The sequence below is a fragment of the Microbacterium ureisolvens genome (genome assembly GCF_015278315.1).
GTDB classification, from domain to species: Bacteria; Actinomycetota; Actinomycetes; order Actinomycetales; family Microbacteriaceae; genus Microbacterium; species Microbacterium ureisolvens.
This window is the reverse complement of record NZ_JADIJE010000001.1, coordinates 345,029-556,565: the sequence shown is the minus strand read 5'-3', so window position 1 is coordinate 556,565 and position 211,537 is coordinate 345,029. Positions and strand designations below refer to the sequence as shown.

The following is a 211,537-nucleotide window of genomic DNA, read 5'->3' as shown; positions in this document are numbered from 1 at the left end:
GTGACGAGGCCGAGGTCCTGTTCTCGTCGCACCACTGGCCGACCTGGGGCAACGCGGAGATCCGGAAGTTCCTGGGCATTCAGCGCGACCTGTACGGCTACCTGCACGACCAGACCCTGCGGCTGCTGAACAAGGGGTACAACGGCGCCGAGATCGCAGAAATGATCCAGATGCCGCCAGCGCTTGAGGCATCTTGGAGCACCCACGGCTACTACGGGTCGGTGAGCCATAACGTCAAGGCGATCTACCAGCGGTATATGGGCTGGTTCGACGGCAACCCCGCCCGGCTGTGGCCGCACCCGCCCAAGCCACTCGCCGACCGGTACGTCGCAGCGATCGGCGGCGTCGACCGCGTCGTGGAGCTCGCGCAGGAGGCGTTCGACGCCGGGGACTACCGCTGGGCGGCGACACTGCTGGATCACGCGGTGTTCGCCGAGGAGGATCACCCAGGTGCACGCACGCTGTACGCCGACACACTGGAGCAGTTGGCGTACGGCTCCGAGAACGGCACGTGGCGCAACTTTTTCCTGTCGGGGGTCACGGAACTGCGCGAGGGAAACTTCGGCACACCGACGGTGACCAATGCGCCGCTCATCGTGGCACAGCTGACGCCGGAGCAGCTGTTCGACGCCGTGGCAATTCAGGTCGACGGCCCGAAAGCGTGGGATCTGTCGCTGAACATCGATGTCACACTCACCGATCTCGGCCGCACCTTCCACCTGACGCTCGGCAACGGTGTGCTGACCTATGTGGAGCGCGAGGCGTCGGACGAGACGCCGCTGCGCCTCACTCTGACGAAGGCACGCCTGATCCAACTGGCCGGCGGCGACACGCAGTCAGAAGGGATCGAGACCCGCGGCGATGCTGCAGTGCTCACACAGCTGCTCTCGGTGCTCGATCCGGGAGACCCGAACTTCAACATCGTCACCCCCTGATCCAGGGTGAGAGCGACCGCGCACACCGAGGATCGCGAGGCCTGATGCAACGCCCTCTTGCCGGCCTGACACGCCGCAATCTCGTCACCGAGCTGCTCGCGGGCGTCACGCTGCTCGCGATCGCCATCCCGCTCAACATCGGATACGCGCAGATCGCCGGCCTCCCGGCGACCGCCGGCCTCTACGCCCTGGTCGTGCCGACCCTGGTGTACGCGCTGGTGGTGTCGTCCCGGCAGGTCGTCGCGTCGCCGGATGCCGCGGCCGCCGCGCTCGTCGCCTCGTCGATCGGCGGCCTCGCGGTGGCGGGCAGCGCCGACTATGCCACGCTCGCGCTCGCGCAGGCCATCATCTGCGGCATCTTGTTCGTCCTTCTCGCGGTGTTCAAGCTCGGGTTCCTCGCGAACTTCCTGTCCAAGCCGATCCTGGTCGGCTTCGTCGGCGGCCTCGCGCTCGACATCATGGTCAGCCAGATCGCGAAGATGCTCGGCGTGAAGATCGACTCCGGCGCCGAGTTGGCCGACAAGGTGATCGACCTGGTCTCGGGGCTCGGCACCGTCAACGGCTGGTCCGTGCTGATCTCGCTCGCCTCCGTCGCGGTGCTCGTCGGCGGACGGATGCTGGCCCGCGCCGTTCCCTGGGCACTCGTCGTGCTCGTGCTCAGCACCGTCGTCGTCGTCCTCACGGGCCTCGACGAGCACGGCGTGTCCGTGCTCGGCGAAGTGCCCGCCGGCCCCCCTGTGCTCACGTGGCCGGTCATCGACTGGACCACGTGGCTCGCTCTGGTCCCGTCGGCGATCGCCCTCACGCTGGTTACCACGGCGGAGGGACTGCTGGTGTCGCGGTCGTACGCCGAGAAGCGGCATTACCCGTTCCGGGCGAACCGCGACCTGTTCGCGTTCGGTGTCGCCAACGTCGCGGCCGGCGCGCAGGGGAGCTTCGCGGTCGGTTCGTCGACGTCGCGCACCGCCGCGATGGATCAGGCAGGCTCGCGCACCCAGTTGCCGTCGTTGGTCCTCGCGGCCGGGACGCTGCTGCTGCTGCTCTTCGGCACTGCTTTGCTCGCCGACATCCCGTCGCCGGCGATCGGCGCGATCGTCGCGGTCGCGATCGTGCCGCTGCTCGGCATCCGCGAGTTCGGCGATCTGTGGCGCAAGGACCGGTTCGAGTTCGCGGTCGGCGCGGCGTGCTTCCTCGTGACCGTGCTGGTCGGCGCGATCCCCGGCATCCTCGTGGCTTTCGTGCTCGCCCTGGTCAACCTCGCCAAACGCGCGGCGAACCCCGCGATCGACGTGCTCGCCTCCGACGGAGACCCGGCGCAGTCGCTTCTCGAAGACGCCCCCGACGGAACGGTCACAGCACCGGGGATCGTCGTGATCCGGCTCGGGGCGCCGCTCTTCTTCGCCAACGGCTCGGTGTTCGCCGACGCCGTGAAGCACGCCGTCACCGCGCCGGGCGACGGCGAGGTGCACCACGTCGTTCTCGACCTCGAGGCCGTGAACGACATCGACGTCACCGGAGCAGAGAGTTTCGAGGCGTTGCGCGAGTGGCTCGTGGCGCGGGATGTCTCGCTGGCGTTCAGCCGGGCACGGCCGCCGGTGCTCGCCAGACTCTCCGATCTGGGCATCCTCGACGGGGATGTCGTCTATCGCACCAACCGCGAGGCGCTCGTGGCCCTGCAGGACAAGGAGTGACATGGCTTCGGTGATCGGAGACATCCTGCCGCTCGCGGTCGGTGTGGCGATCAGCCCCATCCCGATCATCGCGGCGATCCTCATGCTCCTCTCACCGCGAGCGCGCGTGACCGGGAGCGGATTCCTCGTGGGGTGGGTGCTCGGGATCGCGGTCGCCGTGACGGTCTTCACCCTGCTCGCGTCGGCCCTCCCCGAAGCGGGCGCCGACGCTTCGAAACCCGTCGAGGGCGTGATTCAGCTGCTCCTCGGTGCCGGGCTGCTACTGCTCGCCGCTCGGCAGTGGCGCGGGAGGCCGAAGGCCGGGCAGGAGCCGGCCATGCCGAAGTGGATGCAGGCAATCGACCGCATCACGTTTCTTCCCGCGGTCGGGCTCGGGTTCGCTCTCGCCGCAATCAACCCCAAGAACCTGCTCCTTTCCGCGGCTGCGGGGATCGCGATCGGGTCGGCCGCGCTCGAGGTCGGCGAGGTCGTGGTTGTGATCGCCGTATTCACGGTGCTGGCGGCATGCACCGTCCTCATCCCCGTGGTCGGCTATCTGGTGGCCGCCGACCGGCTTCGCGGAGCCTTAGACCGGCTTCGCGAATGGCTCGCGAAGGAGAACGCCGTGATCATGGCGATCCTGCTGCTCGTCCTCGGCGTCGCCGTCATCGGCAAGGGCATCGGAAGCCTCTAGAACGCCTCGCCGGCTCGCGGAGCCGAAGTTCGACCCGCCTGAACCTCTGGCCCGAGGCAACGGCATGGTCGCTGCGGTCGCCTTGCGTGCGGTGCCTGGAAGGGGATCGGCGGTCGAAACGCTGCGTCCGGCCGCGCCGACAACCCCGCTGTGCCCCCTTCGACTGTCTCTAGGTGGTCTCGCGAACCACGAGGTGCGCGTCCGTCTCGGGGCCGGCTTGCGGGGGCGCGGATCCGGTCGCCGCGCTCAGGGCGAGCTCGGCGAGGAATCGGCCGAGGCCCGCATTGTCGACGCGCACTGTCGATAGTGCGGGGACGAGGAGTCGCGCGAGCGGGGTGTCGTCGTGGCCGACGATCGCCAGCTGTTCGGGAACAGCGATGTCTGACCGTAGCGCGGCGCCCAGGAGGAGAGCGGCGATGTCGTCGTTGTAGGCCACCACGCCATCGACGCCTTGGTCTATCCAGTCACGCACCTGTTCCAGCGCGGTCATCTCGCTGATGGTGGCCTCGGCAACGAACCCCGAGTCGGTCTGTTCCGACAATGTCTTCCGGGCCAGTTCGCGCCGCTGTGCGACGAGGTCCGCGATGCGGGGATCAGCGGACGCTGCGAAGGCGATTTGTCGACGGCCTCGCTCGAGGAGGTGGTCAACCTGCAGGCGTGGGCCGTCCGCGAATCCAAGATCCCCGACGGCGCCTTCCTCGCCTGCGGCTACCGGCGGAATGATCTGCTGCACACCGCTGCCACGGATCTCGGCGAGCTGTTCTCGAGTGAACGGCGCCATGCCCATCACAACGTCCGGGCGGAGGGTCTCCCACAGCGGCCGGGCCTGCCCGCCCGGATGCGGCGTCGTGGTGACGAGCGAGTAGCCGGCTTCGTCCAGCGCGAGCGATGCCTCGTCGAGGTGAGTGCGCATGCTGTAGTCCAGCGGCCAGTCAGGCAGGACCAGCAGGATGATCCGGCTCTTTCCGCTGGCCAAGGCCTGCGCCGCGCTGTTTGCGCGATACCCCAGCCGCTTCGCTTCCGCGAGCACGCGATCCCGCGTCGCCGCCGGGATGGTCTGACCAGGGGTGTCATTGAGCACGAACCCGACGGTCGCGCGGGAGAGGCCTAGAGACCGGGCGACATCGGCCGCGGTGACTCGCTTGGTCGGTGCTCCCGGCATTTCCCTCTCCTGATGACTTGCGCGCGCTAGTGAAGATACCGTAGCATCCTGGATCAGTCACTAGCACGCGCTAGCGGTCCAACCCGACAATGGAGTCCCTATGATGACCCCGAGCAACGACGAACCGCTCATCACCCCGCTTCCTGCGACCATCCCCTCGCCGACGGCGAACGCGGTGGAACTCGACGAGACGGCGCACCCCGCTCCCGAGCTGCCCAAGGTGAACGCTCGCTACATCTGGTTCATGGTGCTGGCGCAATTCGGCGTCTTCATGGCCTTCATCACCCCGCTGGCGATCTCGCTCACCATCCGGGTCAACACGCTGGCTCCCGGCCACCCGGAGTACCTCGGTTACATCACGGGCGCGGGCGCGCTGTTCGTGATGCTGACCTCGCCGTTCATGGGCATCTGGAGCGACCGCACCCGCACCGGGATCGGGCGCCGCCGCCCGTTCATGATCGGCGGCATGCTCGTCGGCGTGCTCTCTTTGGTCGTGATGGCACTCGCGCCGAACGTCCTCGTCGTCGGTCTGGGCTGGATCCTCGCGCAGTGGGGCTGGGGCACCACGCTCAGCAACCTGCAGATCTCCACCGCAGACCGCCTGCCGGAATCCCAGCGCGGCAAGGTCGCCGGCCTGACCAGCTTCGCGACCCAGATCGCACCGGTTTTCGGCGTCATCCTCGCCCAGTTCTTCACCGGCGACCCGTTGCTGCTGTTCCTCGTTCCGGGTGCGGTCGGGGTGCTGTTCGTCGTGCTGTTCGTCACCCTCGTGCACGAGGACGACAGCCGCGGACTGCCGAAGGACCCGATCACGGTCCTCCAGCTGCTGTCGAAGTACCTCTACAACCCGCGCAGGTACCCCGATTTCTCATGGAACTGGCTCGGCCGCTTCCTCTTCTACACCGGCATCACGCTGAACACGACGTACACGGCGTTCTTCTTCGCCGACCGCCTCGGGATCAGCGTGGAGTCCGTCGCGGGCATCATCGCATCCGTGAGCCTGGGCGGGATCCTGGCCGTGACGTTCGGTGCCATCGGCGGCGGGTTCATGTCCGACCGGCTGAAGCGTCGTCGGCTGTTCGTGCTGCTGGGCGGCCTGATCATGGCGGTCGGGATGCTGCTGCAGGCGTTCGCGCCGGATCTCGCGCTCCTCATCACCGGGTCGCTGATCACGTCCGTCGGCCTAGGGCTGTTCGCCGCGGTCGACCAGGCACTGCTGCTGGACGTGCTGCCGGAGCGGGAGACCGACGCCGGCCGCTTCATGGGCATTACCGGATTCGCCACATCCATCCCGCAATCGATCGCTCCGCTCGTCGCATCCGGCATCCTGCTCGTCGGCGTCACGGGCGACGAGCGCAACTACACCCTGCTGTTCATCGTGGCCGCCGTCTCGGTGATCCTCGCCGGCGCCGTCGTGCTCCGCATCCGCTCCGTCCGCTGACACACCTTCCCGCAGAAAGCTTTTCGCAGATGTCTCTCACCGTCACGCCTGTCCGCTTCGAGCACCACCGCGATGCCCTCGGCAGCGGCTATGCCCGCCCTCGCCTGTCGTGGATCACGACGGATGCCTCGGACGGCTGGTCCCAGGCGGCATACGAGGTGCAGCAGGGCGACGGTGAGAGCATCCGTGTCGAAAGCGGCGAGTCGGTGCTCGTACCGTGGCCGTTCGACGCGTTGCGCTCGCGGGAACAGCGGGCGATCCGGGTGCGCGTGCACGGCGCCGACCGGTCCACCAGCGAGTGGAGCGACTGGGCACCGGTCGAGGCGGGCCTGCTGGAGGCATCCGACTGGACCGCCCAGATGGTCGGTCCGAACGACTCCGCGATCGCGGCTCCGCTGGTGCGCGGCTCGTTCACGACAGCCGAACACAGCCCGGTCGTCCGGGCGCGCGCCTACGCCACCGGGCACGGACTGTTCCAGCTCGAACTGAACGGAGAGCGCGTCGGCGACGACGAACTCGCGCCCGGCTGGACCGCCTACGAATCCCGGCTGCGTTACGCCACCTACGATGTCACCGCCCAGGTCCGCTCCGGTGTGAACGTCATCGGCGCCTGGCTGGGCGACGGGTGGTGGCGAGGCTACCTCGGCTGGGGGGACAAGAAGGCGCTCTACGGCACCGACCTGGGCGTGCTCGTGCAGCTCGAGATCGACTACGCCGACGGCACCCGGCAGACCGTCGCGTCCGGCTCGGACTGGCTCGCGGGGACCGGCCCGATCCGCTCCGCCGACCTTTACAACGGCGAAGACTTCGACGCCCGCGACTTCGATCCGGCATGGTCGACCGCCGATGCCTCGACCAAGGCCTGGACGCCGGTGGCGGTGCGCGAGCCCGGCGACGTCGAGCTGGTCGCCCCGGACGGACCGCCGGTGCGGGTCGTGGAGACCCGGACGGTGCAGAGCGTGCTGACGTCCCCGTCGGGCGCGACGATCCTCGACTTCGGGCAGAACCTGGTCGGCCGGCTGCGGATCACCGTGTCGGGCGACGCCGGGACCACCGTCACTCTCCGGCACGCCGAGGTGCTCGAGCATGGCGAGCTCGCCGTCGAGCCGCTGCGGGGGGCGAAGGCGACCGACACCTACACGCTCGCCGGAATTGGTGAGGAGACATGGGCACCACGCTTCACCTTCCACGGCTTCCGGTACGCCGAGGTAACCGGATGGCCCGGCGACTTCGATCCTGCGGCCGTCACGGCGGAGGTGATCCACTCCGACATGCGCCGCACGGGCTGGTTCGAGACGAGCAACCCGCTGGTGGGCCGACTGCACGAGAACGTGGTGTGGGGGATGAAGGGCAACTTCGTTGACATCCCCACCGACTGCCCCCAGCGCGACGAACGCCTCGGCTGGACCGGCGACCTGCAGGTCTTCGCCCCCACCGCGGCCTACCTCTACGACTCCGCCGGATTCCTGGTCTCGTGGCTGAAGGACCTCGCCGCCGAGCAGAAGAAGTACGGCGGCACACCGATGGTGGTCCCCGCGATCGTCACCGGCTACACCGGCCCCACCGCCGGATGGGCGGATGCCGCGACCGTCGTGCCATGGACCATCTACCAGGCGCACGGCGACCTCGGCGTCCTCGAGGCCCAGTTCGACAGCATGGTCGCGTGGGTCGACGAGGTGACAGCGGCCGCCGGCGCCAACCGGGTCTGGAGTGCGGGATTCCAGTTCGGCGACTGGCTCGACCCGACGGCACCGGCCAACCGCCCCGAACAGGCGCAGACCTACCCCGAGATCGTCGCCACCGCCTACTTCGCGCGCTCCTCCCGCATCGTGGCCGATGCCGCCGCGCTGCTCGGCCGCACCGCAGAAGCCCACAAGTACGGCACTCTCGCAGACGAGGTGCAGCGGGCATTCGTCCGCGAGTACGTCTCCGGCTCGGGGCGCCTGCTGTCCGACTCGGCCACCGCGTACGCTCTCGCGCTGACCTTCGACCTGATCGACGACGCTCATCAGCGACAGCGTGCCGCCGACCGGCTGGCCGAGATCGTGGCCGGCAACGGCTACAAGATCGCCACCGGGTTCATCGGCACCCCGATCATCACCGATGCCCTCAGCGCCAACGGTCATGTCGACGTCGCGTACCGGCTGCTGATGCAGACCGATGCTCCGTCGTGGCTGTACACCCTGGAACAGGGCGCCACCACCATCTGGGAACGGTGGGATTCGCTGCTGCCGGACGGCACGGTCAACCCCAGCGGCATGACCTCTTTCAACCACTACGCCTTCGGCGCCGTCGCGGACTGGATGCACCGTGTGGTGGCGGGCCTCGCGGCCGCGGCCCCCGGATACCGACGCATCCGCATCGCCCCGCAGCCCCCGAAGCGCGGGCTGACGTCCGCCGCCGCTCGGCTCGAGACCCCCTACGGCACCGCGGAGTCCGGGTGGGTGCTCGCCGATGACCAGGTGCGGGTCTTCGCGACGGTGCCGGTCGGGGTCACCGCCGACGTCGCGCTCCCCTCCGGCCGGACGGTGGAGGTGTCGTCCGGCGCGCACGAGTGGAGCGAGCCGTTCGAAGTGGACCAAGAGCTCGCTCGGGAGTTCACCGTGGACTCCCGCATGGGCGACATCGTCGACCACAAGCCCGCGCTCGAGGTGCTGACGCGCGTCATCGCGAAGTGGGTGCCAGGCGCCGCCGAGCACATGTCGGGCGGACTGCGCGGTCAGGACGAGGTCACACCGCGGCAGATCACCGGGATGCTGCCCGATCCGGCCGCCGTGCTCGCCGACCTCGAACGAGGCTTCGCTGCGCTGAACGCCGGCGACGACATCCCCGCTGACATTTACAGCGTCGCCGAGTCGGCGGCGGACGACGCGGATCTTGCCGAGAAGGCGGCGCTGCTCTCGGGCCGCGACTTCTGGTCCACCCGCGACAGCGCCGGGGTGCCATCGATGGTGATGGTCGACGGCCCGCACGGCGTGCGCCGCCAGGACGGCACCGCCGACAACCTCGGGTTCAACGACTCGCTGCCCTCCACCTGCTTCCCGCCCGGCGTTGCGATGGGCTCCACGTGGGATCCCGCGCTGATCCACGAGGTCGGCGTCGCGCTCGGAGAGGAGGCCCGTGCGCTGAACGTGAACATGATCCTGGGGCCCGCGATCAACATCAAGCGTTCTCCGCTGGGAGGCCGCACTTTCGAGTACCTGTCCGAGGACCCGCTGCTCACCGGCATCCTGGCGACGGAGTACGTCCGCGGGGTGCAGTCCACCGGGGTGGGGACGTCGGTGAAGCACTTCGCCGTGAACAGCCAGGAGACCGACCGGATGCGTGTCAGCGCCGAGGTCGACCCGCGCGCGCTGCGCGAGATCTACCTGCCCGCGTTCGAACGGGTCGTGAAGGACGCGGCACCGACGTCGGTGATGAGCGCGTACAACGCGATCAACGGAGTCTTCGCCTCGGAGAACCGGTGGCTGCTCACCGAAATCCTCCGAGACGAGTGGGGCTTCGACGGCCTCGTCGTCTCGGACTGGGGTGCCATCAAAGACCGCGTCGACGCACTGCAGGCCGGCCTCGATCTCGAGATGCCGGGCACCGGTGACGAGGGCACCGATGCGATCCTGCAGGCGGTGCGTCACGGCCGGCTCGACCGCGCCGTCGTCGAGCAGGCCGCCGCCAGGCTCGCGGCGCTGGTCGAGCGCACCCGTCTGCCCGAGATGCCGTCCGCGTTCGACGAAGACGCTCACCACGCGCTAGCCCGCCGCGCCGCCGGTGCCGCCGTCGTGTTGCTGCGCAACGAGCACCAGACGCTGCCGCTGCGTGCCGGGCAGAAGGTCGCCGTGCTCGGCGCGCTCGCCGTCGAGCCGCAGTACCAGGGAGGTGGAAGCTCGCACGTGAACCCGACGCGGCTCGACATCCCGCTCGACGAGCTGCGCGCCGCGCTCGGCGAGCAGAACGTCTCGTACGCGCCGGGCTACGCGGCCGACGGGGACCCGGTGCGACTGCGCCTGGAAGCAGCGGAAGCAGCGGAAGCAGCGGCCGCCGCGGACGTCGCGGTCGTGTTCGTCGGACTCTCCGAGAAGGACCAGTCCGAGGGCTTCGACCGCACCGACATCGACCTCCCCGACGCACACGTCGCACTGATCGACGCGGTGGCCGGGCGAGCCGCTCGCACGGTGGTCGTCCTCTCCAACGGCGGCGTGGTAACGCTGGAACCCTGGCACGACGCCGTCGACGCGATCGTCGAAGGCTGGGCGCTCGGCCAGGCCGTCGGCGGAGCCCTCGCCGACGTCCTCACCGGGGCGGTGAACCCCTCCGGCCGGCTCGCCGAATCCATCCCGCACCGGCTGCAGGACACCCCCTCGTACCTCAACTTCCCAGGTGAGAACGAGATCGTCCGATACGGCGAAGGCGTCTTCGTCGGCTACCGGTACTACACGACGGCCGATCAGCCAGTGCGCTATCCCTTCGGCCACGGCCTGTCGTACACGACGTTCGGCCACGAGGCACTCCAGGTCGACGCCACCGGTCCCGACCGCGCGGTCGTGCGGGTCACCGTCCGCAACACCGGCGCCATCGCCGGGGCTGATGTCGTCCAGGTCTATGTCTCTCCCGCCGACTCCCCGGTGCGTCGCCCGGTCCGCGAACTCGCCGCGTTCCAGAAGGTCTGGCTGCAACCGGGCGAAGCGCGCACCGTGGAGCTGACGCTGGAGCGTCGGGCGTTCGCTTACTGGGACACCGTGAAGGATCGCTGGCGCGTGCAGCCGGGCACGTACGGCGTCGAGATCGGACGATCCTCCGCCGACATCACCGCCTCCGTCCCGCTCGAGCTGGAAGGCGACACGGATCGGCCGGACCCGCTGACCCTGGACTCGACCGTCGGAGAGTGGTTCGGCCACCCGACCGTGGGTCCGGCGCTGATGCACGCGATGATGGCCAACGCAACGCCGGAGCAGCTGGCTGCCGCAGCGGACAACGGCAACATGCTGAAGATGGTCGAGTCCATGCCGATGGGACAGTTCGCCCGGTTCCCTGGCGTCGAGATCCCCGATGAGGCGCTCGAGCAACTGGTGGCCCTCAGCCTGGCCGGCTGATCCGACGGCCACAGGAGCGACATCCGATGACCACTGATTCCCGCCGCACAGTCCTGCTCACCGGCGCCACCGGCAACTGGGGACGCGCGACTCTGCGTGCCTTTCGCCAGCGCCCCGAGCTCGTCGTGCGCGCCTTCGCCATGCCGACCTCCGCTGACCGAGATGTGCTCGACGAGTTCCGCGACATGACGAACCTGCAGATCGCGTGGGGCGACCTTACCCGGTACGACGATGTCCTCGCCGCAATCACAGGCGTCGATGTCGTGCTGCACGTCGGTGCCGTCGTTTCGCCGCACGCCGACGAGAACCCCGCGCTCGCCCGCCGGGTGAATATCGGCTCCATGCAGAACATCATCCGGGCCGTACGAGCGCAGCCGGACCCGGGTGCGGTCGCCGTCGTGGGCATCGGATCCGTCGCAGAGACCGGAGACCGCCAGAAGCCGGTGCACTGGGGACGTGTGGGCGACCCCCTGCGGGTGTCGCAGTTCGACGAGTACGGGCAGACCAAGGTCATCGCCGAGCGGCTGCTCATCGACTCCGGCCTGCCGAAGTGGGCGTGGCTCCGGCAGACCGGCATCTTCCATGCCGGCATGCTCGAGATCCGAGACCCGATCATGACCCACTCGCCGTTCAACGGCGTCATGGAATGGGTGTCGGCGGAGGACTCCGCCCGGCTGCTCGTCGGAGTGTCCTCTCCCGAGGTGCCAGACGAGTTCTGGGGCGGGATCTACAACGTCGGCAGAGGAGAGGACTGGCGACTGACGAACTGGCAGCTGCAGACCACCATGGGGGCAGCGATGGGCGTCCCCGACATCCGCCGCTGGTACGACCGGAACTGGTTCGCGCTGCAGAACTTCCATGGGCAGTGGTACACCGACAGCGACGACCTTCAGGAGCTTGTCCCGTACCGGCAGGACTCCTTCACAGAATCGCTCGCCCGCGCGATCGCGGCGGCGCCTGTCTCGGTCCGATCGGCCGGAAAGGTCCCGCCGTGGATCGTGAAGAACGTCGTCATGCGCCCGCTGACCCGTAAGCCGCGCGGAACGATGGCCGCGGTTCGTGCACGCGACACCGATGTAGTCGCCGCGTACTACGGCTCTCGGCAAGCCTTCGAGGCCATCGGCGGCTGGGACACCTTCACGCCGCCCACGCCCTCACGCACCCCCACGTTCCTCGATCACGGCTACGACGAATCAAAGCCGCGCTCAGAATGGTCGACCCTTGACTACCTCGAAGCCGCCGCTTTCCGCGGGGGCGACCTGCTCAGCCAGCCGACGACAGGCGACGTGACGACACCCCTCGTTTGGAGATGCGCCCTCGGCCACGTCTTCGCGGGCAGCCCCCGCCTCATTCTGACCGGCGGCCACTGGTGCCCCGACTGCACCTGCGACCCATCGACATACGAGCGTCAAGCACAGGGCAACCTGTTCCTCCGCCAAGTCGTCTCACCTGAAATCAACGGCCAGCTCCTACGCGCCGAGGCCCGCGACTTCATCGCCCAGTAAGTCGCGCCACACCTCGACTCCGCCCGATCAGAAACCAGACCGGGCAAAGAGTAATGAAACTCCGGCTGCACCCCGAGGGTTCTGTGGAAGCGCCACTGACTGCGATTGCCCGCTGACGCCCGGCTTGCGTGCGGTGGCCGCTTGGGGATCGACCTCGCCGCCCGGGTTGGGGATCGAGAACACACACTCGATGAGCGATTCGCCAAGCCCCATGACCGGTAAGCCGAAGGCATGCGGACTGTAGTGAAACCCCGGGCTCGGCGCGGAGCCCGGGGTCAGCAGTCACTGGACGCTGCCGAAGAAGGCGTGGATGTCGTTCGCGAGCAGTTCGGGCGCCTCCATGGCGGGGAAGTGGCCGCCCTCGGCGAACTCGCTCCAGTGGCCGATGTATCCTGCGGGGTCCATCGCGCGCCTCACGAGCGGGTCGGCGTCGAACACCGCCCAGCCGGACGGGACCTCTGTGGGCATGACGATTCCGACCTCGGAGTGCGCAGCTTCGTAGTAGAACTGCGCGCTGGACTCGCCGCTGCGGGTGTACCAGTAGAGGCTGACGTTCGTCAGGAGTTGGTCGCGGTCGACCGATTCGTCGGGCGTACCGAGCCCGTGCCTGGTGTGGAACTTCTCGACAATCCATGCCAGCTGGCCGACCGGCGAGTCGGTGAGTGCGGGGCCGATCGTGTCGGGCTTGTGGTTCTGCATCTCTAGGTAGCCGCGCTCGGATGCCGCGTCGGCACGCATCGCATCGAGCTGCGCCTGCTCCCCGGGGGTGAGTCCTTCTGGGACCGGGAAAAGCACGCCGATGAGCCCGAGCAGTCGCTGCTCGGTACCGAAGTGCGCGCCGATGACCCGATCCGGGTGAAGCGCGGCGAGGCGCCACATGATTCCCGACCCGAGGTCGGTGGCATGGGCGGCGAACCGTTCGTACCCGAGGCGGGTCATGATGTCGGCGTAGGCCTCGGTCGTGCGCGCCAGCTCCCACCCGGGTGCCGACAGCGGGGTGGAGAACGCGAAGCCGGGCGGCGACGGTATGACGACGTGGAACTCGTCGGTGAGCAGCGGGATCAGCCGCTGGTACTCGGCGAACGAACCGGGCCAGCCGTGGATGAGCAGCAACGGGACAGCATCCGGGTTCGCTGAGCGTTCATGGACGACGTGGAATGTCTGCCCGTCGACGAGGGTCGTGTACTGCTCGTACTGGTTCAGCTGCTCCTCCTGTGCGCGCCAGTCGAACCCGGCATGCCAGTGCGCTGCGAGTTCCTGCAGGTATGTCAGGGGGATGCCGCGGCTGAAGTCGTCGCGGTCGCCGCGGCCCGGAACGGGGTGGGGCCAGCGCGTGTGTGCCAGCCGGTTGTTCAGGTCGTCGAGGTCGGCCTGCGGGATGTGGATGCGGAAGGGAGTGAGATCGGTGCGCTTGTTCATGGCATCCACGATTCAGGTGAATGCGGCAGACAAGCTTCCGCGATTCCTGGAATGATCGGGGTCATGTTGGAGACGTCGGCGCGCTTGCTCCAGCTGCTGTCGCTGCTGCAGCTCAAGCGCGACTGGACGAGTGTCGAACTTGCCAGGCGCCTCGCTGTGAGCGCGCGGACGGTGCGCGCCGACATCGGAAAGCTGCGATCACTCGGCTACCCGGTCGACGCACGCCCTGGCGTCGCCGGAGGATACCGGCTCGCCGCCGGCACCGCGATGCCCCCGCTGCTTCTCGACGACGACGAAGCCGTCGCCGTCGCGGTGGGACTTGGTGCGATGGCGACCGCGAGTCTCGGCGTCGAGGAGACCGCCCTTACCGCGCTTGCCAAGCTGGAGCAGGTGCTCCCCGCGCGCCTGCGCTCACGCGTCGACGCTATTCGGGAAGCGACGAGCGTCGTCTCCAGCGCGGAACCACTCGTCGACCTCGAAGCACTCGGCGCGATCGCCGCCGCGATCCGTGGTCACGAACGACTCCGGTTCGGCTACACGAAGCCCGGCGGCACCGAGGAGGCGCGCCACGTCGAACCGCAGCGGCTCGTGAGTTGGGGGCCGCTGTGGTACCTCCTGGCGTGGGACCTGGACCGTGACGACTGGCGAATCTTCCGCGTCGACCGCCTGACACGCCGCTCACCGACGGGATCCCGGTTCCGGCCGCGCATCATCCCCGAGGACGATGTCGTCCAATACGTCGTCCGAAGCCTCATGCGGGCGGGACGGACATATCGCGCCCGAGTGCTCGTACACGCACCCGCGGCCGCGGTCGCCGCCAAAAGCCCCATCCCGCTCGACATCGAGGCGATCGACGACACCACGTGCCGCGTCGAACTCGGCTCAGACGACCCCCACCGGCTCGCGCACTGGTTGATGCAACTCGACGTCGACCTCGAGGTCATCGAGGGGGACGAGGTGGCGGCAGCGTTCGAGAGGCTCGCAGAGCGGTATCGACGTGCGGCAGGTGCATGGGGCAGCAGACAGTGCGGCCGATGTCGCCCGCCCGTGACGCCCCGCCCGCGTGCAATGCACGATTGAGGATGCCCTTCGCACGCGCTCACGCCCGCACGCAGCCGACGACTACCGTGCAATGCCCGTATGCTGGTCCGCCTCGGGTGCGCCCCCGTGGTGCCGATGGCACGCTCGGCGCATGAATGCAACACAGATTGGCTATGCCAGAGTCTCCACCGCCGATCAGGACCTCACGGCGCAGCGTGACGCGCTCCTCCGACGCGGGGTGCTCGATTCGAACATCTACGTCGATCATGGATTGACCGGCACGAACCGTGCAGGGCCTGGGTTGCGGCAGGCGCTCGCCGCGGTCCGCGAAGGTGACACCCTCGTGGTGACCAAACTCGATCGGCTCGCCCGATCCGTGCGGGACGCACGCGATATCGCCGATGAGCTGACGGCCAAAGGCGTCGCCCTGGATCTCGGAGGCAGCAGATACGACCCGTCCGATCCGGTCGGGCGATTGTCGTCCAACGTGCTCCCGATGGTCGCCGAGTTCGAACGTGACCTGATCAGCATGCGCACGAAAGAAGGGATGGCGGTCGCCCACGCGAAAGGTCACCTGGAGGGCAAGCAGCCCAAGTTGTCGACCACCCAACGGAAGCTACTGTTCGATGTGCAGGACCGCGGCGAATACACCCCGACGGAGATCGCCGAGTTGTTCAGCGTCTCCCGCGCGACGGTGTACCGAGAGCTGCGGCGCCGCCGTCTGGCGCTTCTCGCCACCTGCGAAGCACACATCATCTAATACCCATCGTTCCGCGGCCACCCGCCGCTGCCCCACGCGCGACGGCAAGCGACCGCGGCACCCATACGACTGGCGATCCCCACCCTGGGCGGCCTAGCCGGAATCACATTTTCGTATTACGATTCGACTATGACAGGCGGTGAGACTATCAACGGTGTGCCGGTCACCGAACAGCAGATCACGGCATGGGCGGCCGAAGCCGAGGCCGGCTACGACGTCGACGCCCTGAAGCGTCGCGGACGCGGACGCCCGGGGCGTGGCGCGGAGCCCGCGCAAGTGGTGGCACTGCGCCTGACCACCGATGAGCTCGCCGCACTCGACGCCCGTGCCGCCCGAGAACACAAGTCACGGTCGGAGCTGATCCGCGAGGCGATCGCCGCGTACGCGGCGTGAACATCCACGACGCCGCACTCAAGCACGGAGTCGCGCCTGACGACATCCGGCAAGCAGCATCCTGGCCTCTCTGGGTCGAACACCTTGACGACGAGTCACCCGCCCGCCAGCTACGACTCGGCTTCGACACGCAAGGACGCCTGCTCGAGACCGTCGTCCTCGTCTTCGACAGCGGCAACGAGCTCGTCATCCACGCGATGAAGGCGCGACCACAAATGCTCGACCTTCTGCCCTGATTCATCGCCCATCGCACGTCGCGCCGGTCGCAACGCGAACGCCACGGTCCCTCCAACGTCGGCACCCAACCGAAGGCCGCGATCCGGGTCAATCGATCCCACCGCCGGTCGAGTGAGGTACTCGGTCGATAACCGATCGCGAACTCCTGAGAAGGACGGGACGGATGCTGCGGCCCGCGGCCGCGCCGAGTCAGCTGTTGTTCGACGACGACTTGTCGGGCAGGTAGGGCTCGATCGCGGCCGCCAGCTTGGCGGGTGTCATCGACTGCAGCCAGACGTGCCCGGGACCGTGCAGATGAGCGAGTAACATCGAGTCGCCGAACAGCTTGTTCTTGATGCCCTTGATGCTCGCGAACTCCAGCTGCATACTCGCGCGGAACAGCGCGAGATGCCCGGGGTGGATCAGCAGCGACTGACCCGGCAGCAGTTCGTACTCGACGATCTCGCCGGCCAGCTGCACCCAGGCGGTGCCGTTGCTGGTGAGCTTCTGGAACACGACTACCCTGTGCGCTAACCCAGCGGGTCGGCCGGATGCGCGTGCAGGCACCGCTCGCTGGCGATCCGCGTTTGCGGATCCCGACGACCGGGAATGTGGCGGTGGGCGATCAGAAGCCGCTGGACGTCGTCGTCCCGCGCCCGGGAGAACAGCAGCCCGAGTACGCCAGCTGGTCATCGCTCAGTGGGCGAGGTCGTTCAACGGGCGGGAACCGGTCTTGTCGAGGGGGGCAGTCCGGTGGGAGCCTACGCATGTGCGCGTGTTGTGTGCGACAACGGCTAACGACGGCCATTTCGGACCGCTCTCGCCGTTCGCGCGAGCCCTGGCCGACGCGGGACACGAGGTCCGCGTGGCTGCGCCCGCCTCGTACGCAAGAGCGGTGGTCAAGGCGGGCTTCACACACGAACCGTTCGCCGACGGGCCGCGTGAGCTGATAGGCGCTGTCATGGGCAGGCTGCCGACCTTGGCGTTCGAGGAGGCCGACGACCTCGTCGTGCGTGAGGTGTTCGGCAGGATCGATGCGCAGGCCGCACTGCCCTCGCTCCTGGAGACAGTCGAGCGTTGGCATCCTGACCTCGTGCTCCGCGAGAGCGCTGAGCTCGCCTCTCTCGCCGCTGCCGAGCGGGCCGGAGTTCCGCACGTGCACGTCAGCATCGGCATGCACGAGATCCTGACGCGATTCGCAGCGGCGATCACCGATCCGCTGGAGGAACTCGGGCGCCTGGCCGGGCTGGCCGAGGGCCGAGTAAGCTTTGCGCTGGCCTCCGAGACTGTGCTCAGCGTGGTGCCCGAGATGCTCGACCACGGTGGTGAGCCGGCCCCGCCCGAAAGCGCGCATTTCCTGCGGTTCCACGTGCCTGCGTCTGCCTCCAACGCTCCCCGCCTTCCGGACTGGGGCGATCCGGCGGCCCCGTTGATCTACGTCACCTTCGGCTCAGTCACCGGTTCACTGCCCTCGTTCGCCGGCGTCTTCCGGCAGGCGCTCGATGCCTTGGCTGACGTCGACGCGCGTGTGCTGATGACGGTCGGGCGGAAAGTTGACCCCGACGAGCTGGGACCCCTGCCGTCCAACGCCCATGTCAAGCAGTGGTGGCCGCAGGATGCCGTGCTCCGACAGGCCGCGGCGATGCTCGGGCACGGCGGGTTCGGAACTACCATGGGCGCGCTGGGCGCGGGAGTCCCTCAGGTGGTCGTTCCGCTGTTCACGTCCGACCAGGTGGTCAACGGCGACCACGTCGCGGCGGTGGGTGCCGGAATCACCGTCGAGCGGGGGCCGGCCTCTGTGCAGCTCGCCGCAGCAGAGGTGCCCCGCCTGCTGACAGATCCGACATACGTCGATTCCGCTCGTCGCGTCGCAGCAGCGATCGCGGACCTGCCCTCAACCGCCGAGGCCGTCCATACCCTGGCCGGCCTGATCGATTGAAAGCATGCTCGTCCTCTCAGCACCGCGCGGCACGTCTACCTCAGTCACCGCTTGCTGCTGCGGGTGACGCCAGCACGAAACGGTGGTGGGGGGTGACGGGGGCCGCCCGACGTCCTGAAGCGCGCCGGACGCCGGCGCCGTGATTCGCTACCAAGCCCAGCAAGCAGGCGTGGCAGTGCTCACCATCCCCGCCGCCGACAACTGACCCACTGCCGCATCTCGGCGCGTAGCGCAAGCCCTCGCCGAAGCGCGCGAGGGTCCTTAGCGTTGAAGCGCCCGGGAGAAGCCCGGATCTGTGACGGAAGGAACCGCGATGGGACTTGACGACAAGATCAAGAACGCCGCTCAGGAGGCGACCGGCAGGGCGAAGGAAGCTGTCGGTGACGCCACCGACAACGAGCGCCTTCAAGCGGAGGGGCACGCCGACCGCACCGAGGCGAACCTGAAGCAGGCCGGCGAAAACGTCAAGGACGCGTTCAAGTAGGCCTGACACGGCAGAAGCGTCTCCCGGTTGGGAGACGCTTCTGCATTTCAGCCTTTGAATCGGGCCAGCACGATATCGGCGCCGGTGGGCACGGGGGAGCTATGACGAAGAAGAGCAATGCGAAGACGTCGGTGCGGAGGGTGCCCGAGCGGGCGTACAAGGCCGAGCTGAAGCGTCTCCAGATCGAGTTGGTCGAGATGCAGCGATGGGTCGCGAAATCAGGCGCGCGTGTCCTGGTGATCTTCGAGGGCCGTGACGCAGCCGGTAAAGGGGGAGCGATCAAACGGGTCACCGCGTACCTGAATCCTCGGCATACCCGCGTGGTCGCGCTTCCCAAGCCGTCCAAGCGCGAGCGCGGTCAGTGGTACTTCCAGCGGTACATCGAGCATCTGCCCAGCAAAGGTGAGATCGTCCTGATGGACCGATCCTGGTACAACCGAGCCGGAGTGGAGCGGGTCATGGGGTACTGCACGGATGAGCAGTACCAGCGGTTCCTGCGGCAGGCGCCGGTGCTGGAGCAACAGCTCATCGAGGACGGCATCATCCTCATCAAGTACTGGTTCTCCGTGTCGGATGACGAGCAGCAGGCGCGCTTTCTCGCGCGGCGTGAAGATCCGATGAAACTGTGGAAGCTGTCGCCGACGGACCTGGAGTCGATTCGCCGATGGGAGGACTACTCCCGTGCGAAGGACGCCATGTTCGCCGCCACCGACACAGCAGGTTCACCGTGGTGGGTCGTTGAGAGCGACGACAAGCGCAGCGCGCGCTTGAACGTGATCAACCATCTGCTCGAAAGCGTCCCGTACCACCATCTTGATCGGCCGAAGATCGATATTCCCGAACGCCCCAACGCAGACGACTACGAGCGACCACCCATCGAGCAATTCCGGTACGTTCCCGACATCGCCGCGCAACTCCGCAAGAAATCAGGCGGGAGCCCGTGAAGCGGGTGACTCACTCGACTTCCCGATGACCCGGGTCAGTCCCAGGTGTGCACCGGCTCGTTCGAGTGCATCGCCGCCTGGTATTCCAGCAGGGTGGCTCTGAGGGCGTCGTAGCGTTCCATGCGCGAGCGGCGTTCCATCCGGCTGACGAACCACTCGGCTCCGGTGACGCCGGTCAGGCACCGTTGCTCGATGATGCCCAGCAGACGGTCGCGTTCCGCCGTCCCGACACCCCATGCCTCGAGACCCGCATGGGCGAGCGGCAGCAGTTTCCGCAGGATCACCTCGGTCGCGGGCACTTGCCCGACGCCAGGCCAGTAGATCTGGGCGTCGATGCCGTGACGCGCGGCGGCATGGAAGTTCTCTTCGGCGGTCGCGAACGACATCTGAGACCACAGCGGACGAGCGCTCTCAGCCAGCGAGCGCACCAGCCCGAAGTAGAACGCAGCGTTCGCCAGCATGTCTGCGACGGTCGGACCGGCCGCGAGCAACCGATTCTCCACCCGCAGATGAGGCACGCCCTGAAAGATGTCGTACACGGGCCGGTTCCAGCGGTAGATCGTGCCGTTGTGAAGACGGAGCTCGTGGAGCTGGGGTGTGCCTCCCGACTCGAACACCTGCAACGGGTCTTCATCCTCGACGATCGGCAGCAACGCCGGAAAGAATCGGACGTTCTCCTCGAACAGGTCGAACACGGACGTGATCCACCGCTCGCCGAACCACACCCGCGGACGCACGCCCTGGGCCTTCAGCTCCTCACTGCGCGTGTCCGTCGCCTGCTCGAACAGCGGGATGCGCGTCTCGCGCCACAGCCGGCGCCCCAGCAGATACGGCGAGTTCGCCGACACCGCCAGCTGCACACCCGCAATCGCCTGCGAAGCGTTCCAGTACGCCGCAAACATCGCGGGCGACGTCTGCACGTGGAACTGGGTGCTCGTGCACGCCGCCTCGGGCACGATCGAGTCGGCGGTCGTCTTCAACCGATCGCGCCCGGCGATCGAGATGACGATGTCTTCGCCGCGCGCATCGAGGATCTGCTCATTGAGCAGTCGATACCGCGGATTGGAGCTGAGCGTGCTCGGGCTCAGGTGCTTCTCGGTGAGGGTGGGCAGTATGCCGATCATCACCTGGTGGGCGCCGACGGTCGATGCGCGTTCCTCCGCCTTGTTCAGGCTCTCCCGCAGGCTCTCCTCGAACGTCGAGAGCCCACCGTCCCGCAAGCGCGCAGGCGGCACGTTGATCTCGATATTGAACTGCCCCAGCTCGGTCTGGAACGCCGGATCGGCGATCGCCTGCAGCGCTTCGCTGTTGCGCAGTGCCGGGTCGCCCAGCTCGTCGATGAGGTTGAGCTCCACTTCCAGGCCCGTCAGGGGATCATCCGTGTCGAAGTGGGCCTCGCGCAGCATCCGCGCGAACACATCGAGGTTGCGCCGGACCTTCTCGCGATGGCGGGTTCGATCGGCGCGTGTGAACTCGCGGGCCGGGACGTCTTCTCCCATGACGGCACGATAGACCACGCTTCGGGGGGCCGGAATGCCGGAAGACTCTCCGCCCAGAATGTGGTGACCTAACGATCCGACGATGACCCGGGGTCGTCTTCGATCAACACTTCATCCATGATGAGGTCGTCGTCGCTACGGTCCAGGGTGGCATCACCGTCACGCGATGCGTCGCCGTTCCGAGGTGCCCTCTCCTCTTCGATGGTCGGCTCGACCGGCTGGCCGGTATCGGGGTCGATCGGTTGATTGGTGGACATCGCGTCCTCCTCTACGTTCTCTCGAGGATGACTCTGACCCGTTACCGCGATCCACCGTCAGCGGGTTGACTTGCCTGTCCGACCCTTGTAGTCGCTGCCCCTCCCGCGGCCTACGGAAACGTCGTGCACCATCTGTCCGGCATCTTCCTCGAAGCCGGTCGGTCGGCAAGTCGCCTGTCGGGCGTCATCCGTCGGCGAGCCGGAGGGCGCCCTTGGTGAAGTAGCTCACCTCTCCGGTCGCGTCTTCGACCCCGAAGATCCACTTGCCTGACGGTGTGGCCCGCACATCGATGACCGTGCCTCGCGCGTTGGTTGTGAAGACGTCGTCGCCTGGCTTGAAAACGCGATCGCTCATGCTCCGGATGGTACGGGTCTCACACGGCGGCGAGCCTCCCCCGCGAGGTGGATTTCCTCTCGTACGCACCGGCTGGGTGCGTCGTGCCGCCGGGACGCGGTCGGCTTCGACAAGACCCGACCCCGTCGGTTCCTCAAGGACGGTGCAACCGGTCGATCCGGCCGTCGACCGCGGTGAGCCACATGGTGCCGCATCGGCGGCGCTCCGCCGCCGCGACGACTCAGTGAATCGTCTCGCCGCGCTCGAGCATGGCGACGTATTGGGCGACCCGGGCGGCGCGCGACTCTGGCCGCTTCAGGCTGCTCACGCGGAACGCCATCGCGAAGCGATTCTGCGCCGACAGTGCTGAGAATGCGGCCGCGATCGCCGGCTCTGCGTCGAGTGCCGCCTTGAGCTCGGCGGGGATCTCCCCGTCGCGCTGACGATATGCGGCGTCCCACCGTCCGTCTGCCTTGGCGCGGTCGATCTCGAGCTGGCCGGCGGGCCGCATGCGGCCCTCCTCGATCAGACGGGCGGTGTGCTCGATGTTCACCTTCGACCACAGTCCACGCGGTCGGCGCGGGGTGAACACCTGCAGAAAGTAGTCCGCGTCCAACGACTGCTTCTGCCCGTCGATCCAGCCGAAGCACAGCGCGACATCCAACGCCTCGGCGTAGGTGATGCCCGGCCGGCTCGACGACGCCTTGCGGACGCGCAGCCTCACTCCCTCGGGACCGGGATCGGACTCCAGCCAGCGCTCCCATTCCTCGATCGTGTCGACGCGCAACTCGGGCTTGGCAGAGACGGCGACCATTCTCGAACGGTAGTCCCTGGCACCGACAGCGTCCCGCGAACATGGCACATGATGCAGGTCCGCCCGACGCACCACCGCCCGCGGCCCGCGGCCAACCGCCCGCATTCTCCTACCCATCTCCCAGCCCGCGCGTCTGCGCCCAGGCGTAGCATTTTCCCCATGGAGAGGCGGCATCGGCGCCGGTCACCTGCCCGTTGGCTCTCGATCACCGGCGCATTCGTCCTGGTCGCGGCCGTCGCCGCGGCCGTGGTCATCCCGTCCGCTGCCGATGCCCGAGTGGATCTTCCCGACAAGACCCCCGCCGAGCTACTCGAGTTCGCCGCCGCGAGTGAGGTCACCGCGATGACGGGAACGATCGAGCAGACGTCTGATCTGGGCCTTCCTGACCTCTCGAGCTTCACCGGCGGCTCCGGTGGCGACGATTCACGCGCGGGAATCTCCGACGCCATCGACCTGCTGACCGGTTCGCACACGGCCAACGTGTACCTCGATGGCGACAGGGCGCGACTGCAGGTGCTCGATCGCCTCGCCGAGCGCGACGTGTATGTCGATCGGGCGGCCGGGGAGGGCTGGTTCGTCGACTCCGAGACCAAGAGTGCGACGCACTACACAGTGGACGGTGACATCGGCTCCGCGGAGCATCGGCCTGACGCGACGGTGACGACCCCGCAGCAGATGCTCGACGAAGCTCTCGCGACTCTCGGCGAGTCCACCGAGATCTCGGTGGGCACCGACGGGCGCGTCGCCGGACGCGACGTGTACGAACTGGTGCTCGTCCCGAACGACACCGCCAGTCTCGTCGGGGAGGTGCGGTTCGCGATCGACGGCGAGACGGGCGCTGCGGTCGCGGCATCCGTCACCGCGCGCGGTGCCGACCAACCCGCGTTCGACCTCTCGTTCACGGACATCTCGTTCTCCACTCCCGACCCGGCGACGCTCACGTACACTCCCGCGTCGGGTTACGCCGTCGAGGACGAGACGGTCTCCGCGCCGGACCGTGAGCACGCGGCAAGGCCCGACGCCGGCCAGAGCGGGACCGGGACGGATGCCGTGCATCCGGTCGTGCATGGCGAAGGCTGGACGGCCGTGGTCGAGCTGCCCCAGACCGCCACGCACGCATGGGATGACGGCGGCCCTGATGCGGCGACGCTCGAGAGCCTGACGCAGCCGGCAGCGGGTGGACGCGTTCTCGAGACGGCGCTGGTGACGGTGTACTTCGCGGACGACGGACGCGTCTTCGCGGGTGCTGTCAGCGCCGATCACCTCGCACGGGTTGCGGCCGGCGACTGAGCCCGCAGTGACCGACCTCGCCATCCAGACCTCCGGTCTGACCAAGCGGTTCGGCGTGCAGACGGCCGTGGATGACGTCGCGCTCGACGTGCCGCACGGCGCGGTCTTCGGGTTCCTCGGGCCGAACGGGTCGGGCAAGACCACGACGATCCGGATGCTTCTCGGCCTGGTTCGCCCGACGATGGGGGAGGCTCGCGTCCTCGGGCGACCCGTGCCAGACGCGCTTCACACCGTTCTGCCGAGGGTGGGCGCACTCGTCGAGGGGCCGGCGTTCGCACCGTTCCTCACCGGCAGGCAGAACCTGCACCGATTCGACGCGGCGGGCCGGCACACGGCAACTTCCACTCGCCGGCGACGCGTCGACGATGCACTCGAGCGCGTCGGGCTCACCACCGCGGCCGACAAGAGAGTGCACGCGTATTCGCTGGGCATGAAGCAGCGCCTCGGCATCGCCAACGCACTGCTCACTCCCCGCGAGCTGCTCGTGCTGGACGAGCCGACGAACGGGCTGGACCCGCAGGGGACCCGCGAGGTGCGCGGACTCATCCGCTCCCTCGCCGGCGAGGGAGCGACCGTGTTCGTCTCGAGCCACCTGCTCGCCGAGGTCGAGCAGGTGTGCACACACGTCGGGATCATGAGTGCCGGGCGGCTCGTCGCATCGGGAACGCTCGACGAGCTGCGCCGGGGTGACGGCACGGGCCGCCTCCGGCTGCAGACTCCTGATGTCGCGCGGGCGAGAGAAGTGCTGGAGAGCGCGGGGATTCAGACGACGGATGCCGCACCCTTCACGCTCGTGGGAACGCTCAGCTCGCACGGGCCCGAGCCGGAAGACATCGTGGCGGCGCTCGTGCGCGCCGACGTTCGAGTGCGCGGGGTGACGGTCGAGCGGACCAGCCTCGAGGACAGATTCGTCGAGCTGACGGGGCAGGGCTTCGATGTCGTCGCGTGATGCCGCCTCTCGCCCGACCGACGCCCTGCCGTCGGCCTCGGCCCCGGGCGCCGCCGGGCGCGGGAGCGGCATCCCGGGCCTTCTCGGAAGTGAACTGGCGACGCATTTCCGCCGCCTCCGCACCTGGATGATGTTCGGGGCCCTGGTCCTCATCCCAGTGCTCCTCGGCGTCGCGGTGCGGATCGCGGGCGGCGCCCGTGCCGGCCGCGGGCCCGCGTTCCTCGATCAGATCACCGACAACGGCGTCTTCGTCGGCCTCGCCGCGCTGACGATCGCGATCCCGCTCTTCCTTCCCCTCTCTGTCAGTGTCGTCGCGGGCGACTCGATCGCCGGCGAGGCGAGTCTCGGCACCCTTCGATACCTCCTGGTCGCACCGTCGGGGCGCGTAGCGCTCCTGGCCGTCAAGTACGTCGTCGCCGGTGTCTTCTGCGTGATGGCGACCTTCGCTGTGGTCGCAATGGGCGTGCTCGTCGGTGCGATCCTCTTCGGCGCCGGCCCGCTGACCCTGCTGAGCGGAACACAGGTGAGCCTCGCCGAGGGACTGGCTCGGTGTCTTGCCGTCGTCGCCTACGTGTCGGTGTCGATGCTGGGGCTCGCAGCGATCGGCGTGCTGCTCTCGACGCTCACGACGGTGCCGGTCGGTGCCATGGCGGCCACTGCGTTCCTCGCTGTCGCGGCGCAGATCGTCGGTCAGATCCCGCAGCTGTCGGCGCTTCACCCGTACCTGTTCACCGATCGCTGGTTGGACTTCGGAGACCTCTTGCGCTCGCCGATCTCGTGGGATTCGTTCCTCGATAACGCCCTCCTGCAGGCGATCTGGATCGTCGTCGCAGGAGCGCTCGCCATCTGGCGGTTCACGACCCGCGATGTGCTGACGTAGCCGGCGCGCCGGCGCCCACGATCGACCTCACGTCGGCACCGATCGGTTGCGCAGGTGCTCAGCGGCAGCCTCGAGCACGTCCCTTCTCGCACACGGGTGACCGCATTCGTGCTCGGCGCTCGCGATCGCTAGGAACATCGCGGCACACTCTTGGTGTGAGCGAGCAAGAGGAAGTGCTGATCGCCGTCCACGCCCGTGCGGCGGCGCTCGCACGCGGCGACGCGGCTGCGCTCACGCGGCTACTGCACCGCGACTTCCATTGGACCTCGCATCGCGGTGACCACTTCGACAGGGATGCCTACATCGAGGCGAACACCGGCGGGGCGGTGCGGTGGCATCAGCAAGGTCTGGAGGATCTGGACGTCGTCGTCGTCGACGGGACCGCGGTCGTCTCCTGCACCGTCGTGGATGACGTGACGACGTCTGACGGCCGCACGCGGAACCGGATGCCGGTCACGCAGACCTGGGTGCGCACCTCCGCAGGATGGGAATGTCTCGCAGGTCACGCCGGCCCGCTTTCGGATGCGCGCTGAGCCGTCGGATCGGGATCGAAAGCGACGACAGCTACAGTGGCGAGGTGACAGCGTCCGCCCCACCGAGCCCACGCCCAGCCCCGCAGCCGGGTGCCATCTACTTCGTGGGCCGGGCGGTCCTGCGGCCGCTGTTCTGGCTCCTGTACCGCCCGCGCATCGTCGGCCGAGGAAACGTGCCTGAGCGCGGGCCGGTGCTGCTGGCGAGCAACCACCTCGCGGCGCTCGACACCGTCATCATCCCGACATCCGCGACCCGCCCCGTGCAGTTCCTCATCAAGTCGGCGTACTTCACGGGGTCCGGCATGCCCGGCCGCTTCAAGCGCTGGTTCTTCACGTCGATCGGCGGTGTGCCCGTGTATCGCGCCACCGGTCGCGACGCACGCGCCGCGCTCGACGCGGGCAGCAGCATCCTGCGAGCCGGGAGCGTGTTCGCCGTGTTCCCCGAAGGGAGCCGGTCGCGCGACGGCAAGCTTCACGAGGGTCATGGTGGCGCGGCGTGGATGGCGCGCGAAACCCGCGCCGCGGTCGTGCCCGTCGGGCTCATCGGGACCCGAATCGTCAAGCCGCTCAGCCACCTGCTGCCGGGGAGGCCGCGCGTCGAGGTGCACTTCGGCGAACCGCTCGACCTCGCCGACCTCGAAGGCGTGCCGGACGGCAAGGCGCGACGCGAGATCACCGAGCGCATGATGGCCGCGATCGCCCGCCTGAGCCGACAGGAGCGCTCCGGCAGCGTCAACGCGACGTCGCGCGACTGAGCCGCTGCGGCGCGATCTCCGCCGACGGCGCCTCCTGAAACACCGAGGCAGCCTCACGCCCGATCGCGGCGGGAGTCCCGGCGGACCGCTGGTCCCAGGCTTCGGCGAGGAGCGCGACACCTGCGTCCAGCTCTTCGACGGGCGAGGTGAACGGAATGCGGAGATGTCGTTCGAGGGAGCCGTCGATCGAGAACTTCGGCCCGGCGATGAGCGACATGCCGCGGGCGCGGCAGATCGAGGTGAGGGCGGAGCTGCCGGGGCGGTCGAGTCGCACCCACATCGACAGGCCGCCGTCCGGCCACGGGGTGGTCCACTGCGGCAGCCGGCGAGTGAGGGCTTCGCTGAGCACCGCGCGGTGCTGGTGCAGCAGCCGCTGCCGGCCGAGGATCAGCTCGTCGAAACGGCGGATGACACGCTCGCCGATGAGCTGCTCGATGGGCGGCGTGCCGAGATCCCCGGCGGGGCGTGCCTGCACGAGGCGGCGGACCACGGCCTCGTCGGCGCGGATCCACCCGATCCGCAGTCCACTCCAGATGCTCTTGGAGAGCGACCCGAGAGTGATCACGCCCGAGCCGTCCGGCCATGCGTCGCGGGTGGCGTGGCGGGCGAAGGGGCCGTCATCCCAGGGCCGGTCGATGTTGAGGTCGACGGTGGCTTCGTCGATGACGAGCGTCGTCCCCGCCGCCCGGGCCGTGTGCACCAGCCGGGCGCGGTCCTCAGGCGCCATGGAGGCGCCGGTGGGGTTGTGGAAGTCGGGGATCAGGTAGGCGACGACCGGGCGGGTCCGGCGGATGGTCGCGAGCAGATGCTCGACGTCCCACCCGTCGGTGGTGACGGGGGAGGCGACCAGGCGGGCGCCCGCCCGCTGGAGCGCTTCGTACGCGTGCGGATACGTGGGGGACTCGACCAGCGCGACGTCGCCCCGTGACACCAGGGTGTGCGCCGTCAGGGCGATCGCGTGCTGCCCACCGGTGGTGACGATGATCTGATCGCGGGACGTCGGAAGCCCACGCTGCGTGTACCGCTCGGCCAGGGCATGACGGAGCGCGTCGTGGCCGACGAGGTCGAAGCCCGGGAAGGTGGTGATGTCGGGGAGGTCGGCGGTGGTCTCAGCGATGAGCTCTCGCAGCCCGTCCACGGGTGGCGGGATCGATCCGGCGAAGTTCACCGCCCGCGGCGGACGTTTGGAGACGTCGGCGAGGTGCGGAAGCGTGGCGCGACTGCCCGACCCCTGCCGGCTGACGAGGTGCCCGGAATCGCGCAGTGCCTGGTAGGTGGCGACGATCGTCGTCCTGCTGCGACGGGCCAGGGAGGCGAGTTCACGCTCGGAGGGCAGTCGCGTGTCCACCGGGATGCGCCCGTCGGAGATGAGGGTCCGGATCCGGCCGGCGAGTTCGGTGTAGGCGACAGCCTCCGCTCCGAGGTCGCCGGTCATCGACAGCAGCGCACGCGCCGACATGCGGGTTCCGGTTGCCATGAGTCCAGCATGCGGAAGTGGACCGCGCGGGCAACACCCGCTCGGGTGTTCGCTGGGACATTGGCAGGAAGTGCACGACGGAAGGCGAGGCGGATGCCGGTGATCGCGATGAGGAGACCGGAATGACCATCGGGTTCGTCGGGCTCGGACTCATGGGATCCGCGATCGCGTCCCGGCTGCTGACGGAGCATCCGCTGCTGGTCTGGAACCGCACGCCCGCTGCCGCGGCTCCGCTCGCTTCGGCGGGCGCGGTCGTCGCCGGTTCAGCGGCCGAGGTGTTCGCGGCGTGCGAGACGGTGTTCGTGATGGTCGCCGACGAACGCGCGATCGACGAGATCCTCGGCACGGCGGATGTCGGTGGCACGACGCTCGTGCAGATGAGCACCGTTTCACCGGCCTACTCCAAGGCCCTCGCCCAGCGCATCGCAGCCGCGGGTGGCTGGTTCGTCGAGGCGCCGGTCTCCGGTTCTCGGCAGCCTGCGCTGGAGGGGAAGCTCATCGGGATGCTCGCCGGCGACGGAGCGGTGCTCGACAGGATCGAACCGCTGCTCGCGCCGGTGTGCGCCACCGTGGTCCGGTGCGGAACACCGCCGCAGGCGATGGAGATGAAGCTCGCCGTCAACACCTTCCTCATCACTCTCGTGACGGGACTCGCCGAGAGCTTCCACTTCGCCGAGACGCATGGCCTCGACATCCGTGTGCTCCAGCAGGTTCTCGATGCGGGGCCGATGGCCTCCTTCGTGTCGCGTGCGAAAGCGGACGCGCTCGTCTCTGGTGACTTCACTCCCCAGGCGGCGATCCCCGACGTGCTGAAGAACGCGCGCCTGGTCGTGGCATCCGCTCGACAGCGCCGCACCGCGGCGACGCTCATGGAAGCAAGCGCCGAGCTGTACGCCGAGGCGCTGGCGCTGGGTCACGCCGGCGACGACATGGCTGCCGTGATCGCCGCGTACCGTGGCCGAACGTCGGCGATGACCCGCGAGTAGGCGGGATTGCGATGCTCGAATACCTGCACACTCGGCCGAGGAAGGAACCGACGAATGCGCGCGCTGACACTCGAAGATGACACCGGCGAGGAGCTCCGGTACGACGAACTGCTGCGCGTGCCTGCGCTGAGCGTCGGCCGCTACAGGCTGCCAGTCGCCTCGGAGGATCCGCAGCAGCCGCACACCGAGGACGAGGTGTACGTCATCCGCTCCGGCCGCGGCATCCTCCGCACCCCTGCCGGCGACGCCGCAGCCGTTCCGGGCGCGGTGCTGTTCGTCCCCGCGGGCGAGGAGCACCGGTTCGTCGAGATCGACGAGCCGCTCGACGTCATCGTGCTCTTCGCGCCGGCGGAGTACTCGAACAAGGGAGCATCCGCATGACGCGCACCGTCGCCATCGTCACCGGCGGCAGCCGCGGGATCGGCCGGGCCGTCGTGGACCGGCTGATCCGGCGTGGGCACGCCGTGGTCTTCACCTACACCTCCGACGAATCCGGTGCTGACGAGGTGCTCGCCGACGCCGCCTCGTCGGGCGCCGAGGTTCTGCCGCTCCGATGCGACGTCACCGACGCCGATGCGCCGCAGCGCATCGTGGCGGCCGCCGAGGAGCTCGGGAATCTCACCGTGCTGGTCAACAACGCCGGCATCACCGGACCCATCGGACCGCTCCGCACCGTGACGGACGCCACCGTCGCCCGCGTCATCGACGTCAACCTGACCGCGACCATCCGGCTGTGCAGAGCTGTCGTCACCCGGTGGGAGGCGCAGGAGCGCCGCGACGACCGGTCCATCGTCAACGTCACCTCTATCGCCGCCCGCACCGGCGCGCCCGGTGAGTACGTCTGGTACGCGGCGTCCAAAGCGGGGGTGGAAGCTCTCACCGTCGGGCTGGCGAAAGAGGTCGCCGCGAACGGCGCCCGCGTCAGCGGTGAGCCCCGGCACCACGCTCACCACCATCCACGCCCGCGCCGGCCGCCCGGACCGCGCCGCGGAAGTCGGGGCCCGCACCCCGCTCGGCCGCGCCGGGTCACCGGACGAGATTGCGGCGGCCGTGGAATGGCTCACGACGTCCGATGCCGGCTACGTCACCGGCGCCATTGTGGACGTCACCGGAGGGATCCGATGAAGCCCGGCGGAATCGTGGACTGGACCGCGCCCGACGCGAAAGCCGACGCGATCTTCGGTGCGGGCGCCACCGCCGCCGAGAAAGGCATGGCGAACGGGGTCGGACTGGCGTGGGCGGGGATCATCACGCTGGTCGCCTGGCTCAACGGCGCACCCTGGAACGTGCTGCACTACATCGTCGCTGCGGTCATCGCGTTCGACGTCGTCGGAGGGGTCGTCGCCAACGGCCTCAACGCCGCCAAGCGCGACCACTTCGGTCCGCCGTCTGCGACCGCGAAGACCGCACTCGGCAGGCTCGTGCGACACCCGGTGGTGTTCGCCGCGCTGCACATCCACCCCATCATCGTCGGCATCTTCTACCCGCCGCATCTGTGGTGGTGGGGGCCGCTCTGGTATCTGGCGATCCTCGGCGGCACCGTGATCGTCCGGTCCGTTCCGCTCTACCTGGAACGCCCCGCCGCCCTGGGGTTCGTCGCGCTGGCGACGATGGTCGCCGCGTACTCCCCGGCGCCCGCGCTCTGGGGGTGGCTGCCTGTGATGATGGCGCTCAAACTCGTGCTCGCCCATGCGGTGCAGGAAGAGCCTTATCGTCCTGACGCGGCGGAAGATCCTTCTCGCGATCGCCGCTGAACTCGCCGACCCGCGCAGACTGCGTCGCGTTCGCGGCATACATCTCGGCGCGCTGCATCGTCGGAGAGGTATGAGACGAGTTCACGCCGTGGCGGCCGCGCTGTCCGCACTCCTCGCAGGTTTCGTCGGAGTCTGGGCGTACTTCTTCCCCGAGTCCTTCTACGATTCGTTCCCGGGCATCCTCGGATCGTGGGTGTCGGTCGACGGGCCGTTCAACGAGCACCTGATCCGCGACGTCGGTGCGATGTACCTCGCGTGGGGAGCGGCGAGCATCGGCGCCGTGATCTGGCGCGCCGATCTGGCGTACCGCGTGCTCGGGATCGCCTGGACGGTCTTCGGCGTCCTGCACTTCGCCTACCACGCTCTTCACCTGGAACACCTGCCGATCGTCGACGCCGTCGGCGAGATGATCGCGCTCGGCGTCAGTCTGCTGCTCGGCATCCTTCTCCTGATCCCTCCCCGGGCTCCCCGACCTCGCTCGGCGGTCTGACCCGCCATCGGGTCATCCTCCCCACCGGCGCCTGGTGAGGTAGGCCAGCTGACCGGTCTTGCCGCTGGGCAGTTCGACGTGCGGACCGAGCTCGAAGCCGAGGAGGCGCGCGCGGGCGATGGCTCGCTCGTTCCCCACGTCGGGCTCGATCACGATGCGCTCGACCGCGGGCTGGGAGAACAGGAAGCCGGCGATCGCGTGAGCGACGTGCGTCGTGAAACCGCGGACGGGCGCACCGCGGTCGCCGAGCAGGAAGTGGATGCCGGCATCCCCGGGTTGCGCGTCGTACACCTCGCCGAGCGGGTCGTTCTCCGGCTCGTACGTCTGCAGCAGCACGATCGGGAGACCGTCGCGCCGGATGAGGAACGCGTGATGGGTGGAGAGCCCGTCCACGTAGGCGTACAGTTCGCTGAGTTCCCGGCGGGTCAGATCGGCGAGGCCCCAGAAGCGCGCGGCGGGAGCCGTGACCCACCGATGGACGACGTCGAGGTCGGCGACGGGATCGAGGACGGCGACCGTGATGCGGCCGAGCGCGGGGTCGTCGGTGGTGTGGACGACGGCGCCCGCGGGTCCGCTCACGAGGCGAGCCGGGCTGAGAGTGGTCATGCGATTCCTGTCGGCTCGTCGGGTCGAAGTCGGGCCCAGTCCGTCACGACCCTCGTGGGTCGGGCATCGGCCCAAGCGGAGAGCTGGTCGGTGAAGTGCGGGGATGCGGGATCACCGGCGGCGCCGAACGGCACGCTCCACAGGCTCCTCTCCCGGTCGGCGAGATCCCACGCCCACCGCGCGACCGATCCGCGCCACGACCGGTCGGTGAGACCGGGGGTCGAGCCGGCGCAGCGCACCGTGTCACCGTCCCCCGACAGCGCCACGTCGAGGTCGTCGCCGGGATCGACGGCACCCCGCACGTCGGCGAGCACGTGCAGCGGGAGCAGCCGGTGTGTCACGCCCCACTCGGCAGCCCCGGCAGCCTCCGCGAGTGCGGCCTCGATCACCTCCGCCACCTGGCCTCGCAGCGCGGGGTGCGAGAGCAGGCGGGGAAGCGCTGCCGCCACCTGTCCGGTCACGCCGAGCCACGGGTCGAAGACCGCCCCGAATCCGTGCGGGGCCTGCAGCGGCTGCAGGGCGGGGAGCGCGGCCACCCGTCGGACGAGGGCCGCCCGCCAGGCGGCGAACGTGCCGGCGGCGGCGGATGCGGCATCCATCCGTCCGTCCCACGTCAGGAGCGCATCGCGGGCGGCAGCCGCGGGCGGCGGCAGCGGTCCGGTCGGCAGGAAGGGCAGCAGCGCAGCCGCCGACCCGCTGGCGGTGTCGCCCCACACCGGCAGGAAGTCGTCGACCGAGCGCGGCGATGCGGCCTCGAGCAGCGCGCGGATGCGGTTCGCGCGGTGTGACGGCGGGTACGCCCACCCGAGGTCGGTATCGCCCGAAGCCGGTCGCTCGTTGGCATCGACCGCGAGGTCATCCACCACGACCGGCGGCACCCCCGCGCGGTGCTCAGCGGCCCCGGTGGAGGTGGGCAACGGCAGCCGCCGCTCGGACCGCGGGCGCTCGGGCGCGACCCCCACCGTCGCCGACAGCACGGCGCCGCCGCGATCGGCGGCGAGCACGCGGTTGACGGGGTCGACCCAGCGACCGAACGCCCCCACGACATCGGAGGCCGTCCGCGCTCGCAGCAGCCGCAGCAATGCCCCCGCGCCGAGATCGGCGTTCACCCGCGCGAGCATGCGGACGCTCCAGCCGAGCAGCTCGTCGCCGTCGCGGCGGAGATCGGTGACGATCGTGCCGCGCTCGGTCTCGATCGCCTCGACCTCGACGGCGTCGCCCCCGCGCACCCGGATGACCGAGCGCTCCACATCGGCGCCCCGCCAGCCGTCGGGTCCGAGCGCCTCATAGCCGCCGGGCACGGGACGCAGCCGCTCGCGGAACACGTCGACGCTGTGCGCGACCGCATTGGTGACGCCCCATGCGGCGTCGCCGGTGTGACCGAAGTGCGGCACGCCGGGCACCCCGGGGAACGCGAGCCCGACGACGTCGAACTCGTCGCACGCCAGCCGCACCTGCTGGTAGACGCCCGGCAGCTCGAAGAGGCGGTGCGGGTCGCCGGCGAGCAGCGGCATCCCGCTCTCGGTGCGGCTGCCGTGCAGCGCCCACGCGTTGCTGCCCGACGTCGGCAGGGTCTCGTCGCCACTGTCGCCGCCGCCGCCGTCGCCGTACCCGGCGAACACGTCGACCCACGCGTCTCCGAGGGTCGCGGCGACGTGCTCGCGCCACAGCAGCAGCGGGAACGTCGAGAACAGCGCGTGCGCGACGTGCAGCACGCCGAGCGGATCGTGGTCGGCCCACGGCTCGAGCGGGCGCGGCTCGGCGAAGAGGTCGTCGAGCGCCCGGAACTCTGTCGCGCCTGCGCCCACCGACGCCATGCCACGCCGAACCCCCACCGCATAGCGGGTCACGAAGGCGCGGGTCTCGGCATCCGTCGTCTCCAGCGCCCGGCGCGCGGTGTCGTCGAGCCGCGCGCGTCGGGCGAAGACGTCCCATGTCACGCCGGCCTCGCCGATCAGCTCCGAGAGCCGTCCGGAAGCGCGCAGCCGATCGACCTCGATCTGCCAGCCGCGGTCGCGGGCCGTCACCTCTCCCTGCGCCTCGGCGAGGTCCCCGGCGTCTGCAGCGCGGATGTGGGGGATGCCGAGGTGATCTCGATAGACCTCCGCCATCGCGTCAGACTCCCACGGGCTGCGGTGCCGCCGCCCGCGAACGCGCGACCGGATTCGGCAGCGTGCCGGCGTACAGGAGCGACGCCGACTGGTTCGTGAGATCGACCATCTGCAACGTGTTCCGCAGCTGCAGGCGGTTGAGGCACGAGTGCGCGAACGCGTCGGCGCGGAGATCCACGCGGGAGTCGAGAGACGGATGCTGCGCCGCATGCTCGTCGATGATCTCGGCGGCGATCCGCCAGAACTCGGCCTCGGGCAGCGTGCCGTCGGTGTGCAGGATGCCGGCGAGGTGGCGCAGCACGCCGTCGAACACGTCGGTGAAGATCGCCAGCGCCTTCTCTTCATCGTCCACCGGCGACACGATGCGTCGCACGTCGTCGGGCACCGCGCGGTCGGCGAGGAGGGCGACCTCTTCGCCGATGTCCTTCATGAAGACCCCGGTCGGGACGTGCCCGTCGAGGATCAGGATGAGGTTCTCGCCGTGGGGCATGAAGGCGAGGTCGTGTGCGAGCAGGCAGTGGACGAGCGGGCGCACGTACACGCGCAGCAGCGCGCGCACCCACACGTCGGCGGGCACGCCGGAGGCGCGCACCAGCGCTGTCGCGTAGGAGCGACCCTCCGGATCGCGGTGCAGCAGCGAGGCGAGCGTCGCGAGGCGCTCGCCGGGGGCGATCAGCGGCACCGGGCTCTCTCGCCAGAGGGCGGCGAGCATCTTGCGGTGGGCGGACGGCGCCGGCGTGCGGTGGTAGGCGTCGCCGGTATACCCGATCGACGCGCGCTCGCGCAGCACCCGGAAGCCGGAATCGCGCAGAGTGGTGTCGCCCGCCACGAGGTCGGCGACCCAGTCGTTGATCGCCGGCGTCACCCGCATGTAGGCGGGCGACAGCCCGCGCAGGAACCCCATGTTCTGCACCGCCAGCGCCGTCTTCACGTAGTGGCGATCGGGGTGCGTGGTGTTGAACATCGTGCGCACCGACTGCTGTGCGCGGTACTCGTCGTCGCTCTCGCCGATCGGCACGAGGTCGCGGCGGGCGAGGTCGGGCGCGAAGGTGATCGCGATCCGCTGCTCCCACTGCCACGGGTGCACCGGCAGCAGGTGGAAGTCGGTCGGGTCCTCGCCGAGCTCCGCGAGCCGAGCCGCGAAGCGCGCGTGTTCGGCGGGGGAGAGCTCGGTGGACAGGAGCGATGTCTCGTCCAGCCCGGCCCCCAGCGCCAGATGCGATCGCGACCGGCGCGCCGCCAGCCACACCAGCCGGAAGGGCCGGCCCGCTTCGGGGGAGTAGGCCGCGTGGGCCGAGACGCCGAAGCCGATGCGCCCGTTGTTCGCGACGAACCCGGGATGCCCCTCGGTCATGGCGGACTCGATGGTCTGGAAGTCGGCGGCGAGCAGCGCGTCGGCCGACGGGCCGCCCCGGGCGATCTTGAACGCCGCGCCGGCCAGGGTGGAGGCGATCTCCTCGAGGTAGATCGGCAGGAGCTGGTCGGAGAGGCCGAGCACCGGCTGCAACTCGGCGATGAACGCCTGTGCGTCGAGGTCGGCGGGCTCGCCGGCGACGAGGCGCTGCAGGCTGGCCTCGTCGACGACCCAGTGCTCGAGCTCGGTGCGGACGGCCTCGAACCGGTACTCGATGTCGGCACCGGGCACGGTGACGCGCCAGCCGCCGGCGGTCGGCTCGGGGCTGAGCAGACGCTCGTGGCTGAACTCGGCGATCGCCTTCGCGACGAGGTGGCGCTGCGCGGTGGCGAGATGCGCGGGGGTCAGGTGGGCGGCGGGGGCGATCATGCGGGGGTCCCTGTTCGTGCGAGTGCGTGCAGTGCGGCAGCGGCGGCGAGTTCGGAGCGACGGTGGTCGTCGCGCGTGCACACCGACAGCACCGCGGTCTTGGTGTGGTCGCCTTCGTCGATCGAGACGTAGCGGAGCTCGGTGAAGCCGGCGCGGAGGTTCTTGCGGCGGATGCGGTCGTTGCGGGCGTCGGGCTCGACGACGACGCGCTGCGCGCCGAGCTCGTCGAAGCAGAAGGCCATGACGGCGGCGAAGACGGCGTCGGTGAGCCCGTGCCGAACATCGCCGTCGGGCGGCGCGATGAGCACGTGCATGCCGAGATCACCGGGGAGGGGATCATGGATGCCGCGCAGCAGGACCTGCGCCGGGTCGTACGTCTCCGCGAAGAACGTTGGAGCGCCGTCGACCAGGCCGAGCCAGGCATCCTGATGCGAGTCCCTCACGACACCGGCGAGGTACTCGCGCACCGCGTCGACGTCGAGGTCGCTCATGCCCCAGAAGGCGGCGTGCGGGTCGGCGAGCCACCGCTGCAGGACTGGCGCGTCTCGCTGCGGGTCGGCGCGCGCGATCGAGATCGAGGGGGCTGTCGCAACCGTCATCGGGCCGCCTCCAACGCCGCGGCCGTCTGGAGGGCGTCTGCGGGCACGCCGAAGTCCTGGAACGCGATGCGGCGTTCGATCGGGTACACCTCGCGGCCGAGGATCGACGACAGGATCGACGAGTTGCGCCACGCGCCGAAGCCGAGGTCGGGCGCGGTGAGCCCGTGTGTGTGCTCCTCGCCGTTCTGCACGAACACGCGGCCGCGTCCGCCGTCGATGCTGTAGTCACGGTTGACCGCGATGCGGCCGAGCACGTCGTGGTCGAGACGGTCGGCGATCGGCGCCAGGAAGGGCGGCGTCTGTGCGGCGTAGCCCGTGGCCAGCACGAGCGATGACGTCTCGCGCACATGCTCGCGGTCGAGCTGCGCGTGGCGCAGCCCCAGCCGGTACCGGGATCCGTCCCACTCCGCCGAGGTCACCTCGGTGTCGGTGAGGAGCGTCGTGGGCACCGGTCCGTCGGCGCTCAGGCGGTAGAGGGTGTCGTAGATGTCGTCGATCAGGTCGGCCGAGATGCCCTTGTACAGACTCCGCTGCTCGCGTCCGAGGTGCTGCCGGATCCCGACCGGCAGCGCGTGGAAGTGGTCGGTGTACTCCGGCGACGTCATCTCGAGGGTGAGCTTCGTGTACTCCATCGGGAAGAACCGCGGGGATCGCGTGATCCAGTCGAGCCGGTACCCGTCGGACCGTGCGCCCTCGAGCAGGTCGCGATAGATCTCGGCCGCGGACTGGCCGCTGCCGACCACCGTGATCGAGTCCGACGCGCGCAGCGCGTCGCGCTGGTCGACGTACTCCGAGCTGTGGATCACCGGACCGTCGAGCCCTCGCAGGGCGGGTGGAATGACCGGCTGGGTGCCCACGCCGAGCACGACATGGCGCGCCCGCAGCTCGCTCTCCTCGCCGGTGTCGGTGCGCATGGCGCGCACGACGTAGGTGTCGTCGGCCGGGTCGTGCTCGACCGCGATCACCTCGTGGTTCCAGCGCAGGTTCGGCAGCTGCGCGGCCGCCCACCGGCAGTACGCGTCGTACTCGGTGCGCAGAGCGTAGAAGCTCTCGCGGATGTAGAAGGGGTAGAGCCGGCCGGTCTGCTTCAGCCAATTGACGAACGAGTACCGCGACGTCGGGTCGGCCATCGTGACGAGGTCGGCGAGGAACGGCACCTGGATGGTCGCGCCCTCGATCATCATGCCGTGGTGCCAGCGGAAGCCGTCGGCGCGATCGAGGAACACCGCGTCGAGCCCCGTCGGCTCGGCAAGGCACGCGAGGCCGAGGTTGAACGGACCGATTCCCACTCCGACGACGTCGTGCACGTGCGCGCTCATGCCGAGACCTCCGCGCCCGCGAGAGCCTCGTCGAACTCCGGCGCGATGCCGGCGAGGGTGGTGGCGGCATCCTTCACCATCTCGAGGATCCGGCGGATGTCGCCGAGCGAGGTCTGCGGGTTCAGCAGCGTCAGCTTGAGACAGGGCCGCCCGTCGATCACGGTCTTCGCCACGAGTGCCCTGCCCGACTCGAAGAGCACGCGGCGCACGCCCGCGACGAGCGCGTCCTGAGCGGCGGCGTCGGCGCCGGCGGGGCGCACGCGGAAGAGCACCGTGCTGAGCTGCGTCCGGCCGACGAGCTCGAGTTCGGGATCGGCGGCGATCTCGTCGCCGACGGACGCCGCCAGATCGATGACGGTGTCGAACATCTCGCCGATGCGATCGGGGCCCAGCGCGCGGAGCGTGACCCACAGCTTGAGGGCGTCGAAGCGGCGCGTGGTCTGCAGCGATACGTCGACCTGGTTGGGCTCGTCGTTCTCGAGCGGGTTCAGGTAGTCCGCGTGCCAGGCTCCGGCGGCGAGATCGCGCGGCCGGCGCACGAGGAGGGCGCTCGACGACACCGGCTGGAAGAAGCTCTTGTGGAAGTCGACGGTCACCGAGCGTGCACGCTCCACGCCCGTGAGGAGGTGCCGGCGGCGGGGCGACACCAGCAGGCCGCACCCGTATGCCGCGTCCACGTGCAGCCACACGCCGTGCTCGTCGCAGGCGTCGGCGATCGCGTCGACGGGGTCGATCACACCGCGGTCGGTCGTGCCGGCGGTCGCCACGACGGCCATCGGAAGACGACCGGATGCCGCGGCCTCGCGCAGCGCGAGCGCGAGGGCCGCGGCATCCATCCGTCCCTCGCCGTCGCCCTGGACCTCGATGACCGCGTCGTCGGACAGGCCCAGGAGGAGCGCCGACTTGCCGACGCTGAAGTGGCTCGACGCCGTCGCGAAGACCGCGAGGCGGGCGAGCGCACGCGGGCGCGGGAGCGCGGTCGCCGCCAGCGCGGCCTCGCGGGCCAGCAGCAGCGCGTGGAGGTTCGACTGCGTGCCGCCCGAGGTGAAGACGCCGCTGCCGTCGGCGAAGCCGACGCGGTCGGCGGCCCAGGCGATCAGTCGCCGTTCCATGAGCGTGCCGACCGCGGACTGGTCGTAGGTGTCGACCGAGGTGTTGACGGCGGCGAGCACGGTCTCCGCCGCAACGGCGGGCAGCGCGACCGGGCAGTTGAGATGCGCCGCGTAGGCGGGGTGGTGGAACCACACCGCGTGCTCGAGGAAGAGCTCGTCGATCTCACGGACCGCCTGCTCGGAGCCCACGCCCTCGCCGTCGAGCCGCGCGTCGTCGACGAGCTTCTGCAGCTCAGCGCGGGAGGCGCCGGAGAACGGCTGGGTCGTCGTCTCGAATCGGCCGGCGACGTGGGCGGAGGTCTGTGCGATGAGGGAGCGGTAGGTGTCAGCGGTGGGGCGCGTGAGCAGGTCGAGCACGGGGAGGAGCTCCTTTAGTTAGGTTTGCCTCGCCTAACTAAGCCGATCCGCGCGCGCGTGTCAATGCGGACGTCACAGTCCGGTCGGTTGACAGCGTGGGCGGCACCCGCGCCGCGGATGCTCAGCGCGCGAGGCGTTCCCCAAGCCAGCTGCGGGCGGTGGCGAACAGCCGGCGCGCCATCGGGTGCTCGGGCGCCCACGCCTCGAACCCGTGCGGCGCACCGTCGACCACCTCGACGGTGACGTCGGCGCCCGCCGCGCGGAGCCGGTCCGCGTACGCGATGTCCTCGTCGTGGAACAGCTCGATGTCGGAGGTGTAGATCCAGGTCGGCGGCATGCCGGTGAGGTCTTCGCGCCGTGCGGGCGCGGCGTAGGGAGGCAGCGACTCCGCGCCGAACGCCGCACCGAGATACGACGACCAGCCGACGAGGTTCGAGCGGTTGCTCCAGATGAAGTGCTCCGCGGCGTCGCGGCCGCGGTCGGCAGCGGTGCGGTCGTCGAGCATCGGGCAGAACAGCCACTGCGCAGCGACGGGATCGCCCGCGTCGAGCGCTCGCTGGACGAGGCTCGCGGCGAGCCCGCCACCCGCGCTCTGTCCGCCGATCGCCAGGCGCGTGGTGTCGAGGCCGAGAGCCTCCGCGTTGGCGCGCAGCCACTGCCATCCGGCGAAGCAGTCGTCGATCGCGGCGGGGAACGGATGTCTCGGCGCGAGGCGGTAGTCGACGGAGACGATCGTGACCCCGGTGTCGCGCGCGGTCTCGCCGCAGTGCACGTCGTCCATCGCTGCGGCCCCCACCACGAGGCCGCCGCCGTGGATCCACAGCAGTCCTGCCCCGGAGGGGCGGGCGGGAATGTAGACCCGGAGCTTCACGCCGTCGTGCCGGAGCGTGCGGCGCTCGATCCCGTCGACGCGCCTACCGGGGATCAGCGACGACGCGGCGGCTGCGAACCAGCGCACCGCGGGCTTGTCGATCCTGATGGTCGGCGCCTTCTCGGTCGCGGTGCGCAGTGCCGGGTTCACTGCCGAGATGTCCATGCATGCTCCGTTCTGGCGGCTCATCGTCGAGCCGCCGCTTCATCGTAGAGCCTGACCGGACAGTGGTGTCCCGTAGCCGGCGCTGGAAGCGCCCGCCTTCGGCGCGCAAGCTCGCTTGCCGAAATCCCGTCTCCGGCAACCGCGCCTCCGGACTCAGGCTGTCGCTTCGCGCCGCGAGCGAGCGAAGATCCAGCTGGTGAGCCCCGCGCCGACGATCGCGGCGACGATGATCAGACCGAACGAGTCGAGGTTCGTCGCGGCGATCGCCACCACGGGTGGCCACCGGACCCCTGCCGAGTCGACGAGCACGCCGCACAAGCCGACTGTGCCGACGATGAAGGCGACCGTCACCGAGAGCAGGATGAGGGTGGCGTTGTAGCGGCTTCGACGCTCGGGGCGATCCGCCGACCATCGATAGATCCGCGCCGTGACGATGCTGTTGATGCCATCGCAGGTCACCATTCCTGCGGTGAACAGCAGAGGCAGGACCATCGCGGCGTACCAGGGCATGACGATGCCCGCTCCGCCGGCGATCAGCAGCAGAGTGATCGTGGAGGCGGTGTCGAATCCGAGCCCGAACAGGAAGCCGACGACGAACATCTTCCACGGCGCATCCAGTGTGGCCGCGGTCCGCGAGATGATCAGCGAGATCGCTCCTCCCGGCACCGGCGGGTGGTGGCCGCCCGCGTTCTCGCGCGCCCGACGGAGAAGGCGTACGAGGATGATGAGGTTCGCGCCGGCCATGGCCAGGAGGAAGAGGCTCGACACGGTCGGGCCCCACACTCCGGTGAACACTGCGAGCGGAGAGTCCTCCGCCCCGATCTGCGAGGTCAGGGCTCCGACGCCGGCGGTCACGAGGCCGACCGCCACCAGCACCACCGTGGAATGCCCGAGCGCGAACCAGAGGCCGACGCCCGAAGGATCTTTTCCGTCATCCATCAGCTTGCGGCTGCTGTTGTCGATCGCGGCGATGTGGTCGGCGTCGAACGCATGGCGCATGCCGAGCACGAAGGCGGTCACCGCCAGCCCGATCCCGAAGGTGGACGCGCCGGCTCTGTAGTCACCGGGCAGCACCACGACCGCGAACAGCGCCCAGCTGAGGATCAACAGCGCCCCGGCGACGATCAGCACTCGGCGCGCGGTCGGCGTGATGCGGTTCATGGATGCTCCTGTTTCGGTCGAATCGATGGCCGCGGGTGTCGCGGTCGAGAAGGGCGCCTTCCGCCGTGCGCCGTCATGCGGCACGATGCGGCTCCGCGTCAAGCCGCCGCGTGCCGACGCGGACGTCGTCCAGCGGGCTGTCGTGAGCGGCGTCGCCGAGATAGCGGACCGCCGTGCCCGCCCGCTCGAACTCCAGGCGGGTGGTGCCGGGGAGATCGGTGGTGAGAGCGGAGGTAAGCGTGGGGTCGCCGACGGCGAGGATGCTGTCCATGACCCTGTTCCGGCCGAGGATGCCGGGAACCGGCGCGTCGCCGCGGACCTCCAGCGTCTCGCGCACGAGCGGGCCGATCGGATCCGAGACATCCGTGTCGGCCGTGAGCCGGCCTCCGCGCTCTCCGGTGCGGCCGAGGACGAGGGTCTCGCGCACGACCGCCGACGACTGGTCGGCGAGCGTGATGGTCAGCGAACGTGCGAGGGAACCGGCATCCGTGATCACCGTCGGAAGCCCCTCCCAGGTGACATGGGCTCGGGGAGCGAGGTCGATGCGCGCGTGCCACTGCGACGGGTCGCCGATCTCGTCCGGGCGTCCGTAGACGACGAGCCCGCCGATGTCGATGAGGTGGAGCGTGCACCCCGCGCCGACGGCGACGCGGATGTGCACCTCGTCGCCGGGCAGCAGCATCGCGCGCCCGGCGACCAGTGCGACCTCGACCGATCTGCCGTGCCGACGCACCAGGCGCGGGACGACGAGCTCGCCCGACAGGCTGCACGACGCCTCCTCTCCGCGCGGGATGACGTCGACGACGGTGGGGTTCACGGGTGCACGTGGTCGGCGTGGTCGTGTGCGGCTGCGCCGACGGCGTGCGCGTGCGGGGCCCCGCCGTCCTCATGGGTGTGGAGGAAGCCGTTGCCGTCCTCGTCGGCGTGGAAGTGGGGGGCCATGGGGCCCGGGTCCTGCGGGATGTGCGAGCCCTCGCGGTGCGCGGCCAGCATCGAGAGCACCCACGCGCGCAGCGCGGCCACGGAGGCGGCGTCGGTGCGCGAGAGGGCGAGCACCGGACGCTCGTCGCGCGCGGTGGTGGCGTCGGCGACCATCTGCGGGACGTCGACGCCGACATAGGGCGCGAGGTCGGTCTTGTTGACCACGAGGAGGTCGGCGCGCCCGATGCCGGGTCCGCCCTTGCGGGCGACATCGCCGCCGCCGGCGACGTCGAGCACGAAGATCTGCGCGTCGACGAGAGCGGGCGAGAACGTGGCGGTCAGGTTGTCGCCGCCGGACTCGATCACCACCATGTCGAGCGGGGCGAACGCGCGCTCGAGGTCTTCGGCGGCGAGCAGGTTGGCGGTGACGTCGTCGCGGATGGCCGTGTGCGGGCAGGCGCCGGTCTCGACGGCGATGATGCGCTCGGGCTCTAGCACACCCGCCGAACGGAGGAAGCGGGCATCCTCATCGGTGTAGATGTCGTTGGTGATGACGCCGATGCGGATCTCGTCGGCGAGGGCGCGGCAGATCGTCGCGATGAGCGATGACTTGCCGGTGCCGACGGGGCCGGCGACACCGAGGCGCAAGGCGCGGGATGCGGTGGATTCAGGCACGGAAGAGCCTCCTGTTGGATCTGGCGTGGGCTTCGGCCCACGCTTCGGATTGCGGTGCGGTGAGTGCGGGGATGTCCGCGGGATCGGTGATCGCGGCGATGGGGTCGAGGCGCGCTTCCACCCCGCTGCACAGCTCGACCACGAGCGACACGAGCTCGAGCGGGTCGCGCGGCTCGAGCTTGAGCACGGCCGCGGCGGCCGCCTGCATGTCTTCGTAGACGACGAGCCGCGCGAGCTCCAGTGGCGGCACGTCGAGCCCGGCGGCGATGACGCCGAGCACGCAGGGCCGCGGCGGCGGCGTGGGCCGTTGCCGCCACGCCGCGATGATCCCATCGCCCGGCAGCAGCGTGCCGCCCACACGCAGGTACCCGCGCGCGAGGACGCGCGCGGCATCCCGCTGGGCCCGACTCGGGGTGCGGGCCGCCCACGCGGCCTCGACGGCGTCGAGATCACCGCCCGACAGGCGGGCGTGCCGCGCGGCGACAGCGGTGCCCGCCTCGACGAGCGTGGTGGTCGCCGCCCTGCCCCGCAGGAACGCGGGCAGGTCGGCGGGGTGGACTCCGGCGGTCACCGCCGGCTCGACTCCTGCCGAATGCGCATGGCCGCCGGAGGGCAGCCGGGCGTCGGCGAGCAGCAGGGCTGCGGTGGAGGAGGCGAGGGGCGGCATCAGAAGAGCTGGTAGAGCTGGGCCAGGGGGAGCCGCGCGGCGGGTGCGGGTTCGACCTGCTCGCCGTCGATGCTGATGTCGAAGGTGTCGGGTCGGATGTCGATGCGGGGGAGGGCGTCGTTGTTGCGCATGTCGGCCTTGCCGACCTCGCGCGTCGAGCGCAGCGGCAGCAGGCGGCGGGTGAGCCCCAGCCGCTCCTCGATGCCGGCCTCCAGCGCGGCGGGCGCGACGAACGACACCGAGAGGGTACCGCCGACCGCGTCCGCGAACGAGGGGCGCATCAGCACCGGCTGCGGTGTCGGGATCGAGGCGTTCGGATCGCCGAGCGCCCCCCACACCAGGCCGCCGCCCTTGACGACGACGCTCGGCCGGAACCCGAAGAACCGCGGATCCCACAGCACCAGGTCGGCGAGCTTGCCCACCTCGACCGATCCGACCTCGCCGTCGATCCCGTGCGCGATCGCGGGGTTGACGGTGTACTTGGCCACGTAGCGGCGGGCGCGCTCGTTGTCGGCGGGAAGACTCCCGCCGAGCGGTCCCCGCCGCGCCTTCATCACGTGCGCGACCTGCCAGGTGCGCGTGATCACCTCGCCGATGCGGCCCATCGCCTGCGCGTCGGACGACGTGATCGAGATCGCGCCCATGTCGTGGAGGATGTCCTCCGCGGCGATCGTGGTGGCGCGGATGCGCGACTCCGCGAAGGCGAGGTCCTCGGGCACACCCGGATTGAGGTGGTGGCAGACCATCAGCATGTCGAGGTGCTCTGCGACGGTGTTCACGGTGTGCGGGAGGGTCGGGTTCGTCGATCCGGGGATGACGTACGGCAGGCCCGCGATCGACAGGATGTCGGGCGCGTGGCCGCCGCCGGCACCCTCGACATGGAAGGCATGGATGCTGCGTCCCGCCATCGCCGCGATGCTCGACTCGACGAACCCGGCCTCGTTGAGGGAGTCGCTGTGCAGCGCGACCTGCAGACCCCACTCCTCGGCGGCGCGAAGGCTGGCGTCGATCGCCGCGGGGGTGGATCCCCAGTCCTCGTGGACCTTGTAGCCGGCCGCACCGGCGAGGGCCTGCTCGGCCAAGGCGTCCGCGGACACCGTGTTCCCCTTGCCGAGCAGCAGCACGTTCACGGGCAGGCGGTCCAGCGAGCGGTGCATGAGCTCGAGGTGCCACGCACCGGGGGTGACCGTCGTCGCCTTCGAGCCCTCGGACGGCCCGGTGCCGCCGCCGACGATCGTCGTGATGCCGGTGGCGAGCGCCTCATGGATCTGCGACGGGGAGAGCAGGTGCACGTGGGAGTCGATGGCTCCGGCCGTGAGGATCTTCCCTTCGCCGGAGATCACATCGGTGGACGGGCCGATGACGAGCCGTGGGTCGACTCCGTCGGCGATGTCGGGGTTGCCGGCGCGCCCGATGCCCACGATGCGGCCGTCGCGGATGCCGACATCCGCGCGCACGACGCCCCACCAGTCGAGGATCACGGCGTTCGTGATGACCGTGTCGAGGGCCCCGTCGGCGCGGGAGGCGGTGCTCTGCGCCATCGACTCGCGGATCGACTTGCCTCCGCCGAACACGGCCTCCTCGCCGCCGACGGTCAGATCGTCTTCGAGCTCGATCCACAGGTCGGTGTCGCCGAGGCGGATCTGGTCGCCGGTGGTGGGGCCGTAGATCCGCGCGTAGCGCTCGCGGTCGATGCGCACCATCAGTCGTCCTCCGTCGATCGGATCTGGATGCCGGCGACCCGGCGAAGCCCGCGCAGCGACACCGCAGCCACCCGCTTGGAGACCCCGGGCTCGAACCTCTCGGACGTGCCGGAGGGGATGTCCAGCCGGAAGCCGGCCGCCGCCACGCGATCGAACTCGAGGGCCGCGTTCACGTCGGGCAGGTGGATGTGCGAGCCGATCTGGACCGGCCGGTCGCCGGTGTTGAGGATGACGAGCGCGAGCCGTTCTTCATCCGTCCGGTCCGCGTTGAGCTCGATCGATCCCGGACGGACCCGGATGGCGCCGGGCCCCGTGGCTGATCCTGATGCCATTGCTGCGCGCTCCTCAGTCGATCGGGTGGTGAAGGGTGACGAGCTTGCGACCGTCGGGGAAGGTCGCCTCGACCTGCACATCGACGAGCATGTCGGCGACGCCGTCCATCACGTCGTCCCGGCTCAGCACCGTGCGGCCCTCCGTCATGAGCTGCGCCACCTCGGCGCCGTCGCGGGCGCGCTCGATGACCCACGTCGACAGCAGCGCGACCGCCTCCGGATGGTTGAGCTTCACCCCGCGCGCGCGACGATCGCGCGCCACCATGCCCGCCACAGCGAGCAGCAGCTTCTCCGTATCGGCGGGTGACAGGTGCATGGGGTGGTCTCCTCGTCGGTGCGTGTCAGAAGTCTGCCATCGTCCAGTGGGGTGGCTCTGCCGGTACAGAGTGGGACGCCGTCGTAAAGCCCCGGAATATCGGGCTAAACAGCGAGCAGTGCCGCGCGACTGTTTACATGCTCGATACGTTCGAGCAATGGCAATGTAATGCCGCGGGCTCATCGTGGGAGCACCTGCAGCCGTCGACGCGATCCTGAGGTCGACGAGGAGAAGGGCCGGATCGGCGCACAGCCCCCGCCCGGATGGCATCACGAGCAGTCCCTCACCGGCGAGTCGGCGCATCCGATGGATCCGCCACGCGGACCTGACGTGCGCCCTGCGGCGTCCTCGCTCGGCCGCACTCGCACCGCATCACACACCCGAAACGGAGCACAGCATGATCACCACCCACAGGAAGCGCCTCCGGGCGATCCTGGCCGCGGGCGCCCTCGTCACCGGCGCCGCGCTCGTCCTGTCGGGCTGCGGCAGCCGCGCCGGCGACGCAGCCCCCACCGAGTCGGCCGCGGCCGCCGAGAGCTGCGTCGACACCTCCGGCGACACCATCAAGCTCGGCTTCCTCAACTCCCTCACCGGGGGCATGGCGATCTCCGAGAAGACGGTGTCCAACGTCCTTCACATGGCCGCCGACGAGATCAACGCCGACGGCGGCATCCTCGGCAAGCAGATCGAGTACATCCAGGAGGACGGCGCCACGGACTGGCCCACCTTCGCCGAGAAGACCGAGAAGCTGCTCACCCAGGACTGCGTCGCCGCGATCTTCGGCGGCTGGACCTCGTCGTCGCGAAAGGCGGTCAAGCCGGTCGTCGAGGAGCACAACGGACTGTTCTTCTACCCGGTGCAGTACGAGGGGCTCGAGTCGTCGCCCAACATCTACTACACCGGCGCGACCACCAACCAGCAGATCATCCCGGCGATGGACTTCCTGGCGTCGCAGGGTGTGAAGACACTCTTCCTGGCGGGCTCCGACTACGTGTTCCCGCGCACCGCCAACGCGATCATCAAGCTGTACGCGGAGGAGCTGGGCATCGAGATCGTCGGCGAGGAGTACGTGCCCCTCGACAAGGACGACTGGACCACCCAGGTGGCGAAGATCGCCGCCGCGGACCCCGACTTCATCTTCAACACCATCAACGGCTCCTCGAACGTCGGCTTCGTCAAGGCCTACTACGACGCCGGTCTCTCGCCCGAGACGACCCCGATCATCTCGGTGTCGATCGCGGAGGAGGAGGCGCCCGCCATGGGACACGAAGTCACCGGCAACTACGCGTCATGGAACTACTTCCAATCGCTCGACACGCCCAACAACCCGGCGTTCATCGAGGCGTGGAAGGCGTACCCCGGATCCAGCGGCGTGACCTCCGACCCGATGGAGGCGGCGTACATCTCGATGTACCTGTACAAGGCGCTCGTCGAGGCGGCCGACTCCTTCGACGTCGACGCGATCAACGCCGCGGCGACCGAGAACGAGATCACCGTCGATGCGCCCGAGGGCGTCGTCACGCTGGACGGCGAGAACCACCACATCTCCAAGCCCGGTCACATCGGCCGGATCAACGCCGACAACCAGTTCGACATCGTCTGGGAGTCCGACGAGTTCATCGAGCCGGACCCGTACCTCGACGAGTACGACTGGTTCCCCGCGAACGTCCGCGACTCGCTCGTCGCTGCCGCGGGCTGATTCCGCAGCGGATGCCGGGGCCCCGTGCTCACGCACGACCCCGGGGCCCCGGCATCCCACCCCTTCCCCACCCGCATCCGCGCACACGCATACGCACAGAAGGGAGTGATGGCACATGGACGCACTCATCCCACCGCTGCTCAACGGCAGCGCCGTCGGTGCGCTGCTGCTGCTCGCCGCTCTCGGGCTCACGCTCATCTTCGGCCAGATGGGGGTGATCAACATGGCGCTCGGCGAGTTCATCATGGTCGGCGCCTTCGTCACGTACCTGACCCAGCTGGTCATCCCCTCCAGTGACATCTCGATACCGGTGGCGCTCCCGCTCGCGTTCCTCGTGGCAGGGCTCCTCGGGCTGCTGCTCGAGGTGAGCATCATCCAATGGATGTACCGCCGGCCGCTCGACACGCTACTCGCCACCGTCGGCGTCTCGCTGATCCTCCAGCAGGTGGCGCTGCAGATCTTCCCCGCCCAGGGCGTCCCCGTCGAGAACCCTGGCTGGCTCCAAGGCCAGATCGACGTCTTCGGCTACGCCTGGCCGTATCGCCAGGCCTTCACGATCGCCCTCGCCGCGGTGTGCGTCGTCGCACTCGCCGCGTGGCTCAAGTACACCTCCTTCGGTCGCCGCATCCGCGCGACCGTGCAGAACCGCGACCTCGCCGAGACCGTCGGCGTCCGGACCCGCCGAGTCGACCGGATCACGTTCTTCGTCGGGTCCGGCCTCGCCGGCGTCGCCGGCGTCGCGGCCTCGCTGATCGGCGGCACGAACTCCCAGATGGGCGTGCAGTACATCATCCCGGCCTTCCTGGTGGTCGTCGCCGGGGGGATCGGTCAGATCAAGGGCACCATCATCGCGGCGTGGGTGATCGGCATCGCGATGGCTTTCTTCGCGGACTGGACGAGCGGGAGCCTGGCGCAGGTGCTCGCGTTCGTCCTCGTGGTGATCTTCCTCCAGGTCCGCCCGCAGGGCCTCTTCACGGTGCGCACGAGGGGGCTGGCATGACCCGGCTGACGAAACTCAACCCATGGCTCTCGCTCATCGGCATCGGGGTGTTCGCGGTGCTGCTGCTGGCGGTCGCGCCGAACGTGCTCTCGATGCACTGGATCAGCAACCTCGGCAAGTACTGCGCGTGGGCCATCGTGGCGGTCGGTATCGGCCTGGCCTGGGGCCGCGGCGGCATGCTCGTCATGGGGCAGGGCGTGTTCTTCGCGCTCGGCGCCTATTCGATGGCGATGCACATGACGCTGGAGTCCGCGGGACCCGGCGCGACTCCCACCTTCATGATCCTGTACGACCCGCTGGCCGCTGTTCCGGCGTTCTGGGAGCCGTTCCGCAGCGGCCTGTTCACCGTGCTGGCGATCGTGCTGCTGCCGGTCATCGTCGCCGGGATCCTGGGGTACGCCCTCTTCAAGCGGCGGGTGAAGGGCGCCTACTTCGCGATCCTCACCCAGGCGCTCGCCGTAGCGCTCGCCGTCCTGGTGAGCTCGACGATCCGCGAGACCGGTGGCGACACGGGACTCAGCGGATTCCAGTACTTCTTCGGGTACGTCCTCAACGACGACGCCAACAAGCTCATGATCTACATGATCACCGTGGGGCTGCTCATCGCCTCAATGCTCGTCGCGTGGCAGCTCTACCGCAGCCGGTTCGGAGAGCTCCTGCTCGCCACCCGCGACGCCGAGGACCGCGTGAGGTTCCTCGGTTACGACCCCGCCAACATCAAGCTCGTCGCGTTCGTGATCGCTGCCGTGATGGCGAGCATCGGCGGGGCGATGTTCGTGCCCCTCGTGGGCATCATCACGCCTCAGGAGATCGGCGCGTCGGCCTCGATCCTGTTCATCGCAGGCGTGGCGCTCGGCGGGCGCGCGTCGCTCTTCGGCCCTGTGCTGGGAGCGATGGCGGTCGGATGGGGGCAGTCGAGTCTCGCCTCCAGCTGGCCCGAGGGCTGGATCTACATCCTCGGCCTGCTCTTCATCCTCGTGACCCTGTTCCTCCCGGGTGGGCTCGCGTCGCTCTTCAGCCGGATGGGCGGGGCGGTCCGGGCCAGGGCCGGAAGGCGCACCAAAGCCGACAGGAGGCTCGCCGCATGAGCGGGACCGACGCCACCGCACCGCTCGCCGACGCCGGCGAGCCGCTCACCCCCGACGCCGAGACATCCGTGGACGTGTCGAACCTCACCGTGAGATTCGACGAGTTCACGGCCGTCGACGACGTGAGCCTGCTGATGCTCAAGGGGCAGGTGCACTTCCTGATCGGGCCGAACGGCGCCGGCAAGACGACGCTCGTCGATGCGCTCACCGGACTGGTTCCGGCCACCGGCACGGCGATGTACGACGGCAAGGACCTGCTGGCGATGAAGACGAATAAGATCATCCGCGCGGGTGTCGGGCGCACGTTCCAGACCGCGACCGTCTTCGACGAGCTTTCGGTGCTGCAGAACCTCGACATCGCCGGCGGTCTCCACCGGAAGGCGTGGCGACTGCCGCTCACCCGGCGCGGGGTCCCCGAGTATGTCGAGGGGGCGCTCGAGACGATCGGTCTCACAGCGTTGTCAGACAGGCCGGCGGGGACTCTCGCGCACGGTCAGAAGCAGTGGCTCGAGATCGGGATGCTCCTCGTGCAGGACGCGAAGGTGATGTTCCTCGACGAGCCCGTGGCCGGCATGAACGCGGACGAGCGCGACGAAACCGGGCAGCTGCTGCGCCGCATCGGCGACGAGCGCACGATCATCGTGATCGAGCACGACATGGACTTCGTCCGCAACTACGCCGAATGGGTGACGGTCATGCACACCGGCCGGCTGCTGACGGCGGGAACGGTCGAGCAGGTGCAGGCGGACAAGCGGGTCCAGGAGGTCTATCTCGGGTCCGCCGCGGACGCCGCCATCGAACGGAAGGGTGAGCACTGATGCTCGAGATCAAGGGCGTCACCGCCGGATACGGGCGCACGAAGGTGCTCCACGACGTCACCGTCGAGATCCCCACGTCCCACGCGGTATCGGTCATGGGGCACAACGGCGCAGGCAAGACGACGCTGCTCCGTGTCGCGACGGGACTGATCCCCGTGATGAGCGGGCAGGTGCTCATCGACGGCGAGGACGTCACGCGGATGCCGCCGTCCAAGCGCGTGCAGCGCGGTCTGGGCTACGTTCCCCAGGGGCAGCAGTCGTTCCCGCAGATGACGACGCTCGAGAACCTGCAGCTGGTGGCCAAGCGGCAGTCCGACATCGACGAGATGTTCGACCTCTTCCCGGTGCTCAAAGAGCTGCTGGGCCGGCGCGCGGGGCTGCTCTCCGGCGGGCAGCGTCAGCAGCTCGCCATCGCGCGCACGCTGCTGACCAAGCCGAAGCTGCTGGTGCTCGACGAGCCCACCGAGGGGATCCAGCCGAACATCGTCGCCGACATCGAGCGGGTGATCATCGACCTCACGCGCCGCGGCGACCTCTCCGTGCTGCTCGTCGAACAGCACGTCGGGTTCGCGCTGCGATCGACGAACACCTTCTACGTCCTGCAATCGGGCCGCGTCACCATGACCGGTGAAGGAGGTGCCGCCGCGATCGACAGCGTCCGCGGCGCCATGGCGATCTGAACAGGATCGATTCCGCCCCGCAACGGGCCCGAAACACGCCTGCGGCATGATCCGAACATCGTGGATGCGCTGGAGGTGAGAGTGGTGGCGCCGGGCGTGAGGGCCGGCGCGCGAAGCGGGGATGCGCGCGCCGCTGCCGAGGACAGCCTGGAGGACTACGCCTTCCGCTACGTACCGCGGTCGTTCCGTCGCTGGAGCGCCCTCTCCGTCGGCGGCACCGCGCTCGGCTCGATCGCGTTCCTCGCCGACTTCTCGATCGGTGCGAGCATCGGCCTCGAACACGGCACGAACAACGCCGTGCTCGGCATCCTTCTCGCCTCCGTCATCATCTTCCTTGTCGGCTTCCCGGTCGCGTTCTATGCGGCGCGGTACAACTTGGACCTCGACCTCGTCGCCCGCGGCTCGGGCTTCGGGTATCACGGCTCGATCATCACGACCGTCGTCTTCGCCGGCTTCACGTGCATCTTCTTCGCGCTCGAAGGCGCGATCATGGCCCAGGGCCTGGAGGTCGCGGTCGGGATCCCGCTGCCCATCGGCTACGTCATCTCCACGGTGGTCGTGATCCCCATCGTGATCTACGGCATGCGCGCGCTCGAGCGACTGCAGTTCTGGACCACGCCGCTCTGGCTCGCGCTCGCGCTGCTGCCGCTCGTCTGGATCGTCTTCAGCCAGCCCGACGCGGTGACCGCGTTCCTCGGATTCCAGGGAGCCTCCGACGGCGCGGCCGATTTCAGCGCCGTCGTCGCGAGCGCGGCGGTGTGCTTCGCGCTGACGCCGCAGCTTGCCGAGCAGATCGACTACATCCGCGTCATGCCGCCCCGCACCGCCGCCAACTCGCGGTCGTGGTGGGCGGCCTTCGTGTTCAGCGGTCCGGGGTGGGTGATCTTCAGCGGGATCAAGCAGGTGATCGGGCTGTTCCTGGCGGTCTACCTCGTGACCAAGGTGGATCCGACGATCGCCGAACGTGCCGTCGAGCCGGTGAAGCAGTTCCTCGGCATGTATCAGTCGCTGCTGCCGGACTGGAGTGCGCTCGCGCTCGCGCTCCTTCTCATCGTCATCGCACAGGTCAAGATCAACGTCACGAACGCCTACTCCGGATCGCTCGCCTGGTCGAACGTCTACACACGGGTGAAGAAGCGCTACCCCGGTCGCACTGTGTTCGTGATCTTCAATCTGGCGATCGCGCTCACGCTCATGCTGATGGACGTGTTCAGCCTGATCTCCTTCGTCCTGAGCCTGTACGCGAACGTCGTGATGGCGTGGTTCGTGACGATCTCGGCCGACATCGTGATCAACAAGCACCTGCTACGGCTCTCCCCGCTCTTCCCCGAGTTCCGCCGAGGCATGCTCCACAACTGGAACCCGGTGGGTCCTGTCTCGGTAGGCCTTGCCTCCGTGCTGTCGCTACTGTGCTTCGCCGGTGCATTCGGCGAGGCGATGCAGCCCTTCTCCGTCCTCATCGCGATCGGCGTCGCCGTCGTCGCCACCCCGGCGATGGCGATCGCGACGCGCGGGCGGTACTACCTCCGCCGCGCATCGGACGGCATCCCGAGCCCGATCCTCGACAGCGACGGCAACCCGTCCGGCGAGCGACTGCGCTGCCATGTCACGGGCTACACCTTCGAACGCCCGGATATGCTGGCCTCGGCCGAGTCGGGACCGCGAGGCGAGCTGCAGTACGTCTCGTCCCTGGCGCTCACGCTGGATGACTCCGACCGATACGTGCTTCCGGCGGAGCCGGCCGGGCCCCATCGAGACGGGCAGGGAAGGATGCTGTGATGGACGAGGTCGTCGACACGTCGACAGCGATCCTCACAGCCGCGGCCCTGCTCCTGCGCCAGCGCACCTTCGAGGACGTCTCCTATCTCGAGCTCGCCGAAGCCACCGCCGTCTCGGAGCGCACGATCTATCGCCGATTCCCGACCAGGTCGCACCTGCTGGAGGCGCTCGGACGCTGGATCGAGGCCGAGCACTTCCCCGTTCCGCAGTTCCGCACCGTGGCCGAGTTCCGTGATGCGGTGCGCGCGCGGTTCCGCGCCTACGACGCCGAACCCGCGTTCGCCTTCGTCGCGGCCCGGGGCGGTGCGCTGTCCCCGACCGGGGACGAGCTCGTCGCCCCTTTCACCGACGCGATCGTCGCGATGATCGACGCCGAGGCGCCGGGGCTGAACCGCCGCGACGCACGGCGAGCCGCGGCATCCGTCCGCTATTTCGCCTCGCCCATGTTCTGGGCTCGGATGCGGACCGGGTTCGACATGAGCGCCGACGAGATCTTCCAGGTGTTCGATTCCGCCGTTCGACGGGTCCTTCCCGCGGCGTCCGAGGCGAATCGGGCCGCCTGATGGCCTCGGCCGCGTCGGCGTCCGAGGTCTCAGGGACGCAGGCGGCGATCCTCGCCGCGTACGCGGAGCTCATCGAGGAGGTCGGAACCGACGACGTGTCGTTCCGGCTGATCGCCCTGCGCGCCGGCGTCGGGGAGCGAACGGTCTTCCGGTACTACCCGACGCGAGTCGACCTCCTGCTGGCGACGTCGTCGTGGATCGAACGCACGATCTTCACCCGCGCCGAGTCGGACTCGATCTTCGACGTGCCCATCGCGATCCGAGAGGCAATGGAGGCCTACGACCGGCGTCCCGAGCTGGCGCACGTGGTCGCCGAGACCGCGATGCGGGGAATCAACGGCGCCGACCCTGCACCGCATCGCGCTGACTTCGACGGGATGCTGCGCCGCGAGGTGCCGTCGCTGGGCGACCAGGAGCGCCGAGCCGTCGTCGCGGCGCTCTGCCACCTCGATTCCTCCGCCACCTGGGTGACGATGCGCCGCGAGCTCGGCATGAGCGGACGAGACATCGCCGACGCCGCCACCTGGGCCGCCGAAGCGATCCTCGACCCGATCCGCGACCTCGGCACCGCGGACGCAGCGCCGTCGTAGGCGAGGGGGCGGGGCCGTTCAGTGCACCCGCGCCCGGTGCTGATCGGTCATCGCGGTCATCGCGTCGAGCAGACCTCGCAAGGTGTCGAGCTGCTCGATGGTGACGCCGTCGAAGACGCTTTGACCCTCTTCGACGAGCGGTCCGTACGCCTCCCAGATGCGCCGCCGCCCCTCTTCGGTGAGCTCGACCAGCACCCGTCGCCGGTCATCGGGCGACGGCACTCTCCGGACGAACCCGCGCTCGCTCAGTCGATCGATCAGGGTGGTCGTGGCGGCCGGACGCAGGCCCGCGGCGACCGCGAGCTCACCGGCCGTCCGGGGTCCCTCGCTCAGCCAGTCGAGGCAGCGAAGGTCGGCGGGGCCGACCTTCAGCATGCGCGCCACGGCGTCGTCGAAGGCCTGCACGCTCCGCTGATACCGCTGCAGCGCGACGCCGGCGTCCTGGATGGCGGCTTGACGCGATCGGGACACGTGTGGCATCCTTTCGATTATCGAAATATACGGAGTTCGTAAGAATCGCTGAATGGAAGCATACGATGCGCGCAATCGTCGTAGGTGGCGGGATCGCCGGACCGGCCGCTGGCATGGCCCTCCATGCCGTCGGCTTCGAGGCCACTGTGCTCGAGTCCCGGCCGTCCGGCGCCGGCTCGGGGTCGTGGTTCACCGTGGCGCCGAACGGCGTCGCGGCATTGGCGGAGCTCGACGCGCTGGAGGCGGTCCGGGGGATCGGCGTCCCCACCCGTCGCAACATCATGGTCGGAGCCACGGGAGCCCCGCTGGGCTCGGTGGGTCTCGGGGCCCCGTTGCCGGACGGCACGCCCGCCCTGTCGTTCCGACGACCTGAGCTGGCCGCCGCCCTGGCCACCGAGGCTGCGCGCCGCGGAGTCGACGTCCGGCACGACGCCCGCGTCGCGGCCGTGGAGACCACCGGATCGGTCGCCGCCGTCATCCTCGAAAGCGGGGAGCGGCTCGAAGCCGACATCGTCGTGGGAGCCGACGGCATCCACTCCGTCGTGAGAAGCGCGATCGATCCACACGCTCCGGCCGCCCGCTACCTCGGCGTCGCCAACTTCGGCGGCATCACCCGCGGCACGCGGCTGGCGGCCGGGCTGCCACCGGAGTCGTGGACCTTCGTCTTCGGCCGGCGCGCGTTCTTCGGCGCTCTGCCTACGCCGGCCGGTGACGTCGTCTGGTTCGTCAACGAGCCCCGCCCCGCGATCACCCGCACCGAGCGGACGGCGATGACGGATGCCGCGTGGCAGCGTCATCTGGTCGGCCTCGCCGCGCCCGACTCCGGGCCGTTCGCCGACCTCATCGCCGCCGGAGAACTGGAACTCGCCGGCGACAGCACCTTCGACCTGCCGCGCGTCCCGACCTGGAGTCGCGGGCGCCTCGCGCTCATCGGGGACGCGATCCACGCACCTTCCCCGAGCTCGGGGCAGGGGGCGTCGATGGCACTCGAGGATGCCGTCGTGCTCGCCGCGTGTCTGGCCGCCTCCGATGGGTCACCCGCGGACGCTTTCGCGGCCTTCGAGGACCAGCGCCGCGCCCGCGTGGAGAAGATCGTCGCCCAGGGGGCCCGCTCGAGCGGTTCGAAGACCGCCGGTCCGATCGCGCGGATCTTCCAGGACCGCATGCTCCGTTTCGTCTTCCGCCACTTCGTCACCGACGAGAGCCAGGCGTGGATCTACGACTATCGCGCCCGCCTCGGCAGCGCGCGCCGAATCCCTTGAGGCGGACGACTGGAGTCGAGGATCACGGCTCGAGGTAGGCCGCGAGGTTCGACAGCGACGACAGGACGCCCTCGGCGTGGTCGCGGGCTCGGATGCCGTCCGGGACGTCTCGCGCCTCGAACTCCACCACCGTCCCCTCGGCCACGCTGCTCAGGCTCCATTCCATCGACATCGTCCCTTGGAACGCCTCGTCACTCGACTCGAAGTCGACCTCCTGCAGAATGCTCTCGTCCGGAACGATGCGCGCGATCCGCACTTCAGAGACGTCGGAATCAGCCGATGTCTTGCCCGGTGCGCCCGATGCGTCGTCGTACGTCAGCACCAGGCGGTAAGACCCGCCTTCGCGCATGTCGAACCGCTCGAATCGACCGTGCATCCCGCTCGGCGGGAGCCACTCGGCGAGCGCGACAGGATCGGTGAGCGCGGCGAACACGCGCCCCCGGTCGACGTGCAGCAGAAGCGAAGCCCGGTCCGTCCTGCCCATGGGGCGATGCTAACAACGCGCACCCGATCCACGTGAAGGGTTGACGTTGCGTCAGGGTCAAGCCGTTGGATGGGCGCGTGTCGAGTTCAGGGATGGGCCACATCCTGGGATTTCGCGGCCTCGGTATCGTGAACACCCACGTAGCTACACACCTCGCTAGGAGCACCGACCAATGGCTCTCGACGTCGCGCGGGCTCGCGCAGACACCCCCGGCATCCGCAATGTCGTCCACTTCAACAACGCCGGCTCCGCTCTGCCGCCCCGGCAGGTCACGGACGCCGTCATCGATCACCTCCGACTCGAGAGCGAGATCGGCGGGTACGAGGCCGCGGCGGCAGCGGCCGACAAGGTCGAGAACGCATACGACGCGATCGCAGCGCTCATCGGATGCCGCCGCGACGAGGTCGCGATCGTCGAGAACGCCACACGCGCCTGGGACATGGTCTTCTATGCCCTGGCAACGTCTTTCGAGCGCGGTGACAGGATCCTGACCTCACGCGCGGAGTACGCGAGCAACGTCATCGCGTTCCTCCAGGTCGCCGCCCGCACTGGTGTCGTGCTGGAGCCGATCGACGACGACGACGCCGGCCAGCTCAGCGTGGAAGACCTGCGTCGCCGCCTGGCAGCGCAGGACGCGGGCCCTGTCCGGCTGGTCGCGGTCACCCACGTGCCCACACAGGGTGGGTTGGTCAACCCCGCGAGGGAGATCGGCCGGGTCACGCGCGAGCACGGCGTCCCGTTCCTGCTCGATGCATGCCAGTCGGTCGGCCAGATGCGCATCGACGTCGACGACATCGGCTGCGACTTCCTCACCGCCACCGGGCGGAAGTTCTTGCGAGGACCACGGGGAACCGGGTTCGCCTACATCCGGCGAGAACTCATCGCCGGACTCGAACCGCCGTTCCTCGATCTGCACGCAGCGACGTGGACGGCCACGGACGAATTCCGCATCCGCCCGGACGCCCGCCGGTTCGAGAACTGGGAGTCCAACGTCGCCGGCAAGATCGGGCTCGGCGTCGCGGCCGACTACGCCCGCGCGTGGGGAATGGACGCCATCGAGCAGCGCGTGAACGCGCTGGCTGAGGCGCTCCGTCTGCGTCTGGGTGATCGCCGTGACATCGACGTGCACGACCGAGGGGCGCACACCTGCGGCATCGTCACGTTCACCATGGACGGTGTCGACCCGGAGGCCGTGCAGCGCCGTCTCAATGAGCATCGCGTCAACACGAGCGTCTCGACGGTCACTTCCGCCCGCTTCGATCTCGAGGCGCGCGGTCTGCCGGCCGTCGTCCGCGCGTCCGTGCACTACTACAACACCGAAGACGAGATCGAGCGGCTGATCGACGCTCTGCCCAGACCCTGAATCCTGCAGGCAGCGGGTGCGGCGGCGCGCCCGGCCGACCGAGCAAGCGGAGGGCGCGACGCGCCATGGCGTCGTGGATGAGCGGCCCTAGAGTCGAACGATGGCGTGCGTCATCCTCATCAACGGCCTGCCGGGATCCGGCAAGAGCACGCTGGCGCGACGGTACGTCGATTCGCATCCGCTCTCCGTGGCGCTGGACCTGGACCTCGTCCGCAGCATGATCGGAGCGTGGCGGGAGCGGCCAGAGGCGGCCGGAGTGCTCGCGCGCAGGATGGCGATCGCCGCGATCCCGGAAGTGATCCGTGCCGGCAACGACGTCGTCGTGCCGCAGCTGCTGGGGCGGGTGGAATTCATCGAAGACCTCGATGCCACGGCACGCAGCCTGGGCGTGCCTTTCGTGGAGGTCCTGCTCACCGTTCCTGACGCCACGGCAGCGCAGCGCCTGCGGCAGCGCGCGGCGACGTCGCCCACGAACACCGAAAGCGCCGACCCGGACGAGGACGCGGCACGCCTCGTCGCGACATACGGCACTGCCCTCGCCGACGTCGTGGAGCGACGGCCCTGGACGGTTCCGATCGCCTCCGACGACGAGGCCGACCCTCTGCCCCCGCTGGTCGCGGAGGTCGCGCACGCACGGTCGAGGCATCGCTGAAGAAGGCGGACCCGCAGGAAGCCACGGACTTCGCGCGCAGCCGATGAGGGCCGCCCCGACGACGCCGACGGTCGAGGCCCCCGACCCGAGCGACGCGGATGCGCGATCGAGTCGGGGGCCGTGCCGTCAGCGCTCTACAGCGCGGACGCCGCCGGCCGCGACGCGGCCGAGCTGTGCGTGAGAGCCCAGTTCAGGGCGTAGTCGGCGACTTCCTCCCAGCCGGTCTGACTGACGATGCGGTGGCTGCGGCCGGGGAACTCCACGCGCTCGACCAGCGAGGTTCCGGTCTGGTACTTCCGCAGGGCCGCCTTCTGGATCGCCGGGGGCGCGACGTGGTCGATGCCGCCCGAGATGAGCAGCAGCGGCGCGCGGTCGGGCTTGCGGAAGTCGACTCTGGTGATGCCCGTCTTCTCCTTCGGCAGCGAGAGGACTCCCTCGAAGAACACCCGGTTGACCGAGTTGACGGCGCTCGCCTCCCACTCGACGTCGGACTCGGCGCGGGTGAGGTCGTTGCCGAACGTGTAGTGGAAGTGCCGTTTCGAGAACTTGTTCGCCTTGTTGATGCGGAACGGGTTCGCGAGGATGGGCAGCCCGGTGCGCAGCGTGGACCACGGCAGCGCGAGCACACCGGCGGGCTGACCGGGGTTCCACGCCGACGCCGGCGCGGCCGAGCCCGCGGTCGAGCAGCATCTGCGTGAAGATGCCGCCGAACGAGTGGCCCATGATGATGGGCGGCTGGGGCAGTGCGCGGATCACTCCGTCGTAGTAGTCGACGATCTCGGTGATGGTGCGGCCCTCGAGAGGTTTCGGGTCGCGGCGGACTTCCTGTGGCGTGCGGTCGCCGATCCCCGGCCAGCCGGGGACGATGACTTCGTGGCCGAGGGAACGGTACCGGTTCGCCCAGGTGTCCCAGCTGGAGGGCGTCATCCATAGGCCGTGGACGAGGACGATGGGGGGTTTGGCGTCGTTCATGATGTGTCGCTTTCTCGCGTCAGGAGCGTGCGAACTGCAGCAGGTCGGCGTGCAGGCGCTCGCGGTCGGTGTCGGGTAGCCCGTGCGCGCCGCCTTCGTAGACGATGAGCTGGGCGTTCGGGATGAGTTCGGCGGAGAGCTTGCCGCTGATCTCGAACGGGACGATCTGGTCGTCGTCGCCGTGGACGATGAGTGCGGGAACGTCGATCTTGGCGAGGTCCGGCCGGAAGTCGGTCGCCGAGAACGCCGCGATGCACTCGTAGGCGTTGCGCGTGCCGGAGGCGAGCCCCTGCAGCCAGAACGCGTCCCGCGTTCCCTGCGGAACATCGCCGGTGCGGTTGTTGCCGAAGAAGGGTCCGTCGGCGAGGTCCCGGTACAACTGCGACCGGTTGGCTGCTTCGCCGGCGCGGATGCCGTCGAAGACCTCCACCGGCAGGCCGCCGGGGTTGTCGTCCTGGCGCACCATCAGCGGCGGAACCGCCGAAACGAGGACGACCTTCGCCACCCGAGCGCTGCCGTGCCGGCCGACGTAGTGGGCGACCTCGCCACCGCCGGTGGAGTGGCCGATCATCGTGACGTCTCGCAGATCGAGGTGGTCCATCAGCGCGGCGAGATCGTCGGCGTAGGTGTCCATCTCGTTGCCGTTCCAGGTCTGGGAGGACTTCCCGTGCCCGCGACGGTCGTGGGCGACAGCCCGGAACCCGTTGCCGGCGAAGAACAGCGCGGTCGCCTCCCAGGCGTCGGAGTTCAGGGGCCAGCCATGGCTGAGGAGGACCACGGGTCCGTCGGCCGGTCCCCAGTCCTTGTAGAAGATCTGCGTGCCGTCCTCGGTGGTGATGTAGCTCACGGGTCATGCTCCTTCGCTCGTGGGGTGCTCCAGATGGTGCCGCAGCCGGCCGCCGCCTGAATCACGTACATCGCACGGTCGCGGAGACGCCTGCCTGCGGATCAAGAGCCCCTCCGCGTGACGCAGTCATCGCCGAGCGACGGGCACTACGTGGAGGACGTAGTCCGCCGGTGCCGAGACGGCAGAAGGAAACGCTTGCTCGCGTAATCGCTGAGCCGATACCGTGACACCACCGCTCCGCTCAGCCGATGGTGTGACCATGCCCTCCGCCCACTTCATCGGACGCGATTCCGAACTTGCGTGGCTGCGCAGACTCGCGACCGACGCCCGAAACGGCACAAGTTCCGTCGGCGTGCTGGAAGGAGAGCCGGGCGTCGGAAAGACCGCGCTGGTCGCGACGTTCGCGAAGGAGCTCGACGGCTTCCAGGTGCTCGAGCTCTCGGGTGTGGAGGCCGAGAGCGACCTGCCGTTCGCTGCGGTCCAGCGTCTCGTGCTCGCCCAGCGCGTGGTCGTCGCGGGCCTCCCGGACAACCACCGCAGCACCCTCCTCGTGGCGACGGGTCTGGAGCCAGGAGTCGTCGCCGACAGGCTCGCGGTCGGCCTCGCACTGCTGAACCTCCTCGCCGCTCTCTCCGACGACAGACCTCTCCTCGTCTGGGTGGACGACGCCCACTGGGTCGATGATGAGTCGCTGGCCGCGTTCGCATTCGTCGGGCGGAGGCTTCTCGCCGACCGTGTCGTGCTGCTCTTCACGCGGCGATCGGTCGAGCATGGCGGAGGGGCTCTGGCCGGCATCGACACCCGGGTTCTGCCGGGACTCGGAGCCGCCGACGCGGTCGAGCTGCTCCGAGCGCGGCTCGACCACCCGGTGGAACCCGCCATCGCCGGTCAGATCGCCGCCGCGACGCACGGGAATCCGCTGGCGCTCATCGATCTCGGGGCCGAGCTCTCCACCCGCCAGCTCGAGGGGGCCGCGATCCTTCCCGAGCCGGTGCCACTCGGCCAGCATCTCGAGGCCCACTACCTCGCACGGGTGCGTGCGCTGCCCCAGAGCACCCAGCAATGGCTTCTCATCGCGGCGGCGGAGTCGGGCGGGGACTTGGATCTGGTGTCGGAGGTCGCGCGCCGCCGAGGACTCGATGCGGACGCCCTGTCACCTGCGGAATCGTGGGGGCTCGTCACCGTGGGCGACAGCATCCGCTTCCGCAATCAGCTGGTTCGCGCGGCCGTGTACGGCGGCGCGACTGCCGCGGAGAGGCGCAGAGCGCATGCCGACCTGAGCGACGCCGCCGGTCTCCACGGTGACGAGGATCGCCGCGTCACCCACCTCTCCGCGACGGTGAACGGCATCGACCAAGACCTCGCCGCCGACCTCGAAGCGGCCGCCGCGAAGGTCGCGCTCCGCGCCGGTGCCGCCGCGCGAGCCAGACTCCTCATTCGTGCTGCGCAGGCATCCGGCCCTTCGACCCGGCTCCCGCGGCTCCTCTCCGCGGCGGAGGCCGCGGCATCCGCGGGGGCGATGACGCAGGCGCGCGCACTTCTCGATGACATCGACGCGGACCGGCTCGACCCCTTCCAGCACGCACGGCTGGCCGTCGTCGCCGCCGACGTCGAGGTCACCAGGAACGGCAGCTGGCCGGCCCGCGCCACCTCTTACCTGGATGCCGCGCGCTTGCTCGCACCGCACGACGAGGCTCGCGCGGCCGACTACGTCATGCAGTCGTTCGCATCGCAGATCATCGCCGGCGCCCGGGCCGATGGCGTGAGCCTGCGCGAGATCGCCGAGTTCGCGCGCACGCTGCGGGTGCACGGCGGCGAGATGGGACTCACTCCGACCGCTCTCTCCGCCGTCGCCACGCTTCTGCTGGATGGCCCGCGGGCCGCGGCGCCGCTGTACCGGAGAGCTCTCGCACTCGCCCTCGAGGCAGCCTCCGCAGGCGCATCCGTCTTCACGTACACCCTGCTGGAACGGCTCGCCGTCTACTTCCTCGACGAACGAGGTCGGACTCAGATGCTCGCCGCGTTCGAGTCGCTTGCCCGCAGCCTGGGGTCGCTGTGGGGGCTCGGCTGGATCGGCGGGTCGCAGGTGACCGCCGATGTGGACGCGGGCAGGCTTGCGGAGGCGGCATCCCGCAGCGACGAGATCACCGAGGTGCTGACCCTCCTCGGGTACTCACGCGACGACGCCATCATCCGGGTGCTCAGCGCGGGCGTTCGAGCATGGCGCGGCGATGCGGAGGGATTGAGGGCGGAGTCGGCGGATGCCGTCGAGGCGAGCCTGGCGGTGGGAGCAGGCTTCTCCGCACAGTCGTGGCGGAACGCGCTGGCTCACATCGCGTGTGCCGAGGGGCGCTACCGCGACGCCTGGGAGGAAGTCGCCGCCGAAGTGGAAGGCGATGAGCCGTTCGCCACGGTGAACCTCGATGTGCTCGAGGCGACGGCGCGGGGCGGGCCAGCCGACGCCGCGTCCAGGCTCCTGGCCGACATCGAGCAGCGGGTGGCGCTCGTCGGCACGGATTACGGTCGGGGTCTGACCGGACTGCTGCGTGCCATGCTCGCCACGGACGAGGCTGAAGAGCACTATCGGTCCGCCATCGCCGGCCTCGCGCGTGCACACACCCCGCTTGTCGCGGCGCGCGCACACCTGCTCTACGGCGAATGGCTGCGCCGGCAGCGCAGACGCGCGGAGGCGACGCAGCACCTCGAGACCGCGGAAGCCGCCTTCATGGATGCCGGGGCCACACTGTGGGTCGAACGCACCGCGCGCGAACTCCGACCGCTGACCGCTGCCGCGCCGTCGACGTCGTTGCAGCGCAGCGAGTCCGATCCGCTGACCCCGCAGGAGCGCTCGGTCGCCCGCCTGGCAGCCGAGGGTGCGACGAACAGCGAGATCGCCGAGCGCCTGTTCCTGAGCCCGAGCACTGTCGACTATCACCTCCGCAAAGTCTTCAGAAAGCTCGACGTCAGCTCCCGCCGGCACCTGCGGGCGGCTCTCACGTAGTAGCGCGCCCGAGACTACGAGGTTCGCGTGGTCCGTGCTGGATGGGCCCCTCTCAAGATGAAGGGGAGATGACTGACAGCAGCACCGACACATCCGAGCACGTCTGGCAGACGCGGCGCCTCTCTCTTGCGATCCCGGGAGACTTCGACGACATCGTCGACGCGTTCGAACGCCTGGTCCCCCTCGCGCCGGACGACGCCATCACCGCGCACGTGAACGCGCGCTCCTCCTGGAGCGAGGTCGTCAGCGATTCACCCCACGGCTTCGTCGCGTACTGGAAGAGCCCGGTCGACGCCTTCATGAACCTGGCGGGCAACGACTCCCGGTGCTGCGCGTACCTGGTCGGCAACCCCGTCGTCACCGAGCGGATGTTCCGACACGACCCCCGCGTCATGCTCTACGCCCCGCTGCGCATGGAACTCACGCAGAAGCGCGGCGAGCCGGTGCGATTCACGCTGGACCAGCCGAGCACGCAGTTCGGCTCATTCGGGTCCGAGCCGATCACGAAGGTCGGGACGGAACTCGACCGTCTCGTCGCCGACATCATCCGAGGACTCGGTGCACCGATTCCTCAGTCCCTCGCTCCAGGGGCAGGCACCGGCTGAGCCGGCCGGGCGGCTCTCCGAGGTGCCCGTCGTGCTCGCGGTCATCCCCGCAGCGCCTGGAACTCCGTGACGAGCGCCATCGTCCGGTCGCCCAGCTCGACCTGGGTGAGCAGGATGCCGATCGTGCCGTCCGGATCGACGAAGAAGTTCGTGCCCAGGCCTCCTGACCAGGTGAACCGTCCCGCGTGTTCACCATCCGCTTCGATGCCGACGCCGTATCCCCACCCCATCTCGTCCCAGAAGGTGGGGGAGAAGAAGCTGTCCGCCGACTTCGCCGCCGCCGGGGTCTGGTCGCGGACCATCGCCGTCGCCAGATCCTCCCGCAGCAGGCGTTCTCCTCGGGCGTCGCCGGTCTGCGCGATGCCACGATGTGTAAGCATCCGCAGGAAGGCGAGGTAGTCGGAAGCCGTCGAGACGAGCTCCGCGTGACTCACATCGAAGGGCGGCGGGCCGGCGTAGAACCCGCCTCCGGCCGGCTCCAGCTCCTCCAAGCCGGAGTCGCCGTGCCGATACGCCGCGGGCAGCCGATGAGCCTGGTCGGCCGGAGCCCAGAATGCGGTGTCGACCATTTCCAGCGGACCGAGAAGGTCTTCGCGGAGATGATCGCCGGTGGGTCGGCCGGTGACTCGGGAGAGGAGGATGCCCAGCACGGCGAACGAGTGGTGGTAGCGCCATCCTTCTCCGGGCTGGAAGGCGAGCGGCAGCTCGGCCAGCCGCGCGAGCCATTCGTCAGCACCGAGCGAGACGGGGTCAGGGCCCGCCTCGGTGGCGTTCTCGGCCATCGCGTGCTGCAACGGCGAGGGGACGGGGATCATCCCGTACCCGGCGGTGTTGGTCAGCAGGTGTCGGAGCGTGATGGACCGAGACGCCGGCACCGTGTCGGAGAGCTTCCCTGTCGGGGCGGTCAGCACGCGGCGGTCCGCGAGCTCGGGCAGCCAGGGTTCGAGACCGTCGTCGAGGCCCAGCCGCCCGTCCGCCACTAACCGCAGCGCCGCGACGCTCGTGATCGCCTTCGTCATCGACTGGATGCGCATGAGCGCGTCCGCCGCCATCGGCGGCCCGCCGATGGCCACCGCGCCCACCGCGACGGGCTCCGGCTCATCGTCCGCGGGGCCGAGCACGGCGACAGCGCCCGGCATGGTGCCTCGTTCGACATGGGAGGCCAGCAGATCCACCACCGACGTGGTCATACCCGGCAGTCTTTCACCGGCGGCGGCGCGAGACCACGCCTGGCGGTCCCGGGTGGTGGCGCACGCGCCTCGTCCCGTCGAGAATGACGCACATGACCTCGGACGCATCGAGAGAATCGCACCCGCTCGCCCTGGTCTCGCGCGTCGCCGCAGCGCTCCCCTCGCTGACCGCGGAGCAGCTCGACGAGCTGGCCGACGCGGTCGAGGCGCTCACCGACGCGATCGGCCTGCAGCGGGACTGGCCCGCGAACGCGCCGGGCGATTCCGAGGAAGCGCGGGTGGAGGCATCCGCTCCGCTCCTCGCGGACGTCGACGTCTCGCGCGGGAGCGAGCCCGACGACACCGGCGACGAGCGCGCCGATCTCGTCGCGTGGCTCGGCTACCAGCGGCATGAGTTTCGCCGCAAGCCCCGCGACCTGTCCGTGCAGCAGGCGCTGGAATGGGCCGTCCCGCCGGTCGAGCTGTCGGTGCTCGGCCTCGTCCGCCACATGCGGCAGATGGAGGCGAGCTACCTGGGGTGGGGTCTCAGCGGCGAGGGCGAGCGAGAGTTCTACGGCGACGACGACTTCGCCGGCGGCTCGCCGGACACCGCCCCGGACGACGTGCGCGGCTGGATGACAGAGATCGAACGAGCGGATGCCGCGATCGCCGCCGTGCCGTCGCTCGACGCGCGCGGGCTCGGGCACGGGCGTTCACTGCGGTGGTCGCTCCTGAAGATGCTGCACGAGTACACCCTGCACGCGGGCGAGGCGCACATGATCCGCTTCGCCGCCCTCGGCGAGCTGAGGCGGTGATCCATGCCGGATGGCCGGTCGCGGGTCGCCGGAGATTCCGCCCCGTGGTCGTCAGAGCAGCTGCGTGACCTTTCCGCCGCGATCGAGGTCGAGGTCTCGGTTCCGCGCCGGGACGGCGGCTTCGGCCGTTGGACGACGATCTGGGTGGCCGTCGCCGGGACCGGGGTGTTCGTCCGCACGTGGCGCCGGCGCGAGACCGGCTGGTACGGCGGCGCGGTGAGGGCTGGGCACGCGCGGATCCGGGTGGGCGAGCGCGCTGTCGACGTGATCGTCGAGGCGACGGGGGAGACGGATGCCGCGACCGTCGACGCGGCATACCGCAGCAAGTACGGAGATCTCGCTGCCCGGAGCATGGTCACTGCCGAGGCCGCGGCATCCACCCTCCGCCTGACTCCGCGACGCTGACGGCGACGCCCGCCGATCGATAGCGCCCGAGACCCGGAGCGCGATGCGGTTCGGGCGCGAGCGCGCGCCGGCCGGCGCTAGCGTGGGGGTCATGCAGGGGCGCAGGGCGACGTGGTTGGCGGGCGGCATCGGACTCGTGGGCTGCGGCGTCGTCGGCATGCTCCGCGGGTCGTTCCTCGGTGCACCGGGCGCCACCGCCGCCCTCTCGCTCCTCGCGGACCTGCTGTGGGCCGCCGCCGTCCTCCTGCTCGCGGTCGGCCTCAGCCGCGAGGGGAGCGTCGTCGCGCGCCGGCCGCTGGGCCTGGCGTCGGCGGCGATCGTCGCCCTGTGGCCGTTGACCCACTCCATCGTCAACCTGCTGGCCGGACCGTGGGCCCCCGATCAGGCGGATGCCTGGCTGTTCTGGACGTACCTGTCGATGGTGCTGCCGCTGCTCGCCGGGGTGATCGCCGCGATGCAGGTCGCCCGAGCACGGGTCGTGCACCGACCGTGGAACTGGGCACCGCTGTGGGTGCTCGTCGGTCAGGTCGTCCTCTGGGTGCTGCCGCAGCTCATCGGTGTCGCCGCACCGGACGCCCTCATGCAGATGCCGGGGCTGCTCTCCGCCCTCGGGACCCTCGGCTTCCTCGCCGGCACGCTCGGGCTCGGCATCCTCGCGATCGTCCTCGCCAACCGCTCTCGCGAGGGGACCGTCGCCGTCTACCCGCCCTCGACCTCCTCCTGAGCCCCACCCCGACAACCGAGCTCGCGGTCACTCGTGCTCGGGGAGCACCGGCGTCGACCACCCAGGATCGCGTCCGAGTTGTGCGGCGCGGGAGACGGATGCCGCACCGAAGCGGTCGCGCACCGCGTCGAGCACGGTGTCGAGGCGCACGCCGTCGTCCCAGTCGATCGGCAGCTCGGGCGGCACGCTGTCGGCGCGGGCCAGCTGCGCGAACGAGACGCCGATCAGCGTGATGCCGCGCTCGGCGATCTCGGGCTGGGCGGCGGCCAGCAGGCCTCTCGCCATGCCCAGCAGCACCGTCGTGCTGCCGGTCGCTGAGCGGAGGCTGCGCGAGCGCGTGGCCCTTGTGAAGTCGCCGAAGCGGAGCCGCAGCACGACGGTGCGGCACACGCGATCGCCGTCGCGCAGGCGACGGGACAGCCGATCGATGATCTGCGTGAGGATGACCTCGAGCTCGTCGGGTGAGCGCGGACGCGTGCCGAGCGCGCGCTGCGAGCCGATCGACCCGCGGCGGCGGGTGCTGTCGACCGGGCGCGGGTCCCGCAGCCGGGCCAGCGCGTGCAGGTGCGCGCCGGCCGCTCTGCCCAGCAGCCGCTCGGCGGTCGCGGCCTCGAGCTCGGCCAGCTGCCCGACGGTGCGGATGCCGAGCCGGTGCAGCTTCTCCGCGGTGACCGCGCCCACCCCCCACAGCCGCTCGACGGGCAGCGGCAGCAGGAAGGACTCCTCCTCGCCGGGCTCGACGACCAGCAGTCCATCGGGTTTGCTGACGGCGCTCGCGACCTTGGCGAGGAACTTGGTCCGTGCGACGCCGACCGAGATGGCCAGCCCGACCTCGGCGCGCACTCGCTGACGCAGCCCCACGGCGATCTGCTCGGGGGTTCCGGCGATGCGCCTGAGTCCGCCGACCTCGAGGAAGGCCTCGTCGATCGAGATGCCCTCGACGAGCGGCGTCGTGTCGCGGAAGATCGCGAACACCGCCTTGCTCGCCGCGGAGTACGCCTCCATGCGCGGCGGGACCACCACGGCGTCCGGACACAGATCGCGCGCCTGGCGCCCGCCCATCGCGGTGCGCACACCACGGGCCTTCGCCTCATAGCTCGCGGCCAGCACCACGCCGCCGCCGACGATCACGGGCCGCCCGCGCAGCTCCGGCGCGTCACGCTGCTCGACCGAGGCGTAGAAGGCGTCGAGGTCGGCGTGCAGCACGGTCGCCTCACCCCGCATCGCGGCCTCCTGTCGAACATCTGTTCTACAGATGGTGGCACCCACATGCGACATCGGGAAGTGGCCGGAGTGAGCCCGGCACGCCCCGGGGCGTGCCGGCCCGACCCCGCAGCGGCCCCGTTTGTCAACCGGGGTCCGCGCGACCGCGGGACCGGCTGAGAGTCCCACCAACCGACCGGGAGGCCGACGATGAGCGAGAACAAGGACACTCCGAAGCAGGACCACGAGGGCACCCCGAAGCCGGGCGGCCTCGGGCAGGACCACACGATCCCCGACGACCCCGACGGCGTGGCCGCCGGTCACACGGGTGAGCCGTCGACGTTCGAACCCGAGGAGGACGAACAGGCGTGAGCTGCGGGACTCACTGGAGGCAGAACTCGTTCCCCTCGGGGTCCTGCATCTGGTAGTACCGCTCGTGCGACGGACCCCACTGCTGGTCGACGAGTCGCACGACCGTGGCGCCCAGCGCCACGAGCCGGTCCTTCTCGGCGTCGAGCGCCGCCGGGTTCGAGGCCGGGTCGTCAGGTTCGCGCGCGACATTGATGTCGAGGTGCAGCCGGTTGCGCCCCTCCTTCGGACCCTCGGCGTGGTGGAAGAAGAGCCGAGGGCCGATCCCTTCGGGGTCTTCCGCCAGCCCGCGTTTGTCGAGGTCGTCCTGCGTCAGTCCCGAGTCGAGCAGCTCCTGTCGGAGCGGGTCCTCCCACTCGGCGGCCGGGTACCCGAACACCTCCGCCCAGAAGTGCGCGAGCGCGCGCGGATCGTCCGCGTAGAACGTGATGTTGCCGAGGGTCGCCATCTGGCCGCCTTCCGTCACCGGTGCCCCGATCGAGCAGTGTGCGACGGATGCCGGGGGCCGCGGCATCCGTCATCATCAGTCCCTGCGTCCGGCGACGCCGAGGAAGCGGATGAAGACGGCGATCCAGCCGAAGATCAGCGCGAAGACGATGATCTCGAACGCGGTCAGCGAGAAGTAGCCGATCGCGGGGATGAAGAGGACCACCGACACCACCATCGCGCCCAGGAACCCCCAGGAGGCGACGAAGTAGGTGCGCGGCATCCCGCGCAGGAAGTTGGGCCCGCCGATGAGGAGCACGAGGAACATCGCGGCCATGCCCGACGCCGAGAGGTTGTGGAGGGCGAGGTTCACGTCGACCGGGAAGATGCCGACGCACGCGAGCATGATGCCCATCACGACGAACAGCACCGGCACGATGCGCGGACCGCGCGGGTTCTCGAGCACGCCGGCCTCGGCGAGCGCGCGCATGTCGTTGGCGATGTAGACCGCGAAGGTCGTCACGAGCAGGCCCGCCGCGATGAGCGTGCCGTTGAACACCCAGCTGGAGAGGTCGTCCTCGAACGTGCCGAGGTGGCTGAAGTGGATGGTCCACCACCGTGGGTCGGGCGTGGTCACCATCGCCGTGAGCGTGCCGATCGCGATGAAGGCCAGGAGCAGCGACGACATGCGCTGCGTGGTCATCGCCGACACCGAGAGGTAGACGATCCAGGTGGTGAGCCCCAGGGTCACGGCCATCAGCACGACCGCCCAGAACGTGATCAGGGGAAGGCCGATGAAGCCCATCGCCAGCACGCGGTAGAGCGCGTAGACCGCGACGAAGGCGAGCGCGGTGTGCACGATCACGACCGAGATCGTGTTGACGATGTACTTCCACGACGGCAGCGACTGCCGCCACTCCTGGCCGGGACGGTCGCGTGAGCGCCAGTACTCCATCGTGGAGGCCGCCGCCGCGACGACCGCCGCACCGCACGCGGCCCACACGGCGAACGAATCCGCCTCGCCCGCCAGCTGCAGGTCGGGTGCGAAGAGTCCGACGAGCAAGCCGTAGAGAGCGCCCAGCACGCCGGCGGAAAGGGCGGCGTAGACCGCCTCGGACTCGGCGCGGCGACCCGGTGTCGGCGTCTCGGAATCGGGCACCGGCGAGGTGTTCAGTGTGCTCACGAGGTCAGAGTACGGCCGCCCGCGCCGGCGAGGGGGCACCCGACAGACAAGATTCGATCACGGATGCCGGGGCCCGGCCGGACAGCCCGGATCGATGCCCGCGCACCCGTGAGCAGAGGTTCAGCGCTGGAGCCAGGGGCGCAGCATCCGTGTCACCCACGGCAGCACCGCGTACGTCATGACGGGCGTGAGCAGCACGGTCGACAGCAGCACACGGGCGATCAGCGGCCACTCCGTGAAACCGGGGACGAACCCGAGGAGCCACGACGCGAGGAGGTTCGTGGGGAAGAAGCCCAGCCAGATCGTGACGGCCTGCTTCCACCGCGGCGGGGCGGCCGGGATGGGCTGCTGGACCGGTCCGGTGGCCGGCGGAGCGCCGCCGCCCGTATCACGCGACTCGACGTGGGTCGCGAACGGAGCGTCGAACCACCCCTCGATGCCGGTGCGCCGCTCGACCCTGACCTCGCTGGCGAAGGCGCGGCCGGAGTCCAGCCACCACGACCGCTGGGGCGAGTCCTCCCATGCCTCCAGCGTCGGGATGTCGCTGAAGCGGTAGAGCATGTACCAGAGGTCGCTGCCCTCGCCCGCGCGAACCCAGCCCGACCCGAGGAAGCCCGCGAAGCCCGCAGCGAGGTCGGTGCCGGCCTGCATCCAGCTCGTCGCCTCGGCGGTGCGGGAGGGGTCGATGCGGCGCTCGATCGCGACGGTGATGGGGTGGGCCACGGGTTCTGCCATGGCATCCATTCTGCGGTCGTGCCCGGGCGACGACGTCCGGCGGCGGGACCGGTGCCTGCGGGGCGGGCGGCGCGACGCGCGGCTGCGGCGCGAGTGGTGCGACGGGCGGCGGCGCGACGGGTCGCGCGGCGCGCGAGTGAGGAGCGAGCGGTGGGCGAGTGCGGGCGTGCGAGCACGCGGGGGAGCCGGAGCAGCCAGATGCCCATCGTGACGAACGCCACGAACTCGAACAGCGCGAGCGTGATGAAGCCGGCGGTGAGCGCCACCATGCCGACGGCGAGGAGGCCGACGCACAGCGCCGTGCCCCACCGGAAGCCGCGGCTGCGACCGGGGATCGCGAGGCCGGTGGCGACGGTGGCGAGGAACGACAGGCCGAGTCCGGTGGCGATGACGTCATGCATCACGGGGCTGACCGGGATCGGCACCAGTCCCACGCCGGTGAGGTGGAGGCCTGCTGAGACCACCGACGCCCGGAACGCGCGACTCGGGCGACCCTCGCGGCCCGCCCTCAGTGCTGCGGGGCGTGCGTGCCGGCGCGCGCGGCGTCGTGACAGGGGCGAGGCGGCCGGCAGCGCGACCGCGAGGAACACGCCGTAGGTGGCCAGCAGGAAGCCCGAGAGGATCGTGATCGAGTTGAACACGCGGCCCGAGAAGTCCGAGTGCGTTCCCAGCTGCGAGAAGTGGAGCTGCCACCAGGTCGCGTCGTGGGTGCTGAGGATCGACACCGCCACACCCACGGGCAGCGAGAGCACGGCGAAGCGCCCCACCTTGTGGGCGATCGCGGCCGGGTCGGCTTCTGCGGGTTCCGGCGCGGGTGCAAGCGGCTCGGCGGTGGCGGAGGCATCCGCACCCGGTCGAGCCGTGCTTGAGACGGCCGTCGATGCGGCTGCAGCCACGTCGCCGACCGTCGTGCTCACGGCCCCGGCCACCGCCGCGGCGGGGGGCAAGGTCGGCACGGCATGATCGACCGTCGTCAGCGGGAACGTCGCTGTCGAACCCCCTGTGTCGGCGGAGCAGGGCCCCGGTCCGGCGCTGAGTGGGTCGGCAGTGGTCGTGGGAGACATTCGAGACTCACGATCGTTAGGTGCGACGAGTCCGGTGCCGAACGGCCCCCCATGGACCCCGGTCCGGGGCCCATCGGTGACTTGCGACAATTCCCCAGTTCAGCCCGCGAAGGCTGGACGGCGGCGAGCCGCCTTCCGTAACAGTAACTTGCTCAACCGAAAGACCGCTGGCCACGACTTGCGCCGGCCCCCCGGAAAGCGGTATTGGCGGCCGGCCGTACAATCCGCGCAGGTACGCTGGTGGGGCCGGTCACGCGCCTTCGCGTGCGGCGATCGGCGAGTGCCGCGGACCCGCACTCAGGAGGAGCCGGATGCCCAAGAACAAGAAGCCCGGCGGCGGACGCGCGGCGAAGAACTTCGATCCTCGCTACAACCCCAAGTACCGCGCCGCGGCCGAGGGCCGCGAGGCAGCGGACGGCAAGCGGCGCCCGGGGGAGTCGTCGGTGGGGAAGGCCGGCAGCAGAAGTCCTGGTCACCGTGGGTATCGCGCCGGTGCTGCTCCCGAGGGGGCGACGGGCTCCGCTGACGGCCGTGGGCACGATGGCGCCGGCAAGCGGCGCTGGACGGAGCAGGAGCGCGCGGGGCGCGACGAGGCTCGCGCCATCCGCACGCACGCGCGCGACGCCCGGGGCCGCTCCGCCGACGCGGGCGGCGCGGAGCGCCGGGATGCCGGCGGCACGGGCCGCGACGCCGCGACGCGTCGTACGGATCAGCCGAGAGCCGGGAGATCCAATGGCCCGCACCGCGAATCGGCCACTCACCGGGAGAAGCGCGGCCAGGGAGGGCCGTCACGGCGTGACCCGGCGCCGCGGCGTGAGGACCGGGGCTCGGCCGGACGCGGCGGCGACTCCGTCCGCACCGACGTCGTCCACGAGCGCCTGGAGGCCGACGCCGTCGTCGCCGGTGATGTCGAGGGCGTGACGTTCGGCGATCTCGGCCTCGGACAGAACATCGTCAAGACGATCGCCGAGCTCGGGGCGCAGCATCCGTTCCCCATCCAGTCGGCGACGATCCCGGCGATCCTCGACGGACGCGACGTGCTCGCGCGCGGCCGCACCGGCTCGGGCAAGACCATCGCGTTCGGCGCCCCGCTCGTGGAGAGCGTGCTGCGGTCGCAGGCCGGCCAGAAGCGCGAGATCGGGCGCCCGCCGCGGGCGTTGATCCTCGCGCCCACGCGGGAGCTCGCGCTCCAGATCGACGCGACGATCCAGCCGATCGCGCGCAGCGTGGGTCTCTTCACGACGCAGATCTACGGCGGTGTTCCCCACGCGCGTCAGCTGGGGGCGCTGAAGAAGGGCGTCGACATCGTCATCGGCACGCCCGGCCGCATCGAGGACCTCGTGGAGTCGCGCGCCCTGGATCTCGGGCAGGTGCGGATCGCCGTGCTCGACGAGGCCGACCACATGTGCGACCTCGGCTTCCTCGAGCCGGTGCAGCGACTCATGCGCCGCACGCCGCGCGACGCGCAGCGGCTGCTCTTCTCGGCGACGCTGGACGGGCAGGTCGAGACACTGGTGCGTGAGTTCCTGTCGGAGCCCGCCGTCGTCGAGGTGGCCGGCGAGACCCAGCGCTCGGGCACGATCGACCATCGCGTGCTGGTGGTCGACCACCGCGACAAGCGGGAGATCCTGCGGTCGCTGGTCGACCGCGATGGCAAGACGCTGGTGTTCACGCGCACGCGCGCGTTCGCCGAGATGCTCGCCGAGCAGTTCGGCGAGGACGGTATCCGCGCGCTCGCGCTGCACGGCGACCTCGATCAGGCCCGTCGCACCCGCAACCTCGAGAAGCTCACGTCGGGTCGCATCGGCGTGCTCGTGGCGACGGATGTCGCGGCCCGCGGCATCCACGTCGACGACATCGATCTCGTGGTGCAGGCCGACGCGCCCGACGAGTACAAGACCTATCTGCACCGCTCAGGACGCACCGGCCGGGCGGGGCGAGCGGGCACGGTCGTCACCCTCGTCACGCGTGGTCGGCGCGAGCGGCTCGCCGACCTGCTCGAGCGCGCCGACATCGAGGCGCCCTTCGACGAGGTTCGCCCCGGCGACGGGCTGCTCGCGGAGCTCGCCGGACGCTGACCCCCGCGCCGTCATGGTAGGGGCGCGGCGGCGAACTGCTCGATCAGCTCCGCAGCCCGCGGGGCCCCGCCCCGCGAGCGCAGGTCGGCGCCGACGCGGCCGGCGGCGGCCTTCATCGCCGGATCCGTCGACGCGTGCTCGTAGGCGCGCGCGACCTGTGCGACGGTCGGGGTGCCCGTGCGGAGGTTCACGCCGGCGCCGATCCACGCGACGCGCGCCGCGATCTCGGGCTTGTCGAGGTCGCCGCCGGCGATGACCAGCGGCACGTCGTGACCGAGCGCGGCGAGGGTGCCGCCCCAGCCGCCGTTGGTGATCATGACGCGAACGCGGGGGAGCAGCGCGTCATACGGCACGAAGCCCGCGATGCGCGTGTTCGAGGGGACGGGGAAGGGCAGCTCGTTCCGGCCGGGGACGCCGGTCGAGACGACGACGAGCACGTCCCGGTCGGCGAGGGCGTCGAGCGCGGGCCGGATGAGATCCGTCGCGTCGATGTTCTGCGTCCCCTGCGTCACGTGTACGACGGTGCGGCCATCGAGGTCGGGCCACCACGGGGGCAGGGGAGCGGTGGATGCCGCAACCGAGAGCAGTCCGACGAACTCGAGCTGGGCAGGACGATCGGAGCGCGCGAAATCCAGTGACGGCGACCCGGAGGCGAGCACGCGCTGGGGTGAGAGCACCGTCTGCTCGAAGGTGAGCGGCGCCGGCGGAAGCCCGACCGCGATCCGGGCGCGCACGAGCGGCTTGGTGAGCGGGCGCATCGCCAAGGGCGCGATGGCGCGAAGGGCGGCATCCCTCCCCTTGGCGAGCGGCGTGCGGCCGGGCGTCAGCCCCATCCCGCTCGGTGGTCCCTGCGAGCTCGACAGGCTGAGCGGCACCACGGCGACGGTGACCCTGGGGCAGCCGGAGCGGTCGGCGAACAGCGCCGCTCCGACAGAGGTGTCGTCGGCGACGATCGCATCCCACGGCTCGCGGTCCCATTCCGCCTGCAGATCGGCGACCTGCGCCGGCGCGGTGTCGATCATGAGGTCTTGCAGGTTGATGAAGACCTGCCGCAGACCCTTCCTCCCCTGAAGTCGCGGAAAGGTCGCACTCATATCGTTCTCGTCGAAGTCCGGGGCGATGCGCCACGGGATGAGGACGGCGCCGGATGCCTCGACCCCGGCGCGGAACGCCTCGCCCGTGTAGAAGCGCACGTCGTGCCCGCGCGCCACGAGCGCCTGCGCCACCGCGCGGAGCGGCGTGACGTGGCCGGTGAAGGGCATGGCCGTCAGCAGGAACCTCGCCATGTCGCCATGGTGGCGCAACGCAGGCCGTCGCACCAGGCTGCGCGGCACCAGGCTGCGGGATTCGGCTTCGCACCCTTCCGGCGGGCGGGCATTCGATGCCAGAATGGTGACGACGGTATTTGTTAGGACGGTTACCTAAATACCGCGAACGGATGCCTCCCCCGTCACAACCGAAGGAGCTTGTGTGCTGAAACATCCCCTCCCGGCGCTCGCCGCCGCCCTCACCGGCGCTCTCGCCGTCGGCCTCCTCGCCTCTCCGCCCGCGGTCGCCGCGGCCGAGGAGGCGCCGACCCCCACCACCACGATCAACGGCTACCGCAACGTCGGCTACTACGGGCAATGGCGTGCCACCGGCGAGGCGCAGGCCACGGTGAAGCGCCTGTTCGTCGACGGCCCCGCCGGGGCGAACCTCACGCATTTGAACTACTCGTTCGGCAACATCGCCGGCGATCAGGCGGCCCTCGACGCCGCGCGCGCCGCGGGCGTGCAGGGCCTCGCCGACGTGGAGCCGTACACGTGCTTCATCTCCGACACGCCGGCGGCCGGTCCCGGCCAGACCGACACCGCCGGCGACGCCGACAGCGACTTCGTGCATGCCTTCACGGCTGAACAGTCCGTGCTGGGAATCGCCGACACCCCGAAGCAGAAGCTGGCCGGCAACTTCAACCAGCTGAAGCAGCTCAAGCGCCTCTACCCCGACCTGAAGGTCAACGTGTCGCTCGGCGGGTGGTCGTGGTCGAAGTCGTTCTCGAAGGCGGTCGCCACCGCTGAGCGGCGGGCCGCGCTCGCCGAGTCCTGCATCGACCTGTACATCCGCGGCGATCTGCCGCTGATCGACGGGCGCGGCGGACCGGGCGTCGCAGCCGGTGTGTTCGACGGCTTCGACCTGGACTGGGAGTGGCCGGGCGCTCCGGACTGGGCGCAGGAGGTCGGCAACAGCGTCGACCCCGTCAACGACAAGGCGAACTTCATCGCCTTCGCGGCCGAACTGCGTGCCCAGCTGGACGCGCTCGAGGGCGAGACGGGGGCCGACTACGAGATCTCGGCCTTCCTGCCGGCGGGCCCGACGCAGATCGGTGCGGGCGGCTGGAACACGCCGGAGCTCTGGGCGAGCCTGGACTACGGCAACCTCCAGGGCTATGACCTGTGGGGCTCGTGGAGCGCCGAGACCGGTCACCAGGGCAACGTCTACGGCGACCCGGCGCACAACTGGGGCCTCGGCCTCGACACGGTCGTCGCGTCGTACATCAACGCCGGCGTCGACCCGGCCAAGCTCAACCTGGGCCTCGCCGCCTACGGGCAGGGGTGGACCGACGCCGAGCCGCAGCCGTGGACCATCTCGGGCGGAGGCCTCGGCCAGATCACGTGGGACCAGCTGAAGGCGCGCGACCTCGAGATCCACCACGAGTACACCGCCGACGGCCGGTTCAACGCGACATGGGGCTACGACTCCGGAGCCCGCCACTTCTGGTCGTTCGACGACGAGCTCGCGGTGGCCGAGAAGACGGCGTGGGCGCTGTCGAAGGGGCTGGGCGGTGTCGACTTCTGGGAGGTCGGCAACGACGTCGCGGGCGACCTCCCGGCCGCGTCGGCCGAGGTGCTGCGGGCAGCGGCTCCCGGCCCGGTCGCCGGTTCGGAGGGGCGGCAGTGCGCGGCGACTCCGGATGCCGCGGCCCGGCCGTGGAACGCGAGCACGACGTATCGCGGCGGTGAGCTCGTGTACCTCGACGGCCTCGTGTTCGCGGCGCAGTGGTACGCCAAGGGCGACGAGCCGGGGGCGTCGGCCCGCGGTCCGTGGAGCACTCTCACGGCGTGCGGCGTCGACCCCGACACCGTCCAGGACTGGTACGCCGACCGCATCTACGTCAAGGGCGACCAGGTCGTCTACGGCGGCGTCACGTACACCGCACAGTGGTGGAGCCGCAACGACGTGCCGGGAGGCAAGCACGGTCCCTGGAAGCGCTGACCATCGCGTGACCGGCACGGCGGGCGTCCTGGAAGGGGCGCCCGACGTGTCGCGTTCGCATCGTGCGGGCCTGAGCGGGGTTCGTCGGACGGGAGCTCTCGCCGGCGCACCTCTTTCGGCCGGGTGGCGCCGGTGGTGTAGGTGAGTCCATCGACGAGGGCGTCGATCGGCTGGGGAGTCGAAGGACTGGGGGTTTCCGATGGACGGATCGTCTGCGCGCGCGCACGCGCACGAGCACGAGCACGGGGGTGGCGTGATCGCGGCGCTGATCGCGATCTTCATGGCGGCGTGCCTCGTGGTCGTCGCCCTGCCTGCCGAGGCGGCAGGAGCGGCGCCCGTGGTCGCCGCCAAGCCCGGCGGCGGCGGTGGCGGCGGCAACGGCGGCGGCAAGCCCGGCGGCGGAGGGGGAGGAGGCAGCACCGAGCCGGTCTACGCCGCGGTGGGCGACTCATTCGCGGCAGGCGTGGGTGCCGGGAGCTACCTCGACACGTCGTGCTACCGAAGCTCCAGGAGCTACCCGAAGCTGCTGGACGCCGACGCCGACAAGCTGCTCGCGGCGTTCCCGGCGTGCTCCGGCGCCAACACGTCCGCGGTGATCGCGCAGACCTCCGCGGTGCCCGCCGGTGCGGCCCTGGTCACGGTGACCGTCGGCGGCAACGACGTCGGCTTCGCGGACGTGATGCAGAACTGCTTCGTGCTCCCGACCTCGACCTGCGCGTCCAAGATCGCCGCCGGTGGGGCGATCGCGACCTCCGATGCCTTCGCCGCGAACATCGCGGCCGTGATCGCGGCGATCCGGGCGAAGGCGCCCGCCGCGCGCATCGTGGTCGCCGGCTATCCGCTCCTGTTCGCGCTGAGCGGCGGGGTCAACTCGAAGTACGCGTGGGCGGATGAGGTCAACGCGCAGACCGTGGTGCTGAACGACGTGATCGAGCGGGTGGCCGTCGCCAACGGCGCCGAGTTCGTCGACGTCGAGGACGACTTCGCCGGCCACGGCATCGGCAGCACGGCACCGTGGATCAACGACTGGAGCTGGTTCAACACGACCGCCGGCTTCCACCCCACCGCGTCGGGCTACATCGCCTACGCCGCGGCCATCCGCGCGGCGGTTCCCGCGCGCTGACGCTCCGCCTCGGAGGGAGACGGATGCCGGGGCCCCGGCATCCGTCCGCTCTCCGCACTGAGCCGGATCAGGCGGATGTCGCCCCGATCGACGCGACGAGCGCCGGGTCGGCGCCGAGCGAGGTCAGACGTGCGCGCAGCGCCGCCTCGGCGCGGGCATACGGCTCGACGCTGGCGTGGAGGAGGGAGCGGGTGTTGGCCGCTTCGAGGAACGACACCATCTCGAAGGTGAGCTGCCGGGCGTCGTCGAGCAGCGGCAGCTCGCCCGCAGCCATCGCGTGCTCGATGCTGACGGTGAGGTAGTCCTCCCACTCGCCCGAGGCGGCCACGATCGCGTCGCGGACCGCGCCGCGCTTGGCGTCGAATTCCACCGAGGTCGCGGCGAAGAAGCAGCCGCCGCTGAAGACGCGGTCGCGGGAGTAGTCCAGCCAGTCCGACAGCAGCGCGCAGATGCGCACCAGGCCACGCGGCGTGCGGGCGCGGGCCGGCGCGACGACGCGGTCGACGAACACTTCGCGCGCGGAGGCGACCACCGCGAGCTGCAGCTGCTCCTTCGAGCCGAACAGCGTCGCGATGCCGCTCTTGCTGTAGCCCGAGGCATCCGCCAGCCGCCCGATCGTGAGGCCATCGAGGCCGTCGACCGTCGCTGTGTCGACGGCGTGCGAGAGCACGGCGCGACGGGACTCGTCGCCTCGCAGGCGGCGGCGGTCGATCGGGGCTTGTGTCACACCGTCAGATTACCGTACGATCGTTCGTATTCATAAGTACGACCGTTCGTATTCTTTGGATCGGAGCATCATGGATCTCGCACTGAACGCCGCCGGCTTCTACGTCCGGACCGCCGCCAGGCTCTCGCCGCGGTGGGGCGCGGCCGTCGCCATGCCGCTGTTCGGGCACGTCGCCCGGCCGCGTCCGATCCACGACGACGATGAGCAGACGATGTCGCGCGCCCGGCGCGGCACGCTGCGGATCGCCGGCGTCGACCGCCGCGGCGTCGACGTCGAGACATACGAGTGGGGCGGCGGTGGGCGGACCGTGGTCCTCGCGCACGGCTGGAGCGGTCGCGCGAGCCAGTTCTCGATGCTCGTGCGCGACCTCGTCGCCGAGGGCTACCGCGTCGTCGCCTTCGACGCGCCGGCGCACGGTGCGTCGGGCGGCCGACGGACGTATCTCGTCGACTGGCTCGACGTCTTCACGCTGCTTCAAGAGCGGTACGGCTCCTTCGACGCCATCGTCGGCCACTCCTTCGGCGGCCTGGCCGCACTCGTCGGCGTCGCCGGCGGAACCGACGCCGCGCGCGTCGTGACGATCGCCGCACCGGCCGACGCCGACCTGCTGCTGGAGCAGTTCCAGGCGATGCTCCGCTATCCCGACGCCGTGTCGGCGCGCATGCGGGATCGCTTCGCGAGCCGGTACTTCCCGGGCCAGTCCGACCCGTTCGCATGGCTGTCGAGCGTGCGGCGGCCGCTGGCGGCGGGAGTGCCGCTCCTCGTCGTTCACGACGAGGGCGACCGGATGGTGCCGTTCGGCGAGGCTCGGCGCATCGCGTCGGCGAACCCCGGCGCGGAGCTTCTGGCGACCACCGGGCTCGGGCACAGCCGCATCCTGACGGCCGACCTCGTGCTCGACGCGGTGCTCGCGCACGTCCAGGCTCCGATCGCGGCGGCCGCGCCGCCGGTGGTCGACGAGTTCGACGCGGTGTCGGTGGCGGCGTAGGGGTTCCGGCCGTGCGCCGAGCCCGGCTCGGTCATCGCGCGGTTCAGAAGAGCCGAGCGGATGCCTCCGACCCGGTTGCCGGCCGCGCCGCTGCCGCTCTCGGCGATGCGGCCGCCGCTCGCCCGCGCGAGGTCGTGACGATCGGCGGCGCGCTGCGCGCGTCGGCGCGGTCGGCCAGGCCGGCCACAGGCGTGCCGCGCGGGTGCTCCTCTTCGGCGCGTCCGTCGAGGCCGTGGACCCGCAGGAGGGGACGCACGCGCTTGGCCAGCCACGCGCGGTAGGCCTTCGGCGCGTTGGCGGTCGCACCCGGGTACAGCCCCCGGTACGACGAGACGAGTTCCGGATGCCGCTCCCCGAGCCACTGCAGGAACCACTGCTTGGCGCCGGGCCGCAGATGCAGCGCGCCGTAGACGACCCGGACCGCGCCCGCCTCTTTGATGCGGGTGAGCGCGTGGTCGATCGCGGCGATCGAGTCGGTGAGGTGGGGGATGATCGGCATCAGGAACACCGTCACCTTGAAGCCGGCCTCGGTCGCGGCCCGCACGGTCTCGAGGCGGGCGGTGGCGTTCGGTGTGCCGGGCTCGATGAGGTGCTGCAGCTCGTCGTCGAACACCGCGATCGACATCGCGAGGGTCACGTGTACGTTTCTCGCGGCATCCGTGAGCAGCGGCAGGTCGCGCCGCAGCAGCGTGCCCTTGGTGAGGATCGAGAACGGCGTGCCCGACTCGGTGAGGGCTGACACGATCCCGGGCATGAGCTTGTAACGCCCCTCGGCGCGCTGGTAGGGGTCGGTGTTCGTGCCGAGCATGACCGGTTCGCGATGCCAGCTGCCCCGGCGCAGCTCCTTCTCGAGCACCTCGGCCACGTTGACCTTGACGACGACCTGCGTGTCGAAGTCGCGCCCTGCGTCGAGCTCGAGGTACTCGTGCGTTCCCCGGGCGAAGCAGTAGACGCATGCGTGGCTGCATCCGCGGTAGGGGTTCACGGTCCAGTCGAAGGGCATGGCCGACGCGCTCGGGACGTGGTTCAGCGCCGACTTGGCGAGGACTTCGTGGAAGGTCACGCCGGCGAACTCCGGGGTGGTCACCGAGCGCACCAGGCCGTTCAGCTGCTCGAGACCGGGCAGGGCCGCGGCATCCGCCACTCCGAGTTCCTGACCGTGCCATCGCATCTCTCTATGAGAACAAAGCTTCGAACACAAGTCAAGGTGTATGGTGATGCGCTCGAACATCGAGAGGCGCAGCGGAGCTCGCCTGGCCGAAAACGGCTGACTCGGGTAAGAATGGCAGCGTGACGGAGCCTGGCGGGCTCGTTACCCCCCGAGCCGCCCCCGAGACTCGTCGCGCCGCCCGGGCGATGCGCGAAGAGGCTGCGCGGCGTGCCCGCGCAGCGGAATCGCCCGCAGTCGCGGCCGCACAGCCTTGGGCTACTGGCGATCCTGCCGCCGCCGATGCGGCCGCCCCCGTCCCGGTCGCCGCCGATCCGGCCGCCGCCGATCCGGTCGCCGCTGCCTCGGACCCGACCGTCCCGGTCGTCGCCGCCGGCTCAGCCTCGGACCGGCCTGCCGCCGCCGGCTCAGCCTTGACCGTCCCGCTCACCACGGCGCCGGTCGTGAGCTTCGAGCTCCCGAGCGACGACTTCGTCCCGGCGTCGGTCGCGACCGCGGCCGCGGCGCCGTCGGCGCTCCCGCTCGAGCTCCAGCAGACCAGGGCCGAGGCGGAGGCCCCGGTCGGCCTCGCCGCCAGCACCGCCCCGGAGACGCGGGTGAGAGGCCGACGCCGCGCCCGGCCCGCGTCGCGCCCGGCGTGGAGCGAGCGCCGTGCCGCGCGCGCGGCGGAGCTGCTCGAGGTCGACGACGACGCGCAGCCGGTGCGTCATGCGAGGCCGCGACTGCTCACGCGCCGATTGGCCGTCGCGGCCGGCCTGACCGCCGGCGCGGTGCTGCTGATGGGCTCGGCGGCGATGACGGCGATGATGCTGCCACCCGCGGCCGACGACGTCGGCGCCGATGCAGCGGTCACGATGACGGCGGTGCAGCCCGAGACGGTCGAGCAGCTCCCGGTGCCGGACGTGGAGCAGACTCCTCCGGCGGCCGACATCTGCGCCGTCCCCGACGTGGTCGCCGCCCTCCAATCCGGGAACGACGAGGGAGCGATCATCGCCGCGGGCGGCGGCGAGGCGTTCCGCGCCGCGATCGTCGAGGGCCGGGCGTCGTGCGTGAATCTCGGCGACTCGGCTCGCATCTGGGCCGTCGTCGACAAGATCCGCCCGGCGAGCCCCATCGACTACCGCCCGAGCGGCCTGGTGCTGCCCGACGGCGTGCGCAGCATCGAGGGCGGCGCACTCCGCGCGGACGCGGCATCCGCCCTCGCATCACTCGTCACGGCAGCGCGCGACGCCGGCGTCGGCGAGGTCGCCCTCGAGAGCGGATTCCGCTCGTACGAGACGCAGCAGCAGACCTACGGCCGCCATTTCGCCGAGCGGGGCGAACGCGCCGACCAGGTGAGCGCGCGTCCCGGCTACAGCGAGCATCAGCTGGGCCTCGGTGCCGACGTCGTCGCCTGCGCCGGCGCGTGCGGCACTCTCGACCAGCTCGCCGCGACCCCGCAGGGCCAGTGGATCGCCGAGCACGCGTGGGAGCACGGGTGGATCGTCCGCTATCTCGAAGGCAAGACGCCGGTGACCGGGTACACCGCCGAGCCATGGCACCTGCGCTTCATCGGTCCGGAGCTCGCGAGGGCGTATCACGACGGCGGCTGGACCTCGCTGGAGGAGTTCTTCGCGCTCGACCCGGCGCCCGGCTACCTCGGCTGACGACAGGGTGCGACGCGCAGCGGCAGGCCCAGGTCGCCGGCACGCGGCATCCGTCATCTCCTGAAACTGAGTACCATAAGCAGTGAGATGCGATTCCAACCGGGGATCATCTCGGCACACTCGAGGATGAGAGGAAGGCGCAACATGGAGCGCGACATCTACGACGAGGACCACGAGGCGTTCCGTGACGTCGTCAAGGAGTTCGTCAAGCGCTACGTGACGAATGAGAAGCGCGAGCAGTGGGATGCCGCCGGCGAGATCGACCGCGCGACCATGCTGGCCGCGGGCGAGGCGGGCATCATCGGCCTGTCGGTGCCCGACGAGTTCGGCGGTGCCGGAATGCTCCAGGACTACCGCTTCCGCGCGGTCGTCAACGAGGAGATCATCGCGGCCGGCGCAGGTTCGCTGGCCGGCGCCTTCGGCATCCAGGACGACCTCGCCGTGCCGTACCTCGTGCACATGGGCACCGACGAGCAGAAGGCCAAGTGGCTTCCCGGCATGGCGACCGGCGAGGTCCTCGGCGCCCTCGCGATGACCGAGCCCGGTGCCGGCTCCGACCTCCGCGGCATCAAGACCACCGCCAAGCGGGTCGAGGGCGGCTACGTCGTCAACGGCGCGAAGACGTTCATCTCGTCGGGCAAGACCGCCGACATCGTCGTGACGTTCGTCAAGACGGGCGAGGGCAACCGTCCCGACGCGTTCAGCCTGCTGATCCTCGAGAACGGCATGGAGGGCTTCGACCACGGCAAGAAGCTCCACAAGATGGGCTTCCAGGGCCACGACACCGCCGAGCTGTCGTTCAGCGACGTGTTCGTTCCCGAAGAGAACCTCATCGGCGGCAAGGAGGGGCTCGGCTTCGTTCAGCTCATGATGAACCTGCCGCTCGAGCGCCTCTCGATCGGCGTCGCCGGCGCCGCCGCGGCGCAGGCCGCGCTGGACTGGACCGTCGAGTACACCAAGGACCGCGAGGCCTTCGGCGAGCGGATCATCGACTTCCAGAACACCCGCTTCAAGCTGGCGGATGTCGCCACCACCGTCGACGCGCTGTGGGCGTACATCGACCGCGCGCTGAAGGCGTACGCCGAGGGCAAGCTCTCGGCCGACGAGGCGGCCAAGGTCAAGTTCTGGGCGACCGAGCGCGAGTGGGAGGTGCTCGACACCTGCGTGCAGCTCTTCGGCGGCTACGGCTACATCACCGAGTACCCGATCGCCCGCGCCTTCCTCGACGCCCGCGTGCACCGCATCTACGGCGGCACCAACGAGATCATGCGCGACATCGTGAGCCGCCCCATCGCCGGCAAGCGCTGACGCCCTTCTCGGGAATCACCGCAGGGGAGGTACCGCCGCCGTTGTGCGGCGGGGCCTCCCCTTCGCCGTTGCCCCGGCGCGGGTTCGTGCGGACGCCGAGCGCTGCACTTTCCTGCGACAGCTGCGCCGATCGACACAGCGGTCGCAGGAAACGGCAGCGCTCGCGCGTGCCTGGAGCCGTGGCGGGTGCCCGCAGCCGGTGCGCGGGCGGGATGCCGCAGGCGCCGAGCCGGTGCGGGTCCCGATGTCGCGACTCGCGGTGGCGGGCCGGGTCGGTGCGGGCCGCGGCGGCGGGCTGCGGGTGCCGAAAACCTGGCCGGTGACGGGACACGCCGGGGTGCGGCATCCGTCGTCGGCGTGTCGGGGTGACGGGCCAGGTTTTCGGGACGGCACAGCAGGGCCGTTGATCCCGGAGTGTGCCCCGGGCCGCTAGCGGATGACGGGTGCCGCGACCTGCGCCGCCGGCCAGGAGATGCCGAAAACCTGGCCGGTCGCGGGACACGCCGGGGTGCGGCATCCGTCGTCGGCGTGTCGGGGTGACGGGCCAGGCTTTCGGGACGGGGCGACGGGGACTGCGATCTGGGGCACTCGTGGGTGAGCCGTTGGCGGCCGGACGCCGAGCGCTGCACCTTCCTGCGACAGCTGCGCCGATCGACACAGCGGTCGCAGGAAACGGCAGCGCTCGGGCGTGCCCGCAGCGGGTGACGGTGACGGATGCCGCGACACGCGGCGGCAGGTCGGGTCAGTGCTGGCCGGCGGGGCCGGCGCCGCGGCCGAGGCCGCGGGAGGCCAGGCCGCGGCGACGCGCGAGCTTGGCGACTCCGGCCTTGCGCAGGCGGTCCGCGACGAGGATGCCGAGAGCCACCCCGGCGACGCAGCTGGCGATGGTGAGCGCGAAGAACGTGACGAGCGCCCAGGGCTGCATCGCCCAGAGGTTGAACGACTCCGCGGCCAGCACGGGGTAGATCGCACCGACGAACAGCGCGCCCGCGTAGTACTGCCACGTGTGCCAGAAGCGGTACAGCCCGACGAGGAACGCGAGCTCGGCGAAGAACGCCCACCACACCGCGGCGCCGAGGAACGGGAAGACGACGAGCCCCGAGATCACGCCGACGAGGATGCCGGCGAACGGGCGCTCGAGCAGGCGCAGGGCCACCGTCGCCGGCAGCAGCCACAGTCCCGCGATCGCCACCGACACGAACGGCACGGTCGCGAACAGCACGGTCGAGACCCAGCCGGCGCCCCACAGCATGACGCCGCCCGCGACGCCGATGGCGGCGCAGGTCAGCAGGTACGCCGTGGTGACGCGACCGCGGCCGCCGCGGTGCGGCGCAGGATCGGTGCGCGGTGTCGTGCGCGCCTCGCCGGCTGAAGGGTTCACCGGCGCCCCGGCCTCGGGGTTCACCGACGGCTCGCCGGCGCCGCTCACGAGTGGGCCTCGGCGGTCGCCCGCTGGGACTTGGGGGCGGGTGACGCGGCGCCCACGCGCCAGTAGCCGCAGAAGCTCACCTGGTCCTTCGAGACGCCGCGCTCGCCGACGAGGTGCCGGCGGCCCTCGGTCGCGAGGGCCTGCTCGCCCACGACGTACGCGTGGAACGGTGCGGCGGGCAGCGAAGCGTCGCGCAGGGCCTCCAGCGCGAGCGTCCCAGGCTTGATCCCGTGGTCGCGGACGATCCAGCGCACGTCGACACCCGCGGGGTGCGGGAAGTCGATCGCGTCGTCGGCGGCAGGAACCTCGACGATCGCGAGCCCGCTCGCATCCGCCGGCAGCGACGCGCAGATGCCCGCGACGGCCGGCACGCCCGTCTCGTCCGCGACGAGCACCACGCGGTCCGTGCCGCGGTCGGGGTTGAAGGTCAGCCCCTCGTCGATGACGACGACGCTCTCGCCCGCCACGCACGTCTCCGCCCACCGCGAGGCCGGCCCGGCCGTGCCGTCGGCCGCGGAGCCGTGGATGACGAAGTCGACGTCGATCTCGGCATCCGCCGCCTCCGTCGCCGGCCGGAACGCGCGCACGGTGTAGTTGCGCATCACGGGACGCACGCCGTCGGGGATGCGCAGGTACTTGAGGTAGCCGAACATCTTGTTGGCCTTCGCCGGCAGGCGCTCCAGGCCCTCGTCGCCGCCCAGGGGCAGGAACAGGCGGAACCACTGGTCGTAGCCCATGGCGCGGAAGCGGTCGATCTCACCGCCCCCGAGGGTCACGCGCAGCCAGTGCGACGACAGCCGCTCGGTGCGCAGCACCGTGAGATGCACGAGACCCTGGGTCTCGGGCTTGACCAGTCGGGGGTGAGCCATGTCAGTGCTCCTTGTCGGGCGAGGTCGAACGAGGGGAGGGGATGCGGGTCACGACAGACCCCAGGGGAAGAGGGCGGCGAAGATGGCGGCCGAGACCGCCCAGAAAGCGATGACGAACACGGTGTCGCGCACTCGCCAGGGCACGAGGTAGCGCTCGGTGCGGTCGGGGTGCGCGCCGAAGGCGCGGGCGTCCATCGCGAGCGCCACGCGCTCGGCGTGACGGATGGCGCCGGCCATGAGGGGCACGACATATCCGAACCAGCGGGCGATCGCCGAGAACGGACCGCGCCCGCCGTGGGCTCCGCGCACGCGGTGCGCCTGACGGATCACGTCGAGCTCGTGCCCGAACCGCGGCACGAAGCGGAACGCAGCCAGCGCCGTGTACCCGATGCGGTACGGCACCCGCAGCTGCTGCACAGCCGCGCGCACGAGGTCGGGACCCGTGGTCGACAGCCCGGCGATCAGCGTGAGCGCGACGATCGCACACAGGCGCAGCCCCGTCGCGAACCCGACCTCGAGCGCACCGCCGTACATCGTCCAGTTGCCCAGCTGCCACACCACGACGGACTGGTCGACCCGTGAGGCGTCGGTCCACAGGGCGAAGCCGAACCCGATCACGAGGGCGCTGAGCGGCAGCGCCAGGAACAGGATGGCGGCGAGGCGGCGCGTGAAGTCCACGCCGACCAAGAGCACCGCGTACGCGAGCAGGAGGAACGCGGCGGGGGTCGCGGCATCCCGCACGAACACCAGCAGCACCATCGCCGGAAGCGGCGCGGCGAGCTTGGCCAGCGGGTTGAGCCCGTAGAGGAAGCGGACAGCGGATGCCGCGACCCGCTGCGCGTACGGATCGAATGCCGAACGGGTGGCCGTGGCGGCAGTCAGCGGGCCGGTGTCGGTCACGCGGCACCTCCCGTCGCGTGGGGCGCGGGCGCCTGAGGGATCGTCGCGGCGTGCGCAACCGCCGTCGCGTCGGGACCGGACTCCGCGGTCTTCGCGGGGGTGGGCGTGACGCGGGCGGATCGGCGCGGCTCCGCGTCTGACGCGAGCAGCTCCGAACGCGCAGCCGCCGGGGCCCCGGGGAGGTCGCCGAGCCGGGCGATGCCCGCCAGCTCGGGATGCCGTCGCACGCCCTGCAGCGCGCGGCGGAGCGGCGGCGGGCGCAGGCCCGCCCGGGCGATGAGCTCGTCGTCGGCGAAGATCTCGGCGGTCGTCCCCTCGGCGAGCACGCTGCCGTCGGCCATGACCACGGTGCGGTCGGCGTAATCGGTGACCAGCTGCATGTCGTGGGTGACGACGATGATCGTCGTGCCCTCGGCGTTGAGCTCCGACAGCAGCGACAGCAGCTCGTCGGCGCGGGCGCGGTCCTGGCCGAAGGTGGGCTCGTCGAGCACCAGCACCGGGGCGCCCGCGACGAGCGCGGTCCCGACCGACAGGCGTCGCTTCTGCCCACCCGAGAGGAGGAACGGGTGGCTGTCCGCCTTGGCGGCGAGACCGAAACGCTCGAGGAGCGCCACGGTGCGCGCGCGGACCTCGTCGTCGGACAAGTGCTGCCGGCGCAGCCCGTGCGCGATCTCGTCGAACACGGTGTGCGCGATGAACTGGTGCTCGGGGTTCTGGAACACGAAGCCGATGCGCGAGCTCAGCGTGCGCGCGTCGGCTCGTCCGACATCGAGCCCGTCCACGTGCACGGAGCCCTTGGGCGGCGACACGACCCCCGCGAGCGCCTGGATGAGGCTCGTCTTGCCGGCGCCGTTGGCGCCGACGACGGCGACGAACGACCCCCGGGCGACGTCGAGGTCGATGCGATGCAGCACCTCGGTGCGGCCGCGGCGGAGGGTCAGGTCGCGGACGGTGATGAGTGGGTGGCCTGCGTCGGCGCCGGGTGCGGCGCGTTTCGTCTCGCTCGTTCCTCGCTCGCTCAACGACGGGGTGCCGGGGTGCGGGTGTGTCGTCTCGCTCGTTCCTCGCTCGCTCAACGACCGGTGGTGCGACCCGCCGAAGCCCGCGGGGGGCGCCTCGGCGTCGAGGGCGTCGCGCAGCTCGTCGGGCGTGAGCGGCAGCGGGTCGAGAGCGAAGCCCGCGCGGCGCAGCCGCAGCGCGGCGATGGTCGACACCGGCAGCCACACGCCCATCGCGTGGAGGTCTTCGGCGCGATGCCGCAGCACGTCGTCCACTGACCCGTCCGCGACGAGGAAGCCGTCGTGGTCGAGCACGACCACCCTGTCGACGAACCCGACCGCCGCATCGAGGTTGTGCTCCACGAGCACGATGGCGCGGTCGCCGGCCGACACGAGCTCGGCCAGCGCGGCGTAGACCTCCTCGATCCCCGCCGGGTCGAGGTTAGCGGTGGGCTCGTCCAGCACCAGGAGGGGCGAACCCATCGCGAGGGCGCAGGCGATCGCGAGGCGCTGGCGCCCGCCGCCCGAGAGCCGGTCGGGGTTCTCGCAGCGCCGTTCCCACAGGCCGACGCGCCGCAGCGCCTCCTCGGCGCCGGCGAGCACCTCGGCAACCGGCATCCGCAGGTTCTCGGGTCCGAACGCCACCTCGTCCAGGAGCGTGCCGGTCACGAGCTGCGCATCGGGGTCCTGGAAGACCATGCCGACGCGTGTGCTCAGCTCGGCGACCGGCGTCGTCTGGGTGTCGAGGCCGTCGACCTCGACCGACCCGGCGACGTTCGCCGGGACGGCCTGCGGCAGCAGTCCGTTCAGCGCCAGCGTCAGCGTCGACTTGCCCGAGCCGCTCGGTCCGAGCAGCAGCACGACCTCGCCGGCGGCGACGTCGAACGAGACGGATGCCGGTGCCGGGACGCTCTCGCCGTCGTGCGTGACGCCGAGCTCGCGCACCCGCAGCAGCGGCACGGCAGAGGACACGGGCATCCGATCGTCGAGGGAAACTTAGCCTTCCCTAACTTACCGGCCGCCCATCCCGCCGCGGAACAGCCCGGGCGGAAGACGGATGCCTCAGCTCCGGCTGCGTCGGGCGACGCCGGCGCGGCGCAGCGCGCTGCCGATCGCGAGGCCCACGGCCGTCCACGCGACAGGGCCCACGATGAAGAGCGCGACGTAGACGATCTGGCCCCACAGCGGGAATCGCGTGACGTCGGCGGCGAACCAGATGGCGACCGCGATCACCGCCCCGACGATGACGGCGGAGAGGAAGAACCGCCACGGCTCCCAGCGCTTGTAGCGCGCGACGGCGGCGATGAGCTCCTGCAGGCCGCCGATGAGGAGCGCCGTGCCGATGTAGCGGCCGATCCACAGCGGCACGACGGCGCTCGCGACCAGCGCCGCGATGAGGTGGGTGATCAGCGCGACCCACGGCCGGCGCAGCAGCTCCTGCGCGACGACGCCCGGCAGCACGTGCACGCCGAGCACGAGTCCGTAGAGGATCGGCGCTCCCGCCGAGACGAAGCCGCTGATCGCTCCGGCACCGGCCTGGAGCACCCCGGTCGCGACGCCGATCGCGGCGCAGGTGAGCAGAACGCTCGTCGAGATCCGGGTGCGGGCAGCCACCTGCCCAGGTTACTCAGTCCCGGCGGCGCGTTTCTCACACACATCTCATTTACTGAGATTCACCTGACAGTTACGTTTGAGGTCGCTGCGCCCCAACGATGTGGCGCGGCGACTCCCCAGCACGAACAATCTGGAGGCCATTCATGGGTCGAACCTCCGTCAGAGCAGCCGCGGTCGTCACACTCGTCGCACTGTTCACGGGCACAGCCACAGCCAGTTTCGGCGCGGTGCCCGAGGAGGTGACATCACCGATCCCGCTCGGCGCGGGCGACGGCCACTACGTCGTCGTCCTGAAGGGCGCGCCGCTCGCCACCTACGAGGGGGGCGTCAGCGGAATCTCGGCCACCAAGCCGGGCAAGGGCAACCAGCTGGACGCGCGTTCGGCGAACTCGCAGAAGTACGTGGCCCACCTGAAGAAGGAGCAGGCCGACTTCGCCTCCGAGAACGGCCTCACCCCCGCCGCGAGCTACCAGGTGGTGCTCAACGGCTTCAGCACCGACCTCACCGCCGACCAGGTCGTCGAGCTGTCCAGCGACAAGAACGTGCTGGGCGTCTTCCCGGACGAGATCTACCACCCGACGGCTGCCCAGCCGTCCAACGAGTTCCTCGGTCTCGGCTCCGTCGACGACGGCACCGGCGGCCTGTGGGACAGCCTGGGCGGCACCGCCGCGGCGGGCAAGGGCATCGTCGTCGGCGTGGTCGACACGGGCATCTCTCCCGAGAACCCCTCGTTCGCCGGCGCAAAGCTCGAGAACAAGGCGGGCAGCGAGCCCTACCTCGTGGGCGACAACATCGTCTACAAGAAGGCCGACGGCGGAACGTTCGTGACCCAGCGCGTCGCCGGCGAGCAGTGGAGCAAGCAGGACTACAACACCAAGCTCATCGGCGCCCGCTACTTCAACTCCGGTGCCGCAGCCGCGGGCTTCTCGTTCAAGACCGACTACGCCTCGCCCCGTGACCTCGAGGGTCACGGCTCCCACACCGCCAGCACGGCGGCCGGCAACTTCGGCGTCTCGGCCTCGGTCGAGGGCATCGACTTCGGCAAGATCTCGGGTGTCGCCCCGGCGGCCAAGGTCGCGTCCTATAAGGCCTGCTACGGGGGTCCCGACCCGTTGGGCACGGATGACGACATCTGCGCCGGCAGCGACCTGATCGCCGCGATCGACGCCGCCGTGGCCGACGGCGTCGACGTCATCAACTACTCGATCGGCGGCGGCTCTGCCACGAGCGTGATCCAGGCCGACGACATCGCGTTCCTGAACGCCGCGGCCGCGGGCGTGTTCGTCTCGGTCAGCGCGGGCAACGACGGCCCCGACGCCGCGACGGCCGACCACGCATCGCCGTGGTACACGACGGTGGCGGCATCCACCATCCCGACCTACGAGGGCACGGTGCAGTGGAGCGGTCAGCAGGCCGTGGGCGCATCGGTGACCGTGTTCTCGCAGCCGGGCGGACAGGTGTCGGGCAACGCGGTGTACGCCGGCGAGGCTGCGCTGGCGGGGGCTGCGGCGAACGAGGCCGCGCTCTGCTTCCTCGGCACGCTCGACCCGGCGCTGGTCGCCGGCAAGATCGTCGTCTGCGACCGCGGCACGAACGCCCGAGTCGAGAAGTCGCAGGCGGTCGCAGAGGCGGGCGGCATCGGCATGGTGCTCGTCAACGTCACCCCGGGCTCGCTCGACAACGACTTCCACTCGGTGCCGACCGTTCACATCGACGCGCAGTACCGCGACGCCCTGCTGGCCTACGTCAAGGGCAACGCCGACGCGGCGGTGACGCTGTTCGGCGACAACGTCACCGACGAGGAGACGCCGACGCCGCAGATCGCCGGATTCTCCAGTCGCGGGCCGATGCTCGCCGACGGCAGCGACGTCATCAAGCCTGACGTCTCGGCCCCCGGTGTGGCGATCCTCGCCGCGACGAACAACGCGAAGGGCTCCGCGCCGACGTTCGGCTTCATGTCGGGCACGTCGATGTCGTCGCCGCACGTCGCGGGCCTCGGTGCGCTGTACCTGGGCAAGACGCCGAAGGCGACGCCCGCCGAGGTGAAGTCGGCGCTCATGACGACGGCCTACGACCTCGTGGATGCGGCGGGTGAGGCGGTCACCGACCCGTTCATCCAAGGTGCCGGGCACGTCGACCCCCTGAAGTACCTCGACCCCGGCCTGCTGTACCTCAACGACGTGAAGGACTGGACGTCGTACATCGAGGGCGCCCTCGGAGCCGACTACTGGGAGGACGCCGAGCCGGCCGACCCGAGCGATCTGAACATCGCCTCGATCGGCGTCGGCGCGCTGGCCGGCACGCAGACGGTCACCCGCGAGGTCACCTCGACCGAGCCGGGGACGTTCACCGCGGCCGCGACGGTGGACGGCGTGGATGTCGAGGTGTCGCCGAGCACGCTGACCTTCGACAAGGCGGGGCAGACGAAGAGCTTCACCGTGACGCTCACCAACGCGACCGCGCCGGTCGAGGAGTGGACCAGTGGGTTCCTCTCGTGGAACAGCGCCGACACGACCGTCCGCTCGCCGATCGCTGTCTTCCCGGTCACCGCTGACGCCCCGGCGTCGGTGTCGGGCGACGGCGCCGACGGCAGCGTCGATGTGGAGGTGACGCCGGGCATCACGGGCGACCTGGAGCTCAACGTCTTCGGCCTCGCTCCGGTGGACACCATCATCGACGGCGATGAGACCACGGGCGCCTCGGCGGCGGGCCGGACGATCAAGTACGTCGAGGTCACGGCGGGCACCGAGCTGGCGCGCTTCGCGCTGGATTCGTCGGACGACACCGGATCCGACCTCGACCTGACGGTCTACCACCTCATCGGCGGCGAAGGCACGACCGCGGCTGACAAGGTGTGGCAGTCGGCATCCGGGTCCGCGGACGAGGCGGTGCAGATCACCGCTCCGCCGGTGGGCTGGTACGCGATCGTCGCCGACGTGTACTCGTTCACGTCTCCGTTCACGTGGACGGCGACGAGCGCCCTCGTAGGCGCCGACGGCGTCGGCGGATTCACCGCCACTCCCGATGTGATCGCGGCGCAGCAGGCGGTTCCGACCGAGTACGCGCTGTCGTGGTCGGGTCTGGAGACCGGCAGCTACCTCGGTGTGGTGCGCTACGCCGACTCGCAGGTGCGGACCGTCGTCTCGGTCGACGTCCCGTAACGTCTGCTCAGCGAAAGGGCGTCCGGGCTGCGGCTCGGGCGCCCTTTCGCATCGGCAGACGGATGCCGCGCCCGTGGCACGGCGGTGGCGCTCCGTCCTTGCGGCCGGAGCCCGCTGGCCCGGCTGCAGCCCGCGGGTCCGGCTGAAAACGTGCCGGCCCGGCTGCAGCCCGCGGGTCCGGCGGCAGCCCGCGAGTCCGGCTGAAAGCGTGGAGTCCGGTCAGAGCCGGCGGCGCCGGCGGGTCAGGCGCACGGCCGGCAGCGGCGGGGCGGGGATGCGCTCGTCGCCGTGGTCGACCACGCGGCCGAAGCGCTCGGCGCCCGCCTCCCAGGCTTCACGGGCCTCGACGATCTCTTCGTGGGTACGGCCGACGAAGTTCCACCACATCACCACGTCGTCCTCGAACGGCTCGCCGCCGAGCAGGAACAGCGTGGCCCCGGCGGGGCTCGAGACCACCACTTCGTCGCGATGCGTTCCGAGATACAGCAGGTGGGCGGCATCGAGGACGACGGCCCCGGCTCCATCCTCCGCGGTCACCTCGGCCTGACCGTAGACGGCGACCAGCGCGTGCTCCCACGCCGACTCGAGCGGCACGCGCACCGTGGCACCGGCCGGGATCCGCAGCTCGGCGCCGACGATCGGCGTGTAGACGGTCGCGGGCGAGGCGACGCCCGCGAGCTCACCGAGCACCACCGTCGCTTCACCGGGCGCGCCGGCGAGGGCCGGGAGCCCGACCTCGGGCAGCACCGCGTGCTGTTCGAACGCCGGACCGCCGTGACGGCGGGACTCGGGCAGCGCGACCCAGAGCTGCAGCGCGTCCAAGGGCGCGGCATCCGTCCCCACCGAATACTCCGAGTGCGAGATGCCGGCGCCGCTCGTCATGAGGTTGAGGGCGCCGCGGCGCACCACGACGTCGCTGCCCACCGAGTCGCGGTGACGGACGTCGCCGAGGTACGGCCACGTCACGGTCTGAAGCCCGATATGCGGGTGAGGCTCGACGCGCATGCGCGTCTCCTGCGGCCCGAACCTGTCGAGGAAGCACCAGGCGCCGACGAGCGGCAGGTCGCGCTGCGGGAGTGCGCGGTGCACCGACATGGCCCGCACGCCCCCGAGGGGCACCTCGCGGGCCTCGAGGAGCAGCGTGCGGGGGCCGGCGCACTCGACCGAGGTCTCTGTAGCGACGGCGTCGTCGGCGTCCAGCCGGGTCACGTGCGCGTTCCGGTCACTCGGGGTGCGGCTGGTCGGGCCACGCGACCGTGAGCCCGGGCACGTCGTGCTCGCGCAGGTACTTGGACACGACGGGGCAGTGCGGCACGACCGTCTCGCCCCGGCGTGCGGCATCGGCCATCGCCTCGGCGACGACCGCCTGCGCGAGTCCGCGTCCGCGGAAGGCCGGGTCGACCTCGGTGTGAGGAAAGTGCAGGCGCCCCTGCGCGTCGATGCGGAACACCGTGAATCCGGCGAGCACGTCATCGACGTGCACCTCGTAGCGGCGGTCTTCGTCGTTGCGCGTCACGATGGGCTGCGCTTCGGTGTGGGTCACGGGAATCCTTCCGTCGTCTGATCCAACGTAAGGTCCGAACGGCGGATTCCGCCAGCGCACGCAGCACCCCCTGGCGGGACGGATGCCGCAGGTCTATCGTCGGCATCGTCCGCCGCGCCCGCGTCCAGCGAGAAACACGTCAGCGCATCGACGGGCCGATTCAAGGGGGAATCGATCGAACCGCTGGGGATTCGAAGGGGAATCATGAAACGACGCATTCTCGCCGCCCTCGCCGCGCTCGCGCTGGGCATCACCACCGCACTCGGTGCCACGTCCGCGGCGACGGCCGCGGAGCCCACCGGCGCGCCCTACGTCGCGATCGGCGACTCGGAGGCGGCCGGCACCGGCAACATGCCGTATGTCGACGAGACCTGCAAACGGTCGAAGAAGGCCTACCCGGTGCTGCTGGGTGACGATCTCGGCACATCCGTGGTGTCGGCCGCCTGCGCAGGTGCGAACACGACGCAGGTCGCCGGTCAGGCTTCGGCTCTCGCGGGTATGGGTCAGCTCGGCCCGGCCACGCAGCTCGTCACGATCACCGCCGGCATCAACGACATCCAGTGGCAGACGGTCCTGGCGCTGTGCAGCGGCGCAGGCACCCCCGAGGCCTGCGAAGCGGCGAAGGCGGCCGCGGTCGCCGCGATCCCGGGCATCGCTCCGGCCATCGCCCAGCTGGTCGGCCTGGTCCGCACGCTCGCGCCGAACGCCTATATCCTCGTCACGGGGTATCCGCTCCTGTTCGGCCAAGTGACGGGCACGTGCACCGTCGGCGCCTCGGGCGGTGCGCCGGTGAAGCTCACGGCCGAGCTCACCGCTGAGGTGAATGCGGGCATCGTCGGCATCAACGCCGCCATCAGCAGCGGTGTCGGGCTGTATCAACAGGCGTATGCCGACCTGTTCGGCGCTCCCGACCCGAAGGTCGAGTACGTCGACGTCACCGCCGGCTTCGCCGGGCACGGGCTGTGCGACACGGGCGACCGCTGGATCAGCGGGGTCTCGGCCGGCAAGGGTACCGTCGACCGCGGCTTCCACGCCAACGCCGCCGGCCAGCAGGCCTGGGCGTCGATCATCCAGGCGGCACTGGCCGGGTGAGCACCTGAACCGAGCCGCTCCCGAGCGCGGCGGGCCGTCGGCCTGACCGGCCCGCCGCGCTCGCACGCGTCGGCACCCGCCCGCCACCGCGCGTCGGCACCCGCCCGCCACCGCGCGCCGGCACTCGCCCGCCACCGCTCGCCGGCACTCGCCCGCCACCGCTCGCCTTGCCGTTCGTCGCACCCGCGCCGCCGTTGGTCGCACGGACGGCCCACCTCCTCCGGCGGGCCCGGGAAGCGGGGTGGCCGGTCCCTAGCCTTGCGGAACGCAATGTCGCGCCCGCAAGGAGAAACCCCGATGTCCTCATCCTCCCGCGCCCCCCGGGGCGGAGACGCTGTCGTCCAGGATCAAACACCACCCGTGGCCGTGTCCGAGCAGGAGCTCGAACGCGAGTCCCGCTGGACGCTTCCGAAGATCGCGCTGTGGGCCGTGATCGCCCTGCTGGGCGGCGTCGCCTGGACCATGATCGCGATCGTGCGCGGTGAGACGGTCAACGCGATCTGGTTCGTGTTCGCCGCCGTCTGCACCTACTTCATCGGCTACCGCTTCTACTCGAAGGTGATCGAGCGGTACATCACGCGCCCTGACGACCGGCGCGCCACGCCCGCCGAGGTCAAGTACGACGGCAAGGACTACGTTCCGACCGACCGTCGCGTGCTCTACGGCCACCACTTCGCCGCCATCGCCGGCGCCGGCCCGCTCGTCGGCCCCGTGCTCGCCGCGCAGATGGGATACCTCCCGGGCACGATCTGGATCATCGTCGGCGTCGTGCTCGCCGGCGCGGTGCAGGACTACACGGTGCTGTTCTTCTCGATGCGCCGCGGCGGCCGCACGATCGGCCAGATGGCGCGCGACGAGCTCGGCAAGATCGGCGGCACCGCGGCGATCATCGCGTCGCTGCTCATCATGCTGATCATCATCGCGATCCTCGCCCTCGTGGTCGTCAACGCCCTGGGCGAGAGCCCGTGGGGCGTCTTCTCGGTGGCGATGACGATCCCGATCGCCCTCTTCATGGGCGTGTACCTGCGGTACCTGCGCCCCGGCCGGGTCACCGAGGTCTCGATCATCGGCTTCGCGCTCCTGATCCTCGCGATCATCGGCGGCGGCGCCGTCGCCGCGACCGACTGGGGTCAGGCGATGTTCCACCTCGACCGCACCACGATCGCGTGGGGCATCATCGTCTACGGCTTCATCGCCGCCGTGCTCCCGGTCTGGCTGCTGCTCGCGCCGCGCGACTACCTCTCGACGTTCATGAAGATCGGCGTGATCGTGATGCTCGCGGCCGCGATCGTGCTGGTCCGCCCCGAGATCACCGTCCCGGCCTTCACCGAGTTCGCCGAGACGGGTCTCGGGCCCGTGTTCGCGGGACCGCTGTTCCCGTTCCTGTTCGTCACGATCGCGTGCGGCGCCCTGTCGGGATTCCACGCCCTCATCTCCTCCGGCACGACCCCGAAGCTCATCGAGAAGGAGCGCCAGACGCGCTTCATCGGCTACGGCGGCATGCTCATGGAGTCGTTCGTCGCGATCATGGCGCTGGTCGCCGCACTCTCCATCGACCAGGGCATCTACTACGCCATGAACTCGTCGGCCGCCGCGACCGGCGGAACGGTCGAGGGAGCCGTCGCGTTCGTGAACTCGCTCGGGCTCACCGGCGTGCAGATCACGCCCGAAATGCTGACCTCGACGGCAGCGGCGGTGGGCGAGTCGACCATCGCCTCGCGCACCGGCGGTGCGCCGACGCTCGCGCTCGGCCTCGCGCACATCATGCAGCAGGCCCTCGGCGGACCCGCGCTGATGGCGTTCTGGTACCACTTCGCCATCATGTTCGAGGCGCTGTTCATCCTGACCGCCGTCGACGCCGGCACGCGTGTCGCGCGCTTCATGCTCCAGGACTCGATCGGCGCGTGGATCCCCAAGTTCCGCGACGTCTCGTGGCGCCCCGGCGTGTGGATCTGCACCGCGATCATGGTGGCCGGCTGGGGCTGGATCCTCATCCTGGGCGTCACCGACCCGCTCGGCGGAATCAACACCTTCTTCCCGCTGTTCGGCATCGCCAACCAGCTGCTGGCGGCGATCGCCCTCGCGGTGGTGTTCGCGATCGTGGCCAAGCGCGGTCCGAGCTACGTGAAGTGGCTCTGGATCATCGGGCTGCCGCTCGCGTTCGCCGCGGTGGTGACCATCACGGCCTCGATGTACAAGATCTTCTCGCCGGTGCCGGCGATCGGATACTGGGCCAACCACTTCAAGTACCTCGCGGCCCAGCAGTCGGGCGATGACAGTCTCGGCTCGCCCGAGGTGGTGGCCGCCGTCATCCGCAACACCGCCGTGCAGGGCACGCTGTCGATCATCTTCGTCAGCCTCGCGATCCTCGTCATCGCGATCGCCATCGGCGTCGCCATCAAGGCCATCGTGCGCGGCGGCGGCGAGAACCACGAGGACGAGGCGGTGCCGTCGCGCCGCTTCGCGCCGGCGAGCCTGATCGCCACGAAGGCCGAGCGCGAGATCGAGAAGCGGTGGGTGGAGTACGAGGTCGAGCACCCCGACGCCCGCCGCGTGGCCTCGAACCACTGACGGAGATCACGATCATGGATCGGACGGATGCCGCGGCCACGGCCCCGCACACGACGCTGTGGAGCGTCGCGTGCCGGGTGGGCCGCGGCATCCGCTGGTACATCACCGAGCTGATGGGCGACGGCGCGTACCGCGTGTACCTCGAGCACCACGGACTGCACCATCCCGGGGAGGAGCCGCTCAGCGAGCGCGCCTTCTGGCGCGAGCGCATGGACGCCCAGGATCGCGACCCGGGCGCCCGGTGCTGCTGACCGGCGGCTCGGCGCTTCCCGGCACCTAGGCTCGGACCATGCCGGATGCCGTGTGGATCGCGGCGGCCGTCGGGGTCGTCGTCGGGGCGGCGCTGGTCGTCGCCCTCGTGTTCGCGCGGCGGCTGGCCATGGGCGCGCGCGATCTGGGAAGCGACGCGGAGCGGGCCACGTATCGCACGCTGCACGTCGCCGGACTCGCGGCGGCCGAGCTGCGCAGCGCGGGCGACCTCCCGTCGACCCAGCGCGCGGCGCGGCACCTGCGCGGACTGCTCGGCGCCAGTGCGATCGCGATCGTGGCTCCCGGCGATGTCGTGGCCGTCGACGGGTCGATCGGCACGACCGGCTTCGAGAACGCCGCGCGGCGCGTGGCCGAGCGCGTGCGCGCGACGAACCGGCGTCAGGTGTTCCCGCGGCGCGAGGCGGGAGCGCCGGAGGCCGTCGGCGCCCCCATCGTCGTGCACGGCGAGGTCTGGGGTGTGCTCGTCGCGTTCGCCGACTCGGTCCGGGCGCCGCTCGTGCGCGCGACGGGAGAGGTCGCGCGCTGGTGCTCGGCGCAGCTCGCGCTCGAAGAGCTCGATGCGTCGCGTGCCGCGCTCGCCGAGGCGGAGCTGCGGGCCCTGCGGGCTCAGATCAGCCCGCACTTCATCTACAACGCGCTGACCGCGATCGCGTCGTTCATCTCCACCGACCCGCCGCGCGCTCGCGAGCTGGTACTGGAGTTCGCGGACTTCACGCGCTACTCGTTCCGCCGGCAGGGCGAGTTCACCACGCTCGCCGAGGAGCTGCGCAGCATCCACTCGTACCTCGAGCTCGAGCGGGCGCGATTCGGCGACCGCCTCACCGTGCGCCTGAGGATCTCGCCCGAGACGCTGGCGACCGTGATCCCGTTCCTCTCGGTGCAGCCGCTCGTCGAGAACGCCGTCCGCCACGGCCTCGAGCCGGGTGAGCGCGGCGGGGTCATCTCCATCGCGTCGAGCGACGAGGGCACGCACACGGTCATCACCGTGGAGGACGACGGTGCAGGGATGGATCCGGAGGTGCTGCGGGCGCTGCTGTCGGGGACGGAGCCGACCACCCACGTGGGGCTGCGCAACGTCGACACGCGCCTGCGACAGCTCTACGGAGCGCGGGGCGGTCTGGTCGTCGAGACCAATCAGGGCGCGGGTACCATGGTGCGGATGCGGGTCCCGAAGTCGCAGCCCCTGCACGAGACGGACGCCTGATGCCGTTCGACGTCCTCGTCGCCGACGACGAGCCGCCGGCGCTCGCCGAGCTCGTCGCGTTCCTCGGCGCCGATCCCCGCATCGGGCGGGTGCTGCCCGCCGTCAACGGCGCCGACGCGCTGCGGATCCTCTCGGCCGAGACGGTCGACGCCGCGTTCCTCGACATCCACATGCCCGGCCTCAGCGGGTTCGACCTCGCCCGCGCCCTCGACCGCTTCGTCGTCCGACCGGTCGTCGTCTTCGTCACCGCCGACGAGGCGGGAGCCCTCGAGGCGTTCGACGTGCACGCGGCCGACTACGTGCTCAAGCCGGTCCGTCCGGAGCGCCTCCGCCGCGCGATCGACCGTGTCGCCGCCGTCCGGGGCGCGGCGGGGGACGGGACGGCGACGGATGCCGCGACCGCCGCGGCTGCGGCATCCGCTCTCCTCCCCGCCGACGACGAGACGATCCCCGTCTCGGTCGGCGCGACCGTGCGACGCGTGCGGCGCAGCGACGTGCGGTGGGTGCAGGCGCAGGGGGACTACTCGCGCCTGTGGACGGCCGACGGGCAGAGCCATCTCGTGCGCGCGCCGATCTCGGAGCTCGAGGAGCGCTGGCAGCGCGCCGGGTTCGTCCGGGTGCACCGGTCGTACCTCGTGCACCGCGACGCCGTCACCGAGGTGCGCCTGTCGGGCGCGGCCCCCGCGGTCGTGCTCCGCGAGATCGAGCTCCCGGTGAGCCGGCGACTCGTTCCGGCCGTGCGGGAGCAGCTGGCCCGACCGGAGCGGGGACCGCGATGACGGCCGACGGGCGCCCGGGAGAGAAGGGGCGTCCCGCGCGGGTGCGCGTGACGGCCGACCTGCCGGCCTCCGCGGCGGCTTCGACGCACGGGATCGCGCTGCCGGGCGCGCCGGTCCGCGAGGCGGGCGCGGTGTACGTCGGAGGCCTCGTGCGCTCGCAGCTGCGCCTGGCGTTCGGGTGCCTCCTGGGCTTCCTGCTCGTCGCGGGCGCCTTCACCGCGGCGATCTTCGTGGTCGCGCACGCGGGGGATCCGGTGGTCGCCGGCGTGCCCCTCTCCTGGCTGCTGCAGGCGTACGGGTACTACCCGCTGATCCTCGTGTTCGCCGTGCTGTACGCGCGTGCGGCGGCGCGCAACGAGCGCCGCTACCGGAGCCTTTCCGACGCGGATGCCGCGACCGACGCCGTGCGAGAGGCCCGGCCCGCGGGCGCGACAGGCGCCCCCGCGGGCGCGACAGGGGCGGACGGGGCGCCCTGATGCCGCTGCTGGACCTCGCCGCCGTCGGCGCGCTGCTGCTGGCCACCGTGGTGCTCGGCGTCGTGGGACTGCGGATCAGCCGGACGACGAGCGACTTCTTCGTCGCGTCGCGCAGCGTCCGCCCGGTGTGGAACGCCTCCGCGATCAGCGGCGAGTATCTCTCGGCCGGCACCTTCCTGGGGCTCGCGGGTCTCGTGCTGCTGTCGGGTGCCGAGGGGTTCTGGTTCCCGATCGGATACGCCGCCGGCTACCTCCTGCTCCTGCTCTTCGTGGCGGCGCCGCTGCGGCGCAGCGGCGCGTACACGATCCCCGACTTCATCCAGGCGCGACTCGAGTCTCAGGGCGCCCGCCGCGTGACGAGCCTGCTCGTGCTCGTGACCGGCTGGCTCTACATCGTGCCGCAGCTGCACGGTGCGTCGCTCGCGCTCGGCGTCGTGGCGGACGTGCCGCCCTGGACCGGGGCGGTGCTCGTCGCCGTCGTGGTGGCGGGCATCGTGGCGGCCGGCGGCATGCGCGCCATCACCGCGGTGCAGGCGATGCAGTACTGGCTCAAGCTCACCGCCCTGGCGCTTCCCGCAGTGCTGATCCTCATGGCGCTGTCGGGTGGAGAGCCGACGTTCGACCCGGGCGTCGTCTTCCCCGCCGAGCGCGGACCCTCAGGTGCCGACGCGTACGAGACCGTATCGCTCATGATCGCGCTCCTGCTCGGAACCATCGGCCTGCCGCACGTCCTGGTGCGCTTCTACACCAGCCCCGACGGCGGCTCCGCGCGGCGGACGACGGTGCTCGTCATCGCGATGGTGGGGGTCTTCTACGCCGCGTCGGGCACCATGGGGCTCATCGCGCGGGTCGTCGCACCCGATCTCGCCGTGCCCGGCGTGGCCGACACCGTCGTGCTGGAGCTCCCCTCGCGCGTCTTCCCGGGTCTCGTCGGCGACCTGCTCACCGCGCTCATCGTGGCGGGCGCCTTCGCGGCGTTCCTCGCGACGTCGTCGGGCCTCGTGGTCTCGCTCGCCGGGGTCGTCAGCCAGGACGTGTTCGACGGCTCGGTCCGCTCGTTCCGCGTATCGGCGGTGCTGTGCACGCTCGTGCCGCTCGCGTTCGCGCTGTTCACCGAGCCCGAGGGCCTGGTGTCGAGCGTCGGGACGGTGTTCGTCGTCGCGGCGTCGAGTCTCACGCCGGTGATCCTGCTCGGGGTGTGGTGGCCCGGGCTCACGGCGCGGGGCGCCGTGGCCGGCATGGTGACGGGCGCCCTATCGTGCGGCGCGGCGCTGATGGCGACGCCGCTCGCGCGCGGCGGAGCGGCCGAGGCGCTCCTCGCGCAGCCCGCCGCCTGGACCATTCCGCTCGCGGCGGCGGTGGTCGTCGTGGTGTCGCTCCTCGACCGCCGCCGCATCCCCGCGCGCACCGAGCGGTACCTCACGCGTCTGCATGTGCCCGAACGTCGGGCAGACTCGATCGGGTGACGACGCTTCTCGAGACGATCGCGGCTGCAGGCGCGGCATCCGGCATCCCGACCGGCGCCCCCGACGCCGACGTGCTCTACGACGCGTTCGTGGAGTGGGCCGGCGACCAGGGCTTCGCCCTGTATCCGGCGCAGGACGAGGCGGTCATCGAGATCGTGTCGGGCTCGCACGTGATCCTGTCGACCCCGACCGGCACCGGCAAGTCCCTCGTGGCTGTCGCGGCGCACGCCGCCGCCGTCGCGCGCGGCGGCCGCACGTATTACACCGCGCCCATCAAGGCGCTGGTGAGCGAGAAGTTCTTCGCGCTGGTCGACATCTTCGGCGCCGCCAACGTCGGCATGGTCACCGGCGACTCGTCGGTGAACCCGGACGCCCCGATCGTGTGCTGCACGGCCGAGATCCTCGCGAACCTCGCGCTGCGCCAGGGCGCCGACGCCGCGGTCGACCAGGTCGTGATGGACGAGTTCCACTACTACGGCGACCCCGAGCGCGGGTGGGCGTGGCAGGTGCCTCTGCTGCTCCTGCCGCGCGCGCAGTTCGTGCTCATGTCGGCGACGCTCGGCGACGTCACCGACATCGCCCAAGACCTCGAGCGCCGCACCGGACGCGCGGTCTCGCGCATCACCGGCGTCGAGCGCCCGGTGCCGCTGCACTTCTCGTACGCGCGCACGCCCGTGCACGAGACGGTGGAGGAGCTGCTGCAGACGGGCGAGTCGCCGGTGTACATCGTGCACTTCTCACAGGCCGCCGCGATGGAGCGGGCGCAGGCGCTGTCGTCGATCCGCATCGTCTCGCGCGAGCAGCGCGACGCGATCGCCGAGGCCATCGGCGGGTTCCGCTTCACCACCGCGTTCGGTCGCACCCTCTCGCGCTACGTGCGCGCCGGCATCGGGGTGCACCACGCCGGCATGCTGCCGCGCTACCGCCGCCTGGTCGAGACCCTCGCCCAGCGCGGGCTGCTGCGCGTGATCTGCGGCACCGACACCCTGGGCGTCGGCATCAACGTGCCGATCCGCACTGTGCTGATCACTGCGCTGTCGAAGTTCGACGGCACGAAGATGCGCCAGCTCACGGCGCGCGAGTTCCACCAGATCTCGGGCCGCGCCGGCCGCGCCGGCTTCGACACGTCGGGCACCGTCGTGGTGATGGCGCCGGAATGGGAGATCGAGAACGAGGCGGCGCTGCGCAAGGCCGGCGACGACCCCGCCAAGCGCAAGAAGATCGTCCGCAAGAAGGCGCCGACCGGCGTGGTCAACTGGGGCCTCGGATCCTTCGAGCGCCTCGTCGAGGCCGAGCCCGAGCCCCTGGTGCCTCAGCTCTCGCTGACCGCGGCGATGCTCATCAACGTGATCGCCCGCGGCGGCGCCGTGTTCGGGAACGTGCGGTCGCTCGTGTTCGACAACCACGAGCCGCGCGCCCGCCGCTACGACCTCGCCCGCCGGGCGATCGCGATCTTCCGCACTCTCGTCACCGCCGGCGTCGTGGAGATCGATCGGACGACGGAGATGACGGATGCCGCGGCCCCCGGCATCCGGAATCGCATCCGTCTCACCGTCGATCTGCAGCCGAACTTCGCCCTCAACCAGCCGCTCTCGCCGTTCGCGCTCGCCGCGATCGGGCTGCTCGACCCGGACGACGGCGCGGGCGCTCGGCCGAACTCCTTCGATTCGGCAGCCACGGCCCCGGATTCCGCCGTTCTGGCCCCGCAGAGCGCGGATCGAAGGAGTTCTGCAGGCGCCACCGTCGGGACCGGCCACTACGCGCTCGACGTCGTGAGCGTGATCGAGGCGACGCTCGACGACCCGCGGCCGATCCTCTCGCAGCAGGAGTTCAAGGCGCGCGGCGAGGCCGTCGCCGCGATGAAGGCCGACGGGATCGAGTACGACGAGCGCATGGCACTGCTGGAGGAGGTGACCTACCCCAAGCCGCTTGAGGAGCTGCTGACGCAGGCGTACGAGGTCTTCGCGTCGAGCCAGCCGTGGGTGCGCGACTTCGAGCTGTCGCCGAAGTCGGTGGTGCGCGACATGTTCGAGCGGGCGCTGTCGTTCTCGGAGCTGATCTCGCTGTATCAGCTCGCTCGCAGCGAAGGCCTCGTGCTGCGGTACCTGTCGGACGCGTACCGGGCGATCCGCCAGACGGTGCCCGCCGAGGCGCAGACCGAGGACCTGCACGACCTCGTCGCGTGGCTCGGCGAAGTGGTGCGCCAGGTCGACTCGAGCCTCGTCGACGAGTGGGAGGCCCTCGTCAACCCGGTGGAAGATCCCTCGGCCCCTGTCGTGCCGCCGGCGCCGCCATCGGTGCTGACGAACCGGCGCGCGTTCGGCGTGCTGGTGCGCAACGAGCTGTTCCGGCGCGTGCAGCTGGCCGCCCTCCAGCGCGACGACGAGCTCGTCGAGTTGGATCCCGACGTCGACTGGCCGGCCGTGCTCGACTCCTACTTCGACGACCACGACGAGATCCTCACCGGTGGTCCGGCGCGCTCGCCGCGGCTGGTGACGGTGGACGAGACGGATGCCGCGGCCTCCGGTCTCTGGCGCGTCGAGCAGACGATCGACGACCCGGCCGGCGACCACGACTGGCGCATCCGCGGCGTCGTCGACCTCACTGCGTCGGAGGAGGCCGGAACCGCGGTGGTGCGCGTGACCGAGGTCGTGCGGCTCTAGCCCGAAAGCGCCAGTTGTGGCCGTCGCACAACGAAACTGAGTTCCAGGACGTGTGAAACTGGGTCTCTTGCACCATGACCAGGTGCGGAACGCGCGCGGTCCATACACTGCACTCGCGACAGCAGGCCGGACCCCGCCGACGAGGACGGGATCCCACACCCTGCCGCTGTGTCGCCGCGCGACCGATCACCGGTCGACGACGTCCACTGCGCCTGCCCCCCAGGCGATGAACCGGAGTGCTCTCAATGACGAGAACGGAAACCCACACCCACGGCGTCGGCATGCGTGTCGCCGTCGCCATCCTCAGCGTGGCCCTGGCGGCCATGATCCTGCTGTACTTCGTGACGACGTCGCAGATCGCGACCGGATCGACGAAGCTGGCCGACGGCGCCGGTCAGGCTCACGAGGGCTCGGCTGAGCTCGCGTCGGGTGCGTCCGACCTGGCGGCGGGCGCCGGCGAGCTCGCCACCGGCGCTTCGGACCTCGACGACGGGGCCGCGTCTGCCAGCGCGGGCGCCGCGCGGCTCGCGAACGGCGCTGCTTCGGCCGATGCAGGCGCGCAGTCGCTCGCGTCCGGCGCGGCGAGCCTGCAGTCGGGAGCCGAGTCGCTCGCCGGCGGCGTCGGCACACTCGGCACGGGTGCGCGCTCGGCGGCAGCCGGGGCGACGACCCTCGCCGCCGGGGCGAGCCAGGCCGCGGACGGTGCGGCGAGGCTGGCGGCAGGTGCTCAGACGCTCGCGACCGGTGTGGGCGCGGCGCACAAGATCTCGGGCGACCTCCTCGCGGGAGCGACGACGATGAAGGACAAGCTCGCGGCGGCCGTGACGAATGACGTGAAGGCTCTGGCCGCCGGCAAAGACCTGATCCAGGGAACCGCTGCCAGCGCTGCGGTCAATTCTCAGAAGCTCGCGGATGCACTGGGCGCGATGCTCGCGGCCGACGAGAACAACGTGCAGCTCCAGCAGCTCAGCGCGCTGGCGACAGGACTCGACAAGCAGGTCGACGGCATCGCCCCGGCCGCGGGTGCGGCTCCGCTCCTGGCGGCAGGCGTCATCGACGCCTCGGGCGGTGCGCAGCAGCTCGCGGGCGGGCTGAACGCACTCGTGAACGGCGACCAGTCCCGGGGATGGCCCGGCACGGTCGGGCTCGCCGACCCCGCGAAGGGTGCGCCCTTCCTCGCCGCGAACGCCCAGTCGCTGAGCGCCGGCACTGCCCAGGTGCGCGACGGCGCCGCGTCGCTCGCGGCGGGCACGCAGTCGCTCGTGAGCGGGGTGTCGCGGCTCAGCGTCGGATCGCAGAACCTCAGCGGCGGAGCCACTACGCTCTCGGAGGGCGCCGCGTCTCTCGCCGTGGGGACGGAGTCGCTCTCGTCGGGAGCCGCCGACCTGTCCGCGGGCGCGACGGAGCTGTCGGAGGGCGCGGGCACGCTCGCCGCCGGCTCGGAGAAGCTCGCCGACGGCAGCGAGACGCTCGCCGCCGGAGCCACCGCACTCGCCGACGGCAGCGGGCAGGTCGCCGAGGGATCCGACACGCTCGCCGCGGCCACCGCCGCGACGACGCCGAACGTGCTGCCCTGGATGCTCGGGCTCGCCCTCGCAGGCCTCATCGCCCTCGGCTTCTGGATCGGCCACCGCGTCAACCACCGCGCGCGAGTCGCCGGCGGAGAGCCCGCGCTGGCCTGAGCGTCGCGGCGGTGCCCCCGGCATCCGCTGCATTCTCCTGCGACCGCTGCATCGATCGACGTAGCGGTCGCAGGGAACGCCCGCGGTCGCACCTGAGCGCGGGCGCCCGGTCCGGGGCCGGTCGCTCGGGGGTCGCGACCCGGCCGGATGCTCGGGGGTCGCGACGCGCGGAGTCGTGGCGCGAGAAGCGGCGTGTCGCGCCACCTGAGCCTGCGCGCGGCAGCTGCGGCCCGGCCCGGCGCTCAGCCGAGGCCCGGCCCGGCGCTCAGCCGAGGCCGAGGCCGCCGTCGGTCGAGAGCACCTGGCCGACCACCCACGCACCATCGGGCGTCGCGAGCCAGGCGATGAGCCGTGCCGGGTCGGCGGGCTCTCCGTACCGGCCGAACGGGGTCGAGCGCATCCAGGCCTCGATCTCGTCGAGCGGGCGGTCGGTCGTCTCGGGGTCGAGGTAGCCGGTGTTGACGGGTCCGGGATCGATGGTGTTGAGGATGATCCCGAGGTCGAGCAGCTCGGCCGCCACCGTCTTGGTGACGCCCGCGAGTGCGGCCTTGCTCGCCGCGTATGCGACCTCGCCGCGCATCGCGCCGTGGATCTGACCGGACGTCATCCAGAAGACGCGCCCGGTCGGCTCGGCGAAGGGGCCGCGGCGTTCGACGCGCTCGCCTGGTCGCGACCCCGGTTCGCCGTCGCCGGCCCGCAGCGCCGCGAACTCGCGCGTGAGCAGCAGAGTCGAACGCGCGTTGGTCGACCAGAACGCGTCGAGCCGCTCGGCCGTCATGTCGAGGATCGAGCCGTCGTCGCCGGACTGCGCGTGGTTGCACACGAGGATGTCGAGCCGCCCGGTGAGCGCCTGCGCCGCGTCAATGAGGAGGGGGACGGATGCCGCGTCCGTCAGGTCCGCACTGAGATCGCCGAGCTGCGCGCCCGGCGCGAGCTCGGCGCGCAGGCCTTCGCGCACGGCGTCGAGGTCGTCGCCGCCCCACGGCAGGCGGGTGTCGTGCGGACGGTAGTGGTGGATGAAGACGTCGGCGCCGAGCCGGGCGAACTGCGCGGCGACGGCGTAGCCGATGCCGCGGCGGCGCGAGACGCCGGTGACGAGGGCGGTCTTGCCCGCAAGCGGCAGGGACGAGGAGGAGGGGAACATGCGATGCCTTTCGGGACGGCCGCGGCGGCGGCCGCCGGATCATGCGTCCGCGCGGATCGCGTCGGACGGGAGGTGACGAAGGCGGGTCACTGGCATTGCATGCCGACGACCATATCGGATGATCGCGAACCGCGCCGGGGCGGGTGACGAGCTGATTCCGGATGCCGCGGGCCGCGGCATCCGGAATGATGACGGTATGCCCACCTATGTGGCGTTCCTGCGGGCGATCAATCTCGGCGCGAAGCGGAAGTTCGCGAAGGACGACATCCGGCGCGTCGTCGAGGCGGCCGGGTTCGCCGACGTCGAGACGCACATCAACACCGGCAACGTGCGGTTCACGACCTCGATGCGCTCGCGCGCCAAGATCGAGAAGGCGCTCGAGGACGCTTTCGCCGCCGACCGCGGGTTCGAGGTGCCGACGATCGTCTTCACGACCGCGGAGCTGCGGGCGGTCGCCGACGAAGCCGCGGCGCTGAGCGACGAGCATCCCGGGCTCGAGCGGCACTATGTGTATCTGCTGAAGGACACGCCGACACGCGATGCGGTCGCCGAGATCGAAGCCCTCGCGACGGATGCCGGGCAGATGGTCGTGCGCGGGCGCGCCGCGCACGCACTGCTCGGGCCCGGGTACCAGGCCGGCTCGGTCGATCCGCTCAACGCGGCGCGGCTGCTGGGTGTCGCGACGAACCGCAACCGTACGGTGATCGCGGCGATCGCCGACAAGTGGTGCTGACGGCCCGGCGACGGCCTTTCCCCGTCCTCAATTGAGGATCTGCGCCGAGATGCGGAGGTGACGCCGGGCTGGCGGTCCGCATCTCGGCTCCGGTCCTCATTTGAGGATCGGCACGGCTCCTCCACAGGAGAGCGACCGAGCCGTCGACCGCGAGTTGCGCGCCGTCTCGCCGGGGAGGGGGAGCGCGTCGGATGCCGCGGTTACCCTGGAATCGATGACGATCCCGCAGGGCGACCCGTACGCCGACCTCACGTGGGAGCCCGACGCCTGGGCGCCGCCGGCTGATGAGTACCGGGTGCCCCCTCCCGACGACTCGTGGGCGCCGCCGGAGGACGGCTGGATGCCCCCGCCCGACCCTGCCGCGGGCGGCTCGGCGTCGATCGATCCGTTCGAGGGAGCAGGTCCCCGCCGAGACTTCACCGGCTCCGACGCGCGCACCGTGCTGCGCGAGGTGTACGGGTACGACTCGTTCCGCGGTGAGCAGGGCGCGATCGTCGACCACGTCATCGCGGGCGCCGACGCCGTGGTGCTCATGCCGACCGGTGGCGGAAAGAGCGTCTGCTATCAGGTGCCGGCGCTCGTGCGGCCCGGCACGGGGCTCGTCGTGAGCCCGCTGATCGCGCTCATGCACGACCAGGTCGACGCGCTCGTCGCCAACGGCGTGCGTGCCGCCTACCTCAACTCGACCCAGGCGCCGCCCGAGCGCGCGGCCGTCGAGCGCGCGTACCTCGCGGGCGAGCTCGACCTCCTCTACGTCGCCCCCGAGCGGCTGAACACCGAGTCGACACTGCGGTTCCTCGCGCGGGGAAAGCTCAGCATCATCGCCATCGACGAGGCCCATTGCGTGTCGCAGTGGGGCCATGACTTCCGGCCCGACTACCTCGCGCTCGGCGCCCTCGCCGAGCGGTTCCCGGGTGTGCCGCGCCTCGCGCTCACCGCGACCGCCACTCCCGCGACGCATCGCGAGATGACCGAGCGGCTGCAGCTGCCGCAGGCGCGCCACTTCGTCTCGAGCTTCGACCGGCCGAACATCCAGTACCGCATCGAGGCCAAGTCCGATCCGCGGCGCCAGCTGGTCGCGTTCATCCGGACGCAGGGCTCCGGGGCGGCCGGCATCGTCTACGCGCTGAGCCGCAAGTCGGTGGAGCAGACGGCGGAGTTCCTGTCGGCGCAGGGCGTCGACGCGCTGCCGTACCACGCAGGTCTTCCCGCCGAGACGCGGGCAGCGAACCAGTCGCGGTTCCTGCGCGAGGACGGCGTGGTGATGGTCGCGACGATCGCGTTCGGGATGGGCATCGACAAGCCCGACGTCCGCTTCGTCGCCCACATCGACCTGCCCAAGTCGGTCGAGGGCTACTACCAGGAGACCGGCCGCGCGGGCCGCGACGGCGAGGCGTCGGTCGCCTGGATGGCGTACGGCCTCGGCGACGTCGTGCAGCAGCGGCGCATGATCGACCAGTCGCCCGGCGACCGCGCCTTCAAGACCCGGCTCGGCCAGCATCTCGACGCGATGCTGGGCCTGTGCGAGACGGTCGGATGCCGCCGCCAGAACCTGCTGGCCTACTTCGGCGAACCCTCGCAGCCATGCGGCAACTGCGACACGTGTCTCGAATCTCCCGAGACGTGGGACGGGCTCATCCCCGCGCAGAAGCTGCTCTCGACCATCGTGCGACTGCAGCGCGAGCGCGGCCAGGCGTTCGGCGCCGGCCACCTCATCGACATCCTCCGCGGCTCGTCGACCGACCGCATCCGCCAGCAAGGGCACGACCAGCTGTCCACCTACGGGCTCGGCGCCGACCTCAGCGAGCAGGACTGGCGCAGCGTGATCCGGCAGCTGCTGGCCCGGGGCATCCTGGTCGCCCGGGGCGAGTACGGCACCCTCGCGCTCGGGGAGTCCGCAGCCGGGGTGCTGCGAGGCGAGACCCCCGTTCCGCTGCGACGCGACGTGATGGGGCGCTCGGGCGGTGTCGCCCGGGTGCGCAAGACGAACGCTCCCGAGACCCTCGATCCGGCGAACGCCGGCCTCTTCGAGGCGCTGCGCGCGTGGCGCGCCGGCGTGGCGAAGGAGCTCGGCGTGCCGGCCTACATCGTGTTCGGCGATGCGACTCTTCGCGCGGTCGCCGAGCGCCGGCCCGAGAGCCTCGCAGACCTCGACGGCGTCTCGGGCATCGGTGCGAAGAAGCGCGAGGCATACGGCGAGGCCGTGCTCGCGGTCGTGGCCGCGGCCTGAGCCTCGGCCGGGCCCGCTGCCCGTTCGGCGTGCCGACCTCGGCGGCGGTAGAGGCATCCGTCCGACGACCCCTTCGACGCCGCCACGTCGAGCGACCATCCCGTGATGCGGGCGGCGGCCCCGGGCCGCGGCATCCGTCTCCCCTTCCGGTGCGCGTCCGAGACGACGGCGGGGCTCACGCATAGGCTGGCGGCAGCGGGCGACGAGGCCCGCGTCGGCGCAGGGCAGGGGAGTGCGGCGTGGCTGCGAGCAACATCGAGATCGCCCAGCAGGCCGAGCTCTGGCCGATCACGCGGATCGCCGAGAGCCTCGGCATTCCCGATGAGGAGCTCGAGCCGTACGGCCGGTACAAGGCCAAGGTGTCGCTGCGGCACCTGCGGACGCTCCGCGACCGGCCGCGCGGACGACTGGTGCTGATGACCGCCGTCTCGCCGACGCCGGCGGGTGAGGGCAAGACGACGACCACCGTCGGGCTCGGCGATGCGCTCAGCCGCATCGGCGAACGCGCCATGATCTGCCTGCGCGAGCCGGCGCTCGGGCCGGTGTTCGGCATGAAGGGCGGCGCCGCCGGCGGCGGATACGCACAGGTCGTGCCGATGGAAGACATCAACCTGCACTTCACCGGCGACTTCTCGGCGATCGCCATCGCGACGAACCTCTTGGCCGCGCTCATCGACAACCACGTGCACCACGGGAACTCGCTCGGCATCGACGTGCGCCGCGTGACGTGGCGCCGGGTGCTCGACGTCAACGACCGGGCGCTCCGCGATGCCGTCATCGGACTGGGCGGGCCGTCCAACGGCTACCCGCGGGAGGACGGCTTCGACATCGTCGTCGCGAGCGAGGTCATGGCGATCTTCTGCCTGGCGACCGACCTGGCCGATCTGAAGGAGCGTCTCGGCGAGATCGTCGTGGCCTACACCCGCGATCGCCGGCCGATCCGCGCGCGGGATCTGCAGGCGCACGGCGCGATGGCCGCGATCCTGCGGGACGCGCTAGCCCCCAACCTCGTCCAGACGCTCGAGCACACGCCCGCGTTCGTGCACGGCGGCCCGTTCGCCAACATCGCCCACGGCTGCAACTCGTACCTCGCGACCGACTCCGCCCTGCGTATGGCCGACTACGTGGTGACCGAGGCGGGCTTCGGCGCCGACCTCGGCGCCGAGAAGTTCGTCGACATCCTCTGTCGCACCACAGGGCTCCGACCCGACGTGGCCGTCGTCGTCGCCACCGTGCGCGCGATGAAGTACCACGGCGGCGTCGAGGTGGCCGACCTGCCTCACGAGAACGTCGCGGCCCTGCAGCGCGGCACGGCGAACCTCGTGCGCCACCTGACGACGGTGCGCGAGACGTGGGGGATCCCCGCGGTCGTCGCGATCAACCATCGCGCGGAGGACACGGATGCCGAGACCGCGGCGCTCGTCGCCGCCGCCGAGGCCGTCGGGGTCACGGCCGTGGTGGCGAAGCACTTCGCCGAGGGCGGCGCCGGCGCGGAGGAGCTTGCCCGCGAGGTAGTTCGAATCTGCGCCCAGCGGCAGGATGCGGCATCCGCTCTGCAGCTCACCTATCCCGACGACGCGACGCTCTGGCAGAAGATGACCGCCATCGCGACGCGCGTCTACGGAGCGTCGGAGGTGACGGCGTCGACCGCCGTGCGGGCGCAGATCAAGCGCCTCCAGGACGACGGGTACGGCGGCTACCCGGTGTGCGTCGCGAAGACGCAGTACTCCTTCTCGACCGACCCGCGGCTGCGCGGCGCGCCCTCTGGGCATGTCGTCGACATCCGCGAGGTGCGCCTGGCCGCCGGAGCGCGATTCGTCGTGATGATCTGCGGCGACATCATGACCATGCCCGGATTGCCGGCCGCCCCGGCCGCGAACACGATCGACGTCGACGAGGACGGCCGCATCGTCGGGTTGTTCTGACCCCGTCACGGACCGCCCGCGTCGGACCGCCCGCGTCGGACCGGTGCCGCGACGGCCGGTGCGGGGCGGAGATGCGAGGTCGGTCAGGCTGACGGGAAGGTGCGGACACGCTCGACGCGCATCGTGTGGGGCAGCGCCGCCGTGTCGCGCGTGCCGTCGGCGCGCGGGAACTCGTACAGGTCGAGCATGAGCTGCACGGGGTAGTCGATCCTCTGGCGCACGGTCTTGACCCAGCGGTGGTCGATGAAGAAACGCAGTGCGTCGGGCGTCCATTCGACGGCATAGTCGTGCATCTCGGTGAGGTCGCCCTCGACGCGGACCTTCTCGAAGTCGTCGCGCAGGCGCGGGTCGTGCTGCGCCTTGACGCCGACGCCGACCCAGCCGCCCTCGTCGTCGAGCTCGCGGCCGAAGATCTCGGCGATGCACAGCTCGCCGCTGCGTTCGGGGGCGTCCTCGAAGCCGATCGGCCAGAAGGCGACCATCACGTCGGGGTGGCGCACGGCGGCCATTCGCACTTCGATCACGCCGAACCGCGGCAGATGAAGTCGCCGCTCCGGCTGCTCTTCGCGCACCGCCAGACCCTCGCGGAAGCGGTGCTGGCCGACCGCGGAGCCGCGCCGGCCGGAGAACTGACCGGTCTGCAGGTGCGACACGCGGTTGCCGCCGTCGAACTCGGGCGACCACGGCGCGGTGTCGGCATCGATGGCGAGCTCGAGTGCGTCCGGGGCGATGGAGTACTTCGCGGCGGCGCGTTCGCGCGAGGACCAGTGCGGCAGGTAGTACGGCCACCACAACTTCTCGTCGAGCACGCCCTCGCCGAAACGCTCGTCGAGGTCGGGTTCGCGGCCGTCGAGGTCGAGCGGCGACATGTCGAGCACCCACGTGCGGAACGCCAGCTCACCGCTCCGCCAGGGCATCGTGCCCGAGCCGCGGTCCTCGAAGCCGGCGCGCGCGCAGAGCGCGTTCGACGCCGGATTGTCGGCACCCGGGTAGGCGACCAGCAGATGGCGGTCGCCTCGCTCCGCGACCTCCCGCACGATCAGCCGCAGCGCCTCCCGAGCGAAGCCATGGCCCTGCCACTCCGGGAAGACGTTCCAGCCGGTCTCCCACGCCGGTGCTCCGTCGTGCTCCACCTGCCAGTACCCGATGCCGCCGACCGCCTCGCCGTCGACCTCGATCCGGTACATGCTCGCTTCGCCGGTGCCCGACAGCCGCAGGTAGCGCTCCTGGCGCTCCTCGAGCTGCACCGGGGTCTCGGGTCCGCCCAGATGCGCGGTCATCTCCGGGGTGTTGGCGCGTTCGAGCAGGGGCAGGTCGCCCGCACCCCACGGGGTGAGTGTCACAGTCCGGTCGCGCGTCGCAGGCATCGTCGATCCGCCTTGGCTCCGTCCGCCTCGTCAGCGGTCGGTGACGAGGATGGTGTTGCCATCGGGGTCGGTCGCCGTGAAGAACAGACAGCGGTCCGGGTCGCCGAGCTCGTCGCTCGGATGCGCGCCGAGCCGTGCGAGCCGCTCGTGCACGGAGGCGAGGTCGTCGACGCGGAAGTTGCACGTCGCCCACCGCAGGCCGGGTTCGACGTGGATGCCGCTCTTCGGCCCCATCAGCGTCACCTGTCCGTGCGACCCGGCGAGCACGCTCGAGAAGTCGGACGCCTCGACGACGCCGAGGCCGAAGGCATCCGCGTACCAGAGCGCGCTCGCGCGCGGGTCGTGGACGGGGATGAACGCGGTCGTGATCGCCGTCGGCGGGGCCATGCTTCGAGCGTAGGCCTCATCGTGGACGTTCGCTCGGTGCTGGGCGGGTGATCGCCGCAAGAGGATCTGGCCGGTGGATGACTCTTCCGCGCGGCGTCCCGGTCGCGCTAGCGTGCGCGTGGCGCCCACCGGCGCCGACTCCCCCCACAGAAGGAATGCCTCGATGAAGAAGCAGATGTTCACCGGCCTCGCCGCCGGTGCCGTGGTCGCGCTCCTGAGCGCGCCGATCGCCGCCTCCGCCGTCCCCAAGGAGTACTCCACCGACCCGCACGGCCGGACCAACGGCGCGGTGATCAACCCGCACTCGAAGACCAACGGCGAGACCACGAATCCGTTCAGCCGCACCAACTGACGCAGGGCGTCACGCGCGGGCGCTCCGGGGCTCCGGGGCGCCCGCCTGTGCGTCTCGCACAATCCGCGCGCGACCCGTCTCCGCTTCGGGTTGTGGACATCCACCAGACGCTTTGAGTGGAGGTTGTGGGAGTCCTACGGTCGGAGAGAACTTGATCTTGTCCATCCCAGCGAGAGGTGATGCACATGGCTGACGCCGCCGTCCGCACCAAGAAGCCCGCCGTCCACAAGCGCACGCCCGCCGGCGGAGCCCCGACCGCGCCGCACACGGCGGCCGAGGCATCCGATCCCCGCATCGACATCGCCGCGGTCACCGATCTGCTCCTCGGCACGTGGGGCGACACCCGCCGTGAGGCGCGCGAGATGATCAAGGACCCGGCTTTCTGGCGCATCGACGGGCAGCCGATGGCCGAGCACCGCGAGCGGGTGCTGACGCAGCTGCACCTGCTGGTCGAGCACGGCGGCTCGCGCCGCGCGATGCCCGAGAAGTTCGGCGGCCTGAACGACAACGGCGCGAACCTCGCCGGCTTCCAGGAGCTCGTGCTCGCCGACCCCAGCCTGCAGATCAAGTCCGGGGTGCAGTGGGGCCTGTTCGGCTCGGCGGTCTTCCAGCTCGGCACCGAGAAGCACCACGACAAGTGGATGCCCGGCATCACCGACCTGTCGATCCCGGGCGCGTTCGCGATGACCGAGACCGGCCACGGGTCGGACGTCGCCGCCATCGGCACCACCGCGACTTACGATCCTGAGACCGAGGAGTTCGTCATCCACACGCCGTTCCGCGGCGCGTACAAGGACTACCTCGGCAACGCGGCGCTGCACGGCAAGGCGGCCACCGTGTTCGCCCAGCTCATCACGGGCGGCGTCAACTACGGCGTCCACTGCTTCTTCGTGCCGATCCGCGACGACGAGGGCGAGATGCTGCCCGGCATCATCAGCGAGGACGACGGCGTCAAGGGCGGCCTCAACGGCATCGACAACGGGCGGCTTGCCTTCGAAAGCGTGCGTGTGCCCAGATTCAATCTGCTCGACCGGTACGGGCAGGTGGCCGCCGACGGCTCGTACACGTCCGACATCGCGAGCCCCGGACGCCGCTTCTTCACGATGCTCGGCGCGCTCGTGCAGGGCCGCGTGTCGCTCGACGGCGCCGCGACCACGGGCACCGCGCTCGCGCTGCACATCGCCCTCACCTACGCGAACCAGCGTCGTCAGTTCGACTCGGGCGCCGGCACCGAAGAGGTCGTGCTGCTCGACTACGGCAAGCACCAGCGGCGACTGCTGCCCCTGCTGGCGCAGAACTACGCACAGTTCTTCAGCCACGACGAGCTGCTGAAGAAGTTCGACGCGGTCTTCTCGGGCCGCACCGACACCCCCGAGGAGCGCGAAGACCTCGAGACCCTCGCCGCCGCGCTCAAGCCGCTCAGCACCTGGAACGCCCTGAGCACGATCCAGGAAGCCCGCGAGGCCTGCGGCGGCTCCGGCTTCCTCGCCGAGAACCGCATGGTCGGCCTCCACCAGGACCTCGACGTCTACGTCACCTTCGAGGGCGACAACAACGTCCTGCTCCAGCTGGTGGGCAAGCGATTGCTGTCGGACTACGCCAGGCAGTTCAAGGGGAAGGATGCCGCAGCCCTCGCCCGCTTCGCCGCCCGGCAGACCGCCGGCAAGCTGTTCCACGGCGCCGGCCTGCGCCAACTCGGGCAGGCGGTGGCCGACTTCGGGTCGACCGCCCGCTCGGTGGAGCTGGGCCTGCGCGCCGAACAGCAGCACGAGCTGCTCGCGGGCCGCGTGCAGCGGATGGTGGCGGATGTCGCCGCCGCCCTGCGTCCGGCGGTCAAGCAATCCCCGGCGGCGGCCGCTGCGCTGTTCAACAGCCACCAGGCCGAGCTCATCGAGGCCGCCCGCGCACACGGCGAGCTCCTGCAGTGGGAGGCGTTCACCGACGGCGTCAACCGCATCTCCGACGAGGGCACGAAGCAGGTGCTCACGTGGCTGCGGGACCTCTTCGGTCTGCACCTCATCGAGAAGCACCTCGCGTGGTACCTCATCAACGGACGGCTGTCGACGCAGCGTGCGGCATCCGTCTCCCGCTACATCGACCGGCTCGCGGCGCGGCTGCGTCCGCACGCTCAGGATCTCGTGGACGCCTACGGCTTCGCCCCCGAGCACGTGCGGGCGCCCATCGCGTCGGGTGCCGAGCGCAAGCGCCAGGACGAGGCCCGCGAGTACTACCGCGCGCTCGCCGCGTCGGGCAGCGCGCCGGTGTCGGAGAAGTCGCTGAAGAAGAAGTAGTCCGGCGCCGAGGTCAGGCGGCCGTCCAGCCGCACATGCCGCACTCGCCGGTCGCCGACACCTCGACGAAGCAGTTCGGGCACATCGCGCGCTGGCGCTCGGGGATGACGGGCTTGGGCAGGCGACGCTCACCGGGGGGCCGCGACGACTTCGCGCGAGCCGTCGAGGTCGGGGCCGGCTCGGGGCGGCGCTCCACCTTCGGCACGTGGAACGAGCAGTAGAACCGCACGTACCCGTCGTGGTTCTTCGGGTGGCGATGCTTGAAGGCCCAGAGCTCGGTGCGGGGGAGCGGCTCGGAGTCCGCGCCGCATGCGAAGCATCGCGTCGGCTCACCCGGCACCACATCGGCGACCAGCACGGGACTCTCGAAGGGGACGGAGTCCCGCCAATCCGCCGACGCGACGATCTTCATGGTCCTGCCTCCCACTCGCACGGGCGCGAACAGCCCGACATTCCACGGTAAGCGACGCGCGCGGCATCCGGGAATCGGATCGGTGACGAGGCGTTGAACACCCGCCGCCGGCGATGGCTGGGCGTGGGCGCAGTCGCCGCCCAGCCATCGCCGGCGCGCCGGTATCGACGATGAGTTGACGCGGGCGCGCCGGTGTCGGCGCGCCCGCGAGACCGGCGTCAGGCTGTCTGGCCCGAGTGCGTCCCCTCGGCCACCTCTTCGACGACCTTGGCGTTGAAGGCGGGCAGATCGTCCGGCGTGCGGCTGGACACGAGTCCCTGGTCGACCACGACCTCTTCGTCCACCCATGTCGCGCCGGCGTTGCGCAGGTCGGTCTTGAGGCTGGGGTAGCTGGTGAGCTTCCGGCCGCCGACGACGTCGGCCTCCACGAGCAGCCAGCCACCGTGGCAGATCACTCCGACCGGCTTGTGCTGCTCGAAGAAGCTGCGGCCGAAGGCGACGGCGTCGGCGTCCATGCGCAGGTGGTCGGCGTTGACGACGCCTCCGGGCAGGACCAGGGCGTCGAACTGCCCCGCGTCTGCCGTGGCCACCTTCACGTCCACCGGCTGGCGGTGGCCGTTCTTGCCCTCGATCTCGTCCTGTTCGGGGGAGACCATGACGGCGGTCGCGCCCGCCGCGGTGACGGCCTCCCAGGGCGAGGTCAGTTCGCTGTCTTCGTAGCCGTTCGTCGCGAGGAACGCGATCTTCTTCCCGGTGAGATCAGTCATGTCCGTCACGCTACGTACGATCGCGCCCGCCTCCGAGGGGGTTGACAGTCTCCGGGCGCCGCAGCCGGCGTGATGTCGGCACCCCGCCCGTAGGCTGGCGCCGTGAGCACCGACATCCGCCTCGGGGCCGACGGCCGCGCGCGCTGCGCGTGGGTCGGCGACGACCTCGAGTACGCCCGCTACCACGACGAGGAGTGGGGCGTGCCGCTGCACGGCGACCGCGCGCTGTTCGAGAAGATGAGCCTCGAGGGGTTCCAGGCGGGGCTGTCGTGGATCACGATCCTGCGCAAGCGCCCGCGGTTCCGCGAGGTGTTCGCGGGCTTCGAGCCCGAGGCGGTGGCCGCGTTCGGCGACGACGACATCGCGCGGCTGATGACGGATGCCGGGATCATCCGCAATCGCGCCAAGATCGAGGCGACGATCTCGAACGCGCGCCTCCTGCTCGCGTTCGAGCCAGGTGAGCTCGACACCCTCATGTGGTCGTTCGCACCGGCCGCCCATCGTCGCCCCGCCACTTTCGCCGACGTGCCCGCGGTCACCCCCGAGGCCACCTCGATGAGCAAGGCGCTCCGCAAGCGCGGCTTCCGTTTCGTCGGCCCGACCACGATGTACGCGCTGATGCAGTCCGCGGGGATGGTGAACGACCACGTCGACGGCTGCTGGCGGGTGACTCCCTGAAACGGATAGTTCATCCGTTTCGGGTGTAGGCTGACGTCATGACCCCCCGAGCCGATGCCCTCCGCAGTCGAGAGCGCATCCTCGAGGCGGCGCGCAGTCACGACGTTCGCGCGTTGCGCCTGAATGATGTCGCCCGCGACGCCGGCGTGGGGATCGGCACCGTCTACCGGCACTTCCCGACCGTGCAGGCGCTCGTCGAGGCGCTGAGCGTGGACGCGCTGGTCCGCCTGGTGGAGGCCGCCGACCGCGCGGCGGCGGAGCACGACGCCCACCGGGCCTTCCGGGGCTTCCTCGACGACGCCCTCACGCTGCAGCTGCAGGATGGTGGGCTCGAAGCCGTGCTCACCGACCTCGCCCGGACGGACCCGGTCGTCCACGATGAGTGCGCGGCCGCGCGCAGCAGGGTCTTCGCGGGCTACGAGGCCGTGCTCTCGCGCGCGCAGCGCGACGGCGTCGTGCGCGACGACGTCTCTCCCGCCCAGCTTCAGCGGCTGCTCTGCGGCGTCGAGCACGCCGTGCGCCTCGGCGTGCCCGGCGACCGCGACCTGCTGCTCGACATCCTCCTTTCGGGCATGAGCCCCGACACCCCCGCATCTTCCGCATCGCCGGCCGCGGCCCGTCCCGCCGCGACGCTCGGCTGAAAGGACCTCATGGACTACGGACACCCCCTCGAATTCGGCGCCTTCATCACCCCCGCCGCCTCGAGCCCCGAAGCCCCGGTGCTGCTCTCGCAGGTGGCCGAGGCATCCGGTCTCGACCTCGTCACCTTCCAGGACCACCCCTACCAGCCGGCGTTCCTCGACACCTGGACGCTCATGTCGTTCGTCGCCGCGCGCACCTCGACCATCCGCATCGCGCCCAACGTGCTGAACGTGCCGCTGCGGCCGCCGGCCGTCGTGGCGCGCGCCGCCGCCAGCATCGACCTGCTCTCGGAAGGCCGCTTCGACCTCGGTCTGGGCGCCGGCGGGTTCTGGGACGCGATCGAGGCCATGGGCGGCACGCGGCTGACGCCCGGGCAGGCCGTCACCGCGCTGGAGGAGGCGATCGACCTCATCCGCGAGCTGTGGCGCACTGATGAGCGCCGCGGCGTCTTCGCCGACGGCCGGTATCACCGCGTGCACGGCGCGAAGCGCGGACCGCGACCGGCTCACGACATCCCGCTCCACATCGGCGCGTACAAGCCGCGCATGCTCGCGCTCACCGGGCGCAAGGGCGACGGCTGGCTCCCCTCGCTCGCCTATCTGCAGCCGGGCGACCTGGCCAAGGGCAACGCCGCGATCGACGAGGCCGCACAGTCCGTCGGGCGCGACCCGCGCGAGATCCGGCGCCTGCTCAACATCGGGCAGCTGGCGGCCGACCCCGGCGAGTTCGCCGAGCGCCTCGCGCGCCTCGCGCTCGAGGACGGCATCGGCACCTTCATCCTCGCGGCCGACGACCCGAACCTGCTGCAGCGCTTCGGCGAGGATGTGGCCCCCGCGGTGCGCGAGCTGGTCGGCGCCGAGCGCGGCGCGCGCGGGGTGTCGGCGGCGCCGGTCCGGTCCGCGGCCGCGCTTGCCGCACGCCGCGACGGCATCGCCTACGACGACGTCCCGGCGGGCATCCGCGCGATCGAGCCCGGCGACTTCGACTACGGCGACGTGCGCGCGACCTACATGCGCGGGGGTGCGCCGGGCCTCGTGCTGCAGCCCGACTCGCCGCAGCAGGTCGCAGACGCGCTCGCGTTCGCGCGGCGGCACCCCGAGCTTCCGCTCGCGGTCCGCAGCGGCGGCCACGGCATCAGCGGGCGCAGTACGAACGACGGCGGGATCGTGATCGACCTGCGCCGCCTGAACGAGATCGCGGTGATCGACGCCGACCGCCGCCTGGTGCGGATCGGACCGGGCGCCCGCTGGGCGCAGGTGGCCGCGGTGCTCGGCGAGCACGGCTGGGCGCTGACCTCGGGCGACTACGGCGGCGTGGGTGTCGGCGGGCTCGCGACCGCTGGCGGCATCGGCCTGCTCGCCCGCGAGCACGGGCTGACCATCGACCATCTGCGCGCCGCCGAGGTGGTGCTGGCGGACGGCTCCATCGTGCGGACGGATGCCGCGACCCACCCCGACCTCTTCTGGGCGATCCGCGGGGCCGGCGCCAACGTCGGCGTCGTGACCGCCTTCGAGTTCGAGGTCGACGAGGTCGGCCAGGTCGGCTACGCCCAGCTGGCGTTCCAGGTCGACGACGTCGCCGAGTTCCTCGAGGGCTACGGCCGCGCCATCGAGTCCGCGCCGCGCGACGTCACGCTGTTCCTCCTCACGGGCGGGCCTCGCCCCGGCCAGCCGCAGGTGGTCCGGCTCTACGGAATCGTCGACTCCGACGACCCCGACACGATCATCGCCCGCCTGCAGCCGTTCGCCGAGCTCGCGCCGCTCGTGCAGCAGTCGGTGCAGCTCACGACCTACCCGCAGGTGATGGCCAACGCCGACCTCGGCCCGCAGCACGGTGCGGGCGAGCCGCACTCGCGCTCGGGGCTCATCGAGCACGTCACCCCCGCCTTCGCCGAAGCGGCGGCACGGATGCTGGAATCCGGCGCGGTGCCGTTCTTCCAGCTGCGCGCGGTCGGCGGTGCCGTGGCCGACGTCGCCGAAAGTGCGACGGCCTACGGCAACCGGTCCGCGAAGTTCGCGGTTGCGGCGCTCGGATCCAACCCCGATCGGCTCGACGCGCAGTGGCGGACGCTGGCGGCGCACATCGACGGGATGTACCTGAGCTTCGACTCGTCGCTGCGCCCGGAGCGGGTCGCCGAGGCGTTCCCGCCCGCGACGCTCGAGCGGCTGCGCGCGGTGAAGGCGGCCTACGACCCGACGTGCGTCTTCCGCGACAATTTCGCGATCGAACCTGCGGAGGCCGACGCGGCCTGAGCCGCGGCATCCGTCGTCCGTCCGTCGTCCTTCCGGTTCGGGGCGCGATCCGTGCGGTCGGGGCGTGTGCCATGCGCCCCGATCGTTCGCGGTCCGCCCCGAACCCCCGAGGATGACGCGGGGATCGAGCAGGATTCAGGAAGCGCGGTGTCCGGGTTGAGCGGCATACTCGTGCCCATGGCATCCGAGGCATCCGAGTCCCACATCGCTGATTCGCACGAGGTCATCCGCGTCGTCGGCGCGCGCGAGAACAACCTGAAGAACGTCTCGGTCGAGATCCCCAAGCGCCGCCTGACCGTCTTCACCGGCGTGAGCGGCTCGGGCAAGTCGTCCCTCGTCTTCGGCACGATCGCGAACGAGTCGCAGCGGCTCATCAACGAGACCTACCCGACGTTCGTGCAGCAGTTCATGGGGCAGCTGAGCCGCCCCGAGGTCGATGCGCTCGAGAACGTCAGCCCTGCGATCATCGTCGATCAGGAGCGCATGGGTGCCAACTCGCGCTCGACCGTGGGCACAGCGACCGACGCCCACGCGATGCTCCGCCTGCTGTTCAGCCGCATCGGGCAGCCGCACGTGGGATCGCCGCAGGCCTTCTCGTTCAACATCCCCTCGGTCTCGGGTGCCGGCGCCGTCACCATGGAGAAGGGCGGCAAGAAGGTCAAGGAGCGGCGCTCCTTCGAGATCACGGGCGGCATGTGCCCGCGCTGCGAGGGGCTCGGCGAGGTGAGCGACGTCGACCTGGACGAGCTCTACGACAAGACCAAGTCGCTCGCCGAGGGAGCGATCACGATCCCCGGATTCAACCCCGACGGGTGGATGGTGAGGGGGTACTCGGAGTCGGGGTTCGTCGACCGCGACAAGCCGATCCAGGACTACACCGAGCAGGAGCTCGCCGACTTCCTCTACAAAGAGCCCACCAAGGTGAAGTTCCAGAACTTCAACGCGACGTACGAAGGGCTCGTCCCGCGCATCACGAAGTCGATGCTCCAGAAGGACCGCGAGTCGCTCCAGCCCCACATCCGCGCGTTCGTCGATCGGGCGGTCAAGTTCATGCCGTGCCCCGACTGCGGCGGCTCGCGGCTCAACGAGGGCGCGCGGTCTTCCAAGATCAACGGCATCAGCATCGCGGATGCCGCGGCCATGCAGATCACCGACCTCGCGGCGTGGCTCGACACCGTGGACGACCCGTCCGTCGCGCCGCTCATGATCGGGCTGCGGCAGACGATCGCGTCGTTCATCGACATCGGCCTGGGCTACCTGTCGCTGGACCGGTCGTCGGGCACGCTCTCGGGCGGTGAGGCGCAGCGCACCAAGATGATCCGGCACCTCGGGTCGGCGCTCACCGACATCAGCTACGTCTTCGACGAGCCCACCGCGGGCCTGCACCCCCACGACATCCAGCGCATGAACCGGCTCCTGAAGCTGCTGCGCGACAAGGGCAACACGGTGCTCGTCGTCGAGCACAAGCCCGAGGTGATCGAGATCGCCGACCACATCGTCGACCTCGGTCCGGGCGCCGGCCGCTCCGGCGGCGAGGTGCAGTACGAGGGCGATGTCGCGGGACTGCGGACCTCCGGAACGATCACGGGCCGGCACCTCGACGACCGCGCACGGCTCAAGGAGTCCACCCGCACCGCCACGGGCGCCCTCGAGATCCGCGGCGCGACCCAGCACAACCTCAAGAGCGTCGACGTGGATGTGCCGCTGGGGATCCTGACGGTCGTCACCGGGGTGGCGGGCTCGGGCAAGTCCTCGCTGATCCACGGCAATGTGCCGGGCTTCGAGGACGTGGTCGTCGTCGACCAGTCCCCGATCAAGGGCAACCGGCGCTCGAGCCCCGCGACGTACACGGGCATGCTCGATACGATCCGCTCCGCGTTCGCGAAGGCCAACGGGGTGAAGCCGGCGCTGTTCAGCGCCAACTCCGAGGGCGCGTGCCCCGCGTGCCGCGGGCTCGGTGTGATCATCACGAACCTGGGCTTCACGCAGACGGTCGAGACCCTGTGCGAGCTGTGCGAAGGGTCGGGCTTCAGCGACGAGGTGCTCGAGTACACCCTCGACGGCAAGAACATCGCCGAGGTGCTCGCGATGTCGGCGGTGGAGGCGGCCGCGTTCTTCACCAACGGACCGGCGCACACCACGCTCACGCGCATGATCGACGTCGGCCTCGGGTACCTCACGCTCGGGCAGGCGCTCAACACCCTCTCGGGCGGCGAGCGCCAGCGACTGAAGCTCGCGATCTCGATGGCGAAGAAGGGTGCGATCTACGTGCTCGACGAGCCGACCACCGGTCTTCACCTCGCCGATGTCGAGAACATGCTCGGAATGCTGGACCGCCTCGTCGAGGCCGGCAACAGCGTCATCGTGATCGAGCACCACCAGGCCGTCATGGCCCACGCCGACTGGATCATCGACATCGGTCCGGGCGCGGGGCACGACGGCGGCGCGATCGTGTTCGAGGGCACTCCGAGCGACCTCGTGGCGACGGCCGACACGCTCACCGCCCAGCACCTGAGGGAGTACGTCGGCGCTGCGGCGGTGCCGGTGACCGGCATCTGAGCGGGCGGCGCGTCGGACCTCGGGCCCTCTGGGCGGCCTTGGCGACCGGGCCGTCGGGGCTCGACGGAGGATGGGTGTTTGTCCCCATCGATCGGCTCTGATCAGGCGGATTACGATCGCTTCGGTTGGCACTTCCCGTCCTGATGCATCGTGTGCGACGGGTTAGGCTGAGTTGTTCCCCCAGGTCTTCTGTGAGCTCCCGGCGCCCCACGCCGGGTCATAGGCCACGTAAAGACGCACGATGCCCCGGAGGAGGCCGAGGTTTCCATGAGGTCTTTCGCATGGCTTCGCGCGCGTCCGCGCACGCTCGCATCGGCGGGCGCCGTCACGGCTGCCGCGGTCACGGTCACGACGCTCGCCTTCGTCTACCAGGGGCTTCCCACGACCGAGGTGGACCTCCACGACGGCGGAGTGTGGGTCACCAAGCAGTCGAGCCTCCTCGTCGGCCACTTCAACCATGAGTCGCAGGTGCTCGACGGCGGCCTGCGCACCACGAGCGACGACTACGACATCCTCCAGTCGGGCGGCACGGTGCTGGTGGTCGACGACACCAACTCCTCGGTGAGCGTCGTGGACCCCGGCATGGTCGCCCTCTCGGGAGCGGCGAGCCTTCCCGGCGACGCGAAGGTGGCGCTCGGCGGCGACACGGTGGCTATCCTCGACCGCGCGTCCGGTGACCTCTGGGTGGTCTCCGCGGCCGGGGTCGGGTCGTTCCAGATCGAGGGGATCGACCCGAACGCGAACCTCGGCAAGGGCGCCGACGTCGCCGTGGGCCTCGACGGCGTCGTGCACGGCGTCTCGGCCGAGACGTCGGAGCTCGTCACGGTCCGCATCGGCGACGACGACACCGCCGCCGAGCCGGTGCGCACCGGCCTGCCCGACCTGGACGAGAAGCCGGAGTTGTCGATCACCGCCGTCGGCGACAAGCCCGTCGTGCTCGACACCGCCACCGGCACCGTGATCGCGGATGGTCGCGCGACGGTCGTCGACGGCGGGCGCAGCGCCGTCCTGCAGCAGCCGTCGGCAGCCGCCGATGCGGTGTCGGTCTCGACGGCATCGGCCCTGGTCCGCGTGCCGTTCGACGGCTCCGAGTCCACCGCCATCGAAGCCGGCGGCGAGGGGTCGCCCGCGGAGCCGGTGTGGCTCGACGGCTGCGGCTACGCCGCGTGGAGCGGCTCGGGCCGCTTCGTGCGCGACTGCGCCGGTGACGGCGACGATCTCGAGGCCGACATCGACGGCATCGAGCCGACGTCGCTGCTGCGGTTCCGCGTGAACCGCGACGTCGTGGTGCTCAACGACATCATCGGCGGCGCCACCTGGATGGCCGCAGAAGACCTGCAGCGCGTCGACAACTGGGACGAGATCACCCCGCCCGAGGGCGAGACCGAGAACGAGGAGCAGACCACCGAGGAGACCACCGAGACGGTGCTCCCGGAGCGCTCCGAGGTCAACACCCCACCCGACGCCAACGACGACGACCTGGGCGTGCGGCCGGGCCGCACGACGATCCTCCCGATCCTCGACAACGACAGCGACCCCGACGGCGACGTGCTCACCACGCGGGTGCTCGACGGCGGTCCCTCGATCGGCGAGGTCCAGTCCATCGACAACGGCCGCGCGCTGCAGATCGCCGTGCCGGCGGATGCCTCGGGTTCGGCATCCTTCACCTACGAAGTCGCCGACGGCCGCGGCGGCACCGACACCGCCCGCGTGGATCTGGCCGTGCACGGGTGGGACGTCAACGCCCCGCCGAAGCAGAACCGCGTGACGACCGTCGCCGTGGAGGCAGGCGGCACCATCACCTACAACGTCCTGCCGGACTGGGTCGACCCCGACGGCGACGACGTGTTCCTCGGCTCGGTGGTCACCGCCGACGGCGATGAGGCCGACTACACCTCCGACGGCCGGATCACCTACCGGGCCGTGGGCAACACCCAGGGGCGCAAAGACGTCGAGATCACGGTCTCGGACGGGTCGGACGCGGCCGTCGGCATCGTCCGCTTCGACGTGCGTCCGGTCGGGTCGATCGATCCGGTGACCAACGCCGACTACGTCGCCGTCCGCACGGGCCAGACCGCCACGGTGTCGCCGCTCGCGAACGACGTCGGAGCGGGCCGCGAGCCGCTGCGTCTCGCCCGTGTCGACCCGGTGACCGGCGCCGACATCGTGCCCGACTACGGCAACAAGACGTTCACCTTCCGCTCGGCGACTCCGGGCACCTACTACGTGCAGTACCTGGTGGCCGCAGGCGCCGCCGGCATCCCCGGCATCGTGCGCGTAGACGTCCTGCCGGAGGGCGAGACCGACCTGCCCCCGGTCGCGGTGCGCGATGTCGCGCTCCTGCCCAGCGGCGGCGAAGTCCTGGTCAACGTGCTCACCAACGACTCCGACCCGTCGGGCGGCATCCTGGTGGTCCAGTCCGTGACCGTCGAGCCCGGCTCCGGCATCGCGGTCGCCGTGCTCAACCACGAGACGCTGCGCATCAGCGACCAGGCCGCGCTCTCGGAACAGGTGCGCATCACCTACCGCATCTCCAACGGGTCGCAGTCCGCCGAGGGTGATGTCATCGTCATCCCCATCCCGGCTCCCGCCCAGCTGCGGCCGCCGGTCGCCAACGACGACCAGGTGGTCGTCCGCGCCGGCGACGTCGTGACGATCCCCGTGCTCGACAACGACTACCACCCCAACGGCGACACCATCCACGTCGCACCCGACCTCGTTCCTCCGCTCATCGAGCCCGAGGACGGCGAGGCCTTCGTCTCGCAGGACACCGTGCGCTTCCGCGCGTCCGACGAACCGGGCACCGTCTACGCGACCTACGAAGCCGTCGACAGCACCGGGCAGAAGGACGCCGGCTACATCACGATCCAGGTGCTCCCAGTCAACGCCGACACCAACGCCGCGCCGCGGCCGCGCGACCTGACCGCGCGCGTCCTCAGCGGCAGCCGCGTGCGCATCGCGGTGCCGCTCGATGGCATCGACTCCGATGGCGACTCCGTCGAGCTGCTCGGCCTGGCGTCGTCGCCGGGCAAGGGCCGCGTCGTCGAGACCGGCTCGGACTACCTCGTCTACGAGGCCTTCGACGACACCGCCGGGGTCGACGCCTTCACCTACCGAGTCCGCGACCGGCTGGGCGCCGAGGCCACCGCGAGCATCCGCGTGGGTGTCGCGCCGCCCGAGGGCATGAACCAGGCGCCGTACGCGGTGAAGGACTCCGTGATCATGCGGCCCGATCGCTCGGTCGCCGTGCCGGTGCTCGCGAACGACTCCGACCCCGACGGCGATGAGTTCGGCATCGTCAAGAACGGGCTGATCCTCCCCGACGTGGCGGGGCTCGAGGCGAAGGTCGACGGCAACCGCGTCGTCGTCACGTCGCCGTCCGAGCCGGTCGAGACCTCGCTGCAGTACACGATCCGCGACGCGCGGGGCGCCGAGGCGAAGGCCGTGCTGCAGATCACCGTCGCCGAGGACGTGCCGCTGCAGAAGCCCATCGCCCGCGACGACTACGTCCGCGCCGCCGACGTGGAGGACGGCGTCGTCGACATCGAGGTGCTCGCGAACGACGAGGACCCCGACGGCACCGTCGACGACCTGGAGCTGGACGTCGCCGACGCGAACTCCCGCGTGCTGGCCGACGGCAAGGTGCGCGTCACCCTGGGCGACGCCGGCCGCCTCGTGACCTACACGATCACCGACCGCGACGGGAATGCGGCATCCGCCTTCATCCACGTCCCCTCGCTGTCGTCGCTTCCGCCGACCCTGCTGTCGACGGAGCCGATCGAGGTGAAGAGCGGCGAGACCGTCGAACTCGCTCTCGCCGACCACGTGCGCTCCGCCGGCGGTGACAAGGTCATCATCACCGAGGCCGCGAAGGTCACCGCCGCCCACAACGACGGCTCGTCCCTCGTGAAGGACCAGACGACGCTCGTCTACACGTCGGCCGCGGGCTACTTCGGCCCCGACGCCATCACCTTCGAGGTGACCGACGGCACCGGTCCCGACGACCCCGAGGGGCGCAAGGCGACGCTGACGCTGCCCATCACCGTGCTCCCGCCCGAGAACCAGCAGCCCACGTTCGTCAACGGACAGATGGATGTCGCACCCGGCGAGGACCCGTCCGCTCTCGACCTCGGCGGGCTGACCACCGACCCCGACCCCGAGGACGCCGGCCGGATCGAGTACGAGATCGTCGGCGGGTCGCCCAGCGGCATGACCGCCGAGATCGACGGCGACGAACTGCGCGTCGGCGCGGCCGCCGACACGAAGAAGGGCACGGCGGCCACCATCCGCCTCCGCATCAGCGACGGCACGACCGAGCCGATCGAAGGCGTCGTCAATGTGCGCGTCATCGCATCGACGCGGGAGCTGCCGACGGCGAACGACGACGTCGTGCCCGAGGCCCACCAGGGCAAGACGATCACGGTGCCGGTGCTCGCCAACGACGTGAACCCCTTCCCCGACAAGCCGCTCAAGGTGACCGCCGCGGTCGTCGAGACCGGCGACGGCGCGCCGCCGGTGATCGACGGCGACCAGGTGAAGGTCACTCCGGACGCGAAGTTCTTCGGCACGATGGTCGTGCGCTACCGCGTGCAGGACGCGACCGGCGACCCCGACCGCGAGGTCGAGGGCCGGATTCGGCTCACTGTCCAGGGCAAGCCGGACGCGCCGGGCACGCCCGCCGTCTCGAGCGTGCAGGACCGCACCGTGGTGCTCTCGTGGACGCCGCCGGCCAACAACGGCGCCGAGATCGAGCGCTACCTCGTGTCGTCGGTGGTGGGCGGCTACGAGAAGGAGTGCCTGGCCACCACGTGCACGCTGGACGGGCTGACGAACAACGTGAAGTACAACTTCACGGTCGTGGCCGTGAATCGCGTCGGCCCGTCCGACGCGTCGCCGCCGTCCGAAGAGGCACGCCCCGACGCGCGTCCCGACACCCCGGCCGCGCCCTCGCTCGTCTTCGGCGACCGCAGCCTCAACGTCTCGTGGGTGACGCCGTCGACCCCGGGCTCGCCGGTGGAGAAGTACACGCTCGAGATCTCGCCGGCGCCGCCGTCGGGCATCTCGCAGAAGACCGACGTCGTCGGCAACTCGACCGTGTGGGACGGCCTGCAGAACGGCGTCGCCTACCAGGTGCGCGTGCAGGCCCACAACCTGGCGCCCGACCCGTCGAGCTTCAGCCCGTGGTCGGTCAGCGAGATCCCCGCGCGGGCTCCCGAGCCCCCGGCATCGCCCTCGGTCAACCGCCTCGACCCGGTGGGCAACCAGGCGCAGCTCGAGGTCGTGTGGTCTCCGCCCGCCGACAACGGCGACGCCGTCTCGGGCTACGAGCTGCAGGTGATGCAGGGCTCGTCGGTCGTGCAGACGATCACCGGCATCCCGGGCTCGCAGCCCCGCCAGGCGGTCAACGTCCAGACGTCCGAGGTCGACTACACGTTCCGCGTGCGCGCCTCCAACAAGGCGGGCTGGAGCAGCTGGGGTGCCCCCTCTGCACCGCGGCGGGCGTTCGGCGTGCCGGGCGCGCCGACCGGTGTCTCGCTGTCGACCCCGACCGGCAACAGTGCGGTGGTCGTGGCCTACGGCAACGCGGCGGGCAACGGCGCGACGGCCGGCGAAGTGAACTACGAGTACTCGCTGAGCGGCGGCGGCTGGACCGCCATGCCGGGCAACAAGACGATCGGCGGCCTGTCCAACGGCACGACCTACACGATCCGCGTGCGCGCCTACACCTCGATGGACGGCGTCCGTTACACGGGCCCGGAGTCCGCGCCGTCCAACGGCGCGATCCCGTACGGACCCGTCCGCGATCCCGGTGTGAACGCGCAGCGCGAAGGAACCAGCGTCCGGGTGAGCTGGAGCGCGCCCGCCGCGAACGGCCGCAGCATCACCCAGGTGCAGATCCGCATCAACGGCGGCGGCTGGGAGAACGTCTCGAACAACGGCAACCGGCTCGTCGGCAACGGCTACGACCAGCGCCACACGATCGAGGTGCGGGCCTACGACGCAGCGGACCAGGTGTCGCGTGTCGTGTCGGCGTCGGCGACCACGGCGCCTCAACCGCAGCCGAAGGCCTGGGTCAGCCGAGGCGCCGGGACCGGTTCGGTCGCGGGCTGCGGCTCGGGCAACTGCCACTACTTCCAGGTCAACACCCAGGACTTCCCCGCCGGCCGGTACCAGGTCTACTGCTACTCCTCCGGCCAGGGCGAGTTCGCGGGCGGCGCCTCGTGGAATCTGCCGGCGAACGGCTCGGTGCAGCTCGGCTGCTACTACGGCTACTACGGCGAGCAGGTCTGGGTGAGGATCGTCGGCTACGGCGACAGCGAGAAACGCGTGTGGTAGCGACCCCGCCTCCGCACGAGAAGAACGAGAGAACGAGACCAACATGACGATGACCCCCGAACAGGCGGCCTGGTTCCAGGGGACCTTCGCGCGCCTTGTCGACAACGTCGACCAGGCGCTGATGGGCAAGCGCGAGGTCGTCGGGCTGGTGCTGTCGGCGATGCTCGCCGAAGGCCACGTGCTGCTGGAGGATGCCCCGGGCACGGGCAAGACGAGCCTCGCCAAGGCGCTCGCCGCCACCGTGCAGGGAACGAGCAGCCGCATCCAGTTCACCCCCGACCTGCTGCCGTCGGACGTGACCGGCGTCACGATCTACGACCAGACCTCGCACCGCTTCGAGTTCCACCGCGGTCCGGTGTTCGCCTCGATCGTCCTCGCGGACGAGATCAACCGCGCCTCGCCCAAGACCCAGTCGGCCCTGCTGGAGGTCATGGAGGAGTCGCGCGTCACGGTGGATGGCGTCGCCCACGAGGTGGGCCGCCCGTTCCTCGTCATCGCGACGCAGAACCCCATCGAGCAGGCGGGCACGTACAAGCTGCCCGAGGCGCAGCTCGACCGCTTCCTGGTGAAGACGTCGATCGGCTACCCCGACCTCGCGGTGGCCGAGCGCATCCTCGCGGGCGCCGCCGACCGCAACCCGTCGGCGCACCTTTCCGCCATCATCACGACGGGGGCCGTCGCCGACATGGCCGACCTCGCCGCCACCGTGCACGTGGACCCCGCGGTGCTGCGCTACACGGCGCAGCTCGCCGAGGCGACCCGCAACGACCCGGCCACGCGCCTGGGCGTCTCGGTGCGCGGCTCGCTCGCGATGATCCGCGTCGCCAAGGTCTACGCGGCCGCCCAGGGGCGCCACTTCGTGCTGCCCGACGACGTCAAGTCGCTCGTCGCGCCGGTATGGACGCACCGCATCGTGCTCGACCCGGAGGCCGAGTTCGCCGGCACCACCGCCGAGACCATCGTCGCGCGCGTGCTCGAGTCGGTCGCCGCTCCGCAGGCGAGGTCCGCCGCCTGATGACCACGGAGGCACTCGGGCAGGCCGCGGCCGCCGACGGACTTCGCGCCGGGTACGGTCAGCTGCTGCTCGGCGCGCTGCGCCGCGCCGGCGCCGTGCTCGCGCGCGTGTTCGGCGTGGTCCGGCCGATCGCCTGGGTGCTCATCGTCGGCGCCGTCGCCCTGTGGATCGCGGGCCAGTCGCTCGGCTGGTGGGAGCTCACCGTCGCCGCGGTGGTCGTCACCGCCGTGCTCGCGCTGTGCCTGCTGTTCCTCATCGGCCGGACGGCCTACGAGGTGTCGCTCGACCTCAACCGCACGCGCGTGGTGGTGGGGGAGCGTGCGGTCGGCGCGCTCACCCTTGCCAACACGGGCTCCCGAGCCATCCTCCCCTCGCGCGTGCTGCTGCCGGTCGGGAACGGGCGCGGCGTCTTCGACGTGCATCGCCTCGCGGCGGGCGAGTCCGCGGAGGAGCTGTTCGCGATCCCGACCACGCGCCGCGCGGTGGTGAAGGTGGGTCCCGTGAGCGTCGTGCGGGGCGATCCGCTCGGCCTGTTCGAGCGCGTCCACCGCCGCGACGAGCCCGTCGACCTGTTCGTGCATCCCCGCACGGTGCTCTTCGACGGCCAATCGCTGGGCTTCCTCCGCGACCTCGAGGGACTGCCGGCCACCGATCTCTCGCCGGACGACGTGTCGTTCCACGCGCTGCGCGAGTATCAGCCGGGTGACGACCTTCGCCACGTGCACTGGAAGTCGACCGCGCGCACCGGCCACATGATGGTGCGTCAGTTCGAGGAGACCCGCCGGTCGCACTTCGTCATCGGCCTGTCGACGAGCCCCGCAGACTACCGCGACGAGGAAGAGTTCGAGCTTGCCATCTCGGCGGCGGGGTCCCTCGGCCTGCGCGCCCTGCGCGACTCGCACCGCGTCGAGGTGCGCGTGCAGGAGCGGGCGCTGCCGTCGGGCACCGGCAAGCAGTTCCTCGACTCGCTGTCGGCGCTCGGCCACTCCAAGCCCCGCGCGGGCTCGATCGTCGAGCTCGCCGGATCGGTCGCAGCGACGCTGCCCCTGGCGAGCGTCGTCGTGCTGGTGTGCGGCAGCAAGGTCGACGCGGGCGACCTCCGCACCGCGTGCAGCCGCCTCCCCTTCGGGGCGCGCGTGCTCGCCGTCGTCACCGGGCCGCTGGGAACGACACCTTCGCTGCGACGCATCGGCGAGGCGGATGTCGTCACCCTCGGCGCGCTCGAGCAGCTCCCGAACGCGCTGCGGAAGGTGCTCGCATGAGCGCGCCCGTCACGCCTCTCACTTCGCGCGCCGACGCCTCGCGCCCAGACGCTTCCCGCTCCAGCGGCGCCGATGCCTCGCGCGCCGGCGCACCGCGGCCCCCGGCATCCCGCCCCGCACCGTCGCGCCCCGCGCCGGAGCCGCTGTCGACCCGCCGCTGGATCCTGGATCTCAGCGCCGTCTTCATGCTCCTGCTGATCCCGGTCGTGGGCTTCTGGCCCACCTTCGACGGCGCCCGCTATCTCGTGGCGGCCCTCGGCGGCGTCTTCCTGGGCATGGCGCTCGGCGTCGTCGGCCGGCTCCTGCGCTGGGGCGTGCTGGTCCTCAGCGCCGCGACGATCGTCGTGTACTTCCTCTTCGGCGCCGCGCTCGCGCTGCCGAACACCACAGTCGCCGGTGTCATCCCGACGCTCGAGTCGCTCCGCCTCCTGGCGCTGGGTGTCGTCACGTCGTGGAAGCAGCTGCTCACGACCATCGCGCCGGTCGCGACCGACGACGGCCACCTCATCGTGCCCTTCCTCCTCGCCCTGGTCGCCGCGGTGCTCACCACGTCGCTGGCCCTGCGGCTGCGCAGCGCGGGGTGGGCGCTGATCCCCGCCGCGGTCTTCCTCGCCGTCGAGATCGCGCTGGGCACGTCGCAGCCCGCGGTGCCGGTGATCCAGGGCGTTGTCTTCGGGCTCGTCGCCGTGGTGTGGCTCGCGGTGCGCCAGGCGTGGCAGCCGCAGGCCGCGGCCATCTCGGTGGGCGAAGGCTCGGCGAACCGCTCCGCGGGTCTTCGCCGCCTGCTGACGGGCGGTGCCGTCGTCGTGGTGGCAGCGGTGATCGGGATCGCGACGAGCGGAATGGCCGCGCCGTCCTCGCCCCGCTACGTGCTGCGCGACGTCGTGATCCCGCCGTTCGACATCCGTGAGTTCCCGAGCCCGCTGCAGTCGTACCGTGCCTACGTCCGCGATTTCCCCGACGAGCCCCTCTTCAAGGTGAGCGGCCTCCCCGAGGGCGCGCGCGTGCGCCTCGCGGCGATGGACGCCTACAACGGCACCGTCTACAACGTCTCCGACTCGGGCGCCGGCTCCTCCAGCGCGTTCGCCCCCGCCCGGACGAACATGTCCGCCGACGCCGAGGGCACACCCGCGACCCTTCATGTCGAGATCGGCGCCTTCGAGGGCGTGTGGATGCCGGATGCCGGCGCCGTCCGCAGCGTCACCTTCGACGGCGGCCGGGCCGACGATCTGCGCCGGACCGCCCACTACAATGAGTCCACGTCGACCGGAGTGGTGACCGCGGGGCTGGCTGAGGGCGACGAGTACACCCTCGAGGCCGTCATCCCGGAGGTGCCCAGCGACGAGGCCCTCGCGGACCAGTCCTTCGCCCCGCTGACCCTTCCCGAGCAGCAGGGCGTGCCGGAGGATCTCGCCGACCTCGCATCGAAGACGGTCGCCGAGGCGACGACCCCGATCGAGCAGGTGCGCGCCCTTCAGCAGATGCTGTCTGAGGGCGGCTACTTCAGCCACGGTCTCGCCGGCCAGCCGCTCTCGCGGGCCGGTCACGGAGCCGAGCGCATCTCGACGCTGCTCGGGTCGGAGCAGATGGTCGGCGACGACGAGCAGTACGCGACGGCGATGGCGCTCCTGTCCCGCGAGGTCGGCATCCCGGCTCGCGTCGTGATGGGCTTCTACCCCGACGAAGACCAGGCCGGGCAGGGCGTCTTCGCCGCGACCGGCGACACGCTCCACGCCTGGGTCGAAGTGGCGTTCACCGATGCCGGATGGGTGCCGTTCGACCCGACGCCGCCCGAAGACCAGGTCCCCAGCGACCAGACCACCAAGCCGAAGGCCGACCCCAAGCCGCAGGTGCTGCAGCCGCCGCCCCCGCCGCAGGAGCCGGTGGATCTCCCGCCCACCGTGGCGGACGACCGCGGCTCCGAAGACGAGAACGCGTTCGACGCGGCGCTCCTGTGGACGATCATCTCGATCGGCGTCGGCCTTCTCGGGCTCCTGGCGGTGCTGCTCGCACCGTTCATCGTGGTCGGCGCGCTCAAGGCGGCGCGCCGCACCAAGCGCCGGCAGGCCGAGCGCGCCTCCGACCGGATCAGCGGCGGCTGGGACGAGCTGGTCGACCGCGCCTCCGACTACGGCGCCCCGGTGCGACCCGGCGCCACGCGCCAGGAGGACGCCGGCGTGCTTACGGCCGCCTTCGCCGAGCCGCGCGTGGCCACGCTGGCCTCACGCGCCGACCGCGAGGTCTTCGGCCCGACCGAGCCGACGCCCGCCGACATCGACGCGTTCTGGACCCAGGTCGACGAGATCGTCGGCGGCATGGGCAAGGGGCGCTCGGTGTGGCAGCGCCTCGGCGCCCGGCTCAGCATCCGCAGCCTCCTCGAGGGCACGCGCTTCGCGCTTCCGCCGCGGACGCGGGCGACGGCGCCGCGATCGGCCAAGCGCACGGCGAAGGCCGAGCCGGCCGCGGCGTCAGCGCCGGCAGCGCCCCCCGCGGCGGCGAACGACGCGCCCCCGGCGCACGCCACGCGGCGGGCGTCGCGCCGCGAACGAGACAAGACCCGGAGTGCACCCGAGCCCTCCCGCCCCGCCCAGGAGACCGAATGACCATGAGCCCGCCCGCCGCCCCCGCGGCGAGCATCGGACGACGCGCGGGCGCGTTCGCTATCGACATCGCCGTCGTGTGGGTGATCGGGGCGGTGCTCATCGGCATCGCACTCGGCGTCGTCTTCGCCGTCGTCCCCGCCGGGAACACCGACCGGCTCGCCCTGACGATTCTGCCGGCGTACGCGGGCATCGGTGTCCTCCTCTTCGCGTGGTGGCTCGTGTACTCCGCGATGCAGGGCGGTCGCGGCTCGATCGGCCAGCGCCTCCTGGGGCTGCGCCTGCGCGACGGCTCGTCGGACGCACCCATCGGGTTCTGGCGCGCCGTGTGGCGCAACGCCGTCTTCGGCCTCGCGGGCTCGGTCTTCATCGGCTACTTCACCCCGCTGTTCGACTCGAGCGGCCGACACCAAGGCTGGCACGACCTGGCCGCGAAGGCGGTCGTCGTCGGCGTCCGGAAGGCGGATGCCGCGTCCCGCGTCGCCGCCCCGACCGCGGCGATCGCGAACCCGTACCTGCCGCCGGCTGCGGCGGCACCGACCGCGCCGGTAGCCCCCGCGCACCGGCCCGCGCCGGTGCACTCACCCGGGTACGCACCGACGGCCGCGCCCGCGTACGCACCGACGGCTGCGCCCGGGTACGCGCCGGCAGCTGCGTCGGGGTACGCAGCGACCCCTGCGCCCGGGTACGCGCCGACCGCCGCGCCCGGGTACGCGCCAGCGGTTGCGTCGGGATACGCCCCCGCTTCCGTGCCCGGATACGCGCCGGCTCCCGCACCCGGATACCCGGCGGCCGGCGCCCCGGGATACGCACCGGCCTCAGCACCTCGCGACCCGGTGGCCGCTGCGCACGCTCCGGCCGCGGCTCCGGCCCGGTCGGCGCCTCCCGTCGGCACGAGTCCTGTCGCGGGGGCGTGGATCACCCGCGAGCCGATCGCATCGTCGCTCACGCGCGCCGCGGAACCGGAGGTGTTCCCCGGCGTGACCATGCCGTTCCCCGCGGCCACCACCACCGAGCCGCTCGGCGGCGCCTTCGCGCCCGCGGCATCGTCCGCCGTGGCCCCCGTCGCGGCCGCCACGGCGACGGCAGTCCCGGCCGCGGCACTCCTCCCCGCTCAGGTGGAGGACGACGTCGACGCGACGCGCATCGTCGTTCCGCCGCCTGCCCAGCGGGCGGCGCTGTACGTCGAGGCTCCGGTGATCGCGGTCCTGACCTGGGACGACGGCTCGCGCATGGCCGTCTACGGCCGCACCCTCTACGGCCGCAACCCGGCGAGCGAAGCGGGCGCCGTCGCGATCCCGGTGCGCGACGAGACCCTGTCGCTGTCGAAGACGCACTTCGAGATCGGCGGAGACGCCGCCGGCGCGTGGATCGTCGACCGGTACTCGACCAATGGCACGACGCTGGTGCGCGACGGCGGACGCATCCCGCTCGTCGCCGGCACCCGCACCCACCTGCGCGCGGGCGACACGCTCGAGTTCGGCGATCGCCGTGCGAAGGTGGGCTCGGCATGACGACCGCAAGCTCCGCCCCGATCACCGTCGCCTTCGGAGCGGCGACGGACCCCGGCCTGCGCCGCCGCATCAACGAGGACTCGCACATCGCCGCGGCGCCGGTGTTCCTGGTCGCCGACGGCATGGGCGGCCACAACGCGGGCGAGATCGCCAGCGCCGCAGTGATCTCCGAGTTCGCCGCGCTCGCCGGGCGCGAGAGCCTGACGATCGATGAGGTCCACGCCGCCGTGGCATCCTCTCGCCGCCGCGTCGAGGCACTGCCGCCGGGCGGCGGGGCCGGCGCGGGCACCACGCTGGCGGGCGTCGTCATCGCCGACATCGACGGCGAGGGCTACTGGCTGGCCATCAATCTGGGCGATTCGCGCACGTACCGCCTGAGCGAGGGGCACTTCGAGCAGGTGAGCGTCGACCACTCCGTCGTGCAGGAGCTCATCGACAGCGGCCAGCTCGCCGCCGAGGCGGCGCAGCGCGACTCGCGGCGCAACGTCATCACCCGGGCGATCGGCGCCGGCAGCGACGCCGAGCCGGACTACTGGCTCATCCCCGCCGAGGACGGCGACCGCATCCTCGTCTGCTCCGACGGGTTGTCTGGCGAGCTCGAGAAGGACGCGATCCACGGCATTCTGCTGGTCGAGGCCGACCCGCAGGCGGCCGCCACGCGCCTGGTGCACGAGGCGATGGTCAGAGGCGGCCGAGACAACATCACCGCGCTCGTCGTGGACGCCCTCGCGGTGCGCACCCGGACGAATCGCGCGTGCGAACGCGATACGGTGCCGGTGAGTGCCCCCACCGAAGACGCCGACATCGACGGCGACACGCTTCCGCGCGCGGTGGCCAGGGGAGGATTCTGATGCCGACGCTGTACGCCCCCGGAAGGACGCCGGTCGCCGTCACGCCCCGCGGATTCGCCGTGCTCGAGCCGGGTGCCTCGGCGGCGCTGCTGGCCCGCATCCGCTCCCTCCTCGCCGACGGTCGCGGACTCGGCGGGGTCATCGAGGCGCTCACCGGCGCCTACGGCGCATCCATCAGCGCCATCCCCGCCTTCGCCGTCGCGCTCGCCGAGGGCGACGCGGTGCGCATCGCGGTGCGCGGCGGCTTCGCCTTCGACGTCGACGCGGCCACGTCGGAGAGCGTGTCGGGTGCGGGCGTCACGACGTGGACGGAGCGCGTGATCCCGGCGGCGCTGCGCGTGACGCTCACGACGACCGACGACGAGGTGTCGGCACCCGCCGAGTTCGAGATCTCCGACGGGATCGTGCACGCGGCGGCGGTCGTGTGGGATGCCGCGCCCGCCGGCGCGTCGTCACCGCCGCCGTCCGCACAGCCCGGTGCCGGCGCCGGCGCCTCGGACCCCGGTCCCGCCTCTGCCGCCTCGGCCCTCGGTGCCGGTGCCGAAAACCTGGGCGATCGCGGCGACGCGCCGGGTTCGGCGCCTGGTGTGCGGCGTGTCGGTTCTCCGGCCATGCTTCCGAGCACTGCGGAGGAGGAGACGCCGTCCGCGGAGCCCGGTCCGGCCGCCGCCTCGGATCCCGCCCCCGTGGCGCCCGATCTTCGCTGGCACACGGTCGCGCCGATCAGCGGGGTTCCCGGTTCGTCCGTCCCGTCGGCCTCGGCCGCACCCGCTCCGCCCCAGACTCCTCCCGCACCTACCGGGGCGGCGACGCCCGGGCTCATCGACTCGAGCACCGTGCAGTCGGTCGCCGACGCCGAGACGCTCCTGCCTTTGGACTCCGCACGTTCCGTGCACGCCGCGGCCTTCACGGGCTCGACGGGACCGGGGCCTGACGACATGGCCTCGACGACCGGATTCGACGACCTCTGGGGCGTGACGGTGATCAAGTCCCCCGAGGGTGCGGGCGGACTCCCCGAGCCACCCGACGACGCGGCTGCGGCCGCCCCCGCAACCGCCGGCGACCACGACGGCGCCACGATCTCGCTGGCCCAGGCCCGTGCCCTGCGCGAGGCCGCTGCCGCGGCCGCCGCCGGGGGCGCGGCATCCGTTCCCGTCGCCGACGACGCGGCCGCCTCGCCGCTCGCGCCGCCGCGCCCGCCGGCCCCGGGACGCATCCGGGTGTCGACGGGTCAGGTGCTGCCGCTGGACCGCACGATCGTGATCGGCCGTCGCCCGCGTTCCACCCGCGTGAGCGGCACCGACCTGCCGCACCTGGTGGCCGTCGACAGCCCCCAGCAGGACATCTCGCGCAGCCATGTCGAGCTGCGCGTCGAGGGGGAGAGCATCGTCGCGACCGACCTGCGCACGACCAACGGGACCACGCTGCTGCGCGCCGGCGCCGACCCGGTGCGACTGCACCCCGGCGAGGGAACGGTCGTCGTCCCCGGCGACGTGCTGGATCTCGGCGACGGCATCACGGTCGCGATCGAGGGGCTCTCGTGAGTGCGAAGCGCGCGCCCATGGCGCCGCCCGACCTCCCGGGCTTCACCTACGTCGACCTGCTCGGCTCCGGCGGGTTCGCCGACGTGTTCCTGTACGAGCAGCAGCTGCCCAAGCGCCGCGTCGCGGTCAAGGTGCTGCTCACCGACCGCATGTCCAGCGGCTCCGTCGAGGAGTTCACCGCCGAGGCCAACGTCATGGCGATGCTCTCGACACATCCGGCGATCGTCACGATCTACCAGGCGGGCGTCGCGACCGACGGCCGGCCGTACCTCGTGATGGAGTACTGCCCGCGGCCGAACCTGCAGGTGCGGTACCGGCGCGAGCCGTTCTCGATCGCGGAGTCGCTGCGGGTCGGCGTGCAGGTCGCCGCCGCCGTCGAGACCGCCCATCGCGCCGGCGTGCTGCACCGCGACATCAAGCCGGCCAACATCCTCGTCACCGAGTACAACCGTCCGGCGCTCACCGACTTCGGCATCGCGTCCACCACGAGCGCGGCCGCCGAGTCGGCGGGCCTGTCGATCCCGTGGTCGCCGCCGGAGTCGTTCGCCGACGTTCCACGCAGCGACCCGCGTTCCGATGTCTACGCGCTCGGCGCGACGGTCTACACGCTCCTCGCGGGCCGCTCGCCGTTCGAGCTCGCCGGGCAGCGAAACGGCGCCGCCGAGCTCATCCACCGCATCGAGACACTGCCGCTGCCGGTGCTCGGACGCGCGGACGTGCCCCCTTCGCTGCAGCGGGTGCTCGAGCGGGCGATGGCGAAGTCGCCCGCCGACCGCTACGAGAGCGCGCTCGCCTTCGCGCGCGCGCTGCAGACGGTGCAGATCGAGCTGTCGCATTCGGTGACGCCGATCGACATCCTCGACGACCACATTCCGGACGACATCGAGGAGGACGAGGACGACGGCCTCACCCGTGTCCGCGGCGTCGTCAGCATCAATCCCGACACGACGCCGGCCGCGGGCATGACCCGCCCGTCGGCGAAGACCGCGCCCACCACGGGCCACATCCCGCGTTTCGACACCGACGCCGCCGAGACCGAGACGGTCATCAGGCAGCCGGCTGCCTGGCCGTCGGCGTCGGAGCAGACGGTGCGGCGCGGGCAGACGGTGCGGCGCGGGCAGACCGGCGTACCGGCGTCGCTCGACGAGACGATCGTGCGGACCCCGCAGACCGCGCCGCCGATGCCCGGGGGCACGGCGCCCGTGTTCTCCCCGCTCATCGCCGACCCGTCGCGTCAGGACTCCGAGACCGCGGGGGCGGGCGCGCCCGCGCGCCGCCGCACCGGCTTGTGGATCGGGCTCGGCGCTGCCGCTCTCGTGATCGTGGCGGTCATCGTCGGCGTCTCGCTGCCCGGCATCCTCTCGGGGACGACACAGCCCCCGTCGACCGGGCAGACGCCGACGTCGAAGCCGCAGGACCCCGTCGCGCTCGTCGTGCCGCCCGTCGAGGACGTCACGGGAGAACCGGCCGAGGGCGGCGTGAGGTTCACGTGGACCAACGCCGACCCGCAGGCGGGCGACTTCTACATCGTCGAGGTCGTGACGCTGAGCGACACCACCGGGGAGTCCCAGCCGGTCGAGGCGACCGAGATCGTCGTGCCGGCGGCCGCATCGGGTCAGACCTGCATCGACGTCACGCTGGTGCGATCGAACGGAACGCAGCAGAACGATCCCACCCGGGGGTGCACGCCGTGACCGCCGCGCAGGCCGACGCGCTCGTCGTCGAGTTCGCCGGGGAGGAGTTCTCGGTGCCGCCCGGCGCCGTGTTCACGGTCGGCCGCGAGGGCGACCTCGCGATCGACGACAACCTGTTCCTGCACCGGAACTTCCTCACGATCCAGAATCTCGAGGGGCTCTGGCTGCTGTCCAACGTGGGATCCCGCCTGTCGGCGACGGTGACGGACTCGGGCGGCCGGGTGCAGGCCTGGCTCGCTCCCGGCGCGCGCCTGCCCCTGGTCTTCGCGTCGACCTCGGTGATCTTCAGCGCGGGCCCGACGACGTATGAGCTCACCATCCACGCTGCCGAGCCGACGTTTCGCGACACGCAGCCGGCGCCCGACGACGACGGCCTCAGCACCATCGGCGAGGTGCCGCTGACCCACAGCCAGCGCGTGATGATCCTGGCGCTCGCCGAGCCGGTGCTGCGCCGCGACGGCACCGGCATGAGCGAGCTTCCGACCTCGGCGCAGGCCGCCGAGCGGCTGGGCTGGACGCTCACCCGGTTCAACCGCAAGCTCGACAACGTGTGCGACAAGCTCGACCGCGTCGGCGTGCCGGGCATGCGCGGCGGCGTGCGCTCCTACGCCACCAACCGGCGCGTGCGGCTGGTCGAGCACGCGATCGCCGCTCGCCTGGTCACGCGCGACGACCTCCCCCTCCTCGACGTCGAGCGCGAGAACTCGCTCAGCGGGGTGAACGAGAACGGCGAAGACGACGCGTGACACCCACGCGCGCTTTGTCCCGGCTGAGGTCACGCCCTGCGGGCCGGCGCACGCCTGCCGCACGAACAGCGAAGAGCGGACGGATGCCGCGTCCCGGTCACGCGGTGTGATTCAGCGGCCGGCGTCGTAGAGGTGGCGGCCGCCGTGGCTGACGACCTTGACCACGACGCCGCGACGGTGCAGCTCAGCGACGGTCCGCGTCTCCTCGTCGATGTCGCGTCCGAGCGCGTGCACGTTCGCCACCACCAGCACGTCGCCGCGGCGGAGGGTGCCGAACAGCCGCACCAGGCGGTCCTCCCACGACTCCAGCGTCTCGGGGGCGGGGTGGCGGAAGCCTTCGATGGGCACGCCGAACCGGGTCAGGTCGTTGCGCTGCTCGACGACGGACGGCATGTCATCACGCGCGATGACGAGTCCGACCAGGCGTGAGCCCGCGGGCTGGGCGAGCCACCAGTTGCGGTTCTGCTGCAGCTCGGTGAAGCACTTGGGGCACTCGGCCGCCGGGTGCGGCAGGTGCAGCGGTGCGGTGTCGGTGCCCGTCGAGCCCGGAGCAGGCGACGCGTGCGTGTGCGCGGCATCCGTCGTCTTCGTCGTCTCGGTCATTCGAGGCCCCCTTGCTTGCCAGCCATTGTCTCACCCGTGGAAGAGGCCGACGCACCCCGTGGGCTGCGCACCCGCCTGCCGACCGCGGCAGCTTCCGGCGACCGCTGCGGAAATCGACGCAGCGCTCGCCGGACACTGCCGCAGTCGCTGCTCCCGACGGGCCGCACGGCCCGCTCAGTCCTCGTCGTCGAGCCGCAGTTCGAGGCTGAGCTGATCGGCGTCGAGCTCGGCCAGCGCATGGCGCAGGGCCGGGGTGCTGTAGCCGCCGCCCGACGACAGCTGGTTGAGCCGCGTGCGCATCGCCTCGATCATGGCCAGCCGCAGCTCGAGCAGGTCTCGCGTGGGCAGCCCGTCGGTATCGTCGGGCGGATCCACCATCCGGCTGCCGATCACCGCGACCAGCTCCTGCGGGAACGTGCTTCCATCGCGACGACGCAGCGTCGGGGCCGACAGCGCCGATACCGCCGCGTCGCGCAGCTCGTCGTCGAGGGCCGACTGCTCGGCCTTGTCGACGCTCTCGCCAGACGGGGTCTCGAGTCGCAGCAGCCGTACGAGCCAGGGGAGGGTGAATCCCTGCAGCATGAGGCTGCCGACGGCCACGGCGAACGCGATGAACACCAGCAGTGCGCGATCGGTGCCCTCACGCGGGAGCGTCTGCGCCGCCGCGAGCGTCACCACGCCGCGCATTCCCGCCCACACGATGATCGCGCCGTGCTTCCAGCCCAGCGGCGACGCCTGGTAGTAGTCGAGGTCGCTGAGCGCGCGCGACACCTGCGCCCGCATCGACGCGAGACGGCGCTGCGCCCGCGGGCTGTCGACGTCGGGCGCGTCGTGCCGGCTCCGGCGACGGCGAGCGGATGCCGCACCCCGAGGACCGTGACCGCCAGGGGCGCTCGCGCGGGCGGTGGTGGCGGCATCCGTCTCCGCTCCCCGACCGGGGGCCGGAACGCCGCCGACGTCACCGGCGGCCAGCTGGTCGATGCGCGCCGACATCGCCTCGAGACGGCTGCGCTGGCGTCCGCGCGCGCGGCGGCTCTGCAGCCACACCAGCAGCGACACGTAGACAGCGCGTACGGCGATGACGATCGCCAGCGCGCCCGCCGCGATCGCGATACCGGTGCCGAGTCCGTTGTGGTTCTCGACGTTCTGCGTGACGATGTCGCTCAGCTCGAGGCCCATGACGAGGAACACGGCGCCCTCGAGCACGAGCTCGATCGTGCGCCAGTTGTGTTCGTCCGATCGCCGCTGCTCCGGCGTGAACCACCGCGCAGCGCCTTGGCCGGTCACGATGCCGGCGACCACGGCGGCCACGAGCCCCGATCCGCCGAGCTCCTCGGTGGGGATGTAGGCGACGAAGGGCACGACGAAGCCGATCGCCGTGTTCGCCGCCGAGTTGCGGATGAGGGCCCGCAGCCGCAGGTTGAGCAGCCCGACGACCGCGCCGACCGCGACCGCGACGACGACGCCCCACGCGAAGGCAGGGAGGAAGCCGACGCCGATGCTCGTGTCGGCGCCGACGCTCGTCGCCACGGCGACCGCGGCGATCATCGTGCGCAGCAGCACGAGCGCCGTCGCGTCGTTGAGCAGGCTCTCGCCCTCGAGCATCGTCACGACCCGTCGCGAGACGCCCAGGCGCTTGACGATGGAGGTGGCCACGGCATCCGTGGGGCTCAGGATCGCGCCGAGCGCGACGGCGATGGCGGGCTGGATGCCGGGGATCACGGCCATGAAGAAGAGGCCGAGCACGATCGAGCTGACGATGACGAGCAGGAACGACAGCCCGGCGATCGGCCCGAAGTCGCGCCGGAACTCGATCGCGGGGAGCGCGACCGCTGCCGAGTAGAGGAGCGGCGGGAGGACCCCGACGAGGATGAATTCGGGATTGATCTCGGGGATCTCGACGAAGGGCAGAAGGCTCACGCCGCCGCCGACGAGCACCAGGATCAGCGGTCCCGCGATGCCGAGCTTCGGCGCCACCGCCGTCGCCAGCGCGATCACCACGATCGCCACGATGACGATGATCAGCGCTTCCACGCCTCAGAGCCTATTGCGGGGCGGCTTCCGGGTTTCGAATCGCTCACGCGGCCGCCGACCTGGGGTGCGCGGCGGCGATGTGCGCGATTCGAGACGGGGCAGCGGCTAGAGCACGCCGAGAGCCCGCACGGCGTCGCGCTCGGCGACGAGCTCGTCGACCGATGCTGAGAACCTGGCTCGCGCGCGGTCGTCGAATCGCAGGCCCTCGATGACGCGATACCCGTGGCCGTCGCCCCGCGACGTGACGGGGAACGAGCACACGAGCCCTTCGGGCACCCCGTACTCGCCGCGTGAGACGACCGCCGCCGAGGTCATGCCGCGGTGGCTGCCGAGCTGTTCGTCCCGAACGTGGTCGATCGCGGCGTTGGCGGCGGACGCCACCGACGACGAGCCGCGCACCTCGATGATCTCGGCGCCGCGCCCTGCGACCCGCGGGATGAAGACGTCGTCGAGCCATGCCGCCGCTGCCGCCTCGCCACCGAGACGCTCGGCCAGGGCGTCGAGGATCGAGCTCGCGTCGGGCAGGATCGCGTGCGAGACGTCGGGGAACTGGGTCGCGGAGTGGTTGCCCCAGATCACGACATCGGCGATCTCGTCGGGCGTGACGTCGAGGACTTCGGCGAGCTGCCCGACGGCGCGATTGTGATCGAGGCGCGTGAGAGCGCTGAAGCGGTCGGCCGGGATGTCGGGGGCAGCGGATGCCGCGGCGACGAGCGCGTTGGTGTTCGCGGGGTTTCCCACCACCACGACGCGGACGTCCCCGTCGGCGACGGCGCCGATGGCCTTGCCCTGCGGCCCGAAGATCCCGGCGTTCGCGGCGAGCAGGTCCCCGCGCTCCATGCCCGCCGCACGGGGACGGGCGCCCACCAGCATGGCGATGCGTGTGCCGTTGAACGCCGTGAGCGGGTCGTCGGTCACGTCGACCTCGCGCAGCAAGGGGAACGCGCAGTCCTGCAGCTCGAGTGCCGCGCCCTCGGCCGCCCGCATGCCCTGAGGGATCTCGAGCAGCCGCAGCCGCACCGGGCGGTCGGGGCCGAGCATGTCGCCCGCTGCGATGCGGAACATCAGGGCGTAGCCGATCTGGCCTCCGCCGCCGGTGATGGTCACGGTCGTGGGTTCGCTCGCCATGGCACGAGCCTAAACCTGCGGCATTGTACTCAATCCCCGCGATCACGCGCCCCCTCCTCGTTCCGGACAGGGCGCCGGGGTACCGTGACTGCCATGACGTTCAACGACAACGCCAACGTCGGGGGGAACACCGCGAAGCGCCGAGGCGCGGGCGTCGCGGTGGCGGGCGGCGGCATCGCCGGTCTCGGCGCGATCGCGGTGATCCTGTTCCAGCTGTTCACCGGACAGGACCTGTCGAGCATCATGCCCGGCGGCCCGCAGGTCGGCGCGGGCGAGGAGTCCGAGATCCAGCAGTGCGAGACCGGCGCCGATGCCAACGCGCGCGACGACTGCCGGCTCGCGGCCGGAAGCGTGGTGCTCGACGAGTACTGGGCGACTCAGGTCGAGGGCTATCGCGCGCCGCAGCTGATCATCGTCGACCAGCAGACCGGCACGCAGTGCGGCACGGCGTCGAACCAGACCGGACCGTTCTACTGCCCGCCCGAAGAGACGGTGTACATCGACCCGACCTTCTTCGGCCTTCTGCGCCAGCAGTTCGACGCGTCGGCGGGCGACCTCGCGCAGCTCTATGTGCTCGCGCACGAGTACGGCCACCACGTGCAGCACATCACCGGGATCATGGAGCAGAACCCGAACAACGGCACCGGACCGGACAGCAACGGCGTCCGCACCGAGCTGCAGGCCGACTGCTTCGCCGGCGCGTGGGTCGGCGACATGACCCAGCAGGTCGACGAGAACGGGGTACCGTATCTCAAGGAGCCCACCCAGCAGCAGATCGCGGACGCGATCAATGCGGCGGGGGCCGTGGGCGACGACCATATCCAGCAGGAGTCCGGGGGGTACGTGAACCCCGAGTCCTGGACGCACGGCTCGAGCGAGCAGCGACAGCGCTGGTTCGAGACGGGCTACCAGAACGGTGCATCCGCCTGCGACACGTTCGGCGTTCCGGGGGGAAGCCTATGAACGAACACCTCGACGACATCCTCTATCCGCCACTCGAGCCCTATGACACCGGCACCCTGATCGCCGGAGAGGGCCACCGCATCGCGTACGAGCAGAGCGGAAACCCCGAGGGCAAGCCGGTGGTGTTCCTCCACGGCGGTCCGGGCGCGGGAACCTCGCCCTGGCACCGCCGTTTCTTCGATCCCGAGCGGTACCGGATCGTGCTGCTCGACCAGCGCGGCTGCGGCCGCTCGACGCCGCACGCGAGCGAACCGCATGCCGATCTGCGCCACAACACGACGTGGCATCTCGTCGCCGACATCGAACTTCTGCGCAAGAACCTGGGCATCGAACGATGGCAGGTGTTCGGCGGATCGTGGGGGAGCGCGCTCGCGCTGGCGTACGCGCAGGCGCACCCCGACGCGGTCACAGAGATCGTGCTGCGCGGCATCTTCACCCTGCGCCGGCATGAGCTCGAGTGGTTCTACGAGGGCGGTGCGGCATCCGTCGTCCCGGATCTGTGGGAGGAGTTCATCGCCCCCATCCCCATCCTCGAGCGGTCGCAGCTGATGCAGGCGTATCACCGCCGGCTCGTCGATCCCGATCCCGCCGTGCATGTGCCGGCGGCCGTCGCGTGGTCGCGGTGGGAGGCGGCGAACCTCACGCTGCTGCCCGACCCCGAGCTCGTCGAGGCGATGACCGAGCCGCGCGCCGCGGTGGCCTTCGCCCGCATCGAGAACCACTACTTCCTCCACGGCGGCTGGTTCGCACCCGACCAGCTGATCGTCGGCGTCGACCGCATCCGCGACATCCCCGCCGTCATCGTGCAGGGCCGCTACGACGTGTGCACGCCCGCCATGACCGCGTGGGACCTGCACCGCGCGTGGCCGGAGGCCGACTTCGTGATGATTCCGGATGCCGCGCACGCGGCGTCCGAGCCGGGCATCGCGTCCGCGCTGCGCGCCGCGACGGACCGCTTCGCCGGCCTGGAGGGTGCAGCGGTGGCCGATGTGATCGCGGGTGCGGATGCGGGGGAAGCGCGTGATTCCGGCGGTCCTGGGGACGCGGACCCGAACCCGGATGCGGGAGAAGCGGGCACGGGTGATCCCGCGGATGCGGTGGTCGAGGGCCCGGGCTTAGACACCGATCCGGACGCAGACGCGGGTGCGGATGGGGAGGGCGCCGACGCGGGCGAGGACGCTGCCCCCGACACCGGCCATGAAGACCACTCCCTTCGCCGCAGCCGTCGCTCGGATGCGCGCAAGCACGGGCGTGCCGACCGCAACGGCACCGAGCACGACGACGCCGAGCACGAAGGCGCCGCGCACGAGGACGCCGCGCACGAGGACGCCGTGCAGGAGGACGCCGAGCAGGAGCACGCCGAGCACGGGGACGCCGAGCACGAGGACGCCGCGCACGCCGAGGCCGACCTGTCATGGGGCGACGAGGATGAGAGCGCCGACAGGTCGCAGTCGACGGGCGGAGCGGATGCCGCAACCGCCGAGTTCGCCGGAGCTCCCGACGAGCACGATTCGGTCGAAACTCCCGAGGCCGACACCGACGACTCCACAGCCGACGACTCCGCCGATCAGGAGCCGCTCGAGGACGCGTCGACTCGCTAGCGTCCCGTCGGACGCCCGCTCCTCCACGACCTCCCCGCACCGAAAACCTGGTCGGTGACGTGACGCGCCGGGGTGCGGCATCCGTTTCCGGCGTGTCGTGGCGACGGGCCAGGTTTTCGGTCCCTGACGCGGCGAACTGGGCGCGGTGGGGGGGGCGAGTACTCGATCGCACTCGTGTCCGGCGGTGCCACGCACCCCTGGCCGGTCTTCTTCCCGACCTCCCCGCCCCGAAAACCTGGTCGGTAACGTGACGCGCCGGGGTGCGGCATCCGTTTCCTGCGTGTCGTGGTGACGCGCCAGGCTTTCGGTCCGCCACCGGGAAGGGCGGCCGCCGGCGCGGGCGAATGCCCAGGCGGGCACTGGTAGGGTGGGTGATCTTGCAGCGCTCCGATGCGCTTCTCGCGTCGTAGAACGCTTCCCCTCCCGCCGCCGCCCGGCCCCCGCCGCGCGATGCCGGTGATGACTTTCGTACGGCGACCCGTGGGCGAGATCCGCCCCGGCCACCGACAGGGCACCACCGTGCCCGGAGATGTACCCATGACCGAAACCACGTTCGGCGCGCTCGGCGTGCCTCAGCCCCTCGTCGACGCGCTCGCCGCGTCGGGCAAGACCACCGCGTTCCCGATCCAGGTCGACACGCTCCCCGACACGCTCGCCGGCCGCGACGTGCTGGGCCGCGGCAAGACCGGCTCGGGCAAGACCCTCGCCTTCTCGATCCCGATGGCCGCGCGCCTCGGTGGCAAGCTCGCCGGCGGAAACCGTCGCAAGGGTCGTCCGCTCGGCCTCGTGCTCGCGCCGACGCGCGAGCTCGCGACGCAGATCGATGCGACCCTCGCCCCGCTCGCCAAGGCCTACGGCCTCACCACCACCACGATCTTCGGCGGCGTGAACCAGAACCGTCAGGTCAACGCGCTCAACGCCGGCGTCGACATCGTCGTGGCGTGCCCCGGCCGCCTCGAGGACCTCATGAAGCAGGGCTTCGTGCACCTCGACGCCGTCGAGATCACCGTCATCGACGAGGCCGACCACATGGCCGACCTCGGCTTCCTGCCGGGTGTCACGCGCATCCTGAACGCGACGCCTGCCGGCGGCCAGCGTCTGCTGTTCAGCGCGACCCTCGACAACGGGGTCGACAAGCTCGTGAACCGCTTCCTGCAGAACGAGGTGCTCCACTCGGTCGACGAGGCGCACTCGCCCGTCGCCGCGATGACGCACCACGTCTTCACGCTCGCCGACGCCGACGCCAAGAAGGACGTCGTCAAGGCGCTGGCCTCCGGCATGGGCCGTCGCATCCTCTTCATGCGCACCAAGCACCAGGCCAAGAAGCTCGCGAAGCAGCTGACCGGTCAGGGCATCCCCGCCGTCGACCTGCACGGCAACCTCTCGCAGGCGGCGCGCGACCGCAACCTCGCGGCGTTCTCTTCGGGCGACGTCAAGGTGCTCGTGGCGACGGATGTCGCAGCCCGCGGCGTGCACGTCGACGACGTCGAGCTCGTCATCCACGTCGACCCGCCGATGGAGCACAAGGCGTACCTGCACCGCTCGGGCCGCACCGCTCGCGCGGGGGCGGAGGGTGCCGTGGTCACGCTCGTGCTCCCCGAGCAGAAGCGCGACGTGTCGCAGCTGCTGCGCAAGGCCGCCATCTCGGTCGAGCCCGTCGCCGTGAGCGCGAGCTCGCCTGAGGTCGTCGAGCTCGTCGGCCAGGTCGCGCCGTACGTGAAGCCCGTCCCCGTCGCCGAGACCCCGCGTGGCACCAGCCAGGGCGCGAACGCGCAGCGCAAGCGCGCGGCGCGCGAGGCGCGCGAGGGGACGGATGCCGCAGCCCCGGCCCGCTCCGGCGGCTCGGGCTCGGGTGGCGGTCGTCGTCGCCGCGGCTCCGGTCAAGGCGGTTCGGCCCAGGGCGGCTCGGCGCAGGGCGCCGGCCGCCAGCAGGGTGCTGGTCGTCAGCAGGGCGGTCAGCGCCGGGATGCGGCATCCGCTCACGACAAGGCCTCGCACCAGCGTCACGACCAGAGCGCCGGTCACTCGCGCTCGGGTCAGCCCGCCGGCAACCCGCGCACCCCGGGCCGTCGCGCTTCGTCGTCGGGCACCGGCAAGCTCATGGTCGGCTCGGTCGTGCGCCCCAACGGCACCAACCGCCGCGGCGGCCGCTGACCTCGTTCACAGTGCTGCGAACCCCTCCGCCCTCACCCGAGGACGGAGGGGTTCGGCGTTTCCGGCCCCTTCTAAAGACGAGACCGCACGAACGCACGGTCCTTTGGGGATCGACGGTGCTGTTGTGCGGTCTCGCGGGGGGGTGAGGAGCGGGCGCGGGCTCAGCGGCGGGCTCGGGCTCAGCGGCGGGCTCGGGCTCAGCGGCGGGAGTCAGATTCGGCGGCCGAGGATGAGGTCGGCGGCCGATTCAGGTGCGGCGGCGGGTCCAGGTCGGCGCCTGGTTCAGGCGCGGGGGCGGGTCGGCGGCGTCCGCCCCACTCCGGACACGAGACCGCACGAACGCACGGTCGCCGGGGGATCGACGGTGCTGTTGTGCGGTCTCGCGGGGGGTGAGGAGCGGGCGCGGGCTCAGCGGCGGGCTCGGGCTCAGCGGCGGGAGTCAGATTCGGCGGCCGAGGATGAGGTCGGCGGCGACCTCGCCGATGACGATCGCCGGGGCGTTCGTGTGGCCGCGGATCACGGTGGGCATGACCGACGCGTCGGCCACGCGCAGGCCCGCGACCCCGCGGACGCGGAGGTCGGGGTCGACGACGGATGCGGCATCCGTCCCCATCCGCGCCGTGCCGACGGGGTGGTAGAGGGTGTGCGAATAGCGGCGGAGCGACAGCTCGGCGCGTTCCGCGGGGGTCAGGCGCTCGCCGCCCTGCGGCTGAACCCAGCCGCCCGTGGTGATGGCCCGCAGCGCGTCGGTGTCGAGCAGCCGCTCGCACTCGGCGAGCCCCGCGAGCATCGTGGCGGCATCGACACCTCCGTTGTCGGACAGGTAGGCGGGGTCGATGAGCGGCGCGGTCGCCGGGTCGGACGACGCGAGCCGGATCGTGCCCCGACTGCGCGGACGCAGCAGGATCGCGCCGACCGTGATGCCGTGCGCCGGCGTGGGGATCAGTCCTTCGCCGACGTACGGCACCGGGGCGAAGATGATCTCGATGTCGGGGAGGCCCTCGGGCACACCCGCAGCATCGGCCTCCGGCGTGCGCACGAACCCGTACGCCTCGGCGACGTTGGAGGTGAGCATCCCCTTGCGCGCCGTGAGGAATCGCACCAGCTCGGCGGCCTTCTCGGCGTCATGCAGGGTGCCGGCATGGGCCGCGGGCGCGAGCCCCGCGACGAGATGGTCTTGCAGGTTCGCGCCCACTCCCGGCGCGTCGACGACCACGTCGATCGCGTGCTCTGCCAGGTGGTCGGCCGGTCCGATGCCACTCAGCATCAGCAGCTGCGGAGTGTTGATCGTGCCGCCGCACAGGATCACCTCGCGTCGCGCGCGCACGTGTCGGGTGATCCCGTCGATGTCCACGTACACGCCCGTCGCGCGCGGCGAGGCCGCGCCGGCCGACCCGCCCGTGGCCCGCGGCGAGTCGGCGCCGAGTCCGCCCGGCGCGGGCGACTCCGCGTGCGTGCGGCCTCCGGCATCCGTCATGGCCGACCGCCCCTCGCCAGCGTCGGCGGGTTCCGCGAACGTGACTCGCCGGACCAGCGCGCCGGTGAGCACGCGCAGGTTGCGGCGCCCCTTCGCCGGTCGCAGGTACGCGTCGGCAGTGGATGCCCGGGCGCCCCGCTCCTGCGACACCATGGTCTGGGAGAAGCCCTGGCCTTCGGGCAGGTTCGCGGGGGTGACCGGATGCCCCGCCTCACGCGCAGCCTCGAGGAACGCGGCAGTCTGCGGCCTGGGATCCCGCTGGTGCTCGACCGGCTGCGCGCCGTGCATGCCCTGCGTGCCGTGGGCCGGGTCGGACGTGCGCTCGACGCGCTGGAAGTAGGGGACCAGGGCGTCCCACGACCACGCTGGGCCGGCGGCATCCGCCCATTCGTCGTAGTCGGCGGCGAAGCCCCGCACCCACATCATCGCGTTGAGCGATGACGACCCGCCGAGCGTCCGGCCTCGCGGCCAGTAGACCCTGCGACCCTCGAGGTGGGGCTGCGGCACCGTGTCGTAGTTCCAGTCGTACGCGCCGCGGAAGAGGCGCGAGAACGCCGCCGGCACGTGCAGCTGGAGCGCCTTGTCGGGTCCGCCGGCTTCGAGCAGCAGGACCGAGACACCGGTGTCCTCGCTCAGTCGGGCCGCGAGCGCCGCACCGGCGGAGCCGGCACCGACGACGATGTAGTCGGCCTCGAGCCCGTCGGCACCGAACCCGCCGCCGGCACCCGACCGCGCGCGCAACCGTGAGCGGCCGCCGCGGCGGTGGCCGAATCGGCCGCTCACGCCTGGAGGGCCTTGGTCAGCGCCTTGAGCAGTCCAGGCAGCTTGCCGTCGATGAGGTACCGAGTCATCCCGCCGCTCACCTCGGCGCCGGTGCGCGAGTTCACGAACCAGGGCGGCGTGGGCAGGATCGTGGCCTTCGCGCGGCGAAGCCGCCGCACGCCGTCGCCGACCGAGCGGGGGAACGGCCGGAAGGGCCCGCGCGCGACCGACCGCTCGACCCGGTCGAGCAGCAGCGCGTTGTGGACCACGCCGATGCCGCTCGAGACGTCGGCGAGGGTGGCCCCCGGAAAGCCGCCCCACGTCAGGCGTGCGGTGGTGAAGATGAACGCCGTCCACGTGTTGATCGCGATGGCTCCGAAGCGCAGGTCGGCGATGGCGCGTTCGAAGCCGTCGCCGAGCGCCTCCTCCGTGGCGGGATCGATGAGGATGTTGGCCCCGAGGGTGCCGGCGAGGCGTTCGTTGGCGTGCGCGACGGCCGCATCGAGGAACTCCTGCCCGGTGCCCGCGACCTCCGCGATGCCGAGGATCGGCGCGAAGTACTCGGTGGTCTCGACCTCGGCCGGCTGATCGCCGTCGCCCACCTGCACGATCGCGCGGGTGTGGTCGGCCGACCACACGGCGTCGGGATAGGCGGATGCCGCGTCCTTCAGCCGCTCGTCGCCCCGGGGGTACCAGACCGGGCGCTCGGGCGCGGCGGCGTACGCCGCGTGCAGCTCGCTCAGGAACTCCTCGCGCTGGGGCCAGTCCGAGCTCAGGATCACGACCTGACCGGCGATGCAGTTGTGGCCGGCGTTGACCAGCCGCATGGTCGCCACGTGCGCGGCCTGGTACTTCAGATCGGCGGCTGACCACCGGCCCGGCACCACGATGATCGGCGAGACGCCGCCGAGCTCGGCGGTGATCGGCACGGTCAGCTTCGGGTCGTCCGCTGCGCGGCGGGCCGCGGCATCCGTTCCCGTCCCCCACACGATCGCATCGAAGGTCGTCGCCGATCCCGTGATGTGCACGTGCGAGAACCCCGGGTGCGCCGTGAGATAGGCGCCCGTCTCGGGACCGCCGCGCACGATGCGCACGAACCCCGGCTCGATCAGGGCGGCGAGAGCGCGCTCGAACACGGGCACGAGGGCGTCCTGGGTCGGGTTGACCTTGAGCAGTGCGACGCGGTTGTGCGCGAACAGCTCGTAGAGCACGTCGCCGACCGGGATCGAGGTGACGTTGCCGGCACCGAGCACCAGTCCGACGCCGCCCGCCTCGGTGGGGTGCAGCTGCCCGAGGCCAGCTGCGCGCCGCTCCTCGGCGGCGGTCACCCCCGGCTCGAACCACACCTCGCCCGTGTAGCCCGACAGCAGGAACTTCTCGGTGCCGTTGACGGGGAAGGTGTGCGCGCGCAGCCGGCCGCCGGGCGCGCGGTCGAGCTTCACGCCGTCGAGCGGGCTCTTGCCGGCGGCGATCGCCTCGAGGGTTTCGCGCAGCGCGTCGAGGATGCCGACGATGGACCAGGGTCCGCCGAGCCATTCCTCTCCGGAGAGCGGATGCCCCGGCTCCAGGCCCTTCGACATCGTGGCGACGTCGACCCACTCCTGCGCCACCGCTCCGACGGCATCGCGGACCCGGCCGAGCAGCCGCGCGCGCTGGTCGAGCGTGAGCGCGACCCACACGCGCGAGCCCTGCTCCAGGTCGCCGATCGCGGCGTCGAGGGCCGCGCGCTCCTCCTTGGGCAGGTTCGACGGCGACGCCGTGCGCCTCGCGGCGGAGGTGCGCGGCTTCTTCGTGCTCGTGGTGGGGGTAGCCGGGGTTGCCGAGGAGGCGGGGGGCATCTGTTCTCCTTCGAACTCGCACCCGGAACTCGGGTCGGTGAGTCCGTCCCGGGCATCCTACGTCAATGGTCGGGGCCGGTGGCACGGGGTCCCACTCCGCTCGCGACTCCGTCTCGTCCTTCCGACAGCCGCCTCGGCGCGCATGCGCGTCGCCGGGTAGGAGAAGTGCCGGACGGATGCCGGCGGCCCGTGCCGTCAGCCCGTCGGGGTCAGCCACGGGCGAGGTCGGCCGCGGTCGGGGTCGGCCGCGGTCGAGGTCTCGCCCGGGGCGAGGTCCGCTGCCGTCGGGGTCGGGCGCAGGCGAGGTCAGCCTCGCGCGAGGTCAGTCGCCCTCGACGTGGGACGAGGTCGGGGTCGGGCGCGGTCGAGGTCGCGCCCGCAGGCGAGGTCAGCCGCGCGCGAGGTCGACCGCGGGCGACGTCAGTTGCGGTCGGGTTCAGGGCGGGCGAGGTCGGGCGCGGGCGAGGTCAGTCGCCGTCGACGTGGGACGAGGTCGGGGTCGCGCGCGGTCGAGGTCAGCCGTGGTCGACGTCGGCGCGGCGCAGCGGATACCGCGCGAGCGTGACGAGGCTGAGGGCGATCAGGGCGGCCGGCACGAGGCTGAAGCTCACGACGATGCCCGTGACCGCGGCATCCGGCTGCTCCACCAGCTGCCCGCTCACCGACGAGACGTACCCGGTGAGCGTGAGGATCACGGTCAGCGTCGTCGCACCGAGGGCGAAGCCGACGGTCTCGCCGGCGGTCCAGATGCCGCTGAACGAGCCGGCGCGTCCGCGCCCGTGGGTGCGCTCGTCGTGCGAGATTACGTCGGGGAGCATGGCCATCGGCAGCGACTGCATGCCGGCGTAAGCGATGCCGGCGATGCCGACCGGCACGTAGATCCAGTCGCCGGGCGCCCACAGCATGCCGAGGATCGACAGCGCGGCGACGGCGAACACGACGCTCGCGATGGCGAAGGTGCGCTCCTTGCCGGTGCGGCGCGCGACCACGCCCCACGCGGGCGCGGCCAGCAGCGCGGGTGCGATGAGCGCGACGAACAGCAGCTCGACGGCCGCCTGCGAGTGCAGCACCCACGTCGCGACGTACTGCGCACCCGCCAGCATGAGCCCCGTCGCCAGCGCCTGCAGCACGAACGTCGCGAGCAGCAGCCGGAACGGACGGCTGCGGCGAAGGGCACGGATGCCCGAGGCGTAGTGCTCGCGGATCCCCGTCGTCGCCCCGCCGCCCGTCCCCGCCGTCGCCGCGCCGCCGGTCCCCGCGCCGTCGATCGGCGCGCCGTCGCGGTCCTCGGCTGGCGAGAGTACAGCTGGCCGCCGAGATGCTGGGTGGTTCCCACGCTCTCGTCCGCCAGCTGTACTCTCACGGTCCGAAGGTGAGGCGGGAGCGGATGCCGCGGTCCGCGCGACCGTCGTGGCCACCAGCATCCCGATCCCGATCACGAGTCCGCACACGACGCCCATGACGAGGTACTGCACGAACGGGTCGTCCGAGACCCGGCGCAGCGCCGGCCCGCCGGCACCGAACAGCAGAATCGCGAGCGTGAGCACCACGACCCTCCAGGTGAGCAGCCGCGTGCGCTCGTCGTAGCGCGGCGTGAGCTCGGCAGGAAGGGCGATGTAGGGCACCTGGAACAGGCTGAAGGCCGTCGCCGTCATCGTGAAGGCGAGGAGCACCCAGATGCCCGCGACCACCGGACCTAGCGCCGGCGGCACCGCGAAGGCGACCGCGAACAGCACCGGCAGCGCCAGCGCGCCGATCAGCATCAGGCGCCGGCGGCTGCCGTGGCGGGCGAGGTCTCGGTCGGTGAGCGCACCGATGACCGGGTCGATGACGACGTCCCAGACCTTCGCGACGGTGATGACTGCGCCGGCGGCGAGGGCCGCGACGCCCAGCGAGTCGGTCAGGTAGTACGTGAGCACGAGTCCCGGCAGCGTGGCGAAGCCGCCCGTGCCGAGTGAGCCGGTCGCGTAGCGCGCGATGGTGCCGCGCGTCAGGCGCACGGAGGAGACGGATGCCGCGACCCCAGGCGCGACGGGAGCGTCATTGCTCATCGCGCCAGTGTAGGTCAGCTGGTCGGCCCTGCCTTCCCCCCTGTGGAGAGGGCGACGAATGCCCGGAAAAGCCGCGGCGCGGCGCTGGGCGGTGCACAGAATCGGATCCGCGGGTGCGGAGCGGCGGCGAGACACGCCGGGGCGAGGCATCCGTCCACCGGCGTTTCGGAGTGTGCGCCCGCAGATGCGGATCCGATTCTGTGCGGACGCGCGCCGGAAGCCCGCGGCGGACGAGCAGAGGCGGGGCGCCGCAGACGCAGCGGTGAACCCGCGGCGGACGAGCCGTGGCGGGGCGCCACAGACCCAGCGGTGAACCCACGGCGGTCACCGGGTCAGGACTCGGCGCGCACCGCCTCGGCGACCGCCTCGAGGCCTGCCAGGGTCTCGGCGAACGAGGTCGACAGCGGGGAGAGGCCGATCCGCAGCCCGCCGGGGTCGCGGTAGTCGGGGATGACGTCCTGCGTCCACAGCCGCGCGGTGACCGCGCGCATCGCGGGGTGCGACAGCGTCACGTGTCCGCCGCGGGTCTGCGGGTCGCGCGGCGACGCCACGACCACCCCGAGCGGCGTGAGCAGCTCATCGGACACCTGCACGGCGAACTCGGTCAGGGCGATCGACTTGTCGCGCACGGCCTGGATGCCGACGTCCTCGAGGAGGGCGAGCGTGTCCTGCATCGCGAGCATGCCGACGATCGGCGGCGTGCCCGACAGGAATCGCCGCATGCCCGCGGCCGGCCGGTACTCCGGCCCCATCGCGAACACGTCCGCGGCGCCCATCCAGCCCTGGATCGGCTGAGCCAGGCGGTCCTGCAGTCTCGCCGCCACATAGGCGAACGCGGGCGAGCCCGGTCCGCCGTTGAGGTACTTGTAGGTGCAGCCCACCGCGAGGTCGAAATCCCAGGCGTCGGCCTCGACGGGCACCGAGCCGGCGGAGTGACAGAGGTCCCACACGACGAGCGCGCCGGCGTCGTGTGCGATGCGGGTGAGGCTCGCGGCATCCGCCAGATATCCCGACCGGTACGCGACGTGCGAGAGCAGCACCACGGCCGTCGCGGGGCCGACCGCGGCCTGCAGGAGGTCGGCCGACACGCCGCCGGCCAGGTCGACGCCCACCCAGCGCACCCGCCCGCCCCGCTCGGCGGCGATGCCCTCGACGAGGTAGCGGTCGGTGGGGAAGTTGTCGCGATCGACGACGATCTCCACGCGCGCGGGATCGGCCGCCACGGCCGCATCGAAGGCGGCCCGCACGAGCTTGTAGAGGAGCACCGTGGTCGAGTCGCCGATGACCGTCTGCCCGGCGGCCGCCCCGATGGCGGCGCGCCCCAGCGTGTCGCCGATGTCGAACGGCAGCTGCATCCACGACTCGTCCCACCCCCGGATCAGCCGCCCGCCCCACTCGTCGCGCGCGAATGCCGCGAGGCGGTCGACGCTGGCGCGCAGCGGGCGGCCGAGCGAGTTGCCGTCGAAGTACACCAGCGACGTCTCGGCACCGACGAACGCGTCGCGATGGGTGCGCAGCGGGTCGGCGGCGTCGAGATCGGATGCCGTCGCCGCGAGCCGCGCCCGGGTGCCGGTGCGCTCTTGCGCGGTTCGGGGCGCGTCCGGTGCGTCACGGGCGTGCACCGCGCGCCCCGAAGAGTCTTCGCGCGCCCCGAGCGCTGCAGCGACAGGGTCAGAGGTCGTCATGGACCAGCTCCTCGGTGGGGACGACGGTGGCGGCCCGCAGCCACTCGGGCACATCGTCGAGCCGGGTCGGGGGCGGGCCGGGCACGAACGTGCTCACGCCGGACGGCCGTTCCGCCGCCGGCCAGGGGTCGGCCATCGCGGCGACGAGCGCCGCACCGCGCACGCCGGCGCGGTCGAGCGCGGCGACCTCGGCGGGATTGACGCCGATCGGCTGATCGCCGTTGCCCAGGTCGGTGCCGTACAGTACGCGGCCGCCGGCAGCGGCGAAGCCCGCGAGGTTCACACGGGCGAACTCGGCGGCCTCGGCGTCCGCGTCGTGGATCGCGAGCGTCGAGATCCACACCTGTCCCGACGAGATGGCGTGGGCGGTGAACGTGCGGCCGACGAACTCGTCGAACGGCGTGTGCGCGAACCCGTCGACCCCCGCGTCGAGCGCGAGCCGCGGCATTCCGTCGCCCTCCGCATGTGCGACGACGGGCAGACCGCGCTCGCGTGAGAGCTCGACGACGGCGGCGAGCGTCGCGGCGTCGAAGACGGGTCCGGCGGTGCTGTTGAGCGAGACCTTGATGACGGATGCCCCGAACGACGCCTGCTCGTCGACCGCTGTCGCCGCGCCGCCGGGGACGCCCGGGTGGGTCGAGGGATCGCTGATCTCGCGGGCGATCTCGGCCGGCGCCCACGATCGCCCGACCGGATACCCGCCCGGCGCGGTGAGGAACGCGCCGGCGTATGCCACGCGCGGAATGCCGTGGTTCTCGCGCCGCGCGAGGGCGACCGGGTCGCCGCCGAGGTCGACGACTCCGGCGATGCCGCCCGCGGCAAGCCCGGTCTCGTCGATGAGGTGCAGATGCACGTGGTGGTCGATGAAGGGCGGCAGCGAGACGCCGTGCTCGCCGGTGATGGCCCGCCGGCAGAGGGCGGCCTCGGGGCCGAGCAGAGCCCGCAGCGCTTCGGGATCGTGCGACATCACAGCTCCGTCCGCACGGCGTACAGCTCGGGGAAGAAGGTCAGGTCGAGTGCCCGCTGGAGGAACGGCACGCCGCTCGAGCCGCCCGTGCCCGTCTTGAGGCCGATGATGCGCTCGACCGTCTTGAGGTGGCGGAAGCGCCAGAGCTGGAAGTTGTCCTCCAGGTCGACGAGCTCCTCGCAGGTCTCGTAGGCGGCCCAGTGGGCCTCAGGGTCGCGGTAGATCTCGGTGAACACGGGGACGAGCTCGGGGGAGTAGGTCCACGCGGTCGTGACGTCGCGCTCGAGCACGTCGGCCGGGATCGGGTAGCCGGAGCGCGCCAGCAACCGCAGGAACTCGTCGTAGAGGCTCGGCTCCTCGAGCGCGGTCTTCACCAGCGCGTGGGCGGACGGGTCGGACGCGAAGACGCGCAGCATGCCGGCGTTCTTGTTGCCCAGCGTGAACTCGACCGCGCGGTACTGCGCAGACTGGAACCCGCTCGCGTTGCCCAGCACGCCGCGGAACTGCCCGTACTCGGCGGGGGTCAGGGTCGCCAGCACCGACCACTGCTCGGTGAGCGTCTTCTGGATGTGCTTGACGCGCGCGATGCATTTGAGGGCCGGTGCGAGCTGGTCCTCCCGCAGCAGCCGGCACGCGGCGCCGAGCTCGTGCAGCACGAGCTTCAGCCACAGCTCGGTGGTCTGGTGCTGCACGATGAACAGGAGCTCGTCGTGGTGCTCCGGATCGCTGAGTGGTCGCTGCGCCGACAGCAGCGTCTCGAGGTCGAGGTAGCCGCCGTAGCTCATGCGGTCCTCGAAGTCGGTGACGACGGATCCCTCGATCGCCCGGGTATTGCGTTCGACGCTCACGGCCTCAGCCTAATGAGGACGGATGCCGCGCCGTCAGGCCTGTCGCGCGCCGAGAGCGCACCGATTGCGCGTCTGCGGCGGCGGGGCGTGCAGTTCGTGCGCCCTCGACCGGGAGGTCAGAGGAGGGCGAGCTCGCGGAGCTTGGCCTCGACGTCCGCGTTCGACGGCTCCACGTGGTGGGAGGCGTCGGGGTACACCACCACCGGGATGTTCGTGCGACCGGAGATGTCGCGGGCGACATCGGCGGCGGCCGGGTCGGCGACGAGGTCGACGTAGGTGTACGAGATGCCGAGCTCGTCGAGCTGCTTCTTCGTGCGGATGCAGTCGCGGCACCAGTCCGCGCCGAACATGGTGATGGCCGTGGGGGAGGAAGTCATCCGTCTATTCTCCCCCGCGCATCCTGGGTGAGGGCCGGGCGCCGGGGGCCGACGCAAGGCGCCCGGTAGCAGCCGCCGGACGGTTCGCCGGCGTCTCCGGCGCACCGTGTGCTCCTGTGCGTTTCCTCCGTTCACCAGCTCGTCGGCTTGGGCGGCTGGTAGGCCCAGACGTCGAAGAACATGGTGAGGTCCTGGTCCGAGATCTCCTCGGAGAGTGCGATGAAATCGGCCGTGGTCGCCGTGCCGCCGGCGAAGCGGGCGACCCACTCCTTGGCGATGTCGAAGAACGCGTCGTCGCCGATCTTCACCCGAAGCGCGTGCAGCAGGGCGGCGCCGCGGGTGTAGACGGGTGTGCCGAACAGTCCCGTCGGCCCGGGGTCGGCCAGCACGGTGTTCCAGGGCGCCTGCGAGGTCGAGGCCATGACGGCGTCGAACCGCGCCTGCGCGGTCAGCCCGCCGTTGTGCTCGGTCCAGATCCACTCCGAGTACGTCGCCCAGCCCTCGTTCAGCCAGATGTCGGCCCACCGGCCCGGGCTGACCTGGTTGCCCATCCACTGGTGCGCCAACTCGTGGGCGACGGTGCCGAGTCCTGCCGACCCCGAGAAGAAGGATCGGGTCTGCGTCTCGAGGGCGTACCCCACCGAGTCGTTGTCGACGATGGCTCCGTAGGAGACGAACGGGTAGTCGCCGTACAGGCCCTCGAAGAGCGTCAGCATCTCACCCGTCCGCGCGAGATTCGCGTACTGGTTCGGCTGGCGCGTCACGTCGACGGCATCGACGATCGGTGTGCCGTTCGGGGCCGTGTACTGTTCGAGCCGGAAGTTGCCGACCGTGGCGGTGGCCAGGTAGGCGGCCATGAGGTCGGGGGCGTTCCAGTGCCACGTCGTATTGCCGTCTGCCGTCTCCGATCCCTCGAGCAGACCGTTGGCCACGGCGACGCTGCCCTGCGGCACGGTGATCTCGAAGCTGTACGTGGCCTTGTCGGTCGGATGATCGCTGACGGGGAACCAGGTCGACGAGCCGTCGGGCTCGCTCACCACCATCGCGCCGTCGCGCGTCGTCACCCAGCCGTACAGCTCGCCCTCGATGTCGACCGGGCGCGTCGTCGTTCCGCCGTACGACACGACGACCGTCGCCGCCTGGCCGGCTTTGAGCTTCGGGCGCGGCGTGATGACGAGTTCGCCACCCTGCTGTGCGAACGCCATGCTCTTGCCTTCGACGACCACCGACGAGACGGTGAGCCCGCGCAGGTCGAGGTTGAAGCGGTCGAGGTCGGCGGTCGCCACGAGGTCGATCGTCGCGACGCCGGTCAGCTGCCCTTCCAGGGGTGCGGGCGCCGGCGCCGGGAGCGTGTAGTCGAGATCGAGGTCGTAATGCTGCACGTCGAAGCCGCCGTTGCCCGCGAACGGGAAGTAGGGGTCGCCGGCGCCGTCGGCACCGGGTGCGTACCGGGGTCCGGGGGAGTCCGGCGCGGCGGTGGCGGCGCCGGGGCCCGCGAGGGAGGCCAGCACCACCCCGGCGACGACGCAGGCGACGGCGGTCGGCCGTGCGGTCCTCGAGTGCGAACGGCGGGTCAGACGTACGGGCACGGCATCCTCCTGCGGGCTGACAGCGTTGTGGACGCCAGCATGCTCGGCTTTCCGCCTCATGTCGAGGCATCGGGTCGATACATCTCCGGGGCCGCGGTCCGCGGGCGTACGTCTCAGCCCGCTTCACGCCCCGTTCATGTGGGCGTGCGAGGATGATCGGCAATGCAGCTGTCTATCGTCGTCCCGACGTACAACGAGGCTCCCAACGTCGCGGAGCTCGTCCGGCGCGTCACCTCGGCGCTGGCGACCGTGCCCGGCGGCATCGACGCCGAGATCCTGTTCGTCGACGACAGCACGGATTCCACGCCCGACGTCGTCCGCCAGGTTGCGGCATCCGCTTCTCTTCCCGTCCGGATCATCCACCGGGACGAGCCCACCGGCGGTCTCGGCGGCGCGGTGCTGGAGGGGCTCACGGCCGCGGAGGCCGACGCGTGCCTCGTCATCGACGGCGATCTGCAGCATCCGCCCGAGAAGATCCCGGAGATGTGGCAGCGGTTCGCGGCCGGCGACGTCGACGTCGTGATCGCCTCGCGCTACGCCGGCGGCGGCACCGCCCACGGGCTCGCCGACCGCACCCGCGTGATGGTGTCGAAGGCCTCGACGGCGCTCACCCGCGCGATGTTCCCGATCCGGCTGCGCGACGTGACCGACCCGATGACGGGCTACTTCCTCATCGACCGCCGCAGTGTCGACCAGGCGCTGCTCCAGCCTCGCGGCTTCAAGATCCTGCTCGAGATCCTCGCGCGCCGGCCGATGCGGGTCGCCGAGGTGCCGTTCGACTTCGCCGACCGGCACGCGGGCGAGTCCAAGGCGTCGGTGCGTCAGGGGCTGCACTTCCTCGCACAGCTGACCGCGCTGCGCTTCGGCAAGATGTCTCTCTTCGCCGTCATCGGCGGGCTCGGCGCGATCGCCAACGTCGCGATCGTGTGGGCGCTCACACAGCTCGGCGTGGACTACATCATCGCCGCCGTCATCGCCGCCGAGGCGACGATCATCGGCAACTTCCTGCTGCAGGAGCGATTCGTCTTCGACGACATGCGCGAGAACGCGTCGGGCGTGTGGCTGCGGTTCGCCAAGTCATTCACCTTCAACAACGCAGAGGCGCTCGTGCGCATCCCGATCGTGGCTCTGATGGTCTCAACGGGCCACATCTCGGCGGTCGTCGCCACCGCGATCACCCTCGTCCTGGCATTCTTCGTGCGCTTCCTGTTCCACTCGCTCGTGGTCTACGCGCCCCGCAAGCCCGGCGTCGAGCCGTCGCGTGCGCGGCGCATCATCGAGGAGATCGACGAAGAGGTCATGCAGCCCGGCGAGCTGTAGTGAACGGATGCCGCAGCCCGCGGCATCCGTGAAGCATCAGAATCGGCAGATCGATGCGTGAGACTCCTCTCACACCCCGTGAGATTGCTCTCACAGACCGGAGCCCTCGCTCGCCCGCGTGCGAGCCTGAATGGGCCGTCGGATTCCCCCATCCAGTTCGGCTGTCCGAATGACTCGCGAGTCCTGCCGCAACATCCCCGAGGAATCCACCCGACGATGATGAGCCGATTCAACGCCGCCCCTCCACGCTCGCTTCGGCGCGCACTCGCTGTGCTGCTCGCGCTGGTGCTCGCCGTGACGGGCGTGACGCTCGCCGCCCCCGCTGTTGCGGCGACGACGGAGGCGACATTCTTCGGGACCGAGAAGCCGGCCATCACCGCATTCGACGACAGTGGTGCGGTCGAACTCGGTCTCACGATCGTACCGGCCGTCAGCGGCACCGTTTCGGGGATCCGCTTCTACAAGGGAGTCGGAAACACCGGTACCCATACCGGGAGCCTGTGGAGCGCGTCCGGGCAGCGCCTCGCGACGACGACGTTCACCGAGGAGACCGCGTCGGGCTGGCAGGTAGCACGATTCAGCACACCGGTGACCGTCACGAAAGGCACCAGCTACGTCGCGTCCTACCACGCGCCCCGAGGGCATTACGCTGCCGCGACGTCGGCATTCACGAGCGCCGTGACCCGCGGCGACCTGACCGCACCGGCGAACGCCGGGGTCTATGCCTACGGTGCGTCCCGCTTCCCCTCGTCGACCTACCGGGCTTCGAACTACTACGTCGACGTGCTGTTCACACCCGCTGCGGCGCCTGCAGACACCGTGGCACCCGTGATCAGCGCGGTGTCGGCATCCGGGGTCACGCAGACCAGCGCCACGATCTCGTGGACGACGAACGAGGCGGCCAGCACTCAGATCAACTTCGGCACGACGAGCGCGTATGGCAAGACCACGACGCTGGACTCGACGATGGCGACGGCGCATCGGCAGACGATCTCCGGTCTCGCCGCCGGTGTCACCTACCACTATCAGGTGCGCTCCGTCGACGCGGCGGGAAACGTCACCGTTTCCAAGGTGGATCGGACCTTCACGACCTCCGCGACGACGACGCCCGCGCCGCCCGCGACTCCGAGCCCGCCTGCGGGTTTCCAGCCGGGCAACGCCAGCGGCGCCGTGCCCGTACCCGCTGGCATGGGCGCCGAAGATGCCAGCCGCCCGACCGCCGTCGTCGGAACGGGCACCGCCGCGAGCTGCACATCTGCGGCCGTCGTCGCGGCGGTCGCTGCCGGCGGCGTCGTGACGTTCAACTGCGGGTCGAGTCCTGTCACGATCCCGCTTTCGCAGACGCTCAAGATCCGCAACAGCACCCAGAACCTCGTGATCGACGGGGGCGGACTCGTCACGCTGTCGGGTGGTGATGTGCGGCGCATCCTCTACATCGACACGTGCGATTCGTCGCTCGGCTCGGTGCCCGGCAACTGCCTGTACGCACCTGCGTACCCGCGCGTGACCGTCCAGAACATCACCCTCGCAGACGGCAACGCCACCAACGAGTCGTATGTGTCGCCTGGTGACGTCAACCAGGGCTCCAACGGCGGCGGCGCGATCTTCGCGCTGGGCGGCCGACTGAAGGTCGTCAACACGATCTTCACCGGCAACACCTGTGCGCCCAACGGGCCGGACCTCGGCGGCGGTGCGGTAAGGGTCCTTGCCCAGCACTCGGCGACGCCGAACAGCCTGGACCCTTCGCAGGCGGCGATGAACCAGGATCCTGTCGTCATCGTGAACAGCACGTTCGGCGGCGCGGCGGGGAAGGGCAACAGCTGCTCGAACGGCGGCGCGATCAGCGGTCTGCGGACGCCGATCACCATCGTCAACAGCCTGCTGACGGACAACAGTGCCGTGGGGTGCTGCGCGAACCCTCCGAAGCCCGGGACCCCCGGCGGCGGCAGTGGCGGGGCCATCTACACCGACGGCGGCACGTATGATGTCCGCATCTCGGGCTCGCGCATCGAGCGGAACTCGGCCAAGGCGGGCGGCAGCGCCATCTTCTACGTCAGCAACAGTCGCACCGGGCGCCTCTACATCGACCAGACGACGAGCAGCGGAAACACGTACGCCGCCAGCGGCCAGCCGACGCCGCAGAGCTTCGAGAACTACCCGGGCATCTTCTACTTGGGCAGCGGCAACCCGTCGTTCACCAACTCCACGATCAAGTGAGCTCCGGCCGGAGGGTCTCGCCCTCTTGAAGGTACCGCTCGCCCGACTCGGGGCACACCCACGCGTCACCGTCCGCGATCAGCGGCTTGCCGACCCGGCCGACCCACCCGACGCGGCGCGCAGGCACGCCCACGACCAGAGCGTATGGCGCGACATCAGTGGTCACCACCGCGCCGGCGGCGACGAGCGCCCATTCCCCGATCGTCACCGGGGCGATGCAGACGGCCCGCGCGCCGATCGAGGCGCCGTCGCCGATCGTGACGCCGACCGCATGCCAGTCGTCCGCGCTCTTGACGGAGAGGTCAGGGTTGGCGGCGCGCGGAAACTCGTCGTTGGTGAGCACCGCGGCGGGACCGACGAAGACACCGTCGCCCAGGCGTGCGGGCTCGTAGACGAGCGCGTAGTTCTGCAGCTTACAGCTGCTTCCCATGACGACACCGGGGCCGACGTATGCTCCTCGGCCCACGTTGCAGTCGGCGCCGAGCTTGGCGCCCTCGCGCACCTGGGCGAGGTGCCAGACGCGCGTGCGCGGGCCGAGTTCGGCGCCGGCGGCGACATCGGCGGATGCCTGTATCACGGGTGCATCTGACATCGATCTGCTTTCTCACATCGGCCGGAGCGGGGTGTGTCATGAGCGAAGTATCAGCGGCGACATCCGCTGCTCCCTCAAGAGTGGGTAAAGGTGCCAAGCTCACCCTGCGCGCAGGGATCGCATGAGGATATACTGCCCGCGGGAATACCCGGATCGCCGTGTCATTGGGGAATGTCGGCGTGCGATGCGGGCTCATTCGCGACCGGGGTCGCAACGGAAGATGGCCGCGACGTCGGCGGGGACTGGGGATCATGACGAATACAGCTATGGGGACGGTCGGAGTTCGTCGACGCTGGTCCAGCCGCGCACGTATCGGGACGTTCGTCGCGATCGTGGCTCTGGTCGCGACGGCGTTCGTGGCCTTCGAGCCGACGCCCGTCGCCCAGGCCGCGAGCCCGTGCGGTGCGAGCATCAACCCCATCGTGTGCGAGAACCAGAAGCCCGGCACCGACCCCGAAGACTGGGACATCTCCGGGGCCGGCGACTCCAGCATTCAAGGCTTCGCGACCGACATCAGTGTGAACGCCGGGTCGAGAATCGACTTCAAGATCGACACGGATGCCCGCGCATACGACATCGACATCTATCGGACGGGCTGGTACCAGGGTCTGGGTGCCCGCTTCATCACCTCCGTTCCCGTCACCGCGCAGCTTCCGCAGAATCAGCCGGAATGCATCTCCGATGTGACGACGGAGCTCTACGACTGCGGCACGTGGGGGGTCTCCGCCTCCTGGAACGTCCCGGCGGATGCCGTGTCCGGCGTCTACGTGGCCAAGCTGACGCGCGCCGACGACGGCGGCTCCAGCCACATCATCTTCATCGTCCGCAAGGACGGCAACACCTCCGATGTGCTGTTCCAGACGTCCGACACCACCTGGCAGGCGTACAACACATACGGCGGCTCCAGCTTCTACCAGGGCGCGGCGCTCGGCCGCGGATACAAGCTCAGCTACAACCGGCCGTTCAACACCCGTCGCCCCGACACCGCCCGCGACTTCTACTTCAGCTCCGAGTTCGCCACCGTACGCTTCCTGGAGCGCAACGGCTACGACATGAGCTACATCGCCGGCGTCGACACCGACCGGCGCGGCGGCGAGCTGCTCAACCACGACGTGTTCCTGTCCGTGGGTCACGACGAGTACTGGTCCGGCGCTCAGCGCGCCAACATCATGGCCGCGCGCGATGCGGGGGTCAACCTTCAGTTCCTGACGGGCAACGAGGGCTACTGGCGCACGAGGTACGAGCCCGCCGCCGACGGCTCGAACACCCCTTATCGCACGCTCGTCTCGTATAAGGAGACGTGGGCCAACGGGAAGATCGATCCCGCCCCGGAGTGGACGGGGACATGGCGTGACCCGCGGTTCGCCGACGCGACGAAGGGTGGCCATTCGCCCGAGAACGCCCTGACCGGGACGATGTACTTCGTCAACGACGACGACCTCGCCGTGACGGTGTCTGCCGCCGAGGGCAAGTACCGGATGTGGCGCAACACGAACCTGACTTCGCTCGCCGCAGGGACCACGGCTGCGCTCGCCCCGCACACGGTCGGCTACGAGTCCAACGAGGTGTCCGACAACGGGTTCAGTCCCGGAGGCCTCATCCGGCTGTCGACCACGGTGGGCCCGACACCGCAGTACCTCACCGACTACGGCAACACCGTCGTCCCGGGAACCACCAGGCACAACGTCACGCTCTACAAGGCGCCCAGCGGTGCACTGGTCTTCTCCGCTGCGAGCATCCAGTGGGGCTGGGGTCTGGACCAGGAGCATGACGGCGCCGGCGCTCCCGCCGATCCGCGAATGCAGCAGGCGCAGGTCAACCTGCTTGCCGACATGGGAGCCCAGCCGGGATCGCTCATGACCGGGCTCGTCGCCGCCACCAAGAGCACCGACGTCACGGCGCCGACGACGACGATCACCTCCCCCACCGCTGACCAGACCGTCGCGAACGGGACGTCGGTCACCGTGACCGGGACCGCCTCGGACAGCGGCGGCGGCCGCGTCGCTGGCGTCGAGGTCTCGACCGATGGCGGTGCCACGTGGCGCCCGGCAGTCGGAACCGACACCTGGACCTACACGTACGTGCAGCAGGGCAGCGGAACCGCCTCGATCATCGCCCGTGCGATCGACGACAGCGCCAACTTCTCGGCTGCAGGGGTCAAGCGCACCGTGACGGTCACCGGGCCCTTCAGCGCGCTCGGCGACATCGTTCCGGCGATCCCGTCGGCCAACGACACCCAGGCCGTCGAACTCGGCCTTCGCTTCGTGCCGGACTTCGACGGGTACGTCGCGGGTGTGCGCTTCTACAAGGGCTCGACGAACGTCGGGACTCACGTCGGTGCTCTCTGGAACTCGTCGGGCGCGCTGCTGAACAGCGCGACTTTCACCAACGAGTCGGCGACGGGCTGGCAGTCGGTGCAGTTCACCTCTCCGGTTCCGGTGATCGCGGGGCAGACGTACACGGTCTCGTACACCGCGCCGAGTGGTGGCTACTCCGTCGCCGAGCGCTACTGGCCGTATTCGGCGCGGGCCTCCTCGCCCGTCACGGTGACCTCGGCCGTGGGTGCAGCGGCGCCGGGCGTGTACGGCAGCCCGGGACGATTCCCCACGAACGCGTGGAAAGAGACCAACTACTTCGTCGACGCGATCTTCACCAAGTCTGACACATCGCCGCTGCGGGTGCAGGAACGCGTCCCCGCCGCCGGCGTCTCGAGCGTGTCGCCCTCGACGCCGATCAGCGTGGTGTTCACCCGTCCGGCCGACCCCGCGACAGTACAGATCACCGTCGCCACCGCAGCAGGGGCGGCCGTCAGCGGTGCGGTCTCGTACGATGCGGCGTCTCGCAAAGCGACGTTCACGCCGGCGGCCGCACTTCAACCCAGCACGAAGTACGTCGTCACACCCGCCGCGGTGGATGCCAACGGCGTCGGCCTGGAATCCGGGGCAGCGTGGTCCTTCACGACTCGTGCGGAAGACCGCCCGGTGGGCGACTGCCCGTGCTCCCTCTTCTCGGAGAGCCGCGTTCCCACCGTCGTCTCCGCGGTGGACAGCGCGCTGGTGACGCTGGGCGTCAAGTTCAGCCCTACGACCGCCGGTGTCGTGAGCGCGATCAAGTTCTACAAGGGGTCGGCGAACCTGGGTTCTCACACCGGCGCGCTCTGGTCGGCGGACGGGACGAAGCTCGCATCGGCGACCTTCACGGACGAGTCGACGCAGGGCTGGCAGATCGCAACGCTCGACAAGTCCGTGACGGTGCAGCCGGGCGTCACCTACATCGCCTCCTATGTGGCTCCGCAGGGCCGGTACTCGGCGACGTCAGGCGCCTTCTCCGCGGCGTACTCGCGAGGACCCCTCACGGTGCCGGCGGGCGGTGCGGTCTACACCTACTCCAGCGGGTTCCCGACCTCCTCGTCGTCGACGGACTACGGGGTCGACGTCGTGTTTACCCTGCCCACCGATGTGCCGACGATCACCGAACGCACACCGGCACCTGAGGCCGTCGACGTGGCCCCGGGCACTACTGTCACGGCGACGTTCGACGAGGGTGTCCAGACCGGTTTCACCGGGTCCGTGCGGGCCGATGGCGTCGAGGTGGCAGGGGCCTGGGGGGTGAGCAACGCGCAGAAGACTCTCACGTTCACGCCGGCATCCCCGTTCCTCGCCGGCGCGCGCGTCGCCGTAACGCTGTCGGGCGTCAAGAGCGCCTCCGGGACGACCGCGAGTCCCTTCACCTGGTCGTTCACCGTCGGCGGCGGTGATCCCGCGGTAAGTCTCCTCGCCACCGGCGTGCCCGCCTCTGTCGACGGTGACACCTCCGCGGTGGAGCTCGGAATGGCCTTCACCGCCTCCGAGGCAGGGCAGATCAGAGCACTCCGCTACTACAAGACCCCGGGGACGACCGGTGTCCACACCGGCTCGTTGTGGGGCCCCGACGGACAGCGGCTCGCCCAGGTGACCTTCGCTGCCGAATCAGCGTCCGGGTGGCAGCGGGCGGTGCTCAGCACTCCCGTCGCCATCGTCCCCGGCGGGACGTACCTGGTGTCCTACTACTCGCCGAACGGGCGCTACGCGTACACCTCCCGGGGTTTCAGCACCCCGGTGACGAACGGACCGCTCACTGCCATCAGCCCCAACAACGGTCGCTACCGGTACGGCACTGGCGGCGTCATACCGACGTCGTCGTACAACTCCACCAACTATTTCGCCGACGTCGAGTTCGTCAAGGACACCGGCCCCGCCATCGCGGTCGCCTCGGTGTCCCCGGCGAAGAACTCCACGGATGTGGCCATCACCAGCGATGTGGCCGCGACGCTCACCGGCGACCCGGGAACCCGCGCCGTAGCGCTGACCGTGGTCGGCCCCGATGGAGCGGTGGCCGGAACATCCACGTTCGATTCGGGAAGCAGGCGCATCACCTTCGACCCGACCGAACGACTCAAGTCGGCCACCGAGTACTCGGCGACTGTCACTTCCGACGGTGCAGCGGTGGACACCTGGACGTTCACGACAGCCGGCGGCACCCAGACGCTGTTCGGAACCGCCACGCCGCGCAGCACCGTCCCCGACACGGACCCGGTCGAGGTGGGTACCCGGTTCCAGGTGGCCGAGCCCGGCGAGGTGACGGCGATCCGCTTCTACAAGGGCACCGGCGCGACCGGCGCACACCGCGGAACACTGTGGGATGGCGCGGGCAACCCGCTCGCGCAGGTCGACTTCGTGAACGAGACGGCGGACGGATGGCAGCGTGCCGCGCTTGCTGAGCCGGTGGCGGTCGAACCCGGCACGGTCTACACGGTCTCGTACTTCGCTCCGAGCGGTCGCTACGCGTACACGCCGTCGTACTTCGCGCAGGAACGGACGGTCGGCTTCATCACCGCTCCCGCGACGACCAACGGGCGGTTCCTGTATTCGCCGACCGGCGGTTTCCCCGTGACATCGTTCAACGCGACGGCGTACTTCGTCGATGCCGAGATCGACTTCGACGGACCGGATGCTCCACCCCCGGCGCCCACGCTCACGAGCTTCGCACCGTCCGCCGGCGCGACCGGTGTCGATCCCAACGCGCTGGTCGTCTCGGCGAACGTCGCCGACGCCTCGAGCGCATCGCTCACCGTCTCGGACGCGAGCGGCGCGGTCCCCGGTGCGTCGAGCTTCGACGAAGGCACCGGTGCGGTCGTCTTCACGCCGACGGGCCCATGGCAGCGGGGGCGCACCTACAGTGTCGCGGTGACGGCGAACGGCGCGCCGGTCGCCGATGGGGCCTGGTCCTTCACGACGCGCGCCGCCGTGACCGTCGGCTCGACCTCGCCATCCGCCGGTCAGACGAACGTGGCGCTCGACACGACCGTCTCGGCCACGTTGACGAACGCCTCCTCGGCGAGCCTGGCGCTGTCGAGCGCCGGCACGCCGGTCGCCGGCACGTCGAGCTTCGTCGCGGCGACGGGCGTCGTCACGTTCACTCCCTCGACGCCGCTGGAGCCGGCTCGCACGTACACCGCATCGGTGACCGCCGACGGCTTCGCGGTGGGCAGCGGCTGGTCGTTCACGACCATTCCGAACCCGTCGCTGACCGCGAAGACCCCCGCCTCTGACGCCACGAACGTGGACCCGGTGACCGCGGTGGTGTCGGCCACGCTCGCCTATGCCTCTACCGGCGCGATCACCGTCACCTCGGGTGGTGCGGCGGTGGCGGGGACGTCCAGCTTCAACGCATCGACTGGTGTGGTCACGTTCACCCCTACGGCCGCGCTGCAGCGGGCGAGGACGTACGCGGTGACGGCGACGGCCAACGGCGCGGCGGTGACCGGGGGGACCTGGTCGTTCACCACCCTGCCCAACCCCGCGATCACGGCGAGGACTCCGGCATCCTCCGCGACCGGGGTCTTGGTGAATGCGCCGATCTCCGCCACGATCTCGAACGTGTCCTCGGCCGCGATCACCGTCACCACGGGCGGAGCTGCCGTGGCCGGATCCTCCAGCTTCAATGCCGCGACCGGGGTCGTGACCTTTACACCCGCGGCGGCGCTGGGCTTCTCGCGCACCTACTCGGTCACCGCGACGGCGAACGGCGGGGCGATCTCGGGAGGCGCGTGGTCGTTCACCACGATCGCGCAGGCGACGCGGTCCTCGAGCTCGCCGACGCCCAACGCCACGAATGTCAACCCGACAGGTCGCACCATCACCGCCACGCTGTCGAGCGGGGCTCAGGCTGGTGCGATCACGCTGGCACAGGGGACGACGAACGTGCCGGGCACGTCGACGTACAATGCCACGACGCGGGTCGTGAGCTTCGCTCCGACGGCGACGCTCGACTGGACGAAGTCCTACACGGCGACCGTGACGGCCAACGGAGGCGCGGTCTCCGGCGGGACGTGGTCCTTCACGACGATGGCGAAGCCTGACCAGGTCAGCCTCTTCACCACGGGCACGCCGACGAGCGCGAACACGTCGACGGTTCAGAACATCAATGCGGGCACGCGCTTCAAGACGAACGCACCGGGGGTGGTGACGGCCATCAAGTTCTATAAGGGCGCGCTGAACGTCGGCACGCATACCGGCTACCTCTGGGACGCGACGGGTCAGCGACTGGCTACGGTCACATTCACCGGCGAGAGCTCCTCCGGCTGGCAGACGGCCACGCTGTCGACGGCGGTCCGTCTCACCGTCGGCGCGGAGTACCGGGTGAGCATGTACAGCACGTCCCGCGTCTACGCTTCGACGTCGGGCGGACTGAGTTCCGTGGTAACGAACGGTCCGATCTCGACCATTGCGACCGGTGGCGCCTACTCTTACAGCACGGGGTATCCGAGCACGACGACGACCACCAAGCTCTGGGTCGACGTCGTCTTCGACCCCGACAACTAGTTCTACGGGTTCGTCAGCAGTGACTACTCCGGTTTGGGGACCGGAGAGAAGGAGTATCGGGGGTAATCCGGCGTGTCTTCACGACTGAATGTCGCTGTCATCGGTGCGGGGTACTGGGGGCCGAACCTGGCCAGGAACTTCCGCGCCTCGTCCGAATGGAACCTGGCCGCGATCTGCGATCTCGACCTCGAGCGCGCGCGTCGCGTGGGCGACAGCGTCGGCGGGGTTCCGATCACCGCGAGCCTCGACGAGGTGCTGCACGACCCGATGGTCGACGCCGTCGCGATCGCGACGCCTGCGCGCACCCATCACCCGATCGTGCTGGCTGCGCTCGACGCGGGCAAGCACGTGATCGTCGAGAAGCCGCTGGCGGACACCCGCGAGCGCGGCGTCGAGATGGTGGAGCGGGCGCGCGAGAACGGTCTGGTCTTGATGGCCGACCACACGTACTGCTACACCCCCGCGGTGCTGAAGATCCGTGAGTTGATCGAGGAGGGGGCGCTCGGCGACATCCTGTTCGTCGACAGCGTGCGCATCAACCTCGGGCTCATCCAGCCCGACGTCGACGTCTTCTGGGACCTCGCGCCGCACGACCTGTCGATCATGGACTTCATCCTCCCCGGCGGCCTCGACGTCACCTCGGTGTCGGCGCACGGCTCGGATCCCCTGAGTACAGGCAAGGCGTGCATCGGCTACCTGGCGATGCCGCTGACCAGCGGCGGCATCGCCCACGTGCACGTCAACTGGCTCAGCCCGACCAAGATCCGCCAGATGGTCATCGGCGGCACCAAGCGCACGCTCGTTTGGGACGACCTCAACCCGCAGCAGCGCGTCAGCGTGTACGACCGAGGGGTGGACCTCGCCCTGCAGTCGAAGGAGACGGCCGACACGCGCGCCGCCAACATCTCGTACCGGCTCGGCGACACGTGGGCCCCGGCGCTGCCGGAGCGCGAGGCCCTGGCGAACGTGGCGAGCGAGTTCGCCGCGGCGATCCGCGAGGAGCGCCCAGCACGCACGAGCGGCGAATCAGGTCTGCGCGTGCTCTCGGTCCTCGAAGCCGCCTCCGCAAGCCTCGGCGCCTACGGTGCGCCGAGCTCCGTCGCGTCATACATCAAGGAAGTGCAGGAAGCATGACCACGCTCGAAGGCACCCGCGTCCTCGTCACCGGCGGCGCCGGGACGATCGGATCCACCCTGGTCGACCAGCTGCTCGATGCCGGGGTGGGCCACGTCGACGTGCTCGACAACCTCGTGCGCGGGCGCCGCGCCAACCTCGATGGCGCCATGGCGACCGGCCGGGTGGAGCTCGTCGACGGCGACATTCGCGACGCGAAGCTCGTGGACGAACTGACGGCAGGCAAGGATGTCGTCTTCCATCAGGCGGCGATCCGCATCACCCAGTGCGCGGAGGAGCCGCGACTGGCGCTGGAGGTCCTCGTCGACGGCACGTTCAACGTGGTGGAGTCCGCGGCGAAGCACCGCGTCAAGAAGCTGATCGCCGCCTCCAGCGCGTCGGTGTACGGCATGGCCGAGGAGTTCCCGACCACCGAGCGTCACCACCACGAGAACAACGACACCCTGTACGGGGCGGCGAAGTCGTTCAACGAGGGATTGATCCGCAGCTTCCGCGCGATGCAGGGGCTCGACTACGTGCTGCTGCGCTACTTCAACGTCTACGGTCCGCGGATGGACGTCCACGGGCTCTACACGGAGGTCCTCGTGCGGTGGATGGAGCGCATCGCCGACGGCAAGCCGCCCCTCATCTTCGGGGACGGCCGGCAGACGATGGACTTCGTATGCGTGCCCGACATCGCGAGGGCGAATGTGCTGGCGGCGCGCAGCGACATCGTCGAGGGGACCTACAACATCGCCAGCGGCACCGAGACCAGCCTGCTGGAACTCGCCGAAGCGCTGCTCAGGGTGATGGGTTCGGAGCTCGGCGTCGAGCACGGGCCGGAGCGCGCGGTCAACGGCGTGGTGCGTCGCCTTGCCGACACGTCGGCCGCCCGGCGCGACCTCGGGTTCGAGGCGACGATCGGCATTGACGAGGGACTTCGTCAGCTCGTCGACTGGTGGCAGCCGCTGCGCGAGGAGATCGCCGCTGGGCGGGCGGTGCCCGTCTCATGACCGGCCGCATAAATGTGATGGTGCCGTGGCTCGGCCAGGAGGAGACGGATGCCGTCGCCGAGGCCATCGCCAGCGGCTGGGTCGCCCAGGGGCCGCGGGTGGCCCGCTTCGAGGAAGAGTTCGCCGACGCCATGCAGGCCCGCTACGCCGTCGCGACGAGCAGCTGCACCACCGCGTTGCATCTCGCCCTCATCGCCGCGGGGGTAGGCGCTGGCGACGACGTGGTCGTGCCGTCGTTCTCGTTCATCGCGACCACGAACGCCGTCCGCTACGTGGGAGCGAATCCCGTCTTCGCCGACGTCGACCCAGTCACCGGCAACGTCACCGGCCACACGGTCGCCGAGGCGCTGACTCCGCAGACGAGGGCGGTCATCGCCGTCGATCAGGGCGGCATCCCGGTCGATATCGACGACATCCGCTCCTTCACCGACCAGCTCAACATCGTCGTCATCGAGGATGCCGCGTGCGGCGCGGGCTCGACGTACAAGGGCCGACCGGTCGGCGCGGGCGCCGAGATCGCCGCGTGGTCCTTCCATCCGCGCAAGCTCCTCACGACGGGCGAGGGCGGCATGCTCACGACGTCCAACCCCGACTGGGCGGACCGCGCCCGGCATCTGCGCGAACACGCGATGAGCGTATCGGCGGCGGATCGGCACGCCTCGGTGCTGCCGCCGGCGGAGGAGTACACCGAGGTCGGCTTCAACTACCGCATGACTGACCTGCAGGCGGCCGTCGGCATCGTCCAGCTGAGGCGGCTGCCCGAGATCGTCGCTCGACGCCGCGCGATCGCGGAGCGCTACCAGCAGGCGATCGGCGAGATCCCCGGCCTGCGCGCCGTGGCCGACCCGGACCACGGCACCAGCAACTTCCAGTCCTTCTGGGTCGAGGTCGGAGGCGACTACCCCACCGACCGCGACGGACTGCTCGAAGCCCTCGCCCACTCCGACATCTCGGCGCGCCGCGGCATCATGGCGTCGCATCGCCAGCCCCCCTACCGGGATCTGGCGCCCGAGAACGGTCTGCCGGTCACCGAACGGCTCAACGACCGCACGCTGATCCTCCCCGTCTTCCACCAGCTGACGGAGGAGGACCAGGACCGCGTGATCGCCGTCCTGCGCTCGCCGATCGGAGCGGCGTAGTGGCGGACGGTCTCCTCCTCGTCGGGGCGAGCGGTCTGGCGCGCGAGGTCCTCGCGGCGGGGATCACGGGCGTCGTCGGCATTCTCGACGACAACGTCGAACTTCATGACACCGAAATCGCGGGCATCCCGGTCGTGGGGTCGGTCGTCGACGCGGTGACGCGCGCCGAGTCCTTGCTCGTCTGCGTCGGTCCGAGCCAGAGCAGGCGCGAAGTCGTCCGGCGGTTCCGCAAGTTCGGGATCGATGAACAGCGCTACGCGACCTTCGTCGCCCGGTCGGCGCGGATCGGCCGCTCCAGCGACGTCGGCTCCGGCAGCATCCTGCTCGACGGCGTCGTCGTGACAGCGGACGCCGCGCTCGGGCGGCACGTCGTCGTGATGCCGAACTGCACCATCACGCACGACGACGTCCTCGAGGACTTCGTGACGTTGGCGGCCGGCGTGTCGCTGGGCGGGACCGTCCGGGTGCACGAGGCGGCGTACGTCGGGATGAACGCGTGCGTGCGTCAGGGGCTGACGATAGGCTCCGAGTCCACGGTGGGAATGGGGGCCGTCGTGCTGAGCGACATCCCTGCGGAAGCGACGTGGGCCGGGGTGCCCGCTCGCGAGATCGGAGCGCACCAGTGAGCACCACGGTCCCCTTCCTCGATCTCGCCGCCCAGCAGGCGGAGGTCGCCGACGAGGTCTCCGCGGTCTGGCGTCAGCAGCTCACCGCTGCGTCCTTCATCGGCGGTCCGGAGGTCGACGCCTTCGAGGGGGAGTACGCGCAGTACATCGGCGTCGAGTACGTCGTCGGGGTCTCCAACGGCACCGATGCGCTCGAACTGGCGTATCGGGCGATCGGAGTCGGTCCCGGCGACGAGGTCATCATGCCCGCGAACACTTTCATCGCGACCGCCGAGGCTGCCTCGCGCATCGGCGCGGTGCCGGTCTTCGTCGACGTCGACGAAGAGTACCTCCTGATCGACCCCGACGCGATCGAGGCGGCAATCACCTCCCGCACAAAGGCGATCGCGCCGGTGCACCTTTTCGGTCAGACCGCTCCCATGGAGTTGATCGCACCGATCGCCGCGAAGCACGGCCTGGATATCGTCGAGGACGCCGCGCAGTCACAGGGCGCGTCCGGTCCCGCCGGTCGTGCGGGCGCGCTCAGCCGCGTGGCGGCCACGAGCTTCTATCCGGGCAAGAACCTCGGCGCCGCCGGCGACGCCGGTGCGGTGATGACCGACGACGCGGGCGTCGCCGCGCTGATCCGCAACCTCGCGGCGCACGGCAGCTCGGTCAAGTACGTGCATGACCACGTCGGCATGAACGCGCGCCTGGATGCGGTACAGGCGACAGTGCTGCGCGCCAAGCTGCGTCGGCTCGACGGGTGGAACGCCGCGCGGCGCGCCGCCGCCGATCGCTACTGCGAGATGCTCCACGGCGTCGAAGGCGTCCGTCTCCCCGCGGTCCGCCCGGGCAATCAGGATGTCTGGCACCTGTACGTGGTCCGCGTGCACGAGCGCGACCGGGTGATGGCCGAGCTCACCGCGGCGGGCATCGGGGTCGGCATCCACTACCCCACCGCGGTTCATCTCACCGAAGCGTACGAGCCGCTCGGGTATCGACGTGGGCAGTTCCCGATCGCCGAGGCCGCCGCCGACGAGATCCTGTCGCTGCCGATGTTCCCCCACCTGACCGAGCAGCAGCAGCTTCGTACAGCGGACGTGCTACGAGGCCTCTGGTGAGTACGGGAATGCGGAGGACGCAGCAGCTCCCGCGGCCGCAGGGGCTGCGGGTGGTGATCGGACTCGCCGGGCTCGCACTGGGAGGCTGTCAGATCAACGCGATCGACCTCGCACGAACCCTTCGCGAACGAGGGCACGCGGTGTGGGTGGTCGCCGTGAGAGACGACGCTGTGTCGCAGTCGATTCTGCCGTACGCACGAGAGAGCGGCATCGAGGTCGAGTTCGTCGAATGGGAGGGCCTGGCGCGCACTGCTGCGGCTCTGCGGCGCGTCGTCGACGCGCATCGTGCCGACATCGTCCACGCGTTCGCTCCCTGGCTGGGGCGAGTCGCCGCGGTGTCGTCTGCGGGCTGGACGGCGGGCGCCGCCGTCGAGACGAACTGGAACATGGAGAACGCGTTCTGGGGTTCGCCATACGTCCCCCTCATCGTCGGAACGGGCGGGATGCAGGAGGAAGCGGAGTCACGGCTTCGCGCGGCGGTCCACCTCATGGAGCCGCCCGTCGATCTGCATGCCGACCATCCCGATCCGGTGCGGGGAGAGCAGTTCCGGCATGAGCTGGGTGTCGGCGACGATCAGACCCTGCTGTCGATGGTCACGCGAGTCGACAAGGCAATGAAGTCGGAGGCCATCCTGCGGTCGATCTCCGCCGTGGAGCGGATCGACGACCCGCGCCTCCGGCTCGTCATCGTCGGCGACGGCGATGCCTTCGAGCTGGTGTCCCACGCTGCCGAGGACGCGAACGCGCGACTGGGCAGGGTGGCTGTTCAGCTCACCGGCTCCCTGCAGGATCCGCGCCCGGCCTACGCCGGCGCGGACGTCGTCCTCGGGATGGGGGGCTCGGCGATCAGGGGGCTCGCCCACGGCAAACCGGTCGTCGTCGTGGGGGAAGGAGGCTTCTCGCTGCCGTATGAGCCGGCGAGCCTGCCGCACTTCCGGCGCCACGGCTTCTACGGGACCGAGCGGGAACGGCGATCCGACATGGATCTCGCCGATCAGATCGTCGGGATCTACGCGGACGAGCGCCGCCGCGAGGCGCTCGGCGGATTCGCCTTGCAGGAGGCGACGGAGCGGTTCGGGCTCGATGCGACCGCCGACGCCCTGGAGACGATCTATCGTGCTGCGCTCTCGAATGCACCCGGACCCGCCACTCGGCGTGTCGTTGCCAGCCGACTTGTCGTGAAGGCGCGGCTCGAGTCGATCCGCGCGCGGTGGGGTCGGGTGGGCCGTCGTGTCCGCCGCTGATCCGTCGCCGACGGACGCGCCGTCGGGCGATCTCGATCGAAAGGTCCGTCGCGGAAGCTTCTGGCTCGGCGGCAACTCGATCGTCATGCGCGTATCGAACATCGCGGTGATGGCCGTCGTCGCCCGGCTCGTCTCGCCCGAGGAGTTCGGCATCTTCACCCTGGCCGTCGTCGCGCACGCGATGATCGTCACCTTCGCAGAGCTGGGCATCGGATCGGCGATCGCGAGGAACGACCTGGACGAGCGTGCGATCGCACCGACCGCCATCACGATGTCGGTCGGCGTCAGCGCGGCGCTCGGCGGGCTGCTGGCCGTCTTCGCCGAGCCCGTCGCGTCGCTCCTGGGTTCGGAGGCGGCCGCGCCGGCGCTGAGGATCCTGGCGATCTCCGTGGCCCTCAGCGGAGTGTTCGTCGTTCCCAGCGCGCAACTTCAACGTGAGTTCCGTCAGAACGTGATCTTCTCGACCAGCCTCGTCGGTACCGTCGTGGGCGCGGTAGTGCTGATAGGCCTCGCGCTCGTCGGCGACGGAGCTCAGGCGTTCGCCTGGTCGCGCGTCGCCGGCCAGCTGGTGACAGGCATACTCGTGATCGTCGCCGTCTCGCATCGGTACGGTCCCGGGTGGAGCCGGTCCGCGTCGCGCCTCCTGATCCAGTTCGGGCTCCCCCTGGCGCTGGCGAATCTCCTGAGCCAGCTCATCGCCAATGTCGACTATGTCTACGTCGGGCACATGCTCTCCCTCCGGGACGTCGGGCTCTACACCTTGGCGTTCAACGTCTCGTCGTGGGCCTCGTCCGTGCTCGGTTCGATCCTCAACGGCATCGTGCTGCCCGCGTTCTCCACGGTGCGAAAAGAGGGCGGCGACATCCCGGGCACGCTGGCGACCTCCGTACGCGTCGTCGGACTGATCGCGTTCCCGATCGCTGCGCTGACGAGCGGTCTGGCCTCACCGTTGATACTGACGATCTACGGGAACCAGTGGGCGGACGCTGCCCCGATCGTCGTCATCCTTTCGGTCTACGGGGCCGCGAACGCCATCGGACAGCTGGTCGCGAACATCCTCATCGCATCGGGGCGGACCGGGGTGCTGTTCAGCGTGCAGGTCGTCGTGCTGATCGTCCTCGTCCCGGCACTCTGGCTCGGGATCTCGACCGCGGGTCTCATCGGGATCAGCCTCGTGCACGTCTTCACCGTCGTGGCGATCACCATCCCGATCTACCTCGTGTCACTGCGCCGTGCACTGAACGTGCGGGTCCTCGGCATGCTGGCGGCCGGGCTGTGGCCGCTTACCGCCGCCGTCGCAGCCGGAGGGGTGGCATACGTGGCATCGCATCTCGTCGCGATACCGATCTGGCAGCTCCTCCTCGGCGGCCTCTGCGGCGGGGCCCTCTATCTCCTGCTGACGTGGCGATCTCTCCGACGCTATCTTCCGCGGCGCTCTCAGGGGCGCCGTGCCAAGTGGCAGTCAGGGGCGCAGACCGGGACGGAGCAGCGGCCGTGAGGCGCGTGCTTCTCGCGCTCGAACGTCTCGCCGTACGACTCGTGCCGGCGAGAATGCGCGCCGCCGTCCGACCGTTGGTGCGCAGGAATCGACCTGCAGCCCTCGACTCGTGGAGCCTGCCCCTCGTTGCCGGCGGACCGGTGCCGACCTGGCCGACCGCGGTCGCACCGCCACGGGCGGTGACACCGCCGGTGCGTCGGAGCGCGTCCGCGGCTCGCTGTCTGCTCGTCACCGACACCCTCGACACCGGTGGCGTCGACGAGGTGGTGGCGTTTCTGGCACGTTCGCTGCCCGCTCACGACTTCGAGGTCGCCGTCCTGCTGGCCTCGGACGCGGAGACCAAGGGCATCGGCCTCATCGGGAGGGAATTGGCCGAGGCCGGCGTCGAGGTGGTCGATCCGGGGCCGGAGCAGGGCCCCGACTGGGTCCGGAGCTGGCGACCGGACGTGATGTATCTGCACGGCGGGATGCAATGGCCGGTGTCGGTCGCGAACGACCTGGGCATACCGGCGGCCGCGGTGCTGCACGGGATGCACGATCTCTTCAACCTGAGCGATGACGAGGTGGCTGCGCGGTCGCTCAAGCTCTCCGCCGTCGTCGCCGTCAGCGAACTCGTCCTCGAGGAGTACCTGCACAAGGCCGGAGATGTGCACGGCACCCTGGCGGTGACCATCCCCAACGGCGTCGATCCGGCGAAGGTTTCGCGTATCGACCGACGGGCTGCTCGCTCTGCGCTCGGTCTGCGCGACGAGATCCTCTTCGTCTGCCTTGCGAGGCACTGTCTCCAGAAGAACACCTTCGCGCTGGTGAGCGCCTTCGAGGACGTCGCGGGGTCACTTCCGAACGCCCACCTGCTGGTTGCCGGCCGTGTCGATGAGGCCGTGTACACCCGTCAGGTCATCGGTCTGCGGGACAGATCCGCGGCTGCGGACCGCATCCACCTCCGCGACAACGTGCAGCGTGTGGACGTCCTCCTCGGCGCGGCGGACGTGTTCGTCCTCGACTCCTATTTCGAGGGATGGTCGCTCGCGTCGATGGAGGCGCTGGCGTCGGGTGTTCCCTCGGTGCTCAGCGATGTCGGAGGCGCGAGGGAGCAGCTCGATGTGGGTGTTCCGAACGGACTGCTCGTGCCCAATCCACTGGGCGACCCTATCGGGCTCACGTGGGACGCCATGCTGCGTGCACGCTTCCGGCCGCAGCTCAACCGCGAGGCCCTGACCGGGGCCCTTTGCGCTGTCGCCACGGGCGCGATCGAGTCGTCACGAGCAGAGATCGCCGATGCTTCGCTGCAGGCCTTTCGAGCCGATCGATCCGTTGCGGCGCATGCGGGCCTTCTCCGCACCCTCCTGAGCTGACGCTCCGTAGCCTCGCCTACGGCTCGGCCACCACCTTTCCCTTGCCATCGGTGCCGGACGGGCTGTAGAGGTAGTTGTCCGTCCACTGCGCCCAGCCTTCGCCTCTTCCCGCGAGCTTCGTCGGCCCGTACTCCGTCGGCAGCATGCGGTTGTCGATGGCTCGCATGTTGTAGTACGTGACGCCGGGGAATCGGCCCTGGTCGTCTTCGAGGATGAGGTTGAATCCCATGCCCGCCAGCAGGTTACCCTGCGCGGTGAGGTTGCGGACATCGTCCCCGTTGGCCTGGACGAAGAAGGCCCCGGTGGCGTTGGCGCCGTCGCAGTCGAAGTAGTTGTCCTTCACGAGAAGCTGGCGGTTGGCGTTGGTCGAGCTGTCGAGGTCTCGGACCGTGAACGCGGACTGGTGATTTCCGCTCCCGTTCGCGTCACCGTAAGCGATCAGCCGATCGACGTAGTTGTTCTGGATGACGACGTTCGCGCCGGTCTTCTCGTAGCTGCCCTGGATGCCGATGCCACTGCCCGAGTCGTGGACGTAGTTGCGGTACATGCTGGCGACGCCGTTGAAGAAGCCGATGAACGCCTTCTCGCGATCGGAGAGCAGGGAGCCGTCGTACTCGCTGTCTTGGATGGTGATGGGTCCCTGCAGACCGCGATTGTTGTTCCAGGTGGTCAGCGAGGTGGTTCCCATACCGACGGCACCGGGCTTGGGCTGGATGCAGCTCTCTTTGATGGTGATGTTGCCCATCGACAGATCGAGCCATCCGGTGATGCGCATCCGCGAGATCACCGTGCCGGCGGGAACGGTGTTGCCCGTCTGCTTGTATTCGGGCAGGTCTGCGCACTTCAGTCCGAAGGGTGCCAGCCCCACCTTCGAGGAGGTGAGATTCCAGCCCTTGCCGATCGACGGCTGCGCGGTGACCCCGCCGGCGGGGGGTTCGGGCGGCGTCGTGGGAGTCGGGGATGCAGTGGGCGTGGGTGTGGGCGTCGGCGTCGAGGTGGGCTTCGGCGTCGGAGTCGGCGTCGGCGTGGAGGTCGCCGTCGGAGTCGGACGCGGCTGAGTGGTCGCCGTCGGCCGCGGGGTCGGCGTGGACGTCGCGGTCGGTGTCGGCGTGGGCGTTGCACCCGGAGCACTGGGGTCGGCGACGAACATCGTGTCGACCCAGTACTGGCTGGAGCGCCAGGTCTTGGTCGGGAAGGTCGACGACTTGCCGTAGGAGTAGACCCCGCTGCGGCCCGCCGGAACCGAGAGCACCTTCGACTCCGACTGCGCGGTGAATCCGACGGTCGATGCGTACCGGCCGTTCGGAGCGTGGTACGAGACGACGTACCGCTGGTCGGCCTTGACCGACACCGGCTGGCTGAAGCTCACGGACTGCCAGCCGCTGCGGGTCTCGTTGGCGAAGGTCGCGGTGGCCAGGAGCTTGCCGTCAGGCCCCCAGAGGTTGCCGACATGCGTGCCTGTGTTCTCTTTCGTCTTCCAGAACTTCACGCCCAGGACCACGCCGTCGGTCTCGCTCACGAAGGCGGTGCCGAGCTCGACCGGCACACGGTCGCTGTCGACGACCGGCGTCGCGTCGGGCGCGGCGCCCCAGAGCGTCTCGGGGGTCGCCGGAGCTGCGGAAGCCACGACAGGAATCACGGCACCGGCGACCAGCAGAGCGGTGACGGTCACGGCGAGTGCGGACAGCCGACGAGCCCGGGTGCGGCGTACGGCGGAGCGGCGGACGAGCTTTCTGAGGGGCGCGGGGGGAGTGTTCATCAGGGGAATTGCCTTCACGGACTCGGGTTGGGTGCGACGTCCAGGAGGTGTCCAAACATCGATCGATTCATCGTCGCATGGGGCGAATTTCCCTCCAAGTGAGAATCCGGCTCACACGTTAGAATCGGCTCATTCTCGGCCCTGACCGCTTCGGATTGGACGCGCTCTGTGAGAGAAACCCCCTCGGCCGAGCCGCACGTGCTCGTCATCGTGCAGAACCTTCCCGTTCCGCTCGATCGCCGGGTCTGGCTGGAGTGCCAGGCACTGGTCGCCAACGGATACCGCGTGAGCGTGATCTGCCCGAAGGGGCCGGGCGACCCCCGTCGTCAGGTCATCGACGGGATAGCGATCTACAAGTACCGCCCGGCACCCGAGGCGAAGGGCCTCTTCGGATTCGCGATCGAGTTCGCCTACTCGTGGATCCGGACCTTCTTCCTCTCGTTCGCGGCCCGGCGCAGAGGCCGGTTCGCCGTCATCCAGGCCTGCAACCCGCCCGACACGTACTGGCTGCTCGCTCGATTCTGGCGGCTGACGCGCTCCGCGTTCGTGTTCGATCAGCACGATCTGAACCCGGAGCTCTTCCGGTCCCGGTTCGGGGAACCGCGCGGCGGCCTCAAAGCCGTCGAATACCGCGGCCTGCTCTGGCTCGAGCGGATGACCTATCGCACTGCCGACCGGGTCATCTCGACCAACGAGTCCTACGCGCGGATCGCGCGTGAGCGGGGCCGCAAGGACGCAGCGCACGTCACCGTGGTGCGCAGCGGTCCCGACACGCAGAGCATGCGGCCGATCTACCCGGACTCGCCGCGGCCGAGCGAAGGCATCGAGCTCGCCTACCTCGGCATCATGGGGCCCCAGGACGGCGTAGACACGTGCCTGCACGTCGTGGACGAGCTGGTGAACCGCCGCAACCGCCGCAACGTCCACGCCACACTGATGGGGTTCGGCGACAGCTATGCCGAACTGGTGGCGCTCTCCGAGGGTCTGGGGCTCACCGAGCACGTCACCTTCACGGGGCGCGCGGATCGCGCGATGATCGCTCAGCGTCTCAGTCGCGCCGACATCGGCCTGTGTCCCGACCTGAAGACGCCGCTCAACGATGTGTCGACGATGAACAAGACCATGGAGTACATGGCGTACGCCCTGCCGTCGGTGTCGTTCGATCTGGTCGAGACCCGTGTCAGCGGCGCAGACTCCGTCCTCTACGTCCCGTCCGGAGACGTCTCGGCGTTCGCCGATGCCGTCGAGCAGCTGATGGATGACCCGCAACTGCGTGTCGAGATGGGCCGGCTGGCACGTGCGCGGGTGTCGAGCGAACTGGACTGGCGACCGCAGGCGCGGTCGTACGTGGGGGTCTTCGACGGGTTGACGCGGACCCGCAGGGGCGAGCTCGTCGATGCCAATCCGCCGCGCTCCGCTCCCGCGGATGAGCAGGGCGATCTCTATGTGCCGCTCGACGATGACGCGGAGTTCGACCGGTTCATCCGTGAGCGCCGGTCCACGCCGCAGATCGGCGCGACGCCGTGAGGGTGGAGGTGCTCCTCGCCACGTACAACAGCGAGCGCTTCCTCGCCGAACTGCTGGATTCCCTCTCCGCACAGACGTTCCGGGACTTCGTCCTGGTCGTCAGCGACGACTGCTCCGTCGACAGCACGCTGGCGATCCTCGCCGAGAAGAGGGACCGCTTCGCGCATCCGCCCGAGGTGCATGCCCGAACGACGCCCAGCGGAAGCGCGGGCGCGAATTTCGCCTCGCTTCTCGCGCTGTCCACGGGTGATGTCGTCTTCCTCGCGGATCACGACGATGTCTGGATGCCTGAGAAGATCGAGCAGGGCCTGACGCGCATGGCCGCGCTCTCCGCCAGGAGCCCGGAGGGGGCGGCCCTGCTGGTGCACGGCGACCTCCAGGTCGTGGACGCGAAAGGACGCCTCATCGCCCCATCGTTCTGGGCCTATAAATCGATCTCGCCGCAGGCGGGGACCCAGCTGCGGACCGCGCTGATGCACCCGTCCGTCACCGGCTGCACCGCAGTGCTCAACCGCCCCCTCGTGGAACACGTGCGTGACATTCCGCGTGCGGCGATCATGCACGATTGGTGGATCAACCTCGCGGCTTGCGCATTCGGGGCGGTCGACTTCGATCCGAGCCCGTGGATCAAGTACCGGATCCATGGTTCGAATGTGTCGGCACCGAAGCGTTCGAGTCTCCTCGGTGCGCTACAGCGGCTTCCGCGTCCGAGTGATGTCCGGCGGTGGATCCGGCTGCGGCTCGACCAGGGTGCCGACTTCCTCACGGCGTATCGCACGGAGCTTCCCCGCGATGCGAGCGAGACTCTTGACGAATTCGTCGCGCTGCGGTCGGCCAGCTGGTTGCGCCGTAGAATAATCCTGGTGCGCGGCGGGTTTCTGACCCCCGACGCGTGGCGAAACGCCGCGATGCTGATACTGATCTGAGAATCGGATGCGCACCCGCCGCGAGTTGCGGGTAACGGCGCGAGGCGCAACGGCTCGCGGCTACCCTGGTGGGTGGCGCGCGCACGCGTTGCTCTGGCTCTTGGGGGGAGGGGTGTCTTCGTGGCATTTCGCGACCTCATGCGCACCCTCTTGCGCCGTTGGTATGTGGTCCTGGCAGCACTGTTGTGCGGGGCGGCCTTGACGTTCTCGTTCGCGCAGGATCGCGGAGTCTTCACCACGCGGACCGCCATCACGTTCATGTACCCGAACGCGTCGGCACTGGACCGCTACAACGGCATCGGCGACAGCAGCGTCATCTCTTTCGTCGCGGCCATCGCCCAGGAGATCAACGACGGTGCGCCGCCCAAGACGTACGCTGCCGACAGCGCCCCCTACTGGGGTGCGGGCGTGAGGGACGGCGTGCTGGTGACGCTTCCCAACGAGGGCACCCAGTGGCTCGCCATCTACCGGCACGCGCAGATCGACATCCAGATCGTCGACCCCTCCTACGCGCAGGTGGAAGCGACCCAGGAGAAGCTGATCGACGAAGTCTTCCGGGTCGCCGACCAGCGCCAGGCGGACGCGGGTATACCGAAGCAAGCACGGATCGTCCCGATCGTCGAACCCCTCACGACGCACATCCTGCAAGCGTCCTCGAACCGCACGGCGCTGGTCCTCGCGGGCGGTGGCATGGCCATCGCCGCCCTGCTCGTCGGCGGCTGGGCGGCGGTGATGCTCGACAGACTCCTGCGGCATCATCGGACCCGGGTCCGGCATGCGACCGAGACCGTCGCACCTGAAGCAACGATGAAGGAAGCCACCGTATGAACCTCGCCGAAACGCTCCTCGGGCTCCGACGGCGCTGGTACATCGTCGTTCCGGGGATCCTGCTCGCCGTGGTCCTCGCCGCGGTGACGTGGTTCTTGGTCAAGCCGACGTACCAGACGTCGGCCACGCAGCTCCTCATCCCGAGCAGCGGGTCCTTCGCGCCCAACACCGGGAACCCGTTCCTGAACCTGGGCGGACTGAGCCAGGCCGCAGATGTCCTGGTGGGGGCCATGGGCGCCGATGACGTCGCCGGGGAGATCATGGACGAGCACGACGGGTCGACGATCGTGGTGGCGCGCGACTGGGGGAACTCCGGGCCCTCGATCCTGTTCACGGTGACCGCACGCAGCGAGAACGAGGCGACGGCGGTGCTTCGCGAGATCGTCGACCAGACCGAGGTCGTCCTCGGGCAGCTTCAGGACGACGAGGGGATCGAGGAGGACTTCCGGATCAACACGATCCCCATCACCTTCGACGCGAACCCGATCATCGACCAGAAGAGCCGGATGACCACGGCCGCCGGCGTCGGCGCCGCTGTCGCCATCTTCGCCGTCCTGCTCGCCGCCGTGCTCGACGGGCTTCTTCGCCGGCGCCGAGCCGCGGCCTCCGACGTCGCCGCTCGCAGGTCGTCGAACGTCGAGCCATGAGCAGCACGTCGCCGATCGGTGCGCCGCAGCCGGCGATCGGCCGTGACTACAGCGGCGTCGCGCGCTGGCGCGGGTTCACCGCGACGACGGCGCTCACCGTCTATCTGGTCCTGTTGCTGGCGGTTCCGTCGAACGTGACGATCGCCGCGCTCGGAGCATACGGCCGGCCGTCGCTGCTGTGGGGTCTGTTCCTCCTTGCCTGGTGGCTGCTCTCGCGCATCCAGTACCGCGTGGTGGACGTCAGACCCGTTGCGCAGCCAATTCGCCATGCCTTCGGACTGCTGCTGGTCATCGCGCTCGTGAGCTTCGCGGCGGCGATGATGCGGGGGCAGCCGGTAGACCAGGTGAGTCCGGCGATCACCGCCCTGGTCAGGATGGCCTCGTGGGCGGGCGTGATGCTCGTCGCGATGGACGGGGTGCGTACGATCACCGAGATCGCGACCCTCGCGAGGCGCCTCGCGATCGCCGCGGGACTGCTCGCGGGTCTCGGCCTCCTCCAGTCGATCACCCACCAGACGTTCCTGGATTGGTTCGGGATGATTCCCGGGCTAACCTATGGCGGCGAAGGCATCGGCGCCCGGGGCGAATTCGCCCGTGCGACGGGTACGGCGATACATCCGCTGGAGTTCGCCGTGTCGCTGATCGGACTCCTGCCGATCGCGTTCGCGGCAGCAGTGACCGCGGGGTTCCGGCACGACGAGAAGCCGCACCGCGTCCGTTGGTGGATCCCGGCGGTGCTGATCATGATCACGTCCCTCGTGGCGGTGTCGCGCTCGGCCATCATCGGATTGGTGATCGCGGTCATCGCGTCGATGTCGTTCCTGCCGGTGAAGCAGCGGTGGGTCGTCGCGGGCCTCGGTCTCGTCGCTCTGGTCGCGATCGCCGTCCTGGTGCCGGGGATGATCACGACGATGCTGTACCTGTTCATCGGGGCCTCGGATGACCCGAGCACGCAGTCGCGAGCGGACGCGCTGGAGCGTGTCCCGGAGTTCCTCGCCTCCTCGCCGGTGTACGGCGTCGGCTTCGGCACCTTCCTGCCGCGCTACTACATCTTCGACAACCAGATCGTGCTGCTCTTGATCGAGCTGGGCATCGCGGGGGTCATCGCCTTCGCCGCGCTCGTGATCGCGGCCCTATGGAGCACGCTGTGGGCGGGCCATGTCTCGCCACAGCCCGACACCAAACGGCTCTCGCGCATGTTCGGCGCCTCGCTGGTGTCGATCGTGGTGCTGTTCGTCTTCTTCGACGCGCTGTCGTTCCCCATCGCCGCCGGGATCTTCTTCCTCATCGTCGGCCTCTGCGGCAGCATGCGCACCATCGGGGCGGTGGATGCGCGCCTCGCAGCCGCTGCCGTGGGGCGGCAGACTCTCGATGAGCCGGAGGACGGAGTAGCGTCAGCGTCCGATGTCGGGGCGGAGGCTCCCGTAGAAGCCGAGCAGGTCGCTTCGCAGACCATCGAGCGTATAGCGGGAGAGGATCGCGTCTGACGCGGCGAGCCCCTCTGCCGTCAGCGCGTGCGGGTCCGCGTCGTAGCGCGAGACCGCGTGCTCGACGGCGTCGGCGAACGCCCGAAGGTCGCCGTCGGCCACGGGCCGACTGTAGGCGGGGTCGAAGAACTCCTTGCCGCCGTGCCCGTCGTAACCGATGACGTACGCGCCGCAGGCCATGGCCTCTGCCGGGGGAAGGCCGAATCCTTCGCGCTCGTTGAACGCCAGGAAGATCGCGCTGGAGCGCAGCGTCTGGGCGACGCCCGTCTCGGACATCCCGTGGATCGGCACGAACTCCCATTCGACGCGCCCTCGAAGCTGAAGGATGCTGAGCAGCTGGCTTCGCTCCTGGGCTCGGCGGTTCGCCGCGTACGCGATCCTCCGGCGCGAGCCGGCATCGGTGTCGCGGTCGGGGTGAAACGTGGATGCCTCGATGACGGAGCGGGCGTAGTGCACCGGAATGCGGTCGAAGGCGAACCGCAGCAGCTCCAGGCTGTCCTCGGAGACGGTGAGAATGGCCGTGGCGCGGCCTGCGTTGAGGGCGCGGGCGTCGGGGACCGACAGGCTGTCGAACGTGTAGTAGGGACCCTGATTGAAGAGGACGACCGTCGGCCCCTGCGGCCATTCGGCGATGGCGCCGCCGTAGAACTCCGGAACGACCAGCACGTCGCGGGGGGTGACGACGACGTCTTCCGCGGGAAGGGTGCGCGTCCGGTTGTCGAACCATCCGGCGCGGTAGCCGTGGCCGTGATGGACGACGGCTGCGTCGAGGCCTGCCGCGTTCAGCACGTCGACGTGACGGTAGATGACCCGGACCCCGCCTCGGGGCCCCTTAGGGTCCGGCGACAGGTACAGGATCCTCGCGGACGTGTCGGCCTCGCCGAACCGGATCTTCGGCGGACGGCGGTGCCGCTGCGCGCGTGCGCGGCGCACGCCGTCGAGTACGCGGTGCACGCCAGTGATCGCTAGGTTCGTCATGAGGTTTCCACCATCCGCCGCTGCACGTCAGCCCACACTATCGGCGCCGTGCGAACCGCTGCGGGAGACAGGAGCGAAGTGTCGATCACAGGGGCGGTTCGTGCGGCGGCGCGCAAGGCGATCGTGCGCAGGGCGAGGGACGTGACGGATGCCGCGGCCCGGCGCTCGGCGGTGATCCTCGCGCCGCACCCCGACGACGAGACGCTCGGCTGCGGTGCGACCATCATCCGGAAGGTCCGTGCCGGGAGCGCTGTCACCGTGGTGATGGTCACCGACGGCCGTCACTCCCACCGGAGTTCGGCATTCAGCCCCGCGGAGCTCGCCGCGCTGCGCCGCGCGGAGCTGGTGGAGGCGGTGGGACGGATGGGACTGTCGGTCGATGCTGTCCGCTGGGTCGACATCGAGGACGGAACCGTCGCGACGTCAGAGGATCGGCTGACGGAGGTCGTCGGCGATCTGCTGAGGCAGCTGACCCCGGATGAGCTCTATGCGACGAGCGCCGACGACCCTCATCCCGATCACGCCGCGGTCGGTCGGGCGGCCCGTCGCGCGGCCGCCGCGTCGACCGGTGTGGCGCTGCTCGAGTATCCGATCTGGCTTTGGGGCATCTGGCCGCTGCGGCCGGGTCGACGGTGGCGTTCACTGGTGGAGGCGGTCGGGCGGGTGACGACGAACCGGGCGGTGTCGGTACGCTGCGACGAGTTCGCGGACCAGAAGATGCACGCGCTCCAGGCGCATGCGTCGCAGCTGCGGCGCCCGAGCGAGGTCCTCCCGGGGGAGGACTGGCACGTTCTGCCTCCCACGGTGCTGGCTGCGGCCGCTGATGCGGTGGAGGTGTTCTTCCCCGCCGACGGCGGACGCCGGTGATCAGGCGGTGATCACGTGGCGGAGCGGCGCTGCAGGCGCTCCTTGACGCGATCGAGTCCGTCCTTGCCGAAGAGTGCCATCACCAAGGTCTTGCCGAGCCGGCGGACGCTCTCTTTCGCGGCGCGCAGCGGGACCCGCACGAGCCGGTCGCGAAGCAGTCCGCCTCGCGTCGGCGAACGCACGGCGTCGAGTTGCCCCGGAAAGCAGTCCCGATAGGACGCGGCATCGATGAGCTTACCGCGGACGCGGTTGCTGACGTTGCGGCCGTGGATCACCTGGAGCCACGCCGGTGCGCCGTCGGCCACGCGGACCGGCATCTGCAGGTGCAGACGGTTGTGCCAGTCGCGCCACACCGTCTTCGCGTCCTCCCACGGCTCGACGACGCTGACGAACGCGTTGTGGGGGTCGTGGCGCAGGTACGCCTCGTCGGCGGTGAGGATGATGCCGGTCGAGAGGTAGAGCGCCTCGGTGCGGCTGCTGGTCACGAGCTGATGCAGGCGTTCGGCGAAGTCCACCGCGAGGGCGTCGTCGTTGTCGAGGTTCGTGGTCAGCAGCACGTCACCGGTGCCCCCGGTCAGCGCACGCGCCTCGGCGACGACCTCGTCGTTGGTGAACTGCTCGCCGAACACCGGATGCAGCAATCCCTCGTCGACCAGGGGCGTGAGCCGCTCGATGAGCCACCGCGGGCTCTCACGATCGAGGAACACGAGCCAGTGCACACGCGCTGCCGCAGACTGCGCGCGCACCGACGGCACGGTGTGGCGCTCGAACAGCTCGACACGGTCCCGCAGCCACCCGTCCTGGGCCCGGATAAGGCTCTCGGGACCGACCGACGGCAGGTTGAACCGGGTGAGCAAGACGTGATCTATCGAAACCATGGTCATCGTCACCTCTCGGTCTGCGCGGCGCGCGTCGACTCATCGCGATTCCAGCCCTGCCGCGACCAGTCCCCGCGCACCTTCGCGGCCTGGCGGCGTGCCGCGACCCGGGCGACGGCGTACGGCACGGCAGGCAGCCACAAGGACGGGGTGCGAAGCACCCGCGTAAACAGCGCCCGCGTTCCGCCGGCCGACGGTTCGCCGGGGAGGGCCGGAAAGCGCGTCGCGAGCTCCTCATTGCCGGCGAGGATGCGCGCCTGACGCCGGATGAAGGCCCGCAGCGTCCTGGGCGCGGTGATCGTGAAGGTCGCCTCGGGAAGCACGACGCGTTCGGCGCCGGGAAAGTGGCGCAGCACGAACCCGTCGTCCGAGATGACATCGGGGAACGGGCCGAATCGTGCGCGGGCCGCTTCGGACAGCACGTAGACGCCTGAGCCGATCATGTCGCCCCTGCGGTAATCGGTGCATTCCCAGACCGCGTACTGCCAGCGGACCCAGATGCTCGCGCCGCGCGTATCGATCCGCATGCGGGGCGCGCTCGCGTACGGAGGATCGTGCAGGGCGTCCGCGGCGGCCAGCAGCGCCTCGCCCGTGACGATCGCGTCGGCGTCCAGGTAGACGCGGGGAAAGGCGTGCGCGGCCGCGTCTCCGGCGTTGAGCGCGGCGATCTTGGAGGCCGCAGCGACCTCGACGACGCGCACGCGCGGTGACACGGCGGCGGCGATCGCCGCCGTGTCGTCGGTGCAGCCGTTGGCCACGACGACGATGTCCAGCCGGTCGTCGGGATCGGTGTCGAGCAGCCTGCGGAGCAATCGAGCAATGGTCGTCGACTCGTTGTGCGCGGGGACGACCACACTCACGGGTCCCGGCATCCGCCCACCTCTCGTGCCGCCCGGCGCTCGGTCGGCAACATTCTAGACCGGTATCAGCGGACTTCGACGATGCCCAGCCACTAACCTTTGTGCATGGCTCATCGCGATGCGCAGGCGGGCGGCGATACCACGCAGAAACCCGCCCGCCGAACGCACGGTGGCACCGCCGGAGAGCGGGCGGCCGGGGCGGCGCGTTCGCTCTTCAGCCCCCGGACGTGGCTTCACATGCTGAGGCTCGCGCACCTCGCCTCCTACTCCCATGTCCAAGAGGTCCGCCGCATCCGCCGGGGCGAGGGCGTCAAGATCTCGCCGAGCGCGACGTTCCGAAACGGGGAGCGGATCACGATCGGCAGCCACTCCCACATCGGCGAGAACGACATGATCTGGGCCGGGAACTCGTCCGGGCGGATCACGCTCGGCGACTACTGCCTGCTCGCTCCCAACGTCACCATCACCGCGTCGAACTATGGGATCGTCCAGGGCACCCCCATCATGAACCAGGCCAAGCAGGAGAAGAACGTCGTCCTGGGCGATGACGTGTGGCTCGGGGCGAACGTCGTCGTCCTCCCGGGCGTGACCATCGGCGATGGCGCTGTGGTGGCGGCCGGGGCTGTCGTGACGAAGGATCTGCCCGCACAGTGCATCGCGGCAGGAGTGCCGGCCAAAGTCATCGGCATGCGGCCGTCCGCGCCGGGTGACGACGGATGAGCCTGTCGGTCGTCATCGTCAGCTACAACACCCGCGAGGCGCTTCTGGAATGCATCGAGAGCGTGTTCGCGCACTCGCCGGCGGGGACGCAGGTCGTGGTGGTCGACAACGGCTCCGCGGACGGATCGGTCGAGGCGGTGCGCACGACCTATCCGGATGTCGTCGTCGACGCGGCGGAAGAGAACCTCGGATTCGCCCGCGGAGTCAACCGCGGTGTCGCGCGCTCGTCGGGCGAACACCTCGTGCTGCTGAACCCCGACACGATCGTGCTCGACGGCGCCCTCGAGAGCCTTGAAGCGTTCGCCGTGGCGCACCCGGAGTTCGGCGTCTACGGCGGACGGACCCTGCGCAGGGACGGGTCGGTCGATAAGAGCTCCTGCTGGGGCGCGCCGACGCTGTGGTCCCTCACGTGCTTCGCCACGGGGCTGTCCACGGCCTTCAGCGGCTCGGCGCTGTTCGATCCGGAGTCGCTCGGCGGCTGGCAGCGCGACACCGTCCGCGCGGTGCCGATCGTCACCGGGTGCCTGCTCCTGATGCGCCGCGGTGACTGGGATCGGCTCGGGGGCATGGATGAGCGCTTCTTCCTTTACGGCGAGGACGCGGAGTTCAGCATCCGTGCCGGCCGTTTCGGACTCCGGCCGGTCATCGTGCCCACGGCGGAGATCATCCACGACGTCGGCGGGTCGACGGGCAACAGCGGTTTCAAGATGTGCATGGTGCTCGCGGGAAAGACGACGCTGCTGCGCGCGATCTGGTCGCCGCGCCGCAGCCGGATCGGCATCGCCCTGCTGCTCACCGGGGTCTGGATGCGCGCCGGACTGGAGCGGCTGACGCGTCGCCGCAACGGGACTTGGTCGACTCCCTGGGTGCGACGGTCGGACTGGCTACCCGGGTACCCCGCCGCCCGCCGGACCCTGTTCGGCCTGGACATCGATGGCTGACGTCCCCGAGACGGACCGGGCCCGGCGAGGACCGGTGTACCGTCGCGTCGCGGCCATCGCGCTCGCCGTCTACCTGGCGCTCGCCGCGGTCATCCTGCTGTCCCCTTTCCGCCCGCAGCGGGTCGTGTACGTGATCGGCGACGCCGTGAGGCAGATTCCGGGCCTCGGCGTCGTCCGTGACAACTGGGTGGAGTTCGCCGCGAACATCCTGCTGTTCGTTCCGCTGGGGTTCCTTCTGACTCTGGTGCTGCGACATCACTGGTGGGGCGTCGTGCTTGCGCTGGCGGTCTCAGCGCTCGCCGAGCTGGCGCAGATCGTGCTCCCCTCGCGTCAGCCCAGCCTGCGCGACATCCTCGCGAACGTCCTGGGCGCCGCGATCGGGGCGGCACTGGCCTGGCTCCTGGTGCTGAGACGCGAGCGCAAACGCGCGAGGTCTGCGCCGGCGTCGTGACGAGTCAGCCCCGGACGACCGACGGCGACCAGGCGTGCTCGATGAACAATACGGGCTCACCCGACCCGTCAGCGGAGAGCGACCACACATCGGTTTCGCCGGCGGCGTCCTCACGCGGCAGGCCGTAGAGGATGGTGCCGTCGTCCAGCCATGCGATCTGGTCGTCGACGTTGCGGGTCTCGGTATCCAGCACGTGCACGTCACCGGTGGCGAGGTCCATGACGGCGGGCGTCCAGTGGACGGTGGGTCCCGACCCGGCCGTGACGCGCTTGAACGCGATGCGTGTGCCGTCGGGCGACAGCGACGGGCACTCGACGTCCTCGGCGATCGCGGTGAGCGTCCGCGTCTCGAGATCCCCCTTGACGAGGTAGGTCTGGCTGGCCGTCGTCAGGCCGGCGGTCGCATAGAAGGTGGTGTCGTCGACGAAGGTGATGCCCCAGTAGTTCCGGTCCACTGGCGCGACCGGCTTTCCGTCGATGATCAGCGTGTAGTCCTCCATGTTGCCGAAGTCGCCACCGTCCCGCGTGTGCACGGTCGTCTCGGTCGAGAAGCCCACGGTCGCGTAGGAATGCCCCGTGACGAACGCCGTCGTGGCGATCAGGCTTCCGTCGGGCGAGAAGCGCGTGCGGCTCGGGATGCCGGACAGCGGCCACGCCGCGAGCGCTTCGCCGCCGCTCGCATACAGCGTGGCGGAATAGCTCGGGACGATGCCCCGCTCGGTGCGCAGGCAGACGAAGTCGTCCTCGGTCGCATCGACGCGGTCGCACGCGGTATCCGTCAGTGCACGGGCGCCCGCCGGGTCGTCCAGGGGGACGCTCGCGACGAGACCGTAGCCTTCACCGACCGCTGTGTTGCGGAAGACAATGCGCTCCCCGGTCGCCCCATCGTCGGGGGAGGTCGTCTCCACGGCGGACGGGGCGGCCCGAGAGGCCTGATACTGCTGCCACGCGACGACGCCGATGACGGTGGCCGTGCCGAGGGTGACGAGTGAGACGAGCGCGACGATGATCCATTTCGTCCGCTCCTTCACGATTCTCCTCGCGCCGACAGGAACGGCCTGAGGAGCAGGGCGACCAAGGGAATGGCCACCGCGAGCAGAGCCGCGACGATGAGCATCGAGTTTTCGCGTCCGACCGCGAACCAGAGGAAGCCGAAGCCGACGGCGGAGAGGAAGCGCGTCAGTGCCACTACGGTTTGGGCGGCGGCGATCCCCGTCCCGTGCGTCTCGGGCGTCGTCAACTGTGCCGCGAGCGCGGCCAGCACCCCATCGGTCGCCGCATAGAACGCGCCGAGGAAGACCAGGCACAGCAGCGTGGCGGCGATGTCCGCGATCGGCAGCGCCGCGGTCACGTAGGCGGCGAGCAGGGTCGCGTGACCCCATACGAATACGCGAGCGCGTCCGATGCGATCGGCGAGCCTGCCGAGAGGGATGGCCAGCGCGAGGAATGCGACATTCGTTCCGACGTAGAACAGCGGAAACCACTGCGCCGCGAAGTCGCCTCGGGACTGCAGCACCAGGTAGACGAAGCCGTCTCCGATCGTGAGCAGCCCCAGGATCCCCGCCGCCGCCAGCACACGCCGCATCGGTCCCGTCGTGATCACCGACCAGTCGAAGCGGGGCCGAGGTGCGGCATTCGAGCCGCCCGGGGTCGCCGGTGGGCGCCGGCTGCGTCTGCGGACGTTCGGCACCACCACACCGAGGATGACGACGCCGATCGCGGCGAACGCGAACGAAACCGCGAAGATCGTCGTGTACCCGTCGGGGATGACGAGCAGGATGACGAACGCGAGCAGCGGGCCGACGGCTGCGCCGATGTTGTCGAGCGTGCGGTGCACACCGAACGAGGTGCCGAGGTTGTCGGGCCCGGACGTCGCCGTGATCAGCGCGTCCCGGGGGGCGGTGCGGATCCCCTTGCCCACCCGGTCGGCAGTGATGACCGCGGTGATCGCTGCGAACCCCGAGGCGAACAGGAGGCCCAGCCTGGCGACGGCAGCGAGCGCGTAGCCGATGAACGCGACCCACTTCGGCTGGTCGGCCCGGTCGGACGCGTAGCCGCCTGCGATCCGCACGAGGGCGCTCACGCCCTGATACAACCCGTCGAGGAAGCCGAACGCGATCGTCGAGAGTCCAAGGACCCCCGTGATGTACAGCGGCAGGATGGCAGAGACCGACTCCGACGAGATGTCGGTGAGCATCGAGACGATGCCGAGTGTGACGACCGTGGAGGATACTGTCCGGATTCCTCGCGTCCCGCGCTGAGGGTCGGTGTGCGCCTCCTGCTCGTCGGGTTCGGGGGTGTTCGAGAGAGAGATGTACATGCAGTGTCACTTCCCCCGGAAGACGGCGTGGATCATGTAGATCGTCCCCGTCCCCGACGCGGGCGTGAACGCGAGCGTCAGCGACTCGTACACGCCGGCGAAGCTCACGGAGCCGTCGGCGGACTCCGGCTGCGGAATCAGGCCGAGGGACGCCCACAGGCCCGAGTAGTGGTCGCTGACCACCTCGGGCGATGCATCGGTCCGTGCGACGAGCGATACCTGCATGACATCGCCCTCGGTGGCGATCGAGTTCTGCACGACATCGGCCCCCTCTGCGGGGCCCATAACCTCGACGGGATACCCTTCGACGAGTTCGGCGCCGCCCGAGGCCGAAGCGGGTAGCGGTGAAGGCACGAGAGGCGCCGCAGGTTCCAGGCCTGGCAGACCGGTCTCGGACGGTGTCGGAGGCAAGACTTCGCTTCCTGTGGTCGGCGTGGCATCCGGGCGCGGGCCTGGACCCACAGCGACCGACGGTCCCGGCGTTGTTTCACCCGCCGCTTCATCGCCAGGGGCCGGCGAGGAAGCCGTGAAGAACCAGACGGCCAGGCCGATGACGAGAAGCACGATGATGCCAACGCCTATGAGCACGCGCCACATCGTCGGGCTGAGCCCGCTCATGCGCGGCGCTTTGGACGCCTCTTCCTCTTCCATGCGCGGCCCCCAAGCCGTGTCTGCGACCTACCCCCGGGCCGGTCGTGTCCAACGTTACCGCGTGCCGTCAGCACGAACGTGTCCCAGGGATCCGCGGCCACGCCCCCCTTGGGGGGAAAGGGCAGCCGTCTCGGGTAGCCGCCAGTGCGCACTGGCGGGGGCTCGACGGACAGGTGACCGCGGATCCGGCTCAGCTCGGCCGACGACGCCGTCGTCGTCGGCCGAATGCCTTCGCGGACATCAGTAGGCGCCCTTCGGGGTGATCATGACCTTCGCGGTGCGCCACATGATCATGAGGTCGCTGGTGATCGACCAGTTCTCCACGTAGCGGAGGTCGAGACGCACGCTCTCCTCCCACGACAGATCGCTGCGACCGCTGACCTGCCAGAGGCCTGTGATCCCGGGCTTGATGAAGAGGCGACGGTAGACCTTGCCGTCGTACTCGCGCACTTCCTTCGGAAGCGGCGGACGGGGGCCGACGACGCTCATGTCGCCGACCAGGACGTTCCAGAACTGGGGCAGCTCATCGATCGAGTACTTCCGCAGGATAGCGCCGACGCGCGTGATGCGCGGGTCGTTCTTCATCTTGAAGAGCAGGCCGTTGCCCTCGTTCTGCTCCTGGAGCTTCGCGAGCTGGGCCTCGGCATCCGTCCTCATCGTGCGGAACTTCAGGATGCCGAACTCCTGGCCGTCGCGCCCGATCCGGGTCTGCCGGAAGAACACCGGCCCCCCGTCGTCGACCTTGATGAGCAGCGCGATCACCGGCATGACGAGCAGTGCGAGCGGGAGCATGACCACAGACGAGAACGCCACGTCCACGGCTCGCTTGAGCGCATGCTTGCCCCCCTCGAACTCCGGGATCTTGACGTGGATCAGCGGGAGCCCGTCCACCGGGCGAAGCGAGATGCGCGGGCCGGCCACGTCGGCCACGCGGCTCGAGATGATCAGCTCGGACGCCGTGCCCTCGAGTTCCCAGCTGAGGCGCTTGATGAAGTCGGGGTCGTCCTCGGGGCGCGTGGCCACGATGATCGTGTCGGCTTCCAAGGTGCGGGCGTGCATGGCAACGGAGCTCATCGTTCCGACCACTTCGTGTGCGCGTCCGTCGATGACGATCGGCTCGGTGCTCTGATCCGAGGGCGCGGCGCCGATGGTGATGTAGCCGGACCCGCGTTCGTCCAGGGTGCGAAGCACGTATTCGATGTCGTCACGGCTCCCGGTGACGATCGCGCGCGACGCGTAATGCCCGAAGTTGCGCTGGCGCAGCAGCCATTTCCGCCACAGCCATCGGCCGACGAGGAGTGCGAACAGCCCGGCGGGCAGGGCGGCGATCAACTGCAGTCGAACCCCTTGCCACTGGAAGAGAACGAAGATCATGGCGATGATGCCGAACGCGAACCCGGTGGCATGGGCCACACGCTTGTACTCGGTGGCGCCGGATCCGCTGATCGACGCAGCGCGGCTCTGCACGGCCGCCAGACACAGCAGCCAGATGGCCGCGGTCAAGACAGCCACTCGCGCCACGGCGAAGCCGCCTGTCGACCACACCGACGTATCGATCAGAGCGGTGAGTGCCGTCGCACTCACGACCACGGCGGCATCGGTCGCGCGCAGACGTCGCGCGTAGCGATGCTCCCACCGCCTTCTCCGCTCGAGCGCGGGCTCGGTCCGCGGTACCAGCGTCGTGATCGTGGAGGCCGCGGTCGCGCGCGGCGTGTGGATCGGTTGGAACGCGGGGGCGTCCAGGCCGGTGACCGCGGTACCGGCGTCGATGGCGGTCATCGTGCAACCCCCAGGCACGATGAGCGCACGGCACGTGAAAATGCCATTGCGAAGTGTCCCCAACGTTGAGCGGTGGCCGGGTAACCATCCGCGTTTCCCCAGTGCGCGCCTCGAGTCCCCACCCGCGGCGGGCATCGAATCCCACATCCGATGCCTTACGAAACCCCGAAGGGCTTCACGCAATCGTCACTTTACAACCGGTCGAGCGAGGACGGAAGCATGGATTTCGTCAGCCTCCGCTGTGGATCGCCGCCCGGCTGATGACGATGAGCAGTCCGAGGCCCGTCTGATACAAACCGTCAGCCGATCAGGCCGACCAGAGCGCCCAGGCCCATGCCGTAATTGATGCGGATGGTCGGCAGCGCGAGCTTGTCGGTGCCGATCGTGACGTAGCCGGGTTCGATGGTTCGGGCCATCTCCCAGCCGGCCTGTCGTAGGCCTTCCTTCGCCGTGTCGTTGTAGTGCCCGAACGGGTAGGCCATGATCTCCTTCACCCCGACCACACCGTACGAGGCCTCCATGTCGGCCACGATCTCGGGCACGCCCAGGTTCGTGATGAGCCCGTCGCCGTTGGCGCCGGCGCGATGCATGTCGTGGGTGTGCGAGCGGCGCAGCACGTAGGTGCTGGGCGCGGGATCCTGCCGGTAGGCCGTGATCATGAAAGAGGTCGACAGCACCTTGTACTTGTCGACGACCGGCACCGCCAGGTCGAACCAGCTCTGGTCGGCGTCGTCGTCGGTGACGATCACCGAGTGGGTGGGGAGGTAGAGCCGTCCATCGATGAACGCCGACAGTTCGTCCCACGTCGGCAGGTAGAAGCCCGTCGTCGCGATGTGGTTCATGTGAGCGTCGAAGTCGCCGATGAAGGCGTAGTTGCCGCGCAGCCAGCCGGTCTCGCCCTCGGGCTTGGCGGTGAACTGGTGGTACATCAGGATCGGGATGCGGGCGTCCTCGGCGGCGTTCTGCTCGGGGCTCACCCAGGCGCCGTGCAGCGTCATCCGCTGGTCGGTGCAGGTGACGGCCTCCGACCCGTTCACGCGTCCGGGAATCGCCAGCGCCGCCGCATCCGCGGGGGTGGCGTACCATCCGGCGAACACCAGACCGTCGCGCGCGGGGATCGGCAGGCCGGTGTAGAGCGCTCCCTGCGTCTGCAGCATCGGCGCGTCGCCGATGCCCTCACCGGTGAAGCTCACCGCGCACGCCGCCGGGTCCGTCGTCGTGGCGAGGAGCTGCTCCTCCGGCGTGAGCGGCGTCGGCGTCGGGGTGGGCGTCGAGGCTGGCGCTTCGGACGCGCCGGTCGCGGCATCCTTCTCCTCGTCGCCGGCGCCCGCACGGGCGAAGCCGATGGCGGCGACCGTGCCGCCGACGACCGCGAGCACGACCACTGCGCCGGCGACGCCGGCGAACAGCCGCCGTCGCCGCACGCGCGCCGACGGCCGCCGGGAACCCGTGCCGTAGGTTGCCATGCGACTCCCTGAGTCCGCACCGCGCGCGCCCCACGCGCGATCTCTGAGGGGATGCTAACCGGATGCCGCGCCCCGGCGCACGACCGGGGGCGCGCGTTGTGGAGAAGCGGCGTGGCTTCACGCCCGCCGGATCGCTACGCTCTGATCCCATGCTGCCTGCCGACTGGATCGAGCACCGTCGTGGCGACGGCGAGCTCGTGGGATGGATACTCGCCGACGGTGACGGCTTCCGCGTCTACGACCTGCTGGGTCGTGAGCGCACGCCGGAGCCCGGCGACCCGGTCGACTGGCTCGCCGCAGAGGAGCTGCTCGACGGGCTCGGCATCGGCTACCTCGCCGATCGCTGGACCCTGCACCTCGTCGACGGCACCCGACGTCCGGTGCGGATCGCCGAGGCGAGCCCGCGGGGTGTGACGGTGGTCGCCGACGAATACGGGGCGGCATCGGCCGTCGGTGCGGTCCTCGACCGCTACCGCCTGCCGTTCCCGGTGACCGACGAGCTGTCCCCGCACTGACACGCGCTCCGCGACCCACGCGGCTCGCGTCCAGCTCGGCTCCGCGACCGACCCGGCACCGGGTAGACGTCCGAACACAACGTTGCCCGGCGGTCCGAAGACCGCCGGGCACCGTCGTCAGGGGTGATCCGGATCAGCCGAACGTGGCCTTCAGGGCCTCGAGGGCCAGCACCAGATCGGAGTCGGCCGCCGCGCCCGACTTGCGCGCGGCATTGTCGAGCTGATCGACGACCGACGCATCGTTGCCCTTCGCGGCGAGCGTCTCGGCCTTGTCGACGTGGCTGCGCACCTGAGCGAGCGCCTTGCCCGTCAAGGTTCCGGCGCGCTCGGCCTGATCGACGTAAGAGCCGACGACGGCGAAGCTCGGCGCGTGCACCAGCATCGTCTGCAGCTGCGCATTGAACTCGCGGAGCTGGATCTCGCCGGCGGCCTCGATCTCGTTCGCCGACATCATCGAGCTCGGGGTGAGGCCGAGGGTCTCGAATCCGCGCGCGATCTCGCTGCCGAGGACGTTGCCGTTGTACCAGTAGGTCGACCAGTATCCGCCGAGGTTCAGCGCGCCGGCGTTCGGCTCGTCGATCGGGCCGCGGTCGAGGTACGCGATCTCCACGGGGTTGGCGGTGTCGGTGAAGTCGATCACCGAGAGGCCGCCCTGGTACCACGCCTGCACCATCACGTCGCGACCGGGCACCGGCACGATCGAGCCGTTGTGGGCGACGCAGTTCTCCTGCGGCGTCTGCACCGCCGGCAGCTTGTAGTAGCTGGCGAACTGCAGCTTGCCGTCGACGATGTCGAACAGCGCGTTCGCGCCCCACTCCGAGCTGTCCTGCTCACGGCAGCGGGCCGACGTGCCGCCGCCCCACTCATCGGTGAAGACCACCTTGGTTCCGTCGTTGTTGAACGTCGCCGAGTGCCAGTACGAGAAGTTCGGGTCTGCGACCGCGTCCAGCCGCACCGGGTTCGCCGGGTCGGAGATGTCGAGCAGGATGCCGTTGCCCTGGCACGCGCCGGCGGCGAGGCCGATCTCGGGGTAGGCGGTGATGTCGTGACACGTGTTCGTGTTCGGCACCGGCCCGTACGGCGTGCCCGACGGGTGCAGCGTTCCGCTCAGGGTGTTCTGCAGCCCGTTGTACGCGCCCGTGGCGGGGTCGGAGAAGATGCGCGGCTGGCTGACGATCGCGGCCTCGCCGGGTGCGGCGAGCGGCACCTTGATGACGTCGATGCGCCACTGCGTGGGGTTGCCGGTCGTGATGGGGGTCTGCGTGTTGGACGAGACGTTCTCACAGCCCGCGAGCTCCAGCGGTGACCGCACGTTCGACGTGCCCGAGTTGTAGATGTAGATGTTCTCGGGGTCGGCCGGGTCGGTCACGAGGGTGTGGGTGTGCGATCCGCGACACGTCTGGACGCCCGGCAGCTGGACCGGGTTGTCGATGTCGCTGATGTCGAAGATCCGGACGCCGCGGAAGCGCTCGGCGTTGACCGCACCCGGGGCGCCCTGGGTGCCGCAGTCGATCCGTCCGCGGGTCTCTTCGACCGACATGAACAGGAGGTTCCCGTACACCGACACATCACCTTGGCCGCCCGGGCACACGAAGGAGCTGCGCAGCGCCGGGGCCGCGGCATCCGTCACGTCATAGACCTGGAAGCCGTTGAAGTTGCCGACGATGGCGTTGTCGCCCGTGAAGGCGAGGTCGGAGTTGACGAAGCCGAAGTTACCGGGAGGGGCGTCGAACGGTGCGACCCGCGGGAGGCTCTCGAGCAGCTCGATGTTGCTCGCGGCCAGCCCCGCGTCGAAGTAGCCGGGGGCGAGTCCCTCGCGGGGATCGTCGGCCGCGGTGGCGGCGGTGGCGGTCAGCAGCGACGCGCCGAGCAGGAACGCTCCTGCTCCGGCGACCGCGCTCCGGCGCCATCGCGCTGATCGGTGGGTGAACTTCATCGGTCGTGCCCCTCTCACTGCGCTGACAACGGATGCCTCCGGCAGGCGTCCGCGCACGACAGCGTGCGGGCGCGGCCCTGGGGGAGGCCGATGTTCGGAATCTATCGGGTTCCGGGCCCCGCTGGCTAGGATCGGTTCGGGCACTTCGGTTGCCGTCAACGATGTCGGAGGAGCGTTCTGTGGCCCCAGTCGCCGCCCGGATGAGCGTTGTGCTCGTCCTGTCCTTCGCGCTCGTCGGCTGCACCGCGACCGAGCCCGCCCCGCGACCGACGTCCACCGCCCCGGTCGTCCAGTTGGGCGCGCCGGGGGAGGAAAACCGCACCCTCACCCCCGCGGAGCAGCTTCAGCTCGCCACGCCGCAGGCGCACGCCGAGACCGACGTGGTCTTCGTGCGCGACATGCTGCACCACCACGCGCAGGCCCTCGAGATGACGGGCTACGTCGAGGAGCGCGCCGCGGACTCCGACATCCGTCTTCTCGCGGAGCGCATGCGCATCAGCCAGGAGGACGAGATGGACCAGCTCGAGGCGTGGCTGCAGCGGCGCGGCGAGCCGGTGCGGGATCCGGATGCGCCGCATGACGACCACGCCCTGATGCCCGGCATGCTCACCGCCGACGAGCTGGCCGCACTCGAGGCCGCCGAGGGCCAGGACTTCGACGCGCTGTTCCTGCAGTCGATGATCCGGCACCATGAGGGCGCCCTCGTCATGATCGCGGAGCTGTTCGCGAGCGCGGACGGCGCCGAGCAGGAGCTCGCGCAGCTGGCAGGCCACTTCGACTCCGACCAGCGCATCGAGATCGCGCGGATGACGGGCATGCTGGCCGAACGCACCGGCTGACCCGCGCCCGCGTGTCGGTTCCCGGCGGTAGGTACAGTGAGCCCATGACGACGCTCGTGCTCACGGTGGTCGGCGATGACCGGGCCGGATTGGTCGCGGCGGTCGCCGACGTGGTCGGCAATCACGGCGGCAACTGGGAGAACAGCCAGCTCGCCGAGCTGTCGGGGGCGTTCGCCGGGATCATCGAGGTGTCGGTCGCGCCCGAGCGCGCGGGCGAGCTGCGAGAGGCGCTCGCGGTGCTCGACGGCCTGCTCAAGGTCACCGTGCACGCCGGCGTGGAAGAGCCGCCGGCAGAGGGCGTCCGTCCGCTGACGATCGAGGTGATCGGCAACGATCACCCCGGCATCATCCGGGACGTCTCGACCGTGCTGCGCGCGCGGGGGGTGAGCATCGACCACCTGAACACCCGCACGACCGAGGCTGCGATGTACGGGGGCCGACTCTTCGAGGCGACGATCACCGCCCGGGTCCCGGCATCCGTCGATCTCGAGGCGCTCACCGGCGAACTCGAGCGCCTCGCTGCCGAGATCCAGGTCGACGTCACCCTCGGAACCTGAATCCGACGGACCGCGGCCGCCGCGCTCGACGACTCAATCCGGGCGCAGGGCCACCATGCTCGACGAAGCGGCCCCACCCCTCGTCAGGAGCAGGGCGGGGCCGCTTCGCTCGTGGGTCAGCCGCGCGACTTCGCGGCCACGAGGTAGACGCCGTCCTTGCGGTAGTCCAGCGTGTAGGTGCCACCCTCCGCAGCGCCGGTCACGACGACCTCCGAGAACCGTCCGTTCGAGCGGGCGTGCTCGATGACGCGCACGCCGTCGGCTGAACCGCCGAGAGCGTCCAGGTCGACCTCCAGCGTTCCCGCGTAGCGTGCGGTGCCCGCGACTCGCAGCGCCGGCGCCGCCGCCGTCTCCTGCGTGAGCCGCAACGTCGCTTCGCGCCCCTGCGCGTACGACCCGGCGACGTCGACGGTCTCGGTCGCGGCGTCGCGAAGGGCGCCCTCGCGCACCTCGATCGAGCCGTCACCCAGCGACTCGGCGAGCGTCGCCACGATGTCGCCGCCGGTCACCAGAACCCCTCCGGCGAATGAGTTCTCGCCTGCCAGGGTCAGGCTGCCCGTGCCGCGCTTGGTGAGTCCGCCGGCGCCGTCGATGTCGTTGAGCCAGACGTCGGCGGCGGCGGTACCGCCCGCCGCGGCATCCATCGTCACCTCGACATCGCGGTCGAGCGTTCCGTAGCCGTGCACGGCGGAGTACAGGTCCAGGCGACCCCAGCCCTCGTCGTCGCCGGTGAGGGGCAGGCCCGAGTCCAGCGCCGTCGAGTACAGCACCCACCGCAGCTGCTCGTCGCCGAGGTAGGGGAAGCGGGAGCGGAGGAGCGACTCGGCGCCCTCCGGAACGTGCGCCGCCTCTCCGGAGGCGCCGACCGGGCTCAGCCCGAAGGTGGTCAGATCGCGGTAGCGCGCAAGCTCCGCCTGATACGCGTCGCGGTCGGTGTCGAGCTCGTGCTCGAGGCCGAGGAGCTCGCGAGAGTCGGCGCGCGCCTGCGCGATGAGCGCGGCGTTCGCCGGGTCCTCGAGCGTCGCGCCGGCCAGCCCGGTGGCGAGGATCCGGCCGCCGATGACGTCGAGCGCCGAATGCATCCCGGCCACGATGCGGCTCTTGCCGAGCTCGGCGGCGGTCATGAGCAGCTCGTCGTAGTGCTCCGGTGCCGAGGCGGCGAGCCCGAGACCGGCGAGGAACGCCGCGTTGGTGTGACCGCTCGGGAACCCGCCGTCCGAGGCGGCGTTCTCCTCGGGCACGAGGCGCACGACGAGCTCGGGCACGACCTCGACCTCTTCGCTCCAGCGGAACGGGCGCATGTACTGGTAGAAAAACTTCGCGTTGTTCGACGACGCGTACGGTCCGCGCAGGGTGTCGACCAGCTGCACGGCCGAGCCGAGGGCGGAGTCGCGGTCGGCCCACACCCCGTTCGCGTTGCCGGCATCGCTGTACGAGACCGACAGAGCATCGGCGGGGACGTCGGTGATGGTGGTGCCGGCGCCCGTCAGCGACGCGAAGCCTGCGGCGTCATCGCCGAGTCCGGCGATCATCGAGTAGCTCTGGTGGCGGCGGTCGTCGATCCATGCCTCGGCGGCCTCGGCAGCGGTGCGGTCCCGCGTGAGCTGTTCGACCACCTCGATGTTCTCGGCGTGCACCTGCGCGTTCACGATCGTCCCGTCGTTCCACGAGCTGCCCGGCGTGAAGTAGTCGAGCATCGGGGTGAGCACGCCGATCGCCGGGTTGGTCTGCGGCGTCGTGAAGCTGCTCGTGTTGAGGGTATAGGTGTCGGCGAACGTGCCGTACACGCCGGGCTTCGGCTCGATCGCCTCGGCAGACGTGAACGCCGAGGGGTCGCCGGCGCCCGCGCGTTGCGGCGCGTGGGAATGGGCGGGCGGATTCCCGGCGCCGCCGGCATGAGCGGCAGGGGCTATCACGAGCGAAGCCAGCACGACGCACCCGACAGTGGTCGCGACTGCGCGTCGATCGAATCGAGTTCGGCGGGGGGTGGTCATCAAACGTCAACTCCTTTGTTCGACACCCCCATGACGCGGCGGCACGCCGAAGCAGAGCCTGGCGGATCGTTAAGGGGGAGGAACACGATCGCGCCGTCCTGCCTCTCGGCAAGCGCCTTCCCTGCAACTTAGCGCGGTTATGTGCGTATGTTCAATAGTCATGACAAAGCATCATCACTCGGCGGCCGCTCAGGCGAGATCGCGCAGGCGGGCTGCCAGGCCGGATTCCTCACCGGCACGCCGCTCGTAGCCCACAGCGATGATGAGGAGCACGGCGCCGACCACCGACAGCGTGATCCACCAGGGCATCGCCTCGATCCCGCGGCCGATCTGCACCATGAAGGCCAGCACGTTCTCCACCGGCAGCACGACGATGCCGATCAGGAAGGGCGCCGCCAGCCGCTGGGTCGCACCGACCAGGATCGCCGCCAGTGCGATCGCCATCACGAGGATCGCGCGCCACGTGCGCGGATCGGTGTACGTGGCGGCGACCGAGGCGCTGAGCATCGTCACCAGGCCGGGTGCGAGCAGCGCCCACGACCCGCTCCAGCCGGCGGGCCACGAATCGAGCGTCCGCACGGGCGTGTTGGACTCCGCCGCACCCGTCTGGGCCCGGTCCGCCGCCGGCCGGCGCAGGGCCAGCGCCCCAGCGGCGAGGAGGAACGCCCCGAGCGGGAGCGAGAACCACTCGACGCGCAGGTCGCGCGGGCTCCACGCGACCACGGCCGTCACGAACGACACCGCGAAGAGGAACCACACCGGCGGCAGGCCGGTCGGCCGCCGCACCGCCCGGGCCGCGACCGCGACCATGAACGCGAGCAGCGCCAGCAGCAGCCCCCACATCGTCCAGATCACGAACCAGTCGCGCTCGATCGACGGCCACGTCGCGATGCCGAGGATCAGCACCGCCGGCGCACCGAGCCACCGGGTGCCCGAGAGCGGCGACGCGGACGGCGCCTCGCGGTGCAGCAGGCGGGCGGCGCTCGCCGCGGCGCCGGCGCCCAGCAGTCCGAACGCGAGAGATGCGACGATCACCGGGTCGGTGGGCGCCGCGTCGAGCCCGGTTCCCCAGCGCACGCCCTGCACCGCGGCCGCCGTGGCCGCGACGACGGCGACGGCGAGCGTCGGCATCCGCAGCGCACGGAGCCGCCGAACGCTTGCGTGCGAAGACCTCGAGACGACGACGGATGCCGCCACCAGCGCCCACGCGGCGCCCACGAGCCCGTACGCGCGGGCGGGTGACTCACCGGCGATCGCCGGCGGCTCGGCGGGCGTGCCGGCCAGCACGAGCGCGGCGAGCACAGGCACGACGGCCACGCCGAGTCCGGCGGCGTACAGACCGGTGGCCCGGCGCCCGCGCGCCGTGAGCACCGCCCCGACCAGGGCCGCGCCGAGCGCCGGCGGCAGGAGGTACGGCTCCAGGCCCCCGACGCCGGCGATGCCCCACGCGCTCCACAGCGCTCCCGTGAACGCGGCGCCCGCGAGCGGCCAGGCGTGGCGCCGCGGCGAGAACAGCGCCATGGCGACGAAGCCGGCGCCGAGGATCATGAGGACGAGCAGCGTCGTCGGCAGCCCCGCCGATGAGCGCACCAGCGACAGCAGCACTGCGATGGTCGCGGTGAGGAGAGCGGATGCCTCGACCGCGACTCCGGCGAACCGCGCATGCCGTCGCGGGATTCGCCGCCGGAGGGCATCGCGCAGGGTGTCAGCGGAGGCGAGCACCGCCGCGACCAGCGCCGCGATCACCGGGAGCACGATCGGCGATCCGCTCATCGGCAGCAGTTGGGCGCCCAGACAGACCGCCACGACAGCGGCGGCGGGCACCAGAGTCGCGGCCGCGAGCGTGCGCACGACGATGCTGAGCCCGCGACGGGTCGTCGTCACGAGCGTCAGCGCGAGCAGGAAGACGACTGCCGTCGACAGCGCGGTCCAGCCGCTGCGCTCGACGACGACCTGCAGCACGCCGATGCCGAAAGGCACGGCGGTTACGGCGAGCACGGCGTACCACTCACGGGACGCCACGCGACGGGCGAACGTCACCGCGATGGCGACGATGCCGGCGGCGCAGGTGGTGAGGCACACCACCACGATCGGGTCGGCGCCGCCGCGCGCGAGCGCGGTGGCGAGCACCACCAGTGCGTAGCCGAACGCCACGCCCACGTGCAGGAACCGGGCCCGCCGCGGCACCGTCATGGCGAGCACCGTCATCGCGGCGACGACGGCGGCACCGGCCCACACGGTCAGGGTGTCATCACGCCACGACAGCACCGCGGCGAACACGACGGCGGCATGCGCGCCGGCTACGAGCGGCAGGCGGACGGCGAGCGAGGCGTCCCGCAGCCATGCGCTCGCGACCGCGCTCGCGACGACGGCGGCACCCAGCGCCAGTCCGATGCGCGCCCACACCTCGAGTGCGGGAAGGGTCAGAACGGTGAGGAACGCGAGCACGGCGTACCACGCGCCGACGAACCCGAGCCACCGTGTGCCGAGCGGACGCGGCATCCGAATCCCCTCCGGCTGCTCAGGGTCCTTCGAGCCCACCGCGACGGGGAGGACGGATGCCGCAGCCGCAGCGGGCTCGCCGCCGCCGTCGCCCGCGCCGACGTGGCGGGATGCGGTGAGCGCGGCGAAGGACGAGAGGCCGAGCGCCAGGGCCGTCAGGCCCGCGGTCAGGCTGAGCGCCGCGGCGGAGGGGAGGAGCACACGATCGGCCGACCGTCCGGCGAGGGTGCCCGCCAGCGTGAGGAGCGCGGCGAGCGTGGGGATCACCGCGACGATCCCGGCGACGGAGACGGCGCCGCCGAAGAACGCACCGCGCCGCAGCGCGCGATGCAGGGGAGTGAGGGCGCCCACGGCCACGAGGCCCAGGGCGGCGGCCGCCGGGAAGGCGGCGAGCCACCCGTCGACCGCGCGGCCGGGCGCCGCGAGCGGCAGCACCACGACCGCGCCGACGATCGCCGCCCCGGCGACGCCCGTCCAGAGCGTCCCGGCGGGATGGCGAGCCGATGCGACAGCGATCGCCGCGACGGCGACGAGTGCGAGCGACACGAGGACCGGGGTCGCGACGGCGGCTGCGGCATCCGCCCCCCACACCGTCACCACGGCCGCCGCGGCGAACCCGAACTGCACGACGGTGAGCGTGACGCGCTCTCCCGCGAGCGGGTGCCCGAAGCCCGCGTCGCCACGGCCCGCGAGAGCGACGAGCGCGCTCGCCGCTGCCGCGGAGGCGAGGCTCCCCGCCGTCGCCGCGAGCGCTGAGTCCGCGGCGAGGGACAGCATCAGCGGCACGAAGGCGAGCGCGACCGTGCCGCTCCACAGCCAGGCGCGGATGCCGGCGCGCGGACCGAGCACGGCGAGCGCGCCGCCGGCCAGGAGCGTCGCCAGCCCGGTGAACACCCAGCCGCTCACCTCCATCGGCAGCAGCGGCTGCACCGCCGTGACAGTGAGCGCGAGGAAGACGACGCCGAGGGCGCCGATCGCCTCGGCCGAGAACCGCAGGCGTCGCCGCGCCAGCAGGGCGGAGCCGCCGAGGAACGCGGCGGCGATCGCGCCCACGATCGCGGCGCGCGGCAGCGGATCGGCGAGGTCGGGGTTGAAGAACGTGAACACGACGGCAGCGATCGCGACGAGTCCGGCGCCGGCGACCGCGAGCACCGACTGCACCGTCGCGGAGCGCCCGGAGGGGAGCGCGACCGGGGAGGCGCCGGGGGCTCCTTCCGGGGCCAGCGCGTCGCCGCTCGCCATCGTCGGTGCGCCGACCCTCGCCGCACC

At 70.6% G+C, this 211,537-nt stretch carries 169 protein-coding genes and 1 pseudogene (1 of these 170 only partly in view); 100 read left to right on the top strand and 70 right to left on the bottom strand.

Features of this window, described 5'->3' with window-relative positions; genetic code table 11:
• From IM767_RS02310 to IM767_RS02300, 3 genes are all read left to right on the top strand, one after another.
• A partial coding sequence (locus tag IM767_RS02310; RefSeq protein ID WP_277924667.1) for an alkyl sulfatase dimerization domain-containing protein occupies positions 1–935 on the top strand: 935 nt, incomplete at its 5' end.
• Positions 936–979: 44 nt separating this feature from the next.
• Entirely contained in the window at positions 980–2,626 is a 1,647-nt protein-coding gene (locus IM767_RS02305; RefSeq protein ID WP_109209775.1) for a SulP family inorganic anion transporter, read from the top strand.
• A 1-nt stretch (position 2,627) separates the two neighbouring features.
• Complete coding sequence (locus IM767_RS02300; protein WP_109209774.1) at positions 2,628–3,299, top strand: GAP family protein; 672 nt, start codon at positions 2,628–2,630, stop codon at positions 3,297–3,299.
• Positions 3,300–3,468: 169 nt separating this feature from the next.
• Here IM767_RS02300 and IM767_RS02295 read toward each other — a convergent pair whose 3' ends face one another.
• Positions 3,469–4,461, bottom strand: coding sequence for a LacI family DNA-binding transcriptional regulator (locus tag IM767_RS02295; RefSeq protein ID WP_109209773.1), 993 nt, complete (start codon positions 4,459–4,461; stop codon positions 3,469–3,471).
• Positions 4,462–4,561: 100 nt separating this feature from the next.
• Between IM767_RS02295 and IM767_RS02290 the strand changes: the two genes are divergently transcribed.
• The 3 genes from IM767_RS02290 to IM767_RS02280 are packed head-to-tail and all read left to right on the top strand — an operon-like array spanning position 4,562 to position 12,494.
• Positions 4,562–5,902: an MFS transporter gene (locus IM767_RS02290; RefSeq protein WP_239453246.1), complete on the top strand. Its 1,341-nt coding sequence runs from the start codon at positions 4,562–4,564 to the stop codon at positions 5,900–5,902.
• A 29-nt stretch (positions 5,903–5,931) separates the two neighbouring features.
• Positions 5,932–10,989 (top strand): family 78 glycoside hydrolase catalytic domain, encoded by a 5,058-nt coding sequence (locus IM767_RS20650; RefSeq protein WP_239453245.1) that lies wholly within the window; start codon positions 5,932–5,934, stop codon positions 10,987–10,989.
• 26 nt (positions 10,990–11,015) lie between these two features.
• Positions 11,016–12,494, top strand: a complete 1,479-nt coding sequence (locus tag IM767_RS02280) for an NAD-dependent epimerase/dehydratase family protein (RefSeq protein WP_109209772.1) — start codon at positions 11,016–11,018, stop codon at positions 12,492–12,494.
• A gap of 282 nt (positions 12,495–12,776) precedes the next feature.
• Here IM767_RS02280 and IM767_RS02275 read toward each other — a convergent pair whose 3' ends face one another.
• On the bottom strand, positions 12,777–13,913 hold the full coding sequence (locus IM767_RS02275) for an epoxide hydrolase family protein (protein ID WP_109209771.1): 1,137 nt from the start codon (positions 13,911–13,913) through the stop codon (positions 12,777–12,779).
• Positions 13,914–13,976: 63 nt separating this feature from the next.
• Between IM767_RS02275 and IM767_RS02270 the strand changes: the two genes are divergently transcribed.
• From IM767_RS02270 to IM767_RS02255, 4 genes are all read left to right on the top strand, one after another.
• On the top strand, positions 13,977–14,993 hold the full coding sequence (locus IM767_RS02270) for a helix-turn-helix transcriptional regulator (protein WP_109209807.1): 1,017 nt from the start codon (positions 13,977–13,979) through the stop codon (positions 14,991–14,993).
• 112 nt (positions 14,994–15,105) lie between these two features.
• Positions 15,106–15,714, top strand: a complete 609-nt coding sequence (locus IM767_RS02265) for a recombinase family protein (protein WP_109209770.1) — start codon at positions 15,106–15,108, stop codon at positions 15,712–15,714.
• A gap of 129 nt (positions 15,715–15,843) precedes the next feature.
• Positions 15,844–16,107, top strand: coding sequence for a ribbon-helix-helix protein, CopG family (locus tag IM767_RS02260; protein ID WP_109209769.1), 264 nt, complete (start codon positions 15,844–15,846; stop codon positions 16,105–16,107).
• Positions 16,104–16,343, top strand: coding sequence for a uracil-DNA glycosylase family protein (locus tag IM767_RS02255; RefSeq protein WP_109209768.1), 240 nt, complete (start codon positions 16,104–16,106; stop codon positions 16,341–16,343). Before IM767_RS02260 ends, IM767_RS02255 begins: the two co-directional genes overlap by 4 nt.
• Before the next feature lie 190 nt (positions 16,344–16,533).
• On the opposite strand, the gene IM767_RS21120 is transcribed toward IM767_RS02255, so the two are convergent.
• Positions 16,534–16,839, bottom strand: a complete 306-nt coding sequence (locus IM767_RS21120) for an AIM24 family protein (RefSeq protein ID WP_239453244.1) — start codon at positions 16,837–16,839, stop codon at positions 16,534–16,536.
• Between IM767_RS21120 and IM767_RS21115 the strand changes: the two genes are divergently transcribed.
• The 3 genes from IM767_RS21115 to ppk2 all read left to right on the top strand — a co-directional run bounded on the left by IM767_RS21115 (position 16,811) and on the right by ppk2 (position 19,690).
• Entirely contained in the window at positions 16,811–18,262 is a 1,452-nt protein-coding gene (locus tag IM767_RS21115; protein WP_339327379.1) for a glycosyltransferase, read from the top strand. The genes IM767_RS21120 and IM767_RS21115 overlap by 29 nt on opposite strands.
• Positions 18,263–18,575: 313 nt before the next feature.
• Positions 18,576–18,746 carry a CsbD family protein gene (locus IM767_RS02240; RefSeq protein ID WP_109209766.1) on the top strand — a complete coding sequence of 57 codons (171 nt, stop codon included), beginning with the start codon at positions 18,576–18,578 and terminating at the stop codon, positions 18,744–18,746.
• Between the two features lie 101 nt (positions 18,747–18,847).
• Entirely contained in the window at positions 18,848–19,690 is an 843-nt protein-coding gene (ppk2, locus tag IM767_RS02235) for a polyphosphate kinase 2 (protein WP_109209765.1), read from the top strand.
• A 35-nt stretch (positions 19,691–19,725) separates the two neighbouring features.
• Here the strand turns inward: ppk2 and IM767_RS02230 are convergent, their stop codons facing one another.
• From IM767_RS02230 to IM767_RS02215, 4 genes are all read right to left on the bottom strand, one after another.
• Positions 19,726–21,189 (bottom strand): glutamate-cysteine ligase family protein, encoded by a 1,464-nt coding sequence (locus IM767_RS02230; RefSeq protein ID WP_109209806.1) that lies wholly within the window; start codon positions 21,187–21,189, stop codon positions 19,726–19,728.
• A 68-nt stretch (positions 21,190–21,257) separates the two neighbouring features.
• On the bottom strand, positions 21,258–21,446 hold the full coding sequence (locus tag IM767_RS02225) for a hypothetical protein (protein WP_109209764.1): 189 nt from the start codon (positions 21,444–21,446) through the stop codon (positions 21,258–21,260).
• 184 nt (positions 21,447–21,630) lie between these two features.
• A complete protein-coding gene (locus IM767_RS02220; protein ID WP_194398784.1) occupies positions 21,631–21,801 on the bottom strand; it encodes a single stranded DNA-binding domain-containing protein in 171 nt (56 codons plus the stop codon).
• A gap of 220 nt (positions 21,802–22,021) precedes the next feature.
• The gene (locus tag IM767_RS02215) at positions 22,022–22,594 is read right to left on the bottom strand and encodes a YdeI/OmpD-associated family protein (protein WP_109209763.1); all 573 of its coding nucleotides are present in this window, start codon (positions 22,592–22,594) and stop codon (positions 22,022–22,024) included.
• Between the two features lie 159 nt (positions 22,595–22,753).
• Here IM767_RS02215 and IM767_RS02210 point away from each other — a divergent pair, with 159 nt between their 5' ends.
• The 5 genes from IM767_RS02210 to IM767_RS02190 all read left to right on the top strand — a co-directional run bounded on the left by IM767_RS02210 (position 22,754) and on the right by IM767_RS02190 (position 27,001).
• Entirely contained in the window at positions 22,754–23,884 is a 1,131-nt protein-coding gene (locus IM767_RS02210; RefSeq protein WP_109209762.1) for a LolA family protein, read from the top strand.
• Positions 23,841–24,833: an ABC transporter ATP-binding protein gene (locus IM767_RS02205; RefSeq protein WP_422613756.1), complete on the top strand. Its 993-nt coding sequence runs from the start codon at positions 23,841–23,843 to the stop codon at positions 24,831–24,833. Before IM767_RS02210 ends, IM767_RS02205 begins: the two co-directional genes overlap by 44 nt.
• Positions 24,820–25,713: an ABC transporter permease gene (locus IM767_RS02200; RefSeq protein ID WP_109209761.1), complete on the top strand. Its 894-nt coding sequence runs from the start codon at positions 24,820–24,822 to the stop codon at positions 25,711–25,713. Before IM767_RS02205 ends, IM767_RS02200 begins: the two co-directional genes overlap by 14 nt.
• A gap of 155 nt (positions 25,714–25,868) precedes the next feature.
• Entirely contained in the window at positions 25,869–26,246 is a 378-nt protein-coding gene (locus IM767_RS02195) for a DUF4440 domain-containing protein (RefSeq protein ID WP_162564246.1), read from the top strand.
• 44 nt (positions 26,247–26,290) lie between these two features.
• Positions 26,291–27,001 carry a lysophospholipid acyltransferase family protein gene (locus tag IM767_RS02190; protein WP_239453243.1) on the top strand — a complete coding sequence of 237 codons (711 nt, stop codon included), beginning with the start codon at positions 26,291–26,293 and terminating at the stop codon, positions 26,999–27,001.
• On the opposite strand, the gene yczR is transcribed toward IM767_RS02190, so the two are convergent.
• Positions 26,979–28,478: a MocR-like transcription factor YczR gene (gene yczR, locus IM767_RS02185; RefSeq protein ID WP_239453242.1), complete on the bottom strand. Its 1,500-nt coding sequence runs from the start codon at positions 28,476–28,478 to the stop codon at positions 26,979–26,981. The two genes, IM767_RS02190 and yczR, sit on opposite strands and share 23 nt — an antisense overlap.
• A gap of 122 nt (positions 28,479–28,600) precedes the next feature.
• Between yczR and IM767_RS02180 the strand changes: the two genes are divergently transcribed.
• The 4 genes from IM767_RS02180 (at position 28,601) to IM767_RS02160 (ending at position 31,708) form a co-directional block, all read left to right on the top strand.
• Positions 28,601–29,464 (top strand): NAD(P)-dependent oxidoreductase, encoded by an 864-nt coding sequence (locus IM767_RS02180; RefSeq protein ID WP_109209758.1) that lies wholly within the window; start codon positions 28,601–28,603, stop codon positions 29,462–29,464.
• 54 nt (positions 29,465–29,518) lie between these two features.
• Complete coding sequence (locus IM767_RS02175; RefSeq protein ID WP_109209757.1) at positions 29,519–29,845, top strand: cupin domain-containing protein; 327 nt, start codon at positions 29,519–29,521, stop codon at positions 29,843–29,845.
• On the top strand, positions 29,842–31,218 hold the full coding sequence (locus tag IM767_RS21225; RefSeq protein ID WP_422613753.1) for an SDR family NAD(P)-dependent oxidoreductase: 1,377 nt from the start codon (positions 29,842–29,844) through the stop codon (positions 31,216–31,218). Before IM767_RS02175 ends, IM767_RS21225 begins: the two co-directional genes overlap by 4 nt.
• Before the next feature lie 70 nt (positions 31,219–31,288).
• Positions 31,289–31,708 (top strand): hypothetical protein, encoded by a 420-nt coding sequence (locus tag IM767_RS02160; protein WP_109209755.1) that lies wholly within the window; start codon positions 31,289–31,291, stop codon positions 31,706–31,708.
• A 12-nt stretch (positions 31,709–31,720) separates the two neighbouring features.
• Here IM767_RS02160 and IM767_RS02155 read toward each other — a convergent pair whose 3' ends face one another.
• The 14 genes from IM767_RS02155 to IM767_RS02090 form a co-directional block, all read right to left on the bottom strand.
• A complete protein-coding gene (locus IM767_RS02155; protein ID WP_109209754.1) occupies positions 31,721–32,314 on the bottom strand; it encodes a GNAT family N-acetyltransferase in 594 nt (197 codons plus the stop codon).
• The gene (locus IM767_RS02150) at positions 32,311–34,425 is read right to left on the bottom strand and encodes a penicillin acylase family protein (RefSeq protein WP_109209753.1); all 2,115 of its coding nucleotides are present in this window, start codon (positions 34,423–34,425) and stop codon (positions 32,311–32,313) included. The genes IM767_RS02155 and IM767_RS02150 overlap by 4 nt, the downstream gene beginning before the upstream one ends.
• A gap of 4 nt (positions 34,426–34,429) precedes the next feature.
• Positions 34,430–36,208, bottom strand: a complete 1,779-nt coding sequence (locus IM767_RS02145) for an IucA/IucC family protein (protein WP_109209752.1) — start codon at positions 36,206–36,208, stop codon at positions 34,430–34,432.
• Positions 36,205–36,807 (bottom strand): GNAT family N-acetyltransferase, encoded by a 603-nt coding sequence (locus IM767_RS02140; RefSeq protein WP_109209751.1) that lies wholly within the window; start codon positions 36,805–36,807, stop codon positions 36,205–36,207. Before IM767_RS02140 ends, IM767_RS02145 begins: the two co-directional genes overlap by 4 nt.
• Complete coding sequence (locus tag IM767_RS02135; RefSeq protein ID WP_109209750.1) at positions 36,804–38,126, bottom strand: lysine N(6)-hydroxylase/L-ornithine N(5)-oxygenase family protein; 1,323 nt, start codon at positions 38,124–38,126, stop codon at positions 36,804–36,806. The genes IM767_RS02140 and IM767_RS02135 overlap by 4 nt, the downstream gene beginning before the upstream one ends.
• On the bottom strand, positions 38,123–39,595 hold the full coding sequence (locus IM767_RS02130) for a pyridoxal phosphate-dependent decarboxylase family protein (RefSeq protein WP_109209749.1): 1,473 nt from the start codon (positions 39,593–39,595) through the stop codon (positions 38,123–38,125). The genes IM767_RS02135 and IM767_RS02130 overlap by 4 nt, the downstream gene beginning before the upstream one ends.
• A 121-nt stretch (positions 39,596–39,716) precedes the next feature.
• Positions 39,717–40,631, bottom strand: coding sequence for an alpha/beta hydrolase (locus tag IM767_RS02125; RefSeq protein ID WP_109209748.1), 915 nt, complete (start codon positions 40,629–40,631; stop codon positions 39,717–39,719).
• Between the two features lie 153 nt (positions 40,632–40,784).
• Positions 40,785–41,792 (bottom strand): HoxN/HupN/NixA family nickel/cobalt transporter, encoded by a 1,008-nt coding sequence (locus IM767_RS02120; RefSeq protein ID WP_109209747.1) that lies wholly within the window; start codon positions 41,790–41,792, stop codon positions 40,785–40,787.
• Between the two features lie 73 nt (positions 41,793–41,865).
• Positions 41,866–42,609: an urease accessory protein UreD gene (locus IM767_RS02115; RefSeq protein WP_109209746.1), complete on the bottom strand. Its 744-nt coding sequence runs from the start codon at positions 42,607–42,609 to the stop codon at positions 41,866–41,868.
• Positions 42,606–43,388, bottom strand: coding sequence for an urease accessory protein UreG (gene ureG, locus IM767_RS02110; protein ID WP_109209745.1), 783 nt, complete (start codon positions 43,386–43,388; stop codon positions 42,606–42,608). The genes IM767_RS02115 and ureG overlap by 4 nt, the downstream gene beginning before the upstream one ends.
• The gene (locus IM767_RS02105) at positions 43,381–44,055 is read right to left on the bottom strand and encodes an urease accessory protein UreF (RefSeq protein WP_109209744.1); all 675 of its coding nucleotides are present in this window, start codon (positions 44,053–44,055) and stop codon (positions 43,381–43,383) included. Before IM767_RS02105 ends, ureG begins: the two co-directional genes overlap by 8 nt.
• The gene (locus IM767_RS02100; protein WP_109209743.1) at positions 44,055–45,758 is read right to left on the bottom strand and encodes an urease subunit alpha; all 1,704 of its coding nucleotides are present in this window, start codon (positions 45,756–45,758) and stop codon (positions 44,055–44,057) included. The genes IM767_RS02105 and IM767_RS02100 overlap by 1 nt, the downstream gene beginning before the upstream one ends.
• Positions 45,758–46,090: an urease subunit beta gene (gene ureB, locus IM767_RS02095; RefSeq protein WP_109209742.1), complete on the bottom strand. Its 333-nt coding sequence runs from the start codon at positions 46,088–46,090 to the stop codon at positions 45,758–45,760. The genes IM767_RS02100 and ureB overlap by 1 nt, the downstream gene beginning before the upstream one ends.
• 13 nt (positions 46,091–46,103) lie before the next feature.
• Positions 46,104–46,406 carry an urease subunit gamma gene (locus IM767_RS02090; protein ID WP_109209741.1) on the bottom strand — a complete coding sequence of 101 codons (303 nt, stop codon included), beginning with the start codon at positions 46,404–46,406 and terminating at the stop codon, positions 46,104–46,106.
• A 397-nt stretch (positions 46,407–46,803) separates the two neighbouring features.
• On the opposite strand from IM767_RS02090, the gene urtA reads away from it, so the two are divergent.
• From urtA to IM767_RS02050, 8 genes are all read left to right on the top strand, one after another.
• Positions 46,804–48,105: an urea ABC transporter substrate-binding protein gene (urtA, locus tag IM767_RS02085; protein WP_109209740.1), complete on the top strand. Its 1,302-nt coding sequence runs from the start codon at positions 46,804–46,806 to the stop codon at positions 48,103–48,105.
• 115 nt (positions 48,106–48,220) lie between these two features.
• Positions 48,221–49,105: an urea ABC transporter permease subunit UrtB gene (gene urtB / locus IM767_RS02080; RefSeq protein ID WP_109209739.1), complete on the top strand. Its 885-nt coding sequence runs from the start codon at positions 48,221–48,223 to the stop codon at positions 49,103–49,105.
• A complete protein-coding gene (gene urtC, locus IM767_RS02075; protein ID WP_109209738.1) occupies positions 49,102–50,193 on the top strand; it encodes an urea ABC transporter permease subunit UrtC in 1,092 nt (363 codons plus the stop codon). The genes urtB and urtC overlap by 4 nt, the downstream gene beginning before the upstream one ends.
• Positions 50,190–51,011, top strand: coding sequence for an ABC transporter ATP-binding protein (locus IM767_RS02070; protein ID WP_109209737.1), 822 nt, complete (start codon positions 50,190–50,192; stop codon positions 51,009–51,011). The genes urtC and IM767_RS02070 overlap by 4 nt, the downstream gene beginning before the upstream one ends.
• Positions 51,011–51,691 (top strand): urea ABC transporter ATP-binding subunit UrtE, encoded by a 681-nt coding sequence (gene urtE, locus IM767_RS02065; RefSeq protein ID WP_109209736.1) that lies wholly within the window; start codon positions 51,011–51,013, stop codon positions 51,689–51,691. Before IM767_RS02070 ends, urtE begins: the two co-directional genes overlap by 1 nt.
• Before the next feature lie 60 nt (positions 51,692–51,751).
• Positions 51,752–53,470 (top strand): purine-cytosine permease family protein, encoded by a 1,719-nt coding sequence (locus IM767_RS02060; protein WP_109209735.1) that lies wholly within the window; start codon positions 51,752–51,754, stop codon positions 53,468–53,470.
• Entirely contained in the window at positions 53,470–54,033 is a 564-nt protein-coding gene (locus IM767_RS02055) for a TetR family transcriptional regulator (protein WP_109209734.1), read from the top strand. The genes IM767_RS02060 and IM767_RS02055 overlap by 1 nt, the downstream gene beginning before the upstream one ends.
• Positions 54,033–54,623, top strand: a complete 591-nt coding sequence (locus IM767_RS02050; protein ID WP_109209733.1) for a TetR/AcrR family transcriptional regulator — start codon at positions 54,033–54,035, stop codon at positions 54,621–54,623. The genes IM767_RS02055 and IM767_RS02050 overlap by 1 nt, the downstream gene beginning before the upstream one ends.
• A gap of 18 nt (positions 54,624–54,641) precedes the next feature.
• Here IM767_RS02050 and IM767_RS02045 read toward each other — a convergent pair whose 3' ends face one another.
• Positions 54,642–55,103, bottom strand: coding sequence for a MarR family winged helix-turn-helix transcriptional regulator (locus IM767_RS02045; protein WP_198425582.1), 462 nt, complete (start codon positions 55,101–55,103; stop codon positions 54,642–54,644).
• A gap of 56 nt (positions 55,104–55,159) precedes the next feature.
• Here IM767_RS02045 and IM767_RS02040 point away from each other — a divergent pair, with 56 nt between their 5' ends.
• On the top strand, positions 55,160–56,356 hold the full coding sequence (locus IM767_RS02040; protein WP_109209731.1) for an FAD-dependent monooxygenase: 1,197 nt from the start codon (positions 55,160–55,162) through the stop codon (positions 56,354–56,356).
• 22 nt (positions 56,357–56,378) lie between these two features.
• Here IM767_RS02040 and IM767_RS02035 read toward each other — a convergent pair whose 3' ends face one another.
• Complete coding sequence (locus IM767_RS02035; protein WP_109209730.1) at positions 56,379–56,840, bottom strand: SRPBCC domain-containing protein; 462 nt, start codon at positions 56,838–56,840, stop codon at positions 56,379–56,381.
• Between the two features lie 172 nt (positions 56,841–57,012).
• On the opposite strand from IM767_RS02035, the gene IM767_RS02030 reads away from it, so the two are divergent.
• Complete coding sequence (locus tag IM767_RS02030; protein ID WP_109209729.1) at positions 57,013–58,203, top strand: aminotransferase class V-fold PLP-dependent enzyme; 1,191 nt, start codon at positions 57,013–57,015, stop codon at positions 58,201–58,203.
• A 100-nt stretch (positions 58,204–58,303) separates the two neighbouring features.
• The gene (locus IM767_RS02025) at positions 58,304–58,855 is read left to right on the top strand and encodes an ATP-binding protein (RefSeq protein ID WP_109209728.1); all 552 of its coding nucleotides are present in this window, start codon (positions 58,304–58,306) and stop codon (positions 58,853–58,855) included.
• 126 nt (positions 58,856–58,981) lie between these two features.
• Here the strand turns inward: IM767_RS02025 and IM767_RS21220 are convergent, their stop codons facing one another.
• Positions 58,982–59,782, bottom strand: a complete 801-nt coding sequence (locus IM767_RS21220; RefSeq protein WP_422613755.1) for an alpha/beta fold hydrolase — start codon at positions 59,780–59,782, stop codon at positions 58,982–58,984.
• A 64-nt stretch (positions 59,783–59,846) separates the two neighbouring features.
• Complete coding sequence (locus tag IM767_RS02015; protein ID WP_109209727.1) at positions 59,847–60,674, bottom strand: alpha/beta fold hydrolase; 828 nt, start codon at positions 60,672–60,674, stop codon at positions 59,847–59,849.
• A 259-nt stretch (positions 60,675–60,933) separates the two neighbouring features.
• Between IM767_RS02015 and IM767_RS02010 the strand changes: the two genes are divergently transcribed.
• Complete coding sequence (locus tag IM767_RS02010) at positions 60,934–63,675, top strand: helix-turn-helix transcriptional regulator (RefSeq protein WP_109209726.1); 2,742 nt, start codon at positions 60,934–60,936, stop codon at positions 63,673–63,675.
• A 68-nt stretch (positions 63,676–63,743) separates the two neighbouring features.
• Positions 63,744–64,280: a DUF302 domain-containing protein gene (locus IM767_RS02005; RefSeq protein WP_109209725.1), complete on the top strand. Its 537-nt coding sequence runs from the start codon at positions 63,744–63,746 to the stop codon at positions 64,278–64,280.
• Between the two features lie 41 nt (positions 64,281–64,321).
• Here the strand turns inward: IM767_RS02005 and IM767_RS02000 are convergent, their stop codons facing one another.
• A complete protein-coding gene (locus IM767_RS02000) occupies positions 64,322–65,470 on the bottom strand; it encodes a serine hydrolase domain-containing protein (protein WP_109209724.1) in 1,149 nt (382 codons plus the stop codon).
• 92 nt (positions 65,471–65,562) lie between these two features.
• On the opposite strand from IM767_RS02000, the gene IM767_RS01995 reads away from it, so the two are divergent.
• The 3 genes from IM767_RS01995 (at position 65,563) to IM767_RS01985 (ending at position 67,393) form a co-directional block, all read left to right on the top strand.
• Entirely contained in the window at positions 65,563–66,264 is a 702-nt protein-coding gene (locus IM767_RS01995; protein ID WP_162564244.1) for a mycothiol transferase, read from the top strand.
• A 3-nt stretch (positions 66,265–66,267) separates the two neighbouring features.
• Positions 66,268–66,669, top strand: a complete 402-nt coding sequence (locus tag IM767_RS01990) for a DUF2255 family protein (RefSeq protein ID WP_109209722.1) — start codon at positions 66,268–66,270, stop codon at positions 66,667–66,669.
• Positions 66,670–66,760: 91 nt separating this feature from the next.
• Positions 66,761–67,393 carry a hypothetical protein gene (locus IM767_RS01985; RefSeq protein WP_162564243.1) on the top strand — a complete coding sequence of 211 codons (633 nt, stop codon included), beginning with the start codon at positions 66,761–66,763 and terminating at the stop codon, positions 67,391–67,393.
• Between the two features lie 27 nt (positions 67,394–67,420).
• Here IM767_RS01985 and dinB read toward each other — a convergent pair whose 3' ends face one another.
• Entirely contained in the window at positions 67,421–68,617 is a 1,197-nt protein-coding gene (gene dinB / locus IM767_RS01980) for a DNA polymerase IV (protein WP_109209720.1), read from the bottom strand.
• 189 nt (positions 68,618–68,806) lie between these two features.
• Between dinB and IM767_RS01975 the strand changes: the two genes are divergently transcribed.
• Positions 68,807–68,968 (top strand): hypothetical protein, encoded by a 162-nt coding sequence (locus IM767_RS01975; protein ID WP_194398783.1) that lies wholly within the window; start codon positions 68,807–68,809, stop codon positions 68,966–68,968.
• Positions 68,969–68,978: 10 nt separating this feature from the next.
• Here the strand turns inward: IM767_RS01975 and IM767_RS01970 are convergent, their stop codons facing one another.
• The 3 genes from IM767_RS01970 to IM767_RS01960 all read right to left on the bottom strand — a co-directional run bounded on the left by IM767_RS01970 (position 68,979) and on the right by IM767_RS01960 (position 71,318).
• A complete protein-coding gene (locus IM767_RS01970; protein ID WP_198425581.1) occupies positions 68,979–69,479 on the bottom strand; it encodes a VOC family protein in 501 nt (166 codons plus the stop codon).
• 9 nt (positions 69,480–69,488) lie between these two features.
• Entirely contained in the window at positions 69,489–70,574 is a 1,086-nt protein-coding gene (locus IM767_RS01965; RefSeq protein ID WP_239453240.1) for a DUF998 domain-containing protein, read from the bottom strand.
• 120 nt (positions 70,575–70,694) lie between these two features.
• Positions 70,695–71,318, bottom strand: coding sequence for a putative antibiotic biosynthesis monooxygenase (locus tag IM767_RS01960; RefSeq protein ID WP_109209718.1), 624 nt, complete (start codon positions 71,316–71,318; stop codon positions 70,695–70,697).
• Positions 71,319–71,906: 588 nt separating this feature from the next.
• Here IM767_RS01960 and IM767_RS01955 point away from each other — a divergent pair.
• Together IM767_RS01955 and IM767_RS01950 are read left to right on the top strand one after the other, a co-directional pair.
• On the top strand, positions 71,907–72,272 hold the full coding sequence (locus tag IM767_RS01955) for a hypothetical protein (protein ID WP_109209717.1): 366 nt from the start codon (positions 71,907–71,909) through the stop codon (positions 72,270–72,272).
• 412 nt (positions 72,273–72,684) lie between these two features.
• Positions 72,685–74,451: a DEAD/DEAH box helicase gene (locus tag IM767_RS01950; protein ID WP_109209716.1), complete on the top strand. Its 1,767-nt coding sequence runs from the start codon at positions 72,685–72,687 to the stop codon at positions 74,449–74,451.
• Between the two features lie 11 nt (positions 74,452–74,462).
• Here the strand turns inward: IM767_RS01950 and IM767_RS01945 are convergent, their stop codons facing one another.
• Positions 74,463–75,737, bottom strand: a complete 1,275-nt coding sequence (locus IM767_RS01945; RefSeq protein WP_109209715.1) for a glycosyltransferase — start codon at positions 75,735–75,737, stop codon at positions 74,463–74,465.
• A gap of 184 nt (positions 75,738–75,921) precedes the next feature.
• Between IM767_RS01945 and IM767_RS01940 the strand changes: the two genes are divergently transcribed.
• Both IM767_RS01940 and IM767_RS01935 read left to right on the top strand, forming a co-directional pair.
• Positions 75,922–77,703 carry a glycosyl hydrolase family 18 protein gene (locus tag IM767_RS01940; RefSeq protein ID WP_109209714.1) on the top strand — a complete coding sequence of 594 codons (1,782 nt, stop codon included), beginning with the start codon at positions 75,922–75,924 and terminating at the stop codon, positions 77,701–77,703.
• Between the two features lie 199 nt (positions 77,704–77,902).
• Positions 77,903–78,826 carry an SGNH/GDSL hydrolase family protein gene (locus IM767_RS01935; RefSeq protein ID WP_109209713.1) on the top strand — a complete coding sequence of 308 codons (924 nt, stop codon included), beginning with the start codon at positions 77,903–77,905 and terminating at the stop codon, positions 78,824–78,826.
• 67 nt (positions 78,827–78,893) lie between these two features.
• Here the strand turns inward: IM767_RS01935 and IM767_RS01930 are convergent, their stop codons facing one another.
• On the bottom strand, positions 78,894–79,553 hold the full coding sequence (locus IM767_RS01930) for a TetR/AcrR family transcriptional regulator (RefSeq protein ID WP_109209712.1): 660 nt from the start codon (positions 79,551–79,553) through the stop codon (positions 78,894–78,896).
• Positions 79,554–79,623: 70 nt separating this feature from the next.
• Here IM767_RS01930 and IM767_RS01925 point away from each other — a divergent pair, with 70 nt between their 5' ends.
• Complete coding sequence (locus tag IM767_RS01925) at positions 79,624–80,541, top strand: alpha/beta fold hydrolase (RefSeq protein WP_109209711.1); 918 nt, start codon at positions 79,624–79,626, stop codon at positions 80,539–80,541.
• A 43-nt stretch (positions 80,542–80,584) separates the two neighbouring features.
• Here IM767_RS01925 and IM767_RS01920 read toward each other — a convergent pair whose 3' ends face one another.
• Positions 80,585–81,712 carry an Rv2578c family radical SAM protein gene (locus tag IM767_RS01920; RefSeq protein WP_109209710.1) on the bottom strand — a complete coding sequence of 376 codons (1,128 nt, stop codon included), beginning with the start codon at positions 81,710–81,712 and terminating at the stop codon, positions 80,585–80,587.
• A gap of 119 nt (positions 81,713–81,831) precedes the next feature.
• Between IM767_RS01920 and IM767_RS21105 the strand changes: the two genes are divergently transcribed.
• Positions 81,832–83,355 carry a M15 family metallopeptidase gene (locus tag IM767_RS21105; protein ID WP_239453239.1) on the top strand — a complete coding sequence of 508 codons (1,524 nt, stop codon included), beginning with the start codon at positions 81,832–81,834 and terminating at the stop codon, positions 83,353–83,355.
• Between the two features lie 144 nt (positions 83,356–83,499).
• Entirely contained in the window at positions 83,500–84,663 is a 1,164-nt protein-coding gene (locus IM767_RS01910; RefSeq protein WP_109209709.1) for an acyl-CoA dehydrogenase family protein, read from the top strand.
• 742 nt (positions 84,664–85,405) lie between these two features.
• Here IM767_RS01910 and IM767_RS01905 read toward each other — a convergent pair.
• From IM767_RS01905 to IM767_RS01885, 5 genes are all read right to left on the bottom strand, one after another.
• Positions 85,406–86,092: an ECF transporter S component gene (locus IM767_RS01905; protein ID WP_239453238.1), complete on the bottom strand. Its 687-nt coding sequence runs from the start codon at positions 86,090–86,092 to the stop codon at positions 85,406–85,408.
• Positions 86,089–86,961: a siderophore-interacting protein gene (locus IM767_RS01900; protein WP_109209708.1), complete on the bottom strand. Its 873-nt coding sequence runs from the start codon at positions 86,959–86,961 to the stop codon at positions 86,089–86,091. Before IM767_RS01900 ends, IM767_RS01905 begins: the two co-directional genes overlap by 4 nt.
• Positions 86,962–87,009: 48 nt before the next feature.
• Positions 87,010–87,861, bottom strand: a complete 852-nt coding sequence (locus IM767_RS01895) for an energy-coupling factor transporter transmembrane component T (protein WP_109209707.1) — start codon at positions 87,859–87,861, stop codon at positions 87,010–87,012.
• Positions 87,858–89,837, bottom strand: a complete 1,980-nt coding sequence (locus IM767_RS01890; protein ID WP_109209706.1) for an ABC transporter ATP-binding protein — start codon at positions 89,835–89,837, stop codon at positions 87,858–87,860. Before IM767_RS01890 ends, IM767_RS01895 begins: the two co-directional genes overlap by 4 nt.
• Positions 89,838–89,921: 84 nt before the next feature.
• A complete protein-coding gene (locus tag IM767_RS01885) occupies positions 89,922–90,473 on the bottom strand; it encodes an ECF transporter S component (protein WP_109209705.1) in 552 nt (183 codons plus the stop codon).
• 143 nt (positions 90,474–90,616) lie between these two features.
• Between IM767_RS01885 and IM767_RS01880 the strand changes: the two genes are divergently transcribed.
• Positions 90,617–93,634, top strand: a complete 3,018-nt coding sequence (locus tag IM767_RS01880; RefSeq protein ID WP_162564242.1) for a S8 family serine peptidase — start codon at positions 90,617–90,619, stop codon at positions 93,632–93,634.
• Between the two features lie 219 nt (positions 93,635–93,853).
• Here IM767_RS01880 and IM767_RS01875 read toward each other — a convergent pair whose 3' ends face one another.
• Together IM767_RS01875 and IM767_RS01870 are read right to left on the bottom strand one after the other, a co-directional pair.
• On the bottom strand, positions 93,854–94,843 hold the full coding sequence (locus IM767_RS01875; RefSeq protein ID WP_239453237.1) for a pirin family protein: 990 nt from the start codon (positions 94,841–94,843) through the stop codon (positions 93,854–93,856).
• 13 nt (positions 94,844–94,856) lie between these two features.
• Positions 94,857–95,177 carry a GNAT family N-acetyltransferase gene (locus IM767_RS01870; RefSeq protein ID WP_109209703.1) on the bottom strand — a complete coding sequence of 107 codons (321 nt, stop codon included), beginning with the start codon at positions 95,175–95,177 and terminating at the stop codon, positions 94,857–94,859.
• 204 nt (positions 95,178–95,381) lie between these two features.
• Here IM767_RS01870 and IM767_RS01865 point away from each other — a divergent pair, with 204 nt between their 5' ends.
• From IM767_RS01865 to IM767_RS01825, 9 genes are all read left to right on the top strand, one after another.
• Positions 95,382–96,269, top strand: coding sequence for an SGNH/GDSL hydrolase family protein (locus IM767_RS01865; RefSeq protein WP_109209702.1), 888 nt, complete (start codon positions 95,382–95,384; stop codon positions 96,267–96,269).
• Between the two features lie 297 nt (positions 96,270–96,566).
• Positions 96,567–98,840, top strand: a complete 2,274-nt coding sequence (locus IM767_RS01860) for a carbon starvation CstA family protein (protein WP_109209701.1) — start codon at positions 96,567–96,569, stop codon at positions 98,838–98,840.
• Between the two features lie 14 nt (positions 98,841–98,854).
• Positions 98,855–99,091: a YbdD/YjiX family protein gene (locus tag IM767_RS01855; protein WP_109209700.1), complete on the top strand. Its 237-nt coding sequence runs from the start codon at positions 98,855–98,857 to the stop codon at positions 99,089–99,091.
• Positions 99,092–99,129: 38 nt separating this feature from the next.
• Positions 99,130–100,314 carry a sensor histidine kinase gene (locus tag IM767_RS01850; protein ID WP_109209699.1) on the top strand — a complete coding sequence of 395 codons (1,185 nt, stop codon included), beginning with the start codon at positions 99,130–99,132 and terminating at the stop codon, positions 100,312–100,314.
• Complete coding sequence (locus tag IM767_RS01845; protein ID WP_109209698.1) at positions 100,314–101,093, top strand: LytR/AlgR family response regulator transcription factor; 780 nt, start codon at positions 100,314–100,316, stop codon at positions 101,091–101,093. The genes IM767_RS01850 and IM767_RS01845 overlap by 1 nt, the downstream gene beginning before the upstream one ends.
• Complete coding sequence (locus tag IM767_RS01840) at positions 101,090–101,569, top strand: heavy metal transporter (protein WP_239453236.1); 480 nt, start codon at positions 101,090–101,092, stop codon at positions 101,567–101,569. The genes IM767_RS01845 and IM767_RS01840 overlap by 4 nt, the downstream gene beginning before the upstream one ends.
• Complete coding sequence (locus IM767_RS01835; protein ID WP_422613752.1) at positions 101,569–103,035, top strand: sodium/solute symporter; 1,467 nt, start codon at positions 101,569–101,571, stop codon at positions 103,033–103,035. Before IM767_RS01840 ends, IM767_RS01835 begins: the two co-directional genes overlap by 1 nt.
• Complete coding sequence (locus IM767_RS01830; protein WP_239453235.1) at positions 103,032–105,698, top strand: DEAD/DEAH box helicase; 2,667 nt, start codon at positions 103,032–103,034, stop codon at positions 105,696–105,698. The genes IM767_RS01835 and IM767_RS01830 overlap by 4 nt, the downstream gene beginning before the upstream one ends.
• A 245-nt stretch (positions 105,699–105,943) precedes the next feature.
• On the top strand, positions 105,944–107,380 hold the full coding sequence (locus IM767_RS01825; protein ID WP_109209697.1) for a hypothetical protein: 1,437 nt from the start codon (positions 105,944–105,946) through the stop codon (positions 107,378–107,380).
• A gap of 265 nt (positions 107,381–107,645) precedes the next feature.
• Here IM767_RS01825 and IM767_RS01820 read toward each other — a convergent pair whose 3' ends face one another.
• On the bottom strand, positions 107,646–108,524 hold the full coding sequence (locus tag IM767_RS01820; protein ID WP_109209696.1) for an SDR family oxidoreductase: 879 nt from the start codon (positions 108,522–108,524) through the stop codon (positions 107,646–107,648).
• Positions 108,525–108,720: 196 nt separating this feature from the next.
• On the opposite strand from IM767_RS01820, the gene IM767_RS01815 reads away from it, so the two are divergent.
• The 3 genes from IM767_RS01815 (at position 108,721) to IM767_RS01805 (ending at position 113,412) form a co-directional block, all read left to right on the top strand.
• The gene (locus tag IM767_RS01815; protein ID WP_109209797.1) at positions 108,721–109,257 is read left to right on the top strand and encodes a DUF1697 domain-containing protein; all 537 of its coding nucleotides are present in this window, start codon (positions 108,721–108,723) and stop codon (positions 109,255–109,257) included.
• A 214-nt stretch (positions 109,258–109,471) separates the two neighbouring features.
• Complete coding sequence (gene recQ / locus IM767_RS01810) at positions 109,472–111,487, top strand: DNA helicase RecQ (protein WP_109209695.1); 2,016 nt, start codon at positions 109,472–109,474, stop codon at positions 111,485–111,487.
• 239 nt (positions 111,488–111,726) lie between these two features.
• Positions 111,727–113,412, top strand: a complete 1,686-nt coding sequence (locus tag IM767_RS01805; protein ID WP_109209694.1) for a formate--tetrahydrofolate ligase — start codon at positions 111,727–111,729, stop codon at positions 113,410–113,412.
• Positions 113,413–113,495: 83 nt separating this feature from the next.
• Here the strand turns inward: IM767_RS01805 and IM767_RS01800 are convergent, their stop codons facing one another.
• Both IM767_RS01800 and IM767_RS01795 read right to left on the bottom strand, forming a co-directional pair.
• Positions 113,496–114,779 carry a GNAT family N-acetyltransferase gene (locus IM767_RS01800; protein WP_109209693.1) on the bottom strand — a complete coding sequence of 428 codons (1,284 nt, stop codon included), beginning with the start codon at positions 114,777–114,779 and terminating at the stop codon, positions 113,496–113,498.
• A gap of 30 nt (positions 114,780–114,809) precedes the next feature.
• A complete protein-coding gene (locus tag IM767_RS01795) occupies positions 114,810–115,166 on the bottom strand; it encodes a VOC family protein (RefSeq protein ID WP_109209692.1) in 357 nt (118 codons plus the stop codon).
• Between the two features lie 163 nt (positions 115,167–115,329).
• Between IM767_RS01795 and IM767_RS01790 the strand changes: the two genes are divergently transcribed.
• Positions 115,330–115,518, top strand: coding sequence for a hypothetical protein (locus IM767_RS01790; RefSeq protein WP_109209691.1), 189 nt, complete (start codon positions 115,330–115,332; stop codon positions 115,516–115,518).
• Positions 115,519–115,703: 185 nt separating this feature from the next.
• Entirely contained in the window at positions 115,704–117,809 is a 2,106-nt protein-coding gene (locus tag IM767_RS01785) for an acyl-CoA dehydrogenase family protein (RefSeq protein WP_109209796.1), read from the top strand.
• 13 nt (positions 117,810–117,822) lie between these two features.
• On the opposite strand, the gene IM767_RS01780 is transcribed toward IM767_RS01785, so the two are convergent.
• Both IM767_RS01780 and IM767_RS01775 read right to left on the bottom strand, forming a co-directional pair.
• Positions 117,823–118,221, bottom strand: coding sequence for a glucose-6-phosphate dehydrogenase (locus IM767_RS01780; protein ID WP_109209690.1), 399 nt, complete (start codon positions 118,219–118,221; stop codon positions 117,823–117,825).
• Between the two features lie 218 nt (positions 118,222–118,439).
• Positions 118,440–118,988 carry a type 1 glutamine amidotransferase domain-containing protein gene (locus tag IM767_RS01775; protein WP_109209689.1) on the bottom strand — a complete coding sequence of 183 codons (549 nt, stop codon included), beginning with the start codon at positions 118,986–118,988 and terminating at the stop codon, positions 118,440–118,442.
• A 102-nt stretch (positions 118,989–119,090) separates the two neighbouring features.
• Between IM767_RS01775 and IM767_RS01770 the strand changes: the two genes are divergently transcribed.
• From IM767_RS01770 to IM767_RS01710, 13 genes are all read left to right on the top strand, one after another.
• Positions 119,091–119,666 (top strand): DNA-3-methyladenine glycosylase I, encoded by a 576-nt coding sequence (locus tag IM767_RS01770; protein ID WP_109209688.1) that lies wholly within the window; start codon positions 119,091–119,093, stop codon positions 119,664–119,666.
• Positions 119,667–119,704: 38 nt separating this feature from the next.
• Positions 119,705–120,307, top strand: coding sequence for a TetR/AcrR family transcriptional regulator (locus IM767_RS01765; RefSeq protein ID WP_109209687.1), 603 nt, complete (start codon positions 119,705–119,707; stop codon positions 120,305–120,307).
• Between the two features lie 9 nt (positions 120,308–120,316).
• Positions 120,317–122,560, top strand: a complete 2,244-nt coding sequence (locus tag IM767_RS01760; RefSeq protein ID WP_109209686.1) for an LLM class flavin-dependent oxidoreductase — start codon at positions 120,317–120,319, stop codon at positions 122,558–122,560.
• Between the two features lie 177 nt (positions 122,561–122,737).
• On the top strand, positions 122,738–125,119 hold the full coding sequence (locus IM767_RS01755) for an ATP-binding cassette domain-containing protein (RefSeq protein WP_109209685.1): 2,382 nt from the start codon (positions 122,738–122,740) through the stop codon (positions 125,117–125,119).
• Between the two features lie 267 nt (positions 125,120–125,386).
• Positions 125,387–131,455 carry an Ig-like domain-containing protein gene (locus IM767_RS01750; protein ID WP_109209684.1) on the top strand — a complete coding sequence of 2,023 codons (6,069 nt, stop codon included), beginning with the start codon at positions 125,387–125,389 and terminating at the stop codon, positions 131,453–131,455.
• Positions 131,456–131,498: 43 nt separating this feature from the next.
• Positions 131,499–132,470, top strand: coding sequence for an AAA family ATPase (locus tag IM767_RS01745; protein ID WP_109209683.1), 972 nt, complete (start codon positions 131,499–131,501; stop codon positions 132,468–132,470).
• Entirely contained in the window at positions 132,470–133,732 is a 1,263-nt protein-coding gene (locus tag IM767_RS01740) for a DUF58 domain-containing protein (RefSeq protein WP_109209682.1), read from the top strand. The genes IM767_RS01745 and IM767_RS01740 overlap by 1 nt, the downstream gene beginning before the upstream one ends.
• Complete coding sequence (locus tag IM767_RS01735) at positions 133,729–136,335, top strand: transglutaminase domain-containing protein (protein WP_109209681.1); 2,607 nt, start codon at positions 133,729–133,731, stop codon at positions 136,333–136,335. The genes IM767_RS01740 and IM767_RS01735 overlap by 4 nt, the downstream gene beginning before the upstream one ends.
• Positions 136,332–137,846 carry an RDD family protein gene (locus IM767_RS01730; RefSeq protein ID WP_109209680.1) on the top strand — a complete coding sequence of 505 codons (1,515 nt, stop codon included), beginning with the start codon at positions 136,332–136,334 and terminating at the stop codon, positions 137,844–137,846. Before IM767_RS01735 ends, IM767_RS01730 begins: the two co-directional genes overlap by 4 nt.
• On the top strand, positions 137,843–138,697 hold the full coding sequence (locus IM767_RS01725; protein ID WP_109209679.1) for a PP2C family protein-serine/threonine phosphatase: 855 nt from the start codon (positions 137,843–137,845) through the stop codon (positions 138,695–138,697). Before IM767_RS01730 ends, IM767_RS01725 begins: the two co-directional genes overlap by 4 nt.
• A complete protein-coding gene (locus IM767_RS01720) occupies positions 138,697–140,241 on the top strand; it encodes an FHA domain-containing protein (protein WP_109209678.1) in 1,545 nt (514 codons plus the stop codon). Before IM767_RS01725 ends, IM767_RS01720 begins: the two co-directional genes overlap by 1 nt.
• Positions 140,238–141,935, top strand: coding sequence for a serine/threonine-protein kinase (locus tag IM767_RS01715; RefSeq protein WP_194398782.1), 1,698 nt, complete (start codon positions 140,238–140,240; stop codon positions 141,933–141,935). Before IM767_RS01720 ends, IM767_RS01715 begins: the two co-directional genes overlap by 4 nt.
• Positions 141,932–142,681 carry a hypothetical protein gene (locus tag IM767_RS01710; protein WP_239453234.1) on the top strand — a complete coding sequence of 250 codons (750 nt, stop codon included), beginning with the start codon at positions 141,932–141,934 and terminating at the stop codon, positions 142,679–142,681. Before IM767_RS01715 ends, IM767_RS01710 begins: the two co-directional genes overlap by 4 nt.
• A 111-nt stretch (positions 142,682–142,792) precedes the next feature.
• Here IM767_RS01710 and IM767_RS01705 read toward each other — a convergent pair whose 3' ends face one another.
• The 3 genes from IM767_RS01705 to IM767_RS01695 all read right to left on the bottom strand — a co-directional run bounded on the left by IM767_RS01705 (position 142,793) and on the right by IM767_RS01695 (position 146,446).
• On the bottom strand, positions 142,793–143,284 hold the full coding sequence (locus IM767_RS01705) for a recombinase family protein (RefSeq protein ID WP_239453233.1): 492 nt from the start codon (positions 143,282–143,284) through the stop codon (positions 142,793–142,795).
• Between the two features lie 174 nt (positions 143,285–143,458).
• A complete protein-coding gene (locus tag IM767_RS01700) occupies positions 143,459–145,318 on the bottom strand; it encodes a cation:proton antiporter (protein ID WP_109209675.1) in 1,860 nt (619 codons plus the stop codon).
• 105 nt (positions 145,319–145,423) lie between these two features.
• Positions 145,424–146,446, bottom strand: a complete 1,023-nt coding sequence (locus IM767_RS01695) for a malate dehydrogenase (RefSeq protein WP_109209674.1) — start codon at positions 146,444–146,446, stop codon at positions 145,424–145,426.
• Between the two features lie 93 nt (positions 146,447–146,539).
• On the opposite strand from IM767_RS01695, the gene ypfJ reads away from it, so the two are divergent.
• The 3 genes and pseudogenes from ypfJ to IM767_RS01680 all read left to right on the top strand — a co-directional run bounded on the left by ypfJ (position 146,540) and on the right by IM767_RS01680 (position 151,164).
• Entirely contained in the window at positions 146,540–147,409 is an 870-nt protein-coding gene (gene ypfJ, locus IM767_RS01690; protein ID WP_109209673.1) for a KPN_02809 family neutral zinc metallopeptidase, read from the top strand.
• Positions 147,406–148,371 (top strand): annotated as a pseudogene (gene pip, locus IM767_RS01685) (prolyl aminopeptidase); the annotation flags it as partial. The gene ypfJ and the pseudogene pip, both read left to right, overlap by 4 nt.
• Before the next feature lie 1,176 nt (positions 148,372–149,547).
• The gene (locus IM767_RS01680) at positions 149,548–151,164 is read left to right on the top strand and encodes a DEAD/DEAH box helicase (protein WP_109209672.1); all 1,617 of its coding nucleotides are present in this window, start codon (positions 149,548–149,550) and stop codon (positions 151,162–151,164) included.
• Between the two features lie 439 nt (positions 151,165–151,603).
• On the opposite strand, the gene IM767_RS01675 is transcribed toward IM767_RS01680, so the two are convergent.
• From IM767_RS01675 to IM767_RS01640, 8 genes are all read right to left on the bottom strand, one after another.
• Positions 151,604–153,382, bottom strand: coding sequence for a GMC family oxidoreductase (locus IM767_RS01675; RefSeq protein WP_109209794.1), 1,779 nt, complete (start codon positions 153,380–153,382; stop codon positions 151,604–151,606).
• Between the two features lie 38 nt (positions 153,383–153,420).
• Entirely contained in the window at positions 153,421–155,241 is a 1,821-nt protein-coding gene (locus IM767_RS01670; protein ID WP_109209671.1) for an aldehyde dehydrogenase family protein, read from the bottom strand.
• Positions 155,242–155,756: 515 nt separating this feature from the next.
• The gene (locus IM767_RS01665) at positions 155,757–157,292 is read right to left on the bottom strand and encodes an MFS transporter (RefSeq protein WP_109209670.1); all 1,536 of its coding nucleotides are present in this window, start codon (positions 157,290–157,292) and stop codon (positions 155,757–155,759) included.
• A 332-nt stretch (positions 157,293–157,624) separates the two neighbouring features.
• Positions 157,625–158,977, bottom strand: coding sequence for a kynureninase (locus IM767_RS01660; RefSeq protein WP_239453231.1), 1,353 nt, complete (start codon positions 158,975–158,977; stop codon positions 157,625–157,627).
• A complete protein-coding gene (locus IM767_RS01655; RefSeq protein ID WP_109209669.1) occupies positions 158,964–159,944 on the bottom strand; it encodes an amidohydrolase family protein in 981 nt (326 codons plus the stop codon). Before IM767_RS01655 ends, IM767_RS01660 begins: the two co-directional genes overlap by 14 nt.
• Positions 159,944–160,792: a tryptophan 2,3-dioxygenase gene (gene kynA, locus IM767_RS01650; protein WP_109209668.1), complete on the bottom strand. Its 849-nt coding sequence runs from the start codon at positions 160,790–160,792 to the stop codon at positions 159,944–159,946. Before kynA ends, IM767_RS01655 begins: the two co-directional genes overlap by 1 nt.
• Before the next feature lie 116 nt (positions 160,793–160,908).
• Positions 160,909–161,169 (bottom strand): glutaredoxin domain-containing protein, encoded by a 261-nt coding sequence (locus IM767_RS01645; RefSeq protein WP_109209667.1) that lies wholly within the window; start codon positions 161,167–161,169, stop codon positions 160,909–160,911.
• 131 nt (positions 161,170–161,300) lie between these two features.
• Positions 161,301–162,758: a M1 family metallopeptidase gene (locus tag IM767_RS01640; RefSeq protein WP_239453230.1), complete on the bottom strand. Its 1,458-nt coding sequence runs from the start codon at positions 162,756–162,758 to the stop codon at positions 161,301–161,303.
• A gap of 162 nt (positions 162,759–162,920) precedes the next feature.
• Between IM767_RS01640 and IM767_RS01635 the strand changes: the two genes are divergently transcribed.
• Both IM767_RS01635 and IM767_RS01630 read left to right on the top strand, forming a co-directional pair.
• Positions 162,921–164,078 (top strand): glycosyltransferase, encoded by a 1,158-nt coding sequence (locus tag IM767_RS01635; protein ID WP_109209665.1) that lies wholly within the window; start codon positions 162,921–162,923, stop codon positions 164,076–164,078.
• A 216-nt stretch (positions 164,079–164,294) separates the two neighbouring features.
• On the top strand, positions 164,295–166,295 hold the full coding sequence (locus tag IM767_RS01630) for a DUF4082 domain-containing protein (RefSeq protein ID WP_109209664.1): 2,001 nt from the start codon (positions 164,295–164,297) through the stop codon (positions 166,293–166,295).
• Here the strand turns inward: IM767_RS01630 and IM767_RS01625 are convergent.
• Entirely contained in the window at positions 166,288–166,887 is a 600-nt protein-coding gene (locus tag IM767_RS01625; protein ID WP_109209663.1) for an acyltransferase, read from the bottom strand. The genes IM767_RS01630 and IM767_RS01625 overlap by 8 nt on opposite strands.
• A gap of 251 nt (positions 166,888–167,138) precedes the next feature.
• On the opposite strand from IM767_RS01625, the gene IM767_RS01620 reads away from it, so the two are divergent.
• The 9 genes from IM767_RS01620 to IM767_RS01580 all read left to right on the top strand — a co-directional run bounded on the left by IM767_RS01620 (position 167,139) and on the right by IM767_RS01580 (position 182,841).
• A complete protein-coding gene (locus tag IM767_RS01620; protein WP_109209662.1) occupies positions 167,139–173,750 on the top strand; it encodes a DUF4082 domain-containing protein in 6,612 nt (2,203 codons plus the stop codon).
• 72 nt (positions 173,751–173,822) lie between these two features.
• Positions 173,823–174,884, top strand: coding sequence for a Gfo/Idh/MocA family protein (locus IM767_RS01615; protein ID WP_109209661.1), 1,062 nt, complete (start codon positions 173,823–173,825; stop codon positions 174,882–174,884).
• The gene (locus IM767_RS01610; RefSeq protein ID WP_109209660.1) at positions 174,881–175,876 is read left to right on the top strand and encodes an NAD-dependent epimerase/dehydratase family protein; all 996 of its coding nucleotides are present in this window, start codon (positions 174,881–174,883) and stop codon (positions 175,874–175,876) included. Before IM767_RS01615 ends, IM767_RS01610 begins: the two co-directional genes overlap by 4 nt.
• Entirely contained in the window at positions 175,873–177,015 is a 1,143-nt protein-coding gene (locus IM767_RS01605; RefSeq protein ID WP_109209659.1) for a DegT/DnrJ/EryC1/StrS family aminotransferase, read from the top strand. Before IM767_RS01610 ends, IM767_RS01605 begins: the two co-directional genes overlap by 4 nt.
• Complete coding sequence (locus tag IM767_RS01600) at positions 177,015–177,641, top strand: acetyltransferase (RefSeq protein ID WP_109209658.1); 627 nt, start codon at positions 177,015–177,017, stop codon at positions 177,639–177,641. The genes IM767_RS01605 and IM767_RS01600 overlap by 1 nt, the downstream gene beginning before the upstream one ends.
• A complete protein-coding gene (locus IM767_RS01595; protein WP_109209657.1) occupies positions 177,638–178,744 on the top strand; it encodes a DegT/DnrJ/EryC1/StrS family aminotransferase in 1,107 nt (368 codons plus the stop codon). Before IM767_RS01600 ends, IM767_RS01595 begins: the two co-directional genes overlap by 4 nt.
• A complete protein-coding gene (locus tag IM767_RS01590) occupies positions 178,741–179,988 on the top strand; it encodes a glycosyltransferase family 4 protein (protein ID WP_162564241.1) in 1,248 nt (415 codons plus the stop codon). The genes IM767_RS01595 and IM767_RS01590 overlap by 4 nt, the downstream gene beginning before the upstream one ends.
• Entirely contained in the window at positions 179,975–181,486 is a 1,512-nt protein-coding gene (locus IM767_RS01585; RefSeq protein WP_109209655.1) for an oligosaccharide flippase family protein, read from the top strand. Before IM767_RS01590 ends, IM767_RS01585 begins: the two co-directional genes overlap by 14 nt.
• Positions 181,487–181,677: 191 nt before the next feature.
• On the top strand, positions 181,678–182,841 hold the full coding sequence (locus tag IM767_RS01580) for a glycosyltransferase (RefSeq protein ID WP_162564240.1): 1,164 nt from the start codon (positions 181,678–181,680) through the stop codon (positions 182,839–182,841).
• A gap of 16 nt (positions 182,842–182,857) precedes the next feature.
• Here the strand turns inward: IM767_RS01580 and IM767_RS01575 are convergent, their stop codons facing one another.
• Entirely contained in the window at positions 182,858–184,513 is a 1,656-nt protein-coding gene (locus IM767_RS01575; protein WP_162564239.1) for a DUF4082 domain-containing protein, read from the bottom strand.
• Between the two features lie 255 nt (positions 184,514–184,768).
• On the opposite strand from IM767_RS01575, the gene IM767_RS01570 reads away from it, so the two are divergent.
• From IM767_RS01570 to IM767_RS01550, 5 genes are all read left to right on the top strand, one after another.
• Entirely contained in the window at positions 184,769–186,127 is a 1,359-nt protein-coding gene (locus IM767_RS01570; RefSeq protein ID WP_109209652.1) for a glycosyltransferase family 4 protein, read from the top strand.
• Positions 186,128–186,135: 8 nt separating this feature from the next.
• Complete coding sequence (locus IM767_RS01565) at positions 186,136–187,053, top strand: glycosyltransferase family 2 protein (RefSeq protein WP_162564238.1); 918 nt, start codon at positions 186,136–186,138, stop codon at positions 187,051–187,053.
• Positions 187,054–187,173: 120 nt separating this feature from the next.
• Positions 187,174–187,881 carry a hypothetical protein gene (locus IM767_RS01560; protein ID WP_162564237.1) on the top strand — a complete coding sequence of 236 codons (708 nt, stop codon included), beginning with the start codon at positions 187,174–187,176 and terminating at the stop codon, positions 187,879–187,881.
• Positions 187,878–188,528, top strand: a complete 651-nt coding sequence (locus IM767_RS01555; protein WP_109209649.1) for a hypothetical protein — start codon at positions 187,878–187,880, stop codon at positions 188,526–188,528. Before IM767_RS01560 ends, IM767_RS01555 begins: the two co-directional genes overlap by 4 nt.
• The gene (locus tag IM767_RS01550) at positions 188,525–190,015 is read left to right on the top strand and encodes an O-antigen ligase family protein (protein WP_109209648.1); all 1,491 of its coding nucleotides are present in this window, start codon (positions 188,525–188,527) and stop codon (positions 190,013–190,015) included. Before IM767_RS01555 ends, IM767_RS01550 begins: the two co-directional genes overlap by 4 nt.
• Here IM767_RS01550 and IM767_RS01545 read toward each other — a convergent pair.
• Entirely contained in the window at positions 189,923–190,993 is a 1,071-nt protein-coding gene (locus IM767_RS01545) for a glycosyltransferase (RefSeq protein WP_109209647.1), read from the bottom strand. The two genes, IM767_RS01550 and IM767_RS01545, sit on opposite strands and share 93 nt — an antisense overlap.
• Positions 190,994–191,071: 78 nt before the next feature.
• Here IM767_RS01545 and IM767_RS01540 point away from each other — a divergent pair, with 78 nt between their 5' ends.
• Positions 191,072–191,860, top strand: coding sequence for a PIG-L deacetylase family protein (locus IM767_RS01540; RefSeq protein WP_162564236.1), 789 nt, complete (start codon positions 191,072–191,074; stop codon positions 191,858–191,860).
• 11 nt (positions 191,861–191,871) lie between these two features.
• On the opposite strand, the gene IM767_RS01535 is transcribed toward IM767_RS01540, so the two are convergent.
• Entirely contained in the window at positions 191,872–192,738 is an 867-nt protein-coding gene (locus IM767_RS01535) for a glycosyltransferase (protein ID WP_162564235.1), read from the bottom strand.
• An 8-nt stretch (positions 192,739–192,746) separates the two neighbouring features.
• The gene (locus IM767_RS01530; protein WP_109209644.1) at positions 192,747–193,610 is read right to left on the bottom strand and encodes a glycosyltransferase family 2 protein; all 864 of its coding nucleotides are present in this window, start codon (positions 193,608–193,610) and stop codon (positions 192,747–192,749) included.
• A 225-nt stretch (positions 193,611–193,835) separates the two neighbouring features.
• Between IM767_RS01530 and IM767_RS01525 the strand changes: the two genes are divergently transcribed.
• From IM767_RS01525 to IM767_RS01515, 3 genes are read left to right on the top strand one after another with little or no spacing between them, the layout of a single operon-like run.
• Complete coding sequence (locus tag IM767_RS01525; RefSeq protein WP_109209792.1) at positions 193,836–194,318, top strand: acyltransferase; 483 nt, start codon at positions 193,836–193,838, stop codon at positions 194,316–194,318.
• The gene (locus tag IM767_RS01520) at positions 194,315–195,259 is read left to right on the top strand and encodes a glycosyltransferase family 2 protein (RefSeq protein WP_109209643.1); all 945 of its coding nucleotides are present in this window, start codon (positions 194,315–194,317) and stop codon (positions 195,257–195,259) included. Before IM767_RS01525 ends, IM767_RS01520 begins: the two co-directional genes overlap by 4 nt.
• On the top strand, positions 195,252–195,710 hold the full coding sequence (locus IM767_RS01515) for a VanZ family protein (RefSeq protein ID WP_109209642.1): 459 nt from the start codon (positions 195,252–195,254) through the stop codon (positions 195,708–195,710). The genes IM767_RS01520 and IM767_RS01515 overlap by 8 nt, the downstream gene beginning before the upstream one ends.
• A 4-nt stretch (positions 195,711–195,714) precedes the next feature.
• On the opposite strand, the gene IM767_RS01510 is transcribed toward IM767_RS01515, so the two are convergent.
• The 5 genes from IM767_RS01510 to IM767_RS01490 form a co-directional block, all read right to left on the bottom strand.
• Positions 195,715–196,740, bottom strand: coding sequence for a TolB-like translocation protein (locus tag IM767_RS01510; RefSeq protein ID WP_239453229.1), 1,026 nt, complete (start codon positions 196,738–196,740; stop codon positions 195,715–195,717).
• Positions 196,737–198,029 (bottom strand): MFS transporter, encoded by a 1,293-nt coding sequence (locus IM767_RS01505; protein ID WP_109209641.1) that lies wholly within the window; start codon positions 198,027–198,029, stop codon positions 196,737–196,739. The genes IM767_RS01510 and IM767_RS01505 overlap by 4 nt, the downstream gene beginning before the upstream one ends.
• A gap of 6 nt (positions 198,030–198,035) precedes the next feature.
• Entirely contained in the window at positions 198,036–198,680 is a 645-nt protein-coding gene (locus tag IM767_RS01500) for a flagellar basal body-associated FliL family protein (RefSeq protein WP_162564234.1), read from the bottom strand.
• Between the two features lie 240 nt (positions 198,681–198,920).
• Positions 198,921–200,459 (bottom strand): sugar transferase, encoded by a 1,539-nt coding sequence (locus IM767_RS01495; RefSeq protein ID WP_109209639.1) that lies wholly within the window; start codon positions 200,457–200,459, stop codon positions 198,921–198,923.
• Between the two features lie 299 nt (positions 200,460–200,758).
• Positions 200,759–201,925, bottom strand: a complete 1,167-nt coding sequence (locus tag IM767_RS01490; RefSeq protein WP_239453228.1) for a polysaccharide deacetylase family protein — start codon at positions 201,923–201,925, stop codon at positions 200,759–200,761.
• A gap of 149 nt (positions 201,926–202,074) precedes the next feature.
• On the opposite strand from IM767_RS01490, the gene IM767_RS01485 reads away from it, so the two are divergent.
• Positions 202,075–202,440 (top strand): hypothetical protein, encoded by a 366-nt coding sequence (locus tag IM767_RS01485; RefSeq protein WP_109209638.1) that lies wholly within the window; start codon positions 202,075–202,077, stop codon positions 202,438–202,440.
• Positions 202,441–202,573: 133 nt separating this feature from the next.
• Here the strand turns inward: IM767_RS01485 and IM767_RS01480 are convergent, their stop codons facing one another.
• Complete coding sequence (locus IM767_RS01480; protein WP_109209637.1) at positions 202,574–204,376, bottom strand: LVIVD repeat-containing protein; 1,803 nt, start codon at positions 204,374–204,376, stop codon at positions 202,574–202,576.
• Between the two features lie 179 nt (positions 204,377–204,555).
• On the opposite strand from IM767_RS01480, the gene IM767_RS20945 reads away from it, so the two are divergent.
• Both IM767_RS20945 and IM767_RS01470 read left to right on the top strand, forming a co-directional pair.
• Positions 204,556–205,215 carry a DUF305 domain-containing protein gene (locus tag IM767_RS20945; RefSeq protein ID WP_162564233.1) on the top strand — a complete coding sequence of 220 codons (660 nt, stop codon included), beginning with the start codon at positions 204,556–204,558 and terminating at the stop codon, positions 205,213–205,215.
• Positions 205,216–205,259: 44 nt separating this feature from the next.
• Positions 205,260–205,772 (top strand): glycine cleavage system transcriptional repressor, encoded by a 513-nt coding sequence (locus IM767_RS01470; RefSeq protein ID WP_109209635.1) that lies wholly within the window; start codon positions 205,260–205,262, stop codon positions 205,770–205,772.
• Between the two features lie 116 nt (positions 205,773–205,888).
• On the opposite strand, the gene IM767_RS01465 is transcribed toward IM767_RS01470, so the two are convergent.
• Entirely contained in the window at positions 205,889–207,766 is a 1,878-nt protein-coding gene (locus IM767_RS01465; protein ID WP_109209634.1) for a phosphatase PAP2 family protein, read from the bottom strand.
• A gap of 189 nt (positions 207,767–207,955) precedes the next feature.
• Positions 207,956–211,537, bottom strand: partial view of an SCO7613 C-terminal domain-containing membrane protein gene (locus IM767_RS01460; RefSeq protein WP_109209633.1) — the 3' portion only. The gene runs 264 nt beyond the window's last position; the window shows 3,582 of its 3,846 coding nt (coding positions 265–3,846); its start codon lies beyond the right edge, outside the window; the stop codon is at positions 207,956–207,958.

Coding starts and splice junctions, on each gene's coding strand:
- IM767_RS01755 (WP_109209685.1), top strand. CDS start 122,738: ATGGCATCCGAGGCATCCGAGTCCCACATCGCTGATTCGCACGAGGTC.
- IM767_RS02220 (WP_194398784.1), bottom strand. CDS start 21,801: ATGAGCGATCGCGTTTTCAAGCCAGGCGACGACGTCTTCACAACCAAC.
- IM767_RS01495 (WP_109209639.1), bottom strand. CDS start 200,459: ATGACCGCCATCGACGCCGGTACCGCGGTCACCGGCCTGGACGCCCCC.
- IM767_RS02175 (WP_109209757.1), top strand. CDS start 29,519: ATGCGCGCGCTGACACTCGAAGATGACACCGGCGAGGAGCTCCGGTAC.
- IM767_RS02055 (WP_109209734.1), top strand. CDS start 53,470: ATGGACGAGGTCGTCGACACGTCGACAGCGATCCTCACAGCCGCGGCC.
- IM767_RS02035 (WP_109209730.1), bottom strand. CDS start 56,840: ATGGGCAGGACGGACCGGGCTTCGCTTCTGCTGCACGTCGACCGGGGG.
- IM767_RS01945 (WP_109209715.1), bottom strand. CDS start 75,737: ATGGCGAGGTTCCTGCTGACGGCCATGCCCTTCACCGGCCACGTCACG.
- urtC (WP_109209738.1), top strand. CDS start 49,102: ATGACCCGGCTGACGAAACTCAACCCATGGCTCTCGCTCATCGGCATC.
- IM767_RS01790 (WP_109209691.1), top strand. CDS start 115,330: ATGAAGAAGCAGATGTTCACCGGCCTCGCCGCCGGTGCCGTGGTCGCG.
- IM767_RS02010 (WP_109209726.1), top strand. CDS start 60,934: ATGCCCTCCGCCCACTTCATCGGACGCGATTCCGAACTTGCGTGGCTG.
- IM767_RS01520 (WP_109209643.1), top strand. CDS start 194,315: ATGAGCCTGTCGGTCGTCATCGTCAGCTACAACACCCGCGAGGCGCTT.
- IM767_RS01745 (WP_109209683.1), top strand. CDS start 131,499: ATGACGATGACCCCCGAACAGGCGGCCTGGTTCCAGGGGACCTTCGCG.
- IM767_RS01850 (WP_109209699.1), top strand. CDS start 99,130: ATGCCGGATGCCGTGTGGATCGCGGCGGCCGTCGGGGTCGTCGTCGGG.
- IM767_RS21220 (WP_422613755.1), bottom strand. CDS start 59,782: ATGACGCCCTCCAGCTGGGACACCTGGGCGAACCGGTACCGTTCCCTC.
- IM767_RS01950 (WP_109209716.1), top strand. CDS start 72,685: ATGCCCAAGAACAAGAAGCCCGGCGGCGGACGCGCGGCGAAGAACTTC.
- IM767_RS01645 (WP_109209667.1), bottom strand. CDS start 161,169: ATGACTTCCTCCCCCACGGCCATCACCATGTTCGGCGCGGACTGGTGC.
- IM767_RS02090 (WP_109209741.1), bottom strand. CDS start 46,406: ATGCACCTGTCACCCGCCGATACGGAGAAGCTGCTGCTCGCTGTGGCG.
- IM767_RS01660 (WP_239453231.1), bottom strand. CDS start 158,977: ATGACGACCTCTGACCCTGTCGCTGCAGCGCTCGGGGCGCGCGAAGAC.
- IM767_RS02265 (WP_109209770.1), top strand. CDS start 15,106: ATGAATGCAACACAGATTGGCTATGCCAGAGTCTCCACCGCCGATCAG.
- IM767_RS01465 (WP_109209634.1), bottom strand. CDS start 207,766: ATGACCACCCCCCGCCGAACTCGATTCGATCGACGCGCAGTCGCGACC.
- IM767_RS02070 (WP_109209737.1), top strand. CDS start 50,190: ATGAGCGGGACCGACGCCACCGCACCGCTCGCCGACGCCGGCGAGCCG.
- IM767_RS02145 (WP_109209752.1), bottom strand. CDS start 36,208: ATGATCGCCCCCGCCGCCCACCTGACCCCCGCGCATCTCGCCACCGCG.
- urtB (WP_109209739.1), top strand. CDS start 48,221: ATGGACGCACTCATCCCACCGCTGCTCAACGGCAGCGCCGTCGGTGCG.
- IM767_RS01500 (WP_162564234.1), bottom strand. CDS start 198,680: ATGGAAGAGGAAGAGGCGTCCAAAGCGCCGCGCATGAGCGGGCTCAGC.
- IM767_RS01765 (WP_109209687.1), top strand. CDS start 119,705: ATGACCCCCCGAGCCGATGCCCTCCGCAGTCGAGAGCGCATCCTCGAG.
- ppk2 (WP_109209765.1), top strand. CDS start 18,848: ATGACGAAGAAGAGCAATGCGAAGACGTCGGTGCGGAGGGTGCCCGAG.
- IM767_RS01610 (WP_109209660.1), top strand. CDS start 174,881: ATGACCACGCTCGAAGGCACCCGCGTCCTCGTCACCGGCGGCGCCGGG.
- IM767_RS01750 (WP_109209684.1), top strand. CDS start 125,387: ATGAGGTCTTTCGCATGGCTTCGCGCGCGTCCGCGCACGCTCGCATCG.
- IM767_RS02210 (WP_109209762.1), top strand. CDS start 22,754: ATGGAGAGGCGGCATCGGCGCCGGTCACCTGCCCGTTGGCTCTCGATC.
- IM767_RS02180 (WP_109209758.1), top strand. CDS start 28,601: ATGACCATCGGGTTCGTCGGGCTCGGACTCATGGGATCCGCGATCGCG.
- IM767_RS01880 (WP_162564242.1), top strand. CDS start 90,617: ATGGGTCGAACCTCCGTCAGAGCAGCCGCGGTCGTCACACTCGTCGCA.
- IM767_RS02005 (WP_109209725.1), top strand. CDS start 63,744: ATGACTGACAGCAGCACCGACACATCCGAGCACGTCTGGCAGACGCGG.
- IM767_RS01665 (WP_109209670.1), bottom strand. CDS start 157,292: ATGAGCAATGACGCTCCCGTCGCGCCTGGGGTCGCGGCATCCGTCTCC.
- IM767_RS02040 (WP_109209731.1), top strand. CDS start 55,160: ATGCGCGCAATCGTCGTAGGTGGCGGGATCGCCGGACCGGCCGCTGGC.
- IM767_RS01935 (WP_109209713.1), top strand. CDS start 77,903: ATGGACGGATCGTCTGCGCGCGCGCACGCGCACGAGCACGAGCACGGG.
- IM767_RS01775 (WP_109209689.1), bottom strand. CDS start 118,988: ATGACTGATCTCACCGGGAAGAAGATCGCGTTCCTCGCGACGAACGGC.
- IM767_RS01740 (WP_109209682.1), top strand. CDS start 132,470: ATGACCACGGAGGCACTCGGGCAGGCCGCGGCCGCCGACGGACTTCGC.
- IM767_RS02230 (WP_109209806.1), bottom strand. CDS start 21,189: ATGGGAGAAGACGTCCCGGCCCGCGAGTTCACACGCGCCGATCGAACC.
- IM767_RS01695 (WP_109209674.1), bottom strand. CDS start 146,446: ATGGCGAGCGAACCCACGACCGTGACCATCACCGGCGGCGGAGGCCAG.
- IM767_RS02240 (WP_109209766.1), top strand. CDS start 18,576: ATGGGACTTGACGACAAGATCAAGAACGCCGCTCAGGAGGCGACCGGC.
- IM767_RS01505 (WP_109209641.1), bottom strand. CDS start 198,029: ATGTACATCTCTCTCTCGAACACCCCCGAACCCGACGAGCAGGAGGCG.
- IM767_RS01865 (WP_109209702.1), top strand. CDS start 95,382: ATGAAACGACGCATTCTCGCCGCCCTCGCCGCGCTCGCGCTGGGCATC.
- IM767_RS01530 (WP_109209644.1), bottom strand. CDS start 193,610: ATGCCGGGACCCGTGAGTGTGGTCGTCCCCGCGCACAACGAGTCGACG.
- IM767_RS02215 (WP_109209763.1), bottom strand. CDS start 22,594: ATGGTCGCCGTCTCTGCCAAGCCCGAGTTGCGCGTCGACACGATCGAG.
- urtE (WP_109209736.1), top strand. CDS start 51,011: ATGCTCGAGATCAAGGGCGTCACCGCCGGATACGGGCGCACGAAGGTG.
- IM767_RS01760 (WP_109209686.1), top strand. CDS start 120,317: ATGGACTACGGACACCCCCTCGAATTCGGCGCCTTCATCACCCCCGCC.
- IM767_RS01635 (WP_109209665.1), top strand. CDS start 162,921: ATGCAGCTGTCTATCGTCGTCCCGACGTACAACGAGGCTCCCAACGTC.
- IM767_RS02300 (WP_109209774.1), top strand. CDS start 2,628: ATGGCTTCGGTGATCGGAGACATCCTGCCGCTCGCGGTCGGTGTGGCG.
- IM767_RS01825 (WP_109209697.1), top strand. CDS start 105,944: ATGACGAGAACGGAAACCCACACCCACGGCGTCGGCATGCGTGTCGCC.
- IM767_RS01620 (WP_109209662.1), top strand. CDS start 167,139: ATGACGAATACAGCTATGGGGACGGTCGGAGTTCGTCGACGCTGGTCC.
- IM767_RS02155 (WP_109209754.1), bottom strand. CDS start 32,314: ATGACCACTCTCAGCCCGGCTCGCCTCGTGAGCGGACCCGCGGGCGCC.
- IM767_RS01720 (WP_109209678.1), top strand. CDS start 138,697: ATGCCGACGCTGTACGCCCCCGGAAGGACGCCGGTCGCCGTCACGCCC.
- yczR (WP_239453242.1), bottom strand. CDS start 28,478: ATGGCAACCGGAACCCGCATGTCGGCGCGTGCGCTGCTGTCGATGACC.
- IM767_RS01680 (WP_109209672.1), top strand. CDS start 149,548: ATGACCGAAACCACGTTCGGCGCGCTCGGCGTGCCTCAGCCCCTCGTC.
- IM767_RS01800 (WP_109209693.1), bottom strand. CDS start 114,779: ATGCCTGCGACGCGCGACCGGACTGTGACACTCACCCCGTGGGGTGCG.
- IM767_RS02125 (WP_109209748.1), bottom strand. CDS start 40,631: ATGGACATCTCGGCAGTGAACCCGGCACTGCGCACCGCGACCGAGAAG.
- IM767_RS02045 (WP_198425582.1), bottom strand. CDS start 55,103: ATGCCACACGTGTCCCGATCGCGTCAAGCCGCCATCCAGGACGCCGGC.
- IM767_RS01555 (WP_109209649.1), top strand. CDS start 187,878: ATGAACCTCGCCGAAACGCTCCTCGGGCTCCGACGGCGCTGGTACATC.
- IM767_RS01655 (WP_109209669.1), bottom strand. CDS start 159,944: ATGTCGCACGATCCCGAAGCGCTGCGGGCTCTGCTCGGCCCCGAGGCC.
- IM767_RS01900 (WP_109209708.1), bottom strand. CDS start 86,961: ATGGCTCACCCCCGACTGGTCAAGCCCGAGACCCAGGGTCTCGTGCAT.
- IM767_RS01730 (WP_109209680.1), top strand. CDS start 136,332: ATGACCATGAGCCCGCCCGCCGCCCCCGCGGCGAGCATCGGACGACGC.
- ypfJ (WP_109209673.1), top strand. CDS start 146,540: ATGACGTTCAACGACAACGCCAACGTCGGGGGGAACACCGCGAAGCGC.
- urtA (WP_109209740.1), top strand. CDS start 46,804: ATGATCACCACCCACAGGAAGCGCCTCCGGGCGATCCTGGCCGCGGGC.
- IM767_RS01525 (WP_109209792.1), top strand. CDS start 193,836: ATGCTGAGGCTCGCGCACCTCGCCTCCTACTCCCATGTCCAAGAGGTC.
- IM767_RS01550 (WP_109209648.1), top strand. CDS start 188,525: ATGAGCAGCACGTCGCCGATCGGTGCGCCGCAGCCGGCGATCGGCCGT.
- IM767_RS01545 (WP_109209647.1), bottom strand. CDS start 190,993: ATGACGAACCTAGCGATCACTGGCGTGCACCGCGTACTCGACGGCGTG.
- IM767_RS01990 (WP_109209722.1), top strand. CDS start 66,268: ATGCCGGATGGCCGGTCGCGGGTCGCCGGAGATTCCGCCCCGTGGTCG.
- IM767_RS02270 (WP_109209807.1), top strand. CDS start 13,977: ATGTTGGAGACGTCGGCGCGCTTGCTCCAGCTGCTGTCGCTGCTGCAG.
- ureB (WP_109209742.1), bottom strand. CDS start 46,090: ATGGCATCAGGATCAGCCACGGGGCCCGGCGCCATCCGGGTCCGTCCG.
- IM767_RS01785 (WP_109209796.1), top strand. CDS start 115,704: ATGGCTGACGCCGCCGTCCGCACCAAGAAGCCCGCCGTCCACAAGCGC.
- IM767_RS01910 (WP_109209709.1), top strand. CDS start 83,500: ATGGAGCGCGACATCTACGACGAGGACCACGAGGCGTTCCGTGACGTC.
- IM767_RS02200 (WP_109209761.1), top strand. CDS start 24,820: ATGTCGTCGCGTGATGCCGCCTCTCGCCCGACCGACGCCCTGCCGTCG.
- IM767_RS01985 (WP_162564243.1), top strand. CDS start 66,761: ATGCAGGGGCGCAGGGCGACGTGGTTGGCGGGCGGCATCGGACTCGTG.
- IM767_RS01855 (WP_109209700.1), top strand. CDS start 98,855: ATGGATCGGACGGATGCCGCGGCCACGGCCCCGCACACGACGCTGTGG.
- dinB (WP_109209720.1), bottom strand. CDS start 68,617: ATGCGGGGTGAGGCGACCGTGCTGCACGCCGACCTCGACGCCTTCTAC.
- IM767_RS01840 (WP_239453236.1), top strand. CDS start 101,090: ATGACGGCCGACGGGCGCCCGGGAGAGAAGGGGCGTCCCGCGCGGGTG.
- IM767_RS02160 (WP_109209755.1), top strand. CDS start 31,289: ATGAGACGAGTTCACGCCGTGGCGGCCGCGCTGTCCGCACTCCTCGCA.
- IM767_RS20650 (WP_239453245.1), top strand. CDS start 5,932: ATGTCTCTCACCGTCACGCCTGTCCGCTTCGAGCACCACCGCGATGCC.
- IM767_RS02135 (WP_109209750.1), bottom strand. CDS start 38,126: ATGAGCGCGCACGTGCACGACGTCGTCGGAGTGGGAATCGGTCCGTTC.
- IM767_RS01515 (WP_109209642.1), top strand. CDS start 195,252: ATGGCTGACGTCCCCGAGACGGACCGGGCCCGGCGAGGACCGGTGTAC.
- IM767_RS01835 (WP_422613752.1), top strand. CDS start 101,569: ATGCCGCTGCTGGACCTCGCCGCCGTCGGCGCGCTGCTGCTGGCCACC.
- IM767_RS01960 (WP_109209718.1), bottom strand. CDS start 71,318: ATGGATGCCATGGCAGAACCCGTGGCCCACCCCATCACCGTCGCGATC.
- IM767_RS01975 (WP_194398783.1), top strand. CDS start 68,807: ATGAGCGAGAACAAGGACACTCCGAAGCAGGACCACGAGGGCACCCCG.
- IM767_RS01705 (WP_239453233.1), bottom strand. CDS start 143,284: ATGACCGAGACGACGAAGACGACGGATGCCGCGCACACGCACGCGTCG.
- IM767_RS02030 (WP_109209729.1), top strand. CDS start 57,013: ATGGCTCTCGACGTCGCGCGGGCTCGCGCAGACACCCCCGGCATCCGC.
- IM767_RS02150 (WP_109209753.1), bottom strand. CDS start 34,425: ATGGCGGAGGTCTATCGAGATCACCTCGGCATCCCCCACATCCGCGCT.
- IM767_RS01780 (WP_109209690.1), bottom strand. CDS start 118,221: ATGAAGATCGTCGCGTCGGCGGATTGGCGGGACTCCGTCCCCTTCGAG.
- IM767_RS01480 (WP_109209637.1), bottom strand. CDS start 204,376: ATGAAGTTCACCCACCGATCAGCGCGATGGCGCCGGAGCGCGGTCGCC.
- IM767_RS01815 (WP_109209797.1), top strand. CDS start 108,721: ATGCCCACCTATGTGGCGTTCCTGCGGGCGATCAATCTCGGCGCGAAG.
- IM767_RS02260 (WP_109209769.1), top strand. CDS start 15,844: ATGACAGGCGGTGAGACTATCAACGGTGTGCCGGTCACCGAACAGCAG.
- IM767_RS01735 (WP_109209681.1), top strand. CDS start 133,729: ATGAGCGCGCCCGTCACGCCTCTCACTTCGCGCGCCGACGCCTCGCGC.
- IM767_RS01795 (WP_109209692.1), bottom strand. CDS start 115,166: ATGGCCCCGCCGACGGCGATCACGACCGCGTTCATCCCCGTCCACGAC.
- IM767_RS01890 (WP_109209706.1), bottom strand. CDS start 89,837: ATGCCCGTGTCCTCTGCCGTGCCGCTGCTGCGGGTGCGCGAGCTCGGC.
- IM767_RS01925 (WP_109209711.1), top strand. CDS start 79,624: ATGGATCTCGCACTGAACGCCGCCGGCTTCTACGTCCGGACCGCCGCC.
- IM767_RS01670 (WP_109209671.1), bottom strand. CDS start 155,241: ATGCCCCCCGCCTCCTCGGCAACCCCGGCTACCCCCACCACGAGCACG.
- IM767_RS02305 (WP_109209775.1), top strand. CDS start 980: ATGCAACGCCCTCTTGCCGGCCTGACACGCCGCAATCTCGTCACCGAG.
- IM767_RS01970 (WP_198425581.1), bottom strand. CDS start 69,479: ATGCCGCGGCCCCCGGCATCCGTCGCACACTGCTCGATCGGGGCACCG.
- IM767_RS01490 (WP_239453228.1), bottom strand. CDS start 201,925: ATGGCAACCTACGGCACGGGTTCCCGGCGGCCGTCGGCGCGCGTGCGG.
- IM767_RS01920 (WP_109209710.1), bottom strand. CDS start 81,712: ATGCGATGGCACGGTCAGGAACTCGGAGTGGCGGATGCCGCGGCCCTG.
- IM767_RS01605 (WP_109209659.1), top strand. CDS start 175,873: ATGACCGGCCGCATAAATGTGATGGTGCCGTGGCTCGGCCAGGAGGAG.
- IM767_RS01470 (WP_109209635.1), top strand. CDS start 205,260: ATGACGACGCTCGTGCTCACGGTGGTCGGCGATGACCGGGCCGGATTG.
- IM767_RS02140 (WP_109209751.1), bottom strand. CDS start 36,807: ATGACGGTTGCGACAGCCCCCTCGATCTCGATCGCGCGCGCCGACCCG.
- IM767_RS02280 (WP_109209772.1), top strand. CDS start 11,016: ATGACCACTGATTCCCGCCGCACAGTCCTGCTCACCGGCGCCACCGGC.
- IM767_RS21225 (WP_422613753.1), top strand. CDS start 29,842: ATGACGCGCACCGTCGCCATCGTCACCGGCGGCAGCCGCGGGATCGGC.
- IM767_RS01725 (WP_109209679.1), top strand. CDS start 137,843: ATGACGACCGCAAGCTCCGCCCCGATCACCGTCGCCTTCGGAGCGGCG.
- IM767_RS01630 (WP_109209664.1), top strand. CDS start 164,295: ATGATGAGCCGATTCAACGCCGCCCCTCCACGCTCGCTTCGGCGCGCA.
- IM767_RS02290 (WP_239453246.1), top strand. CDS start 4,562: ATGATGACCCCGAGCAACGACGAACCGCTCATCACCCCGCTTCCTGCG.
- recQ (WP_109209695.1), top strand. CDS start 109,472: ATGACGATCCCGCAGGGCGACCCGTACGCCGACCTCACGTGGGAGCCC.
- IM767_RS02295 (WP_109209773.1), bottom strand. CDS start 4,461: ATGCCGGGAGCACCGACCAAGCGAGTCACCGCGGCCGATGTCGCCCGG.
- IM767_RS02100 (WP_109209743.1), bottom strand. CDS start 45,758: ATGGTGCGCATCGACCGCGAGCGCTACGCGCGGATCTACGGCCCCACC.
- IM767_RS01995 (WP_162564244.1), top strand. CDS start 65,563: ATGACCTCGGACGCATCGAGAGAATCGCACCCGCTCGCCCTGGTCTCG.
- IM767_RS02120 (WP_109209747.1), bottom strand. CDS start 41,792: ATGAACCGCATCACGCCGACCGCGCGCCGAGTGCTGATCGTCGCCGGG.
- IM767_RS01845 (WP_109209698.1), top strand. CDS start 100,314: ATGCCGTTCGACGTCCTCGTCGCCGACGACGAGCCGCCGGCGCTCGCC.
- IM767_RS01860 (WP_109209701.1), top strand. CDS start 96,567: ATGTCCTCATCCTCCCGCGCCCCCCGGGGCGGAGACGCTGTCGTCCAG.
- IM767_RS02000 (WP_109209724.1), bottom strand. CDS start 65,470: ATGACCACGTCGGTGGTGGATCTGCTGGCCTCCCATGTCGAACGAGGC.
- IM767_RS01820 (WP_109209696.1), bottom strand. CDS start 108,524: ATGTTCCCCTCCTCCTCGTCCCTGCCGCTTGCGGGCAAGACCGCCCTC.
- IM767_RS02105 (WP_109209744.1), bottom strand. CDS start 44,055: ATGCCGCCCCTCGCCTCCTCCACCGCAGCCCTGCTGCTCGCCGACGCC.
- IM767_RS02225 (WP_109209764.1), bottom strand. CDS start 21,446: ATGTCCACCAATCAACCGATCGACCCCGATACCGGCCAGCCGGTCGAG.
- IM767_RS01625 (WP_109209663.1), bottom strand. CDS start 166,887: ATGTCAGATGCACCCGTGATACAGGCATCCGCCGATGTCGCCGCCGGC.
- IM767_RS02025 (WP_109209728.1), top strand. CDS start 58,304: ATGGCGTGCGTCATCCTCATCAACGGCCTGCCGGGATCCGGCAAGAGC.
- IM767_RS02050 (WP_109209733.1), top strand. CDS start 54,033: ATGGCCTCGGCCGCGTCGGCGTCCGAGGTCTCAGGGACGCAGGCGGCG.
- IM767_RS02275 (WP_109209771.1), bottom strand. CDS start 13,913: ATGAACAAGCGCACCGATCTCACTCCCTTCCGCATCCACATCCCGCAG.
- IM767_RS01535 (WP_162564235.1), bottom strand. CDS start 192,738: ATGGTTTCGATAGATCACGTCTTGCTCACCCGGTTCAACCTGCCGTCG.
- IM767_RS01485 (WP_109209638.1), top strand. CDS start 202,075: ATGCTGCCTGCCGACTGGATCGAGCACCGTCGTGGCGACGGCGAGCTC.